Origin of the sequence: Stenotrophomonas maltophilia, from assembly GCF_023518235.1 — a bacterium.
GTDB lineage: Bacteria > Pseudomonadota > Gammaproteobacteria > Xanthomonadales > Xanthomonadaceae > Stenotrophomonas.
Genome location: NZ_CP090423.1, coordinates 2,438,368 through 2,662,986, shown reverse-complemented (window position 1 = coordinate 2,662,986; position 224,619 = coordinate 2,438,368). Strand labels below are relative to the sequence as shown.

The 224,619-nt window shown below is 66.8% G+C and carries 209 protein-coding genes, 5 tRNA genes, 1 other RNA gene, 1 pseudogene and 2 riboswitches (2 of these 218 cut by a window edge); of the genes and pseudogenes, 140 read left to right on the top strand and 76 right to left on the bottom strand.

Annotation, left to right across the window (positions count from 1 at the left end):
- A riboswitch (FMN riboswitch) is annotated at window positions 1-37 on the top strand; it begins 108 nt to the left of the window's first position.
- Between the two features lie 77 nt (window positions 38-114).
- The 5 genes from LZ605_RS12585 (at window position 115) to thiL (ending at window position 4,034) form a co-directional block, all read left to right on the top strand.
- Window positions 115-717, top strand: coding sequence for a riboflavin synthase (locus LZ605_RS12585; RefSeq protein WP_249841939.1), 603 nt, complete (start codon window positions 115-117; stop codon window positions 715-717).
- On the top strand, window positions 714-1,814 hold the full coding sequence (ribB, locus tag LZ605_RS12580; RefSeq protein ID WP_249841938.1) for a 3,4-dihydroxy-2-butanone-4-phosphate synthase: 1,101 nt from the start codon (window positions 714-716) through the stop codon (window positions 1,812-1,814). The genes LZ605_RS12585 and ribB overlap by 4 nt, the downstream gene beginning before the upstream one ends.
- Window positions 1,815-2,005: 191 nt before the next feature.
- Entirely contained in the window at window positions 2,006-2,473 is a 468-nt protein-coding gene (gene ribH, locus LZ605_RS12575; RefSeq protein ID WP_049443133.1) for a 6,7-dimethyl-8-ribityllumazine synthase, read from the top strand.
- Window positions 2,470-2,949, top strand: coding sequence for a transcription antitermination factor NusB (gene nusB, locus LZ605_RS12570; RefSeq protein WP_005415268.1), 480 nt, complete (start codon window positions 2,470-2,472; stop codon window positions 2,947-2,949). The genes ribH and nusB overlap by 4 nt, the downstream gene beginning before the upstream one ends.
- Before the next feature lie 122 nt (window positions 2,950-3,071).
- Window positions 3,072-4,034 (top strand): thiamine-phosphate kinase, encoded by a 963-nt coding sequence (gene thiL, locus LZ605_RS12565; protein WP_249841937.1) that lies wholly within the window; start codon window positions 3,072-3,074, stop codon window positions 4,032-4,034.
- Window positions 4,035-4,378: 344 nt separating this feature from the next.
- Here thiL and LZ605_RS12560 read toward each other — a convergent pair whose 3' ends face one another.
- Genes LZ605_RS12560 through LZ605_RS12550 form a run of 3 tightly spaced genes read right to left on the bottom strand, consistent with a single transcriptional unit; the run spans window position 4,379 to window position 6,166 of the window.
- On the bottom strand, window positions 4,379-4,867 hold the full coding sequence (locus tag LZ605_RS12560; protein ID WP_249841936.1) for a fimbrial protein: 489 nt from the start codon (window positions 4,865-4,867) through the stop codon (window positions 4,379-4,381).
- A gap of 4 nt (window positions 4,868-4,871) precedes the next feature.
- The gene (locus LZ605_RS12555; RefSeq protein ID WP_249841935.1) at window positions 4,872-5,594 is read right to left on the bottom strand and encodes a fimbrial biogenesis chaperone; all 723 of its coding nucleotides are present in this window, start codon (window positions 5,592-5,594) and stop codon (window positions 4,872-4,874) included.
- 59 nt (window positions 5,595-5,653) lie between these two features.
- Complete coding sequence (locus LZ605_RS12550) at window positions 5,654-6,166, bottom strand: fimbrial protein (RefSeq protein WP_249841934.1); 513 nt, start codon at window positions 6,164-6,166, stop codon at window positions 5,654-5,656.
- 324 nt (window positions 6,167-6,490) lie between these two features.
- Here LZ605_RS12550 and LZ605_RS12545 point away from each other — a divergent pair, with 324 nt between their 5' ends.
- From LZ605_RS12545 to LZ605_RS12535, 3 genes are read left to right on the top strand one after another with little or no spacing between them, the layout of a single operon-like run.
- Window positions 6,491-7,489 carry a fimbrial protein gene (locus tag LZ605_RS12545; RefSeq protein ID WP_249841933.1) on the top strand — a complete coding sequence of 333 codons (999 nt, stop codon included), beginning with the start codon at window positions 6,491-6,493 and terminating at the stop codon, window positions 7,487-7,489.
- Between the two features lie 52 nt (window positions 7,490-7,541).
- Window positions 7,542-10,049, top strand: a complete 2,508-nt coding sequence (locus tag LZ605_RS12540) for a fimbria/pilus outer membrane usher protein (protein WP_249841932.1) — start codon at window positions 7,542-7,544, stop codon at window positions 10,047-10,049.
- Complete coding sequence (locus LZ605_RS12535) at window positions 10,039-10,569, top strand: fimbrial protein (RefSeq protein WP_249841931.1); 531 nt, start codon at window positions 10,039-10,041, stop codon at window positions 10,567-10,569. The genes LZ605_RS12540 and LZ605_RS12535 overlap by 11 nt, the downstream gene beginning before the upstream one ends.
- A 310-nt stretch (window positions 10,570-10,879) precedes the next feature.
- Here LZ605_RS12535 and LZ605_RS12530 read toward each other — a convergent pair whose 3' ends face one another.
- The 3 genes from LZ605_RS12530 to LZ605_RS12520 all read right to left on the bottom strand — a co-directional run bounded on the left by LZ605_RS12530 (window position 10,880) and on the right by LZ605_RS12520 (window position 16,904).
- A complete protein-coding gene (locus LZ605_RS12530; protein WP_249841930.1) occupies window positions 10,880-11,290 on the bottom strand; it encodes a hypothetical protein in 411 nt (136 codons plus the stop codon).
- Window positions 11,291-11,811: 521 nt separating this feature from the next.
- Window positions 11,812-14,223: an autotransporter outer membrane beta-barrel domain-containing protein gene (locus LZ605_RS12525; protein ID WP_249841929.1), complete on the bottom strand. Its 2,412-nt coding sequence runs from the start codon at window positions 14,221-14,223 to the stop codon at window positions 11,812-11,814.
- Between the two features lie 281 nt (window positions 14,224-14,504).
- The gene (locus LZ605_RS12520; RefSeq protein WP_249841928.1) at window positions 14,505-16,904 is read right to left on the bottom strand and encodes an autotransporter outer membrane beta-barrel domain-containing protein; all 2,400 of its coding nucleotides are present in this window, start codon (window positions 16,902-16,904) and stop codon (window positions 14,505-14,507) included.
- A 1,005-nt stretch (window positions 16,905-17,909) separates the two neighbouring features.
- On the opposite strand from LZ605_RS12520, the gene LZ605_RS12515 reads away from it, so the two are divergent.
- From LZ605_RS12515 to LZ605_RS12500, 4 genes are all read left to right on the top strand, one after another.
- On the top strand, window positions 17,910-18,650 hold the full coding sequence (locus LZ605_RS12515; protein ID WP_249841927.1) for a CS1 fimbrial subunit B flags: Precursor: 741 nt from the start codon (window positions 17,910-17,912) through the stop codon (window positions 18,648-18,650).
- Window positions 18,651-18,776: 126 nt separating this feature from the next.
- Entirely contained in the window at window positions 18,777-19,262 is a 486-nt protein-coding gene (locus LZ605_RS12510) for a CS1 type fimbrial major subunit (protein ID WP_249841926.1), read from the top strand.
- A 68-nt stretch (window positions 19,263-19,330) separates the two neighbouring features.
- On the top strand, window positions 19,331-21,835 hold the full coding sequence (locus tag LZ605_RS12505; RefSeq protein ID WP_249841925.1) for a TcfC E-set like domain-containing protein: 2,505 nt from the start codon (window positions 19,331-19,333) through the stop codon (window positions 21,833-21,835).
- A gap of 26 nt (window positions 21,836-21,861) precedes the next feature.
- Window positions 21,862-23,103: a hypothetical protein gene (locus LZ605_RS12500; protein ID WP_249841924.1), complete on the top strand. Its 1,242-nt coding sequence runs from the start codon at window positions 21,862-21,864 to the stop codon at window positions 23,101-23,103.
- A gap of 155 nt (window positions 23,104-23,258) precedes the next feature.
- Here the strand turns inward: LZ605_RS12500 and LZ605_RS12495 are convergent, their stop codons facing one another.
- The 4 genes from LZ605_RS12495 to LZ605_RS12480 are packed head-to-tail and all read right to left on the bottom strand — an operon-like array spanning window position 23,259 to window position 27,328.
- Window positions 23,259-24,644 (bottom strand): FAD-binding oxidoreductase, encoded by a 1,386-nt coding sequence (locus tag LZ605_RS12495; protein WP_249841923.1) that lies wholly within the window; start codon window positions 24,642-24,644, stop codon window positions 23,259-23,261.
- On the bottom strand, window positions 24,641-25,249 hold the full coding sequence (locus tag LZ605_RS12490) for a metal-dependent hydrolase (protein ID WP_249841922.1): 609 nt from the start codon (window positions 25,247-25,249) through the stop codon (window positions 24,641-24,643). Before LZ605_RS12490 ends, LZ605_RS12495 begins: the two co-directional genes overlap by 4 nt.
- A complete protein-coding gene (locus LZ605_RS12485; protein ID WP_249841921.1) occupies window positions 25,249-25,617 on the bottom strand; it encodes a YraN family protein in 369 nt (122 codons plus the stop codon). Before LZ605_RS12485 ends, LZ605_RS12490 begins: the two co-directional genes overlap by 1 nt.
- On the bottom strand, window positions 25,607-27,328 hold the full coding sequence (locus LZ605_RS12480) for a penicillin-binding protein activator (RefSeq protein ID WP_249841920.1): 1,722 nt from the start codon (window positions 27,326-27,328) through the stop codon (window positions 25,607-25,609). Before LZ605_RS12480 ends, LZ605_RS12485 begins: the two co-directional genes overlap by 11 nt.
- An 81-nt stretch (window positions 27,329-27,409) precedes the next feature.
- Here LZ605_RS12480 and rsmI point away from each other — a divergent pair, with 81 nt between their 5' ends.
- Together rsmI and rnpB are read left to right on the top strand one after the other, a co-directional pair.
- Window positions 27,410-28,228, top strand: a complete 819-nt coding sequence (gene rsmI / locus LZ605_RS12475; protein WP_249841919.1) for a 16S rRNA (cytidine(1402)-2'-O)-methyltransferase — start codon at window positions 27,410-27,412, stop codon at window positions 28,226-28,228.
- A 43-nt stretch (window positions 28,229-28,271) separates the two neighbouring features.
- Window positions 28,272-28,623: RNase P RNA component class A (rnpB, locus tag LZ605_RS12470), an RNA gene on the top strand.
- 89 nt (window positions 28,624-28,712) lie between these two features.
- On the opposite strand, the gene LZ605_RS12465 is transcribed toward rnpB, so the two are convergent.
- Window positions 28,713-29,192, bottom strand: coding sequence for a DM13 domain-containing protein (locus LZ605_RS12465; protein ID WP_249841918.1), 480 nt, complete (start codon window positions 29,190-29,192; stop codon window positions 28,713-28,715).
- Between the two features lie 101 nt (window positions 29,193-29,293).
- The gene (locus tag LZ605_RS12460; RefSeq protein WP_249841917.1) at window positions 29,294-30,070 is read right to left on the bottom strand and encodes an NRDE family protein; all 777 of its coding nucleotides are present in this window, start codon (window positions 30,068-30,070) and stop codon (window positions 29,294-29,296) included.
- A gap of 368 nt (window positions 30,071-30,438) precedes the next feature.
- Between LZ605_RS12460 and LZ605_RS12455 the strand changes: the two genes are divergently transcribed.
- From LZ605_RS12455 to lpxC, 15 genes and pseudogenes are all read left to right on the top strand, one after another.
- A complete protein-coding gene (locus LZ605_RS12455) occupies window positions 30,439-30,840 on the top strand; it encodes a division/cell wall cluster transcriptional repressor MraZ (RefSeq protein WP_008266948.1) in 402 nt (133 codons plus the stop codon).
- 14 nt (window positions 30,841-30,854) lie between these two features.
- Window positions 30,855-31,823 carry a 16S rRNA (cytosine(1402)-N(4))-methyltransferase RsmH gene (rsmH, locus tag LZ605_RS12450; protein ID WP_107229850.1) on the top strand — a complete coding sequence of 323 codons (969 nt, stop codon included), beginning with the start codon at window positions 30,855-30,857 and terminating at the stop codon, window positions 31,821-31,823.
- Window positions 31,820-32,083, top strand: a complete 264-nt coding sequence (gene ftsL, locus LZ605_RS12445; RefSeq protein WP_087921528.1) for a cell division protein FtsL — start codon at window positions 31,820-31,822, stop codon at window positions 32,081-32,083. The genes rsmH and ftsL overlap by 4 nt, the downstream gene beginning before the upstream one ends.
- Window positions 32,080-33,924: a peptidoglycan D,D-transpeptidase FtsI family protein gene (locus LZ605_RS12440; RefSeq protein WP_107229851.1), complete on the top strand. Its 1,845-nt coding sequence runs from the start codon at window positions 32,080-32,082 to the stop codon at window positions 33,922-33,924. Before ftsL ends, LZ605_RS12440 begins: the two co-directional genes overlap by 4 nt.
- Window positions 33,921-35,480: a UDP-N-acetylmuramoyl-L-alanyl-D-glutamate--2,6-diaminopimelate ligase gene (locus tag LZ605_RS12435; RefSeq protein WP_249841916.1), complete on the top strand. Its 1,560-nt coding sequence runs from the start codon at window positions 33,921-33,923 to the stop codon at window positions 35,478-35,480. Before LZ605_RS12440 ends, LZ605_RS12435 begins: the two co-directional genes overlap by 4 nt.
- Window positions 35,477-36,871, top strand: coding sequence for a UDP-N-acetylmuramoyl-tripeptide--D-alanyl-D-alanine ligase (locus LZ605_RS12430; protein ID WP_249841915.1), 1,395 nt, complete (start codon window positions 35,477-35,479; stop codon window positions 36,869-36,871). The genes LZ605_RS12435 and LZ605_RS12430 overlap by 4 nt, the downstream gene beginning before the upstream one ends.
- On the top strand, window positions 36,861-37,946 hold the full coding sequence (mraY, locus tag LZ605_RS12425; protein WP_057498482.1) for a phospho-N-acetylmuramoyl-pentapeptide-transferase: 1,086 nt from the start codon (window positions 36,861-36,863) through the stop codon (window positions 37,944-37,946). Before LZ605_RS12430 ends, mraY begins: the two co-directional genes overlap by 11 nt.
- Window position 37,947: 1 nt before the next feature.
- The gene (gene ftsW / locus LZ605_RS12420) at window positions 37,948-39,270 is read left to right on the top strand and encodes a putative lipid II flippase FtsW (RefSeq protein WP_249841914.1); all 1,323 of its coding nucleotides are present in this window, start codon (window positions 37,948-37,950) and stop codon (window positions 39,268-39,270) included.
- The gene (murG, locus tag LZ605_RS12415) at window positions 39,267-40,352 is read left to right on the top strand and encodes an undecaprenyldiphospho-muramoylpentapeptide beta-N-acetylglucosaminyltransferase (protein ID WP_249841913.1); all 1,086 of its coding nucleotides are present in this window, start codon (window positions 39,267-39,269) and stop codon (window positions 40,350-40,352) included. Before ftsW ends, murG begins: the two co-directional genes overlap by 4 nt.
- A 40-nt stretch (window positions 40,353-40,392) precedes the next feature.
- Entirely contained in the window at window positions 40,393-41,829 is a 1,437-nt protein-coding gene (gene murC, locus LZ605_RS12410) for a UDP-N-acetylmuramate--L-alanine ligase (RefSeq protein WP_249841912.1), read from the top strand.
- Window positions 41,826-42,788: a D-alanine--D-alanine ligase gene (locus LZ605_RS12405; RefSeq protein WP_249841911.1), complete on the top strand. Its 963-nt coding sequence runs from the start codon at window positions 41,826-41,828 to the stop codon at window positions 42,786-42,788. The genes murC and LZ605_RS12405 overlap by 4 nt, the downstream gene beginning before the upstream one ends.
- Window positions 42,785-43,462, top strand: a pseudogene (locus LZ605_RS12400) (cell division protein FtsQ/DivIB); the annotation flags it as partial. The gene LZ605_RS12405 and the pseudogene LZ605_RS12400, both read left to right, overlap by 4 nt.
- 68 nt (window positions 43,463-43,530) lie before the next feature.
- Entirely contained in the window at window positions 43,531-44,766 is a 1,236-nt protein-coding gene (ftsA, locus tag LZ605_RS12395) for a cell division protein FtsA (RefSeq protein ID WP_005408083.1), read from the top strand.
- A gap of 162 nt (window positions 44,767-44,928) precedes the next feature.
- Window positions 44,929-46,164 carry a cell division protein FtsZ gene (gene ftsZ, locus LZ605_RS12390; protein WP_107229858.1) on the top strand — a complete coding sequence of 412 codons (1,236 nt, stop codon included), beginning with the start codon at window positions 44,929-44,931 and terminating at the stop codon, window positions 46,162-46,164.
- Window positions 46,165-46,356: 192 nt separating this feature from the next.
- Window positions 46,357-47,268, top strand: a complete 912-nt coding sequence (gene lpxC / locus LZ605_RS12385; protein ID WP_249841910.1) for a UDP-3-O-acyl-N-acetylglucosamine deacetylase — start codon at window positions 46,357-46,359, stop codon at window positions 47,266-47,268.
- Between the two features lie 281 nt (window positions 47,269-47,549).
- Here the strand turns inward: lpxC and LZ605_RS12380 are convergent, their stop codons facing one another.
- On the bottom strand, window positions 47,550-47,999 hold the full coding sequence (locus tag LZ605_RS12380) for a DUF721 domain-containing protein (protein WP_249841909.1): 450 nt from the start codon (window positions 47,997-47,999) through the stop codon (window positions 47,550-47,552).
- Between the two features lie 12 nt (window positions 48,000-48,011).
- Between LZ605_RS12380 and LZ605_RS12375 the strand changes: the two genes are divergently transcribed.
- The 3 genes from LZ605_RS12375 (at window position 48,012) to LZ605_RS12365 (ending at window position 52,993) form a co-directional block, all read left to right on the top strand.
- A complete protein-coding gene (locus tag LZ605_RS12375) occupies window positions 48,012-48,968 on the top strand; it encodes a M23 family metallopeptidase (protein ID WP_107229860.1) in 957 nt (318 codons plus the stop codon).
- 234 nt (window positions 48,969-49,202) lie between these two features.
- Window positions 49,203-51,935 (top strand): preprotein translocase subunit SecA, encoded by a 2,733-nt coding sequence (secA, locus tag LZ605_RS12370; RefSeq protein WP_249841908.1) that lies wholly within the window; start codon window positions 49,203-49,205, stop codon window positions 51,933-51,935.
- A gap of 101 nt (window positions 51,936-52,036) precedes the next feature.
- Window positions 52,037-52,993 (top strand): Nudix family hydrolase, encoded by a 957-nt coding sequence (locus tag LZ605_RS12365; RefSeq protein ID WP_249841907.1) that lies wholly within the window; start codon window positions 52,037-52,039, stop codon window positions 52,991-52,993.
- Window positions 52,994-53,080: 87 nt separating this feature from the next.
- Here LZ605_RS12365 and LZ605_RS12360 read toward each other — a convergent pair whose 3' ends face one another.
- The 3 genes from LZ605_RS12360 to LZ605_RS12350 form a co-directional block, all read right to left on the bottom strand.
- Window positions 53,081-53,665, bottom strand: a complete 585-nt coding sequence (locus tag LZ605_RS12360) for a DUF4124 domain-containing protein (protein ID WP_249841906.1) — start codon at window positions 53,663-53,665, stop codon at window positions 53,081-53,083.
- A 40-nt stretch (window positions 53,666-53,705) separates the two neighbouring features.
- On the bottom strand, window positions 53,706-54,533 hold the full coding sequence (gene metF, locus LZ605_RS12355) for a methylenetetrahydrofolate reductase [NAD(P)H] (protein WP_249841905.1): 828 nt from the start codon (window positions 54,531-54,533) through the stop codon (window positions 53,706-53,708).
- A 110-nt stretch (window positions 54,534-54,643) separates the two neighbouring features.
- Window positions 54,644-56,161 (bottom strand): amidohydrolase family protein, encoded by a 1,518-nt coding sequence (locus LZ605_RS12350; protein ID WP_249841904.1) that lies wholly within the window; start codon window positions 56,159-56,161, stop codon window positions 54,644-54,646.
- 136 nt (window positions 56,162-56,297) lie between these two features.
- On the opposite strand from LZ605_RS12350, the gene LZ605_RS12345 reads away from it, so the two are divergent.
- Window positions 56,298-56,855: a DUF3228 family protein gene (locus LZ605_RS12345; RefSeq protein WP_249841903.1), complete on the top strand. Its 558-nt coding sequence runs from the start codon at window positions 56,298-56,300 to the stop codon at window positions 56,853-56,855.
- A 113-nt stretch (window positions 56,856-56,968) separates the two neighbouring features.
- Window positions 56,969-57,592 carry an energy transducer TonB gene (locus LZ605_RS12340; RefSeq protein WP_249841902.1) on the top strand — a complete coding sequence of 208 codons (624 nt, stop codon included), beginning with the start codon at window positions 56,969-56,971 and terminating at the stop codon, window positions 57,590-57,592.
- A 68-nt stretch (window positions 57,593-57,660) separates the two neighbouring features.
- On the opposite strand, the gene LZ605_RS12335 is transcribed toward LZ605_RS12340, so the two are convergent.
- From LZ605_RS12335 to ahcY, 3 genes are all read right to left on the bottom strand, one after another.
- Window positions 57,661-58,146 carry a hypothetical protein gene (locus LZ605_RS12335; RefSeq protein ID WP_249841901.1) on the bottom strand — a complete coding sequence of 162 codons (486 nt, stop codon included), beginning with the start codon at window positions 58,144-58,146 and terminating at the stop codon, window positions 57,661-57,663.
- Window positions 58,146-58,619 carry a Cys-tRNA(Pro) deacylase gene (gene ybaK, locus LZ605_RS12330; RefSeq protein WP_249841900.1) on the bottom strand — a complete coding sequence of 158 codons (474 nt, stop codon included), beginning with the start codon at window positions 58,617-58,619 and terminating at the stop codon, window positions 58,146-58,148. Before ybaK ends, LZ605_RS12335 begins: the two co-directional genes overlap by 1 nt.
- A gap of 232 nt (window positions 58,620-58,851) precedes the next feature.
- Window positions 58,852-60,297, bottom strand: a complete 1,446-nt coding sequence (ahcY, locus tag LZ605_RS12325) for an adenosylhomocysteinase (protein ID WP_107229874.1) — start codon at window positions 60,295-60,297, stop codon at window positions 58,852-58,854.
- 36 nt (window positions 60,298-60,333) lie between these two features.
- Window positions 60,334-60,417: riboswitch (S-adenosyl-L-homocysteine riboswitch) on the bottom strand.
- A 120-nt stretch (window positions 60,418-60,537) separates the two neighbouring features.
- Here ahcY and LZ605_RS12320 point away from each other — a divergent pair.
- Window positions 60,538-63,054 carry a S9 family peptidase gene (locus LZ605_RS12320; RefSeq protein ID WP_249841899.1) on the top strand — a complete coding sequence of 839 codons (2,517 nt, stop codon included), beginning with the start codon at window positions 60,538-60,540 and terminating at the stop codon, window positions 63,052-63,054.
- A 236-nt stretch (window positions 63,055-63,290) separates the two neighbouring features.
- Window positions 63,291-66,002 (top strand): phosphoenolpyruvate carboxylase, encoded by a 2,712-nt coding sequence (gene ppc, locus LZ605_RS12315; protein WP_249844909.1) that lies wholly within the window; start codon window positions 63,291-63,293, stop codon window positions 66,000-66,002.
- 70 nt (window positions 66,003-66,072) lie between these two features.
- On the opposite strand, the gene LZ605_RS12310 is transcribed toward ppc, so the two are convergent.
- Together LZ605_RS12310 and metK are read right to left on the bottom strand one after the other, a co-directional pair.
- Window positions 66,073-66,579, bottom strand: a complete 507-nt coding sequence (locus LZ605_RS12310; RefSeq protein WP_249841898.1) for an acyl-CoA thioesterase — start codon at window positions 66,577-66,579, stop codon at window positions 66,073-66,075.
- A gap of 140 nt (window positions 66,580-66,719) precedes the next feature.
- Window positions 66,720-67,931 (bottom strand): methionine adenosyltransferase, encoded by a 1,212-nt coding sequence (gene metK, locus LZ605_RS12305; RefSeq protein ID WP_010481882.1) that lies wholly within the window; start codon window positions 67,929-67,931, stop codon window positions 66,720-66,722.
- 333 nt (window positions 67,932-68,264) lie between these two features.
- On the opposite strand from metK, the gene LZ605_RS12300 reads away from it, so the two are divergent.
- From LZ605_RS12300 to LZ605_RS12290, 3 genes are all read left to right on the top strand, one after another.
- Window positions 68,265-69,980: a lysophospholipid acyltransferase family protein gene (locus LZ605_RS12300; RefSeq protein WP_249841897.1), complete on the top strand. Its 1,716-nt coding sequence runs from the start codon at window positions 68,265-68,267 to the stop codon at window positions 69,978-69,980.
- Window positions 69,977-70,777: a UDP-2,3-diacylglucosamine diphosphatase gene (locus LZ605_RS12295; RefSeq protein ID WP_249841896.1), complete on the top strand. Its 801-nt coding sequence runs from the start codon at window positions 69,977-69,979 to the stop codon at window positions 70,775-70,777. The genes LZ605_RS12300 and LZ605_RS12295 overlap by 4 nt, the downstream gene beginning before the upstream one ends.
- Before the next feature lie 118 nt (window positions 70,778-70,895).
- Window positions 70,896-71,927: a metal-dependent hydrolase gene (locus LZ605_RS12290; RefSeq protein WP_249841895.1), complete on the top strand. Its 1,032-nt coding sequence runs from the start codon at window positions 70,896-70,898 to the stop codon at window positions 71,925-71,927.
- Window positions 71,928-71,982: 55 nt separating this feature from the next.
- Here LZ605_RS12290 and LZ605_RS12285 read toward each other — a convergent pair whose 3' ends face one another.
- The 4 genes from LZ605_RS12285 to LZ605_RS12270 all read right to left on the bottom strand — a co-directional run bounded on the left by LZ605_RS12285 (window position 71,983) and on the right by LZ605_RS12270 (window position 76,516).
- Window positions 71,983-72,810, bottom strand: coding sequence for a methyltransferase domain-containing protein (locus LZ605_RS12285; RefSeq protein ID WP_249841894.1), 828 nt, complete (start codon window positions 72,808-72,810; stop codon window positions 71,983-71,985).
- Window positions 72,811-72,916: 106 nt separating this feature from the next.
- Window positions 72,917-73,912: a tRNA dihydrouridine synthase DusB gene (gene dusB, locus LZ605_RS12280; protein ID WP_107230407.1), complete on the bottom strand. Its 996-nt coding sequence runs from the start codon at window positions 73,910-73,912 to the stop codon at window positions 72,917-72,919.
- Window positions 73,913-74,235: 323 nt separating this feature from the next.
- Window positions 74,236-75,192: a ribokinase gene (locus tag LZ605_RS12275; RefSeq protein WP_249841893.1), complete on the bottom strand. Its 957-nt coding sequence runs from the start codon at window positions 75,190-75,192 to the stop codon at window positions 74,236-74,238.
- A gap of 25 nt (window positions 75,193-75,217) precedes the next feature.
- Window positions 75,218-76,516 (bottom strand): NupC/NupG family nucleoside CNT transporter, encoded by a 1,299-nt coding sequence (locus LZ605_RS12270; RefSeq protein WP_107229884.1) that lies wholly within the window; start codon window positions 76,514-76,516, stop codon window positions 75,218-75,220.
- A gap of 193 nt (window positions 76,517-76,709) precedes the next feature.
- Here LZ605_RS12270 and LZ605_RS12265 point away from each other — a divergent pair, with 193 nt between their 5' ends.
- The 5 genes from LZ605_RS12265 (at window position 76,710) to LZ605_RS12245 (ending at window position 82,081) form a co-directional block, all read left to right on the top strand.
- Window positions 76,710-77,681: an aldo/keto reductase gene (locus LZ605_RS12265; protein WP_249841892.1), complete on the top strand. Its 972-nt coding sequence runs from the start codon at window positions 76,710-76,712 to the stop codon at window positions 77,679-77,681.
- A 243-nt stretch (window positions 77,682-77,924) separates the two neighbouring features.
- Entirely contained in the window at window positions 77,925-78,119 is a 195-nt protein-coding gene (hemP, locus tag LZ605_RS12260; RefSeq protein WP_005412278.1) for a hemin uptake protein HemP, read from the top strand.
- Window positions 78,120-78,272: 153 nt separating this feature from the next.
- A complete protein-coding gene (locus LZ605_RS12255) occupies window positions 78,273-80,474 on the top strand; it encodes a TonB-dependent hemoglobin/transferrin/lactoferrin family receptor (protein ID WP_409460923.1) in 2,202 nt (733 codons plus the stop codon).
- Between the two features lie 4 nt (window positions 80,475-80,478).
- On the top strand, window positions 80,479-81,081 hold the full coding sequence (locus LZ605_RS12250) for a Hemin transport protein (RefSeq protein ID WP_249841891.1): 603 nt from the start codon (window positions 80,479-80,481) through the stop codon (window positions 81,079-81,081).
- Between the two features lie 73 nt (window positions 81,082-81,154).
- Window positions 81,155-82,081, top strand: a complete 927-nt coding sequence (locus tag LZ605_RS12245; protein WP_249841890.1) for a DUF6607 family protein — start codon at window positions 81,155-81,157, stop codon at window positions 82,079-82,081.
- A gap of 185 nt (window positions 82,082-82,266) precedes the next feature.
- On the opposite strand, the gene LZ605_RS12240 is transcribed toward LZ605_RS12245, so the two are convergent.
- Both LZ605_RS12240 and LZ605_RS12235 read right to left on the bottom strand, forming a co-directional pair.
- Window positions 82,267-84,783: an ABC transporter permease gene (locus tag LZ605_RS12240; protein WP_249841889.1), complete on the bottom strand. Its 2,517-nt coding sequence runs from the start codon at window positions 84,781-84,783 to the stop codon at window positions 82,267-82,269.
- Complete coding sequence (locus tag LZ605_RS12235) at window positions 84,780-85,427, bottom strand: ABC transporter ATP-binding protein (protein WP_249841888.1); 648 nt, start codon at window positions 85,425-85,427, stop codon at window positions 84,780-84,782. Before LZ605_RS12235 ends, LZ605_RS12240 begins: the two co-directional genes overlap by 4 nt.
- Window positions 85,428-85,502: 75 nt before the next feature.
- On the opposite strand from LZ605_RS12235, the gene LZ605_RS12230 reads away from it, so the two are divergent.
- The 3 genes from LZ605_RS12230 to LZ605_RS12220 all read left to right on the top strand — a co-directional run bounded on the left by LZ605_RS12230 (window position 85,503) and on the right by LZ605_RS12220 (window position 88,375).
- Window positions 85,503-86,147: an arylesterase gene (locus tag LZ605_RS12230; RefSeq protein ID WP_279920400.1), complete on the top strand. Its 645-nt coding sequence runs from the start codon at window positions 85,503-85,505 to the stop codon at window positions 86,145-86,147.
- A gap of 87 nt (window positions 86,148-86,234) precedes the next feature.
- Window positions 86,235-86,948, top strand: a complete 714-nt coding sequence (locus tag LZ605_RS12225; RefSeq protein ID WP_002811889.1) for a response regulator transcription factor — start codon at window positions 86,235-86,237, stop codon at window positions 86,946-86,948.
- A gap of 155 nt (window positions 86,949-87,103) precedes the next feature.
- Window positions 87,104-88,375 carry a sensor histidine kinase gene (locus LZ605_RS12220; protein ID WP_249841887.1) on the top strand — a complete coding sequence of 424 codons (1,272 nt, stop codon included), beginning with the start codon at window positions 87,104-87,106 and terminating at the stop codon, window positions 88,373-88,375.
- Between the two features lie 310 nt (window positions 88,376-88,685).
- Here LZ605_RS12220 and LZ605_RS12215 read toward each other — a convergent pair whose 3' ends face one another.
- A complete protein-coding gene (locus tag LZ605_RS12215; protein WP_249841886.1) occupies window positions 88,686-89,387 on the bottom strand; it encodes an SGNH/GDSL hydrolase family protein in 702 nt (233 codons plus the stop codon).
- A gap of 211 nt (window positions 89,388-89,598) precedes the next feature.
- Between LZ605_RS12215 and LZ605_RS12210 the strand changes: the two genes are divergently transcribed.
- The 9 genes from LZ605_RS12210 to LZ605_RS12170 all read left to right on the top strand — a co-directional run bounded on the left by LZ605_RS12210 (window position 89,599) and on the right by LZ605_RS12170 (window position 97,047).
- Window positions 89,599-89,994: a diacylglycerol kinase gene (locus tag LZ605_RS12210; RefSeq protein WP_107230410.1), complete on the top strand. Its 396-nt coding sequence runs from the start codon at window positions 89,599-89,601 to the stop codon at window positions 89,992-89,994.
- Between the two features lie 33 nt (window positions 89,995-90,027).
- A complete protein-coding gene (locus tag LZ605_RS12205) occupies window positions 90,028-90,777 on the top strand; it encodes a TerC family protein (protein WP_004144462.1) in 750 nt (249 codons plus the stop codon).
- A 265-nt stretch (window positions 90,778-91,042) separates the two neighbouring features.
- Complete coding sequence (locus LZ605_RS12200) at window positions 91,043-92,203, top strand: MFS transporter (RefSeq protein ID WP_249841885.1); 1,161 nt, start codon at window positions 91,043-91,045, stop codon at window positions 92,201-92,203.
- A 561-nt stretch (window positions 92,204-92,764) separates the two neighbouring features.
- A complete protein-coding gene (locus LZ605_RS12195; protein WP_249841884.1) occupies window positions 92,765-93,385 on the top strand; it encodes a LemA family protein in 621 nt (206 codons plus the stop codon).
- Between the two features lie 3 nt (window positions 93,386-93,388).
- Window positions 93,389-94,276, top strand: coding sequence for a TPM domain-containing protein (locus LZ605_RS12190; RefSeq protein ID WP_249841883.1), 888 nt, complete (start codon window positions 93,389-93,391; stop codon window positions 94,274-94,276).
- A complete protein-coding gene (locus tag LZ605_RS12185) occupies window positions 94,276-94,770 on the top strand; it encodes a TPM domain-containing protein (RefSeq protein WP_249841882.1) in 495 nt (164 codons plus the stop codon). The genes LZ605_RS12190 and LZ605_RS12185 overlap by 1 nt, the downstream gene beginning before the upstream one ends.
- Before the next feature lie 95 nt (window positions 94,771-94,865).
- Window positions 94,866-95,759 (top strand): prolipoprotein diacylglyceryl transferase, encoded by an 894-nt coding sequence (lgt, locus tag LZ605_RS12180; RefSeq protein ID WP_249841881.1) that lies wholly within the window; start codon window positions 94,866-94,868, stop codon window positions 95,757-95,759.
- The gene (locus LZ605_RS12175) at window positions 95,756-96,550 is read left to right on the top strand and encodes a thymidylate synthase (RefSeq protein ID WP_249841880.1); all 795 of its coding nucleotides are present in this window, start codon (window positions 95,756-95,758) and stop codon (window positions 96,548-96,550) included. Before lgt ends, LZ605_RS12175 begins: the two co-directional genes overlap by 4 nt.
- Before the next feature lie 5 nt (window positions 96,551-96,555).
- Window positions 96,556-97,047 carry a dihydrofolate reductase gene (locus tag LZ605_RS12170; RefSeq protein ID WP_249844906.1) on the top strand — a complete coding sequence of 164 codons (492 nt, stop codon included), beginning with the start codon at window positions 96,556-96,558 and terminating at the stop codon, window positions 97,045-97,047.
- A gap of 100 nt (window positions 97,048-97,147) precedes the next feature.
- On the opposite strand, the gene LZ605_RS12165 is transcribed toward LZ605_RS12170, so the two are convergent.
- From LZ605_RS12165 to LZ605_RS12120, 10 genes are all read right to left on the bottom strand, one after another.
- Entirely contained in the window at window positions 97,148-97,792 is a 645-nt protein-coding gene (locus tag LZ605_RS12165; protein WP_249841879.1) for a DUF1287 domain-containing protein, read from the bottom strand.
- The gene (locus tag LZ605_RS12160) at window positions 97,789-98,814 is read right to left on the bottom strand and encodes a symmetrical bis(5'-nucleosyl)-tetraphosphatase (RefSeq protein WP_249841878.1); all 1,026 of its coding nucleotides are present in this window, start codon (window positions 98,812-98,814) and stop codon (window positions 97,789-97,791) included. The genes LZ605_RS12165 and LZ605_RS12160 overlap by 4 nt, the downstream gene beginning before the upstream one ends.
- A gap of 15 nt (window positions 98,815-98,829) precedes the next feature.
- Window positions 98,830-99,213: a Co2+/Mg2+ efflux protein ApaG gene (gene apaG / locus LZ605_RS12155; RefSeq protein WP_249841877.1), complete on the bottom strand. Its 384-nt coding sequence runs from the start codon at window positions 99,211-99,213 to the stop codon at window positions 98,830-98,832.
- A gap of 13 nt (window positions 99,214-99,226) precedes the next feature.
- A complete protein-coding gene (gene rsmA, locus LZ605_RS12150) occupies window positions 99,227-100,030 on the bottom strand; it encodes a 16S rRNA (adenine(1518)-N(6)/adenine(1519)-N(6))-dimethyltransferase RsmA (protein ID WP_249841876.1) in 804 nt (267 codons plus the stop codon).
- On the bottom strand, window positions 100,027-101,007 hold the full coding sequence (pdxA, locus tag LZ605_RS12145; protein ID WP_249841875.1) for a 4-hydroxythreonine-4-phosphate dehydrogenase PdxA: 981 nt from the start codon (window positions 101,005-101,007) through the stop codon (window positions 100,027-100,029). Before pdxA ends, rsmA begins: the two co-directional genes overlap by 4 nt.
- Window positions 101,008-101,010: 3 nt before the next feature.
- Entirely contained in the window at window positions 101,011-102,357 is a 1,347-nt protein-coding gene (locus tag LZ605_RS12140; protein WP_249841874.1) for a peptidylprolyl isomerase, read from the bottom strand.
- A complete protein-coding gene (gene lptD, locus LZ605_RS12135) occupies window positions 102,354-104,834 on the bottom strand; it encodes an LPS-assembly protein LptD (RefSeq protein WP_249841873.1) in 2,481 nt (826 codons plus the stop codon). Before lptD ends, LZ605_RS12140 begins: the two co-directional genes overlap by 4 nt.
- Before the next feature lie 89 nt (window positions 104,835-104,923).
- The gene (locus tag LZ605_RS12130) at window positions 104,924-105,862 is read right to left on the bottom strand and encodes a histone deacetylase family protein (protein WP_249841872.1); all 939 of its coding nucleotides are present in this window, start codon (window positions 105,860-105,862) and stop codon (window positions 104,924-104,926) included.
- Between the two features lie 9 nt (window positions 105,863-105,871).
- Complete coding sequence (locus tag LZ605_RS12125) at window positions 105,872-106,426, bottom strand: cob(I)yrinic acid a,c-diamide adenosyltransferase (RefSeq protein ID WP_249841871.1); 555 nt, start codon at window positions 106,424-106,426, stop codon at window positions 105,872-105,874.
- An 8-nt stretch (window positions 106,427-106,434) separates the two neighbouring features.
- On the bottom strand, window positions 106,435-107,019 hold the full coding sequence (locus tag LZ605_RS12120; RefSeq protein WP_107229907.1) for a hypothetical protein: 585 nt from the start codon (window positions 107,017-107,019) through the stop codon (window positions 106,435-106,437).
- 107 nt (window positions 107,020-107,126) lie between these two features.
- Between LZ605_RS12120 and ubiH the strand changes: the two genes are divergently transcribed.
- Both ubiH and LZ605_RS12110 read left to right on the top strand, forming a co-directional pair.
- Window positions 107,127-108,335: a 2-octaprenyl-6-methoxyphenyl hydroxylase gene (ubiH, locus tag LZ605_RS12115; RefSeq protein WP_249841870.1), complete on the top strand. Its 1,209-nt coding sequence runs from the start codon at window positions 107,127-107,129 to the stop codon at window positions 108,333-108,335.
- Complete coding sequence (locus LZ605_RS12110; RefSeq protein ID WP_249841869.1) at window positions 108,332-109,513, top strand: UbiH/UbiF family hydroxylase; 1,182 nt, start codon at window positions 108,332-108,334, stop codon at window positions 109,511-109,513. The genes ubiH and LZ605_RS12110 overlap by 4 nt, the downstream gene beginning before the upstream one ends.
- Before the next feature lie 124 nt (window positions 109,514-109,637).
- On the opposite strand, the gene LZ605_RS12105 is transcribed toward LZ605_RS12110, so the two are convergent.
- From LZ605_RS12105 to LZ605_RS12080, 6 genes are all read right to left on the bottom strand, one after another.
- Window positions 109,638-110,033, bottom strand: coding sequence for an EF-hand domain-containing protein (locus LZ605_RS12105; RefSeq protein ID WP_249841868.1), 396 nt, complete (start codon window positions 110,031-110,033; stop codon window positions 109,638-109,640).
- A 49-nt stretch (window positions 110,034-110,082) separates the two neighbouring features.
- The gene (gene rlmM / locus LZ605_RS12100; protein ID WP_249841867.1) at window positions 110,083-111,150 is read right to left on the bottom strand and encodes a 23S rRNA (cytidine(2498)-2'-O)-methyltransferase RlmM; all 1,068 of its coding nucleotides are present in this window, start codon (window positions 111,148-111,150) and stop codon (window positions 110,083-110,085) included.
- The gene (locus LZ605_RS12095) at window positions 111,134-111,694 is read right to left on the bottom strand and encodes a nucleoside deaminase (RefSeq protein WP_107229912.1); all 561 of its coding nucleotides are present in this window, start codon (window positions 111,692-111,694) and stop codon (window positions 111,134-111,136) included. Before LZ605_RS12095 ends, rlmM begins: the two co-directional genes overlap by 17 nt.
- A 96-nt stretch (window positions 111,695-111,790) precedes the next feature.
- On the bottom strand, window positions 111,791-112,513 hold the full coding sequence (locus tag LZ605_RS12090; protein ID WP_249841866.1) for a DUF6348 family protein: 723 nt from the start codon (window positions 112,511-112,513) through the stop codon (window positions 111,791-111,793).
- A gap of 48 nt (window positions 112,514-112,561) precedes the next feature.
- Window positions 112,562-113,215, bottom strand: a complete 654-nt coding sequence (locus LZ605_RS12085; RefSeq protein ID WP_249841865.1) for a hypothetical protein — start codon at window positions 113,213-113,215, stop codon at window positions 112,562-112,564.
- A 43-nt stretch (window positions 113,216-113,258) separates the two neighbouring features.
- On the bottom strand, window positions 113,259-115,007 hold the full coding sequence (locus tag LZ605_RS12080; protein ID WP_249841864.1) for a glutamine--tRNA ligase/YqeY domain fusion protein: 1,749 nt from the start codon (window positions 115,005-115,007) through the stop codon (window positions 113,259-113,261).
- A gap of 237 nt (window positions 115,008-115,244) precedes the next feature.
- On the opposite strand from LZ605_RS12080, the gene LZ605_RS12075 reads away from it, so the two are divergent.
- Together LZ605_RS12075 and msrA are read left to right on the top strand one after the other, a co-directional pair.
- Window positions 115,245-115,508, top strand: a complete 264-nt coding sequence (locus tag LZ605_RS12075; protein ID WP_249841863.1) for a DUF2007 domain-containing protein — start codon at window positions 115,245-115,247, stop codon at window positions 115,506-115,508.
- 30 nt (window positions 115,509-115,538) lie between these two features.
- Window positions 115,539-116,204: a peptide-methionine (S)-S-oxide reductase MsrA gene (gene msrA / locus LZ605_RS12070; RefSeq protein ID WP_249844905.1), complete on the top strand. Its 666-nt coding sequence runs from the start codon at window positions 115,539-115,541 to the stop codon at window positions 116,202-116,204.
- Between the two features lie 594 nt (window positions 116,205-116,798).
- Here msrA and LZ605_RS12065 read toward each other — a convergent pair.
- The 5 genes from LZ605_RS12065 to ahpC form a co-directional block, all read right to left on the bottom strand.
- The gene (locus LZ605_RS12065) at window positions 116,799-117,755 is read right to left on the bottom strand and encodes a transaldolase (protein ID WP_249841862.1); all 957 of its coding nucleotides are present in this window, start codon (window positions 117,753-117,755) and stop codon (window positions 116,799-116,801) included.
- A gap of 50 nt (window positions 117,756-117,805) precedes the next feature.
- Window positions 117,806-118,210, bottom strand: coding sequence for a nucleoside diphosphate kinase regulator (rnk, locus tag LZ605_RS12060; protein ID WP_079220704.1), 405 nt, complete (start codon window positions 118,208-118,210; stop codon window positions 117,806-117,808).
- 123 nt (window positions 118,211-118,333) lie between these two features.
- Window positions 118,334-119,299, bottom strand: coding sequence for a LysR substrate-binding domain-containing protein (locus tag LZ605_RS12055; protein ID WP_107229918.1), 966 nt, complete (start codon window positions 119,297-119,299; stop codon window positions 118,334-118,336).
- Window positions 119,300-119,384: 85 nt separating this feature from the next.
- Window positions 119,385-120,977 carry an alkyl hydroperoxide reductase subunit F gene (gene ahpF, locus LZ605_RS12050; RefSeq protein ID WP_249841861.1) on the bottom strand — a complete coding sequence of 531 codons (1,593 nt, stop codon included), beginning with the start codon at window positions 120,975-120,977 and terminating at the stop codon, window positions 119,385-119,387.
- Window positions 120,978-121,203: 226 nt separating this feature from the next.
- The gene (gene ahpC, locus LZ605_RS12045; protein ID WP_107229920.1) at window positions 121,204-121,767 is read right to left on the bottom strand and encodes an alkyl hydroperoxide reductase subunit C; all 564 of its coding nucleotides are present in this window, start codon (window positions 121,765-121,767) and stop codon (window positions 121,204-121,206) included.
- Between the two features lie 322 nt (window positions 121,768-122,089).
- Here ahpC and prmC point away from each other — a divergent pair, with 322 nt between their 5' ends.
- Together prmC and pip are read left to right on the top strand one after the other, a co-directional pair.
- Entirely contained in the window at window positions 122,090-122,947 is an 858-nt protein-coding gene (gene prmC, locus LZ605_RS12040; RefSeq protein ID WP_249841860.1) for a peptide chain release factor N(5)-glutamine methyltransferase, read from the top strand.
- 48 nt (window positions 122,948-122,995) lie between these two features.
- Entirely contained in the window at window positions 122,996-123,937 is a 942-nt protein-coding gene (pip, locus tag LZ605_RS12035; RefSeq protein WP_249841859.1) for a prolyl aminopeptidase, read from the top strand.
- Window positions 123,938-124,046: 109 nt separating this feature from the next.
- Here pip and LZ605_RS12030 read toward each other — a convergent pair whose 3' ends face one another.
- On the bottom strand, window positions 124,047-124,931 hold the full coding sequence (locus LZ605_RS12030) for a LysR family transcriptional regulator (RefSeq protein ID WP_249844904.1): 885 nt from the start codon (window positions 124,929-124,931) through the stop codon (window positions 124,047-124,049).
- A gap of 105 nt (window positions 124,932-125,036) precedes the next feature.
- On the opposite strand from LZ605_RS12030, the gene LZ605_RS12025 reads away from it, so the two are divergent.
- Both LZ605_RS12025 and LZ605_RS12020 read left to right on the top strand, forming a co-directional pair.
- Window positions 125,037-126,455, top strand: a complete 1,419-nt coding sequence (locus LZ605_RS12025; protein WP_249841858.1) for an MFS transporter — start codon at window positions 125,037-125,039, stop codon at window positions 126,453-126,455.
- Entirely contained in the window at window positions 126,452-127,123 is a 672-nt protein-coding gene (locus tag LZ605_RS12020) for a DUF7716 domain-containing protein (RefSeq protein ID WP_249841857.1), read from the top strand. Before LZ605_RS12025 ends, LZ605_RS12020 begins: the two co-directional genes overlap by 4 nt.
- Before the next feature lie 94 nt (window positions 127,124-127,217).
- Here the strand turns inward: LZ605_RS12020 and LZ605_RS12015 are convergent, their stop codons facing one another.
- The 4 genes from LZ605_RS12015 to LZ605_RS12000 are packed head-to-tail and all read right to left on the bottom strand — an operon-like array spanning window position 127,218 to window position 130,090.
- Window positions 127,218-128,015 carry an N-formylglutamate amidohydrolase gene (locus LZ605_RS12015; RefSeq protein ID WP_249841856.1) on the bottom strand — a complete coding sequence of 266 codons (798 nt, stop codon included), beginning with the start codon at window positions 128,013-128,015 and terminating at the stop codon, window positions 127,218-127,220.
- On the bottom strand, window positions 128,008-128,562 hold the full coding sequence (locus LZ605_RS12010; protein WP_249841855.1) for an NUDIX hydrolase: 555 nt from the start codon (window positions 128,560-128,562) through the stop codon (window positions 128,008-128,010). The genes LZ605_RS12015 and LZ605_RS12010 overlap by 8 nt, the downstream gene beginning before the upstream one ends.
- Window positions 128,559-129,527 carry a 5'-3' exonuclease gene (locus LZ605_RS12005; protein WP_249841854.1) on the bottom strand — a complete coding sequence of 323 codons (969 nt, stop codon included), beginning with the start codon at window positions 129,525-129,527 and terminating at the stop codon, window positions 128,559-128,561. Before LZ605_RS12005 ends, LZ605_RS12010 begins: the two co-directional genes overlap by 4 nt.
- Window positions 129,512-130,090: a nitroreductase family protein gene (locus LZ605_RS12000; protein WP_107230412.1), complete on the bottom strand. Its 579-nt coding sequence runs from the start codon at window positions 130,088-130,090 to the stop codon at window positions 129,512-129,514. The genes LZ605_RS12005 and LZ605_RS12000 overlap by 16 nt, the downstream gene beginning before the upstream one ends.
- Window positions 130,091-130,421: 331 nt before the next feature.
- On the opposite strand from LZ605_RS12000, the gene LZ605_RS11995 reads away from it, so the two are divergent.
- Window positions 130,422-132,737, top strand: a complete 2,316-nt coding sequence (locus tag LZ605_RS11995) for a DUF1631 domain-containing protein (protein ID WP_249841853.1) — start codon at window positions 130,422-130,424, stop codon at window positions 132,735-132,737.
- 52 nt (window positions 132,738-132,789) lie between these two features.
- On the top strand, window positions 132,790-133,869 hold the full coding sequence (locus tag LZ605_RS11990; protein WP_249841852.1) for an NAD(P) transhydrogenase subunit alpha: 1,080 nt from the start codon (window positions 132,790-132,792) through the stop codon (window positions 133,867-133,869).
- A 62-nt stretch (window positions 133,870-133,931) separates the two neighbouring features.
- Here the strand turns inward: LZ605_RS11990 and LZ605_RS11985 are convergent, their stop codons facing one another.
- The 3 genes from LZ605_RS11985 to LZ605_RS11975 are packed head-to-tail and all read right to left on the bottom strand — an operon-like array spanning window position 133,932 to window position 135,304.
- Window positions 133,932-134,393 carry a DUF3106 domain-containing protein gene (locus LZ605_RS11985; RefSeq protein WP_249841851.1) on the bottom strand — a complete coding sequence of 154 codons (462 nt, stop codon included), beginning with the start codon at window positions 134,391-134,393 and terminating at the stop codon, window positions 133,932-133,934.
- A gap of 3 nt (window positions 134,394-134,396) precedes the next feature.
- Window positions 134,397-134,723 (bottom strand): hypothetical protein, encoded by a 327-nt coding sequence (locus LZ605_RS11980; RefSeq protein ID WP_249841850.1) that lies wholly within the window; start codon window positions 134,721-134,723, stop codon window positions 134,397-134,399.
- Window positions 134,720-135,304: an RNA polymerase sigma factor gene (locus LZ605_RS11975; RefSeq protein ID WP_249841849.1), complete on the bottom strand. Its 585-nt coding sequence runs from the start codon at window positions 135,302-135,304 to the stop codon at window positions 134,720-134,722. The genes LZ605_RS11980 and LZ605_RS11975 overlap by 4 nt, the downstream gene beginning before the upstream one ends.
- 97 nt (window positions 135,305-135,401) lie before the next feature.
- Here LZ605_RS11975 and LZ605_RS11970 point away from each other — a divergent pair, with 97 nt between their 5' ends.
- A complete protein-coding gene (locus tag LZ605_RS11970) occupies window positions 135,402-135,722 on the top strand; it encodes an NAD(P) transhydrogenase subunit alpha (protein WP_049428770.1) in 321 nt (106 codons plus the stop codon).
- Window positions 135,719-137,179 (top strand): NAD(P)(+) transhydrogenase (Re/Si-specific) subunit beta, encoded by a 1,461-nt coding sequence (locus LZ605_RS11965; protein ID WP_249841848.1) that lies wholly within the window; start codon window positions 135,719-135,721, stop codon window positions 137,177-137,179. Before LZ605_RS11970 ends, LZ605_RS11965 begins: the two co-directional genes overlap by 4 nt.
- A gap of 101 nt (window positions 137,180-137,280) precedes the next feature.
- Here the strand turns inward: LZ605_RS11965 and LZ605_RS11960 are convergent, their stop codons facing one another.
- Entirely contained in the window at window positions 137,281-137,700 is a 420-nt protein-coding gene (locus LZ605_RS11960) for a hypothetical protein (RefSeq protein WP_249841847.1), read from the bottom strand.
- Between the two features lie 122 nt (window positions 137,701-137,822).
- On the opposite strand from LZ605_RS11960, the gene sufT reads away from it, so the two are divergent.
- The 3 genes from sufT to LZ605_RS11945 all read left to right on the top strand — a co-directional run bounded on the left by sufT (window position 137,823) and on the right by LZ605_RS11945 (window position 141,718).
- The gene (sufT, locus tag LZ605_RS11955; RefSeq protein WP_004144911.1) at window positions 137,823-138,374 is read left to right on the top strand and encodes a putative Fe-S cluster assembly protein SufT; all 552 of its coding nucleotides are present in this window, start codon (window positions 137,823-137,825) and stop codon (window positions 138,372-138,374) included.
- 59 nt (window positions 138,375-138,433) lie between these two features.
- Complete coding sequence (locus LZ605_RS11950; protein ID WP_249841846.1) at window positions 138,434-139,528, top strand: branched-chain amino acid aminotransferase; 1,095 nt, start codon at window positions 138,434-138,436, stop codon at window positions 139,526-139,528.
- Window positions 139,529-139,978: 450 nt separating this feature from the next.
- Window positions 139,979-141,718 (top strand): S8 family peptidase, encoded by a 1,740-nt coding sequence (locus tag LZ605_RS11945; RefSeq protein ID WP_107229937.1) that lies wholly within the window; start codon window positions 139,979-139,981, stop codon window positions 141,716-141,718.
- A 197-nt stretch (window positions 141,719-141,915) separates the two neighbouring features.
- Here the strand turns inward: LZ605_RS11945 and LZ605_RS11940 are convergent, their stop codons facing one another.
- From LZ605_RS11940 to wrbA, 3 genes are all read right to left on the bottom strand, one after another.
- Window positions 141,916-142,401 (bottom strand): asparaginase domain-containing protein, encoded by a 486-nt coding sequence (locus tag LZ605_RS11940; protein ID WP_010481766.1) that lies wholly within the window; start codon window positions 142,399-142,401, stop codon window positions 141,916-141,918.
- Window positions 142,402-142,480: 79 nt separating this feature from the next.
- Window positions 142,481-142,816: a DUF2069 domain-containing protein gene (locus LZ605_RS11935; RefSeq protein ID WP_249841845.1), complete on the bottom strand. Its 336-nt coding sequence runs from the start codon at window positions 142,814-142,816 to the stop codon at window positions 142,481-142,483.
- Complete coding sequence (gene wrbA / locus LZ605_RS11930) at window positions 142,813-143,406, bottom strand: NAD(P)H:quinone oxidoreductase (protein WP_249841844.1); 594 nt, start codon at window positions 143,404-143,406, stop codon at window positions 142,813-142,815. Before wrbA ends, LZ605_RS11935 begins: the two co-directional genes overlap by 4 nt.
- Window positions 143,407-143,483: 77 nt before the next feature.
- On the opposite strand from wrbA, the gene LZ605_RS11925 reads away from it, so the two are divergent.
- Together LZ605_RS11925 and LZ605_RS11920 are read left to right on the top strand one after the other, a co-directional pair.
- Window positions 143,484-144,758 (top strand): YihY family inner membrane protein, encoded by a 1,275-nt coding sequence (locus LZ605_RS11925; RefSeq protein ID WP_107229940.1) that lies wholly within the window; start codon window positions 143,484-143,486, stop codon window positions 144,756-144,758.
- Complete coding sequence (locus LZ605_RS11920) at window positions 144,755-145,330, top strand: TlpA family protein disulfide reductase (RefSeq protein ID WP_249841843.1); 576 nt, start codon at window positions 144,755-144,757, stop codon at window positions 145,328-145,330. The genes LZ605_RS11925 and LZ605_RS11920 overlap by 4 nt, the downstream gene beginning before the upstream one ends.
- Window positions 145,331-145,845: 515 nt before the next feature.
- On the opposite strand, the gene ppk2 is transcribed toward LZ605_RS11920, so the two are convergent.
- The 4 genes from ppk2 to hemA all read right to left on the bottom strand — a co-directional run bounded on the left by ppk2 (window position 145,846) and on the right by hemA (window position 150,876).
- On the bottom strand, window positions 145,846-146,628 hold the full coding sequence (gene ppk2 / locus LZ605_RS11915; protein ID WP_249841842.1) for a polyphosphate kinase 2: 783 nt from the start codon (window positions 146,626-146,628) through the stop codon (window positions 145,846-145,848).
- Between the two features lie 187 nt (window positions 146,629-146,815).
- Window positions 146,816-148,528, bottom strand: a complete 1,713-nt coding sequence (locus LZ605_RS11910) for a tetratricopeptide repeat protein (RefSeq protein WP_249841841.1) — start codon at window positions 148,526-148,528, stop codon at window positions 146,816-146,818.
- 4 nt (window positions 148,529-148,532) lie between these two features.
- Window positions 148,533-149,615 carry a peptide chain release factor 1 gene (gene prfA / locus LZ605_RS11905; protein ID WP_249841840.1) on the bottom strand — a complete coding sequence of 361 codons (1,083 nt, stop codon included), beginning with the start codon at window positions 149,613-149,615 and terminating at the stop codon, window positions 148,533-148,535.
- Window positions 149,593-150,876: a glutamyl-tRNA reductase gene (gene hemA / locus LZ605_RS11900; protein WP_249841839.1), complete on the bottom strand. Its 1,284-nt coding sequence runs from the start codon at window positions 150,874-150,876 to the stop codon at window positions 149,593-149,595. The genes prfA and hemA overlap by 23 nt, the downstream gene beginning before the upstream one ends.
- 63 nt (window positions 150,877-150,939) lie before the next feature.
- Here hemA and LZ605_RS11895 point away from each other — a divergent pair, with 63 nt between their 5' ends.
- The 8 genes from LZ605_RS11895 (at window position 150,940) to ychF (ending at window position 157,899) form a co-directional block, all read left to right on the top strand.
- Window positions 150,940-152,625 (top strand): tetratricopeptide repeat protein, encoded by a 1,686-nt coding sequence (locus LZ605_RS11895; protein WP_249841838.1) that lies wholly within the window; start codon window positions 150,940-150,942, stop codon window positions 152,623-152,625.
- Entirely contained in the window at window positions 152,622-153,284 is a 663-nt protein-coding gene (gene lolB, locus LZ605_RS11890) for a lipoprotein insertase outer membrane protein LolB (RefSeq protein ID WP_249841837.1), read from the top strand. Before LZ605_RS11895 ends, lolB begins: the two co-directional genes overlap by 4 nt.
- Window positions 153,281-154,150 carry a 4-(cytidine 5'-diphospho)-2-C-methyl-D-erythritol kinase gene (ispE, locus tag LZ605_RS11885; protein ID WP_249841836.1) on the top strand — a complete coding sequence of 290 codons (870 nt, stop codon included), beginning with the start codon at window positions 153,281-153,283 and terminating at the stop codon, window positions 154,148-154,150. The genes lolB and ispE overlap by 4 nt, the downstream gene beginning before the upstream one ends.
- Before the next feature lie 11 nt (window positions 154,151-154,161).
- Window positions 154,162-154,238, top strand: a tRNA-Gln gene (locus tag LZ605_RS11880).
- Window positions 154,239-154,378: 140 nt separating this feature from the next.
- On the top strand, window positions 154,379-155,338 hold the full coding sequence (locus LZ605_RS11875; RefSeq protein ID WP_005415400.1) for a ribose-phosphate diphosphokinase: 960 nt from the start codon (window positions 154,379-154,381) through the stop codon (window positions 155,336-155,338).
- 110 nt (window positions 155,339-155,448) lie between these two features.
- On the top strand, window positions 155,449-156,063 hold the full coding sequence (locus LZ605_RS11870) for a 50S ribosomal protein L25/general stress protein Ctc (protein ID WP_107229949.1): 615 nt from the start codon (window positions 155,449-155,451) through the stop codon (window positions 156,061-156,063).
- A 48-nt stretch (window positions 156,064-156,111) separates the two neighbouring features.
- Complete coding sequence (pth, locus tag LZ605_RS11865; protein WP_049395820.1) at window positions 156,112-156,690, top strand: aminoacyl-tRNA hydrolase; 579 nt, start codon at window positions 156,112-156,114, stop codon at window positions 156,688-156,690.
- Between the two features lie 117 nt (window positions 156,691-156,807).
- Entirely contained in the window at window positions 156,808-157,899 is a 1,092-nt protein-coding gene (gene ychF / locus LZ605_RS11860) for a redox-regulated ATPase YchF (protein WP_249841835.1), read from the top strand.
- Between the two features lie 548 nt (window positions 157,900-158,447).
- Here the strand turns inward: ychF and LZ605_RS11855 are convergent.
- Window positions 158,448-161,186 (bottom strand): TonB-dependent receptor plug domain-containing protein, encoded by a 2,739-nt coding sequence (locus LZ605_RS11855; RefSeq protein ID WP_249841834.1) that lies wholly within the window; start codon window positions 161,184-161,186, stop codon window positions 158,448-158,450.
- Window positions 161,187-161,357: 171 nt separating this feature from the next.
- Between LZ605_RS11855 and LZ605_RS11850 the strand changes: the two genes are divergently transcribed.
- From LZ605_RS11850 to LZ605_RS11620, 47 genes are all read left to right on the top strand, one after another.
- A complete protein-coding gene (locus LZ605_RS11850) occupies window positions 161,358-162,377 on the top strand; it encodes a cyanophycinase (RefSeq protein ID WP_249841833.1) in 1,020 nt (339 codons plus the stop codon).
- A gap of 105 nt (window positions 162,378-162,482) precedes the next feature.
- Window positions 162,483-163,499 (top strand): isoaspartyl peptidase/L-asparaginase family protein, encoded by a 1,017-nt coding sequence (locus LZ605_RS11845; protein WP_249841832.1) that lies wholly within the window; start codon window positions 162,483-162,485, stop codon window positions 163,497-163,499.
- A gap of 137 nt (window positions 163,500-163,636) precedes the next feature.
- Window positions 163,637-163,722 (top strand) — tRNA-Tyr (locus tag LZ605_RS11840).
- Window positions 163,723-163,746: 24 nt separating this feature from the next.
- Window positions 163,747-163,820: transfer RNA gene (locus LZ605_RS11835), tRNA-Gly, on the top strand.
- Window positions 163,821-163,869: 49 nt separating this feature from the next.
- A tRNA-Thr gene (locus tag LZ605_RS11830) sits at window positions 163,870-163,945 on the top strand.
- Between the two features lie 41 nt (window positions 163,946-163,986).
- Complete coding sequence (gene tuf, locus LZ605_RS11825; protein ID WP_057497303.1) at window positions 163,987-165,177, top strand: elongation factor Tu; 1,191 nt, start codon at window positions 163,987-163,989, stop codon at window positions 165,175-165,177.
- A gap of 102 nt (window positions 165,178-165,279) precedes the next feature.
- A tRNA-Trp gene (locus LZ605_RS11820) sits at window positions 165,280-165,355 on the top strand.
- 49 nt (window positions 165,356-165,404) lie between these two features.
- A complete protein-coding gene (gene secE / locus LZ605_RS11815) occupies window positions 165,405-165,818 on the top strand; it encodes a preprotein translocase subunit SecE (RefSeq protein ID WP_107229953.1) in 414 nt (137 codons plus the stop codon).
- A gap of 10 nt (window positions 165,819-165,828) precedes the next feature.
- Complete coding sequence (nusG, locus tag LZ605_RS11810) at window positions 165,829-166,389, top strand: transcription termination/antitermination protein NusG (RefSeq protein ID WP_004154362.1); 561 nt, start codon at window positions 165,829-165,831, stop codon at window positions 166,387-166,389.
- 295 nt (window positions 166,390-166,684) lie between these two features.
- Window positions 166,685-167,113: a 50S ribosomal protein L11 gene (gene rplK / locus LZ605_RS11805; protein ID WP_004145248.1), complete on the top strand. Its 429-nt coding sequence runs from the start codon at window positions 166,685-166,687 to the stop codon at window positions 167,111-167,113.
- A gap of 4 nt (window positions 167,114-167,117) precedes the next feature.
- Window positions 167,118-167,816, top strand: coding sequence for a 50S ribosomal protein L1 (gene rplA / locus LZ605_RS11800; RefSeq protein WP_004154350.1), 699 nt, complete (start codon window positions 167,118-167,120; stop codon window positions 167,814-167,816).
- A gap of 386 nt (window positions 167,817-168,202) precedes the next feature.
- Window positions 168,203-168,739: a 50S ribosomal protein L10 gene (rplJ, locus tag LZ605_RS11795; protein ID WP_005408203.1), complete on the top strand. Its 537-nt coding sequence runs from the start codon at window positions 168,203-168,205 to the stop codon at window positions 168,737-168,739.
- Between the two features lie 63 nt (window positions 168,740-168,802).
- A complete protein-coding gene (gene rplL, locus LZ605_RS11790; protein ID WP_057497299.1) occupies window positions 168,803-169,171 on the top strand; it encodes a 50S ribosomal protein L7/L12 in 369 nt (122 codons plus the stop codon).
- A 330-nt stretch (window positions 169,172-169,501) separates the two neighbouring features.
- Window positions 169,502-173,656 (top strand): DNA-directed RNA polymerase subunit beta, encoded by a 4,155-nt coding sequence (gene rpoB / locus LZ605_RS11785; protein WP_107229954.1) that lies wholly within the window; start codon window positions 169,502-169,504, stop codon window positions 173,654-173,656.
- Window positions 173,657-173,743: 87 nt separating this feature from the next.
- Window positions 173,744-177,964, top strand: a complete 4,221-nt coding sequence (gene rpoC / locus LZ605_RS11780) for a DNA-directed RNA polymerase subunit beta' (protein WP_249841831.1) — start codon at window positions 173,744-173,746, stop codon at window positions 177,962-177,964.
- Between the two features lie 283 nt (window positions 177,965-178,247).
- Window positions 178,248-178,622 (top strand): 30S ribosomal protein S12, encoded by a 375-nt coding sequence (rpsL, locus tag LZ605_RS11775; RefSeq protein WP_004145320.1) that lies wholly within the window; start codon window positions 178,248-178,250, stop codon window positions 178,620-178,622.
- A 12-nt stretch (window positions 178,623-178,634) separates the two neighbouring features.
- Complete coding sequence (rpsG, locus tag LZ605_RS11770) at window positions 178,635-179,108, top strand: 30S ribosomal protein S7 (protein WP_004145321.1); 474 nt, start codon at window positions 178,635-178,637, stop codon at window positions 179,106-179,108.
- 138 nt (window positions 179,109-179,246) lie between these two features.
- A complete protein-coding gene (gene fusA / locus LZ605_RS11765; protein WP_107229956.1) occupies window positions 179,247-181,388 on the top strand; it encodes an elongation factor G in 2,142 nt (713 codons plus the stop codon).
- Between the two features lie 52 nt (window positions 181,389-181,440).
- Window positions 181,441-182,631: an elongation factor Tu gene (gene tuf / locus LZ605_RS11760; protein WP_057497303.1), complete on the top strand. Its 1,191-nt coding sequence runs from the start codon at window positions 181,441-181,443 to the stop codon at window positions 182,629-182,631.
- Window positions 182,632-182,963: 332 nt separating this feature from the next.
- On the top strand, window positions 182,964-183,275 hold the full coding sequence (gene rpsJ / locus LZ605_RS11755; RefSeq protein WP_005408208.1) for a 30S ribosomal protein S10: 312 nt from the start codon (window positions 182,964-182,966) through the stop codon (window positions 183,273-183,275).
- A gap of 11 nt (window positions 183,276-183,286) precedes the next feature.
- The gene (rplC, locus tag LZ605_RS11750) at window positions 183,287-183,937 is read left to right on the top strand and encodes a 50S ribosomal protein L3 (RefSeq protein WP_004145336.1); all 651 of its coding nucleotides are present in this window, start codon (window positions 183,287-183,289) and stop codon (window positions 183,935-183,937) included.
- Window positions 183,938-183,949: 12 nt separating this feature from the next.
- Window positions 183,950-184,555, top strand: a complete 606-nt coding sequence (gene rplD, locus LZ605_RS11745) for a 50S ribosomal protein L4 (RefSeq protein ID WP_057497304.1) — start codon at window positions 183,950-183,952, stop codon at window positions 184,553-184,555.
- On the top strand, window positions 184,552-184,851 hold the full coding sequence (gene rplW, locus LZ605_RS11740; protein ID WP_004145338.1) for a 50S ribosomal protein L23: 300 nt from the start codon (window positions 184,552-184,554) through the stop codon (window positions 184,849-184,851). Before rplD ends, rplW begins: the two co-directional genes overlap by 4 nt.
- Before the next feature lie 10 nt (window positions 184,852-184,861).
- A complete protein-coding gene (rplB, locus tag LZ605_RS11735; protein WP_004145339.1) occupies window positions 184,862-185,689 on the top strand; it encodes a 50S ribosomal protein L2 in 828 nt (275 codons plus the stop codon).
- A gap of 6 nt (window positions 185,690-185,695) precedes the next feature.
- Window positions 185,696-185,965 carry a 30S ribosomal protein S19 gene (gene rpsS / locus LZ605_RS11730; RefSeq protein WP_005415413.1) on the top strand — a complete coding sequence of 90 codons (270 nt, stop codon included), beginning with the start codon at window positions 185,696-185,698 and terminating at the stop codon, window positions 185,963-185,965.
- Between the two features lie 12 nt (window positions 185,966-185,977).
- On the top strand, window positions 185,978-186,313 hold the full coding sequence (rplV, locus tag LZ605_RS11725; RefSeq protein WP_080375339.1) for a 50S ribosomal protein L22: 336 nt from the start codon (window positions 185,978-185,980) through the stop codon (window positions 186,311-186,313).
- Between the two features lie 18 nt (window positions 186,314-186,331).
- Window positions 186,332-187,066 carry a 30S ribosomal protein S3 gene (rpsC, locus tag LZ605_RS11720; RefSeq protein ID WP_004145350.1) on the top strand — a complete coding sequence of 245 codons (735 nt, stop codon included), beginning with the start codon at window positions 186,332-186,334 and terminating at the stop codon, window positions 187,064-187,066.
- Window positions 187,067-187,071: 5 nt separating this feature from the next.
- The gene (gene rplP, locus LZ605_RS11715; protein WP_025879305.1) at window positions 187,072-187,485 is read left to right on the top strand and encodes a 50S ribosomal protein L16; all 414 of its coding nucleotides are present in this window, start codon (window positions 187,072-187,074) and stop codon (window positions 187,483-187,485) included.
- Window positions 187,485-187,670: a 50S ribosomal protein L29 gene (rpmC, locus tag LZ605_RS11710; RefSeq protein ID WP_004154487.1), complete on the top strand. Its 186-nt coding sequence runs from the start codon at window positions 187,485-187,487 to the stop codon at window positions 187,668-187,670. The genes rplP and rpmC overlap by 1 nt, the downstream gene beginning before the upstream one ends.
- Window positions 187,671-187,681: 11 nt before the next feature.
- Entirely contained in the window at window positions 187,682-187,951 is a 270-nt protein-coding gene (gene rpsQ / locus LZ605_RS11705) for a 30S ribosomal protein S17 (RefSeq protein ID WP_053519744.1), read from the top strand.
- 12 nt (window positions 187,952-187,963) lie between these two features.
- The gene (gene rplN, locus LZ605_RS11700) at window positions 187,964-188,332 is read left to right on the top strand and encodes a 50S ribosomal protein L14 (protein ID WP_010483978.1); all 369 of its coding nucleotides are present in this window, start codon (window positions 187,964-187,966) and stop codon (window positions 188,330-188,332) included.
- 16 nt (window positions 188,333-188,348) lie between these two features.
- Entirely contained in the window at window positions 188,349-188,666 is a 318-nt protein-coding gene (gene rplX / locus LZ605_RS11695) for a 50S ribosomal protein L24 (protein WP_053519745.1), read from the top strand.
- Window positions 188,667-188,677: 11 nt separating this feature from the next.
- Complete coding sequence (gene rplE / locus LZ605_RS11690) at window positions 188,678-189,220, top strand: 50S ribosomal protein L5 (RefSeq protein ID WP_004145361.1); 543 nt, start codon at window positions 188,678-188,680, stop codon at window positions 189,218-189,220.
- A gap of 18 nt (window positions 189,221-189,238) precedes the next feature.
- On the top strand, window positions 189,239-189,544 hold the full coding sequence (gene rpsN, locus LZ605_RS11685; protein ID WP_107229957.1) for a 30S ribosomal protein S14: 306 nt from the start codon (window positions 189,239-189,241) through the stop codon (window positions 189,542-189,544).
- Window positions 189,545-189,801: 257 nt separating this feature from the next.
- Window positions 189,802-190,200, top strand: coding sequence for a 30S ribosomal protein S8 (gene rpsH / locus LZ605_RS11680; RefSeq protein WP_005408210.1), 399 nt, complete (start codon window positions 189,802-189,804; stop codon window positions 190,198-190,200).
- Window positions 190,201-190,218: 18 nt separating this feature from the next.
- On the top strand, window positions 190,219-190,743 hold the full coding sequence (gene rplF, locus LZ605_RS11675; protein ID WP_107229958.1) for a 50S ribosomal protein L6: 525 nt from the start codon (window positions 190,219-190,221) through the stop codon (window positions 190,741-190,743).
- 32 nt (window positions 190,744-190,775) lie between these two features.
- Entirely contained in the window at window positions 190,776-191,129 is a 354-nt protein-coding gene (gene rplR / locus LZ605_RS11670) for a 50S ribosomal protein L18 (protein WP_107229959.1), read from the top strand.
- A gap of 161 nt (window positions 191,130-191,290) precedes the next feature.
- Complete coding sequence (gene rpsE / locus LZ605_RS11665; RefSeq protein ID WP_005415419.1) at window positions 191,291-191,833, top strand: 30S ribosomal protein S5; 543 nt, start codon at window positions 191,291-191,293, stop codon at window positions 191,831-191,833.
- Window positions 191,826-192,017, top strand: coding sequence for a 50S ribosomal protein L30 (rpmD, locus tag LZ605_RS11660; protein WP_004145412.1), 192 nt, complete (start codon window positions 191,826-191,828; stop codon window positions 192,015-192,017). The genes rpsE and rpmD overlap by 8 nt, the downstream gene beginning before the upstream one ends.
- A 6-nt stretch (window positions 192,018-192,023) precedes the next feature.
- Window positions 192,024-192,467, top strand: a complete 444-nt coding sequence (rplO, locus tag LZ605_RS11655) for a 50S ribosomal protein L15 (RefSeq protein ID WP_004154498.1) — start codon at window positions 192,024-192,026, stop codon at window positions 192,465-192,467.
- A gap of 7 nt (window positions 192,468-192,474) precedes the next feature.
- Window positions 192,475-193,842, top strand: coding sequence for a preprotein translocase subunit SecY (gene secY, locus LZ605_RS11650; protein ID WP_005415420.1), 1,368 nt, complete (start codon window positions 192,475-192,477; stop codon window positions 193,840-193,842).
- Window positions 193,843-194,189: 347 nt separating this feature from the next.
- On the top strand, window positions 194,190-194,546 hold the full coding sequence (gene rpsM / locus LZ605_RS11645; protein ID WP_004154500.1) for a 30S ribosomal protein S13: 357 nt from the start codon (window positions 194,190-194,192) through the stop codon (window positions 194,544-194,546).
- An 11-nt stretch (window positions 194,547-194,557) separates the two neighbouring features.
- On the top strand, window positions 194,558-194,947 hold the full coding sequence (gene rpsK / locus LZ605_RS11640; RefSeq protein WP_004145443.1) for a 30S ribosomal protein S11: 390 nt from the start codon (window positions 194,558-194,560) through the stop codon (window positions 194,945-194,947).
- A gap of 15 nt (window positions 194,948-194,962) precedes the next feature.
- Window positions 194,963-195,592: a 30S ribosomal protein S4 gene (gene rpsD, locus LZ605_RS11635; protein ID WP_004145446.1), complete on the top strand. Its 630-nt coding sequence runs from the start codon at window positions 194,963-194,965 to the stop codon at window positions 195,590-195,592.
- Between the two features lie 55 nt (window positions 195,593-195,647).
- Window positions 195,648-196,646: a DNA-directed RNA polymerase subunit alpha gene (locus LZ605_RS11630; RefSeq protein WP_004145453.1), complete on the top strand. Its 999-nt coding sequence runs from the start codon at window positions 195,648-195,650 to the stop codon at window positions 196,644-196,646.
- Between the two features lie 193 nt (window positions 196,647-196,839).
- Window positions 196,840-197,223 (top strand): 50S ribosomal protein L17, encoded by a 384-nt coding sequence (gene rplQ, locus LZ605_RS11625; protein ID WP_053519752.1) that lies wholly within the window; start codon window positions 196,840-196,842, stop codon window positions 197,221-197,223.
- A gap of 240 nt (window positions 197,224-197,463) precedes the next feature.
- A complete protein-coding gene (locus tag LZ605_RS11620; protein ID WP_057497307.1) occupies window positions 197,464-197,970 on the top strand; it encodes a disulfide bond formation protein B in 507 nt (168 codons plus the stop codon).
- 88 nt (window positions 197,971-198,058) lie between these two features.
- On the opposite strand, the gene LZ605_RS11615 is transcribed toward LZ605_RS11620, so the two are convergent.
- Window positions 198,059-200,185, bottom strand: a complete 2,127-nt coding sequence (locus LZ605_RS11615; RefSeq protein WP_249841830.1) for a TonB-dependent receptor — start codon at window positions 200,183-200,185, stop codon at window positions 198,059-198,061.
- 219 nt (window positions 200,186-200,404) lie between these two features.
- Between LZ605_RS11615 and LZ605_RS11610 the strand changes: the two genes are divergently transcribed.
- Together LZ605_RS11610 and LZ605_RS11605 are read left to right on the top strand one after the other, a co-directional pair.
- On the top strand, window positions 200,405-201,796 hold the full coding sequence (locus tag LZ605_RS11610) for a class II 3-deoxy-7-phosphoheptulonate synthase (protein WP_249841829.1): 1,392 nt from the start codon (window positions 200,405-200,407) through the stop codon (window positions 201,794-201,796).
- 649 nt (window positions 201,797-202,445) lie between these two features.
- Window positions 202,446-203,585 (top strand): mechanosensitive ion channel family protein, encoded by a 1,140-nt coding sequence (locus tag LZ605_RS11605; RefSeq protein ID WP_249841828.1) that lies wholly within the window; start codon window positions 202,446-202,448, stop codon window positions 203,583-203,585.
- A gap of 92 nt (window positions 203,586-203,677) precedes the next feature.
- Here the strand turns inward: LZ605_RS11605 and LZ605_RS11600 are convergent, their stop codons facing one another.
- Genes LZ605_RS11600 through typA form a run of 3 tightly spaced genes read right to left on the bottom strand, consistent with a single transcriptional unit; the run spans window position 203,678 to window position 207,668 of the window.
- The gene (locus LZ605_RS11600) at window positions 203,678-205,300 is read right to left on the bottom strand and encodes an amidase (protein WP_249841827.1); all 1,623 of its coding nucleotides are present in this window, start codon (window positions 205,298-205,300) and stop codon (window positions 203,678-203,680) included.
- A 41-nt stretch (window positions 205,301-205,341) separates the two neighbouring features.
- Window positions 205,342-205,809 (bottom strand): DUF2127 domain-containing protein, encoded by a 468-nt coding sequence (locus tag LZ605_RS11595; protein WP_049467554.1) that lies wholly within the window; start codon window positions 205,807-205,809, stop codon window positions 205,342-205,344.
- A gap of 11 nt (window positions 205,810-205,820) precedes the next feature.
- Window positions 205,821-207,668 (bottom strand): translational GTPase TypA, encoded by a 1,848-nt coding sequence (gene typA / locus LZ605_RS11590; protein WP_107229964.1) that lies wholly within the window; start codon window positions 207,666-207,668, stop codon window positions 205,821-205,823.
- 273 nt (window positions 207,669-207,941) lie between these two features.
- Between typA and LZ605_RS11585 the strand changes: the two genes are divergently transcribed.
- The 6 genes from LZ605_RS11585 (at window position 207,942) to LZ605_RS11560 (ending at window position 214,599) form a co-directional block, all read left to right on the top strand.
- Window positions 207,942-208,433 carry a peptidylprolyl isomerase gene (locus tag LZ605_RS11585; RefSeq protein ID WP_005408225.1) on the top strand — a complete coding sequence of 164 codons (492 nt, stop codon included), beginning with the start codon at window positions 207,942-207,944 and terminating at the stop codon, window positions 208,431-208,433.
- A 118-nt stretch (window positions 208,434-208,551) separates the two neighbouring features.
- A complete protein-coding gene (locus LZ605_RS11580; RefSeq protein WP_004153634.1) occupies window positions 208,552-209,538 on the top strand; it encodes a malate dehydrogenase in 987 nt (328 codons plus the stop codon).
- Window positions 209,539-209,631: 93 nt separating this feature from the next.
- Window positions 209,632-210,246: an RluA family pseudouridine synthase gene (locus LZ605_RS11575; RefSeq protein ID WP_249841826.1), complete on the top strand. Its 615-nt coding sequence runs from the start codon at window positions 209,632-209,634 to the stop codon at window positions 210,244-210,246.
- A gap of 652 nt (window positions 210,247-210,898) precedes the next feature.
- Window positions 210,899-212,779 carry a propionate--CoA ligase gene (gene prpE, locus LZ605_RS11570; protein ID WP_249841825.1) on the top strand — a complete coding sequence of 627 codons (1,881 nt, stop codon included), beginning with the start codon at window positions 210,899-210,901 and terminating at the stop codon, window positions 212,777-212,779.
- A gap of 214 nt (window positions 212,780-212,993) precedes the next feature.
- Entirely contained in the window at window positions 212,994-213,497 is a 504-nt protein-coding gene (locus LZ605_RS11565; protein WP_249841824.1) for a hypothetical protein, read from the top strand.
- Between the two features lie 46 nt (window positions 213,498-213,543).
- Complete coding sequence (locus LZ605_RS11560; protein WP_249841823.1) at window positions 213,544-214,599, top strand: suppressor of fused domain protein; 1,056 nt, start codon at window positions 213,544-213,546, stop codon at window positions 214,597-214,599.
- Between the two features lie 67 nt (window positions 214,600-214,666).
- On the opposite strand, the gene LZ605_RS11555 is transcribed toward LZ605_RS11560, so the two are convergent.
- The 5 genes from LZ605_RS11555 to LZ605_RS11535 form a co-directional block, all read right to left on the bottom strand.
- Window positions 214,667-215,278, bottom strand: coding sequence for a glutathione S-transferase N-terminal domain-containing protein (locus LZ605_RS11555; protein WP_249841822.1), 612 nt, complete (start codon window positions 215,276-215,278; stop codon window positions 214,667-214,669).
- A gap of 84 nt (window positions 215,279-215,362) precedes the next feature.
- On the bottom strand, window positions 215,363-215,821 hold the full coding sequence (locus LZ605_RS11550) for a cell wall hydrolase (RefSeq protein WP_004154513.1): 459 nt from the start codon (window positions 215,819-215,821) through the stop codon (window positions 215,363-215,365).
- A 298-nt stretch (window positions 215,822-216,119) separates the two neighbouring features.
- Window positions 216,120-218,150 carry an NADPH-dependent 2,4-dienoyl-CoA reductase gene (locus LZ605_RS11545; RefSeq protein ID WP_249841821.1) on the bottom strand — a complete coding sequence of 677 codons (2,031 nt, stop codon included), beginning with the start codon at window positions 218,148-218,150 and terminating at the stop codon, window positions 216,120-216,122.
- 103 nt (window positions 218,151-218,253) lie between these two features.
- Entirely contained in the window at window positions 218,254-218,886 is a 633-nt protein-coding gene (locus LZ605_RS11540) for a YczE/YyaS/YitT family protein (protein ID WP_249841820.1), read from the bottom strand.
- Between the two features lie 178 nt (window positions 218,887-219,064).
- Window positions 219,065-220,081, bottom strand: a complete 1,017-nt coding sequence (locus LZ605_RS11535; RefSeq protein ID WP_249841819.1) for a zinc-binding alcohol dehydrogenase family protein — start codon at window positions 220,079-220,081, stop codon at window positions 219,065-219,067.
- Window positions 220,082-220,438: 357 nt separating this feature from the next.
- On the opposite strand from LZ605_RS11535, the gene LZ605_RS11530 reads away from it, so the two are divergent.
- The 4 genes from LZ605_RS11530 (at window position 220,439) to LZ605_RS11515 (ending at window position 223,503) form a co-directional block, all read left to right on the top strand.
- Window positions 220,439-221,530, top strand: coding sequence for an OmpA family protein (locus LZ605_RS11530; protein ID WP_107229974.1), 1,092 nt, complete (start codon window positions 220,439-220,441; stop codon window positions 221,528-221,530).
- Window positions 221,531-221,748: 218 nt separating this feature from the next.
- Window positions 221,749-222,255, top strand: a complete 507-nt coding sequence (locus tag LZ605_RS11525) for a hypothetical protein (protein WP_249841818.1) — start codon at window positions 221,749-221,751, stop codon at window positions 222,253-222,255.
- A 20-nt stretch (window positions 222,256-222,275) separates the two neighbouring features.
- Window positions 222,276-223,085, top strand: a complete 810-nt coding sequence (locus LZ605_RS11520) for a pseudouridine synthase (protein ID WP_423172551.1) — start codon at window positions 222,276-222,278, stop codon at window positions 223,083-223,085.
- 85 nt (window positions 223,086-223,170) lie between these two features.
- Entirely contained in the window at window positions 223,171-223,503 is a 333-nt protein-coding gene (locus tag LZ605_RS11515) for a hypothetical protein (RefSeq protein WP_107229977.1), read from the top strand.
- Window positions 223,504-223,629: 126 nt separating this feature from the next.
- Here LZ605_RS11515 and kbl read toward each other — a convergent pair whose 3' ends face one another.
- A protein-coding gene (gene kbl, locus LZ605_RS11510) for a glycine C-acetyltransferase (protein WP_249841816.1) crosses the window boundary here: on the bottom strand, window positions 223,630-224,619 show its 3' portion. 219 nt of this gene lie beyond the right edge of the window; only the last 990 of its 1,209 coding nucleotides appear in the window; its start codon lies off the right edge, out of view — the gene reads right to left on this strand; its stop codon occupies window positions 223,630-223,632.

The following is a 224,619-nucleotide window of genomic DNA, read 5'->3' as shown; positions in this document are numbered from 1 at the left end:
GGAGCCGACGGTATAGTCCGGATGAAAGAAGACGGTGCCACAGGGCCTTTGCGGCCCTGCGCCCGCCTGTTTGCCTTGCGGCGTTTTTCGCTCACTTTCCGCGGAGAACGTTTCTTGTTTACTGGAATCATCGAAGGCGTCGGCCGTCTGGCCGCACGCGAAGCCATCGGCGGCGATGTCCGCTTCACCTTCAACGTCGGCAACCTGCCGTTCGACCACGTGCAGATGGGCGAGAGCATCGCCATCAACGGCGTCTGCCTCACCGTCATCGCGTTCGACGCCAGCAGCTTCCAGGCCGATGCCTCCACCGAGACGCTCGGCCTGACCACGCTCGGTCAGCTGGCCGAGGGTGCGGTCATCAACCTGGAGCGCGCCATGCGTCCGACCGACCGCCTCGGCGGCCACCTGGTCAGCGGCCATGTCGACGGCCTCGGCCAGGTGCTGTCCATCCACGAAGATGCCCGTGCCCAGCGCTGGCGTTTCGCCGCGCCGGCGGCGCTGCGCCGCTACATCGCCAAGAAGGGCTCGGTCTGCGTGGACGGGGTCAGCCTGACCGTCAACGAAGTGGATGACGAAGGCTTTGAAGTCGCCCTCATTCCCCACACGGTGGCCAACACCGCGTTCTCCGCCACTGGCGTGGGCAGCGCGGTCAATCTTGAAATCGATCTGGTCGCTCGGTATGTCGAGCGGTTGTTGGGTGAAGGAGCCCGCGCATGAACTTCGCCCCCATTCCCGAGATCCTGGAAGACATCCGCCAGGGCCGCATGGTCGTCATCGTCGATGACGAAGACCGCGAGAACGAAGGCGACCTGATCATGGCCGCCGAGCTGGTCAAGCCGTCGGACATCAATTTCATGGTCACCCACGGCCGTGGCCTGGTGTGCCTGCCGCTCACCCGCACCCGTGCGGCCGATCTGGGCCTGGCGCCGATGGTGCAGGCCAATACCGCGCAGTTCCAGACCAATTTCACCGTCAGCATCGAGGCGGCCGAGGGTGTCACCACCGGCATTTCCGCGCATGACCGTGCCCACACCATCCGCACCGCGGTAAAGCCCAACGCCAAGCCGGCCGACCTGCACCAGCCGGGCCACATCTTCCCGCTGATCGCCCAGCCGGGCGGCGTGCTGACCCGCGCCGGCCACACCGAGGCCGGCGTGGACCTGGCCATGCTGGCCGGGCTGGAACCGGCCGGCGTGCTGGTGGAGATACTGAACCCCGACGGCAGCATGGCGCGCCGCCCGGAGCTGGAAGTGTTCGCGCGCGAGCACGGCCTGAAGATGGGCTCGATCGCCGACCTGATCGCCTACCGCCTGGCCACCGAAAAGACCGTCGAGCGCGTCGATGAGCGCGAGATCGATACCGAGTTCGGCCCGTTCAAGCTGGTGACCTACCGCGACCGCATCGCCCACGACCTGCATTTCGCACTGGTGCGTGGCACGCCGGACGCCGACACCCCGACCCTGGTGCGGGTGCAGGTGGAAAACCCGCTGGCCGATCTGTTGCACTGGCGCCGCGATGATTTCGGCGTGGCCGCCACCGATGCCCTGCGTGCCATCGACGCCGAAGGCAGTGGCGTGATGGTGGTGCTGCAGGCCCCGCGTGATGGCGAGGCCCTGCTGGCCCGCCTGCGCCAGCAACCGGCGCCGGTGGTGCCGGGCAAGGACAAGGACGTGAGCCAGTGGCGCCGCAACGGTGCCGGCGCGCAGATCCTGTCCGACCTGGGCCTGGGCAAGCTGCGCGTGCTGGGCACCCCACGCCGCCAGATCGGCCTGGCCGGCTACGGCCTGGAAGTGGTGGAGACGGTGGGCTGCTGAGGCGCGGGCCCGGGCCATGAGACCCCTGTAGAGCCGAGCCATGCTCGGCTTACGCGCGCAGCGCGGGTTCTCCAGTCCGGTGCCGGACAGGGCAGCCGAGCATGGCTCGGCTCTACAGAAGGCCCCCGCCAGCCACGGCCGGGGCCCATCCACGCTAGAATTACCCCCTTATCGAGTCCCCCAAGCCGCATATGAGCCACTACGAAGGCGATCTTCGCACTCCCGAATCGGCGCGCTTCGCCATCCTGGCCAGCCGCTGGAACGCCCGCATCACCGACGCGCTGGTCGCAGGCGCACGCCTGAGCCTGGCCGGCAACGGCATCACCGAAGCCAACATCGACGTGATCCGCGTGCCGGGTGCCTGGGAACTGCCGCTGGTGGCCGCGCGCCTGGCCGCCGCCCATGAACACGCCGCCATCCTCACCCTGGGCTGCGTGATCCGTGGCGATACCCGCCATTACGAACACGTGGCCGACCGTTGCGCCGAAGGCCTGATGCGCGTGCAGCTGGATTTCGGCGTGCCGGTGCTGAATGGCGTGCTGGCGGTGGAACGTGCTGAAGACGCCGAGGCCCGCGCAGGCGGCAGCCACGGCAACAAGGGCGAGGAAGTCGCACTCGCCGCATTGGAAATGGTCAACCTGCTGGAGCAACTGCCATGAACAAGAACACCCAGGGCAAGCCCTCCGGTAAACCCGTCCGCCGCGATGGCGTCGATCCGGTGCTGCGCTCGCGCGCCCGCCGTCGTGCCGTGCAGGCCATCTACGCCTGGCAGATCTCTGGCGGCAACGCCCAGTCGCTGATCGCCCAGTTCGCCCACGAGCAGGCCCGCGAAATCGCCGACCTGGCGTACTTCGAAGCGCTGGTGCATGGCGTGCTCGACAACCGTCGTGATATCGACGAAGCCCTCGGCCCGTACCTGGACCGTGGCATCGAGGAAGTGGACGCGATCGAACGCGCGGTGCTGCGCCTGGCCGCCTACGAACTGCGGTACCGCCTGGACGTGCCGTACCGCGTGGTGATCAACGAAGCCATCGAATCGGCCAAGCGCTTCGGTTCCGAGCACGGCCACACCTACGTCAACGGCGTGCTGGATCGTGCCGCCGTGGAATGGCGCAAGGTCGAATCGGGTCACTGACCCATACCTGTGGTAGTGCCGGCCGCTGGCCGGCAGCTGCGGGGAACCTGAGGTTGCCGGCCAGCGGCCGGCACTACCGCCCACCGCGCATTGCGCGGCATGCATAACCGCGGGAGCGCCCCATGTCCCTGGCCGAATTCACCCTCATCGACCGCATCCGCGCCCGCACCGTCGAGCGCGACGACATCGTCCTCGGCATCGGCGATGACGCCGCGCTGCTGCAGCCGCGTGCCAACGAACAGCTGGTGGTCACCGCCGACACGCTCAACAGCGGCGTGCATTTCCCGGCCGAAACCCCGGCGTTCGACATCGGCTGGAAGACCCTGGCGGTCAACCTCTCCGACCTGGCTGCGATGGGCGCACGCCCGGCCTGGTGCACGCTGGCGCTGTCGTTGCCGGAAGCTACCGAAGACTGGATCGAGTCCTTCGCCGATGGCTTCTTCGCCCTGGCCGACCAGCACGACATCGCATTGATTGGTGGTGACACCACGCGTGGACCGCTGTCGCTGTCGGTCACTGCGATGGGCCAGGTTGGCCGTGGCCAGGCACTGCGCCGCGACCGCGCGCAGGTGGGGGACGATATCTGGGTCAGCGGCACACTGGGCGATGCCGCCGGTGCACTGCGGCTGTGGCAGCAGAACGCGCTGAGCGTGGCCACCGCCACCCTGCTGGCCGACTACGAAAGCCTGCGCCTGCGCCTGCTGCGGCCCACCCCGCGCGTCACCTTGGGCCTGCGCCTGCGTGCCTTCGCGCACGCCGCGGTGGATGTGTCCGATGGCCTGCTGGCCGACCTGGGCCACATCGCCACGCGCAGTGCGGTGGCCGCGCATGTCGATCCCGACCTGCTGCCGACGTCGAACGCGCTGCGCGAGCTGCTCGGCCGCGAGGGCGCGCGTGACTGCGCCCTGCGTGGCGGTGACGACTACGAACTGTGCTTCACCGCTGCCGCTGACCAGCGCGACGCGCTGCACTATCTGGCCGAGTCGCTGGACGTGCCGCTCACCCGTATCGGCCGCATCGCCGAAGGGCAGGGCGTGCACGTGGACGGCGAAGCCGCCGACGGCGGTTACCAGCACTTCGCCTGACGCACGGCGCGGCGCGCTGCCGTGGTGGGTGCCAACCTTGGTTGGCACGGATGTGTCGGGTGTGCATGCCAGCTGCGTGTCGACCAAGGTCGACACCTACCAGAACGAAACGGGTGCGCCGAAGCACTGTTGGGGTGGGTGCCAACGTTGGTTGGCACGGATGTGTCGGGCCTGCATGCCAGTTCCGTGTCGACCAAGGTCGACACCTACCAAAGCAGAACGGGTGCACCGATGCACTGCTCCGGTAGGTGCCAACCTTGGTTGGCACGCCGTTTCCGTTCACGCCGTACGCGAGAGCCCAGCGCAGGCTCGGCGCTACAGGCACCCCTGCCCGCGCGCTGCCATCAACGATAGGCCGCTTCCAGCGTAGCGCGGCCGAGCACCTGGCCAGGAACGAGGGTGGGGGACTCCTGCACGTAAACGACCGTGAGCGCGATACGGTTCTCGCCCAGTACGGAGGGGCCATGATTCCACGGCGTGGCGAAGGCCACGGCGCTTCCCCCGCGCAGCAGCCCCAGCGTCCAGCCAGAGCCGGTCGAGCCGGCGCCGCGGGTCAGCAGATGCCCGGTGTTGCCCGCATCGTTGGCATCGCGCAGGGTCAGGTCGATCTGGATTCCCGCCAGTGGACAGGTCATTTCCACGGAAAAATCGTGTCCGCTGCCTGGCGCATCGATCAGGTCCGCACGCACGGAGGGTGCGGTGATGGTGCTGCCCTGCAGGACGCACGTGGCCTGCTTGACCTCGCCGCTGAGGGTAAGCCGTCCCGACGCGGACGCATTGCCTGTTGCGAACAGAAGCAGGCCTGCAATGGAGAGCAAGGATGCCGTACCCATGGGGCTATCCACCCATCGTGGCATGGTGATCGCGCGGCGTTCCGTAGTCGTCCAGCCACTGGAACTGCAGGCGATCGGGTAGTGCGGCTGCGCCGGTTACCGGGAAGCTGATCGTTTGACCGGGGGCCACCATGTCCACCTCCACGCGTCGACCATCGGCCAGCGTCAACGTGCTCAGCGACACATGATAGGCGCTGGGGTTGTGTACGGTCAGCTCACCGGCACCGGCTTTCCACTGAAGCGCCGCCGCCGCATCACGCACGTTGCCCTGCAGCCCTGCAGGACGGTGGAACAGCTTGATGCGGGTGCGTACGGCGAACTGCAGCACATTCTGGCCGTTCGCATCGGATGGCTTGGGTGGAATATCCAGAAGGTTGAAATAGAACACCGACTCGCGATCGGTCGGCAGCGGCGTGTCCGCAGGGCGCGGCGCATAGGTGATGCGATACGCCTGTCCCTGCTGCGGCTGCAACAGGCGCGGGTCGGCCGGTGTAAGCCGGAAGGGCGTGCGCACGTTCTCCGGCCGGGCATGGCTGTCGCCATTGTCGATCCAGACCTGGGTCATCGCCGGCTGTTCGCCGACATTGCTGGCCTTGATCGTGATGTCGCGAGCCTTGCCCGCATCATGGACGATGCGCGTGCCCTGCAATGTGATGGCGGCCGATGCGGGAACGGCCAGCGAGGCCGCGACGAACGCGGCCATCCACGTCGATGCGCGGATACTCATGGTTCACCTCGTTGGTGGATGCGCGCCGGTATTCGAAACACCGGCGCGCCAATGCGGGATCAGCGGTACAGCACCACGAAATCGCCGGAGGCGTCGGCGGTACCGGCGGTAGCATTCATGGCCGGCGAGGCATACCAGGCGCTGTAGTCCAGCTGGCCGTTGCCGTTGGCCGGGATGGTGACCCACACGGTGGGGTCTTCGCCCACGCGCTGCTGGTTGCCGGTGCTGTCGTACAGCGCAACACCCACGTTGCCAGCGGTCGACGTCGCAGTCAGTGCCAGATTGCCGGTGCTGCCATCCTGCACGCCACCGAAGCGCACGCCGACATCCTGCGATGCGCCAGAGCCGGAGCAGTCGAGGGTGATGGTGAAGTTCTTATGGCCGGCACGGGTGGCTGCATTGACCGAGGCCAGATCAACCTTGCCCATCGGCACGGTGATGGCACCGCCGGTGGAGCCGACCGTGCAGGTGGAGGTGATCAGTTCACCGGTGATTTCCAGGCGCTCGGCGAAAGCCGGGGCGGCGGTAATGGACAGCAGCGAGAACGTCAGGATCTTGGTTTTCAGGGACATGAAGGTTGCTCGATTCGAAAAAAGAAAACGTCGCCTGCTGGCGAACGGCGACAGTCTCTTGAATGAGCAGCCTGGCAACCATGCAATATGTTGCAAAACGTCTTTGAGCTGCTTCTGTTGCCCAATCGCTTCAGAAGCCGTTGATGCGCCTGAATGGACGGCATACCAACCGGCAGCGGTACGCAAGCACTTGCAACAAATTGCATGGTCCGCGTTGAGGGAGGGCCCTAAGGTGCACGCCCATGCCGCCATTGCCACGTGCAGGCCGCACTCCGTCATGCCGTCGTAAACCTGCTGCGCAAGCAGGATTCCCTGGAGTCCCTCGTGACCATCCCTCTACGCGATGTATGTGCTGCTTCCCCGTTACTGCTGGGACTCTTTGTTGCCGGCGAAAGCCTGGCGGCGACCTGCCAGCCCATCAGTGGCGATGTTGATCTGACCCAGATGATCGATGTGGATTATGTGGCCGAGCCGGACCGCTATCTCGGAACCGCCCAGGCGGACCTTGTCTTCACATGTGATTCCGGGGCGACCATTACCACGGTCACTCCCAGCCTGCTGGGCATGCGCTACGTGCGCGATATCACCGATCGGGGCGCAGCGTACGAGCTTGCATCAGGTTCGCCGCTCTTCATGTTCAGTGCGAGGGCATCCGCCTGTGACTGGGTAGAGGAAAATCCAGGTGATCCGCCGGTGTGGTGGTGCAATGAAGCTGAACAGCCTATCGGGAACACGTTTCGCGATGGTCAGCCTGGCGATCTCTACGCCTATGGCTTGAGTGGGGAAGTACGCGTCACCCTGGTTGTCGATATCTATTCGCGTGGTGGCGGCATGACCGATGTGCCGATGCGCAACGTCGGCTTCACCACCACGCAGTGGAACACCTTCAACGGCCGCCACAACCTGAACATTGGCGTGCGCTTCCGGGCGCAGACCTGCGCGGTCGCCGCACGCGATGTGGTGCTTGATCCCATCGACATCATGGACCTGCATACGCAGGGCAGTGGCGGGGAGATGCCGTTCGAGATGGCCGTCACCTGTGCCGCCGCCGGGCGTCCGCTGAGCCTGGAAATGCTCGATGCCAACGACCCGAACAACGTCAACAGCTGGTTGGTGCCCGCCACGGGTTCCTCAACCACGGGCGTGGCGCTGCAGCTGATGCACAACGGTGCGCCGCTGCAGTTGCACCAGCAGTGGGTGCAGGGCAGCACCGGTACCGGAACCGTCCAGGTGCCCTTCAGTGCGCGCTACCTGCATACCAGCGACCCGTTGGCGCCAGGCGCCATCCGCGCCGAAGCCACGTTGCTGGCGAACTACAACTGAGGTCATGCCTGTGATGTGCCGTCACCGTCCCTTCCATCCCCTGCCGTGGGCCATGAGCCTCGCATTGGCGTCGACCGCTACGCAGGCAGCGCCGGCCCCCGCGGTTGAATTCAGCGAGGGCTTCCTCATCGGTGGACAGGCCATCGACATGCGTCGCTATGCCGAGGGCAATCCCCTGCCGGTGGGCGATTACCGTGTGGACGTGCTGGTCAATGGTCGATTCCTGGAAACGCGCGACATCACCTTCGTCGCCGCCGGGGACAATCACAGGGCCCAGCCTTGCCTGCCTGCGCCCATGCTGCGAAGTCTGGACCTGCAGACGCAGCATCTGGCCGCGCTGGAGGCGGCCGACACCGCGTGCATCGATCTGCCGACGCTGATCGAAGGCGCCACCGTCGCCTTCGACAGCCATGCGTTGCAACTGCTGTTGACCATTCCGCAGGCCGCACAGGCACGCAGCGCGCGCGGGCACGTGGCACCGGAACAACGCGATGCCGGCATCACCGCAGGCTTCGTCGACTACACCGCCAACCACAACCGCAGCAACGGCCAGGCCAGCAGCTACCTGGGGCTGCGTGCAGGCGTCAATCTGGGTGATTGGCGGCTTCGCCACCGCACCTCGTTCAGCCACACCGCAGCCGGCACGCGGCGGGCCGTCATCAGCAGCCATGCGCAGCGTGATATTCCTGCCTGGAACAGCCAGCTGCTGATCGGGCAGAGCAACACCGGCGGCGAGCTGTTCGACAGCGTGGCCTTTACCGGCGTGCGCATCGCCACCGACGACCGCATGCTGCCCGACTCATTGCGGGGCTTCGCACCGGTCGTGCAGGGCATCGCCGAGGGCAATGCAGTGGTCACCGTGCGCCAGGGTGGCATCATCATCCACGAAGCGAACGTCGCGCCGGGGCCCTTCGTCATCGACGATCTCTACCCCACGCACTTCGGTGGTGATCTGGAGGTCACCGTCACTGAAGCCGACGGCCGCAGCCAGCGCTTCAATGTCAATTTCTCCGCCGTGCCACAGGCCCTGCGCGCCGGTGCTTCGCGCTTCAGCAGCACGGCAGGCGTGCTGCGCGATGCCGGCGTGCAGAGCGAACATCTGCGGTTTGCCGAAGGTACCTACGCGCGGGGCCTGAGCAATCGACTGACCGTGCTTGGCGGCAGCCAGATTGCACAGGGATACACGGCGTTACTGGCCGGCGCGGCGATCAATACCGGCATCGGTGCCTTCGGTGCGGACGTGACCCACTCGCGCGTGCGCCAGCCCGGCGTGGGGCTGATCAGCGGCAACAGCTACCGGCTCAACTACCAGCGCTATGTGGCCGCTACGGGTACCAATTTCGGGCTGGCCGCCTACCGCTACAGTACGCAGGGCTTCTTTACCCTGGGTGACGCCGCCCGTTCCCGTGGTGATTCATGGGACGTGGGAGGCCGAGCGCGCCAGCGTTACCAGCTGAACTTCTCGCAGAGGGTGGGCGAGCGCAGCAATCTCTACCTCAGTGGCGGCCATGTCGCCTATTGGGACATCGCGCAGCGCCAGAACGATTTCCAGCTGGGCTTCCAGACCACCGTGGGGCGTGCCAACGTCGGCCTGTCCGCATTGCGCTATCGGCTGGGCGACGGCGGGCTGGATACGCGCTACGCCCTGACCCTCAGCATGCCGTTGGGCCGCAGCCACCACGCACCCCGGGTCAGCAGCCAACTCACCCATGCCGCAGGTGGCCAACAGGCGCAGCTGGGCCTGAACGGTGCCTTCGGCGAGCGCCGCGCGCTGAACTACACGCTTTCCACCACGCGCGGGCAGGGGCAATCGACCAGCAGCAATGCCTACGCCACCTACCAGGCGCGCTGGGCCCAGCTCAACGCCGGCTACAGCCGCGCCGGCACGCGCAGCAGCCAGACCTTCGGCGCTGCCGGCAGCATGGTGGTGCACCCGGGAGGCCTCAACTTTGGCCAGCCAGTAGGGGAGGGCCTGGTGCTGGTGCATGCGCCGGGTGCGCAGGGCGCGCGCGTGGGCAACGGCCACGACATCCGTGTGGCAGGCAACGGCTACGCCTTGCTGCCGCATGTCACGCCCTATCGCTGGAACCGCATCGACCTGGAGCCGTCCGGCTTGCCGCTTGAGGTCGAACTGCTGCAGACCTCGCAGCGCGTGGCACCCACTGCCGGCGGCATCGTGCGCGTGGCATTTGAAGTGCGGCGCGAGCGTACGTTGTTCATCGATGCCACCGATGCGCTGGGCCAGCCTTTGCCCTTCGCGGCCAGGCTGGAGGATGAACAGGGCACACCGCGGGGAGCCGTGGGCCAGGGCGGCGTGATCCATCTGCGCGGCCCGCAGGACGAGGGCACGCTGATCGTCGATCCCCAGGGGCCGCACCGTTGCCGCCTGCACTACCAGATGCCGAGCGAGCCCGACGCCTACGGGCTGTCCTGGAGCCAGGCGATGTGCCAGCCGCTGGCGCCGGATGGGCTGCGGGTGGGGCGTCTCTCCACCCATGATGCGTTGGCTGAGGAATCAGCGGCGCCCCCACCACATGAGCCGAATCTTCATGACCGTTGAACTGTCGACCACGCCGACGTCTACCTGCCGCCTGGCTGTCCTGCTGGCGCTGCTGTCGATACCCCTGATGGCGAGCGCCGACTCGGTGGTACTGGATATCAACGGCCGCCTGCTGCCAGGAACCTGCACGCTGAGTGCGCCCGCCATCGCGCTGGATCCGGTGAGGGCTGGCGTTCTCAGTGTTGGTGGCAACGCATTGAAAGCCGGCCAGCTGGAGTTCACCGGATGCATTGGCGTGGCGCAGGCGGTGTTGTCCTTCGATGGCCTACCCGCTGATGGTGACGCCGATCGTTGGAAGAACACCGCAGCGGCCGACGCCGCCACCGGCGTATCCATCGTGCTGCTGGAAGGGGCTACAGGCAATACGCATCTGAAGCATGGCAGCACCGGCATCGTGGTTCCGGTCAGTGGAACCGGCGCGGTCTATCCGCTGCGCGCAGGCTACTACCGCCCAGACAACCGGGGCGTCAATGCGGGCCAGGTGCAGGCGTCCATCACCGTCACCGCCGCCTATCGGTAACACGAGAGCCGAGCATGGGCTCGGCGCTACAGGTAGGTGCCAACCTTGGTTGGCACACCGTTTCCTTTCGCGCGATGCGGGGGAGCCGAGCATGGGCGCGGCGCTACAGGTAGGTGCCAACCTTGGTTGGCACGCCGTTTCCGCTCGCGCGATGCGGGGGAGCCGAGCACAGGCTCGGCGCTACAGGTAGGCGCCAACCTTGGTTGGCACGCCGTTTCCGTTTGCGCGATGCGGAGGAGCCGAGCATGGGCTCGGGGCTACAGGTAGGCGCCAACCAAGGTTGGCATCTACCCAAGCAAAGCGGCACCGCTTATGCCGCGCGCAGCTGCACATCCACATATTCAGACAGCCCACGGCAGGCCAGCAGCAAGCCCTCGCGCGCGCCATCGCCCATCTCCTGGGCAACCTCGCCATCCACGCGCACGCGTTCGGTGGCGTGCAGCAGCTCCAGCAGGAAGGTCAACCCGGCGTTGGCGCGGTCGATGCGCGCCAGCGCCAGCCGCTGCCCCGGCGTGCGGCCGTTGCCCGGCCACGGTTGGCCGTCGGCAGCATCGCCCTGGCGGATGTGCTGCAGGCAGGCCAGCAGGGTAATGGTGCCGGGTGCTTGCCCCTCCTGCAGTGAGGCGAAGGTGCTTTCCAGCGTGCGTGCCAGATCGTCAGGCAGGCGCGTGGCGGCTTCACCGAGCGTGGCGAACAGGTGCGGGTACTTGGATGAGGTCATGACGGCGTCCTTGAGTGCGAAGCAAGGGGCCGCCCTCTGCTTAACAGCGAGGGCGGCGGACGGTGCGTGGTTCCAATACCGGAGGTTGATGTAGAAGCGCCGGCGGGCCGAGGCCCCCACGCACCGCCCGCCATGGAAGCGCGGGCAGAATGCCTGCCGACGCCGCCCAACAAGGAAAGAGCGACGCCGACAGGCAAGCGTAACCAAACACATCAACCTAACGGGATTGGAAGCCCGTGCCACCCGTTGTCGGTGGCGCGCCATGATGTGCACGGAGGTGCTGCCGTACCAATGAGAAAAGTTTGAAAGTCGAAAAATTTGCGGTGTTCGCGTGCCGCCGCCATCAATGACCACGCCGTGCCGATTGCGACATCGTGCGTTGAAACCCATCTGCTGCGGATGTCTGTAGAGCCGAGCCTATGCTCGGCTTTCGCGCAACGCGCGGGGGTTCACGCACGCGGACCGTAGAGCAGCCGAGCATGGCTCGGCTCTACAAAGTACAGCGAGCTGCCATTCCAGTATTACCAGCGGTACGTCACAGAGAGGTTGCCGGTAGCTTCCCGGTAGCCGCTGTCACCGCGCATTACGCCGAACCCGCCCCACGCGCTGAACCCGGAACGGAACTGCACGCGGGCACCGGCACTGAGTTCATAGCGGTTGCGCGGAATGCCGGCCTTCAGCACTTCGTCGTCAAAGGCGATGCCATTACCCGCACCATCGCGGTACCAGTTGGCCGCCAGATACGGGCTGACCGAGGCACCCACTGCCGAGCGTGATTCACCCTGCAGGCGCAGGCCGGCGCGACCGGACAGGCCGCTGTTGCCGGCTGCACGCACCACCGTGCCATTGGCTTCGGTGTGCACATCGGTCTTGGCATCGGTGTAGACCAGCTGCAGTTCCGGCTGCAGGCTCAGCGCGGTGCTGCCGATCTGGCCGATGCCGATGCGGTAGCCGGCTTCCAGCGACGACTGCCACAGATCCGAGTCATAGCGTTCCTCGGCCAGGCCTTCGCCCTGCACGCGGTTGCGGAACTGGCCGCGCTGCACGCTGGCATCCACGTACAACGCATCGTTGGCCCAGTTGCTGTAGACGCCCAGCGCGCCACCGTCCAGCTTGCCGCGCGCGCTGTAGCCGGTGACGTCCGAACGCGACGCGGCGCTGCTGCGTGCAGCGGTGCCCATCAGGCCCACACGGCCACGGCCCTCGTCGAACACGCCCATGTCCGCACCCAGCTGCAGGCGCGAACGGTCCGCACGCAGGTCCAGCTGGTGATCCACCGCACCGAGCTTGCTCTGGTGGGTATCCACTCGCGCCCAGCCACGCACCCCGTCGGTGGCGGTGCTGGCCCCGTTGCGGTCCTGGTAGCTGTGGCGCAGCAACTGGCTCAGCGCGAACTGGTTGGCCAGATACGCGCCGGCTTCCGGGCGCAGCACCGGCGGGTTGATCGGGTCGATCGGGTCCACTGGGTCTACCGGGTCAATCGGCTTGCACTCGGGCAGGGCGGGGTCCACCACGCACGGGTCCGGGCCGGCGCCGGTCTGCGAGCGCAGGTACCAGTTGCCGTTGGCGTCCTTCACCAGGAAGTACTCGTACTGGCCGCCGACGGCGCGGCCGAGCAGATCGAACTGCGCGTTGGACGCACCGCCGATGTCGATCAGTTCGATGCCGCGCTCGGTCTTCGCACCGGCACCGCCGGCATTGAGTACGCGCACGTTGGCCTGTCCGTTGGCATCGCCGGCAATCACCAGCGTGTCGGTCAGCGAGGTGTCGTCACCCAGCACGGTGTTGAACAGCAGGGTGCCGCCGTTGCCGGTGAACTGGTCCACGTTGAGCGTGTTGAAGGTGCTGGCGTTGCCCAGCGCCACCGTTCCGGTGCTGCCCAGGGTGAGGTGGCCGACGTTGCTGTCGCCGGTCATCAGCCAGGTGCTGCCGCTGTCGATGCTGGCATTGGTGACGTTGATGAAGCGCCCATCGATCTGCGCCTTGCTGCGCAGGAATACGTCCAGCGTGCCCAGTCGTGCGCTGGCTTCGTCACTGGCAACGTCGCCTGCCAGCTGTGCGTCGTCCACGCTGAAGCGAACCCTGGAAGCGCCAGGCACGCCAACAAACGAGCCCACCTGCAGCAGATGGCCATCGCCGCCCCAGAGCCGGGAGCCGTTGGAAACCGTGATATCGAATTCCGGCGCGAGCAGAACCGTGGCGATGCGGATTGCCGCGCCGGTGCGAGCGATGACGGTCGAGTCATCGATCACAATGCTGCTGGTCAGATCATCACCGGTGCTGTACAGCACCATGCCAATATGGTCTGCATCGATGTGGGAGCCGTTACGTACTACAACGTGGCCTTGAGCCATGCGCAGGCCGACACCGGAGCTGCCCGGATTCTGAAGTTGAGTCTGTTCAACGCGGACGTGAGTGGCGTCCAGCTCCACTCGCGCCCCTGATACTGCGCCGGTGCTGTGAGTCAGGTCGATTCCGACCGAGTACATGTCGAACGCGCCCAGGCCCGTCGCGCGGGTGACCTGCACGTTGCTGCCGAACAGTTGCGCCGAGGCCGCATCCGCCAGCACCAGCCCTCTACCGAGGATCGAAGAGTCGTGCGCTGCCAGCGACGACGTGCCTGCCAGCTGAATCGTGGTGTACTGCCCGGACTGGTCAGGCAGGCGCGCCACTGCATTCAACAGGACAACAGAGGAACCATCGAACACCTCGATGCCAAGTGTTTCGCCACCATTGACCTGCAGGTGCGAGCCTTGCAGCAGTCGCCAGGACTCTGCTGGATGGCCGGGAAGTACCTGCGCGGCATCATCCACCAGTTCGCGCGCCTGCGTGTTGAAAGTAGTGCTGGCAAGGCCGGTCAGCAGGCAGCAGGCGAGAAGACTTGGGCGCGCTGTGGAAAGACGGTCGTGTCGGGGTTTCGATGTGAGCTTCATAAGTCAGCTGCGGAAGTGGGGAGGTTCCTGGAGCGGAAGAGGCCCATGACCTCTTGTGCCCTGTAGAGCTGAGGCATGCTTGGCTGGTGGACGCCGCGCGGGGTTTCATGCGGGCTGAGCGAAGTGCAGCCGAGCTTGGCTCGGCTCTACAAAAGAGCGGCTGATCGCGTAATGTGGAACGGTGTCGGGGAGCGGTAGCGCCGGGCCATGCCCGGCGTTGTCGTGTAGGGCCGAGCCTATGCTCGGCTCTACAACGTGCAGTGCGCGCTGTCTGTCCGGTGTTACCAGCGGTACGCGACGCTCAGGCTGCCGGTGGCCTCCCGGTAGCCGCTGTCACCGTGCATCACGCCGAAACCACCCCGCGCACTGAGCCCGGAACGGAACTGAATCTGTGCACCGGCACTGAGTTCATAGCGGTTGCGCGGAATGCCCGCCTTCAGCACTTCATCATCGAAGGCAATGCCATTGCCGGCACTATCGCGGTACCAATTGGCGGCCAGGTACGGGCTGACCGAGGCACCCACTGCCGAGCGTGATTCACCCTGCAGGCGCAGGCCCGCACGGCCGGACAGCCCGCTCTGGTCCAGCGCACGCACCACGGTGCCATTGGCTTCGGTGTGCACATCGGTCTTGGCATCGGTGTAGACCAGCTGCAGTTCCGGCTGCAGGCTCAGCATAGCGCTGCCGATCTGGCCGATGCCGATGCGGTAGCCGGCTTCCAGCGACGACTGCCACAGGTCCGAGTCGTAGCGTTCCTCGGCCAGGCCTTCGCCCTGCACGCGGTTGCGGAACTGGCCGCGCTGCACGCTGGCATCCACATACAGCGCATCGTTTGCCCAATTGCCGTATACGCCCAGTGCGCCACCGTCCAGCTTGCCGCGTGCGCTGTAGCCGGTGATGTCCGAACGCGAGGTCGAGCGCGACTGTGCCAGCGTGCCCATCAGGCCCACGCGACCACGGCCCTCATCGAACACGCCAACGTCCGCACCCAGCTGCAGGCGCGAGCGGTCCACGCGCAGGTCCAGCTGGTCATCCACCGCACCCAGCGTGCTGTGGGTGGCGTCCACGCGCGCCCAGCCGCGCACATCGTCGTTGGCAGTGCCGCCGCCCTGGCGGTCGCGATAGGTATGGCGAAGCATCTGATCCAGCGCGAACTGGTTGGCCAGGTAGGCACCGGTTTCCGGGCGCAGCACCGGCGGCGGCGGGTCCACCGGGTCCACCGGGTCAATCGGCTTGCACTCGGGCAGGGTGGGGTCCACCAGGCAAGGGTCCGGGCCGGCGCCGGTCTGCGAACGCAGGTACCAGTTGCCGTTGGCATCCTTCACCAGGAAGTACTCGTACTGGCCGCCCACGGCACGGCCGAGCAGATCGAACTGCGCGTTGGAGGCACCGCCGATATCGATCAGTTCGATACCGCGCTCGGTCCTGGCACCGGCACCGCCGGCATTGAGCACGCGCACGTTGGCCTGGCCGTCGGCATCACTGGCAATCACCAGTTTGTCGGTCAGCGACGTGTCGTCACCCAGCACCGTATTGAACAGCAGGGTGCCGCCGTTGCCGGTGAACTGGTCTACGTTGAGGGTGTTGAAGGTACTGGCGTTGCCCAGTGCAACGGTACCGGTAGCGCCCAAGGTGAGGTGGCCAACATTGCTGCCGCCGGTCATCAGCCAGGTACTGTCGCCATCGATGCTGGCGGTGGTGACGTTGAAGAATCGGCCGTCGATCTGTGCCTTGTTGCGCAGCATCACATCCAGTGTGCCGTTGGTGACGGAGGTGGGGTCGAAGGTGACGTTGCCGATGAGACGGGCATCGTCCACCGTGAAGTCAACGTCGGTCCGCGCGGCAAGAACGCTGCCCTCGCGCGCGACGCGCAACAGCGTGCCGTCGCCTGCGATCAGCTGCGCACCGTTGGCGACGGTGATGTCGTAGGTGTTGTCGAACAACGGCATCACCTGGATCGCCGCACCACGGCCCGACTGCAGTGTGGAGTCGTTGATATGCAGGCGCAGCATGCCGTCGCCGTTGCGCTCGCCCCACAGCATGGCGCCCACGTTGGCGGCGACAATACGGGAGCGATTGACGATGTCCATCTGGCCGACCAGCATGCGCACGCCGAGGCCACTGTTATGGGGACGAGCGGGTGAGGCGAGATCGTCCACGTGGATCGACGTGCCATCGATCAGGGCATATGGGGTATCGCGGGTGCTCGCGTCGAGACCCTGTGACAGACCTACGCCTACCGACTTTGCGGCGTTGGGGCTGAGATCAGCTGCCGACACGCGGATGCTGCTGTCCTTGACTGTCAGCGAGGTGTTGCCGCCTCTGAGTTCCACCTCGCCGTTGATCCTGGACGAATCGGCAACCAGCGAGGAACGCTCCCATAGCTGGATGGCGGCAATCTGATTGCCGCTGCGGCTCACCTGGGCACGGTCAAGAATGACCTGCGACGTATCCTCTGCCTGGATCTGCTCGGTTTCGCCACCACGCACGGTCAGATGGGAGCCATTGATGAGACGCCATGCCTCGACCGGATCACCGGCGGCAACTTCGGCTGTCTGGCCATCGAGCTCACCGGCCATCGCAGCGCCGAGAGGGCCAGCGGCCAGCGCAAGCAGGAGGCTGCGCAGCAGCGGGCGTTGCAGAGGCATGCCATGCGGGCGTGCGGTACGGGCGAGGGTCATCGGGAGTCCTTGTCGTGGGGCGGGGAGGCTCGACTGCGATGGACGAGCCTAGGCTTGAATCCGTTTCTTGTGAAAGCAGTGTGATCGAGTGGGCTGAAAACGAAACGGTATGCCTTTTTCGGGCGTAGTTTCATTCGCTGCAGTCAGTCGTCCCATACAAATTGTTGCAAAGCGCGCGGGGGAAGGGATCACACTTCAGGTGCCGCTCAGCCCGGCGCCATCGGGCGGTCTGGACTACCTTCGCCTTTTTCGCCCCCTGTAGAGCCGAGCCATGCTCGGCTGCCGTCCGCGCGGCGCATCCGAGCCGAGCATCGGCTCGGCTCGGCTCGGCTCTACAGCGTCCTATGAAGACGGCCTGCGTCTCCTTCGCGTTCTTTGCCTCCTGTAGAGCCGAGCCATGCTCGGCTGCCGTCCGCGCGGCGCATCAGAGCCGAGCATCGGCTCGGCTCTACAGCGTCCTATGAAGACGGCCTGCGTCTCCTTCGCGTTCTTTGCCTCCTGTAGAGCCGAGCCATGCTCGGCTGCCGTCCGCGCGGCGCATCAGAGCCGAGCATCGGCTCGGCTCTACAGCGTCCTATGAAGACGGCCTGCGTCTCCTTCGCGTTCTTTGCCTCCTGTAGAGCCGAGCCATGCTCGGCTGCCGTCCGCGTGGCGCATCAGAACCGAGCACGGGCTCTGCTCCACAACCGCAGCGTGAGTGCCATTCGGCTCATGCGTGCGGCGCCGGTCATCTTTGCAAGTCTTTGCATGGCGGAAGCGCTCCGCATCTTTCACGATGCGGACCCGCATGGAAGGGCAACGTCGATTGCATTCCAGGCGCTACAACCGGCCCGGCGCGGCGCTGTCTTCGGACTAGTTTCAATTGTGTCCGCGATACAACTTTCCTCATGGAGGGAGCCTGCGCGGGTCAAGAGAATGCTGCCCAAAGCGCGATGCGGCTCTCCATCTGGTTGGGCTGGTCATCACCTTGAACATCATCATTGAACAGAATTCCGAGGCTTCGCCATGCATCGCCTATTCGTCGCGATCCATCTCCTGTTGCTTGCTGCGACGGCACACGCAGCGCAGCCACAGATCAGCGTAGGTACGCTGTTCGACTACATGGAGCCTGGCCGCAGCCAGCTGCTCAAGCGCGTGCGCAACAGCGGCGATGCCACCGCGTACGTGCGGGTGGAGGTCACCCGCATGCATTTCGACGGCCAGGGCAATGTGACCGAAACGCCGGTGGATGCTGCCGCGTTGGCACGCAACGAAGGCGGTGCCAGTGGGCTGATCGCCAGCCCCAGCCGCATGATCATTCCCGCCGGCAATGGCCAGCAGGCCACGCGGCTGGTGTTCCGTGGTGATCGTACGCAGGAGCAGTACTACCGCGTGCGCTATGTGCCGGTGATACCCGATGCTGGCGAGTTCTCGCTCGATGCCAATCAGGCAGAGAACTACCAGCAGGGTGTGCAGGCCGGTGTCAACGTGTTCACCGGCTACGGCACGGTGGTGTTCGTACCGCCGGCTGCGACGCGCTACGACACGCAGCTGCACGGCCCTCGCGTTTCCAATGCCGGCAACGCCACCGTGGTGCTGGACAACCTGCGCCAATGCAACCGCGCGCGACCCGATGAGTGCAGCGGCGGGGTGAAGGTGCATGTCTTCCCCGGGCGCCAGCACACGCTGGCCGAAGAGGAGGGCTTCTACAGCCGCTTCGACCTGTTGGAAGGGACCCAGCGCCGCACCATCGACACCCGCAACTGACGGCCAGAACGGCCGCGCGTACATCCAAGGTTTTACTTCGCCGGGCCTCTGCCGGGGGGCTCGTGGGGAAGTTGCGTCCCGAACCCGGCAATCCATTGTTTTTCATCACCCTAGAAGGAATTACCCATGAACCTGAAGAAGGTCCTGCTCTCCACCGCCGCCGCCCTGGTCATTGCTCCGGCCGCCAGCTTCGCCGCCGATTTCCCGGTCACGGTTTCCGTGGAGGCCATCATCCCGGCGGCCGATGGCCTGCAGATCACCCCGGTCGGCGGGTGGGATGCGATCACCCAGACCATGGGCTGGGACATCGCCCGCCAGGATCTGCGCCCGATCAGCCAGCAGATCGACATGCGCAGCAATGCGGCCATCGAAGGCTACCTGACCAATGATGCGGCGCTGACCTCCGGTGCCAACCTGCTGCCGATGGCCGTGCGCGTGAACGGCAAGACGCTGGCCACCGGCGCGGCAGGCAAGGTCGAGATCCTCACTGCCGCCGAGGCCGCAGCCAGCCAGCGCGTTGCGGTGGAAATCGCCACCACCAAGCCGGGCACCGGCTACGTGGAAGGCAACTACGCCGGCCAGGTCTACATGATGTTCGAAAGCACCCCGTAACACATCCCACAAGGCGGGGACGCAGGCGCGTCCCCGCCGTACTGCCTGCCCCGCCATGGAATGCCCCAATGCCCCCTATTCAACGCCCTGCTGCGCTTGCCGTAGCGGTTGCCGGTGCCATCGCGCTGCTTGCCATGGTGCCCCGCCATGCCCGCGCCGAAGCAGCACTGCATACGCTGCAGCAGCAACGCGAGCGCATGCCGGCCGAGTTCCGTGAGCATCTGTTCGGTACGCCGTTGAGTGTGCGGGTGGAACTGGATGGCACCTTCCTTGGCGATGCCGAGGTCCTGCTGCACGAAGACAACCGCTTGCAACTGCTGGCTTTCGGTGACAGCTACGACAGCGCATTGCCGGCGGCCGAGCGCGAGCGCTGGGCGGCCTACCTGGCCGAGCCGGTGCCGTTGGGGAAGCAGTCTGCAGCATCGCAAGGGCTGGCGGCGCTGCACTACAGCCTGGGCAACTCGCTGGTGTCCCTGCTGAGCAGCGACGGCCACCGCGCCACTGCGGGTGGACGTTACCTGCAGGTGCCGGCGCAGGGCAGTACCGGGCTGATGCTGCGCAACAGCCTGACCTACAGTGGCGGCGAGCAGCAGGACAATGCCCTGCGTTATGGCGCCGATCTACAGGGCAGCCTGGGGCAATGGACCGCGCTGGGCAGCTACCAGTACTACCGTTCGCGGCTGGCGGGCGACAGCGACGGCCACTACGTCAGCGCGCTGCACGCGCAGCGCGAATTCAAGGATCATTTCCTGCGCGTGGGCTATTTCCTGCCCACGTTCCAGGGGGTGACCCGGCAGCCGCGGGCGCCGGGCACACAGAACTACACCAGCCTGGGTTTCATGGCCGGTTCGTCGGATGTACTGCTGGCCGACACGGCGGGCGAGGCGGTCTACCCGGTGTATGTCACCGCCAGCCGCGAAGGCGTGGTCGAGATCTACCGTGATGGCAATCTGGTCGGCACGCAGGCGGTGGCGCCGGGCATGCAGACGCTGGATACCCGCCGCCTGCCGGGCGGCATCTATGAGGTGGAACTGCGCGTGGTTGAAGACGGGCAGATCAGCTCGCGCGAGATCGCCACCATCCACAAGCCGAACCACTGGCGTGATGCGAGCCGTCGTTGGCGCTACAGCCTGTTCGCCGGCCGCCAACAGGGCCTGCTGGACAGCGGCGATGACGCCCAGCATGGCAAGGCCGCCGCAGGGGCCGTAGTGAACTATCTGCTGCATCCGCGTGCAGTGGTCGGCGCCAGTGCACAGCGGGTGGGCGAACGCCACAGCCTTGGCGCCTCGCTGGACTGGCAGGCCAGCGAACGCTTCAACCTCTACACCAATCTTTATGACTCCAACGATGCCGGTCGTGGCGTCGATGCGCAGGGCCTGTTGCGCTACGCGCGCGGGTCGCTGGTGGCCTCGCACGCGCGCAGCTGGGTGGAACAGCGTGACCGCGTGGTGGGCCGCGACGGCCAGCCGGCGCGCTGGGAGACCCATGGCGGCTGGCAGGACAGCAGTGCGCTGTCACTCAACCATCGATTCGGCGACGCCCACAGCCTGACCCTGCGCGTGGGTCACAGCCAGGGCTTCAACGCGGGCACCAGTGTGGATGCTTCGTACTGGCGGCGGCAGCGGCTGTTCGGCAGCGATGCCAGCTGGCGGCTGTCGGTATACGACCGCCCGGGCAGCGACGTCACGTCCTCCCGCCGCCAACGGGGTATCGACTTCACCGTCAGCCTTGCATTGGGTAACCCGGGGCGCCGCTACAACGGCAGCCTGGGCAGCCGTACCGGCGCAGCCGGCCAGCGCGATCTGTACGCCAGCCTCAACGTGCAGCAGCAGCTGGACGCACCTTGGCTGCAGAGCGTACATGGCACCGCCAGCGTCGACCGCAATGGGCTGGGGCTGGGTGCAGGTGCCTACATGGACCGGCAGCAGTTCCAGGGCGATGTGCAGGTGCTGCGTGCCTCCAGCGATGGTCGCCTCAGTGGCAGCGCCAATCTGGAAAGCACGTTGGCGTTGGGTGGCGGGCACGTGGCGATGGTCGGGCGCGGGCAGACCGCCAGTGCCGATACCGGCATGATCGTGGATCTGCATTCGGATTTTCCGGGCCTGGCGCTGCGTGCCGATGACAGCCGTGGGGGCGGCGTGGTGCTGCGGTCGGGACGCAATTTCGTGCCGGTCAGCGCGTATCGGGAAGGGCACGTGCAGTTCGATTTCAACGACCACCATGCGCACACGGCAGCGATCCAACCGTCCACGGTCCGCTATCACCTCAACAAGGGCGGCGTGATGCATGCGCAGGTGGATGTGCTGCGCACCTATACGGTGATGGGCCAGATACTCGACGCCGATGGCAACGGCGTGCGTGGCGTGCATGTGATCAACCACGCCAGCCGCAGCGTCAGCCAGGACGAAGGCTTCTTCACGTTGGAACTGAGTGCACGCGCGCCCGTAGTGGAGCTGCGCCATCCGGATCAGCACAGCTGCACGCTGACGCTGGACGAAGCCCGCTATCCGCGCGAGGGCGATCTGGTGATGGTGGGCGGGCTGCAGTGCCCGCCGCAGGTGGCAGGAAAATGAACCAGCAGGCCAAGAGGAGTCGAATGATGTGGTGTGGCGTTCTTCCACGGCTGTGGGTAGCCGCGTTGATGGGGACCGTGGCGGGCACTGCCGCAGCGGCACAGGTATCGATCCAGGCCAGTTTCGCGCCCAGCGCGCTGGAACCCACGCGCAACGCGTTCACCAATGACACGCCCAATGGTGGTTTGTGCACGCGGCCTGGCCTGTGCAGTCCAGACGAGAAGAGCGTGCAGCTCCCCTTCTACGTGTCCTATGGGGCGTTCAGCCCCAGTGCGGATCTCTCGAACCAGGCGTTGTTCAGGGTGCCCAGTGCATGGCGCAAAGTGCAGCTCGTGCATGCGGCGACCGGCCGAACCGCGGAAACGGAGTGGCGCGTGTCGTTCTTCGGTTCAACCTATCGCCTACCGCGCAGCGTGCATGACATCACCGGGCACCCCAACGTGTCGCAGGGGCATCACAATCTGTGGCAGGGCTACGCGTGGAACTACGCGCCGCCGGGCTGCGGGAACATGAACTATGCAGAGGTCAGCCTCTTCATTCTCCGCTACGGCTGGCGTTTCCCCGAGTCCAGCCCGACCTGCACCAAGCGCACCAACTTCGCGTTCGAGGAAGGAATGCTGCTGACCGACGTGAGCATCGGCTACCTGATGCGGTCACCGAATCCGCTGGCCATGGAATCAGGCGAGTACACCGGCCAGCTGCATCTCAGGCTGGGCCCGGGCGGTGACTTCGACTTCGGCAACAATGCCCGTCCGTCCGATAGCGAGTTGATCATCAATTTCACGCTGACCGTTTCCCACGAGTTCCAGGTCACCTTCACCGAGGCGAACCCGAAGGTCAGCCTGGCACCGGTGGGGGGTTGGAGCCAGTGGACGGTGCATGGCAAGGCGCCGCCGCGCCTGCAGCAGGAACTGCCGTTCCTGCTGACCAGTTCCAATGAGTTCAGCGTCAAGATGCGCTGCGAGCATGACGTGGGTGGCCAGTGTGGCATTGCCAACGCTGCCACGCGGGAAGTCGTGCCGATCGATGTGGACGTGACGATGCCGGGCATGCGCGCGATGCACAGCGGTGGGTTCGCGCAGAACACGCCGTTGGTCAGCGAGCGAAGTGGCCAGGTCGCGCCACGCTTCACGCCGAACTCGTATCTTCAGAACCGACATTCAAGATTGCGCTTCGCCGCCAGCGGCCCGGCCGTGGCGGAGATGCTGAAGGCACCGCAGTCGCGCTGGCACGGCGATGTAACCGTGGTGTTCGATTCGGAGCCGTGAGTCAACCGTGGATGCGCATGTACCGCCATTGCAGCCCGATGTAGAGCCGAGCCCACGCTCGGCTCACCGCGCCAAGCGCGGGGTCATCGTGACCTGAGCGGACGGCAGCCGAGCATGGGCTCGGCTCTCCAGTGCGGTGGATGCATCGGCCTGCATCACCCAGGCGGCAGCACCTTGCCCGGGTTGAGGATGCCGTCCGGATCCAGGGCGGCCTTGATCGCGCGCATCGTTGCCAGTGTTGCCGGGGTGAACGCCTGCGCCATGAAATCGCGCTTGGCCAGGCCGATGCCATGTTCGCCGGACAGCGTTCCGCCCAGCGCCAACGTCAGTTCGAAGATCTTCGGCAGCGCGGCATGCGCACGTGCGTTTTCGTCGGCGTCATCTGGGTGATAGAGGATGTTGACGTGCAGGTTGCCGTTACCGGCATGGCCGAAGGTGACGATGGTCAGCACATACTCGCGCGCCAGGGCCTGCACGCCCGCCACCAGATCGGGAATGCGCGACACCGGCACCACCACGTCTTCGTTGATCTTGCCCGGTGCCACACTGCGCAGTGCCGGCGACAGCGCTTTGCGTGCGGCCCACAGCTGGTCGCGCGCGCGGCCTTCCATCGCCACGTCCAGTTCGATCATGCCGTCGCCTTCGGCGGCAGTTGCCAGCGCCTGCAGCAGGTAGGGCAGGGTGTCGTGATCACCATCGGCTTCGACGAGCAGCATCGCGCCAGCTTCCGGCACCTCGGCGCCGTTGAGGCGCAGCAGCTCCAGGCTGCGTGCGTCCATGAATTCCAGACGCGTCGGCACCACCGGCTGCGACATCAGGCGTGACACCGCAGCAGCGGCAGCATCGGCATCGCGATACAGCACGCGCAGGCCGGCCTGGCTGACCGGCAGCGGCGTCAGCTTGAGGGTAGCCTCCACGATCAGTGCCAGCGTACCTTCGCTGCCCACCAGCAGGTGAGTGAGGTCGTAGCCGGTGGCATCCTTGGTGTAGGCGCCGCCACAGCGGATCACCTCGCCGGTGCCGGTCACCGCCACCAGGCCCAGCACGTTGTCGCGGCTGGTGCCGTACTTCACCGCGCGCGGGCCGCCGGCATTGCAGGCCAGGTTGCCGCCGATGCTACAGATCTCCGCGCTGGACGGGTCCGGTGCCCAGAACAGGCCGTGCGGGGCGAGTGCCTGCTGCAGGGTGCCGTTCAACACACCCGGTTGCACCACGGCGCAACGATCGCCGGCCCGGATCTCCACGATGCGGTCCATGCGGGTGAACGACAGCACGATGCTGCCCGGCAGTGGTACGGCAGCACCGGTGGTGCCGGTGCCGGCACCGCGCGCGACCAGCGCTACGTGATGGGCGCGGCACGCACGTACCAGTGCCTGCACCTGTTCGACGCTGGCGGGCAGCGCGACGGCGGCAGGGCGTTGATGACGCCACGAGTTGTCCTGTGCGTTTGCCTCCAGCGCGCCGTCATCCATGCGCCAGCCCTCCGCGCCCAGCAGGGCAGACAGTTCGGCAACCAGGGCAGCGGGCAGGGCAATACTCATGGCAGATCTCGTGGGGAAGCAGGAGCGGGTTGAATCAGTTTCCAGGCAACAACGGCGCCGGCGAGCGGCAGCCACACCCAGCGCAGTTCCGAGAGCAGGGTGGCGATGCCGCGCGCGCTGAAGAACTGCGGGGCAAAAGGCGAAACGCGGATGGGTCGCCAGGGCGCGAAGAAGCGCTGTTCGCTCCATGGCCAGGCCAGGGCAACGCCAAGGCCGCCGGAGGTCATCGCGTCGAGCAGGGGATGGCTGGCGGCGCAGATGAACACGAATACCGCCGCCTGTACGGTGGACGCCACCGTTGGCCGCGCCGTGGTAGGTGCCACCCTTGGTTGGCACGAAACCGCCGACCCAGGTCGGCCGCTACCAAAGAACGCCAACACCGCGGCCAACGCCGCCATCACGCTGGCAAACAACAACGAATGGCTGGCACCCCGATGGCCGAACGCATCGGCATAGGGAATGTGCAGCGCGAACGCCAGCACATCGGCATCGGGCAGCATGGCCGCGACCACACCCGCAGCCAGCAGCCACGCCGGAATGCGGCCACGATCGGCGGCGCACCACAGCGCCAGCGGCACAGCGGCATGGGTGATGATCGAAGGCATCAGCAATCATCCAACCGGAACGCATCGCGCAGCCAATGCAGCTGCGGCGGTTCACCCGTGGCTTCCACCACATCAAAGCGGCAAGGCGCATCGGCCAGCGCCGGATGGTCCTGCAGGTACAACAACGCGGCATGCGCCACACGTCGGCATTTGCGTACATCCACCGAGGCCGCACCGCCACCGAAATCAGATCGCGCGCGGTAACGCACTTCCACGAACACCACGGTGCCGGCGTCGTCCATCACCAGGTCCAGTTCACCGCCGCGATAACGCACGTTGCGCGCGCGCGGCAACAAGCCGGCCTGTTGCAGATGCTGCTCGGCGGCGGCTTCCACCGCCGAGCCCCGTTGGCTGCGCTCAGCGACCACCGACGATCGGCATCGGCCGGCCGCCATTGAAGGTGGACCAGGCCGGCTGGCGCAGGATGTTGCCGTTGCTGTCCAGGAACAGGGTGCCGGTCGCACCATCCAGGCCGCCCTCGTTGGACAGCTTGTCCAGGTAAGCGGTGATCTTCCAGGCATCGGCGCCGAAGGCGAACAGGCGGCCGGCGGCACCGCGTGCGCTGGGCAGGGTACTGGCGACCTGGCTGGCCGAGGGCAGGCCGGACACGCTGCGCACGTTCCAGGCTTCGTTCGGGTAGACGATGCCGTCCAGCGCCACGTCTTCTTCCACCTTGCCGCTGCCGACAGTCAGCTGCGAGGTGCCCACGCGGGTGGCACCACCGGCGCCGGCCAGTGCCAGCTGCGGCGCCAGCAGCCGGGCCTGCGGCGCGCGCACGGCCAGGAACACGGCATCGACCTGGCCGGCATTGCGTATCTGTGCACCGACATCGCCGACCGCATCGCTGACGCCGATCGTGGCCACCACCTGGCCGCCACGCTGGGCGAAGCGCTGGGCAAAAGCGGCAGCGGCACGGCGGCCGGTGTCGTCGGCGCTGTTGATCACCAGCGCCTTGCCGCGCTCGCGGCCACGCAGGTATTCGGCGGCGACGATACCGTCGTCTTCCGGTGCCAGCGAGAAACCGGCACTGCCGGCCGGCGGTGCGTCCTTGCCACGGTTCAGCGCCAGCACCGGCACTTTCAGCTGCTGGCGCCCATACACCGCGTCCACTTCGTCGCGGCCGAGCGGGCCGACCACGAAGTCGGCGCCGGCGCTGACGGCCTTGTCATAGGCGGCCAGCGCACCGGCTGCGGTGCCGGCGGTATCGATGAAGGTGATGTCCGGGCGGCGGCGGGTCTCGCCGTAGTACGCGGCCAGCAGGCCATCGCGCACCGGCTGCGCGGCGGTGGCCAGGCGGCCGCTGAGCGGCAGCAGCACGGCCAGCTTGACCGGCGGGCGGTAGCCATCGCTCAGCGCCGGCGGGCGCTTGCTGGTATCGAACTGGGCCGCGCCATCGCGGTCGAACGGGCGCGGCAGCGGCAGGCCACGCGCGATCAGTGCGCGGCCGGCGAAGTTGTACAGCGGGTCGTTGGCCGGCAGCGCGGCGGCGCGGCTGCGCAGGGTGGTGTCGTCGAGGGTGCCGAGCAGGCCGGCGATGGCCGACTGGTTCTCGTTGCGGGCGGTGCCGGTCAGGCCGGCATGCGCGCGGGCACGTTCGGCAGCAGCGCCGAAGCTGTCACCGGTACCCTGCAGGGCAGTGGCGCGGGCCAGGTACCAGCGCGTGCGCAGCGCCGGCAGCACGTTGTCGCCGCTGTCCTTCAGCAGCGCCAGCGCCTGCGCCGGCTGCTTGTCGGCCAGTGCCAGCTCGGCGCCGGTCAGCTGGTAGCGCTGCAGGCTGGCACCGCTCAGCTGGCGGGCGGTGAGCTGGCCCAGCAGGCTGCGTGCGCGGGCACTGTCGCCGGCCAGGTTCCAGGCCCAGGCGGCATCGGCCAGGGCGTTGGCGCGGGCACCGCCGCGCAGGGTGGCGGCCAGGCCTTCCAGCTGCAGCGCGGCGTCGCGCGGCTTGCCCTGTTCGATCAGCGCCAGCGCCTGGCTCTGGCCCGGCGATTCGGGCGCGCTGGTCAGGCTGGTGGTGGCACAGCCAGCCATCAGCAGCAGCGACAACGACAGGGCGGAGATCCGTGCGGCGGGCTTGTTCATGATCGGGTCCATGCGATGAGGGCAGCGGCCTTGGCCGGGTACACGCTACGATTCTACCCTTGCCCCGTGAGTACCGCTGAAATGAGTGTGCCAACCCTGTACGTCGTCGCCACCCCGATCGGCAACCTGGCCGATCTGAGCCCGCGCGCGCAGGAGGTGCTGCGTTCGGTGGCCGCCATCTGTGCCGAGGACACCCGCCGCAGCGGCCAGCTGCTGTCCCATTTCGGCATCCAGCAGCCGCTGGTGGCCCTGCACGAACACAATGAGGAGGCCCTCGCGCAGCGCCTGGTGTCGCGCCTGCAGGCCGGCGAGTCGCTGGCGCTGGTCAGCGATGCCGGCACCCCGCTGGTCAGTGACCCCGGTTTCCGCCTGGTGCGTGCTGCCCGCGCGGCCGGCATCAAGGTCAGCCCGATTCCCGGGGCCTGTGCCGCCATCGCCGCGCTGAGCGTGGCCGGCCTGCCCAGCGACCGTTTCAGCTTCGAAGGCTTCCTGCCGGCCAAGGCCAGCGGCCGCCGCGACCGCCTGCAGGCGCTGGCCGGTGAAGTGCGCACGATGGTGTTCTACGAATCCTCGCATCGCATCGCCGAATCGCTGGCCGACATGGCGGCGATCTTCGGCGGCGAGCGCCCGGCGGTGCTGGCGCGCGAGCTGACCAAGCTGTTCGAAACCGTGCTCGATGGCGATCTGGCTGGCCTGCTGGCCCAGGTCGAGGCCGACGAGAACCAGCGCAAGGGCGAGTTCGTGGTGATGGTGCAGGGCGCCGGCGATGATGAGGAAGCGCAGCTGGCGCATGGCCGCCGGGTGTACGCCAAACTGAGTGAACATCTGCCGCCGTCGACTGCCGCCAAGCTGGCGGCCGAGTTGACCGGCGCGCCGCGCAAGGCGTTGTACGGCCGGTAGCGCCGGGCAGAAACCCCCCGCGTGCGCTAGAATGCGCGCTGGCGGAGCCGGCCAGACAGTCGCGTCATCCCTTCGGGGGTGCCGAGGAAAGTCCGGGCTCCATAGGGCAAGGTGCCAGGTAACGCCTGGGCGGCGCAAGCCGACGGAAAGTGCAACAGAAAGATACCGCCTACGTCTTCTTCGGAAGGCCGGTAAGGGTGAAATGGTGCGGTAAGAGCGCACCGCGAGTCTGGCAACAGACCGGCACGGCAAACCCCACCTGGAGCAAGACCAAATAGGGATCCTTTGGCGCGGCCCGCGTTGGATCCGGGTAGGTTGCTTGAGCGTTGCGGTGACGTAACGCCTAGAGGAATGACTGTCCACGACAGAACCCGGCTTATCGGCCGGCTCCGCCTCTTTCTTACGGTAAGCCGAGCATGGCTCGGCTCTACAGTAGAGCCGAGCCATGCTCGGCTGCTCTCCGTTCAGATGCTCGGGATGTTGTTCAACCCGGCATGCGGTACTGGCCTGCGGAAATGAACTGCTCGAAGCGTTCGCACCACACCACCACGGTGGTGTAGTCGTCCACGTTGACGCTTTCAGGCACGTCGACCAGGAACCGGTTGAAGGTCTTCACTTCGCCGATGCGCTGGGCCTGCGCCTTGATCTTCAGGAAGTCGGCCTTGTTGTCGACGAAGTCGCGCACCAGGTAGACCTTGTAGTCCGGCCCCGGGCCCATCTTGCCGTCGAACGCGACCTGGCGCGCGCTGACGCTGACCTTGCCGTCGGCCCAGTGCACTGCGTCGCTGCCCTTGAGGTCGCGGCGGAAGCGGGTGTGGTAGCGGGCGTCGCCCATGGCGGCCTGCACCTGGGCGACCGGCGGATCATCCGGGGCGATCAGGATCGGCAGCAGGTACACGCCCAGGCCGAAGCCGAGGCCGAGCGTAAGCAGGTGGGTGGCGGCAAGTACGAGAACACGGCGCATCGATGACTCCCTGTGGATCGGTGGGGCGCGCGGCAGGATCGCGCCCGGTCATCGTGTGGCGTGCAGGCAGACATTTATAGACACAGAAAACAGGTACAGGGTCAGAAATCGACCTGGCTCTGGCCAAGGGCGACACCCTGTGGGCCGAAGCGGCGTTCGTGGATCTGGCCGTGGCCATCGGCGCCGATCAGCAGCACGGTGCTGGCGCGGGTGCCGTAGTCGTCGCCGCGGATGAAAGCCGGGCTCAGCCAGCGTTCGCGCTCCAGGCCGATGCCGGTGTCGGGCAGGTCGCTGTCGGCGGGGCGGTGTTCGTCGGCGAGGGCCCGCCAGAGCGGGGTCAGACCCCTTTCCCCTTGGGAACGGGATCTGACCCCGTCTTCCTTCAGCCAGGCGGAAAGCGCGGCCATCAGCCGACGGGTCTTCGGCCAGGGGGCGTCCAGCGCGCCATTGGACATGCCGTGCACGCCGGGGGCCAGGTGTTGGCGTTCGGCGGGGTGGTTGCCCAGGAACTCCAGGCTGTCGCTATCGGCCAGTAGGAGGTTGAACGGGGCATAGGCGCCGGCCACGGTCGCCAAACGCTCGATATGGACCGCGGCCGGGTCGCGGCCACGCAGGAAGTCGGCCACCAGCGCGCCGCGCGACGGGCCGGTCTGTGCGGCCAGCGGATCGCGGACATTGGTGACCACTGCCATCCGGCCGCCGGCACCGACGCCGGCCCAGCCACCGCCGGAGCGCAGGTCGCGCCCACCGATGACAGAGGTCTCATCTTGCCAGGGGGCCAGCGCCGCGGTCGGGCGGGCGTGGAACTCATCACGGTTGCCGATCATCACCAGCCGCCAGCGCGGGTGGTGCATCCAGCCAAGAGCGAGCAGGCACATGGCCTCATTGTGCACCGTTTGCGCAGTCTGACGCCGTTTTCGACCCGCTGCGGATGAATGTGCGGCCGATGTTTCACGCCCTGTCCACACCCCTGAACTTCCGTTCAATCTCAAAAATTGAGACGGATCAGCAACTTGTGGATAAGCCTTGAACAATTCTCTAAAGGTTGTTGCAAGCCATTGATGCGGCTGGCGATTTCCCCGCTGAAAAGTTGTTGACAACCCTTCGGCCGCTGCTAAGGTGGGCATCAGAGGGAAATCCGGGTGTTTTGTGGGTTTTCGTGGTTCAATGTTTCACCGGGCGAAGGATAGGTGCACGCGTCGTGTTCCAGGGCGAGACGGCCATCACAGTTGACGACAAAGGGCGCATGGCGGTTCCCACCGCTTACCGCGACCTTGTCGCGCGCGCCAGCAACAACCGTCTCGTGCTGACCTACAACCCGTTCGAAGCCGGCTGCCTGTGGCTGTATGCAGAGTCGGAATGGGAGCGGGTCCGCGACGACGTCATGTCCAAGCCCAACACCCAGCGCGTCGTGCGCCTGTTGCAGCAGAAGCTGGTCGGCTCGGCCGCCCATCTGGAGCTGGACGGCAACGGTCGCATCAGCATCCCCGCCAGCCACCGCGGTGCGGTGGGCATTGAGAAGAAGGCGGTATTGCTCGGTATGGGCGACAAGTTCGAATTGTGGAGCGAGCAGGCGCATCGGGCCCTGATCCAGCAGACGTTGTCTGACGAGGATCTGGGTGATGGGTTGCTCGACCTGAAGTTGTGAGCCGGGGTGCCCGGATGCGCCCAGAAGCGCAGACCGGTCACCTTCCGGTGTCGCAGTCGCCGGCGGTGCACCTGCCGGTCCTGTACACCCAGGTCATCGAAGGCCTGAGGGTGATCGAAAACGGACGTTATCTGGATGGCACGTTCGGTCGTGGCGGTCATGCACGTGGCGTGCTCACCCAGCTCGGTCCCGAGGGGCGCCTGCTGGTCATGGACAAGGATCCGGAAGCCATCGCCGTTGCCGAGCGCGATTTCGCGCCGGATGCGCGCGTGTCCATCTTCCGTGGCAGCTTTGCCCAGCTGCTGCAGTGGGATGCGACGGCTGAAGGCCTGGACGGTGTGCTGTTCGACCTGGGCGTGTCGTCGCCGCAGCTGGACGTGGCCGAACGTGGCTTCAGCTTCGGCAAGGACGGCCCGCTGGACATGCGCATGGACCCGGACAGCGGCGAAAGCGCCGCGCAGTGGATCAACCGCGTGGAAGAACGCGAGATTGCCGACGTGCTGTGGACCTACGGCGAAGAGCGCCAGAGCCGCCGCATCGCCCGCGCCATCGTGGCCCGCCGCGAGAAGCAGCCGTTCTCCCGCACCGCCGAACTGGCCGAGCTGATCGCTTCGGTGATGCCGCGTGGGAAAGACAAGATCCACCCGGCCACGCGCAGCTTCCAGGCCATCCGCATCCACATCAACCGCGAGCTGGCCGATCTGGAAGCCGGCCTGGATGCGGCGGTGGAACGGCTCAAGCCCGGTGGCCGGCTGGCGGTGATCAGCTTCCACTCGCTGGAAGACCGCATCGTCAAGCAGTACATGAACCGCCTGGCCAAGGCGCCGCCGGCCAACCGTCGCCTGCCCGAGGCGGTGGCGTTCGTGCCGACGCTGGACCTGATCGGTGGCGCCATCAAGGCCACCGACGAAGAGCTGGCCGCCAACCCGCGTGCGCGCAGCGCCGTGCTGCGTGTGGCGCAGAAGCGGGAGGCCAGCGCATGAGCCGGCTGCTGCTGATCATCCTGTTGGCCTCGACCGTGGCCTCGGCGATCGGCGTCGTGTTCGTGCGTCACCGTCATCGGCAGACGTTCATCGAGCTGTCGCGCGCCGAGCGCACGCGCGATGACATCAATCTGGAATTCGGCCGCCTGCAGCTGGAACAGGCCACGCTGGCCGAAGCCAACCGTGTTGATCGCATCGCCCGCGAGAAGCTCGGCATGAAGTTCCCCGAGGCCGCCGACATCGTGGTGGTGCGGCCATGAGCAAGACCGGCCGCAACCGCCCGCGCAACGCCTTCAACCTGCGCCAGCGCCTGCGCTGGGTCGCGCTGGCGCTTGGACTGTGCTCGGTGTCGCTGGTCGGTCGCGCCGCCTACGTGCAGATCATCAACAGCGATTTCTACCAGCGCCAGGGCGAAGCCCGTTACCTGCGTGAGCTGCCGATCAAGACCTCGCGCGGCATGATCACCGACCGCAACGGCGAGCCGCTGGCGGTGTCCACGCCGGTCGCCTCGATCTGGGTCAACCCGCAGGACCTGCTGCGCTCGCCCGAGCGCATCCCGGAACTGGCGCAGGCGGTCGGCATGTCGGTGGACGAGCTGAGCAGCCGCCTGTCGCAGAAGTCGGACAAGGAATTCATGTACCTGCGTCGCCGGATCAATCCGGACGAGGCAGAGAAGGTGGTGGCGCTGAAGATTCCGGGCGTGGCTGCACAGCGCGAGTTCCGCCGCTTCTACCCGCAGGGTGAGGCGATGGCGCACGTGCTGGGCTTCACCAACATCGACGACCGCGGCCAGGAAGGCCTGGAGCTGGCGTTCGACGAATGGCTGCGCGGCAAGGCCGGTGCCAAGCGGGTGATCCGCAACCGCAAGGGCGAGACCGTCGAAAGCGATCTGCTGCGCGCCGCCGAGCCGGGCAAGGACCTGACCCTCAGCATCGACCGCCGCATCCAGTACCTGGCGTTCAAGGAACTGCGCAACGCGCTGGTGGCCAACAAGGCCGCCGGCGGTTCGATGGTGATCATGGATGTGACCACCGGCGAGATCCTGGCCATGGTCAACCTGCCGACCTACAACCCGAATTCACTGACCGGCGCGCTGCCCGATGCGCGCCGCAACCGTGCGGTGACCGATCTGGTCGAGCCGGGTTCGACGATGAAGCCGCTGACCATTGCCACCGCGCTGCAGGCCGGTGCGGTGACCAAGGACACCATCATCGACACCAACCCGGGTTACATGACCCTGGGCCGCTTCACCATCCGCGACGTGCCGCGCAACAACGGCGTGCTGAACGTGACCGGCGTGATCACCCGCAGCTCGAACGTGGGCGCGGCCAAGGTTGCGGCGAAGATGCCGGACCAGGTGTTCTACGACGGCGTGCGGCGCTTCGGCTATGGCTCGGTGCCGCACAGCGGTTTCCCGGGTGAATCCGGTGGCGTGGTGCTGCGCCCGGCGCGCTGGTCGGGTACCACCAAGACCACGATGTCCTACGGCTACGGCCTGAACGTCACCCCGCTGCAGATTGCCACTGCCTATTCGGCACTGGCCAACGGCGGTCGTCTGATCGCGCCGACCTTCGTCAAGGGCCAGCGCAATGAAGGCCAGCAGATCATCGACGAGAACGTCGCCAAGCAGGTGGTGGCGATGATGGAAACGGTGGTGACCCAGGGCGGCGCCAAGCAGGCGGCGGTGCTGGGCTACCGCGTGGCCGGCAAGACCGGTACCGCGCGCAAGGCCGGCCCCGGCGGTTACGAGCGTGGTCATTACAACGCGCTGTTCGCCGGTGTGGTGCCGGCCACCAACCCGCGCTTTGCCACCGTCATCGTCATCAATGACCCGCAGGCCGGCAAGTTCTACGGCGGCCTGGTGTCGGCGCCGGTCTATCACAACGTGATGGAAGGCACCCTGCGCCTGATGGACGTGCCGCTGGACGACCTGCAGTCGTGGCTGGCCGCACAGCAGTCCGGCAAGGTCGGCCACTCGGCTTCGATCCTGCCTGCGCCGCCGGCCGAAGCCGCGCTGCCGGCTGATGCCGCCGCCGAATTCGATGCTGCGCTGCCCAGCGCGCACGCCCAGACGCCGCCCGCTACGGGAGGCACGCAATGAGTCCTTCGATGTTGCTTTCGCAGTTGCTTCCGGACGTGGCCCTGGCGGGCCATGATCCCGTTCTGACCGGCCTGGTGCTGGACAGCCGCGCCGTGCGCCCCGGCAATGCCTTCGTCGCCATCGCCGGTTTCGGCGCGCATGGCCTGGGCTTTGTCGAGCAGGCCCGTGCGGCCGGTGCTGGCGTCATCCTGTTCGAACCGCCGGCGCCTGCCGAGCTGCCGGCCCCGGCCGATGCGATCGCGGTGCCGGGCCTGCGCGCGCGCATGGGCGCGATGGCCGACCAGTTCCATGGCGCACCGTCGCGGGCGATGGCAATGGTTGGCGTGACCGGCACCAACGGCAAGACCTCCACCGTGCAGCTGCTGGCCCAGGCCTGGCACCTGCTCGGTACGCCCAGTGGCAGTATCGGCACGCTCGGCGCCGGACTTTATGGCGCCGTCGAGCCGACCGGCTTCACCACCCCGCTGGTGCTGCAGATGCATGCGCTGCTGGCGCAGCTGCGCGATGCCGGCGCGCGCGCGGTGGCGATGGAAGTCAGCTCGCACGCGCTGGACCAGGGCCGCGTGGATGCCGTGCACTACGACGTGGCGGTGTTCACCAATCTCACCCGCGATCATCTGGACTACCACGGCGACATGGCCAGCTACGGCGCGGCCAAGGCGCGGCTGTTCCATCGCCCGGGCCTGAAGGCAGCGGTGATCAACCTGGACGACGCCTTCGGTCGCCAGCTGTTCGCCGGCCTGCCGGTGGGCGTGCAGCCGATCGGCCTGAGCTCGCGGGGTGCCAGCGAGGCCGGCGTGCGCGCCGAAGCGCTGCAGCTGGATGGCCGTGGCATCGCCTTTGAACTGGTCATCGACGGCCAGCGCGCCGCGGTCCAGTCGCCGCTGCTGGGCCGCTTCAACGTGGACAACCTGCTGGCCGTGGCCGGCACCCTGCATGCGCAGGGCCAGCCGCTGCCGCGCATCGCCGAGGTGCTGTCGGCGCTGCAGCCGATCCGCGGCCGCATGAACCGCCTCGGCGGCGAAGACGGTCTGCCGACCGTGGTGGTCGATTACGCACATACCCCGGACGCGCTGGAACAGGCGTTGGACAGCCTGCACGGCCACCTGCACGGCGCGCTGTTCTGCGTGTTCGGCTGCGGTGGCGAGCGCGATACCGGCAAGCGCCCGCAGATGGCCGCCATTGCCGAGCGCCTGGCCAACCAGGTCATCGTCACCGACGACAACCCGCGTGGCGAGGACGGCGACGTGATCGTGGCCGACATCCTGGCCGGCTTCCAGAACGCCGAGGCGGTGACCGTGCAGCGCAGCCGCGCGCGTGCGATTGGCCTGGCGGTGAAGCGCGCCGGTGCCGGCGACATCATCCTGATTGCCGGCAAGGGCCACGAGCCGTACCAGGAAGTGAACGGCGTGCGCCATGACTTCGACGACACCGAAGTGGCGGCGGCTGCGCTGGCGGCCAAGGCCGGTGTTCTGGCGGCGACGCGCATGGATGCACTAGTGGCCCGGCCGCAGGACGCGGAAGAGGGCTCCCAGGCCGGGGAGGGCGCCGCATGAAGCGCACCCTGCTTTCGCTGATCGCGCACTGGGCCGGCGGTGAGATCCACGGCGATGACGTGGCCATCGACGCTGTAAGCAACGACACCCGCAGCCTCGGCCCGGGCAGCCTGTACGTGGCGCTGCGTGGCGAGCGCTTCGATGGCCATGACTTCGCCGCCGACGCACTGGCACGCGGTGCCAGCGCGCTGCTGGTCGAACGCCTGCTGCCGCTGGACGTGCCGCAGGTGCTGGTGGCCGACAGCGAGCTGGCGCTTGCCAAGATCGCCACCGGCATGCAGCGCGACCGCGGCACCGAGGTGTTCGCGATCACCGGCAGCAATGGCAAGACCAGCGTGAAGAGCCTGCTGCTGTCGATCCTGCAGCAGGTGGCGCGCGAGGCGCACCGGGTGGTCTACGCCAACCCGGGCAACCGCAACAACGAGATCGGCCTGCCGCTGGCGGTGATCGACGCGCCGGAAGATGCCGACTACGCCGTCTACGAGATGGGTGCCGGCAAGCCGGGTGACATCGCTTACCTCACCGACATCGCCCGCCCGCGCTATGCGCTGGTCAACAACATCGCCCCGGCGCACCTGGAGCGCATGGGCAGCCTGCTCGGCGTGGCGGTCACCAAGGGCGCGATCTACGCGGCACTGCCGGCCGATGGCGTGGCGGTGATCAACATGGACGATGCCTACGGGCGCTGGTTCGAGCAGCATTTCGTCGGCACCCCGCCGCGCTGCCGCGTGCTGCGCTACGGCCTGGAGCACACCGCCGAGGTCACCGCGCGTGATATCCGTGGCGGTGCACAGGGCAGCCAGTTCGTGCTGGTCGCGCCGACGGGAGAGGCTCGCGTGGTGCTGGGGCTGCCGGGCCGCCACAACGTCAGCAACGCGCTGGCCGCCGCCAGCCTGGCGCTGGCCGCCGGTGTCGATCTGGCGCTGATTGCGGCCGGGCTTGCCGAGGCACAGCCGGTGCCGGGTCGCCAGATCGCCCATCAGCTGCACAACGGTGCGGTGCTGGTGGACGACAGCTACAACGCCAACCCGGGTTCGCTGGCCGCCGCCATCGACGCCCTGGCCGCTGCGCCGGAAGAGGGCTGGCTGGTGCTGGGCGACATGCGTGAGCTGGGCCCGGATGCCGAGGCGCTGCATGCCCAGGCCGGTCTGCGCGCCCGCGCGGCCGGTCTCAAGCGGCTGTACGCGCTGGGTCCGCTCAGTGCCTCCGCTGCGGCCGCCTTCGGTGAAGGTGGCCGCCATTTCGCCACCCATGATGCGCTGTCACAGGCGCTGCAGGACGAGTTGCACGCTGGTGTGCGCTGCCTGGTCAAGGGTTCCCGTGGCAGTGCCATGGACCTGATCGTCAAAGCGCTGCTGGCGCAAGGAGAGGAATCCCCGCATGTTGTATGAACTGGCTCGATGGTTGCAGCAGTTGGAGAGCCTGTTCGGGCTGTTCAACTACCAGACGTTCCGCGCCATCCTTGCCGCGCTGACGGCGCTGTTCCTGTCGCTGTGGCTGGGCCCGGCGATGATCCGCAAGCTTGCCCAGTTCAAGGGCGGGCAGCCGATCCGCAGCGACGGCCCGCAGACCCACTTCTCCAAGGCCGGCACGCCGACCATGGGCGGCTCGCTGATCCTGCTTACCGTCACCCTGTCGGTGCTGATGTGGGCCGACCTGCGCAATCGCTACGTCTGGCTGGTGCTGGCGGTGATGCTGTGCTTCGGCGCCATCGGCTGGTATGACGACTGGATCAAGATTGTCCGTCGCGACCCGAACGGCCTGAAGTCGCGCTGGAAGTACCTGCTGCAGTCGATCTTCGGCCTGGCCGCGGGCATCTTCCTGTTCCAGACCGCCGACGTACCGGCGGCGCTGACCTTCTATATCCCGATGTTCAAGTCGGTGGCGCTGCCGCTGGCCGGCATCGGCTTTGTGGCCATCGCCTACTTCTGGATCGTCGGTTTCTCCAACGCGGTGAACCTGACCGATGGTCTGGACGGCCTGGCCATCATGCCGACCGTGCTGGTGGCCTGCGCGCTGGGCGTGTTCGCCTATGCCTCGGGCAACGTGGTGTTCGCCAACTACCTGCAGATCCCGCAGATTCCGGGGGCCGGCGAGCTGGTGATCATCTGCGCGGCCATTGCCGGTGCCGGCCTGGGCTTCCTCTGGTTCAACACCTATCCGGCCATGGTCTTCATGGGCGACATCGGCGCGCTGTCGCTGGGCGCGGTGCTGGGCACGATCGCGGTGATCACCCGCCAGGAGCTGGTGCTGGTGATCATGGGTGGCGTGTTCGTCATCGAAACGCTGTCGGTGATGATCCAGGTCGCCTCGTTCAAGCTGACCGGCAAGCGCGTGTTCCGCATGGCGCCGATCCACCACCATTTCGAACTGAAGGGCTGGCCCGAACCGCGCGTGATCGTGCGCTTCTGGATCATCTCCGTCGTGCTCGTGCTGATCGGCCTGGCCACGTTGAAGGTGCGCTGAGATGAACGACCTGTCCCGCCAGGCAACACGCCTTGAAGCCATCGAAGGCAGCTACGACAAGTGGCTGCTGGGCGCGATCATCGCGCTCACCGGTGTCGGCGTGGTGATGGTGGCGTCCAGCTCGATCGCCTTGATGAGCAGCCCGTTCTACTACCTCAACCGCCACCTGATCTTCCTGGCGGTCGGCATCGTGCTGGCGGTGGTGGCCGCGCGTACCGAGCTGAAGTCCATCGAGCAGTACAACCAGATGCTGCTGCTGGGCTGCTTCGTGCTGCTGCTGGCGGTGTTCGCGCCGGGCCTGGGCAGCACCGTCAACGGTGCGCGCCGCTGGATCAACCTGGGCATCTCCAAGTTCCAGACGGTGGAAGCGGTGAAGGTGCTCTACATCGTTTGGCTGTCCAGCTACCTCGTGCGCTTCCGCGATGAAGTGAACGCGACCTGGCCGGCCATGCTCAAGCCGCTGGGCGTGGCCGGTGCGCTGGTGGTGCTGCTGCTGCTGCAGCCGGACTTCGGTTCGTCCACCCTGCTGCTGGCGATCACCGCCGGCATGCTGGTGCTGGGCGGGGTGAACATGCCGCGCATGTCGATGCCGGTGATCATCGGCCTGGTTGGCATGAGCGCGCTGGCGATCATCGAGCCGTACCGCATGCGCCGCATCACCTCGTTCCTGGACCCGTGGGCCGACCAGCAGGGCGACGGCTACCAGCTGTCCAATGCGCTGATGGCGGTGGGCCGTGGCGAATGGACCGGGGTTGGCCTGGGCAATTCGGTGCAGAAGCTGTACTACCTGCCCGAGGCGCATACTGACTTCATCTTCTCGGTCACCGCCGAGGAATTCGGCTTCCTGGGCACCTGCGTGATCGTGGCGCTGTACGCGCTGCTGGTGGGCCGCACCTTCTGGCTGGGCATGCGGTGCGTGGAAATGAAGCGCCACTTCTCCGGCTACATCGCCTTCGGCATCGGCCTGTGGATCAGCATGCAGACCTTTGTTTCGATCGGCGTGAACCTGGGCATCCTGCCGACCAAGGGCCTGACCCTGCCGCTGATCTCCTCCGGCGGTTCGTCGGTGCTGATGACCTGCGTGGCGATGGGCCTGCTGCTGCGCGTGTCCTATGAACTCAAGCGCGCCGAGCGCCGCCAGGCCGTGCGTATCGGCGGTGGCGCCGAAGATGCCGTTGCCGAGCCGATGGACGAACCTGCTGCACCTGCGGCGGCCAGCGTACCGATGAGCGCCGAGCCGGCGGCCACCACCGCGCCAAATGCCGCGCGTGGCACCAGCCGCCTGCAGTCGCGCATCGAACCGACGTTCGGGAGGCTGTCATGAGCAGCACCTCCAACGCCCGCCCGGTGATGATCCTGGCCGGTGGTACCGGCGGCCACATCTTCCCCGGCCTGGCCGTGGCCCGCGTGCTGCGCGAGCGCGGCGTGCCGGTCACCTGGATGGGCGCCGAGGGCGCGATGGAAACCCGCCTGGTGCCGCAGCAGGACATTGCCATCGACACGCTGGCCATCACCGGCCTGCGCGGCAAGGGCAAGCTGGCCCTGCTGGGTGCACCGTGGCGGCTGATGCGCGCGCTGCGTGCGGCCGGCATGATCATTCGCAAGCGCCAGCCGCGCGCGGTGGTGGCCTTCGGCGGCTTTGCCTCCGGCCCCGGTGGCATGGCCACGCGCCTGCATGGCCTGCCGCTGATCGTGCATGAGCAGAACCGTGCGCCGGGCCTGACCAACCGCATCCTGTCGCGCTACGCGCGCCGCCTGCTGACCGGTTTCCCGGGCACCTTCGCCAAGGGCGAAGAGTTCGTCGGCAACCCGGTGCGCGCGGAAATCGCCGCCATCGCACCGCCCGAGCAGCGCTTTGCCGACCGCCACGGTCCGCTTCGCGTGCTGGTGGTCGGTGGCAGCCAGGGTGCGCGTGCGCTCAACACCGGCGTGCCGCAGGCCATCGCGGCGCTGGGCGCGGACGTGCCGGTGCAGGTGCGCCACCAGAGCGGCGAGAAGCTGCATGCCGAAGCGGTCGAGGCCTATGCCAAGGCCGGCGTGGAGGCTGAAATCACGCCGTTCATCGCCAACATGGCCGAGGCCTTCGCCTGGGCCGACCTGGTGGTATGCCGTGCCGGCGCGTCGACCCTGGCCGAGCTGTGCGCGGTCGGTGTCGGCAGCGTGCTGGTGCCATTCCCCGCCGCTGTTGATGACCACCAGACCCGCAATGCGGAGTACCTGGTCGAGCGCGACGCGGCGGTGTTGCTGAAGCAGGACGGAACGCTGGCCGACGGCATTGCCGCACTGCTGCGCGATCTGTCCGAAAATCCCGCCCGCCGCATGCAGATGGCGCAAGCCGCGCGTGCCCTGGCCAAGGTCGATGCCGCCGAGCGCATTGCCGATATCATTCTTGAGGAAGCTGTATGAAGAAGGCATGCCACCGCGCCTGCCCTGCGCGAGGCCGCGCATGATCCGTCGCCTGCACGACACCAACGACCTGGTGCGCGCGTTCCCGCGCGTGCACTTCGTCGGTATCGGCGGCACCGGCATGAGCGGTATCGCTGAAGTGATGCTGACGCTGGGCTATGAGGTGTCCGGCTCGGACAACGCTGACAACGGCGCCACCCGCCGCCTGGCCAGCCTGGGTGCGCGCATCATGCGCGGCCATTCGGCGGCCAACGTGCTGGGCACCGACTGCGTGGTGGTGTCCAGCGCGATCCGCGAAGACAACCCGGAACTGATGGAAGCGCGCAGCCAGCGCATTCCGATCATGCCGCGTGCGGCAATGCTGGCCGAGCTGATGCGCTTCCGCCGCGGCATCGCGGTGGCCGGTACGCACGGCAAGACCACCACCACCAGCCTGACCGCTGCGGTGCTGAGCGAAGGTGGCCTGGACCCGACCTTCGTGATCGGTGGCCAGCTGCTGGCCGCCGGTGCCAACGCCAAGCTGGGCGGTGGCCAGTGGCTGGTGGCCGAGGCCGACGAAAGCGATGGCAGCTTCCTGCGCCTGAATCCGCTGATGTCGATCATCACCAACATTGATGCCGACCACCTGGAGAACTACGGCAACGATTTCGCCCGCGTGCAGGCGGCGTTCGCTGAGTTCCTGCAGCGCCTGCCGTTCTACGGCCTGGCCGTGCTGTGCATCGATGACCCGGAAGTGGCCGCGCTGGCCGCCAGGACCCCGCGCCACGTGATGAGCTACGGCATGAGCCCGCAGGCCGACGTGCGCGCCGAGAATGTGGTGCAGGAAGGTTCGCGCATGCGCTTCACCCTGCGCCTGCCGCAGGGCACCAGCCAGGAAGTGGTACTGGCGCTGCCGGGCAAGCACAACGTGCTGAACGCACTGGCCGCTGCGGCCGTGGGCTGGCAGCTGGGCGTGGCCCCGGACGCGATCGCGCGTGCGCTGGAAAGCTTCGCCGGCGTTGGCCGTCGCTTCAACGATCTGGGCGAAGTGACCACCGCCAGCGGTGCCAAGGTCCGCATCATCGACGACTACGGCCATCATCCGAGCGAGCTGGAGGCGGTGTTCGCCGCCGCCCGCGGTGGTTGGGCCGACAAGCGCCTGGTGGTGGCCTTCCAGCCGCACCGATACAGCCGTACCCGCGACCAGTTCGACAAGTTCGCCGCAGTGCTGTCCAGCGTCGATGCGCTGGTGCTGAGCGAGGTCTACCCGGCTGGTGAGGAACCGATCGCCGGTGCCGATTCGCATGCGCTGGCCCGCGCCATCCGTGCGCGCGGCCGCAGCGAGCCGGTGGTGGTGGGCAAGGCTGCCGAACTGGCCAGCGTGCTGCCGGACGTCCTGCAGGACGGCGACCTGTTGCTGATGATGGGTGCAGGCGACATCGGCGCTGTGGCCACCCAGATCGCGGTGGAAGGCTTCAAGGCGGAGGGTGAGGCGTGAGCACGCTGACCTTCCCGCCGCTGCGCGTGACCGACCCGGCCGTGTTCGGCCGTGTTGCCGTGCTGCTCGGCGGCAGCTCCAGCGAACGCGAGGTGTCGCTGGATTCGGGCCGCAACGTGCTTGAAGCGCTGCAGTCGCGCGGCGTCGATGCGTTCGCGGTGGATGGCATCCCGGCGCTGGCCAAGGCGCTGGCCGCCGGTGGCATCGACCGCGTGTTCAACATCCTGCACGGCCACAACGGTGGCGGTGAGGATGGCATCGTGCAGGGCCTGATGGACGCCTTCGGTGTGCCGTACACCGGTTCGGACGTGCTGGGCTCGGCGCTGAGCATGGACAAGATCCGCACCAAGCAGGTGTGGCTGTCGCTGGGCCTGCCGACCCCGCAGTACCGGAAGGTCGATGCCTCCAACGTGCATGCGCTGGCCGCAGAACTGGGCCTGCCGGTGGTGGTGAAGCCGGCCAATGAAGGTTCCAGCGTGGGCATCAGCCGGGTCACCGACGAGGCCGGCCTGGATGAGGCGGTGGCGCTGGCTGCACGCTACGACGGCCAGCTGCTGATGGAACAGATGGTGGTCGGCGATGAGCTGACCGTGGCCATCCTCGGCGATGTCGCGCTGCCGTCGATCCGCATCGTGCCCAAGGGCCAGTGGTACGACTACAACGCCAAGTACATCGCCGAAGACACCCAATACCTGTGCCCGGGCCTGGACGGTGACGCCGAAGAAGAAATCCGGCGCATCGCGCTGGCCGCGTTCCGCGCTGCCGGCTGCCGTGGCTGGGGCCGCGTGGACGTGATGCGCGACCGCAGCAGCGGCCGTTTCTTCCTGCTGGAAGTGAACACCGCGCCGGGCATGACCAGCCATTCGCTGGTGCCCAAGGCCGCACGCCAGGCCGGCATCGGTTTCGAGGAACTGGTGTGGCGCGTGCTGGAGCAGACCCTGGAGGCCAGGCACGCATGAACGCGCTGCTGCGCATCTTCGTCTGGCTGTTGGCGCTGTCGGTAGTTGCACTGCCGGTGGTGGCCGTGGTCAATGGCTGGGTCGGCGCCGAGCGCTGGCCGCTGGCGAAGCTGCGCGTGCATGGCGAGTTCAAGCGGGTACCGGCCGAGCAGCTGCAGCAGGTGCTGCTGCCGTACGCGCGCGCCGGCTTCTTCGCGGTCAAGCTGCAGGATGCCCAGGATGCGCTGGAAAACCTGCCGTGGGTGGAGAGTGCGCGGGTGCGCAAGCAGTGGCCGGACGTGCTGGAAGTGACCCTGGTCGAGCACAAGCCGTTCGCACGCTGGGGCAACGATCGCCTGGTCTCCGAGCAGGGCAAGCTGTTCCCCACGCCGAAGAAGTTGTCCGACCTGGCACTGCCCGAGCTGGACGGCCCGGACAGCCAGACCGAAGAAGTGATGAAGCTGTACAGCGACTCGCGTGCATTGTTCGCACCGGCCGGTGTGGACGTGCGGCGGGTGACGATGGACGCGCGCGGCAGCTGGTCGCTGGTGCTGAGCAACGGCACCGAGGTGGTGGTCGGCCGTGACGACGCGCGCTCGCGCCTGCAGCGCTTCGTCAAGGTGCTGCCGCAGCTCAACCGCCAGGACGCGCCGATCGAGCGCGCCGACCTCCGTTACACCAATGGTTTCACGCTGAGCTGGGGTACCCCGGCCACGCCGGCGAAAACGCCGGCGACCCCGGCCAGCAGGACGCAGGAAAGGACATGAATCGCAAGGGTGACAAATCGCTGATCGTTGGCCTGGACATCGGCACCTCCAAGGTGGTGGCGTTGGTGGGCGAGTATTCGCCGGGCAACCCGATCGAAGTGATCGGTATCGGCTCGCACGAATCGCGCGGCCTGAAGCGCGGTGTGGTGGTGGATATCGAATCGACCGTGCAGTCGATCCAGCGCGCGGTGGAAGAAGCCGAGCTGATGGCCGGCTGCGAGATCCGCTCGGTGTACGCCTCGATCTCCGGCAACCACGTGCAGTGCAAGAACTCGCCCGGCATCGTGCCGATCCGCGACGGCGAAGTGACCTGGGGCGATCTGGATCGCGTGCTGGACGCGGCCAAGGCGGTGGCGATTCCGGCCGACCAGAAGATCCTGCACGCCATTCCGCGCGAGTACGTGCTGGACGATTCGCAGGAAGGCATCCGCAACCCGGTCGGCATGACCGGCGTGCGCCTGGAAGTGCACGCACACCTGGTGGTGTGCGCGCAGTCGGCCGCGGCCAACATCAGCAAGTGCGTGCAGCGCTGCGGCCTGCAGGTGGACGATCTGGTGCTGTCCTCGCTGGCTTCCAGCGTGGCGGTGCTGACCGCCGACGAGCGCGAACTGGGCGTGGTGCTGGTCGACATGGGTGCCGGCACCACCGACATCGCTGTGTTCGTGCAGGGTGCGATCTGCCACACCGCCTCGTTGCCGATTGCCGGCGACCACGTGACCAACGACATCGCGCACATGCTGCGCACGCCCACGCCGGAAGCCGAGCAGATCAAGGTGCGCTACGCCTGCGCGCTGGCCCAGCTGGCCACCGCCGAGGAGAGCATCCAGGTGCCGTCGGTGGGTGACCGCCCGCCGCGCCGCATGCCGCGCCATTCGCTGGCGCAGGCGGTGCAGGGCCGTTACGAGGAGATCTTCGAAATGGTGCAGGCCGAACTGCGCCGCTCCGGTTTCGAGGAACTGGTGCGCGCCGGCATGGTGCTGACCGGCGGTGCTTCGAAGATGGAAGGCGTGGTCGAGCTGGCCGAGGAAATGCTGCAGATGCCGGTGCGCGTGGGCATCCCGCAGCACGTGACCGGCCTGGGCGAAGTGGTCGGCAACCCGGTGCACGCCACCGGCGTGGGCCTGCTGCTGATGGGCAGCCAGATCGAGCACCCGCGTCGCCCGTCGCTGCCCACCGGGCGCGCCGGCAGCATGTTCAAGAAATTGAAGACCTGGTTCCGCGGCGAGTTCTGACGCGGCACCGGCACCACCCGGGTGACCCCCGGCAGCAACACCGGCAACACGACGCAACACCGGCAACACACAACCCACACAGCCGCAACGTCGGCATGCAGCAGGACGGCATGACGCCCGAATGCCCATGCCAGCCAAAGCGGATACAACGAGGACACGGACATGGCGCATTTTGAACTGATCGAAAAGATGGCACCCAATGCGGTGATCAAGGTGGTTGGCGTGGGCGGCGGCGGCGGCAATGCCGTGGCGCACATGGTCAACTCGGCGGTGGATGGGGTGGAATTCATCACCGCCAACACCGACTCGCAGGCCATCAAGAATTGCGGTGCCAAGCTGCAGCTGCAGCTGGGTACCAACGTGACCAAGGGCCTGGGCGCAGGCGCGAACCCGGAAGTCGGCCGCCAGGCCGCGCTGGAAGACCGTGAGCGCATCATGGACGCGCTGCAGGGCGCGGACATGGTGTTCATCACCGCCGGCATGGGCGGCGGCACCGGCACCGGCGCTGCGCCGGTGGTGGCCCAGCTGGCCAAGGAAATGGGCATCCTGACCGTGGCCGTGGTCACCAAGCCGTTCCCGTTCGAAGGCCGTCGCCGCATGCAGGTGGCGCTGAAGGGCATCGAGGAGCTGAGCCAGCACTGCGACTCGCTGATCACCATCCCGAACGAGAAGCTGATCACCGTGCTGGGCCGCAACGCGACCATGATCCAGGCCTTCCGTGCCGCCAACGACGTGCTGCAGGGCGCCGTGCAGGGCATCGCCGACCTGATCGTGCGTCCGGGCCTGATCAACGTCGACTTCGCCGACGTGCGCACCGTCATGTCCGAAATGGGCCTGGCGATGATGGGTACCGGCACCGCCCGTGGCGATGACCGCGCCCAGGCCGCCGCCGAAGCCGCGATCCAGAACCCGCTGCTGGACGATGTGAACCTGGCCGGTGCCAACGGCATCCTGGTCAACATCACTGCCGGCGCCGACTTCACCATGGCCGAGTTCGACGAGATCGGCCGCACCATCGATGGCTTCGCTTCCGAAGACGCCACCGTGGTGGTTGGTACCGTGCTGGATCCGGACATGCAGGACGAAGTGCGCGTGACCGTGGTCGCCACCGGCCTGAACCGCGTCTCGGCCAGCAAGACCCAGCGTCCGGGCGAGCGTGCGCCGATCAAGCTGGTCCGCAACGCCACCACCGGCCAGCCGGAGTTCGGTGACTTCGACAACGGCGGCGACGCCGTGTCCAAGGCGGTGGGCGGCATGGGCCTGGGCCTGCGCCGTGCCAGCAGCGATACCGCGGCCGCTTCGACCCCGTCGGCGCCGGCCTCCTCGGCCCCGGCCGCAGCGGAACTGCCCAACGACTACCTGGACATCCCGGCGTTCCTGCGCCGCCAGGCGGACTGAGCGGAGTCGCCCGGGGCTTGTCCTCCCCGGGTTGCGCCACCATGTCCTGAAAACGCGGGCGCCGGGCCAGGATGGGCCCGGCCGCCCTGCTTGACGCGCGTCCCATCGGCGCGCCGGTGTGTCCTGCCTGCCTTTCAGTCAGGGTAGGGGACCGCGCGTGTTAATCTAATGTGTCACTTCCGGCCATCCCCCATGATCCAGCAACGCACCCTCAAGAACACGATCCGCGCCACCGGCGTTGGCCTGCACAGCGGCGACAAGGTCTACATGACCCTGCGCCCGGCACCGGCCAACCATGGCATCGTGTTCCGCCGCGTCGATCTGGACCCGGTCGTGGAAGTGCCGGCCAAGGCCGAGCTGGTCACCGAAGTGACCCTGTGCACCGGCCTGACCTGCAACGACGCCAAGATCCAGACCGTCGAACACCTGATGTCGGCGCTGGCCGGCCTGGGTGTGGACAACATCATCGTCGAACTGTCCTCGGCCGAGTTGCCGATCATGGACGGTTCGTCCGGCCCGTTCGTGTTCCTGCTGCAGTCGGCCGGCATCGTGGAACAGGATGCGCCCAAGCGCTTCATCCGCGTGCTCAAGACCGTGGAAGTGACCGAGGGCGACAAGGTGGCCCGCTTCACCCCCTACGAGGGCTACAAGCTGGGCTTCACCATCCAGTTCGACCACCCGATGATCCCGGCCAAGCAGTCGCGCCAGGAAATCGAGTTCTCCACGCTGGCCTACACCAAGGAAATCTCCCGCGCGCGCACCTTCGGTTTCATGCGCGACCTGGAGTACATGCGCGAGCGCAACCTGGGCCTGGGCGGTTCGATGGACAACGCGATCGTGCTGGACGAGTTCCGCGTGCTCAACGAAGACGGCCTGCGCTACGCCGACGAATTCGTGCGCCACAAGATCCTCGACGCGATCGGTGACCTCTATCTGGCCGGTGGCCAGGTGCTGGGCGCCTATGAAGGTTTCAAGTCGGGCCATGCGCTCAACAACAAGCTGGTGCGGGCGCTGATGGCCGACGCCACGGCCTGGGAATGGGTCACCTTCGAGTCGCCGGCCACGCCGGATCCGGTTGAGTACGCCACGCCGGCCTACGCCTGATCTTCGTAAATAATTGAATTAAAAAGAAAAACGCCGCCTGACAGGGCGGCGTTGTCGTTTCCGGGGCCGTTGCCGCATTCAGTGTGCTTGGTGATCGTCCAGCCGGGTTCGAGGTCACGGTTTTGTGAACCTGATGGATCGGAAGCCTGAACTTAACGTTGTTTTAACAACAATCTAACGACAGGACCCCGGATGGCGGATAGGATGCGACCCGGCCCCCGAAATGTTTCACGCCGTGGTGACACGTGCGACGGGGAGCGGAGCCGGATGCTCCGTTGCCCTCAGGATCGCTTCTTCGGCTTCGAAGGAATGTCCTGCAGGCAAGCCAAGGCGTCGCGTAGCCCTTTGTGCGTGGCGGCTGAAACTGCGTGGGGGCCATTCCGGTTGTCGATCGCTGGGGAGCGTGAGGGAGTGGTGGACGCAGTCTTGATGGTCACCTTGGTGGCCTTCAGCCCGATGGAACGGGCCGCGTCGAGCAACTGGGCCTCGGCAAGCCGCAACTTGGCATGCCAGACCGGGGATTCGACGAGAAAAACGAGGTGTTCCCCGTCCACATTGGCCAGCCGGCAACGGCTGCGCAGAGGTGGCGGCAACTGGGGGCGCAACTGACGGTCCAGCGCGTCGAGCCACAAGGCACGCCGCAGCGGGTTCCCGCTTTTGTCCGCCATCACCGCATCCAGCGCCGGTTTCGGCACTGACGCGGGGCGAACGCTGGATTTCGGCTCAGACATGAAAACTCACTGATGGCATTCAAAAAGATCGTAATCAAAACGCGTGAAGGACAGGCCAAGGCGTCGCCGATCACGCGTTTGCGGTTCTATTTCGAGGACCGCCCCCGCGCCCTGCTGGGCAGCGTGCTCGGGGTAGGCTGCATTATCGGCCTTGCCGGCGGCATTGGCGCCAGCGCGCTGAATGATTCGCGCCTGCAGGCCAAGGTCGAGCGCCAGGATGCGGAGCTGGCCAAGGTCAAGCGCGATGCGCAGACCCAGGTCAACGCATTGGCGGCCCGCCTCGGCGAGCTGCAGGCCCAGGCCACCCGCCTCAACGCCCTGGGCGAACGGCTGACTCAGATGGGCAAGCTGGAAGACGGCGAATTCGACTTCAACGAGACCCCCGGCCTCGGTGACGGCGATGCCGGCGGCCCGACCGCCGACATCCCGGTGAAGGACGTCAACGCCGACTTACAGGTGCTGGAGCAGCGCTTCGCTGCTTCAGGCCGCCAGCTGTCGGTGATGGAATCGCTGATGTTCGACCACCAGCTGCAGCAGAACGCCGTGCCCTCGCGCATGCCGATCCGCAACAGCTATGTGACCTCCGGTTTCGGCACCCGTGCCGACCCGTTCGGCCGCGGTGCCGCCACCCACAAGGGCATGGACTTCCACGCCAGGGTCGGTGACCCGGTGATGGCCGTGGCCGAAGGCGTGGTCAGCTTCGCCGGCGTGAAGGGCGGCTACGGCAACGTGGTCGACGTCGACCACGGCAATGGCTATGTCACCCGCTACGCGCACAATTCGCGCCTGGTGGTGAAGGTCGGCGATCTGGTCCGTGCCGGCCAGGAAGTGGCCAAGGCCGGTTCCACCGGCCGTTCGACCGGCGCCCACGTGCACTTCGAGGTGTGGGAAAACGGCAACGTGGTCAACCCGCGCAAGTTCCTCGGCGACGGCGGCAACACGCCGGTCGGGCGCATCAGCCGCGGCTGAACCCCGGCTTGGGGTAGTGCCGGCCGCTGGCCGGCAACCTCATGATCTTCGGCAGCATCGCGGATTGCCGGCCAGCGGCCGGCACTACCCAAAGCGGGGTTGAAACCTCAGCCGCCCGTCCCAAGCTACAATGGGTGTTGCCATCGACAGGGCGCCAGGCGCCCTGTTTCGTTTGCGGCGGACGGATCCCAAGGGGGAGGCCGGGCGTCGTGTCCATCCAACCCGGTTCCTTCAATGATCAACAGCCTGCTTACCCGCGTATTTGGCAGTCGTAACGAACGACAGCTGCGCCAGCTCAACCGCATCGTCGCCAAGATCAATGCGCTGGAGCCGGAGATCGAGAAGCTTTCCGACGAGCAGCTTCAGGCCAAGACGCCGGAGTTCAAGCAGCGCATCGCTGGCGGTGAAGCCCTGGACAAGGTGCTGCCGGAAGCGTTCGCGGTCTGCCGCGAAGCCGGCCGCCGCGTGCTGGGCATGCGCCACTACGACGTGCAGCTGATCGGCGGCATGGTGCTTCACCTGGGCAAGATCGCAGAAATGCGCACCGGTGAAGGCAAGACCCTGGTGGCAACCCTGCCGGTGTACCTCAACGCGCTGGAAGGCAAGGGCGTGCACGTGGTCACCGTGAACGACTACCTGGCCCGCCGCGACGCCGCGCAGATGGGCAAGCTGTACAACTGGCTGGGCCTGAGCGTGGGCGTGGTGTACCCGGGCATGCCGCACAGCGACAAGCGCGAAGCCTACGCCGCCGACATTACCTACGGCACCAACAACGAATTCGGTTTCGACTACCTGCGCGACAACATGGCGCTGTCCAAGGCCGACCGCTACCAGCGCGGCCTGCACTACGCCATCGTCGACGAAGTCGACTCCATCCTGATCGACGAAGCGCGTACCCCACTGATCATCTCCGGCCCGGCCGACGATTCCCCGGAGCTGTACATCCGCGTCAACCGTGTCGTGCCGAACCTGGTCAAGCAGGAAGCCGAAGACGGCGAGGGCGATTTCTGGGTCGACGAGAAGGGCAAGCAGGTGCACCTGTCCGAAGCGGGCATGGAGCACGCCGAGCGTCTGCTGGTCGAGGCCGGCATCCTCAACGGCGAGACCGAGGGCCTGTACGCGGCACAGAACCTGACCGTGGTCCACCACCTGAATGCCGCACTGCGCGCGCACGCCATCTACCAGCGTGATGTGGACTACATCGTGCGCGACGGCGAAGTGGTCATCGTCGATGAGTTCACCGGCCGCACCCTGTCGGGTCGTCGCTGGTCCGACGGCCTGCACCAGGCGGTGGAAGCGAAGGAAGGCGTGCCGGTGCAGCGCGAGAACCAGACGCTGGCCAGCATCACCTTCCAGAACCTGTTCCGCATGTACAAGAAGCTGTCCGGCATGACCGGTACGGCCGATACCGAAGCGTTCGAATTCCAGAGCATCTACGGCCTGGAAGTGGTGGTGATCCCGACCAACCGCCCGACCATCCGCAAGGACAGCCCGGACCAGGTGTTCCTCAACCGCAAGGGCAAGTTCAATGCGGTTCTGGCCGACATCGAAGAGTGCGCCAAGCGCGGCCAGCCGGTGCTGGTGGGTACCACCTCGATCGAAACCTCGGAAATGCTGTCCGAGCATCTGCGCAAGGCCGGTGTGAAGCACGAAGTGCTCAACGCCAAGCAGCATGACCGCGAAGCGACCATCGTGGCCAACGCCGGCCGTCCGGCGGCGGTGACCATCGCCACCAACATGGCCGGCCGTGGTACCGACATCGTGCTGGGTGGTTCGCTGGAAGCGGAAATCCACGAGCTGGGCGAAGGCGCGACCGACGAGCAGAAGGCGGCGATCAAGGCCGAATGGCAGAAGCGCCACGATGCAGTGAAGGCCGCCGGCGGCCTGCACATCGTCGGTACCGAACGCCACGAATCGCGCCGTATCGACAACCAGCTGCGTGGTCGTTCCGGCCGCCAGGGTGACCCGGGTTCGTCCCGCTTCTACCTGTCGCTGGAAGACAACCTGATGCGCATCTTCGCCTCCGACTGGGTGCAGAAGGCCATGCGCATGATGGGCATGAAGGAAGATGACGTCATCGAGGATCGCCTGGTCAGCCGCCAGATCGAAAAGGCGCAGCGCAAGGTGGAAGCGCACAACTTCGACATCCGCAAGAACCTGCTGGACTTCGACGACGTCAACAACGACCAGCGCAAGGTGATCTACGCCCAGCGTGACGAACTGCTGGACGCCGAATCGGTGAAGGACAACGTCGATGGCATCCGCGACGACGTGATCTTCGACATCGTGGCTCGCTTCGTGCCGCCCAACTCGATCGACGAGCAGTGGGACCTGCGCGGCCTGGAGGCGACCCTGGAGTCGGACTTCGGCCTGCAGATGTCGCTGACCGACCTGGTCAAGTCGCACGAGGAGCTGGACGCCGAAGCCATCGCGGTGAAGGTGCAGGAGCGCGTCAACCAGCACTTCGCCGAGAAGGAAGCCGGGCTGGGCGAAGAGACCATGCGCGCGCTGGAGAAGCACGTGATGCTGACCGTGCTGGACCAGAGCTGGAAGGAGCACCTGGCCCGCATGGATTACCTGCGCCAGGGCATCTACCTGCGTGGCTACGCACAGAAGCAGCCGAAGCAGGAGTACAAGAAGGAAGCCTTCGAGCTGTTCTCGGACATGCTGGAGAACGTCAAGCGCGAAGTGGTGACCCTGCTGGCCCGCGTGCGCATCCGCAGCGACGAGGAAGTGCAGGCGCTGGAAGCGGCCGAGCGCCAGCAGGTCGAAGCGCGCCTGAGCCAGTCGCAGTTCCAGCACCAGGACGCCGGTGGCTATAGCGCCGACGAGGAAGCCGCGCAGGTGCAGGCCGCGCAGCAGGGTGTGGCGCAGATGCAGCGCGACGAGCCCAAGATCGGCCGCAACGACCCGTGCCCGTGCGGCAGTGGCAAGAAGTACAAGCACTGCCACGGCCAGCTGAGCTGACCCCGGAAGGCCCCGCGGAAGCGGGGCCTTTTCTTTGTGCGGGACGATGCGGCCTTCCGATGCGATTGCGCCGGTCGCCCTGTTCTGGGCATGCTCCCCCCATGCCTTCTCCCACCCGATCGATCCACGTCGTGGCCGCCGTCATCACCGACGCCCGTGGCCGTGTGCTGCTCAACCGCCGTACCGGCAACCGCGACATGGCTGGGCTGTGGGAATTTCCCGGCGGCAAGCGCGAGCCCGGCGAAACCTCCGAACAGGCGCTGGTGCGCGAACTGCGCGAGGAACTGGGGATCGAGGCCGATGTCGGCGAGTGGCTGATGGATGTGCCGCAGCGCTACCCGGACAAGCACCTGACCCTGGAAGTGCGCCATGTGCGCAGCTGGAAGGGCACGCCCCGCGGCCGCGAGGGGCAGGCGATCACCTGGGTGGCGCAGGACAAGCTGGGTCGCTATTCGATGCCGCCGGCCGACCTGCCGGTGGTCGCCGCCCTGCGCCAGCCCGACCGTTACCTGATCACCCCGGCGCCGGCGGACGCGGCCGATGGCGTACAGCGCTGGCATGAGCAACTGCAGCACGTGGTGGCGTCGGGCCAGCAGCGCATCCAGCTGCGCCTGCCGCCGGCCCATCCGCAGCGGCAGGCGATGCTCGAACAGGCGCTGCGCACGCATCGGCGCAGTGGCGTGCAGTGGTTGCTCAACCGCGATATCGAACTGGCGCGCGCGCTGGGGGTGGGGGTGCATCTGGGCAGTGAACAGCTGCTGGCGCTGCCGCAGCGCCCATTGCCGGAAGGGCAGCTGGTGGCGGCGTCCTGCCACGACCTGCAGCAGCTGCAGGCCGCACAGCAGCTGGGCTGCGACTTCGCGGTGCTCGGCCCGGTGCAGGCCACCGCCAGTCATCCCGAAGCCGTGCCGCTGGGGTGGGATGCGTTCGCCGAGCTGCGTGCACAGGTGTCACTGCCGATCTACGCGCTGGGTGGCCTGGGCAGTGGCCACATCACCGAAGCGCGCCGCCATGGCGGGCAGGGCATCGCTGCCATCCGCGGGCTGTGGCCGGCGTAACGCCGCGTCGGTCGCCGGGCGTGGCCCGGCGCTACCCTGTGGAATGGAAGCGGTAGATTCACGCCATGCGTGGATGGTTGCCCACGATCACAGCGTGATCCAGAAGCACCCGTATTGCCGCCGCAGGCCCAGCACGGTGGACGCCCGCGCCACGCTGCCCGGCAGCGTCTGCTCCAGGCGCAGGCCGACCGGATGGCGCACGGCTGGCGGCTCAGGGTCGGATCCCTGCGCAGCAGGGCTCTGAGCCTCTTCCTGCACGGTGTCTGATTCCTGCCGCGGATACACCGGCACCACGTCCACCAGCGGCCGCCGCGCCAGCGATTCCAACTGGCCCAGGATGCGCTGTGCACCCGCGTCCGACACCGCGCCCCACAGGTACAGCGAGGACAGCCGGTTCACATCGTTGCTGACGATACCGGTGCGCAGTGCGTCCACCAGCTCGCTCAGGCGCCGTGGGCAGCGCGCACCCAGGGTGTCGGGTGCGGCGGTGTTGCCGCTGGGTGCCGGTGGCGGCAGCCGTGACCGTGCACCCACGCTGTCACAGGGCCGGTCGGTGTAGACGCTCTGCCCCTGCGCATCGGTGCAGCGGTTCAGGCGCGAGGACTGCGCATGGGCAACAGGGGCCATCGATGACAGCAGCACCAGCACCAGCGGGAAGGACATCCGGATCATCGACGCAGGGTAGCGCTGATCGTGGCTGCGCGGCGTGCTTTCAGCCCTGCAGCAGTTTCAGCACCGAGGTGGTCGGCTTGGCCAGGTTCAGGGTGTAGAAGTGCAGGCCAGGCGCGCCGCCCTCGATCAGGCGCTGGCACAGACGGGCCACCACCTCGGTGCCGAAGGCGCGCACCGATTCGGCGTCATCGCCGTAGGCCTGCATCTTGCGGCTGATCCAGCGCGGAATTTCCGCCCCGCACTGCTCGGAGAAGCGGCGCAGCTGGCTGAAGTTGGCGATCGGCATGATGCCCGGCGTGATCGGTACCTGCACGCCGAGCCGGCGCACTTCATCGACGAAATGGAAGTAGGCATCCGGATTGAAGAAATACTGGGTGATCGCCGCGTCGGCGCCGGCATCGATCTTGGCCTTGAAGTGCTTCAGGTCGGCCAGCGCATCGCTCGCCTGCGGGTGGGTCTCCGGATACGCGCCCACTTCGATGTGGAAGGCGTCGCCGTGCTCGGCGCGGATGAAGGCGATCAGCTCGGCGGCATAGCGCATGTCACCGGGAAAGCCCATGCCCGAGGGCAGGTCGCCGCGCAGCGCGACCAGGCGCCGGCAGCCGATGGCGCGGTACAGCTTGAGCAGTTCGCGGATTTCCTGGCGGGTGCCGCCGACGCAGGACAGGTGCGGTGCGGCATCCAAACCGTGGTGCTGGTTGAGGTGGCGCACGGTCTCGGAGGTGTAGCTCAGGGTCGAACCACCGGCGCCGAAGGTGCACGACACGTAGTCGGGGGCGTAGTCCTTCAGCCGGGTCGCGGCACGGTCGAGCTGGCTGCGCTGTTCATCGGTCTTGGGAGGATAGAACTCGAAGCTGATGGCGGTCATGGCGCGGGCGGCGGCGGCGGATGTGCATCAGTATATCGCTTCATCAAGATGGATGTGCAACGAAGATGTGAGGGCGCGGCTGCTGCCGGGCGTTCGCGCGGGAAAGGCGGCTACAGCTCGGCGCTGACCGGGCTGGTGATGAAGCCCCAGAGCAGGCGCGCCATCACCGCAGGCGAGCGTGCCTGCGCACGGGCATACGCACGCATTGCGTCCAGGCGCGGGCGGTCGTACAGGTGGCCGGCCAGCAGCACGGCGTGGATGCGGCGGGTGTTGCCGGTGTCCAGCAGCGGATCGCCATCGAGCAGCACCAGGTCGGCGGCCCGGCCGACCTCGACGCTGCCATGTGATGCCTGCAGTTGCAGATGACGCGCGGCCTGCAGCGTGGCCGCCTGCAGCACGTCGGCCTGGCTCAGCCCGGCCTGCCGCAACCACTGCAGTTCGTCGTGGTAGCGCAGTCCACCCAGCCCGGTATCGGTGCCGACCAGGACGGTCACGCCGGCCCGATGCGCGGCGCCGGTGAGCGCCAGGCCATGGGTGAAGTACGCCTTCAGCGCCTGTTCGCCGCGCAGGCCCGGATAGCGCGCCACGGTGGCGTTCAGATCGTCGCGCCACGCCCAGCGTGAGAGCGGATCCAGATAGGCCAGACGCGGGTCGTCGATGAACGAGGGATCGCGTGCGCGTGCATCCTCTTCGCGGGTGACATGGGTCGGTACGAACGCCGCGCCGCTGGCCTGCATCAGGCCGAACGCTTCGTTGCAGAGCGCCGGCCGGTATCCACTCACCATGGCTTCGGCGAGCGCGGTCGGGTTCTCGCCGTCGAGCGAGCCTTCGCGCCAGGCGGCAGCGTTGTCCACGCAATGGCGCACGAACAGATGGGCGTGCTCGAAGCTGCGCTGGCCGGCGTGCAATGCGGCTTCCAGCGGTACCGCCCTGGGCAGGTGGCCAACCAGGGGCCGATGCAGCTGCCGCGCTTCGCTGGCCAGCCGCTGGTAGGTCTCGGCACGAAGGCGGTTGTAGACCTTGAACGCATCGACGCCGCGTGCGCGGTACGCGTGTGCACGTGCCGCCGCTGCATCCGGCGTCAGCGCCGGGTCCTCGAAATAGAAGCTGGCGATCTGCACGAAGCGCGGTGCGACCTGTTGCCCGGCGATGGCCTGTGCGGTCCAGCGACGCTTGTCGGCCACGCAGGCGATCAGTGGATCGGTGGCCTGCGGGCAGTCCATCATGTCGCGGGTGCCGGTGATGCCGTTGGCCAGCATCAGTGGGAACTGCAACTGCGGTGACAGCTGCAGTGCGTGGGTGTGCATGTCCCAGAAGCCGGGCAGCAGCCAGCGGCCACCGGCATCGAGAACCGGCAACGTGGTCTCGCGCGGGTCTTCACCGATGGCGGCGATGGTGCCGTTGCGCACGGTCACCGTGGTGGGTTCGCTGGCCTGGCCGCGGGCGATGTCCAGCACGCGTGCGTTGACGATCACATGGCTGTTGCCGGGGTCGGGCAGCGGTGGTGCCGACAGTGGCCAGAGCAGGGCGGCGGTGAACAGCAGGGGCGGTGCCAGCAGAAGCACGGCCAGCACGCGCGACCAGCGGCGACGGCGGGCGGAGCGGGGTAACGCGCGTGCTGCATCCATGAGCCGGCGATCCTTGCATGGGGTCGCCCGCAGGGTGCGGCAACACGGGTGCCGATGCCAGTGACCATCGGCATCCCGCCCGCCATGCCGCGTGGGCAGGTACCCTGTGCAACGGAATTCCTGATTGCGCCATGCCATGTCCATCGTCCTCACCGATTTCGCCCGCCCCCGCCTGTTCCCGCGCGTGCCGCGCGGCAACACCATCCAGGACTGCACTGCCGAGCAGTTCGAGGCCCACCTCAATGCGCATGCGCCGCTGAAGGTGCTCGATGGCTACGCGCCGTTCTGCAAGCTGTTCGTCTATGAGAACTGGACCAGCACGCGCTGCCTGACCGTGCCGGTGACCGAGGCCAACCGCCACCTGCTGCGCAGCGGTTACGAGGCGCGCAATCGTGAAGAGTTGCCGGTACTGGTGCGCTGGTTCGAAGGCGTGGAATCGCCGCGCGCGAACTACCTGGTGGTGATCCTGTACAGCGCTGAGCAGCTGGCCAGGGAAGGTTCGCCGATCGGAGCCGACTGGGGCATCGTCGGCTGCATCTATACCGCCGAACCGGAAGAGGTGCCGATGGCGCCTATCACGATGATGCGCAATGCGCTGGGTGTGGAGGAGGGTGGTTCCGGCGTGCCGCTGGACCGCGAGGCCTACCAGCGTGCGGTGGCGTTCTGGGAGAACAACGCCAACTGGCGGCCGTAGGTGGCCCGGGTCGGACCCCCGCACTGCGGGGCTCTGGCCCGATCATCCGACCCCATGCGCCCGCTATGATCGGGGCCAGGCAAACCGACCAGGGATGGGGCGTGGATATCTGGATGAGGATGATTCCGGTGGTGCTGGCAGGCCTGTTGCCCGCGGCCACGGTGTTGGCCGCGAAGCCCGCTGCTGACACCGCGTGTGCGCCGCTGGCCACGGTTTCCGGACTTCGCGATGCGAACGTGACTGCATTGTCGATGCAGCCCCGGGACGGTCGCTGCGTGGTAGAGGTGACGGCGCACGACGGCAAGGGGCTGCTTCGGCAGCGACAGATGCTGGAGGTGCTGGTGCAGCATGCCTGCGCCGCATCTGCGGAGGTGACGGTAGACAGCCTGCGGCCATCACTGCTGCTGCGCACGCCGAAGCGATGTGCCGCGCGCAGCAGCCAGGACCTGTTCGCCGGCGAAGGTGTGCCCTGGATGCAGCCGCGTGGCAAGCTGCAGCGCTATCCGCGCGAAGCCATGGAGCAGGGGCTTTCCGGGCGCAGTCTGCTCAAGGCGCTGATCGATTCGCAGGGCGTAGTGGCTGCGGTGATCGTGGAGACCTCCAGTGGCCATGCGGTGCTGGACGAAGCGGCGGTGGAAGAGCTGCGCGGTTGGCGATTCGTGCGTGGCGATACCGGAAGCCCGGTGCCGGCGCTGACCATCGTGCGCGTGCCGATGCGGTATGAGTTTGTGGAATGATCGGCATCTACGCATGGCGTGGATGTGCCGGGCTGCAGTAGAGCCATGCCATGTGTGGCTGCATCCGGTCATGCCGTTTTCCATTCCCACCACGGATAATGGTATTCGCGGTCGATTGCCTGCCAGCGTTGGCCGCAGTGTGCACAGGTGACCGTGTGGCAATCGCCCCAACCATCCTCAGCCTCCTGCAACGAGAGCAGCTGCATCTGCCCTTGTTCGATCAGACGACGCGGATCGAAGAACGGGTAGGTGGGATTGAGCGCGCACAGGCAACCCTCGCGCGCCTGCCAATAGCGCAATCGTCGCAGCGCCGCCTGCAGGTGTGCCTGGTTGCTGACCAGCATGCCACCCAGTTCAAGGCCCTGACAGCGTAGCTCGATCAGCTCCGCATGCCGCGCCAATGCCTCCAGCGATGCCGTGCTGAACAACCGTGCGAGCGTGCGCGCGGCATCCGTGACGCGCCGGCCATCGCGCGACAGCAGATCCTGCAGCAACACATCGGCCTGTGCATCCTCAAGCCGTGGCGGCGGCACTGCAGACCACGGCCAGCGCATCAGCGCGCCTTGCCGATGGCGGCGTAGTGGCCCGCGGTCAGCCGCAGCAGGTCGGCCGGGGCGAGTTCCACTTCCAGGCCACGGCGTCCGGCGCTGACGTGCAGGCTGGGCAACGCCTGCGCGCTGGCGTCCAGAAAGGTGCGCAGGCGCTTCTTCTGCCCGAGCGGGCTGATGCCACCGACCAGGTAGCCGGTCGCGCGCTGCGCGGCATCGGCGGCGGCCATCTCGCACTTCCTGCAGCCGGCGGCTGCGGCGAGCGCCTTCAGGTCGAGTTGACCGGCAACCGGCACGATCGCCACCAGCAGTTCGTGGGTTTCAGTGCTGGCCAGCAGGGTCTTGAACACCTGGGCCGGGTCCAGGCCGAGCTTGTCGACGGCTTCGCCGCCATAGGATTCGGCATGGGCGTCGTGCACGTAGCTGCGCACGGTGTGGGCGATGTTCTCGCGCTTGAGCAGGTTGATGGCCGGGGTCATGGGCGCATCGTAGCGCGTGCGGAATGTGTTGCCTTGACCGAGGCTATCGCGGGTGGAGCATCCACGCCATGCGTGGATGCGTGATGTATGGCCACACGTAAACGCAGAACGGGCGCCCGAAGGCGCCCGTTCTGTCCGAACCGTTGCTGGGGTCAGAGCCCTTTCCTGCGGAAAGGGATCCGACCCCGGTCACGCGGGTAGTGCCGGCCGCTGGCCGGCACCGCGCACGGCATCAGTAGCGGTAGTGGTCCGGCTTGAACGGGCCTTCCACCGGCACGCCGATGTAGTCGGCCTGTTCCTGGCTCAGGGTGGTCAGCTTCACGCCGATCTTCTCCAGGTGCAGGCGTGCCACTTCTTCGTCCAGCTTCTTCGGCAGCAGGTAAACCTTCTTCTCGTAGCTGTCCTTGTTCGCCCACAGGTCGATCTGGGCCAGGGTCTGGTTGGCGAACGAGTTGGACATGACGAAGCTCGGGTGGCCGGTGGCGCAGCCCAGGTTCACCAGGCGGCCTTCGGCCAGCAGGAAGATCGCGTTGCCGTTCGGGAAGACGTACTTGTCCACCTGCGGCTTGATGTTGACGTGCTTGATGCCGGCGAACGACACCAGCGCATCGACCTGGATCTCGTTGTCGAAGTGGCCGATGTTGCAGACGATGGCCTGGTCCTTCATCGCGCTCAGGTGTTCGATGCGGATGATGTCCTTGTTGCCGGTGGTGGTGACGTACAGGTCGGCACGGCCCAGGGTCGATTCGATGGTGTTGACTTCATAGCCTTCCATCGCCGCCTGCAGGGCGCAGATCGGGTCGATCTCGGTGACGATCACGCGTGCACCGTAGGCACGCAGCGAGGCGGCGCAGCCCTTGCCGACGTCGCCGTAACCGCAGACCACGGCCACCTTGCCGGCCAGCATCACGTCCATCGCGCGCTTCAGGCCATCGGCCAGCGACTCGCGGCAGCCGTACAGGTTGTCGAACTTGCTCTTGGTGACCGAGTCGTTGACGTTGATCGCCGGGATCAGCAGGGTGCCGGCCTGGGCCAGCTGGTACAGGCGGTGCACGCCGGTGGTGGTCTCTTCGGAGACGCCCTTCCAGTCCTTCACGACGCGGCCCCAGTAACCCGGACGTTCCTTGGCCACGCGCTTGAGCAGGTTCTTGATGACCTGTTCTTCGTGCGAGGACGAGGCGGTGTTGACCCAGTCGCTGCCGTTTTCCAGCTCGTAGCCCTTGTGGATCAGCAGGGTCACGTCACCGCCGTCGTCGACCACCAGCTCCGGGCCGGTCAGGGTACCGTCGGCCAGGGTGAAGGTCAGCGCGTCCAGGGTGCAGTCCCAGTACTCTTCCAGGGTCTCGCCCTTCCAGGCGAACACCGGGGTGCCGGTGGCGGCGATGGCCGCAGCGGCGTGGTCCTGGGTGGAGAAGATGTTGCACGAGGCCCAGCGCACGTCGGCGCCGATGTCCTTCAGGGTCTCGATCAGCACCGCGGTCTGGATGGTCATGTGCAGCGAGCCGGTCACGCGCACGCCCTTCAGCGGCAGCTCGGCCTGGTACTTGCGGCGGATCGACATCAGGCCCGGCATTTCATGCTCGGCGATGTCCAGTTCCTTGCGGCCCCAGTCGGCCAGGGTGATATCGCGGATCTTGTAGTCGCCTTCGGTGGAGAAGGTCTTGGCAACAGCGTTCATGCAGTAGCTCCGGTTGTGGGCGAGCGGGTGCTCGCATCTAGCCGGGCGCCGTTGTTACAAAGCCACCTTACCGAGCCTGGCCGGGCCTCGTGGGATCCGGTCGCAGCGCCCCTCGGCAGGGGAGAACCCCCATTATATCGCGGCCCCGGCATGAGATCGGGATGACCCAACCATCGGCAGGTGGGGCGGCGTGCACGGCCTGTTAAGGTCGGTGTTTTCACGCATCACACAGGTGGAACGATGAGCATGCACGCGCGCCGTACGCGGCGCTGGACCGGCCTGGTCCTGTCGATGGGACTGCTGGCGGTGGCCCCGCTGGCCTGGGCGGCGGCACCGCAGGCCGCCACGACGCAGGCGCAGGGCGTCAACGGCTACGAGCTGCCTTCGGCCGCGCTGCAGGCGGTGGTCGACGCCCCGCGCGCGCCCTCGCTGTTCCTGTCGCCGCGCCGCGACGTGGCCGCGCTGATGCAGATGCCGTCGCTGCCGTCGATCCAGGTGGTGGCGCAGCCGGAGCTGAAGCTGGCCGGCCTGCGCATCAACCCGCGCACGTTCTCCGACAGCCGCTTCAGCTTCGGCGAGAAGCTGTGGCTGATGAACGTGGCCGATGGCAAGGAGCGGCAGATCAGCGGCCTGCCGGCCACGCTGTCGATCGCCAGCCTGATGTGGTCGCCGGACCAGAAGTGGCTGGCCTTCAACCAGGTCGACGCCGCCAGCGGCGCCAATGAACTGTGGCTGGTGGATGTGGCCGGCGGCAGCGCCCGGCGCCTGGTGGCGGGCCTGAACACAGTGATCGGCAGCGGTTACCAGTGGCTGCCGGACAGCCGTGGGCTGGTGGTGTTCACCCGCCCGGCCAACCTCGGGGCCGCACCGGCCGCCGATGGCATCCCGACCGGACCTGCGGTGCAGCAGACCAGCCAGGGCGGCGGCGTGGTGTCGATCCGCACCTACCAGGACCTGCTGAAGAACGAGGCCGACGCGCGCCAGTTCGACTACTACGCCACCACCCAGCCGATGGAAGTCGGCCTGGATGGCAGCACCCGCGCGATCGGCGCGCCGGGCATCTTCATGGGTTTCGCGGTGTCGCCCGATGGCCGCTTCGTGCTGCGCCAGCCGGTGCAGCGCCCGTACTCCTACGTGGTGCCGGTGAGCAGTTTCCCGCGCCGCATCGAAGTGATCGACCGTACCAGCGGCAAACTGGTGCACACCGTGGCGGTGCGGCCGCTGGTGGAAGGCTTGCCGACCGGCAATGACGCCGAGGTGACCGGCGTGCGTGACATCAGCTGGCGCGGCGATGCCGACGCCACCCTGGTCTGGGCCGAAGCACAGGATGGCGGTGATCCGAACCGCGAAGCCAAGGTGCGCGATGCAGTGCTGATGCAGGCCGCGCCGTTCGACACGCCGCCGGTGACCCTGGCCCAGCTCGGTAGCCGTTTCGCCGGCATCAGCTGGGGCCGGGGTGACCTGGCCCTGCTGGGTGAATCGTGGTGGAAAACGCGCAGGACCAAGACCTGGCTGATCGCCCCGGACAACGCCAGCGCCGAACCGCGCCTGCTGTGGGACCGGGATGCGCAGGACCGCTATGCCGACCCGGGCCGCCCGCTGCTGGCCAGCGATGAGCGTGGCCGCTCGCTGCTGCAGACCAGCGCCGATGGCGGCAGCCTGTACCTGGCCGGTGCCGGTGCGTCGCCGGAAGGTGATCGTCCGTTCGTGGACCGCTTCGACATCGCCACGGGCAAGGCCACCCGCCTGTTCCACTCGCAGGCGCCCAGCTACGCCGCGCCAGTGGCGCTGCTGGACGCGCAGGGCAGTTCGCTGCTGCTGAGCCGCGAGAGCCCGGATGAGCCGGCCAACTTCCACGTGCAGTCGCTGGCCGATGCCAGCGCCGCACCGCGCGCGCTGACCCACTTCGCCCACCCGCTGCCGCAGCTGAAGGGCGTGCAGAAGGAGCAGATCCGCTACAAGCGCAAGGACGGCGTCGATCTGACCGCAACCCTGCTGCTGCCGCCGGGCTACGACCCGAAGCGCGATGGTCCGCGTCCGCTGCTGATGTGGGCCTACCCGGGCGAGTTCAAGAGCGCGGCGGCGGCCAGCCAGGTGACCGATTCGCCGTACCGCTTCAATGCGGTCAGCTACTGGGGGCCGCAGGCGTTCCTGGCCAAGGGCTACGTGGTGCTGGCCAGTCCGTCGATGCCGATCATCGGCGAGGGCGACAAGGAGCCCAACGACACCTACATCGAACAGCTGGTGGCCAATGCACAGGCGGCGGTGGATGAAGTGGTGCGGCGTGGCGTGACCGATCGCGAGCACATCGCCATCGGTGGCCATTCCTACGGTGCGTTCATGACCGCCAACCTGCTGGCGCATACGCGCCTGTTCAAGGCCGGCATCGCGCGCAGCGGCGCCTACAACCGCACGCTTACCCCGTTCGGCTTCCAGGCTGAGGAACGCAATTACTGGCAGGCGCAGGACGTGTACCAGAAGATGGCGCCGTTCAACTACGCCGACAAGATCAAGGACCCGATCCTGTTCATCCATGGCGTGGACGACAACAACTCCGGCACGTTCCCGATCCAGAGCGAGCGCATGTTCGCTGCGGTGAAGGGCCTGGGCGGCACCGCGCGGCTGGTGATGCTGCCCAACGAATCGCATGCCTACCGCGCACGCGAATCGATCATGACCATGCTGGCCGAAAGCGAGCGCTGGCTGGAGCAGACCATCGGCCCGGCCGAGCAGGGCAAGGCGAAGAAGAAGCGCTGACGTGCATGACGGCGGCCCCCGCAACGGGAGCCGCCTGTGCGGCTGCGCCGCCGCCCGAGCATGGGCTCGGGCGCTACACGGTGTCCCGCGCCATGACACACTTGTAGAGCCGAGCCCATGCTCGGCGGCGTCCGCCGTGATACGTGCAGATGAAACCATTTTTGCATCGCAGCACGACGCCCGTTCTGGGATAGGCTTGGGCTCAGGATCCGTTGACCGAGGCCCGTGCGTCGCCGATGAACGAGTACCGCAGCAGCATCGAATTCGCTTCCCCCGATCTTCCGCTTCGCGATGATGTGCGCCGGCTCGGCGCACTGGTCGGCGACCTGTTGGTGGAACAGGTATCGGCCGCTTTCCTCGACGATGTGGAAGAGGTACGTACCCGTGCCATCGCCCGCCGCGAGAACCAGGCACCGCTGTCGGAGCTGGCCGAGGGCCTGGCCGGGCGCACGCCGCAGCAGGCCGAAACCATGGTGCGTGCGTTCAGCACCTACTTCCAGGTGGTCAACATCGCCGAGCGCGTGCACCGCATCCGGCGCCGCCGCGATTACCAGCGCGCCGGCACCGCCGCGCCGCAGCCCGATGGCCTGCAGGATGCCCTGCAGCACCTCAAGGCGCAGGGCGTGAGCCTGGATGAACTGGCGCAGTGGTTGCCGCGCATCGACATCGAACCGGTGTTCACCGCGCATCCGACCGAAGCGGTGCGCCGCGCGCTGCTGGAAAAAGAGCAGCTGATGGTGGCCAGTCTGGTCGACAACCTCGACGGCCAGCGTACGCCGGGCGAGGCTGCCGCCGATGCTGCGCGCTTCCGCATGGCGCTGACCGCCTCGTGGCAGACCACCGATTCCTCGCCGGTGCGGCCCACTGTGGATGACGAACGCGAACACGTGGGTTTCTACCTGGTGCAGGTGCTGTACCGGGTGATTCCGGTGCTGTACGAATCGCTGCAGCAGGCGCTGCGCGATACCTATGGCGAAGAACTGCCGTTGCCGCGCCTGCTGCGTTTTGGCACCTGGGTGGGCGGTGACATGGACGGCAATCCGAACGTGGATGCCCACACCATCCGCAACACGCTGGATGCACAGCGGCAGGCAGTGCTGGGGCGCTACCAGAAGGAACTGCTGCAGCTGGCCAGCCTGCTCAGCCAGTCCACCGAGCGGGTGGGTGTCAGTGATGCGCTGCAGGCGCGCGTGGCGCATTACCAGCAGCTGTTGCCGCAGGTGCAGTCGCGGCCGCGCCATGCCGACATGCCGTATCGCCTGCTCAACGACCGCATGCGGGCGCGCCTGCAGGCCACGCTGGATGACGGCGAAGGCGGCTACGCAGGCCCTGATGAACTGATCGAGGATCTGCAGTTGATCCTGGACAGCCTGCGCGCCCACCGCGGTGAGCATGCCGGTGGCTTTGCCGTGCAGCGCCTGCTGTGGCGGGTGAAGACCTTCGGCTTCCATCTGGCACGCCTGGATGTGCGGCAGGAATCGAGCGTGCATGCACGTGCACTGGCCTCGGTGCTGGGCGGTGAGGAGGCGTGGCAGGCGCTGGACGCGCTGGACCGTGCGCGGCTGCTGGGCCCGCATGCCAGCGGTGAGGCACCGCTGCCGGCCGGCAACGATGAAGGCAACGTGCGCCTGGATGCGGTGTTCGCCGCACTGGCCGATGCGCGCGCACGACATGGTGGCGATGCACTCGGCAGCTACATCATTTCGATGGCGCACGACCGCAGCGATGTGCTGGCGGTGCTGGCGCTGGCACGCCGCGGTGGCCTGGTGGAAGACGGCGGTTCGGTGCCGCTGGACATTGCCCCGCTGTTTGAAACAGTGGACGACCTCAAGCGCGGCACCGCCACCCTGCGTGACCTGTTGGCCGACCCGGTGTATCGCGCCCATCTGCGTGCCCGTGGCGATGTGCAGATGGTGATGCTCGGCTATTCGGACAGCAGCAAGGACGGTGGCATTGCGGCATCACGTTGGGGCCTGCAACGCGCGCAGGTGGAACTGCTGGAGGTGGCGGCCGAGGCCGGCATCGGGTTGACGTTCTTCCATGGCCGTGGCGGCTCGATCAGCCGTGGCGGCGGCAAGACCACGCACGCGGTCGATGCGTCGCCGCGCGGCAGCATCGATGGACGCCTGCGGGTGACCGAGCAGGGCGAGGTGATCCACCGCAAGTACGGCATCCGTGCGCTGGCGCTGCGTTCACTGGAACAGGCCGCCGGCGCGGTGCTGCGCGCCAGCCTGCGCCCGCGTGCGGCCGAGCCACGCGAGGATGACTGGCGGCCGGTGATGGACCAGGTGGCAGCGGCGAGCAGTGAAGTCTATCGTGCGTTCGTGGGCCAACCGCAGTTCATGGACTACTTCCGCACCGCCACGCCGATCGATGTGATCGAACGGATGACGCTGGGCTCGCGACCGTCGCGACGACTGGGCCAGGATGCGGCGCTGGGCAACCTGCGCGCGATTCCCTGGGTATTTGCCTGGAGCCAGGCGCGCGCGGTCATTCCCGGCTGGTATGGCGTGGGCAGTGGCCTGCAGGCGGCGGTGGATGCCGGCCACGAACAGACCCTGCGCGCTATGGCGCGGGACTGGCCGTTCTTCCGCACCTTCCTGGACGACATCGCGATGGTGCTGTCCAAGGGCGATATCACCATTGCCGAGCAGTTCTCGAAACTGTCCGGCGACCTGCACGCGCGCTTCTTCCCGCAGGTGCAGCGCGAGCTGGAATTGACCCGGTATTGGCTGCTGGCGCTGATGGGCCAGCAGACGCTGCTGGACCATGACGCACGGCTGGCGCTGTCGATCCGTCTGCGCAACCCTTACGTGGACCCGATCAGCGTGCTGCAGGTGGACCTTCTGCAGCGCTGGCGTGCCAGCGGGCGCGAAGACGAGGACCTGTTGCGCGCGCTGGTGGCCTGCGTGAACGGTGTTTCGCAGGGCGTGCAGAACACCGGGTGATCCACCTGGCAGGGTAGTGCCGGCCGCTGGCCGGCAATGAGGAGGTTGCCGGCCAGCGGCCGGCACTACCTCATTCCTCCGCCGAGGGCGGGTTCGACGCCAGCAGTTCCAGATGGCGCTGTTCCATTTCCTGGCGCAGCTGGCGGCGGATCTGCGCGGCGGCCTGGCGGCGCTTCTCATCGGAGGTGGCCGGCTGCAACGGCGGCACCGGCGTCGGCCGACCGTCCTCATCCACCGCCACCATGGTGAAGAAGCAGCTGTTGGCGTGGCGCACGCTGCGCTTGAGGATGTCCTCGGCCACCACCTTGATGCCGATTTCCATCGACGAGGTGCCGGTATGGTTCACCGAGGCCAGGAAAGTGACCAGTTCACCCACCGCGATCGGCTGGCGGAACATCACCTGGTCCACCGACAGGGTGACCACGTAGCGGCCGGCGTAGCGGCTGGCGCAGGCGTAGGCCACCTGGTCGAGCAGGCGCAGGATGGCGCCGCCGTGGACCTTGCCGGAGAAATTGGCCATCTCCGGCGACATCAGCACGGTCATGGACAGCTGGTGGGTTTTCAGTTCGGTCGACATGGCCCGATTGTATCGACAACCGGGGAGTGCCGGCCGCTGGCCAGCAACCGCGCACTGTTTTCCCGGCATCATGAAAAAGCCGGCCAGCGGCCGGCTCTACCCGAAAAGAGAAGGGCCGCTTGCGCGGCCCTTCGTGTTTCTTACTTCAGCTTCGCATCGGCGCGCAGGGCGGCGGCGCGGTCGGTCTTCTCCCAGGAGAAGGCCGTGGCGTTGACGGTCTCGCCTTCGCCGTTGAGGTAGCTGAACTCCTTCGGCTTGCGGCCGAAGTGGCCATAGGCCGCGGTCTGCTGGTACATCGGGTGCACCAGGTCGAGCATCTTGATGATGCCGTACGGGCGCAGGTCGAAGTGCTTGCGGATCAGCTTCTCGATCTTGTCGTCGCTGATCTTGCCGGTGCCGAAGGTGGTGACCGAGATCGAGGTCGGCTCAGCCACGCCGATGGCGTAGGAGACCTGCACTTCGCAACGGTCGGCCAGGCCGGCGGCAACGACGTTCTTGGCAACGTAGCGCGCGGCGTAGGCAGCCGAACGGTCGACCTTGGACGGGTCCTTGCCGGAGAACGCGCCACCACCGTGACGGGCCCAGCCGCCGTAGGTGTCGACGATGATCTTGCGGCCGGTCAGGCCGCAGTCGCCCACCGGGCCGCCGATCTCGAACTTGCCGGTCGGGTTGATGTGGAACTTGGTGCCCTTGTGCAGCCACTTGGCCGGCAGCACCGGCTTGATGATCTCTTCGCGGACGGCCTCGATGAGGTCCTTCTGCTTGATGCCCGGGGCGTGCTGGGTCGACAGGACTACCGCGTCGATGGCCGAGACCACGCCGTTTTCATAGCGCAGGGTGACCTGGCTCTTGGCGTCCGGGCGCAGCCACGACAGCGGCGAGTTCTTCTTCTTGCGGATCTTGGCCTGCTGCTCGACCAAGCGGTGCGACAGGTGGATCGCGGCCGGCATGTAGCTGTCGGTCTCGTTGGTGGCATAGCCGAACATCAGGCCCTGGTCGCCCGCGCCCATTTCTTCCGGCTTCTTGCGGTCCACGCCCTGGGCGATGTGCGGCGACTGCTTGCCGATCAGGTTCAGCACGCCGCAGGTGGCGCCGTCGAAGCCGACGTCGGAGCTGTCGTAGCCGATGTCCGTGATGACCTTGCGGGTCAGCGCTTCCAGGTCGATCCAGGCGCTGGTGGTGATTTCACCGGCCACAATGGCAACACCGGTCTTGACCATGGTCTCGCAGGCCACGCGGGCGCGCTGGTCCTGGGTCAGGATCGCGTCCAGCACCGCATCGGAGATCTGGTCGGCAACCTTGTCCGGATGGCCTTCGGAGACCGACTCGGAGGTGAAGAGATAGCTGGACATCAGGCGGTATATCCCTTGATTCGGATGGAAAGATGGGCGCGCATGATACACGGGGTGCGCCGCCTGTGCATTGTGAACCGGTACCGGTTGCCGGTGGTTAAGCCCGCGTAGGCCCGCAGGGGCCGCCAGCGCGGGATTGGGGCCCAGCCTCGAGGCCCAGTGTTCCACCAGCGTGACAACGGGCGGGCGGCCTGGCGGCCCCGACCGCGCAGGTCGCGACGCCGACGGGCGGGGGGCCGTCGTCATCGTTCTGCCCCAAAACCGCCATCTGGCTGCCGCCTGCCGGGCGCAGGCTGTCGGCCAATCCGGCCGCCGGGCATGAGTGGATCCGCCATGCAGGAACTCGAACAGCGTCTCCAGCAACGCTTCCCCGATTGGTTCCATGGCCGTCGTGGCCAGCTGGCGCGGCCGTTGCTGCGCAGCGTCGGCCGCTGGTCGCGGTTGGACCAGATCGAGGCCTTCCTGCAGCGCAGCTCAGGCCTGCGCGGCTTCGGCTTCGTCGCCGCCGGCCTGGAGTTCATCGACGGCCAGTACCAGGTGGACCCCGCCGCCCTGGCCAAGATTCCGGCCAGCGGCCGCCTGCTGATCGTGGCCAATCATCCGTCCGGGGCGCTGGATGCACTGGCGCTGCTGGACGCGGTCGGCCGCATCCGCCGCGACGTGCGGATCGTGGCCAACGACCTGCTGGGGGCGATTGCGCCGCTGCAGGATCTGCTGCTGCCGGTACGCATCCTCGGTGGCAAGGCGCAGCGCGGCAGCCTGCATGCGGTCGAAGAAGCGTTGGCGGCCGAGCAGTGCGTGATCGTGTTCCCGGCCGGTGAAGTCTCGCGACTGTCGCTGCGCGGTATCCGCGATGGCCGCTGGCAGCGCGGGTTCGTCCGCTTTGCCCGCGCCGCCGGCGCGCCGGTGCTGCCGGTGCGAGTGGAGGCGCGCAACTCGGCGCTGTTCTACGGCGCCTCGACCCTGTTCAAGCCGGCGGGCACCGCGCTGCTGGCGCGCGAAATGTTCACCCGTCGTGGCCGCCCGCTGCGGCTGAGCATCGGCGAGCCGATGCAGCTGGGCAAGGGCGGTGATCCGGGCGCACAGCTGCTGGCGGTGCGCCGCGCGCTGTATGCGCTGGGCCGCAACGGTGTGGCCGGCAATGCCGCTGCCTTCGCAGGCCCCGAGCCGCTGGCGTCCCCCGTGCCGCCCTCGCAGGTTGCCGCCGGCATCGCCACGGCCACCCAGCTGGGCCAGACCGCCGACGGCAAGCAGATCCTGCTGGCCACCTGCACCGCCGACTCTCCGCTGCTGCTGGAACTGGGCCGCCTGCGCGAGCTGACCTTCCGCCAGGTGGGTGAGGGCACCGGTCGCAGCCGTGACCTGGATGACTACGACCCACAGTACGAACACATCGTGATCTGGGACGCGGCCGCGCAGCGCATCGCCGGCGCCTACCGGATCATGCGCGGTGCGCAGGCGCTGGCCCGGCACGGCCTGTCCGGGCTCTACAGCGCGTCGTTGTTCCGCTATTCCGACGACGCCATCACCCACATCGCCGAGGGCCTGGAACTGGGCCGCAGCTTCGTGGTGCCCGACTACTGGGGCAGCCGCAGCCTGGACTACCTGTGGCAGGGCATCGGCGCCTACCTGCAGTGCCGGCCGGGCATCCGCTACCTGTTCGGCGCGGTGTCGATCAGCGCGGCGCTGCCACGCGACGCGCGCGAGCAGCTGGTGGCCTACTACCAGCGCTATTACAGCGGAACCGCCGGGCTGGCCGAATCGAACCGGCCGTTCCAGTACTTCGCCGCGCCGCCGAGCTTCGGCGAACTGGACGCCGGCGCCGCGTTCGACGTGCTCAAGGCCAACCTGGCCGCGCTGGGGACCGGGGTGCCGACGCTGTACCGCCAGTACACCGATCTGTGCGAACCCGGCGGCGCCCGCTTCCTCGCCTTCGGTGTCGATCCTGATTTCAGCGATTCGATCGATGGCCTGATCGAGGTGGACCTGTGCGCGATCCGGCCGAACAAGCGCAAGCGCTACCTGCGCGACGCGGGGGCGCCGGCATGAGCACGCTGGCGAACCTGTCGCCGCACCGGCGCGCCGTGTTCGTCTCCGACGTGCACCTGGGTTCGCGTCATTGCCATGCCGCCGAGCTGGCGCGGTTCCTCTCCCAGCTGCGCTGTGATCGGTTGTACCTGGTCGGTGACATCATCGACCTGTGGTGGATGGCCCATCGCCGTGCCAACTGGCGGCAGTCGCACAGCGAAGTCATCCAGGCCCTGCATGCGCTGCGCCGTGCTGGCACCGAGATCATCTACATCCCGGGCAATCACGATGCCTCGCTGCGCCACGTGTGCGGGGTGATGCTGCCGGCGATGCAGGTGCGCCGGCGTGCCATCCACGTGACTGCCGACGGGCGCCGGCTGCTGGTCGCGCACGGCGACGAGTACGACGGCGTGACCCATTTTGGTGGCCTGCAGGAAAAGTTCGGTGACTGGCTGTACTACCGCATCCTCACCGGCAACCAGGCGCTGAACGCGGTGCGGCGCCGGCTGGGCATGCGCTACTGGTCGCTGTCGGAGTTCCTGAAGAAGCGCAGTGGCGCGGCCGAGCGTTATATCGAGCGCTTCGTGCAGGCCGGGCTGGACGACGTGCGTCGGCGCGGGCTGGATGGCATCGTCTGCGGGCATATCCACCGCGCCACGCTGGTGGAGCGCGATGGCCTGGTCTACGCCAATGACGGCGACTGGGTGGAGAGCCTGACGGCGCTGGCCGAGGACCATGATGGCGCGTTGCGCCTGCTCGATCACAATGGCCAGACGCTGGTGGAGTTGCCGGGCGCGCGATTGTCACAGGCGGCATGACCGCGTCCGTCCCCTTGTAGAGCCGAGCCCATGCTCGGCTGCCGTTACGCGCAACGAAGAGCAGCCGAGCATGGGCTCGGCTCTACATGCACCGCCCGCAAGCCGCTAGCATCGGGCCATGGATTCCCTGACCCAGATCGTACTTGGTGGCGCCGTTGCCGCTGCCATCGCCCCGCCCGGCCATCGCCGTGCGGCCCTGTTGGCCGGTGCCGCGCTGGGTACCCTGCCGGACCTCGACGCGTTGTGGCTGGGCTTCACCGCCGCTGATCCGGTGGCGAACATGATCGAGCACCGCAGCTTCAGCCATTCGCTGCTGGTGCTGCCGTGGGTGGCCGCATTGATCTGGTGGCTGTTCAAGCGCTTCGGCAACGGTCGCGTCGCGCAATCGCCGACGCGCTGGTTCTGGGCGATCCAGCTGGCGCTGGTCACCCATCCGGTACTGGACGCGTTCACCGTCTACGGCACGCAGCTGTGGTGGCCGCTGCGGCCGCATCCGGCGATGGGCTCGAGCGTGTTCATCATCGATCCCGCCTACACGGTGTGGCTGCTGCTGGGCTGCGTGCTGGCCTGGTTCGGACGTGCACGGCCGTGGGCGGGCACGGTGCTGGGCCTGGCGCTGCTGGTCAGCAGTGCCTACCTGGGCTGGGGCCTGATCGCCAAGGCGCAGGTCGACCGTGCCGCGCAGCAGAGCCTGGCGGCGATGGGGCTGGGCGACGCGCCACGCTTCTCGGTGCCGATGCCGTTCAACACGCTGCTGTGGCGGGTGGTGGCGATGACACCCAGCGGCTACGTGGTGGCTGACCGCTCGCTGCTGGCCGACCAGGGGCCGATGCAGTTCGAGGGCCATGCGTCCAACGTGCAGGCACTGCGCGAAGCCGCGGCGATTCCTGCGGTGCAGCAGCTGCAGTGGTTCAACCGCGGTTTCATGCGTGCGCAGGTGGTGGAAGGCCGGCTGGTGCTGAGCGACCTGCGCATGGGCCTGGAACCGGACTACACCTTCAACTTCGTGGTGGCCGAGCAGGTGGACGGGCGGTGGCAGGCGATCGTGCCCGAGCAGCGCCGCACCGATTACGCCAGCCCGCAGGCACGGGCCGAGATGAAGGGCCGGCTGGCAGCGATGTGGCAGCGGATCTGGCACACCGCGCCGTAGATCCACGCCATGCGTGGATGGCACCGTAGATCCACGCCATGCGTGGATCGGACCCTCAATACACCGTAGCGCGGCCCTGCACGAACGAATAGAAGAACACCGCATTCGGATCGTTCTGCACCAGGCGGAACTCGCGCCGCATGCCTTCCACCGTTTCCTCATCCACCGTACCGGCCTGCAGCAGCTGGTCGGCGGCCGACAGCAGCAGCTGTTCCCAGAACGCGATCATCGTCTTGCGACGGGCCGGTTCGCGGTTGTCCAGGTGGATGGTCTTGATCTCGGTGTGCACATCGCGGAAGCCGCCGGCCAACAGCAGGTTGCCCAGCTTGGCACCGACGAACGGATCGCCGCCATGGTCGTACTGGAAGTCGTTGAAGGCCATCCAGTAACGCCAGATGTGCGGCGAGTACGGATCGAGCAGGAACGAGGCGTTCATCACTTCGGTGATGTACACCGGCGATCCGGGGGCGAGTACGCGGCGCACTTCACTGAGCACGCGCGCTGGCGACGGTACATGCTCCAGCACCCAGCACAGGAACGCGGCATCGAAGCTGCGCGCTTCGAAGGGTAGCTCGCCGGCGTCGGCCTGCTGCAGCGTGTAGCGGTCGCTGCACCACGGCGTGCGGGCCAGGTTCTCGCGGGCAGTGGCCAGCTGGGCCTCGCTCAGGTCCACGCCGGTCACGTGCAGCTCGGGGAAGCGGCGCAGCAGGATCTCGGTCTGCGCCCCCACGCCGCTGCCCACTTCCAGCAGGCGCCGCGCGCCGCTGTAGTCGATCTGGCCGAAGATGCTCGATTCCAGCAGGCGGGCCTGGGTCATCAGGCGCTGCTGCTCGGTGCCGGAGAATCCGTGCAGGTAGGTCGGGGAAGAGATCGGCGGAGTCATGGCGGGCTCGTGTGGAGGTCGAGTTTGCTGGGGAGCGTAGCGTCGAGCTTGCTCGACTGTTCTGAAAACCAGTCGAGCAAGCTCGACGCTACAAATGCGCAGGTGATCAGGCGGCCGACGGCAATGCCGGTTCCCCGGCGATCAGGCGGTCGAAGTACTCGGTGGTCAGCGCGATCTGGCTCTGCGGGTCTTCGGCACGGTTGACCACCGCACGGAAGGCGGCGTTCTCCGGCCGGTCCTTGGCATACCAGCCCAGGTGCTTGCGCGCGATGCGCACACCCTGCGGCTCACCATAGAAGGCATGCAGCGCATGCAGGTGGCCCAGCAGGATGTCGCGCACTTCGGCCAGCGAGGGCGGCGGCAGTTCCTGCCCGGTGGCCAGGTAATGCGCCACTTCGCGGAAGATCCACGGCCGGCCCTGCGCCGAGCGGCCGATCATCACCGCATCCACGCCGGTCTGCTGCAGCACGTAGGCGGCCTTCTGCGGCGAATCGATGTCGCCATTGGCGATCACCGGAATGCGCAGCGCGGCCTTGATCTCGGCAATGGTGCTGTATTCGGCCTGGCCGGTGTAATGCTGGTCGCGGGTGCGGCCGTGCACGGCCAGCGCGGCGATGCCGCTGTCTTCGGCAATGCGGGCAATGACCGGGCCATTGCGGTGGTCGCAATCCCAGCCAGTACGGATCTTCAGGGTGACCGGCACATCCACCGCGTTGACCACCGCTTCCAGGATGCGCGCCACCAGCTGCTCGTCGCGCATCAGCGCCGAACCGGCCCAGGCGTTGCACACCTTCTTGGCCGGGCAGCCCATGTTGATGTCGATGATCTGCGCGCCATGGTCGACGTTGTAGCGCGCCGCCTCGGCCAGCTGCTGCGGCTCGGTGCCGGCGATCTGCACGCTGATCGGCGCCGGCTCGCCGTCATGGTCCATGCGGTGGATCGACTTGCGCGTGTTCCAGAAGCGCGGGTCGCTGATGGTCATTTCCGAGGCGGCCAGGCCCGCGCCCAGCCGTTTGCACAGCAGGCGGAACGGCTTGTCGGTGACGCCGGCCATGGGCGCCAGCACGACGTTGGGGGCAATGGTGTACGGGCCGATCTGCATGCGCCCATTGTAGAGCGCGGGCGGGGCCTGGGCGGTGTCGGTGGGCCCCGGGTTCAGGCCGATCGGCACCGACCTCATGCCGTACCGGCATCAGCAGATGCTTGACGGTTGCTTCCGCCGCCCCCAGGCGCGGGTGATGGTGGGCGGCTGGGTGGGCCGGTAACGCGCATCTACCCATGGCGTGGATCTACCACGGGCTCCCCGGTCGCTTCCCACGGGGGTGTGGCCATCCCTCGGTAGATCCACGCCATGCGTGGATGGACGGCCAAAAAAAACCCGGGCATCTGCATGCCCGGGCCTCTTCATCCACAGATGGCGTGGATCTACACGTCGGCCGGGGTGAAGCGCGGCATCGCCGCAGCGGCGCCTTCCTTCTCGGTGGAACGGCCGGCGAACTGGTTGGCGAAACGCACGTGGCGGGCGAACGGGGCGTCGGCCACCTGCGCCAGCGAGGCCGCCAGTGCACCGTTGAAGGCGTCACCGGCACCGGTGGTGTCGATCGCCTGCACCTGCTCGGCACCCACGCGGTAGTAGGGCTGGGTGTCGCCGCGCAGGTTTTCGTCGGCATGCGAGACGAACACGCCCACCGACCCCAGCGTCACCACCACCGTGCCGTTGCCGACCAGCTTGCGGCACAGCGCATGCAGGCTGGCGCCATCCAGCGCGGCCACGTCGTTGGCATCCACGCGCTCGCCGACATGGCGGCCGAGCAGGGCGACGAACTCGGTCTCGTTCGGGGTGATCACATCGGCCAGCTTGAGCAGGCCGATGGTCGAGGGCGCGTCGGCCGGCGCAGTGTTGAGCACGGTGGTAACACCGGCCTCGCGGGCGGTGGCCAGTGCCGCTTCAATGGTCTGCACCGGCGATTCCAGCTGCACCAGCACCACCTTGGCGGCGGTCAGCCGCGCCTGCTGCTGCTGCAGGAAGTCGGTGCTGAGCGCGGCGTTGGCGCCGGGGCCGATGACGATGGTGTTGCGGCCACGCGCGTCCACGTAGATGCCCGCGGTGCCGGTCGGCTCGCTGCTGGCCTCGGCGATCAGCCCGAAACCATCCTGCGCTGCCAGTTCGCGTGCGGTGGCACCACCGGCGTCATCGCCGAGCGCGCACACGAAGTGCGTCTCGGCGCCGGCGCGGCAGGCGGCCACGGCCTGGTTGAAGCCCTTGCCACCCGGGCCGGTGCTGTAGCGGCCGGCAATGGTCGCGCCCGGTGCCGGCAGCGACTCGCACCGCCACACGTGATCGACATTGAAGGAACCGACGACAACGACACTGCTGCTCATAGGGAATCTTTTCTCAACCAAGGGTTCAACTGAAGTGCGTCAGCACGCCGGCGATGGTGGCCGTCATGAAGGTGGCAATGGTACCGCCCAGCACCGCGCGCAGGCCGAACTTGGCCAGGTCGTGGCGACGTTCCGGGGCCAGACCGCCGATACCGCCGATCTGGATGGCGATCGAGCTGAAGTTGGCGAAGCCGCACAGCGCGTAGGTGGCGATCAGGCGGCCTTCGTCGGACAGGGTCACGCCGGCGATCTGGCCGTTCACGATCTGCGACAGTTCGGTGTAGGCCACGAATTCGTTGATCACCACCTTCTGGCCGATCAGCGAACCGACCGTGGTGGCGTCGGCCCACGGGGTGCCGATCACCCAGGCGATCGGGGCCAGCACGTAACCGAAGATGGTCGACAGGTTGGTCGGCTTGCCGATCATCGCGGCCAGGCCGGTGACATCACCGATCCAGGTCAGCGGGGCGTTCAGCAGGGCGATCAGGGCGATGAAGGCCAGCAGCATGGCGCCGATGTTCAGCGCCAGCTTCAGGCCGTCACCGGCGCCGGCGGCGGCTGCGTCGATGATGTTGCTGGAGGTCTTCTCCACTTCCATCTTCACCGTGCCGCGGGTCAGCGGGGTGCCGGTTTCCGGAATCAGCAGCTTGGCCACGACCAGGGTGGCCGGCGCCGCCATGATGCTCGCCGCCAGCAGGTGCTTGGCGTAGAACGCCTGCTGCACCGGGTCGCCGCCGCCGAGCATGCCCACATAGGCCGCCAGCACGCCGCCGGCGATGTGCGCCATGCCGCCGATCATCATGGTCAGCAGCTCGGACTGGGTCATCTTGGCGATGTACGGGCGCACGGTCAGCGGCGCCTCGGTCTGGCCGATGAACACGCTGGCGCAGACGCTGGTGGTTTCCGCACCGGACACGCGCATCACCTTGGTGATCGCCCACGCCATCACGCGCACGATCGCCTGCATGACGTTGAGGTGGTACATCACGCCCATCAGCGCCGAGAAGAAGATGATGGTCGGCAGCACCTGGAAGGCGAAGATGAAGCCGTAGTTCTGGGTGTCCATCAGCGAGCCGAAGATGAACTTCGAGCCTTCGTTGACGAAGCTCAGGACCTTGACGAAGCCGTGGCCCAGCGCGTCGAACACGTCGCGGCCGCCCGGCACCAGGATCACCAGCGCCGCAAAGGCGATCTGCAGGGTGATACCGGTGGCAACCAGCTTCCAGTCAACCGCGCGCTTGTTGTTGGAAAACAACCAGGTGATGCCGATCAGCACCGCCAACCCGAACAGGCCGAAGCCGATCCTGCCCAAACCTTCGACCATGTGAGTGACTCCCCTGGGGCGTCGCGAAAAACGGGAAGCCTAGTGCAGGGCCGGGGCCGGGGCAAGGAAAAGCAGCGTGCAGGCGGCCATCGGTACCGATCAGGCCAGCAACGGCAAGGGCTTGCGGCCGGCGCCGGCAGGTAGAATGGGGTTCGATCCCGGCCCGGATGCGGGCCCGCAGCAGGAGATTTGCATGCACTACCGTCGCCTGGGCTCCACCGGCCTGCCGATTTCCGCCCTGTCCTTCGGCGCCTGGGTGACCTTCGGTGACCAGATCCCGCGCGACGAGGCCCGCAACCTGGTGGCCGCCGCCTGGGACCACGGCGTCAACTTCTTCGACAACGCCGAGGGCTATGCCAACGGCCGCGCCGAACAGGTGATGGGCGATGTGATTGCCGACCTGCGCCTGCCGCGCGATGGCTTCTGCGTGTCCAGCAAGGTGTTCTTCGGTAGCGCCAAGGACCCGCGGCCGACCCAGCGCGGCCTGTCGCGCAAGCACGTGACCGACGCCTGCCACGCCGCGCTCAAGCGTCTGCGGGTGGACTACCTGGACCTTTACTACTGCCACCGCCCGGACCCGGACGCACCGGTTGCCGAGACCGTGCATGCCATGGACACCCTGGTGCGGCAGGGCAAGATCCTCTACTGGGGCACTTCGGAATGGTCGGCTGCGCAGATCCAGCAGGCGCTGGACGTTGCCGAAGCACACAACCTGCAGGGCCCGTCGATGGAGCAGCCGCAGTACAACCTGCTGCACCGCGAGCGGGTCGAAGTCGAGTACGCGCCGCTGTACGCCCGCGCCGGCCTGGGCACCACCGTCTTCTCGCCGCTGGCCTCGGGCCTGCTGACCGGCAAGTACGACCAGGGCATTCCCGCCGATGCACGGCTGGGCCGGGAAGGCATGGAATGGCTGCAGGACCTGGTGCTGGGGGCCGACGCCGAAGCGCGCCTGGCGCAGGTACGCCGTTTCAGCGAAGTGGCGCGCGCGCTGGGCCAGGCCCCGGCCACGCTGGCCATTGCCTGGTGCCTGCGCAACCCGAACGTGTCCAGCGTGATCCTCGGCGCCAGCCGGGTCGAGCAGCTGCTGCAGAACCTGCAGGCGCTGGACGTGCTGGAGCGGGTGGATGCCGCCGGCTGGGCGCAGGTAGAAGCCGCGTTCGCCTGACAACCCTTTGTAGAGTCGAGCCATGCTCGACTTCGCGCGCAGCGCGGGTGTTTCCAGGCGACGGCGCCAAGAGCAGTCGAGCATGGCTCGACTCTACAAAGGTGCCACGCCCTTTTGATTGACTAGATCTATCGAATTTACGAATTCGATCATTAATCTCATCAATGAAAGTGAGAATGGTTGTTGATTGTCAACTGAGAATCATTATCATTTAACTCGTCCCTCGCACGAGTCCAGATGCTCATGAATGCTCAACCTGTACTGCTGCGCCCCGAAACGCTGACCCTCCGCGATCGTCCGGTCCGCGTCGTTCCGCCGGAAGAGGTCATCGACAGCGAAGCCCTGCTCAAGGGCCGTCGTGAAATCCTGATCCAGCACGGCGACCGCTTCTATCGCCTGCGGCACACCAGCAACGACAAGCTGATCCTGACCAAGTAACCGCGGTCTGGTCGCCCGCCTCCCTCCCTCCTGCCGGCAGCGCCGGCAGGGTGGGCGACCCGTCCGCGCCCGCTCTCTCCCCCTCGGTCTACCGCGTGCACCTTCCGGGTGTGCCGGTAACCGGGGGTTCCCCTGCCTGACCGACCGAACCCGATGACCCGCCATACCGCCCTCTGCCTTGCCGTCTGGATCGCGCTGCCGCTGTCCGCACACGCCGCTGCTGCGGCCAGCGCCGCCCCCGAGGCGCGCGAATTCGACCGCGTGCAGGTCACCGCCACGCGCACCGAGCGCGCGGTCAGCGACGTTGCCGCCACCGTCGATGTGATCGACCGCGAACAGATGGATCGCCATCTGGTGCAGGACATCAAGGATCTGCTGCGCTACGAGCCCGGCCTGTCGGTCAGCCGCAGCGCGGCGCGCTTCGGCCTGGGCAGCATCCGCATCCGCGGCCTGGACGGCAATCGCGTGCGCGTGCAGACCGATGGCATCGCCATGCCGACCAGCTTCAACATCGGCTCGTTCTCCAACGCCAACCGCAACTTCACCGATCTGGACACGCTCAAGCGCGTGGAGATCGTGCGCGGCCCGGCCAGCTCGTTGTACGGCTCGGACGCACTCGGTGGTGTGGTGGCGTTCGTCACCAAAGACCCGGCCGATTACCTCAAGGACGGCAAGGACAGCTACGTCGGCCTGAAGTTCGGCTACGACGGCGAGTGGAAAGGCCTGCTTGGCGGGGTGACCAGCGCCTTCGGTGGTGAGCACTGGAGCGGCATGGTCAACATCAACCATCGCCAGGGCCAGGAAACCGACAACAAGGGCGACGTGCGCAGCCTGGACAACACCCGCACCGCCCCCAATCCGCAGGACCGCGACGGTCGCAGCGGCCTGGCCAAGCTGGTCTACGCACCGAGCGAGGACCAACGCTTCCGCCTGACCGTGGAAGGCAACGAAGACAACACCGATACCAACGTGTTGTCCTCGATCGACCGCACCACTACCACCGGCATGAAGGCACGCGATACGCAGAACCGCACCCGCGTGTCGTTCGCGCATGAAATGGATGCGCTGGACAAGAGCTTCGCCGACAGCCTGCACTGGCAGCTGTATACCCAGCACAGCGAAACCACCCAGATCACCGACGAAGACCGTGCCAACCGCAGCCGTCGTCACCGCGAGTTCAACTTCGACCAGCGCGTGTATGGCCTGCAGGCCCAGTTCAACAAGGCCTTCAGCACCGGCAGCGTCGAGCACGCGTTGACCTATGGCTTCGAGGGCGCACGCACCGAGATCCGGCAGAAGCGCGATGGCTTCCAGGTCCTGGCCAACGGCCAGACCAGCACCACCATCCTGCCCGATGCGTTCCCAGTCCGCGATTTCCCGATCAGCAAGACCACCGAGCTGGGACTGTACGCACAGGATGAAATGCGCCTGGCGGGCGACAAGCTGTCGCTGGTGCCCGGCGTGCGCGTGGACCGCTACGAACTGAAGCCGGAGGTGGACAGCATCTTCGCCGAAGACAACCCGGGCGTGGCGGTGGCCAAGCTGACCAAGACCAGCGTCTCGCCGAAGTTCGGCCTGGTCTACCGCTTCACCGACCAATGGTCGCTGTTTGCCGGCTACTCGCACGGCTTCCGTTCGCCGCCCTACAACGATGTCAACCTCGGCTTCACCAATTTCGCCTTCGGCTACACCGCCATTCCCAATCCGGACCTGAAGCCGGAAACCAGTGATGGCATGGAACTGGGCCTGCGCTTCCTGTCGCCGGCCGCCTACGTCAGCGTCAGCGGCTACTACAACGAGTACAAGGACTTCATCGAGTCGCAGTCGCTGGTGGGTACCAACGCACAGGGCCTGATGGTGTTCCAGTCGCGCAACATCGCCGACGCACGTATCTACGGCGCCGAACTGAAGGCCGGCGTCGACTTCGGCCAGATCAGCCCGAGCCTGCAGGGTTGGGCACTGCGCAGTGCGGTGGCGTGGTCGCGTGGCGACAACAAGACCGAGGATGTTCCGCTGGATTCGGTCGACCCGCTGCGTGGCACCGTCGGGCTGATGTATGACACCGACACCTGGGGCGTGGAACTGGCCGGCACCTTCGTCAAGCGCAAGGACCGCGTCGCTTCGGCCACGGTGTACCGCCCGGCCGGCTACGGTGTGGCCGACCTGATGGCGCACTGGAACTTCGCCCCGGGCGCCACCTTCAACGTCGGCGTGTTCAACCTGGGCGACAAGCGCTACATCGATTGGTCCAACGTCTCCAGCGTGGGGTCGACGCTGTCGCCGACCAGCCGCGTGCTGGACCGCTATACCAGCCCCGGCCGCACCCTGTCGGCCAGCCTTGCCGTGTCCTGGTGATCCCATGAGCCGAGCCCTGTCCGCCCGTCGTCTGTCGTCCGCCCTGCCGCGCCCTTCGCAGCAGGCCTGGCCCACGCCGGCGCAGCTGGCAGCGCTGGGCACCGTGCTGTGCCTGTACCACGCTGACGGCAGCGAACTGGGTGGCTGGCACCAGGCGGTGCGCGTGCACGCCTGCCAGGGCGTGGACAGCGAGGGTCTGCGCGAAAGCCTGTGCTTCCTCGACGGACGCGGCCGCTGCGTGTGGCGGCTGTACCTGCTGCCGGACAGCGATTTCCTGGCCTGGGACCGGCTGGTCGCATCGCTGCCACCGGGCCCGGAGCACGACAGCGATGGCAGCGTGGGCGAACGCCTGTGGCGGCGCCTGGCCGGTCATCTGGGCGGGCAGCGCTGGCGCCTGTGCGCACTGCGCCTGCACGCCGCCGACGAGGGCCGCACGCTGGCCGCGAGCCTGTCCACGTTGTCGTCACTGGGCGCGGCCACGGCACGCCGCATCGCACGCATGGAAGGTGCCGAGGGCGAACTGGCGATCGACGACTGCTGCTGCGCCGATGCGGCGCGGCGCCCGGCGCAACGCGTCCCCGGCGACCTGCCGCTGATCCGCCTGTGATCGTTTCCTGATGGAACGCCTGTCGGCCACCGATGGCCTCTCAACGAACCTGCAACCCCGAAGGAAGACCCCGATGAAGTTCCAGACAGCCAGCGCCCTGCTGTTGCTCGCCGCCAGCGGCGTTGCCAGCGCGCAGCCCTCCGACGTCGCCCGCGACCATGACAGCATCCTGGCCATGCAGGGCGAGTACACCGTTGATTTCGCCTTCGACGAAACCGTGCTGCTGAAGCCGGGCTACGAGCGTGCGCCGGCCATGCGCAGCGGCGGCAACGAAGTGGTCATCGTGGTCGAGGACACTCCCAAGCGCATCGTGCTGCAGCATCTGCTGCTGGACGAGAAGAGCGGCCACATCACCAAGCACTGGCGCCAGGACTGGGTGTACGAAGCGCCCAACCGCTTCGAGTTCAGTGCCGACCAGACCTGGCAGGTACGCAATATTCCGGCCGCCGTGAACCAGGGCGCCTGGACCCAGTGCGTGTACGAAGTGAGCGATGCCCCGCGCTACTGCGGCACCGGCAAATGGAACTACACCAACAACGTGCCGAGCTGGACCAGCGACCTGAGCTGGCGCCCGCTGCCGCGTCGTGAGTACACCAAGCGCAGCGACTACAACGCGCTGGCCGTGATCAACCGCCACACGCTGACCCCGAACGGCTGGACCCACGAACAGTTCAACACCAAGGTGCAGCGCAACGCCGATGGCAGCCAGGTGGAGATCGCCCGCGAGTTCGGTTTCAACGACTACGTGAAGACCACCGAGATCGACTTCACGCCGGCGCGCAACTACTGGAAAGCCACCGCCGGCTACTGGGCCAAGGTGCGCCAGCGCTGGGACGGCTTCCTCGGCCAGGCCCCGGGCGTGCATCTGAAGACCAAGCTGGACGGCATGGCGATGATCATCCCGCTGTTCACCCAGGCCGAAGAGATCCAGGCCGGCAAGAAGGTGAAGGACACGCAGATCGACGCGGTATTCGCCGAGTACGTGGAAAAGGCCCGATAACGTCGGGTCAGACTCGACTGGCTCCGCTTCGTTCTGGCAGTTGCCGAGCTTGCTCGGCACGCTCTTTCCCGCAACCACGCGTGGCGTGAATCTACCGAAGCCCCGCTTTGGTAGGTGCCGAGCTTGCTCGGCACGCTCTTTCCCGCATCCACGCGTGGCGTGGATCTACCGGGTCCGGCGTCGCGTCAGGCTTCGCGCAGGGCCAGCGCCGGCGGCGTGTGCAGGATGCGGCGGGTGCCCCACCAGCCGGCCAGCAGGCTCAGCCCGATACCGACCAGCCCGCCCAGCAGCAGGCCCGGCCAGGGCGGCAGCAGCGGCAGCTCGAACACCTTCTGCGAAACCACCACACCGATGGCCGCGGCCGAGCCCACCGCCAGCAACGCGGCCAGCGTGCCCAGCGCACCGAACTCGACCAGCACCGCACCACGCAGCTGCCGCCGGGTCGCGCCCAGCGTGCGCAGTACCGCGCTGTCGTAGCGGCGTTCGCCGGCCGTGGCCTGCAGCGCGGCCAGCAGCACCAGCACGCCGGCCAGCAGGCTGAACACCATCACCAGCTGCACCGCCTGCGCCACCCGCTCCATCACATCGCGCACCTGCGAGATCACCGCATCCACATCCAGCAGCGACAGGTTCGGCTGCGCGCGCACCAGCTCGCCCAGCCCGGCGGCCTTGCCGGCCGGCAGATGGAATGCCGACAGCAGGTTGTGCGGGGTGTCACCCACCGCATTGGGGTTCAACAGCACGAAGAAGTTGGGCCGGAAGGTGTTCCAGTCGGCCTTGCGTACGCTGGTGACGGTGAACTCGCGTTGCTGCTCGCCCACCGCAATGCTGATGCGGTCGCCCGGATGCACGCCGTAACGCTTGGCCCAACCGATCTCCACCGACGCTTCCGGCGCCGTGCTGTCGGCCTTCCAGAAGGTGCCGTCGACCAGCGTGTTGGCCGGCGGGAAGGTACTGCGCCAGCTGAAGTTCAACGGCCGGTTCTCGTCGTCGTCATCGCGCTGGCCTTCGCCCTGATCCGCTTGACCGCTCTGTTCCGGCGTGCGGTCCACCCGCAGCGGCGGCTTGCCGTTGATCGCGATCAGGCGGCCGGTGGCCATCGGTTCGATGCTGGCGTCGTTGGCGCCGAGCACGCGCAGCGCGGCCAGCACGTCCTGGCGCTGTTCGGGCTGTATGTTGATCAGGAAGTAGTTCGGCGTATCGGCCGGCAGCCGCTCGCGCCACTGCTGCAGCAGGCCCGGTCCGGTCACCGCCAGCAGCAGCAACGCACACAGCGACAGCGACAGCCCGACCAGCTGCATCACCGCCAGCAGCCGGCGCCGGGTCAGTGCGGCCAGGCCCAGCCGCCAGTTGCCGTGCAGGCGGTGCTGCAGGCCGCGCAGCAGCTGCAGCAGCACGAAGCCGACCGCGCCGGCCGCCACCGCCAGTGCCGCCAGGCCGCCGAGCACCCACAGCGCCAGTTTCAGGTCACCGGTGACCTGCACCGCCAGCAGCAGGCTGGCGCCCAGCGCGGCCACGTAGGCCAGCAGCGAGGCCGGCGGCAGCGCGGCGAAGGAGCGGTTGAGCACGCGCATCGGCGGCACCCCGCGCAGGCGCAGCAGCGGCGGCAGGCCAAAGCCGAACAGCAGCAGCAGGCCGATGCCGGCGCCGGTCAGTGCCGGCATCGCTTCGGGCAGCGGCAGGCGCTGCGGCACCAGGCTGCCCAGCACCTGCACCAGCCCCTCCTGCGCCGCCATGCCCAGGCCGATGCCGAGTGCGCAGGCCGGTACCGCCAGCATCAGCAGCTGCAGCGCCAGGCCAAGCAGGACGTCGCGCTGGCGTGCGCCCAGGCAGCGCAGCACCGCCACCTGGTCGATGCGGCGCAGGGCGAAACGGTTGGCCGCCAGTGCGGTCGCCACGCCGGCCAGCAGTACCGCCAGCAGCGCACTCAGGCCGAGGAAGCGGCCGGCCAGGTCGAAGGCCTGGCGCACGCCGCGCTGGGTGTCGTCCACACTCAGCAGGCGCTGGCCCTTCACCTGGGGCAGCAGCCACTGGCGCAGCGCGGCAACCTGGTCGGCCGGGCCGGCGAACATCAGGCGATAGTTGACCCGGCTGCCGGGGCCGAGCAGCCCGGTGCCTTCCACATCGGCGCGGTTGACCAGCAGGGTGGGCGAGAGCGTCAGCAGGTCGCCGCCTGTGTCCGGCTCGGACTCGATGATGCCGGCGATGCGCAGCGTGCCGCTGCCGAATTCGAGGTCATCGCCGGCCTTCAGCCCCAGCCCCTGCAGCAGGCGCGGGTCGGCATAGGCCTGGCCCTGCGGCGGCATGCCGGCGTTGTCGATCAGCGCGCCGCCGGGCGTGGCGCGCACCCGCAGCGTGCCGCGCAATGGGTAGCCGGCCTGCACCGCCTTGATGCTGGCCATCTGGCTGGCATCGCCCTGGAACAGCACGCTGCCGAAACTGGCGATGCGGGTGTGTGCCAGGCCACGGCGCTGCGCTTCTTCGGCGAAGGCCGCTGCCGGATCGGTGCGGCCTGCGATGCCGAGGTCGCCGCCGAGCATCTCCGCCGCGCTGCCGGTCAGGGCCAAGTTGACCCGGTTCACCAGCGTGCCGACCGCGGTCATCACCGCCACGCCCAGCACCAGTGCGGCGAACACGGTCAGCAGGTCGCCGGCCAGGGCTTCGCGGCGCAGCGCGCGCCACGCATGGCGCAGCAGGTTCATGCCTGGGCCCCGTGTTCGACCGGCAGCAGGCGGCCGTTGTCGATGCGGTGGATGTACTGGCAGCGCTGGGCCAGGCGCAGGTCATGGGTGACCAGCACCAGCGTGGTGCCGCTGCCGGCATTGAGTTCGAACAGCAGGTCGCTGATGTGCTGGCCGGTGGCGTGGTCCAGCGAGCCGGTCGGTTCGTCGGCAAACAGGATGTGCGGGCGGGTGACGAAGGCGCGTGCCAGTGCCACGCGCTGCTGCTCGCCACCGGACAACTGGCGCGGATAGTGGCGGGCACGGTGGGACAGGCCGACCTGGGCCAGTACCTCATCGACCCGCGCGCGGTCCTCGCGGCCGGCCAGTTCCAGTGGCAGCGCGACGTTCTCGGCGGCGGTCAGCGCCGGCAGCAGGTGGAAGCTCTGGAACACGAAGCCGACGGTGCGCGCGCGCAGCTGCGCCCGCGCTTCTTCGTCCAGGCTGCCCAGATCCTGCCCGGCCACCGCGATGCGGCCACGGCTGGGCAGGTCCAGCCCGGCCAGCAGGCCGAGCAGGGTGGTCTTGCCGGAACCTGAAGCGCCAACGATGGCCACGCTGGTGCCTTCATGGACGGCCAGGGTGATGTTGTCCAGTATGTGGACTTCACCCTCCGGGCCCTGCACGGATTTGCCGACCTGGTCGACGGCGATGGCGACGGACGCGCTGCGGGGGGACAGGCTGTCGATGAGGAGACTCCAATGCGCAAGACGGGATGGAGCCGGCGAGCCGGCGCGATGATGGTGCTGCTGCTAGCGTTGCTGCTGTTGCCCGGGCTGGCCTGTGCCAAAGGTCCGGCCGGTACCGTGCTGGTGCTTGGCGACAGCCTAAGTGCCGCCCACAATATCCCCGCCGATGCCGGTTGGGTCAGCCTGCTGGACAAGCGGGTCAGGCAGCAGTCGAAAACCCCACCGCGCATCGTCAATGCCAGCATGAGCGGGGAAACCACCGCCGGCGCGCTGACCCGCCTGCCGGGCCTGCTGGCGAAGGAGAAGCCGAGTGTGGTGGTGATCGCGCTGGGCGGCAACGACGCGCTGCGCGGGCTGACCCCGCTGCAGGTGCAGGCCAACCTGGAAAAGATGGTGCAGGCCAGCCAGAAGGCCGGGGCCAAGGTGCTGCTGCTGGGCATCGACGTGCCGCCCAACTATGGCCTGGCCTACCGCCAGCGCCTGGCCGCGGTCTATCGCGCGCTGTCCACGCAGTACAAGGTGCCGCTGCTGCCGTTCCTGCTGGAAGGCGTGGCGCTGCAACCGGGCATGATGCAGGCCGACGGTCTGCACCCCACCGCGCAGGCGCAGCCGAAGGTGCTGGACAATGTCTGGCCGCTGCTCAGGCCGCTGCTCTGAACCGTTTGATTTCCTCTTGACGGAACTTCACATCACGTCCACCGTCGATACGGCATGTTTCACAAAGCTGAAGTTAGAGGGAATCACATGCGTCAGACGAAGGAGACCTCCGGCTTGGTGCTGGTGGTCGAAGACAACCGCAACATCTCCGAGATGATCGGGGAATACCTGGAAGGTCGCGGCTTCGAAGTCGACTATGCACAGGACGGCCTGGATGGCTACCGCCTTGCGGCGGAAAACAGCTATGACGTCGTGGTGCTCGACTTGATGTTGCCGCGCCTGGATGGCATCGAAGTGTGCCGTCGCCTGCGCAACGATGCGCGCAAATCCACCCCGGTGCTGATGCTCACCGCACGCGACACGCTGGACGACAAGCTCACCGGCCTGGGTTTCGGTGCCGATGACTACCTGACCAAGCCGTTCGCGATCCAGGAACTGGAAGCCCGCCTGCGCGCGCTGATCCGCCGCGAACGTCGCCAGGTCGGTTCGGAAGTGCTCAAGGTCGCCGACCTGGTGCTCGATCCGGTCAGCATGCGTGCAACCCGTGCCGGTACCGAGCTGCAGCTGTCGCCGATCGGCCTGCGCCTGCTGACCATCCTGATGCGCGAATCGCCGCGCGTGGTCACCCGCCAGGAAATCGAACGCGAGATCTGGGGCAACGGCCTGCCCGATTCGGACACCCTGCGCAGCCATCTGTACAACCTGCGCAAGATCATCGACAAGCCGTTCGACCGTCCGCTGCTGCACACCGTGCAGAGTGCCGGTTACCGCATTGCCGACATTGCCCAGCCGATGGCCTGAGCGGAGCCCGCGCCGGTGCAGATGCAGGCACGGCCGGGCAACGGCCCCGCAGGATCAGGTCGATGAGCCGCCGGCAGCGCCGGCGGTCATCTGCCGTGTACGACTACGGCGCGGTGCGCTGCCTATAATCGCAGCGCTCTGACCGGGACTCCGCAATGCCGCACGGCCTGCCGCGCAAGATCCGTATCGCTTTCATCCTGCAGGCAGTGCTGGCCAGCCTGGGCATCCTGCTGGGTGCCTGGCTGGTATCGCTGGTGATCAAGCACAGCCTGGTCGGCGCGGCCCTGCGCGAGGAGGCGGCGTACTACTGGACGCTGCACGACGCCTCGCCGGTGCAGCCACCACCGAACACCCAGAACATCCGCGGCTACCTGCTGGAAAACGGGCAGTCGGCGCTGAGCCTGCCGGCCAACCTGCGCAACCTGGAACCGGGCTTCCACGAGCTGCCCAAGGACGATCAGCTGGTGCTGGTGGATGTACGCCCGGCCGGCCGCCTGTACCTGGTGTTCCTGCGCTCGCGCGCGGAAATGCTGGCGTTCTGGTTCGGCATCGTGCCGGTATTGCTGACCCTGCTGGCCGTGTATGGCGCCAGTTGGGTGACCTACCGTGCATCCAAACGGCTGGTATCGCCGGTGAACTGGCTGGCACGACGGGTATCGCGCTGGGACCCGGGTCACCCGGAGGCGGCCGATCTGGAGCCGAACAAGCTGCCGGCGGACATGCAGGGTGAGACCCGGCAGCTGGCCGCTGCGCTGCATTCGCTGGCCAACCGGGTCAGCGCGCACGTCGCGCGCGAACGCAACTTCACCCGCGATGCCAGCCACGAGCTGCGCACGCCACTGACCGTCATCCGCGTGGCCAGCGACATGGCGCTGGGCGATGAGACCCTGCAGCCGCGCCTGCGCCGCAGCCTGCAGCGCATCCAGCGTGCCGGCCGTGACATGGAGGCGGTGATCGATGCGTTCCTGATCCTGGCCCGCGAGGCCGACGTCGAGCCGCAGATCGAACTGTTCGACGTCAACGACATCGTCCGCTACGAAGTGGACAACGCCAACGAACTGCTGGGCAGCCGTCCGGTGTCGGTGCACCTGCACAGTGATGGCCCGGTGCAGCTGCATGCGCCGCCGCGGGTGCTGCAGGTGGTGGTCAGCAATCTGGTGCGCAATGCCTGCAGCTACACCGACGACGGGCGCATCGACGTGTCCGTGCACAACGATCGGGTGGTGGTGCGCGATACCGGCATCGGCATGTCGGCCGAGGCACTGGCGCGGGCATTCGAGCCGTTCTACCGCGCCGAGCCGAGCCGCCCGCAGGGCACCGGCCTGGGCCTGTCGATCGTGCGCCGGCTGTGCGACCGCTTCGGCTGGAAGGTCAGCCTGAGCAGCGAACCGGGGCAGGGCACCGAGGCCACGGTGATCTTCCGCTAGAGGACTTTTGCCGGGCTGCGCCCGGCACCCGCCGAGGCAACGTCAACTTCAGAAGCAGGCATTCTCCGGGGGGCAGGGCGGTGTGGGTTTGCAGGACACGCCGTAAACCCCGCTCCGCGGTCCGGCCCAGCCGCTAGCGGCTGGGCGTTCGGGCGCTTGCGAAGCAGTGCTTCGCAAGCAAAGCGCCCTCACCCATGGGGGCTCGATGGCGCCATCCATGGCGCCAACGGTCCTGCAAATCCACACCGCCCCGCCTTCGACAGTTTCCCGCGATCCACAGTAGATCCACGCCATGCGTGGATGGGGTTGCTCAGTTGCAGTTGACCTTCGGCGCCAGCGCCTGGGTCCAGATCGCATAGCCGGCCGGGGTCATGTGCAGCATGTCCTCGCGGAACAGCTTCGCATCCGGCTGGCCGTCGGTACCGAGCATCGGCGTATAGATGTCGGTGTAGCCGGTATTGGGCAGTCTGGCCAACGCGGCCTTGATCAGCGTGTTGGCCTGGTTGATCGCCGGCAGCAGGTGCGCACGCGACGGGCTCGGCTTGATCGACAGGTACTCCACCGTGGTCTTCGGCAGGTCGCGATGCACGCGCTGCACGAAGGCGACCACGTCGTCGCGCACCTGGGTCGCGCTGCGGCCGCTGTTGAGGTCGTTGTCACCGGCGTAGAAGAACACCTTGCACGGTGCATACGGCACTACGATGCGGTCGGCATACCAGGTGCTGTCACGCACTTCCGAACCGCCGAAGCCGCGATTGAACACCGGCTGGCCGGGGAAGTCGGTGGCCAGGCTCTCCCAGTAGCGGATGGAGGAGCTGCCGATGAACTCGATGCCACCGCGCGGTGGCGGGCTGGTGCGGTCAGCGCGGGCGAAACGGGCCATGTCGTCGGCCCAGGCCACGTTGGAGACCTGTTCGGGCACACGCGGTGCCGAGGGGGGGCTCAGGGCCTGCGCCAACGGTGCGGCGCTCAGCAGGCCCAGCATCAGCAGGCAGGTAGGGCGGCGGGACATCTGGTGCTCCAGCAGGCGGGGACCCCCATCTTAAAAGGGCGCGGCGATGCGGTGCTTGCCTCAGGCAGGCCATTCGCCGGGGCGATCCAGGGTATGGCGGCTGGCCTTGTGGCAAAATGGCGTCCATCTGCCTATTCCTGTGCACTCATGATTCCCTGCCGTGCGTCTGAGCGGTCGCTGCGCCGCGCCCCTGTTGCTGGATGCTTCGCCCGTGGCTGACCACTTCGGCCACATGCCCCGGGGCCCGCGTCGCATCTTCCAGGCCGCCCGCTGGTCCTGGCAGGGCCTGCGTGCCGCCTGGCTGCACGAGTCCTCGTTCCGGCTGGAGGTCTACCTGCTGGTGCTGTTGACCCCGCTCGCAATCTGGCTGGGCCAGACCCCGGTGGAGCGCGCGCTGCTGATCGGCTCGATGCTGCTGGTGCTGGCGATGGAGCTGGCCAACTCGGCCATCGAGGCGGTGATCGAACGCTATGGCAGCGAGATCCACGAGCTGGCCGGCCGCGCCAAGGACATGGGCTCGGCGGCGGTGTTCGTGCTGATGATGAACGTGCTGCTGTGCTGGGCCCTGGTCGTGGTGCCGCACGCGCTGGCCGGAACCTACGGCTGAAACCCCATTCCCCCACTGCCTTGAAGAGATTCCATGTCCTTTGAGTTCCTCGCCGACCCCAACGCCTGGGTGACCCTGTTCACCCTCAGCGCGCTGGAAATCGTGCTCGGCATCGACAACCTGGTGTTCATTTCCATCGCGGTCAGCAAGCTGCCCGAAGAGCGCCGTCCGTTCGCACGCAAGCTCGGCATCGCCGTGGCGTGCATCACCCGCATCGCGCTGCTGGTGTCGCTGGCCTACCTGGCACACATGTCGGCCAACCTGTTCACCGTGGCCGGCATGGGCATCTCCATCCGCGACCTGGTGCTGATCGTCGGTGGCCTGTTCCTGATCATCAAGGGCTACATGGAGATCAAGGAGCTGATCACCGGTGGCGAAGACGAGAACCCGGCCACCAGCAAGGCGTCGGGCGTATTCGGCATGGTCATCCTGCAGATCGCCATCATCGACATCGTGTTCTCGCTGGATTCGGTGATCACCGCCGTCGGCATCGCCGACCACATTCCGGTGATGGTCGCCGCCATCCTGCTGTCGGTGCTGGTGATGCTGCTGGCGGCCAACCCGCTGGGCCGCTTCATCGACGCCAACCCGACCGTGAAGATGCTGGCACTGGCCTTCATCCTGCTGATCGGTGCGGTGCTGATCCTGGACGGTCTGGACGTGCACGTGCCCAAGCCCTACATCTACGCCGCGATGGGTTTCTCGGTGCTGGTGGAGTGGCTGAACCTGCTGATGCGCCGCCGCGCACGCGACCACCACGTGCCGGGTGCCGGCGACTGGTAACGCATGACCCCGAACCCCCGGCCAACGCCGGGGGTTCGGCGTTATGGGGCAGGTATCGGTCTTGCGGGATCCTGTAGAGCCGAGCCCACGCTCGGCTGCTTTTGCCGCGGTGTACGGCAGCCGAGCGTGGGCTCGGCTCTACAGGGGCGGTTACGGTCGCCACCTGTGAACCGGGGTCAACACTGTTTTCCCGCGGCGAGGCTTAATCGGCGGCGGCAAAGCGCGCAGGCTACGCAGCTTCCCGTTTCCTCCCCCAGAAACCCCCATGAACTCCCGAGCCGCCCTGCTGGCCCTCGCCGTCGGCGCTTTCGCCATCGGCACCACTGAATTCGCGCCGATGGGCCTGCTGCCGGTCATCGCCGACGGCGTCGGCGTCGGCATTCCCACCGCCGGCATGCTGATCACCGCCTATGCCGTGGGCGTGATGCTCGGTGCCCCGGTGATGACCCTGCTGATGGGGCGCTTCGGCAAGCGCACCGCGCTGATGCTGCTGATGTCGATCTTCGTGGTCGGCAACCTGCTGTCCGCGCTGGCGCCGAACTACGGCCTGCTGCTGTTGTCGCGGCTGGTCACCAGCCTCAACCACGGTGCCTTCTTCGGCATCGGCGCGGTGGTCGCCGCCAGCCTGGTACCGAAGGAAAAGCAGGCCGCTGCCGTGGCCACCATGTTCATGGGCCTGACCATCGCCAACATCGGTGGCGTGCCGCTGGCCACCTGGGTGGGCCAGCAGCTGGGCTGGCGCCTGTCCTTTGCCGGCACGGCGGTGCTGGGCCTGGTCGCGATCACCGCGCTGGGGTTGGCCCTTCCGGCCTCGGCGCCTGGCCCGCGCCCGGACGTGCGCCGCGAGATGAAGGCCATCGCGCAGCCGCAGGTGCTGCTGGCGATGGCCACCACGGTACTGGGTGCGGGCGCGATGTTCACCCTCTACACCTACGTGGCGCCGGTGCTGACTGAACTGACCGCTGCCTCCAACGCGTTCATCGCGGTATCGCTGGCGCTGATCGGCATCGGTTTCACCCTCGGCAACGGCATCGGTGGTCGCATGGCCGACTGGTCGCTGGATGGCGCCACCCGCATCCTGCTGGCGGTCCTGGCCGTGCTGATGTTCGTGCTGCCGCTGGCCTTCATGAGCCACGCTACCGCCGCGTTGGGCGTGCTGTTGTTTGGTGCGGCGACCTTCGCCATCGTGCCGCCGCTGCAGATCCGGGTGATGCAGGCGGCCAGCGAAGCGCCGGGCCTGGCCTCGTCGATCAACGTGGGTGCGTTCAACCTGGGCAATGCGCTGGGGGCTGCGCTGGGTGGGGCGGTGATCAGCCTGGGCCTGGGCTACGCGGCCATTCCGGTGGCCGGTGGCCTGCTGGCGGCATCGGGCCTGCTGCTGGCATGGCTGGGGCGTCCCCGCACTGCGGTGGTCGAGGCCTGCTGAGTGATATGGGGTTCCGGCAGGGCTTGCAGCCCTGCACCCGCTAAAGGCGAAGGCAACCGCCGAAGCAACAGCAACCGCAACAGCCGGCGCTGGTTTTCTGATGGTTGGGCGGGGCGGTGTGGGTTGGCAGGACACGCCGTGAACCCATCCATGGGGGCTCGATGGCGCCATCCATGGCGCCAACGGTCCTGCCAACCCACACCGCCCCACCTCCGACAGATTGCCGCGATCGGTCGGAACGGCGTTCTGCTTTGGTAGGTGTCGACCTTGGTCGACACGAATGCCTGAAGAACCGGCTTTTGCTTTTGATTTTTCTTTTGATCTTCCCGCGGTGCGCAGGAAATTGTCCGTGGCCGGGAGGGTGGGTCGGCTGGGGGCGTGAGCCGCATGGATGCGGCGACCGAGCTTACATGGACGTACTTGCAGCGGCCCCCAGCCGACCCACCCTCCCGGCCCACCCCGAGCTGGCTGGACCACACCGCGGAGGGGGCAGCGCCCGATGGCCGGTCTTTCACCCGAACCATGGCATGCTCGGCGCCAAGCCCACCCGGAACCTCCGCCATGCGCCTGTTCACCCGTGTCCTGCCCCTGATGCTGCTGGCCTCCCTGTTGTCCGGCTGCGGCTACAACGCCATCCAGCAGAAGGATGAGGCGGTCAAGGCCAGCTGGTCCGAAGTGCTCAACCAGTACAAGCGCCGTGCCGATCTGGTGCCCAACCTGGTGCAGACCGTGAAGGGCTTCGCCAGCCAGGAAGAGCGCGTGCTGACCGAAGTCACCAACGCCCGTTCGCGCGTCGGCCAGATCAATGTCAACGCCGATGACGAAGCCTCGCTCAAGCAGTTCCAGCAGGCACAGGGCGAGCTCGGCAGTGCGCTGTCGCGGCTGCTGGTGGTCACCGAGAACTACCCGGTGCTGAAGTCGGACCAGAATTTCCGCGACCTGCAGGCGCAGCTGGAAGGCACCGAAAACCGCATCACCGTCGCCCGTGGCCGCTACATCCAGCAGGTGCAGGACTACAACACCTACATCCGCTCGTTCCCGCAGGTGATCACCGCCAAGATCTTCGGCTACAAGACCAAGCCGAACTTCGCCGTGGAGAACGAAGCGCAGATCTCCAACGCGCCGGCGGTCGATTTCGGCAACGCACCGCAGCAGCAGCCGGCCCCGCAGCCGGGTCACTGACCCATGCGCCTGGCCACTGCGCTGTTGGCCCTGCTGCTGTGGCTGCCGCTGGCGTCGCAGGCGCAGCCGCTGGCGCCGATTCCGGCGCTGGATTCGCCGGTGGTCGATACCACCGGCACGCTGGATGCCACGCAGAAGCAGGCGCTGGTACAGCAGGCGCTGGACCTCCAGCAGCGCAAGGGCAGCCAGCTGCAGGTGCTGGTGGTACCCACGACTCAACCGGAAGACATCGCGCAGTACACCACCCGCGTCTTCGACCAATGGCAGATCGGCCGCAAGGGCGTGGATGACGGTGTGCTGCTGGTGGTGGCCAAGGACGACCGGCGCGTGCGCATCGAACCGGGCTACGGCCTGGAAGGGGCGATCCCCGACGCCATCGCCAACCGTGTCATCCAGGAATATCTGGTGCCGCGTTTCCGCGCCGGTGACTACGCCGGTGGCATCACCGATGCCACTGCAGTGCTGGTGAAGATCGTCGACGGTGAAGCACTGCCTGCGCCGGTCAGCAGCCAGCGTGGCCGCGAGCCCGAGGGTGGCGGCGATACCTGGTTCCTGGCGCTGTTCATCGGCGTGTTCGCCGGCAGCATCCTGCGCGGCGTGTTCTCGCGCGTACCGCGACCGCTGCGTGGCCTGCTGGGTGGTGCCGGTGCAGCACTGGCGGCGTTCCTGTTCACCTCCACCCTGCTGGCCAGTGGCCTGGCGGGCATCGTAGGCCTGATCGTGGCGATGCTGTCCGGCCACCCGGGCCGCTTTGCCGGTGGCGGCGGCTGGGGCGGGGGCAGCTGGGGCGGCGGAGGCGGCTTTGGCGGCGGGGGGGGATTCGGTGGCGGCGGTGGCTGGGGCGGCGGCGGTGGCCGCTCCGGCGGCGGCGGTGCTTCGGGAGGCTGGTGATGATCCAACGTCTGTGTCGCCATGTGTTCTCGCCCTCGGTACGGCGGGCGTTCCCGCCGGCCACGCTGCAGGCGATCACCGAGGCCATCGCCGCCGGTGAGCAGCGCCATGGCGGGCAGGTGATGTTCGCGGTGGAGGCCGACCTGCCGCTGGACGCGCTGTGGCAGCGGGTCACCCCGCGCCAGGCCGCCGAGCAGGCCTTCGCCCGCCTGCGCACCTGGGATACCGCCCATAACAATGGCGTGCTGATCTACCTGCTGCTGGCCGACCACGCCATCGAGATCGTGGCCGACCGTGGCCTGCACGGACGGGTCAGCCCGGCGCAATGGCAGCGGGTCTGCACCCATCTGCGCGAGGGCCTGCGCGGGGCCAATCCGGTGGCGGCGCTGCAGGGGGCCATCGATGAGGTGTCGAGCCTGATTGAAGGGCACTTTCCGGCCGCGGCGCGGTCCGAGGATGACGCGTTGCCGGACACCCCGCAGATCCTGGGCTGAACCCCGTTCTGCGATGTGCGGGCCGACCCGTGCCGATGCCGGCCCGGGGCCGGGCCGGGACGCTAAAATGTCCGTACTCCTGCCAGGCGTCTTCCATGATCTATTTCCACGACATCGACCCCATCGCCCTCTCGCTGGGGCCGATCAAGGTGCATTGGTACGGCATCATGTACCTGCTCGGCTTCACCGCCGCCTGGCTGCTGGGCCGCAAGCGCATCGCCGACGGGCGCCTGCCGGGCGTCGATGCCAACGGCTTCTCCGACCTGCTGTTCTACGCCATGCTGGGCGTGGTGCTGGGCGGACGCATCGGCTACATGCTGTTCTACGCGCTCGGCGATTTCCTGCACAACCCGCTGCTGCTGTTCAAGGTGTGGGATGGCGGCATGAGCTTCCACGGCGGCCTGCTGGGCGTGCTTGGTGCCTGCTGGTGGTGGTCGCGCAAGCACAAGCTGCATTTCTTCGACACCATGGATTTCATGGCGCCGCTGGTGCCGCTGGGCCTGGGGTTCGGCCGCATCGGCAACTTCATCGGCGCCGAGCTGTGGGGCAAGTACACCGATGGCACGTGGGGCGTGGTGTTCCCGTCCGGCCTGCCGGCGCCGCTGAACCAGCTCGATCACGCGACGCTGCAGGCGCAGTTCGCCAGCGGCGCGCTGAACCCGTTCGCCCGTCATCCCTCCCAGCTGTATGAAGCATTCCTGGAGGGGCTGGTGATGTTCGTGGTGCTGTGGGCGGTGTCGGCAAAGCCGCGCCATCGCTACCTCGTCGGTGGCCTGTTCGCGCTGATGTACGGCCTGTTCCGCTTCGCGGTGGAGTTCGTGCGCATGCCCGACAACGGTGTCTACGTCGCGTTCGACTGGCTGACCCGTGGCCAGATCCTGAGCCTGCCGCTGATCGCCTTCGGCCTGGTGCTGCTGGTGATGTCGCGCCGTGCGCCGGTGCTGCAGCCGCAGCCGCAGCCGCCGGTGGCCGCCGAGGGCAAGGCATGAAGCCCTACCTGGACCTGCTCTCGCATGTGCTCGAACACGGCGCGGAGAAGAGTGATCGCACCGGCACCGGCACCCGCAGCGTGTTCGGCTGGCAGATGCGCTTCAACCTCAACGAAGGCTTCCCGCTGGTCACCACCAAGAAGCTGCACCTGCGCTCGATCATCCACGAGCTGCTGTGGTTCCTGAAGGGCGACACCAATATCGGTTACCTGAAGGACAACCAGGTGCGGATCTGGGACGAGTGGGCCGACGCCAACGGCGATCTCGGCCCGGTGTACGGCAAGCAGTGGCGCAGCTGGGCCACTGCTGATGGCGGCGCGATCGACCAGATGCAGTGGCTGGTGGACGAGATCAAGCGCAACCCCGATTCGCGGCGGCTGGTGGTCAGCGCCTGGAACGTGGGCGAGCTCCCGCAGATGGCGCTGATGCCGTGCCACAACCTGTTCCAGTTCTATGTGGTGGACGGCAAGCTCAGCTGCCAGCTGTACCAGCGCAGTGGCGACATCTTCCTCGGCGTGCCGTTCAACATCGCCAGCTACGCGCTGCTGACCCACATGGTGGCGCAGGCCACCGGCCTGGGCGTGGGGGATTTCGTGCATACGCTGGGCGATGCGCATCTGTACTCCAACCATTTCGAGCAGGCCCGCGAGCAGTTGTCGCGTGAACCGCGTGCGCTGCCCAAGCTGTGGTTGAACCCCGAAGTGACCGATCTGTTCGGTTTCCAGTTCGACGACATCCGCATCGACGGCTACGACCCGCATCCGGCCATCAAGGCGCCGGTGGCGGTGTGAGCGCGATGAAGCTGTCGATGATCGTGGCGCTGGACCGCAACCGTGGCATCGGCCAGGGCAACACCATGCCCTGGCACCTGCCGGATGATTTCAAGCACTTCAAGGCGCTCACCCTGGGCAAGCCGATCCTGATGGGGCGCAAGACCGCCGAATCGATCGGCCGCGTGCTGCCGGGGCGGACCAACCTGGTGCTCACCCGCAGCGGTCAGGTGCCGTTCGAAGGCATGCGCGCGGTGACGTCGCTGGAGGAGGCCAAGGCGATTGCCGAAGGCGAGGGCGCCAGTGAGCTGTGCATCATCGGTGGCGGCGAGATATTCCACCAGTTGCTCGACCAGGCCAGCGACCTGTACCTGACCTGGGTCGACGCGGAGGTGCCGGCTGACACGCATTTCCCTGAAATGGATGCGCAGGACTGGCAGGAAGTGAGCAGCGAGCCGCACCCGGCCGACGAACGACACGCCTACGCGTTCCGCTTCGTACACTACGTGCGCCGCTGATCGCGGTTTCCTGTAGAGCCGAGCCATGCTCGGCTGCTGTTGGTTGACACATGTCGTAGCCGAGCATGGCTCGGCTCTACAAAGCCGGGCGTTGTAACGTTCACGGCATCCGGTAATGGCCGATGATGGCGTGCTGGAACATCAGGTTCTCTTCGCGCGTGCCGCGCGCGATGTTGTGCAGCACCAGCGGCGTGCCATCGGCCAGGCGGCGGTCGGAGACGATGCCCACATGCAGCAGGCCATTGCCGTTGAGCTTCCAGGCGACGATGTCGCCCGCCGCGTAGTCGGCGGCAGCGGCAGTGATTGGCTGCTGCCACCCCTGCCGCTCAAACCAGCGCATCAGGTTCGGCACGCGCCGATGGTCGATGTTGCGGTCCGGCCGTGACAGGCCCCAGATCGCTGGATAGGCGCTGAAGTCGTCGCGCATGTCCTCATGCACGCGGGCCTGCAGGTCCAGGCCTTGGCTGCGCAGTGCTCGCACCACCACGTCGGTGCAGACCCCACGATCGGCCGGCACGTCGCCGCCGGGGTAGGCCAGCACCCGGTAGGCCGGGTCGTAGCGGGTGGTGACGCCGATCTGCGCACGCGCGGCGGCCACCAGCGGCTGCGATGCAGCCTGCTGCGCCGGGCGGCGGTCTTCGCTCTGCGCTGTGCCGGGGAAGGGAGGCGGAGCAGGCTGGCAGCCGCTGGCGATGGCCAGCGTCAGCAGCAGCACCGTCCCTGGTGCCCGGCCCGCGCGCATCATGCCTGCGGCGGGGCGCCGTTGTTGCCGGGGCCAGTGGAGCCACCCCCGCCACCCCCGCCTCGACGGCGGCGGCGACGCGGTCCACGGTTGCCCGGGTTGGCCGCGGGCGTGTTGCCGCCGCCGTGTTCCTTGCCCTGCGGCGCCGCAGACGGCCGCTCGTGCGCAGGGCGCGCCGGCGGGCGGGCGTTGGGCACCGGTGCCGGCACATCGCGGCCCGGCACCTGCACCACGCGCAGTTCGTCGGTGTCCAGCTGCAGTGCGGTCAGCTTGCCGCCCCACACCGCGCCGGTATCGATGGCGTGCACGCCCTGGGTAATGGTCAGGCCCAGGGCCGACCAGTGGCCGCAGACGACCTTGAGGTCGCGCTCGACCCGGCCCGGAACTTCGAACCAGGGATACAACCCCTGTTCCTGGGTGCCCGGCGTGCCCTTGTCCTCGATGCCGATACGCCCGCGCGGCGTGCAGTAACGCATGCGGGTGAGCACGTTGATGATCGCCCGCGAGCGGTCATAGCCGGACAGGTTCGGCGCCCAGCTCGGCTTGTCGCCGTACATGTTGCGGAACAGCTTGCGGTAGCCGGCGCCGTGCAGCTGCACTTCCACTTCGGCGGCATGCTTCTCGGCCATCTGCGTGGTCCACTTCGGCGCCAGGCCGGCATGCACCATCATCCAGCCCAGCTCACGGTCCACGTGCACCAGCTTCTGCAGGCGCAGCCAATCCAGCAGTTCGTCGCGGTCTTCGGCCTGCACGATGCGCAGCAGGTCCGGATTGACCTTGCGCTGTTCCTCTTCGGTGCGTGCACCGACGGCCAGCAGCGAAAGATCATGATTGCCCAGCACCACCACGCTGTGCTCGCGCAGCGAGTGCACCAGCCGCAACGTTTCCAGCGACTGGCCGCCACGGTTGACCAGATCGCCGCAGAACCACAGGGTGTCCTGCGCCGGGTCGAAGCGGATCTTCTCCAGCAATCGCTGGGTGACGTCATAGCAGCCCTGCAGGTCGCCGATCGCCCACACACTCATCGTTCGGCCTCCGTGTCAGTGCAGGGTACGCGGCACGGCCAGCACGAACGGTGCGACCGGCGCGGCGAATTCGGTGCCATCGTCAGCGACCATGTCGTAATGCCCCTGCATGGTGCCGTGATCGGTCCCCAGCATGACACCGGACGTGTAACGGAAGTCTTCACCGGGGCGCAGTCGCGGCTGCTCGCCGATCACGCCATCACCATCGACATGCTCGACGCGACCGTTGGCATCGGTGATGCGCCAGTGGCGTGCGACCAGGCGCGCGGCGACCTGTCCCTGGTTGTGGATGCGGATCGTATAGGCGAACGCATAGCGGCCGTCTTCCGGCGCGGATTGATCGTCGAGGAAGCGCGGCGCGACTTCGACGGAGATGGCGTAAACGTCAGCGTCTTCCATACCGGCAGTGTAATCAGGAGGCATTGGCCAAAGCGATGAATTCGGCCACTTCCAGCTGTTCGGCGCGGGCATCGGGACGCACGCCGGCGGCAACGAACTGCTCGGCGGAGACCACGTTGTTGAGCGCGTTGCGCAGGGTCTTGCGGCGCTGCCCGAACGCGGCCTTGACCACCTCGGCGAAGCGCTTGTGGTCGTGGATGTTGATCGTGGCCGGGTCGCGCGGTACCAGCCGTACCACGGCCGAGTCGACCTTCGGCGGCGGCCGGAACGCGCCCGGCGGTACCACGAACAATGAGGTCACCTGGCAGTACGCCTGCAGCATCACGCTGAGGCGGCCATAGACCTTGCTGCCCGGGCCGGCGGCCATGCGGTCGACCACTTCCTTCTGCAGCATGAAGTGCATGTCGCGGATCACCGCGGCGTGCTCCAGCGCATGGAACAGGATCGGCGAGGAGATGTTGTAGGGCAGGTTGCCGACCAGGCGGATCGGCTGGCCGGCGGCCAGCTCGGTGAAATCCACGCGCAGCACGTCGCGGTGGACGATGATCAGCTCGCCCAGCGGCTCGGCGGCGGCGGTCAGCGGCGCGATCAGGTCGCGGTCGAACTCGATCACCGTCAGTTGCGGATGCACGCGCAGCAGCGGCAGCGTGATCGCGCCCTGGCCGGGGCCGATTTCAACCAGGCGATCGCCTTCTTTCGGATTGACCGCCATCACGATCTTGTCGATGTAGTGGCGATCGGCCAGGAAATGCTGGCCAAGCTGCTTCTTGGCCGGGGCGGTAAACACCGGGCCGGAGGGGGAATGCGGGGAATTCATGCGCTCAGTGTACGTTGCCGCGCCAGCTGCGCACACAGCGCCGTCGCCGCCTGCAGGCTGGAGGGGTCGGCAATGCCGCGCCCGGCCAGGTCCAGGGCGGTGCCATGGTCCACCGCCACACGCGGGTAGGGCAGGCCCAGGGTCAGGTTCACCGCCTGCTCGAAGCCGGAATACTTCAGCACCGGCAGGCCCTGGTCGTGGTACATCGCCAGCACGGTGTCGAAACCGGCCAGCTTGGCTGGCAGGAACGCGGTGTCGGCCGGCAGCGGGCCGATCAGCTCCATGCCTTCGGCGCGCAGGCGCTGCAGCAACGGGATGATCAGGTCCAGCTCCTCACGGCCCAGGTGGCCGTCTTCTCCGGCATGCGGGTTCAGGCCAAGCACGGCGATACGCGGTGCCGGCAGGCCGAACTCACGGCGCAGCGCGGCATGCACGGTGCGCAGGGTATGTTCCAGGCCGTGCACGGTGATGGCATCGGCCACATCGCGCAGCGGCAGGTGGGTGGTGGCCAGGGCCACGCGCACGATGCTGTTGGCCAGCATCATCACCACCTTGACCCCGGCCTGGTCGGCCAGCAGTTCGGTGGTGCCGCTGTAGGCAATGCCGCCGTCGTTGATGACCGCCTTGTGCACCGGCCCGGTGACCACGCCGTGCAGCTCCCCGGACAGGCAGGCCTGCCCGGCGCCGAGCAGGGCGCCGATGACCGCGCCGGCGTTGGCCGGGTCGGCCTGGCCGAAACGGCTGGGCACGGCATTGGCCACCACGCGCAGGCGCAGATCGCCGGGGACGCGGGCTTCGGCGTCTTCGGGCAGCAGTTGCAGGGGCAGGTTCAGCGCGGCAGCGGCCGCGCGCAGGGTGTCCGGGTCGGCGAACGCCAGCAGCCGGCAATCTTCACGCGGCTGCTGGACAAGGCGGACACACAGTTCCGGGCCGATCCCGGCGGGCTCGCCCGGTACCAGCGCGAGCTCGGGGCGCATCGGTCAGGACTGCGGCGGCGTGGCGGTGTTTTCCGCGCGGTCGCCGCTGCGGAAGCTGACGTACGCTTCGCCACGCAGTTCCTGCAGGAAGCGGTTGTACTCGTCTTCCAGCTTGCGGCGGCCGATGGTCTCGCGGACCTGCGCGCGCTGGTTGTCGGTAGTCACGTCGGTCTGGCGGGTGGCCACGCGCTGCACGATGTGCCAACCGGCGTCGGTGCGGAACGGCTGGCTGACGCCACCGTCCTGCAGGCCACCCACCTGCTGGCCGAAGGCCGGACCGAACGCGTCGGCCGGGAACCAGCCCAGGTCACCGCCCTGGCCCTTGCTGTTGTTGTCCTCGGAGGACTCCTTGGCCACGGTCTGGAAGTCGGCACCGCCGGCGATGCGTGCACGCAGGGTGTCGATCTTGGCCTTGGCAGCGGCGTCGGTCTGGTTATCGTCCACGCGCACCAGGATATGGCGACCGTGATACTCGGTGACGGTGTGCTCGCCGGCGGCGGCTGCGCTGGCATCACGCACTTCCACCAGTTTCAGCAGCTGGAAGCCGCTGGGGCCACGGATCGGGCCGACCACGTCGCCGGCCTTCATCTTCTCCATCAGCTGGGCGAAGGCCTGCGGAATTTCATCCAGGGTGCGCCAGCCCAGGTCGCCGCCTTCCAGCGCGTTGGGGCTGTCCGAATAGCGCACGGCGGCGGCGTTGAAGTCCAGCTCGCCCTTGTCGAGCAGGGCCTTCACGCCGTCGGCCTTTTTCTGGCCGGTGGCGATCTGGTCGGCATTGGCGCCGTCGGGCAGGGCCACCAGGATGTGCGCCAGGTGGTACTGGTTGCCGACGGTGGCCTGCTGCTTCAGCGCGGCATCGACTTCGCCCTCGCTGACGCTGATGCGGCTCTGCGCGAAGCTCTGGCGCAGGCGCTGCACGGTGATCTCGTCGCGGACCGAGGCACGGAAATCATTGAAATCCACGCCGTCATGGGCCAGGCGCTGGCGCAGGGCGTCCAGATTGGAACCATTCTGCTGGGCGATGGCATTCATCGCCTGGTTCAGCTCCTGGTCGCTGATGCGGATGCCGCTGCCCTGGGCGCGCGCCACCTGCAGCTTGACCAGCACCAGGCGCTCAAGCACCTGGCGGCTGAGCACGTCTTCCGGCGGCAGCTGGTTTTCACGGCCGACGTACTGGGCCTTGATGTTGGCGATCGCGCGCTGGAGTTCGCTCTGCAGGATCACGTCCTCATCGACGACGGCGGCGATGCGGTCAAGCGGCTGCGCCTGCTGGGCAAGCACCTGCAGGGGGGCGGACACGCTGGACACCGCCAGCAGTGAGGCGAGAAGAACGGGGAAGCGCTTGGTCATGGGATCAGGTTCGGATCGTAGTCGTCCCGGGTCGCCCCGGTGTTGCTCGGCGGCACCAGATAGAGGTCGTCGCGGTTATAGCCGAGGATAGCACGGCGCAGGGTACGGTCCGTGTCCTGGCCGAGAGAGCTCAGGCCCTTGAGCACGAACTCCAGCTGGATGGCGTTGTTCATCTCGCCCTCGCGGTTGCGCACGTAGCGGCGGGCGACCGCGCGCACGGCCAGGCAGCAGCTGTCCCACTGCACGCCGGCGATGATTTCCAGCGGTTCCTTGTCCTGCAGGGAGTAGTAGTAGCGGCCGACCAGGCTCCAGCGCGCATTCAGCGGGTACAGGAACGACAGGTCGGCCTGTTCCAGCAGGGTCCGGTCATGCTTGTTGGCGTTGGCCGGGGCACCGGAGTTGATGCGGTAGCGGTAGCTCAGGTTGACCACGCCATCGTTGGGCATCAGGTAGCGGGCACGGACGCTGGCCAGATCCTCGCGCTTGTACTTGGGGTCCCACTGGTAGGTGGCGCCCAACGTCCAGCGGTCGTTGATCATGTAGTTGCCGTCGGCGATCCAGGCCGACTTGCCCTTTTCCACCGGCGCACCGCCGGGGGTGACGGTCACCCGCGACTCGTCGAAGTACTGGATCTGGCCGATCGCGGCCGAGAACCGCTCCTTGCCGGTGGTCTGGTCGATGAAGCGGGTGCCCAGGGCCAGGGTCAGCTGGTTGGCATCGTTCTGGCGGTCGGCACCGGTGTAGCGCGAGTCGCGGAACAGCTGACCCCAGCTGAAGGTGAAGTCGCGGGTGTCGAAGATCGGCAGGTCGTCCTGGTTGCGGTACGGCGTGCGCAGGTAGAACAGGCGCGGCTCCAGGGTCTGCAGGAACGACTTGCCGCCAATGCTCGTCTCGCGGTCGAAGAACAGGCCGGCGTCGATGCTGCCGATCGGCAGGCTGCGGCTGGGCGAGGTGTTGCCGCGCAGCTGTTCCGGGGTGGCGGTGGCCACGTCCACGCCCTCCGAGGTCAGCACGGTGCTGCGTATCCTGTCGGCCAGGCCACGGTCCAGCTGGTAGGCCGTGTAGCGGTACGCCAGCGTCGGGGTGATGTACCAGGCCGCGCCGCTGATGGGGAAGGACACGTAAGGCTTGACGTCAAGGCGCGAGCCGCCATAGGCGCGCACGGTCTGGCCGGTACGGGTGTACTGCAGGTCGGGGCCCGCATCGGTACCGTACTTGAGGTTCACGTCGTCGTGGGTGAATCTCACCGCTTCGGCGTACAGTCCGGTTTCCAGCCACGGCCTGATCGGCTTGTCCCAGTTGAAATACACCCGCGGCTGGCGGTTGTAGGGCAGGGCATTCTCGTCAAGCGTGTAGTCGGTCAGCTGCCAGCGGTCGGCCATGATGCCGGCCGTCCAGTTCGTGCCCGTGCCGTACAGGCCCACGGTGCTCTGCAGGTTGGAGGCGGTCACACCGACCAGGCGGTTGGCGAAGTCCTCGACATAGCGCTCGTCGCTGACCCAGGCCAGGCTGGCGCGCGCCTGCCAGTGCTCGTCCACGTTGTGGTAGCCACTGAACATCACCCGGCCGCGGTCACGGTCGCGCAGCTTGTCGTTGGGCATGAAGGCGGTCAGCAGTTCGCCGCGGCCACCGTTGTAGAGGTAGCGGAACTCGTTGTCGAGCATCAGGCCGCGCCGGCTCATGTAGCGCGGGGTCAGGGTGTCGTCGTAGTTCGGCGCCAGATTGAAGTAGATCGGCTGCGCGTAGTCGAAACCGTTGCGCCCGGACATGCCCAGCTGCGGGAACAGCAGGCCGGTCTTGCGGCGGTCATCGATCGGGAACTTGAAGTACGGCGCCCACAGCACCGGCACCTTGCCGATGCGCAGCACGGCGTTGCGGGCGGTGCCGAAGCCTTCGTCGTTGTCCACTTCGATCTGCGGCGCCGACAGCTTCCACACCGGCTGCGACGGGTCGCAGGTGGTGTAGGTGGAGCGGTGCATCTGCCCGACCGCACCCTGCAGGTCCACCGACTCGGCATCGCCGTTGCCGCGGCGCGAGACCAGCTGGTACTTGATGTCGGTGATCTTGTGGGTGTCGCTTTCCTGGTTGCCCTCGGCGCGCTTGGCGACCATGCGGATCGAGGAGTCCTGGTAGCGGACATTGCCGTCGGCGATGTAGTTGCCGGACTCGGTGTCGAAGCTGAGCTTGTCGGTACCGACGAACTGGTCGCCCCGGCGCAGCGCCACGTTGCCCTCGTACTGCGGCACGGTGGTGGTGCCGAGCAGCTGGTCGCCTTCGATGTCGGTGGGCTGCTGCTCGCGCGCGGCGCTGGCGGCGGCCTTGTCCTGCCCCGGGACCGGGGTGGGCGCATCAGAAAACGCGGGAATGACGTCGGTGGCCGGGCACAGGCCCCAGTTGAGCGGCTTTTCATCGGCCATTGCCGGCAGGCAGATGGCGATGCTCAGAGGCAGGGGAAGCAGGCGGAGGGCTCGGCGCACGCGGTTCGGATTCGGGCGAAAACGGACGGTAGCTTGCCCCATCCCTTGCATAGGGGCAATGAAGGAGGCCGCGTCGCACCGGTTCGGGTTCATCCGGCGGGGGCGCCCCGGGCCGGTGACATCAGGGCCCGGACATGGGCGACGCTGCACTCGGCTAGGGCCTGCAGGTCGTATCCGCCCTCCAGCATCGACACCACCCGGCCGGCCGCGTGGCGCCGTGCCAGCGCGTGAAGTTCAGCGCTGATCCAGGCGAAATCGTCGGTTTCCAGCATCAGGTCGGCCTGTGGATCGCGCAGATGGGCATCGAAGCCGGCCGAGATCAGCAGCAGCTGCGGTCGGAAGTCGTCGATGGCCGGCAGCATCTCGTCGGCCCAGACATTGCGGAAGCGGAAACCGCCACTGCCCGGAGGCAGCAGGATGTTCATCAGATTGCCGGCACCGCGGTCGCGGCGCAGGCCGGAATTGGGGAACAGGCCGGCCTGGTGGGTGCTGTAGTACGAGACCCGGGCGTCGTGCTGGAAGATGTCCTGGGTACCGTTGCCGTGGTGCACGTCGAAGTCGACCACCGCGATCCGCTCCAGGCCATGGCGATCGCGCGCATAGGCGGCCGCGATGGCGATGTTGTTGAGCAGGCAGAAGCCCATGGCGGTGCTGCTGGTGGCGTGATGGCCCGGCGGCCGCACCGCGCAGAAGGCCAGCGGATCCTCGCCCAGCATCACCGCATCGACGGCGGCCACACCGGCGCCGGCCGCATGCACGGCGGCACTGGCCGAACCCGGCGAGGTCCAGGTGTCCATGTCCAGCTGGCGCAGCGGCGCGGTCTGCGGCTGCAGCACGAAGTCGAGCAGGGCACTGTCGTGGACGCGGCTGAGTTCACCGAACTTGGCCGGCGGTGCTTCGCGCCAGTCCAGCTGGCCCGGGAAGGCGGCCTGCAGTGCATCGAGCACGGACTGCAGGCGTTGCGGGCATTCCGGGTGGCCCGGGCCGGGGTCGTGCAGCAGGCAGGCGGGATGGGTGAAGACCAGCATCGTGCCGACTCAGCGCGTACGCGGCTGGGGCTGCCACAGCACCTCGCCGTGGCCGTCGGCACGGGCCAGTACCCGGGCCAGCACGAACAGCAGGTCCGACAGCCGGTTGAGGTACTGCAGGGCCTCGCTGCGCACGCTTTCGTGGCGGGCCAGGGCAACGGTCTCGCGCTCGGCGCGGCGCACGATGGTGCGCGCCAGATGGCAGCGTGCGGCGGCCTCGCCGCCGGCCGGCAGGATGAACTCCTTCAGCATCGGCAGGCCGGCGTTGTAGTGGTCCAGCTGCTGCTCCAGCGCCGAGACGTCGGCAGCGTGGATCGCGGCATGGCCGGGGATGCACAGCTCCGCACCCAGGTCGAACAGCTGGTGCTGCAGATGCACCAGCAGCGCCCGCACATCGTCGGGCAGCGTCGTGGCCAGCAGCAGCCCCAGCGCGGCGTTGGCCTCGTCAACGGTGCCATAGGAGGCGACACGGGCGTCATCCTTGGCCACGCGGCGGCCGTCGCCGAGGCCGGTGCTGCCGTCGTCGCCGGTGCGGGTATAGATGCGCGAGAGGCGGTGGCCCATGGCGCGGCTCAGTGATGGATGTCGCGGCGGGCCTGCTGGAGCTTCAGCACCTGCTCCACCGCCAGCTGCAGCGCCGCGGCCAGCGCCACATAGATCGCGGTGGTGCGCAGGTAAGGGCCGAACCACTGTGCATAGTTCTGTGCCCAGCCGGCCAGCGTCGGTTCGGCCACGTTGCGCGTGGTCCAGTAGAAGCCGCCCTGCGCCAGCAGATGGCAGAGCGCCACCGAGGCCACCAGCAGCAGCGCACCCTTGGCCAGCACCGGCCAGCGTGCACCCTGGTAGTTGCGGCCGAGCAGCAGGCCACCGGCCCACAGCGAGAAGTACGCCGGCAGCAGCAGCCAGTAACCGGGCGATACGCAGTAGTGCTGCCAGAAATCCAGGCCGCTGCTGCGGATCACGATCCAGTCCACCAGCACTGCAAACACCATCAGCAGCGGGAACGCCCAGCGCGTCCAGCGCGCCAGGTAGAAGCCACCGATGAAGAACACCGCCCAGGATGCGTCGGGGATGGCCGCGAAGTGGTTGACCCGGGTCGCCGCCAGCAACAAAACGAGCACGGACAGGACGAAAGCGCGGTTGGCGGTGTCGGACATGGGGGCGGGCCCGGAGCGGATTCAGCTTTCATTCTAGCCCGCCACGCCGGTCGGCGCAGGTGGGTGCGGTGGGGCTGCCGGGGGGGCGAGCGCGTATCATCCACGCCATGAGTGAACGACATGACGTGTTGATCGTCGGCGGCGGCCTGGTCGGCGCCAGCCTGGCCATTGCCCTGGACCGCCTGGGGCGCGATGTAGGCCTGCTCGAGGCCAGCCCGGCCGGCGAGCTGCCGGTGGTGTTCGACCAGCGCAACCTCAGCTTCGCCGCAGCCACCGTCAACGCGCTGACCGCGCTGGGGGTGATGCAGAAGCTGGCCATGGCACCGGGCCCGATCCGTCGCATCCATGTCAGCCGTGCCGGCGACTTTGGACGGGTGCAGCTTGATGCGGCCGACTATGACCGGCCGTGGTTCGGCCAGGTGGTGGTGGCACGCGATTTCGGCCAGGCACTGGAAGCACGCTTGCAGGAACTGCCGCGCCTGCGCCGTTACCGGCCGATGCGCTTCCTGGGCCTGGGCGAGGTGGTCGACGGCTACCGTCAGGTGCGGGTGGCCGACGAGGCCGGCGAACGCGTGCTGCTGGCGCGGCTGGTGGTGGGGGCCGACGGTACTACCAGCGGTGTGCGTGGTGCACTGGGCATCGAGGTCGACCGGCATGATTTCCAGCAGACCCTGTTTGTGGCGCGAGTGCGCAGCCAGCGCGCACCGGATGGCACCGCCTGGGAACGCTTCACCGACACCGGCCCGACCGCCCTGCTGCCACGCGGCGACCGCCATTTCGGTACCGTGCATGGCGTGGCCCGTGATCAGGCCGAGACCGTGATGGCGCTGGACGATGCGGCGTGGCTGCAGCGCCTGCAGGCGGCGATCGGCTGGCGTGCCGGCCGCCTGCTCGACTCCGGCCCGCGCAGTGCCTATCCGCTCATCCAGGTGCTGGCACGCGCGCTGGTCGGGGAACGCGCGGTGCTGCTCGGCAATGCCGCACAGACCATTCATCCGCTGGGCGCGCAGGGCTTCAACCTGGGCCTGCGCGACGCGCTGACCCTGGCCGAACTGCTCGAAGAGGGCGGCGATGATGCCGGCAGTGAGGCGCTGCTGCAGGCCTATGCCGCCCGTCGCGAGGAAGACCGCCGGCAGACGGTGGCCTTCTCCGGAGGTTTGGCGCGGTTGACCAGCAACCCGGCGCCGTTGATGCGGCCGTTGCGCAGTCTTGGCCTGGTGGCCGCACAGCGCGCGTCGGTGCAGTCGATGCTGGTCGGTGGTGCGATGGGCTTCCGCGGCGAGGTGCCGCGCCTGTGTCGGGGAGAAGCCGCATGAGCCGCCGCGGGCGCCTGGATGTGGCCGTCGTGGGCGGCGGCGTGGTCGGTGCGGCCTGTGCCTTGGCGCTGGCCGACGCCGGGCTCTCCGTAGCGCTGGTCGAAGGGCGCGAGCCGGCAGCGTGGCAGGCCACGCAGCCGGACCTGCGGGTATTCGCCTTCGCCGCTGACAACGTGCAGTTGCTGGAGCGCCTGGGCGTATGGCCGGGCATCGCCCAGGCCCGTGCCTGGCCGTACCGGCGCATGCAGGTGTGGGATGCCGCCGGTGGCGAGGATCTGCTGTTCGACGCCGATCGCTTCGGCCGTCGCCAGCTGGGTTACATCGTCGAGAACGGCCTGCTGCAGGATCGCCTGTGGGCGGCACTGCCAGCGGCCGGCGTGCAGTTGCACTGCCCGGCGCGGGTGGAAGCGCTGGAACAGGATGAGGACGGCGTGCGCCTGCGCCTGGACGATGGCCGCCGCCTGGACGCGGGACTGGCCGTGGCGGCCGACGGCGCCGAATCGACCCTGCGCCAGCTGGCCGGGATCGAGGTTGAAAATCACGATTACCACCAGCGTGGCGTGGTGGCCTACGTCGACAGCGAGCTTCCCAACCAGGCCACGGCCTGGCAGCGCTTCCTGCCGAGCGGGCCGCTGGCGTTGCTGCCGGTGGCCGAGCGCCGCAGCTCGATCGTCTGGACCCTGCCCGAAGATGAAGCCGCACGCGTGCTGGCGCTGGACGACGCCGCGTTCAATCGCGAACTGACCCGTGCCTTCGCCGCGCGCCTGGGCGAACTGCGGCTGGTCTCGCCGCGTGCGGCGTTCCCGCTGCGCCGGCAGCTGGCCCGGCACTATGTGGCCGGCCGCGTGCTGGCACTCGGCGATGCGGCGCATGTGGTGCATCCGCTGGCCGGGCAGGGCGTGAACCTGGGCCTGCGTGATGTGGCCGCCCTGCAGATGTGGCTGGCGCCGTCGGCCGAACGCCGCGGCCAGCCGCGCCTGTCGCCGCAGCGCCTGCAGCGCTGGGCGCGCGAACGGCGCAGCGACAACCAGATTGCCGCATACAGCTTCGACGCGATCAATCGATTGTTTTCCAATGATGAGATGCACCTGACCCTGGCCCGTGGTCGCGCATTGGGCTGCGTGGGCAAGTGGCCACCGCTGGTGCAGGCATTCTGGAAGCGCGCCGCCGGCGTGTAACCGGATCGCTGGCGTGCTACCAAGCGCAGCGTAGTGCTCTGGTAGGTGCCAACCTTGGTTGGCACGCCTCCGACATTGTGCCAACCAAGGTTGGCACCTACCCAGAGCGGGCTCCGTCCCCTTTTCAATCGACCAGCCAACCGGCCAGGTCGGCGCGGTCGAGCTTGCCGCGGTGCTGGCGGTCCAGCGCGTTGAATTCGTCGGCCAGCGCCGGGTTGGCCTGCGCTTCCTGGCGGCTGATGAAGCCATCGCCATCCACGTCCAGGTCGTTGAAGCGGATGCGGTACTGGCCGAGCACGCTGCTCGGTTCCAGCGAGCGCACGGTCACCTGCGCCTCGCCGACCGGCTGTGCGATCTGCACGCTGCCGGTGACCCGGCCAGCATCCAGCGGCTGCTGGCGGATCGCGCCACCGGTCGGGCCGAGTGGTTGGCTCTGGGCCGGCGTGTGCGGCAGCTGCTGGGCCATCGCCGGGGTGGCTGCCAGCAAGGTGATCAGCAGGGTGAGCGAGTGGTATCGCATGGTTCCGTTCCCCGGTAGCGCCGGGCCACGCCCGGCGTATGCAATGGGTTCAACGCAGCGGCGAAGCCAGTACGGTGATCTCTTCGCGGTCGTGGTACAGCTGCTTGGCACGCACCACCAGCGGCTTGCCGGCCTGATCCTGGAACAGGTCCAGGCACAGCCGGGTCTCGTCCCAGCGCTTCTTCATCGGCAGTTTCAGGTTGAAGATCGCGTGGCGGCACCAGCCTTCGCGGAACCAGGTGGCCATGCGCTCGGCCACGCGGCGCGGCTGCTCGACCATGTCGCAGACCATCCAGTCCAGCGGCTGCTCCGGGTGCCAGTGGAAACCATCGGCGCGCAGGTGCTCGACCAGGCCGGTATCCAGCACGTGCTGGCGCAGCGGGCCATTGTCGATGCTCAGCACCTGCATGTGCTGGCGGGTCAGCACCCAGGTCCACCCACCGGGCGCGGCACCGAGGTCGGCCGCGCGCATGCCGGGCTTCACCAGCGCTTCGCGCTCCTCCGGCGTCAGCAGGGTCAGCAGCGCTTCGTCCAGCTTCAGCGCCGAACGCGAGGGCGCTTCGGGCAGCAGCTTCAGGCGCGGAATGCCCAGTGCCCACGGCGCGCTGTCGGCCGGGTCGGCGACGCAGACGAAGGCGTGGGTGCCGTCAACGAACACCACGTGCAGGCGTGGCAGGCGGTTGTTCGCCTTGTCGGTCAGCTTGCCGGCCTTGCGCAGCGCCGGGCGCAGTGCGTTGCCGAACGCGCGGGCCAGCCCGGACAGCGGCTTGCCGGCGTCCGAGTCCGGGTGTTCCACCCACAGGTCACCGAAGCGCGGCGCATCGGCCAGCACCTCGAGCATCGGGCTGATGCGGTCGGCCGGGTCCAGCTGCGGCAATTCGGCCAGCACCACCAGCTTCTGCCGCGCGAAGATCAGCTCGCGCCAACGCAGGCGTGGTGCCAGTGCAGCCGCCTCGTCGCACATGAACAGCACGTAGCCGTCATTGCGCTGGGTGCGCGCATAACCGGCGAAACCGGCTTCACCGGCGCGGAACTGCAGCTCGCCGGCCAGCTCGGGCTCGAAGCCCTGCCGGCACAGGCACAGCAGGCCGATGCCGGCCTCAGTAACGGGCGCCATCGCTTTCCCCATAGGCGCGCAGCACGCTGCGTGCGGCGTCGCGGTTCAGGCCCTGCACCACTTCGATGCCGCGCTTGTTGAGTTCGCCGACCCAGTCGGCCGGCAGCGGGCCTTCGTCGAACGGGGTCAGTTCCTCGACGTCGGCCGAGCTGGCGCCGATCAGCAGGCGGTCGATGCCGGCCCACACGGTGGCGCCATAGCACTGGCAGCACGGCTGCGAGCTGGTGGCCAGGGTGACCGGCGACAGCACCGCGTTCAGGCGCGGGGTCTGCAGGCGCTGCTGGGCCAGCATGTAGGCCATGTTTTCGGCGTGCGCCAGCGATGTCGCATGCGGCATCACCCGGTTTACACCGGCGGCGATGACCTTGTCATCCGGCCCGAACACCACCGCGCCGAACGGGCCGCCACTGGCGTGCTCGACATTCAGTCGCGACAGCTCGATCGCCAGTGCGACCTTGGCCTCATCGCCTGGATATCGACGATCCAGGTCGATCTGGTCGTGGATCCAGGCGGGAAGGGTCAGGTGGACTTGCGCGTACAGCATCGCGGGGGTGCCTCGTGTGGGATGGAAGAAAGTGCGGTTGCTTGGGAAACCGGCGCGCAGTGTAGCCGCACCGGCCTGTACCGGGTGTGGGCGGGATCAGGCGGGCGCGCCGGTGCGGATCACCACGTACTGCTTGCGGAACTCCAGGCCGGCCTGCGGCCAGCTGGCGGCGTAGGCGCGCAGCAGCGGCAGCGCGGCAGCGAAGTCATGGCCGTTGACCCGGCAATCGGCCTCGCACTGGCCCTCGGCGTCGCGCGAGGCGAACAGGCGGATGGCCAGAAACGGGCGCGCCTTCAGCAGGTCGTCGAAGGCGTCCATGCTCCTGGTGAACAGACAGCAGGGGCAGGAGCCGTGGTCATCCTCGCGGCAGGTGGAGGCATCCACCTCCTGTGCGCGGTAATGCGCCAGCGGCCCCAGCACCACGGTGCGCTGCAGTTCCTCGCCTTCGTCGCCGGCCGGATAGGTCAGGCCCATCATCGGCAGGCCCTGCGCATCGGCGGCGCCGACCGCGGTCTGCAGGGTCGCCAGGTCCACCCGCACCCAGGTCTGCAGCCCGGACAGCAGCGACGCCTGCTCATCGGCACCGTTGGCGTGCTGGTACTCGAACAGGCCATCGGCGAACAGTACGGGATGCTGGATCTCGATGACCGTGGAGGTCTGCCAGCCGCCGTTGTCGCGCGCCTGGGCCGCCATCGCATGCGGGGTCAGGCGCAGGCCGCTGTCCAGCTGCAGTGCGCTGCCGTCGACGCGGCAGGCGATGCCGTCTTCCTGCAGCACCTGCTGCAGCAGCGGGAGAAGGGCGATGGAGCCGGTGGTCATGTCGGGCCTGTGGATGGATGGAATGGGGCATCCAGGCCGGGCCTGGGGCTAGCGGTCGAGCGCGTCGAGTTCTGCGCGATACCGCTGCGCGTCCGTCTGTTGCTGCGGATCATCGCCCTGGTCGCGCAGCCAGGTCTGTAGTTCGCGGCGATAGTCCGCACGGAAATCGGTATTGCCCGGGCTGAAGTGCAGTTTGCGCGCCGCCACCTCCACCCGCTCGCGTGCGCTGGCACGGGCCTGGGCGATGCCGTGCGGAGATTCGTTGGTGAGGATGACGAAGTTGCGCGGGAAACCCGGGGTGTACTTCACCACGAATGGCTGGTCCTGCGCCGGGATGCGGATCGTGTTCTCCAGCGGCCACATCGCGGCGGTATTGGTATGGAACACCACCTCCACGTCGCGGCCCTCGGCGGTGCGCAACACCGCTTCGTAACGCCAGATGTACTGTTCGTTGAGCGTGGAGTTGGTTTCCTCGGCCTTGACGATCACCGCCACTCCGCGCTCGCCCACCGCATTGAGGAAGGTGGCGTTGAGGAAGCTGCCGAGGAAGATGTTGAGCATCGCCAGCGGGAATACCACGATGGCGTAGACCGGTGAACGCCGCCACCACGAGACCAGCCCGGCCAGCATCATTGCTGCAAAGAACGTCAGCAGCGGATGCTGCGAGATGAACCAGAGCAGGGCGGACAGGGCGGTGATCATCGTCGCGGTCGAGCGGGCGCCGTGCGGGCGCCCGCGCCGTTGCTCAGGCCGACCAGGTGTCGCGCAGGGTCACGCTGCGGTTGAACACCGGCTTGGCTTCGGTGTGGTCGCGGCGGTCGGCGACAAAGTAGCCGGTGCGCTCGAACTGGAACGACTGTTCCGGGGCAGCGCTGGCCGCGGCCGGCTCGACGTAACCGGTGACGGTGCGGCGCGATTCCGGGTTGAGGTAGTCGCGGTAGGTCTTGCCTTCCGATTCGTCGTCCGGGTTCGGCACCGAGAACAGGCGGTCGTACAGGCGGATCTCAGCCGGCACGCCATGCGCGGCGCTGACCCAGTGGATGGTGCCCTTGACCTTGCGGTTGGCGCCTTCCATGCCAGGACGCGATTCCGGATCCAGCCAGCCGCGCAGCTCGGTGATGGTGCCGTCGGCATCCTTGACCACTTCATCGCAGCGGATGATGCCGGCGCCACGCAGGCGCACTTCGCCGCCCGGCACCAGGCGCTTCCAACCCTTCGGGGGCACTTCGGCGAAGTCCTCGCGGTCGATCCACACCTCGCGCGCGAACGGCACTTCGCGGCTGCCGAAGCTCTCGTCCTTGGGGTGGTTGCTGAAGGTCAGCTGCTCTGCGTGGCCTTCGGGCAGATTGGTCAGCACCAGCTTGACCGGGTCGACTACCGCCATGCGGCGCGGTGCGGCGCTGTCCAGGTCTTCGCGCAGCGCGCCTTCCAGCACGCTGAAGTCGATCAGCGAATTCTGCTTGCTGATGCCCACGCGCTCGGCGAACAGGCGCATCGCCGCCGGGGTGTAGCCACGGCGACGCAGGCCCTGCAGGGTCGGCATGCGCGGGTCTTCCCAGCCGTCCACCAGCTGTTCGGTGACCAGCGCCATCAGCTTGCGCTTGCTCATCACCGTGTAGTTGATGTTCAGGCGCGAGAACTCGATCTGGCGCGGCTTGGCCGCTTCGCGCGGCAGGCCGGCATCGACCAGCGGCTGGGTCAGCGCGTCGTCATGGGCGAAATCGACGTTGTCCACGCACCAGTCGTACAGCGGGCGGTGGTCTTCGAATTCCAGCGTGCACAGCGAGTGGGTGATGCCTTCGATCGAATCACCCAGTGCATGGGCGAAGTCGTACATCGGGTAGATCGGCCACGCGTTGCCGGTGTTCTGGTGCTCGACGTGCTTGATGCGGTACAGCGCCGGATCGCGCAGGTTGATGTTGCCACTGGCCATGTCGATCTTCGCGCGCAGGGTGCGCGCGCCATCCGGGAATTCACCGGCGCGCATGCGGCGGAACAGGTCGAGATTTTCCTCGACGCTGCGGTCGCGCCACGGCGACGGTCGGCCCGGCTCGGTCAGGGTGCCGCGGTAGGCGCGCACTTCCTCGGCCGAGAGGTCGCAGACATAGGCCTTGCCCTGTTCGATCAGCTTCTCGGCGGCCAGGTAATAGGTCTGGAAGTAGTCCGAAGCGTGGCGCAGCTCGTTCCACTCAAAGCCCAGCCAGCGCACGTCGTCCTGGATCGCGGCCACGTATTCCGGGTCTTCCTTGGCCGGGTTGGTGTCGTCGAAACGCAGGTTGCAGACACCGCTGAACTCGCCGGCAATGCCGAAATTCAGGCAGATCGACTTGGCGTGGCCGATGTGCAGGTAGCCGTTCGGCTCGGGCGGGAAGCGGGTCTTGATCGCCTGGTGCTTTCCGCTGGCCAGGTCCTCGCGCACGATCTGGCGGATGAAATCGCGCTTCTCGTGGCTGTCGGCGGGGGTCTCGGGGCTGGCGGGGGTGTGCTCGGACATGAGTCTGGGGCGAAAAAGGGCAGAAAGACCAACAGTCTAGCGCGTACCGGGCGGAGCTGCCCGGTGGGCCAGGGGGCTGCCGGCCAGCGGCCAGCACTACCCCCCACCTTCTGCGGTTGCCGGCCGCCGGATTGTGGATTGACGCGGAGATGGGTAGTGCCGGCCGCTGGCCGGCAGAACGCACCCGGCATTCAGCCCCCAGGCGTATGCTGGACCCCTGTCCCACGGAGCCGCCGCATGCACATCGTGTACAAGGCCGACAACCTGTTCGACGCCCACCTGGTCAAGCACGCGCTGGAAGATGCCGGCATTCCCGCCTTCGTGTTCGGCGAGTCGCTGCTGGGCGGCATGGGCGAGCTGCCGCTGTTCGGCGTGCTGCGGGTCGGCATCCCCGATGCCGCGCGCCCGCAGGCCGAGGACATCGTGGCCGCGCTGGACTTGGGCCCGGCCCCGTCCGACCCCATCTCCGATGCAGATGACATTGCCGGACTGCCGGCGTAGGAGCGCATCATGTTGGGTATTGGCCAGGGCATTCTCGGCATCGGTGCGTTCAGGCAGCGCCTGCCGCGTGCGGAAGAAGCGCTGCCGGGGCGTGAGCAGCCGCTGCCGCTGCACAGCAACCAGCACTTCGTGAACAGCCATCCGCTGAAGGATCGCTTCGCCGGCCTGCAGCAGGTCCGTTTCGCATTGGGCTGCTTCTGGGGCGCCGAGCGCAAGTTCTGGACCGAGCCGGGCGTGTACAGCACCTCGGTGGGCTATGCCGGTGGCATCACCCCGAACCCGACCTACGAAGAGGTCTGTTCGGGCCTGACTGGCCACACCGAAGTGGTGCAGGTGGTGTTCGATCCGGCCGTGGTGAGCCTGGAGCGCCTGCTGCAGCTGTTCTGGGAAAGCCACGACCCGACCCAGGGCATGCGCCAGGGCAACGACACCGGCACCCAGTACCGTTCGGCCATCCACGCCACCGGCGAGGCGCAGTACAAGGCCGCGCTGGCCAGCCGCGAGGCCTACCAGGCGCAGCTGGATGCAGCCGGCTACGGCCCGATCACCACCGAGATCGTGTATCCGGCGCCGGCGTACTACTACGCCGAGGATTATCACCAGCAGTACCTGGCGAAGAACCCGAACGGCTACTGCGGCATTGGCGGCACCGGCGTGAGCTGCCCGATCGGCCTGGATGTGGAAGCGCCGCGCTGACGCGCGGAGGTCCGCCTGCGGCGGGCAGAAGCCAAAGCCTGGTAGAGCCGACTGCTAGTCGGCTGAAAGCCAAAGCGGCTCTGGGTTGCTGATGGCTGGGCGGGACGGGGGCGGCTGGCAGGACACGCCGTAAACCCGTCCATGGGGGCTCGATGGCGCCATCCATGGCGCCAACGGTCCTGCCAGCCGCCCCCGTTCCACCTTCGACAGTTTCCCGGTGACGGTGGGCAAGAGCATCGGGTTTCTGACGAACTGATGGAAAAGAAAAAGGACGCGGCCTTCGCCGCGTCCTTTTTGTTTGATCCTGCAGTGCTTCCTGTAGAGCCGAGCCATGCTCGGCTGCGAGCAAGCGAAGCGCGCGACCCGCTGTTGCTCTTCTTTCTTTCTTCCGTGGCGGACGGCCACCGGAAACTGTCAGAGGGCGGGCGGGTTGGGTTCGCGGGAGTGTCCGCCGCATGGATGCGGCGGCCAAGCCTCCAGGGATGGATTCACGGCGTCTCCCGCGAACCCAACCCGCCCGCCCCAGCGCGGCTTTTGCTTCATGCCTTTCGCGACCAACCGACCCGCCACGAGGGGCTCAGCCGTTGGCCGGAATCACAGTTCCGAGCGAATGCGCTCGCGCAGCGCCTGCAGATCCTTGGCAAACGCATCGATGCCGGTGGCCAGCTTCTCGGTGGCCATCGGATCGGCCGCCAGATCCGCCGCGAACTTCGCTGCGTCGATCGGGGTCACCGCCGCGCCGTCGGCGGCACCGGCCACCAGCTTGCGCGGCAGCTCGCCGTGGTCGGCGTCCAGCTTCTCCAGCAGGTCCGGCGAAATGGTCAGGCGGTCGCAGCCGGCCAGCGCTTCGATCTGCGCGGTGGAGCGGAACGAGGCGCCCATCACCACCGTCGGCGAACCGCGGCGCTTGAACTCGGCATACACGCCGCGCACGAACTTCACGCCCGGGTCTTCATCGATGGTGGCCGGGGTCTGGCCATTGGCCACGTACCAATCGAGGATGCGGCCGACGAACGGCGAGATCAGGAACGCGCCGGCTTCGCTGCAGGCCAGCGCCTGGGTCGGGTTGAAGATCAGGGTCAGGTTGCAGTCGATGCCTTCGGCCTGCAGGATGCGCGCGGCTTCCACGCCTTCCCAGGTCGCGGCGATCTTGATCAGGATCTTCTCGCGCGGCACGCCGGCATCGGCGTACATCTGGATGAACTGGCGGGCCTTGGCCACGGTGGCGGCGGTGTCGTGGGCCTGGTCGGCGTCCACTTCAGTGGACACGCGGCCCGGCACCAGCGTGCTCAGCAGCGCGCCGACGCCGATGGTCAGGCGATCGGCCACGGCGTGCACCACGGCTTCGCGGCCACCGCTCTGCTGGCGGCCCCAAGCGAGTTCGCGTTCGATCAGCTCAGCGTAGACCGGCAGGTCCAGCGCCTTCTTCACCAGGGTCGGGTTGGTGGTGCAGTCCACCGGCTGCAGGCGCTTGATGGCGTCGTAGTCACCGGTATCGGCAACGACCACGGACAGTTCGCGCAGCTGGGACAGTTTGGACGGGGTACTCATTACGGCTCCTGGTGCAGGGGGATCGAATCGCGCGCGGTGCGCAGCGGTAATCAGGGGCGGTCGTTGTGGACCGCGGTCACGCGCAGGCGCAGCTTGCGGCCGCCGGGCGCATTCCAGTCGATGCTCTGGCCGATGGCCAGGCCGAGCAGGGCACTGCCGACCGGGGCCAGCACGGACACCTTGCCCTCATCGACGTTGGCTTCGCGGGGGAAGACCAGGGTCAGGACATGCGTTTCGCCCGACACTTCATCTTCGCACTCCACGCGCGAATGCATCATGACGATGCCTTCGGGAATCTGGTCCGGTGCCAGCACAGTGGCCCGGTTGAGTTCTTCGGCAAGCGCGAGCGCGGCAGGCGTCTGGCTCAGCGCAGGGGAATCGAGCATGGCCTCCAGGCGGTCCATGTCGAAGGTGGATACAGTAATCGACGGCGGCAGGCCGCTGGCGGTGTTCATGGTGACGCTCCTTGGTTGAAAGCCATGCAAAAGGCGGCACCTGCTGGCGCCGCCTGTCTGTATTGTGGGGACAAATGCGGCCGGAATCGACTCCTGCCGATTCCAGGCCCGCGCCGCAGGGGCTCAGCCGTTCAGCACCGGGCCGGGCAGCGCGGTGGCGTCGCCCACGCCGGCATTCACCGCATCGAGGGTGAACAGTGCCTGTGGCAGGCGCTTGAACTGGTCGGCCAGTTCCATCAGGAAATCGTTCATCGCCGAGCTGCGGCGCCAGATCATCGCGATGCGGCGGCTGGGGCGGCCTTCGCCGGTGAAATCGAGCAGGCGGATGTTGTTCGAGCGCGGCACCGGCGGCTGCACCGACAGGCTGGGCAGCAGGGTGATGCCGACGTCGGCGGCCACCATCTGGCGCAGGGTTTCCAGGCTGGTGGCGCGGAACTCGGACTTCTCGTTGGCGCCGAACAGGCGGCACACTTCCAGCGCCTGGTCGCGAAGGCAATGGCCGTCTTCCAGCAGCAGCAGCTTCTGCGTGGCCAGCTCCTGCACGTCCAGATGTTCGCGGCGGGCCAGCGGGTGGCGCCCGGACACGGCCAGCAGGAACGGCTCCTCGAACAGGAATTCGGCGTGCAGCTGGTCGTCGATTACCGGCAGCGCCAGCAGTGCGGCGTCCAGCTTGCCCTCGCGCAGGCGGTCCAGCAGCACGTCGCTCTTTTCTTCGACCAGCAGCAGTTCCAGTTCGGGGAAGCGCTCGCGGATGCGCGGGATCACATGCGGCAGCAGGTACGGGCCCAGGGTCGGGAAGATCCCCAGGCGCACCGTACCGGCTTCCGGATCGCGGCTGCGCCGCGCCGCTTCCTTCAACTGTTCCACTTCGGACACGATCACCCGTGCCCGTGCGGCAGCCTCCTGGCCGGCCGGGGTCAGCATCACCTTGCGCGGTGCGCGTTCCACCAGCGGCAGGCCCAGCTCTTCTTCCAGCTTGCGGATCTGCGTGGACAGCGTGGGCTGGCTGACGAAGCAGGAAGCGGCAGCCCGGCCGAAATGCTTGTGGTCGGCCAGGGCTACCAGGTACTTCAGATCACGTAGGTTCATCCTTACACCCCAGGGGTAACGGACCGGCTGACGGCATGGTTACCCGACAGGCAGACAATGTTCCCGGTGATCTGGGAACGGTGGATCAGGCAGCTTCAGCAACGGCACCGCTGCTGTTGCTCACCGACGAGCGGATCAGATGGTCGAACGCGCTCAGTGCGGCGGTCGAGCCGGCGCCCATGGCGATGATGATCTGCTTGTAGGGCACCGTCGTGCAATCGCCAGCGGCGAACACACCCGGCAGGTTGGTCTGGCCGCGGTCGTCGATGACGACCTCGCCGCGCGGCGACAGCGCCACCACATCCTTCAGCCACTCGGTGTTGGGCAGCAGGCCGATCTGCACGAAGATGCCTTCCAGCTCGACGCGGTGGGCGTCGCCGCCGACACGGTCCTTGTAGACCAGGCCGGTGACGCGGCTGCCGTCGCCCAGCACTTCGGTGGTCTGGGCGCTGGTCAGTACGGTGACGTTGGCCAGGCTGCGCAGCTTCTTCTGCAGCACTTCATCGGCGCGCAGGCTGGAATCGAACTCCAGCAGGGTCACATGCGACACGATGCCGGCCAGGTCGATGGCCGCTTCCACGCCGGAATTGCCACCGCCGATCACCGCCACGCGCTTGCCCTTGAACAGCGGGCCATCGCAGTGCGGGCAGTAGGCCACGCCCTTGTTGCGGTACTGGTCCTCGCCCGGCACGTTCATCTGCCGCCAGCGCGCACCGGTGGACAGGATCACCGAACGCGACTTCAGCACCGCGCCGTTCTCCAGCTGCACCTGCACCAGGCCGTCTTCACCGGCCGGCACCAGCGCAGTGGCGCGCTGCAGGTTCATGATGTCCACCTCGTACTCGCGCACGTGCTGTTCCAGCGCCGTGGCCAGCTTCGGGCCTTCGGTCTCCTTCACCGAGATGAAGTTCTCGATTGCCATGGTGTCCAGCACCTGGCCACCGAAACGCTCGGCGGCGATACCGGTGCGGATGCCCTTGCGCGCGGCGTAGATCGCCGCAGCCGCGCCGGCCGGGCCACCGCCGACCACCAGCACGTCGAAGGCGTCCTTGGCGGCGATCTTCTCGGCATCGCGCTTGCCGGCGTTGGTGTCCAGCTTGGCCACGATCTGTTCCAGGGTCATGCGGCCCTGGTCGAACACTTCACCGTTGAGGTACACGGTGGGCACCGACATGATCTCGCGCTGCTCGACTTCGTCCTGGAACAGCGCGCCGTCGATGGCCACGTGCTGGATGCGCGGGTTGAGCACCGCAGCCAGGTTCAGCGCCTGCACCACGTCCGGGCAGTTCTGGCAGGACAGCGAGAAGTAGGTTTCAAAGCGGTACTCGCCCTCCAGGTTCTGCACCTGCTCGATCAGCTCGGCAGTGGCCTTGGACGGGTGGCCGCCGACCTGCAGCAGCGCCAGCACCAGCGAGGTGAACTCGTGGCCCATCGGCAGACCGGCGAAGGTCAGGTGGATGTCCTGGCCCGGGGTGCCCAGGTCGAAGGACGGCACACGGCCCTGGCCATCGCGCAGCACCTGCAGCGAGATCTTGTCCGACAGGCTTTCCAGGGTCTGCAGCAGCTCCAGCATTTCCTGCGACTTGGCGCCGTCGTCGGCGTGCGCGGTGATCTGGATCGGGCGGGTCACGCGCTCCAGATAGGTCTTCAGCTGCGACTGCAGGTTGGCGTCCAACATCGGGTCTTCTCCTGGCTTCAGGCAAACAGGGGGCGTGGCACCGCTATAGAAGGTAGCGGACCAGCAGGGGGTAGGGGTGAACCCAAGACAGCGACCGTGGAAGGGGGCTGGCTGGCCAAGGCTGGCGCGCGTTGGCTGTCTTGGGTTCACCCCCACGCCGGCGGGGGGACCGGCACGGGGATGAAGGGCGCGCGGTGGCGTGGGGCCACCGCAGGCCGGTACTGCTTTAGATCTTGCCGACCAGGTCCAGCGACGGGGTCAGGGTCTTCTCGCCTTCCTTCCACTTGGCCGGGCACACCTGGTTCGGGTTGGCGGCGGTGAACTGGGCGGCCTTCAGCTTGCGCAGGGTCTCGGCGACGTCACGGGCGATCTCGTTGGAGTGGATCTCCTGGGTCTTGATCACGCCTTCCGGGTTGATGATGAAGGTGCCGCGCAGGGCCAGGCCTTCTTCCTCAATGTGCACGCCGAAGGCGCGGGTCAGCTTGTGGGTCGGGTCGCCGACCAGCGGGAACTGGGCCTTGCCGACGGCCGGCGAGGTTTCGTGCCACACCTTGTGCGAGAAGTGGGTGTCGGTGGTGACGATGTAGACCTCGGCGCCGGCCTTCTTGAACTCGGCGTAATGGTCGGCGGCGTCTTCGATCTCGGTCGGGCAATTGAAGGTGAAGGCGGCCGGCATGAAGATCAGGACGGACCACTGGCCCTTCAGGCTGTTGTCGGAAACCTTGATGAACTCGCCGTTGTGGTAGGCATTGGCTTCGAACGACTGGATCGGAGTGTTGATCAGGGACATCGTTTTTCCTCTGGATGAAGGGGAGTGGGTGAATCGACAGGAGCTAGGTTACCGATTCAATTGCGATAAGAACAATCCATTGATTGCATCTATTTGATAGATGCAGACTATCAGAATGCGATGAGCAGCTACTGAACCTTGCCGCTCATATCCTGCAACTGGCTGTATGACAAGGAAAATCTTCCCCGGCAGGTGAACGCGGCCGATAGCCCGTCCTTATCCCGTTCGCCAGAACCTGAACAGATTCCGCTGTTGTAGAGCCGAGCCTACGCTCGGCTGTTCCAGAAGCGGCCGAGCATGGGCTCGGCTCTACAATTGCGGCATGTCTGTCAAAACCGAACCCACCCTGCGCCAGGTCGTGGCCGAGGCCAGTGCCCGCCTGGGCGGCATCGAGGCCCGCCACGAGGCCGAACTGCTGCTGCTGCATGTGCTGGACCGCCCGCGCAGCTGGCTGTTCGCGCACGCCACCGACCCGCTGCCCTCCGCCGACCAGGCCGCCTTCGAAGCCCTGCTGGCACGCCGTGCGGCCGGCGAGCCGGTGGCCTACCTGACCGGCCGCCGCGGCTTCTGGACGCTGGACCTGGAAGTCGACCCGGCCACGTTGATCCCGCGCCCGGAAACCGAGCTGCTGGTGGAACTGGCGCTGGACCGCCTGCCACTGGACCGCGCGCTGCAGCTGGCCGACCTCGGCACCGGCAGCGGCGCGATCGCGTTGGCGCTGGCCAGCGAACGGCCGCAGGCGCAGGTGCTGGCCACCGATGCCAGCCCCGGTGCGCTGGCTGTCGCTGCGCGCAACGCGGCGCGCCATGAACTGCACAACGTGCGCTTGGCCGAGGGCGCGCACGATTGGTATGCGCCGCTGCAGGGCGCGCGCTTTGATCTGATTGCCAGCAACCCGCCGTACATCGCCAGCGACGATCCGCACCTGGAACAGGGCGACCTGCGCTTCGAACCGGCCACCGCGCTGGCCTCGGGCCCGGATGGCCTGGATGACATCCGCCGCATCGTCGACGGTGGCCCGGCGCATCTGTTGCCCGGTGGCTGGCTGCTGATCGAACACGGCTGGGACCAGGGCGAGGCGATCCGCGCGCTGTTCGACGCCGCCGGTTTCACCGACGTGCAGACCGTGCAGGACCTGGAGCAGCGCGACCGCATCACCCTGGGCCGGCGACCGGCCTAGAATGGAGGTTCTCCTGCCCCGGCAGGGCATCACCCTGGAGCTGCAAGCATGCGTACGCTGTACCCCGCCATCACCCCCTACGACGTCGGCACCCTGAAGGTCGACGACCGCCACACGCTGTACTTCGAACAGTGCGGCAACCCGGACGGCAAGCCGGTGGTGATGCTGCACGGTGGCCCGGGCGGCGGCTGCAGCGACAAGATGCGCCAGTTCCACGACCCGTCCAAGTACCGCATCATCCTGTTCGACCAGCGTGGTGCCGGCCGTTCCACCCCGCACGCCGACCTGGTGGACAACACCACCTGGGACCTCGTTGCCGATATCGAAAAGCTGCGCGAGCACCTGAACGTCGATCGCTGGCAGGTGTTCGGCGGCAGCTGGGGCTCGACCCTGGCCCTTGCCTATGCCGAAACGCACCCGCAGCGCGTGACCGAACTGGTGCTGCGCGGCATCTTCATGCTGCGCCGCTGGGAACTGGAATGGTTCTACCAGGAAGGTGCCAACCGCCTGTTCCCGGATGCGTGGGAGCATTACCTCAAGCCGATTCCGTCGGTGGAGCGTCACGACCTGATCTCGGCCTTCCACCGCCGCCTGACCAGCGACGACGAAACCACGCGCCTGGAAGCGGCCAAGGCGTGGGCGGTGTGGGAAGGCGCGACCAGCTTCCTGCACGTGGACGATGACTTCATCAACAGCCACGAAGACCCGCATTTCGCACTGGCGTTCGCCCGCATCGAGAACCACTACTTCGTCAACGGCGGCTTCTTCGAGGTGGAAGACCAGTTGCTGCGCGACGCGCACCGCATCGCCGACATCCCGGGAGTGATCGTGCACGGCCGCTACGATGTGGTCTGCCCGCTGGCCAATGCCTGGGACCTGACCAAGGTGTGGCCGAAGGCCAAGCTGGAAATCACCCCGGCCTCGGGCCACTCGGCGTTCGAAGCGGAGAACGTGGACGCGCTGGTACGCGCCACCGATAGCTTCGCCTGAGCGTTGGCATTGCGTTGACGGCCAGATCCAACGCAGCTCGGTAGTGCCGGCCGCTGGCCGGCAACCCGGAAATGGTTGGATCGGCAAAGACGCCGGCCAGTGGCCGGCGCTACCACTCCCCGGCCAACAACGCGTCGGCCAGCACCTGCAGTTTTGGCGAGTGCTGACGCGACGGCGGGTAGATCAGCGACAGTGCGCGGCTGCGGCCTTCGAACGGCTGCAGCACGCGCTGCAGGCGGCCATCGGCCAGTGCGTCGGCCACGGCGAAATCCATGACCTGCACGATGCCGATACCGGCGATCGCCGCTTCCACCAGCGGGTCACCGCTGTCGAACACCATCCGCGTCGGCGGCGTGAACTCGTACAGCTGGCCCTGCTGCAGGAACTGCCATTCGACCACACGGCCACTGCGCAGGTTGCGCACGGCCAGGCACGCATGGTGATGCAGATCCTCGACAACGGCCGGCGTGCCGCAGCGGGCCAGGTAGTCCGGGCTGGCCACGGTCACCCAACGCAGGGGCCGCAGCGCGCGCGCGACGATGCGCTGGTCGGCGATCACGCCGGTGCGCAGCGCGGCATCAAACCCTTCCTCGACCAGATCGACCAGGCGATCGCTGAGCACGGCTTCCACCTGCAGCTGCGGATGCCGTTCCAGCAATGGTGCCAGCAGCGGCACCAGCACCTTGCGCCCGAACATCGAGGGCGCGCTGATCTTCAGCGTGCCCGAGGGCGTGCAGGGGCGGTCGGCCAACTGGCGCTCGGCATCTTCGAAGCCGCACAGCAGCGGTGCGACCTGATCGACGAACTGGCGGCCATCCGGGGTCAACGCCACGTTGCGGGTGTTCCGCTGCAGCAGTTTCACCCCCAGCGTGGCCTCCAGCCGGCTGATCGCGCGCGACAGGCCGGATTGGCTCAGGCCCAGCTGGCCGGCCGCCACGGTGAAGCTGCGCGCTTCGGCCACCTGCACCAGCATGCGCACGGCATTGAGGTCCATCGCGGTTCCATTCATGCGGAAAATCATGACAGATATGGCTGTGCGGGGGTTTATTGATTGTGCTGCATCAATGAGACTGCGCTCCCCCCTTGCTCCAGACCACCGATGCCTCCCCTCAAACATCCCCGCGCGGCGCTGGCCCTGCTGGCCACTGCCCAGCTGATCATCGCCCTGGACGCCACCATCATCTTCGTCGCCCTGCACGACATGGGGCGCGCGTTGCAGATCAATGCGCAGCAGCTGCAATGGGTGGTCAGCGCCTACACCGTGGCCTTTGGTGGCAGCCTGCTGCTGGGCGGACGTGCCGCCGACCTGATCGGTCGCCGTCGCTTCTACCGGCTGGGCATGCTGCTGTTCGCGCTGGCCTCGCTGCTCGGTGCGCTGGCGCCCAATGCCACCCTGCTGATCATCGCGCGCGCGGCACAGGGTGTCGGCGCCGCGCTGCTGTTCCCGGCCACGCTGGCGCTGATCAACACGCTGTATGCCGAAGGCCCGGTGCGCAACCGCGCGCTGGCGATCTGGAGCATGGCCAGCGCGGTCGGGCTGGCGCTGGGCACGCTGCTGGGCGGGGTGCTGACCCAGGCCTTCGGCTGGCCGGCGGTGCTGGCGGTGATCGTGCCCTTGGCCACGGCCTGCGCTGTTGCCGCCGGTGTGTGGTTGCCGGCCGACGGTCCGCACGTGCGCGGCCGCTCCTTCGACCTGGCCGGGTGCCTCACCGTCACCGCCGGCGGCAGCCTGCTGGTCACCACCCTGGTGCAGGGGCCGGAGTGGGGCTGGACGGCGCCGGCGACGGTGATCTGCCTGCTGCTTTCAGCGGTACTACTGACGGTGTTCGTGCAGATCGAGAAGCGCTGCCGCGACCCGCTCATGCAGTTCGCGCTGTTGCGCCTGCCCGGCCTGCGCGCGGCACTCGGCCTCACCTTTGCGTTCATGAGCAGCTACGGCGTGCAGTACTACTTCCTGGCGCTGTACTTCCAGGATGGTTACGGCTGGAGCCCGCTGCAGGCTGGCCTGGCGTTCCTGCTGCCCACCTTGGTGTGCACCTTCGGCATCCGCATTGCCGAACGCATGCTGCATCGCAGTTCCGCGCGCCATGTACTGGCCTGGGGTTTCGCGGCCGGTGCCGTGGGCATCGCAGGCGTGGCGCTGGCGTTGCCGCATGGCGCCAGCTACTGGGCGCTGCTGCCGGGCATCGTGATCCTCAGCGTGGGACAGGGCATGAGCTGGACGGCGATGTGGATCGTGGCCGGACAAGGCGTGCCGGGGCCGCAGCAGGGGGTCGCGTCCGGCATGGCGGCCACCGCCCAGCAGATCGGCGGCGCGTTGGGGCTGGCGGTGCTGGTGATGGTGGCCAACGCCGCGCGCGGCTCGCAGGCGGCGACCAGCCCCGACGCCCTGCAGGGCATGGTCAATGCCCAGTACGGTGCCGCGCTGTTTGCCGCGCTCGGCGTGGTCATCGCGCTGGGCCTGCGCCCGGCGCCGGTAGACTCGGCTGCGACTACCTGCCTGAGCAACGAAGCATGATCGAGCTGCTGGACCTGCAACAGACCCTGCACGCCTTCGCAGCCTGCAACGATGATGATGAGGTGCACGGCTCCTTCGGTTGGGTGCACGCCACCGATGACGACCTGCTGCAGGCGCGCTTCTGGTTGCCACCCGATGAGGATGCCGCATTCGATGAGGACAGCGAGGTTCCGGCTGAAGCGCGCGCGCTGGGCCTGGGCACGTTCCTGGAACCTGCGACGTTTGCGGACGTGCTCGACGTGCAGAAGCGGCAGCGCCCGTTGTCTTCGCTGCGGGACTACGCGCAGGCGCTGGCGTACTACGCCGAGTACGACGCCTTCCAGCAGGTCGAATGCATCGATGAGGCCCTGGGCGAAGCGGAAGTTGCGGAACAGGCGGCTGCGCGCGAGGCGGGTGTGGGCACAGGCATCTTCGCGTCCTTCGATATGGCATTGAACGCGTGCCCGGAGGCGCAGATCAAAGCGGCGGCGCAGCGCGTGGCGCGCCTGCTGGAGATTCCGGTGGGCGATGCATTGGCGCGTTGCCGCGCGTTGCCGCTACTGCTGGGTGAAGCGCTGGATCGCAACCGCGCGCAGGACATCAAGGATCAGTTCGAAGGGCTCGGCGCGACCGTGCAGGTGCACGGCTTCAAGCCGTTCCCGTGGATGGATGCGCCGATGCTGCGGTAGTGCCGGCCGCTGGCCGGCAACTGCAATGATCCAATTACCCTGAGGTTGCCGGCCGGCGGCCGGCACTACCGATACGGGATGGATCCACGCGCGTTCAACCGAACGCCAGCAACTGCGGCTGCAATGCGCTGAAGATCCGCGCCAACCGCTCCGCCCACGCCTGCTGCCCGGCCACGTCGGCAATCAGGTCCTGCCGGATCTCCAGCTCCACGTGCACCAGGCCACGGCCTTCGCCATGCACGGGCACCGCGTAGTCGCTGGTGCTGCTGACCGAATACGGCTCATTGTCACCCACCACCAGGTCGCCCTCGTCGCGCAGTGCCTGCAGCAGCGCATGGGCAAAACGCGTGTCCTGGTGGTACAGCACGCCGGCATGCCACGGCCGCTGCACGCCGCTCATGGCCGGGGTGAAGCTGTGCATCATCACCAGCAGCGTGGGGCGGCCTGCATCACGGCGTGCATCAAGCTCGGCGTCGATGCGCGCGTGGTAGGGCGCGTGGATCGCTTCGATGCGTTGTTGCCGCTGCGCTGCCGACAGCCCGGCATTGCCTGGCACCACGGTGTGGTCGCTCACTTCCGGAATCAGCGTTGGCGACGCCAGCGGGCGGTTGCAGTCGATCAGCAGCCGCGAATAGGTCTGTTCGATCGCCCAGGCATCGAGCCGTTCGGCCAGCGCGCGGGTGGTGCCGGCAATGCCGATGTCCCAGCCGATATGGCGGTCCCGTTCGGCCTGCGGCAGACCGAGGCCTGTGAGGGCACGCGGCACCTGCTGGCCGGCATGGTCGGCCAGCAGCAGGAACGGTGAGGCGCCCTGCGCCCGGTGGATCGAATAGATCGCCGGGTCGTCGGCGCCCAGCAGCGCCGGCAGCGCATGCAGATCGGCGTCAGCCACGCGGGCGGCCGTCCAGATGGTGCTCGATCATCCACAGCCCGGCCCACAGCTTGGCGTCCAGCGCGTAGCCTTCGCCCATCTTCTGCACCAGCCAGGCCGCGGCCTGGTTGCGCGGAATCTCGTGCACGGTGATGTCCTCGCTGTCATCGCCGCCGCCTTGGCCGATCCGGCGCAGGCCGGTGGCGCGCACGAAGGCGATCTGCTCGCTGCTGGCACCGGATGAGGTCGGCCCGATCATCAGCACTTCGGCGTCCGCGGCGGTCCAGCCGGTTTCTTCTTCCAGTTCGCGCACAGCCGAGACTTCGATGGATTCGCCAGCATCGACGTCACCGACCAGTCCGGCCGGCATCTCGATGGTCGGTGCCTGCAGCGGCACGCGGAACTGTTCGACGAACAGCACCTTGTCCTCGGGCGTGACGGCGATGATGATCGCCGCCAGGCCACCGGCATGGGTGCGTTCGCTGTATTCCCAGGTGCCGCGCACGACCATGCGCTGGTACTTGCCTTCGTAGACCACTCGCGGTGCTTCGGTGTTGCGCTGGCTCATGCGGGCTCGCCGGAATTGGAGAAAGAGGGAGTGGGAAGGGGGTCTGCCACCCCGGCAGCATCGAACAGCCGGCGGCGGGTCATCGGGCCGAAGCGCAGGGTCTGGCAGAGGCCGTCCAGCAGCTCGGGGTCGGCCGGCTGGCGCGGCATGCCGCTCTGGCAGCCCTCCAGCGGCGCGTCCAGCGCGATGGTGGTCAGCTGGCGCCAGAGCTGGGCATGCTCGCGCTGTTCACGCAGCCGCACCGCCATCTGTGCCGCACCGCGCAGGCGCAGGAACGGCACTTCATCGATACGGTCAAACAGGGCATCCATGCTGCCGAAGTGGGCCAGCAGCACCGCCGCCGATTTGGCGCCCACGCCGCTGACACCGGGAATGTTGTCCACCGCATCGCCACACAGCGCCAGGTAGTCGGCGATCTGGTGCGCGTGCACGCCGTGGCGGGCCTTGACCCCGGCCACATCCCAGCGCTGGTTGCGTGCGTAGTCCCATTGTTCGTCGCGGTCGAGCAGCAGCTGCGACAGATCCTTGTCGGCGGAAATGATCACCCCGCGATGGCTGCCACGGTGCCGGTGCAGGGCGCTGCCGATCAGGTCGTCGGCCTCGAAATCATGATGGGCCAGCACCGCCAGCCCCAGCGCCGCACACAGGGCCTTGCAGTGTACGAACTGTCGCTTGAGCGCCTCCGGCGCCGGATCGCGGTTGGCCTTGTAGGCCGGGTACAGGCGATGACGGAAGCCGCTGTCCAGCGCTTCGTCGAAGGCGATGGCGATATGCCGTGGCCGCTCGCGCTCCAGCAGGTCCAGCAGGAAGCGGGCAAAGCCATGCACCGCGTTGGTCGGCCAGCCCTGGCTGTCCTGAAACTGGTCGGGTAGCGAATGCCAGGCACGGAACACGTAGATGCTGGCATCGACCAGATACAGCGGCGGTGCGGGCTGGGCGCTCACCGCGCTCACGGTGCGGTCCATTCCTGCAGCAGCGTGGCCGGATCGGGGCGCTCGCGCTCGGGCACCGCGGCCTTGGGCGTGCCGATGTGGATGAAGCCGGCGATGCGCTCGCCTTCGGCCAGGCCCAGATGCGCCTGCACGGCCGGGTCGAACGCCATCCACGCGGTCAGCCACTGCGCGCCGAAGCCCAGCGCCTGCGCGGCCTGCAGCAGGGCAAAGCAGACGCAGCCGGCGGTCATCAGCTGTTCCTGCTCGGGCACCTTGGGATCCGGGCGCGGGCTGGCCACCACCACGATCACCAGCGGCGCATGGCTGAAACGCTGGCGGTCCTTCTCGAAGACCGCATCGCCGGCCTGCGGGTCGCGCTGGCGGCTGCGCTCGGCCAGGAAGTCGCCCAGAGTGTGACGCGCATCGCCGGCGATTTTCAGGAAGCGGAACGGCACGCGCTTGCCGTGGTCAGGCACGCGTACCGCCGAGGCCAGCATCCGCTGCAGGGTGGCCGGGTCCGGCCCGGGTTCGCCCAGTTGCCGCGAGGGCACCGAGCGGCGGGCATCCAGGGCGAGCAGGGCGGCGGGGTCGGGCATGGTGTCTGAACCGGTCATCACGGGCGTTTGATTATAGTCGGGGCGGTCAATGACGCCGTCTGTGTCGCGTCTGCACCCTGAATATCAAACTGTGATGAACATCATGCCACTGGCGGGAAACGGACGACCGCTTCCCCTCGCCTCATGGGCCTTGCACGGCTTACGATATCGGTCTTGCCGGGCCGCCGGTCATGAGGTTTGAAGTGAGGACTGTTTCACTGTCCGTGACGGGCTGGCCGGCCTACCATCGACGTACCGGTGCATGGGGTGTGCCGGTCGTCGCGATGTCCATGCTGTCTGTCGTACCAGAGAAGGTGGGGAGCCTTCCCGAATGATGAGCGTGCCCACACCGATGGGATCGCCGGGCCGTGACCCGGCCCAGCTCCAGCGTGCCCGGGACATGGTCCTGCCCGCGCTTTGCCAGGCGTTCGGGGCCGCGCTGGCGCGGTTCGATGATGCGTTGTTCGACCGCGCGGGCAATGCCGGTTCCTCGCAGTTGCTGTTCCTGGATGCGATGCGCGAGCTGCGCCGCCGCCGCGAGGAGATCGCCGCCGCCTTTGCCGGCCACCTGCAGCGGGCCTGGGAGGCGCTGGCCGCCGGCGAGCCGCTGTCGGCCGATGCCACCCTGTCCGGCCAGGCCGAAGACGGCTTGAGCCTGCTGGCCGAGCACGTGCTGGAATCGCGGCTGGCGGTGCGCAATTTCGCCACCGTGCTGCTGCGCGACTTCAAGCCGGTGCTGGCGCGGCTGGACCGCCGCCTGGGCCGCCTGATCGGCGGTGCCGAGCTGGACGCCGACCACAACCCGATTAGCCCGGAACACCTGGGCGTGGCCATCCACGAGGCGTTTGCCGGCTGTGAACTGGCTCCGGAAGTGCATCTGGTGCTGATCAAGCTGTGCGAACGCGACCTGCGCGCGCCGATCGGCCGCATCTACGAGAAGCTGGACGAGCAGCTGGCGGCGGCCGGCGTGATGTCGCAGATGGGCACGCCGCAACGCCCGCTCTCGGCCGCACCCGAGCCGCGCAGCGCTGGCGCGCTGGAAGATCTGGTCGAGCACCGCCAGGGTGCCGATGCCGGTTTCGCCGATGACGAGCAGGCCGCTCCCGCCTGGGCGCAACGCTTCGCCGCGCGCTGGTCGGAACGTCGCGGCCACATGCAGCAGCACCTGGGAGGCGAGGACAGCGGCAGCGGCGAGCCCTATCCGGGCCAGCAGGGCATGCTGCTGGAAGCGCTGCACGAGTTGCTGCAGCAGACCCGCCATGTACGCGAGGACGCCACGTCGGCCGCCCAGGTGGCCATTGGCCAGCAGCGCCCGTTGAGCCAGCGCGAGATGATGTCGGTGCTGTCGCTGCTGCAGGCCACGCCCAGTGCGACCCTGCGCGCGGCGATCGGCGAGGATGGCGAATCGCTGGCGCAGCGGCTGAAGAGTGAAGTGCTGTCCAGCGCCACCCGGCTCGGTGTCGATCCCGGCCAGACCCGGCTGGATCCGCAGGACGAAGATGCGATCGATCTGGTCGGCATGCTGTTCGACGTGATGCTGGACGAACGTGAACTGGAAGGCCGCTCGCGCGAACTGATCGGCCGCCTGGTGGTGCCGTTCGTGAAGGTGGCCATGCTCGACCGCCGCATGTTCGTGCAGAAGACCCACCCGGCGCGCAAGCTGCTCAACTCGCTGGCCGAGGCCTGCGAGGGCAACACCGGCGAAAGCCAGGCCGAGCGCATGCTGATGGCCAAGGTGGAGGAAATCATCGAGCGCCTGGTGGCCGAGTTCAACGAGAACCTGGCGATCTTCCTGACCTTGGAAGAAGAGTTCCGCGAGTTCCTGGTGCAGCATCGCCGCCGCGTGGAAATCGCCGAGCGCCGCGCTGCCGAGACGCAGCGCGGCCAGGAAAAGCTGGAGATGGCCCGCACCCGCGCCGGTGCCGAACTGGATCGGCGCATCGGCGACGCCACGCTGCCGCCGGCCATCGCCGCGTTCCTGCGCCAGCCGTGGCAGCACCATCTCACCCTGGCGCTGTTGCGCGAGGGCGAAGAGGGTGCGTCGGTGGCCGAGGCCCTGAGCCTGGGCGACGGCCTGCTGGAAGAAGTGGCCGAGGCCCGTCGCCAGATCGTCGGCAAGCCGTGGCTGCAGGCCTGGCAGCCGGTGCTGGCCAAGGTGTTCGCCAGCGTGGGCGTGCATGGCGACGCCGCCACCGGCGCCATCGACGCCCTGCATGACACCCTGCAGGGCATCGCCGAATCGCGGCCGGAACTGCAGCGCGCGCTGCCCGAGCTGCCGCAGGTCGCGTTGCCGGCACCGCCGGTGGCCGAATCGCCGGCGGTGGAACTGAGCGGGCAGATCGACGCCGATGACTTCGACAACGCCGACGCCGATCGCTTCCGCCGCATGGAGATCGGCAACTGGCTGGACTTCGTCGACAAGGACGGCAAGGTGCAGGCCGGCAAACTGTCGTGGGTCAGCCCGATTTCCTCGCGCCTGCTGTTCGTCAACCGCCGTGGCGTGCGCTTCTGCGTGGCCTCGCCGGAAGAACTGGCAGTGATGGTGCGGCTGGGCCGCCTGCGCGCCCATGTGGATGACGGCGCCTTCGACAGCGCCATGCAGGGCGTGATCGACCGTCTGGACCCGGGCAGCGCGACGCTGCACTGAGCACGGGCCGCCTGCTAGGATCGGGAAAACTCACCGATCAGCGGGGACCTGCATGGCCGTGGCGTTGCTGGGGATCAAGGAGACCGCGCCGGGCGAACGGCGCGTGGCGCTGACGCCGGAAACGGCGAAGAAGCTGGGCGCACTGGGCATCACCGTCTGGTACGAAGCCGGCGCCGGCCTGGCCGCCGGCTTCCCTGATGCCGCCTATGACGATGCAGGCGCACGCGCGTTCGACGCCGCGCGCTGGCCCGAGATCGACATCCTGCTGTGCGTACAGGCGCCGCCGGCGACCGTGTTGCAGAAGCTCAAGCCCGCGGCCAGTGTGATCGGCCTGCTTGCGCCGGCATCCGATCCGGCCTTGGCCGCCTTGGCTGCCGGCGACCGCCTGCGGCTGTTCCCGCTGCAGCAGCTGCCGCGTACCACGCGTGCGCAGGCGATGGACGTGCTCAGTTCGCAGGCCGGCATGGCCGGCTACAAGGCCGCGCTGATCGCCGCCGAACGCGCGCCACGCTTCTTCCCGATGCTGACCACCGCCGCCGGCACCGTACGTCCGGCCAAGGTGCTGGTGATCGGCGCCGGCGTGGCCGGCCTGCAGGCCATCGCCACCGCGCGTCGGCTCGGTGCACAGGTGGAAGGTTTCGACGTGCGCCCGGAGACCCGCGAGCAGATCCAGTCGCTGGGCGCGCGCTTCCTCGATCTGGGCGTCAGTGCGGCGGGCGAGGGTGGCTATGCACGTGCGCTGACCGACGAGGAACGCGCCGAGCAGCAGCGGCGGCTGGCCGACCATCTGCGCGGCGTGGATGTGGTGATCTGCACCGCCGCGGTGCCCGGGCGCCCGGCGCCGACCATCGTTACCGCCGCGATGGTGGAAGGCATGGCCGCCGGCAGCGTGATCGTCGATCTGGCGGCCGAAAGTGGCGGCAACTGTGCGCTCACCCAACCCGGGCAGTGCATCGAACACCAGGGCGTGACCATCGATGGCCCGCTGGGCCTGGCCAGCCGTGGCGCGACCCAGGCCAGCGAGATGTATGCGCGCAATCTGCTGAACTTCGTCGCGCTGTTCGTGCGCGAGGGCCAGCTGGCGTTCGACTGGGACGATGAGTTGCTGGCCAAGACCCGCTGGCAGGCGTGAGTGGCATGGTGTCAGGTCCGTTTGCCGCTGGCAAAGGGCTCTGACCCCGTTCCCCCGGGGCGTTACCTCGGCTTGGCCGGCGGCGGGTTGTCGCGCACCCAGTCCCTGCGCTGTTCCGGCGTCATCTGCGACCAGCGCTCGCGCAACGCCTCACGCTGTGCCGGCGGCATATCGCGCATCTGTCCGAACAGGGCGCGGGCCTGCTCACGCTGTTCCGGGCTCATGTGCTCGAAGCGGCGCAGGCCCCGGCGGGCCTTGTCGCGCTCTTCCGGGCTCATCGACTGCCAGCGCTGGCCATGCGAGAGCATGCGTTGGCGCTGGCCGGCGTCGGCGCTGTTCCAGCGGTCGCGCAAGGGGGCCAGCAGCGATTCGCGCTGGGCCTCGCTCAGCTGTTCCCACGCCGGCAGCGGCGCGGCCGGTGCCGTACGTGCGGCCGGAGAGGGGGCGGCGCTCTGCGCCAGCGCGGGGACGGCCGGCAGCAGCGACAGGGTCAGCAGTAGCGGCAGGAGGTTGATTCGGGGCATGGTTCACTCCATCGCCAGGTCGGTGTCGCCCAGCCACAGGTACAGATCGGGATTCTCGTCGTACAGTGCGCTGTTGTCTTCCGCCGCTGCAAGCACCGGTGCCGGCGCGGGGCCCACCAGGGTGCCATGGCCGGTGAACTGCAGGCCGATGCCCAGTGCCACCACCAGCGAACAGGCGCTGGCCAGCCACCAGCGCAGGCGCCCGCGCTGGAGCGCGCGGGCGCCGTGTCGAGCCTGGCGCAGGCGCGCCAGCGTGGCCGGCGACAGCGCCTGCAGCGACTGCGCGTGCAGGCTGCGCAGGGCGTCATCGGAAGGCAGGGAGCGGTTCACGGGTGGGTCTCCAGATAATCCTGCAGCGCCTGCCGGGCGCGTGCCAGGTGGGTTTTTACCGCGCCTTCGCTGCAGCCCATGGCGCGGGCGGTGGTGGCCCCGTCCAGGTCCTGCAGCACGCGCAGGGTAAAGGCTTCGCGCTGGCGGGCGGGCAGGGTGCGCAACGCCTCCACCAGCTGCTGGTACCGCTGGTGCTGCTCATGCGCCTGTGCCGGGTCCGGGCCGGGGTCAGCCCAGTCGATCTCACCGCCCTCGGCGTCCTGGTTGTCGCGCCAGAACGGCAGGCGGAAGCGGCGCCGGCGCTGCAGGTCGATCACCCGCCGGCGCAGGATGCTCCAGAACAGCGGCGCCCACTCGGCGGCCGGCTTGTCGGCGTAATCCAGCATGCGCAGCAGGGCATCCTGCACCGCATCCAGAGCGTCGTCGCGCTGGCGCAGGCCGGCTTCGGCGAAGCGGAAGGCGCGCGGGCCGACGCCGGCCAGGAACGCCTCCAGCGATGCCGGCAGGGCATCGGTCTCGGCGCTCGGGGGGACAGGGCTGCTCACCAGCACAGGGTACGGTTCCTCGCTCGGGGTCACCATCGACAACGCGTGAGCGCGGCATCGGTTGACCCGGATGCGCGCCAGGTTCAGCCCGTGGTTATGATGGGGCGACGAAGACAGAGCGGGAGCGTTGCCAGTGAGTGACGGGTTCGTGGCGCTGTACATCTTCATGCTGGCAGCCATCGCCGGCCATGTGATCATTTCGCGGGTGCCGGTGATCCTGCATACCCCGCTGATGTCCGGATCCAACTTCATCCACGGCATCGTGCTGATCGGCGCGATGGTGGTGCTGGGGCACGCGCAGACGCCGCTGGAAAAGGCGCTGGGCTTCCTGGCCGTGGTGCTCGGCGCCGGCAACGCCGCCGGTGGCTATGTGGTCACCGCGCGCATGCTGGAGATGTTCAAGCCGAGTGCGCCCAAGGGCGCCAAGGACGAACCGAAGGAGCCGCAGGCTTGAACATCAGCACCGTCGAACTGCTTGATTGGCTGGTCAAGGCCAGCTACCTGGTGGCCGCCACGTTGTTCCTGCTCGGCCTGCAGCGCATGGCCTCGCCGCTGACCGCGCGCAGCGGCATCCGCTGGGCCGGGCTGGGCATGCTGCTGGCCACCGTGGCCACTTTCTTCCTGCCCGAACTGCACAACGTGCCGCTGATCCTGGTGGCGCTGCTGCTCGGCGCCGGCCTGGCCTGGTGGTCGGCCGGCAAGGTTGCCATCACCGACATGCCGCAGATGGTGGCGCTGTACAACGGCATGGGCGGTGGCTCGGCGGCGGCGATCGGTGCAGTGGAGCTGCTGCGCTATGCCTTCCTGGCCCACCGCGACACCACGCACTGGAGCGCGCAGGCGCTGGCCGACCTGGCCGCACGCCAGCCGTCGGGCACGGTGCTGCTGCTGGCGGTGGTTGGCGCCGCCATCGGTGCGGTGTCGCTGTCCGGCTCGGTGATCGCCTGGGCCAAGCTCGATGGCCGCCTCGACAAGCGCGTCACCTGGCCGGGCCAGCAGGTGATGAACCTGGTGGTGGCGCTGGCGGTGGTGGTGCTGGCGATCATCGCCGCCAGCACGCTCAGCACCTGGGCGATCGTCGCCTTCTTCGTGCTGGCACTGGCGCTGGGCGTGCTGATGACGCTGCCGATCGGTGGCGCCGACATGCCGGTGGTGATCTCGCTGTACAACGCGTTCACCGGCCTGGCGGTGTCTTTCGAAGGCTACGTGCTGGGCAACGAGGCACTGATCATCGCCGGCATGATGGTCGGCGCGGCCGGCATCCTGCTGACCCGGTTGATGGCCAAGGCGATGAACCGGCCGATCCGCAACGTGCTGTTCTCCAACTTCGGCGGCACTGCCGGTGGCGAAGCGCAGGCGATCAGCGGCTCGCAGAAGCCGATCGACGCGGCCGACGTCGCCGCGATGATGGCCTTTGCCGAGCGCGTGGTGATCGTGCCCGGCTACGGCATGGCGGTGGCGCAGGCGCAGCACAAGATCTGGGAGCTGGCGCAGCGGCTGGGCCAGCGCGGGGTCAAGGTGAAGTTCGCCATCCACCCGGTGGCCGGGCGCATGCCCGGGCACATGAACGTGCTGCTGGCCGAGGCCGGCGTGCCCTACGACCTCATTGCCGACATGGACGACATCAACCCCGAGTTCGCCAATACCGACGTGGTGCTGGTGATCGGCGCCAACGATGTGGTCAACCCCGTAGCACGCACCGATCCGGCCAGCCCGATCTACGGCATGCCGGTGCTGGACGTGGTCAACGCGCGCAACGTGGTGGTGATCAAGCGTGGCAAGGGCACCGGCTTTGCCGGCATCGAGAATGCGCTGTTCTACGCCGACAACACGCGCATGCTGTACGGCGATGGTGCCGAAGCGGCGGCCTCGCTGGTGAGCGAGCTGAAGGCGCTCGATGGCGGGCACTGAGATCCGGCTGCTCCCGGTGGGTGCGGACCTTGGTCCGCACGTTTCTGCCGGCCAGCGGCCGGCACTACCACCCCATCCACGCATGGCGTGGATCTACGCGCTCAGCGCGCCAGCCAGGCGCCCACGGCCACACCCAGCGCCAACCACAGCCACTCCATCGCGCCATTGGCCAGGGTGACCAGGGTCCAGGCCAGGTGCGGGCCCATCCGCATCGTGGCGTCCCACAGGTCCAGCCCGATCGAGCCGCCCATCCAGGCGCTGGCGATGGTCCAGTTGGCGACTGCGGCCACCAGCAGGGTGCCCAGCACGACCAGGGCGATGCGCAGCCGGCCCGGGCCGAGCGTCCCCAGGCGCAGCATGAACACCAGTTCCAGGGCAGTCACCACCGCCATCCAGCCGACCTGTCGGCCGGTCATCAGCGCCAGCACCAGCCAGGCGAAGGGAGCAACAACCAGGCCCAGCAACAGCATGAAGGGCCAGAGCCAGGTCACGGTCCTGGCACGCGCGGCATTGGAGGACATCGAAGCTCCCTGAAGATCACCCACAGGATACTGTGGTTTGCCGCGGTGCACCGGCGGGGGCAGGGCGGCTGGGCTAGAATGCCTGCTTGCGTGGCTGCAGCCACGGCCCCATATCGGTCCCCATGTATTCCCGTAGCAGTGAACCTGTCCACTTCGAGCGCGATTGCGAGGCCGTGATGGTCCCGCAGGGCGATACCGTGACCTTGCCCGCCGGCAGCTATGGGTACATCACCCAGGCGCTGGGTGGCAGCTATTCGGTGTTCGTCGAGGGCAACCTGTTCCGCATCGCCGGCAAGGACGGCGACGCCATCGGCAAGGAGGCACCGGCACCGCTGGAACTGCCCGCCGATGCCACCGATGAACAGGTGGAGCAGCTGGTGTGGCAGCAGCTCCGCACCTGCTTCGATCCGGAAATTCCGGTGAACATCGTCGAACTGGGCCTGGTCTACGAGGTCGAGATCAAGCATCTGGACGAGGGCCAGCGCGAGATCGACGTGAAGATGACCCTGACCGCGCCGGCCTGTGGCATGGGCGACATCCTGGTCGACGACGTGCGCAGCAAGCTTGAAATGATCCCGACGGTGGCCGAGGCCGACGTCGAGCTGGTATTCGACCCGCCGTGGAACCAGCACATGATGTCCGAAGCGGCCCGGCTCGAGACCGGCATGCTTTGACCCAGGGCCCGCAGTGGCGCGGGCCCGGCACTACCCGTAACCAGAACAGGAATCCTCCGGTGTCCCAGTCCATTCCCAGCTTCGCCGTCACCCGTTCGGACCACCCGCGCAGCGCTGAAGAGCGCGCCCAGATCCTGGAGAAGCCCGGCTTCGGCCTGCACTTCACCGATCACATGGTGGAAGTGCGCTGGGACAAGGACGCCGGCTGGCACAACGCCAGCGTGCGTGCCTATGGCCCGCTGCAGCTGGACCCGGCCGCGGCCGTGCTGCACTACGGCCAGGAAATCTTCGAAGGCATCAAGGCCTACCGCCACGCTGACGGCTCGATCTGGACCTTCCGCCCCGACGCCAACGGCCGCCGCCTGCAGCGTTCGGCGCAGCGCCTGGCGCTGCCGGAACTGCCGGTGGAGATCTTCGTCGAATCGCTGAAGCAGCTGATTGCCGTGGACAGTGACTGGGTGCCGTCGGCCGATGAGTCGAGCCTGTACTTCCGTCCGTTCATGATCGGCGACGAAGCCTTCCTCGGTGTGCGTGGCGCACACAAGGCCGGCTACTACGTCATCGCCAGCCCGGCCGGCCCGTACTTCGCCAAGGGCGTTGCCCCGGTGTCGATCTGGCTGTCCACCGAGTACGCGCGTGCGGCCAAGGGCGGCACCGGCGCCGCCAAGTGCGGCGGCAACTACGCCGCTTCGCTGCTGCCGCAGCAGAAGGCACAGGCGCAGGGCTGCTCGCAGGTGCTGTTCCTCGACCCGGTTGAAGGCAAGTACCTGGAAGAGCTGGGCGGCATGAACGTGTTCCTGGTCTACAAGGACGGCACGCTGGTCACCCCGGAACTGTCCGGCAGCATCCTCGAGGGCATCACCCGCGAGAGCATCCTGCAGCTGGCTCGCGACCGCGGCATGAAGGTCGAAGAGCGCAAGGTCAGCATCGAGGAGTGGAAGCAGGGCGTGGCCTCGGGCGAGATCGCCGAAGTGTTCGCCTGCGGTACCGCTGCGGTGGTCACCCCGATCGGCCAGCTCAAGGGCGAAGGCTTCTCGGTGGGTGACATCAACGCGCCGGCCGGCGAAGTGACCATGTCGCTGCGCAAGGAACTGACCGACATCCAGTACGGCCGCCTGCCGGACCGCCACAACTGGCTGGTCAAGCTGGGCTGATCGCCCGCGCCGAACCGTAGCGTCGAGCTTGCTCGACGGCTCTTCCGCAAAGCCCGTCCCCGTGACGGGCTTTCTGCGTTTCGGGCCCGGGGTCAGATCCCTTTTCCTGCGGAAAAGGGATCTGACCCCGGATCGGCGGACGCCGATGTCGGCAAAGTCATCACAGGACACGTGATGACCCAGTCAGGTGCGTGCAGGGCGCGAGAAAGTTCCTTCACCTTCACAAACCCTCGACCCGAAAAGTCTCAGAACGAACATTTCATCTTGCTGAAAAGACACTGAAAATCTTGTGGTGTCCGGTTTTGGTCATTAGCGTCATCTGCACGGCGGATCAATAGGGGGATCCGCTGACTCACCGGTCTTCCGAACCTCGCCAATGCAAGCCAGCCCATGGTTCGGGCCGGTGCTTCTGCCGATTCCGGCATTCACACCACTAGAAAGGGAAATACGATGTCCCAGGTAACGCAACCGCGTGTGCGTCGAGTGTGGGTGGTCCTTGGTGCGTCCGTTCTGTCATCGCTGCTGCTGGCCACGCCCGCGCTGGCCGGTGATGTCCAGCTCAGCGGCCTGCAGTCCGCACCGACGCACCAGCGTTTCATCGTGAAGTACCGTGATGGCAGCGCCCCGGTGGCCAACACCACCGCGCTGGCTTCTTCGCTGAAGAGTGCCGCCGCCGGCCTGGCCAGCAGCCAGGGCCGCGCGCTGGGCCTGCAGGAAGTCCGCAAGCTGGCCGTCGGCCCGACCTTGGTCAGGACCGACCGTCCGCTCGACCAGGCTGAATCCGAACTGCTGATGCGCAAGCTGGCGGCCGACCCGAACGTGGAATACGTCGAGGTCGACCAGATCATGCGCGCCACGCTGACCCCCAACGACACCCGCTTCAGCGAACAGTGGGGCTTTGGTACCTCCAATGCCGGCATCAACATCCAGCCGGCCTGGGACAAGTCCACCGGCACTGGCGTGGTGGTGGCGGTGATCGACACCGGCATTACCAACCACCCCGATCTGAACGCCAACATCCTGCCCGGCTATGACTTCATCAGCGACGCGGCGATGGCGCGCGACGGCGGCGGCCGCGACAACAACCCGAACGACGAAGGCGACTGGTACGGTGCCAACGAGTGCGGCTCGGGCATTCCGGCCTCCAACTCCAGCTGGCACGGCACCCACGTCGCCGGCACCGTGGCGGCAGTGACCAACAACGCCAGCGGCGTGGCGGGTACCGCCTTCAACGCCAAGGTCGTGCCGGTGCGCGTGCTCGGCAAGTGCGGTGGCTACACCTCCGACATCGCCGACGCGATCGTGTGGGCCTCCGGCGGCACCGTCAGCGGCGTGCCGGCCAATGCCAATCCGGCCGAGGTGATCAACCTCTCGCTGGGTGGTGGTGGCAGCTGCTCGAGCACCTACCAGAACGCGATCAACGGCGCGGTCGGCCGCGGTACCACCGTGGTGGTTGCCGCCGGCAACAGCAACGCCAACGTGTCCAGCTCGGTGCCGGCCAACTGCCCGAACGTGATCGCGGTGGCCGCGACCACCTCGGCCGGTGCGCGTGCCAGCTTCTCCAACTACGGCGCCGGCATCGATATCTCCGGCCCGGGCCAGAGCATCCTGTCCACCCTCAACACCGGCACCACCACCCCGGGCAGCGCCAGCTACGCCTCCTACAACGGCACTTCGATGGCGGCGCCGCACGTGGCCGGCGTGGTCGCGCTGATGCAGTCGGTCGCCCCGAGCCCGCTGAGCCCGGCGCAGGTGGAGAGCATCATCAAGAGCACGGCCCGCCCGCTGCCGGGCGCCTGCTCGGGTGGCTGCGGCGCCGGCATCATCGATGCCAACGCGGCGGTGGCCGCCGCGATCAATGGCGGCGGCACCAACCCCGGCGGCAACGTGCTGCAGAACAACGTGCCGGTGACCGGCCTGGGCGCCTCGACCGGTGCCGAGCTGAACTACACCGTCGCCGTTCCGGCCGGCAGCACCCAGCTGCGCGTGGCGATCAGTGGCGGCAGCGGTGATGCCGACCTGTACGTGCGCCAGGGCAGTGCCCCGACCGATACCACCTACACCTGCCGTCCGTACCTGAGCGGCAACAGCGAAACCTGCACCATCAACAGCCCGGCCGCCGGCACCTGGTATGTACGGGTGAAGGCGTACAGCACCTTCTCGGGCGTGACCCTCAACGCCCAGTACTGAGCCCAAGACCCTCTCCAAGGGCACGCCCTGGCTTCGGCCGGGGCGTTTTTGTTTCTGTAGGGCCGAGCCTGCGCTCGGCTGCTCCGGCTTCGGACCTTTGTGCCGCGCTCGCGCGCGGTTGCCGAGCATGGCTCGGCACTACAAGGGCCGCGCTGCGGATTCGGGTGGGTGCCGAGCATGGCTCGGCACGCGGTTCCTCAGACGGACTCGAAGCGGTTTGCAGCCACGTTCTTGCGCACGTGCTGCGGATCGAAGATGCGGCCGTTCATGGCGATGTACACGCCGCTCGGCAGCGACTGCACCGCGCCGATCGCGCAGCCGATGTTGAACTCCGCATCCGAACCGCGGAACCGCGCCGGGCTGAGCGCGCCGGTCATCACGATGGTCTTGTCCGGGATCGTCGCCAGCACCTTGCCGGTCTGCACCATCGAATCGGTGCCGTGGGTCACCAGCACGTGACGGGTCGGCTGCGCGGCAATGGTGGCGCGGATCAGCTCGCGATCCTCATCGTTGATGTGCAGCGAGTCCTTGCGCAGGATCGGAATCACGTTGAAGCGGAACGTCACGCCCAGCTCGCGCAGGATCATGCCGATCTGCGGATCGCCGATCTGGTAGTCCGACTTGTCGTCGAAGTAGATCTTGTCGATCGTGCCACCAGTGGTGACGACCAGGAGCTCTTCCATCATGTGCATGCGCGAAACCAGGACAGGTACTGCGGCGCGGGGCCAGGAATGCAGATGATACGGCCCAGCGGGCGCAGCGTCAGCGTCGTTTGCCGAAGCGGGCGCGCAGGCCGGGCAGGCTGGCACTGAAGATGACCAGCAGTGCCAGCGCGATCTCGATCAGCGCCAGCCAGCGCGTTTCCGGGTGGCTCCAGGTACTCATCACGCCATGGCTGAACCAGCCCAGCGCCAGCACCGAGGCCCAGAAACCGGCCTTGCGCCAACCCAGGCGCACGGCCACGGCCAGCAGCAGTGGCGGCGCGGTGAACACCAGCTGGGTGGCCAGCCAGTGCTTGTCATTGATGAACCAGCCGGCGAACAGCGCGGCCAGCCCCATCAGGGCCAGCAGCAGGACCGTGCGCGGCGCGGTGCTCATCGGGCCAGCCGCTGCGCGATATCGGCCACCCGCCGGCCCAGCGCGCGCGCCAGCACGGCCTCGTCGTCGGTCGGCTGCGGGTCGTCGGCGGCACCGGCCACGTGGCTGGCGCCGTAGGGCGTACCGCCGCTGGTGGTGTGGCTCAGCGCCGGTTCGGTGAAGGGAATGCCGACGATCACGCAGCCGTGGTGCAGCAGCGGCACCTGCATCGACAGCAGGGTCGATTCCTGGCCGCCATGCATCGATGCGGTGGAGGTGAAGACACCGGCCGGCTTGCCGGACAGGGTGCCGTTGACCCACTCGGCACCCAGGCCATCGAGGAAGTGCTTGACCGGCGCAGCCATGTTGCCGAAGCGGGTGGGGCTGCCGAGCAGCAGGCCCTGGCACTCGGCCAGGTCCTGCACGCCGACGTAGGGGGCGCCATCGTCGGGCACCGGTGGCTGCGCGGTCTGGGTCACGGCGGCCACCGGCGGCACGCTGCGCAGGCGCGCGCTCATGCCCGGCACTTCGCCGATGCCCCGCGCGATCTGGCGCGCCAGCCGTGCCACCGAACCGCCCCGGCTGTAGTACAGCACCAGAATCTCGCCCATCGTGCCCGCTTCTCCTCGTCGTGTGGCCCCCAGTATGGCTATCCTGCCAGCATTCCGCATCGGGTACCCTTTCGCCGATGGAACCTTTGGATACGCTCAACCTGTGGATGGAGCGCGCGCGGGATCGCGCACGGGCCATCAGCTTCGGCCGCTTCCTGTGGCATCGCTTCCTCGACGACCGCCTGTTCCAGGCAGCGGCAGCGCTGGCGTACACCACGGTGTTCGCGCTGGTGCCGCTGGCCATCGTGGTGTTCGGCGTGCTCTCGGCCTTCCCCGTCTTCGATCGCTGGAGCGATCAGCTCAGCGATTACGTCTTCTCCAACTTCGTGCCCAATGCAGCGCGCGCGGCCGAGGGCTACCTGCGGCAGTTCTCGGCCAGTGCCGGCCAGCTCACCGCGGCCGGCTTCATCGCGCTGGTGGTATCGCTGCTGATCACGCTCAACAGCGTGGAAGAGACCTTCAACCAGATCTGGCGGGTCGGCTCGACCCGGCCCAAGCTGACCCGCTTCCTGGTCTACTGGACCGTGCTGACCCTGGGCGCGATGCTGGCGGCCGCTTCACTGGCGGTGTCGGCGCGGGTGTTTGCGATGCCCCTGTTCGGTACCCAGGAGGGCCGCTGGTTGGCCGAGCTGGCGTTGCGGCTGGCACCGATCCTGATCGAGTTCGTGTGCATCACCCTGATGTACCGGGTGGTGCCGCACCACACGGTGAAATGGCGGCATGCGGTGCCCGGCGCGATCCTGGCCGCGGTGATCCTGGAGGTGGTGAAGTGGGGCATCGGCGCCTACCTGGGCAGCTTCCAGTCCTACCAGAAGCTCTATGGCACGGTGGCCTTCGTGCCGATTCTGCTGCTGTGGATCTACCTGTGCTGGGTGGCGGTGCTGCTGGGCGCGTCGCTGGCCTCGTCGATGGCCGCCTTCCGCTACCAGCCGGTTGAGCTGCGCCTGCCGCAGGGCTACGAGTTCTACGGCCTGCTGCGCCTGCTTGGGCGCTTCCATCATGCGCGTGCGCAGGGACGGGGTCTGGCCGATGACGAGATCCTGCGGCTGGAGCCGATGCTGACCGACTCGTTGCTGCAGGATCTGGCCTGCAACCTGCAGGAAATCGGCCTGCTGCGCCGTGATGAGCGCGGCGAGTGGCTGCTGTCGCGCGACCTGGATCAGGTCAGCCTGGCCGATCTGTACGAATGCACCCAGCTGCGCATCCCGGTGGCCGAACAGCATCTGCCGTACCGCGACGACAGCCTGGGCCGCGCCGCGCTGGCGGCGCTGGACGAATTGCGGCTGCCCCTGCGCGAACGCCTCAAGCGCAAGGTCAGCGATATCTATCCCGATTCCGGAGACACCCCATGACCCGCAAGACCTCATTGCCGCTGTTGCTCCCGCTGGCCCTGCTGTTGGCGCTGGCGGCCTGCAAACCGGCCCAGGAGCCGACCCCGGCCAGCAGCCAGCCACCGGCGCAGGCACCGACGCCGGCCGCGCCGGTACCCGAGGCAGAGACCCCGGCCGAGCGCACCACCGCTGAGTTCCCGACGCTGAAAATGAAGGCGGTGGACGGCAGCGACTACGACCTGGCCGCGCATCGCGGCAAGTGGGTGGTGGTGAATTTCTGGGCGACCTGGTGCGCGCCGTGCCGCAAGGAAATGCCTGAGCTGTCGGCGCTGCATGCGATGCGCAGCAACATCGAGGTGGTCGGGCTGGCCTATGAAGACATCGAAGCGCCGGAGATGCAGGCATTCCTGACCAAGCATCCGGTGACCTATCCGATCGTGATCGTGGATCCCTACGATCCGCCGGCCGACTTCGCCACGCCGCGCGGTTTGCCGTTGACCCATCTCATCGATCCGCAGGGCAAGCTGGCGCACAGCTTCCTTGGTCCGGTGACCGCCGCCGACATCGAAGAGCAGATCGCCGCTGCCAAGTAGGGGGTTGGTCGGCAGGGCCTGCGGCCCTGCACCCGCCATGTAGGCTTGGCAGCCGCATCCATGCGGCTGACACCCCGCACTCCGACACCGCCCCACCTCTGACAGATTTCTGCGATCTGGTAGATCCACGCCATGCGTGGATGAATCTCCATCGAGTTCGAATACTTCGACAATTGAACAAAGAGCATCCACGCATGGCGTGGATCTACAGAAAGCAATGCCGACAGATCGCGGAGAACTGTCGAAGGCGGGGTGGGTCCGGTTGCGGGGGCGTGAGCCGCATGGGCGCGAGGCATGCCTCGGGCGGGTTGGGCAGGACGCCCAACCCCGGTCTTGCCGTGTGCGCAGGACAGCGCACACGAGCAAGCCGCGACCGAGCTTACATGGACGTACTTGCAGCGGCCCCCGCAACCGGACCCACCCCGCCTACCCACAGGTAAGCCGCTTCTGATTCGGCTGTTGCTGTTGCCTTGGTTCGTAGCAGGTGCAGGGCCGCAGGCCCTGCCGAACAACCCCTAGTCCTCGACCGGGAAATCCTCGATCGGCTTCAGCACGTCGTAGTGCTCGCGATGCAGCTTGCCCTTCAGCTCCGGCAGCTCCGGCAACGGCGCATCCACGCGCGTGTCCGGCAGCCGGTCCAGCAGGTTGCGCACCAGAGTCAGCCGGCCCAGGCGCTGGTCGTTGAAATCCACCAGCGTCCACGGTGCCGCCTCGCGATGGGTCGCACGCAGCATTGCCTCGCGGGCTTCGGTGTAGGCGCTGTACTTGCTGCGCGATTTCAGGTCCACCGGAGAGAGCTTCCAGCCCTTCAGCGGATCGAGATGGCGTTCGGCAAAGCGCTTCTCCTGCTGCTCCTGGTCCACGCACAGCCAGTACTTGAACAGCAGCAGGCCGTCGTCCACCAGCAGCTGCTCGAACACCGGCGCCTGGCGCAGGAACTGCTGGTACTCGGTTTCGCTGCAGTAGCCCATCACCCGCTCGACGCCGGCGCGGTTGTACCAGCTGCGGTCCATCAGCACGATCTCGCCAGCGGCCGGAAGATGCGCGGCGTAGCGCTGGAAATACCACTGCGTGGCTTCGCGGTCGGTGGGCTTGGGCAAGGCCACCACCCGGCACTGGCGAGGGTTGAGATGCTGGCTGATGGCCTGGATCGCACCGCCCTTGCCGGCCGTGTCGCGGCCTTCGAACAGCACCAGCAGGCGCTGCCCGCTGTGCTGCACCCAGCGCGCCATCGCGGTCAGTTCCAGCTGCAGTGGCAGCAGCAGTTCGTCGTAGTCCTTGCGCTTGAGCTTGGCCATCGTCACACCACGCGGGAAGGAAGCCCCAGCGTAGCGCAGGCGGCGCTCAGGTGATGTCGATGCCGGGAAGAGTGGGGGTCGAGTCGACTGTCAGTCGACTATCGCGCGCAGCGCGGGGTTTTCGGCTTCCTGCCGAGGGCAGTCGACCAACAGTCGACTCTACCCAGTCGACGTCATCCAATCGACGTTACCCAGCCGACGCCTCTGTTCCCAACCAGCCGTGCTCGCGCGCCAGCTGCTGCAGCAACGCCGACAGATCGAGGGCAAACCCGCCCATGTCGAACAGCCCACTGCGCTCGCGTGCCTGCGCCAGTTCAGAGCGCAACGCCGCCAGCGCCACCGGATCGTTGCCCAGCGCACTGGCCGTGGCAATGAATGCGGCATCGTCGTCGGCATTCATCTGCGCCAGGCCCAGGTGATGGTTGAGGCTGCCGGCCACGCGCGCGGCGAAGGTATCGCCGGGGCAGGTCAGCACCGGGCAGCCGGCCCACAGTGCGTCGGATGCCGTGGTGTGGGCGTTGTACGGATGGGTGTCGAGGAACAGATCGGCCAGTCGATAGCGGGCCAGGTACTGCGGATGTGGCAGCTTGGGCATGAACACCAGGCGCGCCGGATCCAGGCCAGCGGACTGTGCGGCTGCGCGCAGACGTGCATCGGCCTGGCCGGGGGCGGACAGCAGCCACAGAACGCTGCCCGGCACCGCCTGCAGTACCGCGAAAGCGCGGCCCATGCTGCGCGGGTTGAGCTTGTAGCTGTTGTTGAAGCAGCAGAACACCACGCCCTGTGCGGGCAGGCCGCAGTCGGCCCGGGCCGGCGCGGGTTCCAGTGCACGGGTGTTGTCCGAAGGCTGGAAGGCGCGCGGCAGGCGCAGCACGCGTTCGCTGTAGTGTGGTTCCAGCGCGGGTGGCAGGACGAAGGCGTCGCCGACCACCGCATCCATCCACGGCGCGCCCGACGTGCCCGGGTAGGCCAGCCAGTTCACCTGCAGCGGGGCCGGGCGCATCGCCAGCACCTCCGGGGTGCCACCACCGCCCCAGCCGCGCAGGTCGAACAGCAGGTCGATGCCGTGTGCGCGGATGCGTGCGGCCGTGTCGGCGTGTCGCAGCCCTGTTACATCGTGCAGCTGCGCCGCCGCCTGCAGGCGCTGGCGGATGCGGCTGCCGTCATCGCGGTTCAGTGCGTACAGATGCAGCTGCAACGCCGGGTCGTGGCGCAGCTGTTCGAACAGCGCCACGGTCAGCAGCCCGGTCGGATGCGCGCCGAAGCCATTGGAGAGGAAGCCGACCCGCAGCGGGCCACGCGCGCGCACCGTCACCGGCGGCAAGGGCCGCACCGCAGCGGCCACGGCCAGCGCGCGGGTGCGCGCGCAGGCCAATTGCTCTGCGGCGCTGGCGTCCTCGCTGAGAAAGGCGAACGGTTCGACCACGCCCTGGCCGGAGGCCAGCGCGCCGCGTACCTGTGCGGCCAGGGCGTCCAGGTCCTGCCAGTCGCACAGGCGGCGCTGCCAGGCCAGCCGCTGGGCGGCGATGTAGGGCTCTGCGGGCATCAGCGTGTGCGCGCGCCGATAGGCCGCAGCCGCGCCTTCGGCATCGTCGGCGTCTTCCAGGGCATGGCCCAGCCACAGTGCGATGCCCGGGTGCTGCGGGGCCAGCGCCGAGGCCTGGCCGAGCAGCGTTGCGGCATCTTTGTGTGCACCGGCCATCCAGGCCACACGGCCTAGCCGCGCCAGCGCTTCCGGATGGTTCGGGCGCAGTTGCAGCGCGCGTCGCGCGGCCTGTTCGCCGGCAGCGATGTCGCCGGCTTCCAGTTCCAGGTCGGCCAGCATCACCCAGGCGACGAAGTCGCCGGGCTGGCGTGCGATCGCCTGCTGCAGGTGCTGCCGCTGCTGCCAGGCCGACATCGGGTCAGCCCGCCGACAGCTGGGCCAGAGCGTCGACCTGGTGCTCGTGGCTGAGCCGCTGCAGCAGCGGGTCGAGGTCGCCGGCCAGGATGTTGGGCAGGTCGTACAGGGTCAGGCCTTCGACACGATGGTCGGTGATCCGGCCCTGCGGGAAGTTGTAGGTGCGGATGCGCTGGCTGCGGTCGCCGCTGCCGACCTGCAGACGTCGCGATTCGGCCTGCGCCGCGTCCTGGCGCTGGCGCTCGGCATCGAGCAGCTGCGCCTTCAGGCGCTTCACCGCCTTGTCGCGGTTGGCGTGCTGGCTGCGCTCGGTCTGGCACTCCACCACCACGCCGGTGGGCACGTGGGTGATGCGGATCGCCGATTCGGTCTTGTTGACGTGCTGGCCGCCGGCGCCGGACGAACGGAAGGTATCCACCTTCAGGTCGGCCGGGTTGATGACGATGTCATCGACTTCGTCGGCTTCGGGAATGATCGCCACCGTGGCGGCAGAGGTGTGGATGCGACCCTGCGATTCGGTGGCCGGCACACGCTGCACGCGGTGGGTGCCCGATTCGAACTTCAGCCGCGAGAACGCACCGCGGCCGACCACGCGCGCCACCACTTCCTTGTAGCCGCCATGCTCGCCGGGGTTGTCCGATTCGATCTCGACCTTCCAGCCCTGGCGCTCGGCATAGCGGGCGTACATGCGGAACAGGTCGCCGGCGAAGATCGCCGCTTCGTCGCCGCCGGTGCCGGCGCGCACTTCCAGGAACAGGTTGCCTTCATCGCGCGGGTCGCGCGGCACCAGCAGCAGTGCCAGCTCCTGTTCCAGCGCCTGCAGGCGGGCCTGTGCGGAGGTGATTTCCTCGTCGGCCAGCTCGCGCAGATCGGGGTCGGCGCGCATGCCTTCGGCGGCGGCCAGGTCGGCCTTGGCACGGGCTTCGTCGGCGAGTGCGGTGGCGACCGGTTCAAGTTGGGCGAATTCGCGCGAAAGGTCGCGGAAACGGGTGTTGTCGGCGACCACATCGGGTTCGGCGAGCAGGCGTTCCAGTTCTTCGCGGCGCTCGGCCAGCGCTTCCAGCTTACGGCGCAGGGTCGGCGTCATCGGGTCTCACGGAGGGATGGTGGTAGCCCGGCGTGGCCGGGAACAGGCGCTGCGCGGCGCGGGTCAGGTCGGCATCGCCGCTCAATGCGGCCGCGCGCAACGCAGCGGTGGGCGGGTGCAGCAGGCGGTTGGTCAGGCCGTGGGCCAGCAGTTCCAGCACTTCATCGGCCGGCTTGCCGTTGGCCAGCTGCTGGCGCGCGCGCTCCAGCAGCTCGGCGCGGGTGGCCTCGCCGAACGCGCGCAGCTGTCGCAGCGGGGCCTGGTGGGCGCTGGCCTGCTGGGTCTCGACGAAGCGCGACACCTGCAGGTCGATGATCGCCTCGGCTTCGGCGGCGGCCTCGCGACGGCCGCGGCGGTTGTCTTCCACCGCGCGTTCCAGGTCATCGACGGTGTACAGGAAGGCATCGTTGAGCGTGCCGACCTCCGATTCGATGTCACGCGGCACGGCCAGGTCGAACAGCAGCATCGGCTTGTGCCGGCGCGCGCGCAGCGCCTTGGCCACCATCTCGCGGTGGATCACCGGTTCGCGCGCGGCGGTGGCCGAGAACACCACGTCGGCCTCGGCCAGGTGGCGGTCCAGCTCGGTCAGCGGCAAGGCCACGCCGCCGTGGCGGGTGGCCAGCTCCTGGGCGTGGGCGAGGGTGCGGTTGGCGATCAGCAGCCGGCGCACCTTGCCTTCACTGAGGTGGCGCGCGGCCAGTTCAATGGTCTCGCCGGCACCGACCAGCAGTACCGTGGAATCGTCCAGGCGCGCGAAGGCGTTCTGCGCCAGGCGCACCGCCGCCGAGGCCACCGATACCGGGTTGGCACCCACCTGGGTGTCGGTGCGGGCGCGCTTGGCCACCGAGAAGGTCTGCTGGAACAGCCGGTCCAGGCGCTGGCCCAGCAGGCCGTGGTCGCGCGCGGTGGACCAGGCATCCTTCACCTGGCCCAGGATCTGCGGCTCGCCCAGCACCATCGAGTCCAGCCCGGTGGCGACCCGGAACAGGTGGCGTACCGCCTCGGCATCGGCGTGCTGGTACAGGTAGCCCTGCAGGTCGCCGGCCTGGCTGTGCAGCCACCGGTCCAGCGCCTGTGCCGAATCGGCCACGGCGTACAGTTCGGTGCGGTTGCAGGTAGACAGCAGCACCGCCTCGGCAATCTGCGGGGTGTCGCGCAGCGAACCCAGCGCGCGCGGCAGCGCCTCACCGGCGAAGGCCGCGCGCTCGCGCAGCTCCACCGGTGCGGTCTGGTGATTCAGTCCGAGCACCCACAGGGTCATTGTTCAGTTGCTTGCGATAAGCTGCTGGCCATTGGACGACATTTTAAGGCCCCGATGCCGACGATGCCCGCATTGATTCGCATCCCCAGTGTTCTGCTGCTGTCCCTGGCCTGCGGCCAGGCCCTGGCGGCGGTGCCGGCCAAGGCTCCCGTACGGGTCCCGGCCACTGAGGAACTGGCGCTGGAACCGGTGATGGCCGGTGAGTTCGCGCTGCAGGCCGGCAAGCTGGCCGAGGCCGCGCGCTGGTACCTGCAGGCGGCCCAGCAGACCGGCGGCGATGCCGGCCTGGCCGAGCGTGCCACCCGCATTTCCATGCTGGCCAACGATGATGCCAGTGCTGCCAAGGGCCTGGCCCTGTGGCAACAGCGCGCGCCGCGCTCGTTGACGATGCGCAGTGCCGCCGGTGCGCTGGCCATGCGCCAGGGCGATGTGAAGGCCGCCCGCACCGAGCTGCAGGGGCTGCTGGCCGACCCCGATGAGCGCGGCTGGAAGTTCGCCCTGGCCGCGCTGATCGGCGGCGGTCGCGATCCGGCGGTGCCTGCGCAGGTGCTGGGCGAACTGGTCGACGCCAACGCCATTCCGCCGAAGATCGAGGCCTGGCAGGAGTTCGGCCGCCTTGCCCTGCGCATGGACAAGCCCGAACTGGCGCGGCGCATGATCGACGAAGTGGTCAAGCGCTTCCCCGAAGAGCCGCGCGTGGCCCTGCTGCGCGCCAGCCAGCTGCAGCAGGCTGGCGAGACCGGCAAGGCGCTGACGCTGCTGCACGATGTGGAGCCGAAAACCCGCCAGGACCCGGAACTGCGCAACGCGGTGGCCATCGCCTACGACAGCCTCGGCCAGCCCTCCGCGGCCGAGCGCGTGCTGGCGTTCGGCCCGCAGGACGTGCAGACCTGGGGCATGCGCGCCGCGCTGCTGGCCAAGCAGGGCGACAAGGCCGCCCTGTCCAATCTGTACAACGAGCTGTCGCGGCAGGCGGCCAAGCCGGATCCGGCGCAGCGCCTGTTGCTGGGCAAGATTGCCGAATACCTCAAGCGCTATCCCGAGGCGGTGCAGTGGTACCACAGCGTGCCCGGTGGTGATGAGCTGAGCGAGGCGCGCCTGCGCGCAGCCAACGCCCAGGCCCTGGCCGGGCGCCTGCCGCTGGCGCTGGATGAAGTGCACGCGATCCAGTCCGATGCGGTTGTCGATGACGATGTGCGCCGCGACGCCTACCTGCTGGAAGCCGAGCTGCGCCAGCGCGGCGACGACAGCGCCGGTGAGCTGGACGCGCTGGCCCGCGGCCTGGCCGCCTTCCCGGATGACAACGGCCTGCTGTATGCGCGCGCGCTCACCTGGGAGCGCCGCGATGACATCCCGCGCGCCGAGGCCGACCTGCGCAAGATCCTGGTGACCGACCCGGAAAACGTACCGGCGCTGAATGCACTCGGTTACACCCTGGCCGACCGCACCGGGCGCCTGCAGGAGGCGCTGGAGCTGATCGACCGCGCACGTGTGGCCGAGCCGGACAATGCGGCCATCGTCGACAGCTATGGCTGGGTGCTGTATCGCCTGGGCCGAAAGGAGGAGGCGCTGGTGCAGCTGCGCCGCGCCTGGACCCTGGCCAAGGACCCGGAGATCGCCGCCCATGTCGGCGAAGTGCTGTGGGTGCTGGGCAAGCACGACGAAGCCCGCCACTTCTTTGAAGAAGCCGCCAAGCTCGATCCCGAGAACCGCGCGCTGCTGCGCGCCCGCGAGAAGTTCAATCCATGAGTGTTTCCCTGATCCGGCCGCTGCTGTTGGCGGCCGCGACCCTGGCCGTTTCCGCCTGTACCAGCGTGGGCACCCAGAAGACAGCGCCGCCAGCCGTGGTCGAAACGGTTTCGGCCGAGGCGGCGCATGCCGAAGCGGCGCGCGTGGCCGCGCTGCAGGCACAGCCGGACTGGGCCTTCCAGGGCCGGGTGGCGGTCAGCAAGGGCAAGGACGGCGGCAGCGGTCGCATCGACTGGAAGCAGCAGGGTCGACACTACGTGGTCGAACTGAGCGCACCGGTGACCCGGCAGAGCTGGAAGCTGAGCGGCGATACCCAGTCCGGAGGTGGGCGCCTGGAAGGGCTGGCAGGCGGCACACGCGAGGGCGAGGACGCCCAGCAGCTGCTGCTCGACGCCACCGGGTGGGACATTCCGGTCAACCCGTTGCCTGACTGGATCCGCGGCCTGGTGGCCGCTGGCGCCGATAGTGGCGCGCAGGCGGTCGAACGCGACGGCGAAGGCCGGCCGCGCCGCATGCAGCAGATGGGCTGGCAGGTGCAGTACCTGGACTGGTACCCGGCCGACGCAGCGCGTCCGGCGTTGCCGCGCAGGATCGAGGCCAGCCGGGGCGATGCCAAGGTGAGGCTGCTGGTGGACCAGTGGGGGCAGGGCGCTCCATGAATGCGGTGGTCAAGGGTGCGGGCTGGTCCTGGTGGCCGGCCCCGGCCAAGCTGAACCTGTTTCTGCATATCACCGGGCGCCGCGCTGATGGCTACCACGAGCTGCAGACCGTATTCCGCCTGCTCGACTGGGGTGACCGCATCGGCCTGCGCCTGCGTGAAGACGGCCAGGTGCGCCGGCAGGGCGAGGGTTTGGTTGGCGTGGCCGAAGCTGACGATCTCGCGGTTCGCGCCGCGCGATTACTGAAAGATGTCGCCAATGTCTCGCAAGGTGCGGACATCATCGTCGAAAAACACGTTTCTGCCGGCGGTGGCTTCGGTGGCGGCTCATCGGATGCCGCCACCGTGCTGGTGGCGCTGAACCGGCTCTGGCGGGCCGGCCTGGACGAAGATGCGCTGGCTGCCCTGGGCCTTCGGTTGGGTGCGGACGTGCCGGTGTTCGTGCGTGGCCACAACGCCTGGGCCGAAGGCGTGGGCGAGCGCCTGCGTCCGATCACGCTCGCCCCGGCCTGGTATGTGGTGGTCGAGCCCGGCGTCCATGTTCCCACGCCGGCCCTGTTTGCAGACCCGGATTTGACGCGCGACAGCCCAGTGGCGAAAATAGACGACTTCGCTTCCGGGACCCTGGTCGGGAACGCGTTCGAACCAGTGCTGCGCCGCCGTGAGCCTGCCGTTGATGCAGCGCTTGCAGCGTTGAGCGACATTGGCCAGGCGCGACTGACCGGTTCGGGAAGTGGTTGTTTCGTCGAGTTCGCATCGCAGGCTGCCGCAGAGCAGGGACGGTCGAAGTTGCCGAAGGAGTTGCGGGCAAGGGTGGCTGCGGGCGTTGCGCGTTCGCCACTGCTGGATGCACTCGAGCAACACTGATTTACCAATGCAGGGGCGTCGCCAAGAGGCCCAAGGCACCAGGTTTTGATCCTGGCATTCGTAGGTTCGAATCCTACCGCCCCTGCCAATAGCGGCTGTGTCCGCGCCTTCCAGCGCATCGCCCGCGCGGGACGTGGAAACAACCGCGGTGTTGTCAGCAGCAAGGGTCCACCGGGGTCCTTGCCGACTCCGGATCCCCGCCACTCGTCCCCGCCCGAGACAATCATGATGCAAGAGTCCCCGAACCTGCTGGTCTTTTCCGGCAACGCCAACAAACGTCTGGCGCAGAACATCTGCAAGGAACTGGGGGTTCGCCCGGGCAAGGCGCTGGTCTCGCACTTCTCCGATGGCGAAGTGCAGGTGGAAATCGAAGAGAACGTCCGCAAGCAGGACGTGTTCGTGATCCAGCCGACCTGCGCGCCGAGCGCGGAAAACCTGATGGAACTGCTGGTGCTGATCGACGCGCTCAAGCGCGCATCGGTGGCCAGCGTGACCGCCGTGGTGCCGTACTTCGGCTACTCGCGCCAGGATCGCCGCATGCGTTCCTCACGCGTGCCGATCACCGCCAAGCTGGCGGCGAAGATGTTCAGCACCGCTGGCGCTGACCGCGTGCTGACCGTCGACCTGCACGCCGACCAGATCCAGGGCTTCTTCGATATTCCGGTGGACAACGTGTATGCGTCCCCGCTGCTGCTGGCCGACATCTGGCGCGCCTACGGCACCGAGAACCTGATCGTGGTGTCGCCGGACGTGGGCGGTGTGGTCCGCGCCCGTGCCGTGGCCAAGCGCCTGGATGACGCCGACCTGGCGATCATCGACAAGCGCCGCCCGCGCGCCAACGTCTCCACCGTGATGAACATCATCGGTGACGTCGAAGGCAAGACCTGCGTGATGGTCGATGACATCGTCGATACCGCTGGCACCCTGTGCGCCGCTGCCGCTGCCCTGAAGGCGCGCGGTGCGCTCAAGGTCGCCGCCTACTGCACCCACGCGGTGCTGTCGGGCCCGGCGGTGGACAACATCACCAACTCGCAGCTGGACGAACTGGTGGTGACCGACACCATCCCGCTGAAGGACGCCGCGCGCGTGTGCAGCAAGATCCGCCAGCTGAGCGTGGCGGAAATGCTGGCCGAAACGATGCGCCGCATCGCCTTCGGCGAGTCGGTCAGCTCGCTGTACGTCGATTGAGTTTTTCGCCCCTGCCGGCAACGGTGGGGGCATACCCCGGATGCTTCTGGTCGCGGAAGCATCTTCAACCGCCACGCCGCAAGGCGCGGCAACAACCTGAGTAGTCGAAAATGTCGAAGACCCATGAAATCAAGGTCACCAAGCGTGAACTGCAGCGTAAGGGTGCGAGCCGCCGCCTGCGTCACGCCGGTGTGATCCCGGCCATCGTGTACGGCGGCAACGCCGAGCCGGTCGCCATCAGCCTGGACCACAACGAAATCTGGCTGGCCCAGCAGAACGAGTGGTTCTATGCCTCGATCCTGGACCTGAACCTGGACGGCCAGGTGCAGAAGGTCCTGCTGCGTGACATGCAGCGCCACCCGTACAAGCAGCTGATCATGCACCTGGACTTCCAGCGCGTGAACGAGAACGAAGCCCTGACCGCTTCGGTCCCGCTGCACTTCGTCAACGAAGACACCTCGCCGGCCGGCAAGGCTGCCGACGTCGTGGTCACCCACGAACTGAAGGAAGTGACCATCACCTGCCTGCCGAAGGACCTGCCGGAGTCGATCGAAGTCGACCTGGGCGAGCTGAAGGCCGGTGACGTGGTGTACCTGTCCAACATCAAGCTGCCGAAGGGCGTGGAAATCCCGGCCCTGGCGCTGGGCAAGGACCACGACGACGCCATCGTCACCGCCAAGGCCGGCAAGGCCGACGCGGCCGACGAAGAAGCGGCTGCCGAGTAATACCGCTACGGTGCCTGCCTTCGGGCAGGCACCGTGCTGGAAGGAACCATGGCAGGACTGCGACTGATCGTCGGTCTGGGCAACCCCGGATCGGAACACGCCCGGACCCGGCACAATGCCGGGTTTCATTTCGTTGAGGCCCTGGCGGAAAAAGCCGGTGCGCGATGGAATGTGGACAGCAAACTGTTCGGCGAGACCGCCAAGGTCGAGATTGCCGGGCAGACGGTGTGGCTGCTCAAGCCCGCCACCTTCATGAACCTCAGCGGCAAGTCGGTCACCGCCGCACAGCGGTTCTGGAAGATCGAGCCGGAGGAAACCCTGCTGGCCCACGACGAACTGGATCTGGCGCCCGGCGTGGCGCGGTTGAAGTTTGACGGCGGCCACGGCGGCCAGAACGGCCTGCGCGACACCATCCGCCTGCTCGGCCACGGCAAGTTCCATCGCCTGCGCGTGGGCATCGGCCATCCCGGCCACAAGGACCGCGTGGTGGGCTGGGTGCTCGGTCGCCCGTCCAAGGAAGACGACGTGCTGATCGCGCGCGCCATCGACGATGCGATCGACGTGCTGCCGCTGGCCGTGCAGGGCGATTTCAGCGAAGCGATGAAGCGGCTGCACACCCCGAAATAACCCGCTTTGGGTAGGTGCCAACCTTGGTTGGCACACAATGATCGACACCGAGATGGATTGGCCAAGCAGCGCGCGCGCTGTTTCTCCAATCACTTTCACCCCAGAGAGCTGTCACCCATGGGTATCAAATGCGGCATCGTCGGCCTGCCCAACGTCGGCAAGTCGACCCTGTTCAACGCGCTGACCAAGGCGGGTATCGCCGCGGCGAACTTCCCGTTCTGCACCATCGAGCCGAACGTCGGCATCGTGCCGGTGCCGGATCCGCGCCTGAACGAGCTGGCGGCGATCATCAACCCGCAGAAGGTCATCCCGACCGCGGTCGAGTTCGTCGACATCGCCGGCCTGGTGGCCGGTGCCGCCAGCGGTGAAGGCCTGGGCAACAAGTTCCTGGCACACATCCGTGAAGTCGATGCGATCACCCACGTGGTGCGTTGCTTCGAGAACGCCGACGTCATCCACGTCAATAACAAGGTCGACCCGATCTCGGATATCGAAACCATCGATACCGAACTGGCGTTGGCCGACCTGGACAGCGTCGAGAAGGCACTGAACCGTGCCGAGCGCGCAGCCAAGGGTGGCGACAAGGATGCGGCCGCGCGCAAGCCGGTGCTGGTCAAGCTGCAGGCGGCGCTGGCCGACGGCAGGTCCGGTCGTTCGGTCGGCCTGGACGAGGAAGAGAAGGCGCTGGTGCGCGACCTGTTCCTGCTGACCCTCAAGCCGGTGATGTACATCGCCAACGTGCTTGAGGACGGCTTCGAGAACAACCCGCACCTGGAAGCCGTGCGCGCGCACGCCGCCGCCGAAGGCGCGCAGGTGGTGCCGGTGTCGGCTGCGATCGAAGAAGAGCTGTCCCAGCTCGATGACGAAGACCGCGATACCTTCCTGGCCGACCTGGGCCTGAGCGAGCCGGGCCTGAACCGCGTGATCAACGCGGCCTACAGCCTGCTGGGCCTGCAGACCTACTTCACCGCCGGCGTGAAGGAAGTCCGCGCGTGGACCGTGCGCAAGGGCGCTACCGCCCCGCAGGCCGCCGCCGTCATCCACACCGACTTCGAGAAGGGATTCATCCGCGCCGAAACCATCGCGTATGACGACTTCATCAAGTACAAGGGCGAAGCGGGTGCCAAGGAAGCCGGTCGCCTGCGCCTGGAAGGCAAGGAGTACCGCGTGCAGGAAGGTGACATCCTGCACTTCCGCTTCAACGTCTGATCCAGCGGCAACGGATCGACCCCGGACGCCCCGCCTTGCGCGGGGCGTCCGCGTTTCTGGTCCCCTGTCGGTTGTTGGCGAAAAAATAACCATGCGTTGAAACGCTTGCGCCGCAAGACTCGCGAACCCTTGTCCACAGCAAACCCCCACCACTTTCCACGCCCGGTGTGGAAAACCAAGGAGCATCTGTCTGGTAGGTACCAACCTTGGTTGGCACAGCACGTGGTGGACAAATTTTCACCACGCCCGGGAACGCCTGCGCTGCAACGCTCGCGCCCACTTGTCCACACCAAGTTCCCATCGCTTTCCACGCGGCGTGTGGAAAACAACCGTGGGTCTGGACAAAAAATAACCACGCCTGCAACCGCTTGTGCGACAACGCTCGCGCCCACTTGTCCACACCAAGTTCCCATCGCTTTCCACGCGGTGTGTGGAAAACCGGCATGCCCCGGTAGTGGCCAGCCTTGGTTGGCCTGCACCACCGCCGAAACGAACAAGGCCCGCCAATGGCGGGCCCTGCGTTCCATGTCCTGCGTTGCAGCCTGCGCTTACAGCGCGCTGCCACCGAACTTGTGGGTGTACTGCAGATTGATCGTGCGGCCGACGCTGTCGAACCAGGACACGTCGTAGTACGGATAGGCCGTATAGGTCAGGTCCTTCGGCGGCATCTTGTTGAACACGTTGACCACCGACAGCGACAGGCGTGAATGGTCGTCGAAGCGGTACTGCACCGATGCGTTGTAGCGGTAGGTTGCCTTGATGTAGGGGCTGTCGCCGCTGTCCCAGTCGAACACCTGGTCGTAGCTGTCCGAAGTCGGCAGCTTGCCCAGGCGCGAGCCGTAAACCGTGGCCGACCACGCGGCCTTCTTCCAGGTCACGCTCAGGCTGGTCTTGGTGCGGGGAATATCGAAGCCGCTGTTGACCGCGAACTGGTCCTCGGTCACATCGCCAGCGAAGCGCTGGAAGTCGTGCTTCTTCACCCAGGTATGGGTGCCGTTGAGGATGAAGTCACCGATACCGGTCTGCAGGCGGTAGCGCAGGCCGACGTCGATGCCGGAGGTGGACTCGCGGGCCACGTTGATCGGCTCCACGCGCACGCCGTACAGGCGGCCGTCGGCGGTACGGGTGATGCGGCCGAGCGCGTCGACGCAGGTCGGCGAGCTGATGTCTGCGCTGCCAAGGCGGCAGTTGGCTTCATTGGCCAGGATCGTGCGCACGTCCATGTCCTGCACCTGGTTGCGCATGTCGATGTCGAACCAGTCCACCGACAGGTCCAGGCCGATGGCCGGCGACCAGACGAATCCGGCACTCCACGAGGTGCTGGTTTCCGGATCAAGCTGGCGGTTGCCGGTGCGGCTGCGGACCAGATCGCGCTCGTAGTCGGCACAGTCGCTGGCCTCTTCCAGGCGGCAGGTGTACAGATCTTCAGCGCTGGTCTCATCGTTGCCCGGGCCTGCGAACACGTAGTGCAGGTCCGGCGCCCGGAACGCGGTGCCGTACGAACCGCGCACCAGCAGGGTATCGATCGGGCGCCATTCCAGGCCGCCGCTCCAGGTCGCCTTGCCGATGGTGTGGCCGGAATAGCGGTACTGGTCGTAACGGCCGGCCACGCTCAGGTTCACCGTCTCATGCAGCGGCATGCGCAGCTCGGCGGCGGTGGCCCAGCGGTTGCGCGAGCCCTTGCCGTCCGAATCCTTCCAGCTGTAGTAGTAGTACTGCGTCGCCAGCGGATCGGGATTGAGCGAGTACGCCTGCTGGCCCACTTCCACGGTGGCCGCGAAGCCGGCATCACCGCCAGGCAGGCCGAACAGTGCGCTGTTGGTCAGGGTGAAGGCCGCCGTCTCCGTGCGCGACTTCGGCGTGTAGGTGGTGCGCGCGGCGATCGAATCGTACTCGTCGCGGGTCAGCGGCCGGTACAAGCGCGACGGGTCGGCGTTGTAGATCGGGAAGCCTTCATCATCCTTGCCCAGCTGCGCGCCCAGGAACAGGTCATTGGCCTTGGCGGCGACGATCTGCGCCCAGCTGATCCGCGACTGGTACTGCGAATGGCTCAGTGCTGCTTCGTAGTCCCAGTTGCCGGCCAGATTGCCCTTGAAGCCTGTGGTCACGCTGAAGGTGCGTTGCGTGCTGCGCACCATGGCGTTGCGCAGCCCACCCATTTCCTCCGGCGAGAACTGCCGCTGCCAGAACTCGATCTCGCCGGTGGCTTCGTTGTTGAAGTAGCCCGACTCATCGCCGTTGGCGTCCATGCGGCCCCACGAGGTGACGTCGCGCATCAGCGACAGCGTGTGGTAGCCCAGCTGCACATCGGCGAACCACTGCTGGCCGTTGTCGAAGTCGTAGCTCAGCGACGCATAGCCGTTGGCGCCGCGGCGCTTGTTGAGGATGGTGCCGTAGCCGATCGATGCGTCGCTGCCGCAGTAGTAGCCGTAGCGCGGCCGGTAGGCGTGGTAGGTGCTGCCCTGGTTCTGCGCGGCCAGCGCATCGCAGGTGGCGGCACTCGGGTCGAGGTAGTCATCGTTGTAGTCGGTACGCAGGTAGGCGCGACGGCCGATGCGCGAACCTTCGGTGGGACCGTCCTGGGTCGAATCCTGGATGTCGCGCTGGTAGGCCCACAACGGGGTCTGCGACTGCAGCTCGACGCTGTACACGGCGTTGAAGCCGCCGTGGCTGAATCCACTGGCGATGCTCATGTCGAACGACTCGCCACCGCCTTCGGTGGTGGTGCCCATGCGCAGGTCAACCGTGGTGCCGTCGGCCTTCTTCTTCAGGATGAAGTTGACCACGCCGGCGATCGCATCCGAACCATAGATGGCCGAAGCGCTGCCGGTCAGCACTTCGATGCGCTCGATCATGCCCAGCGGGATGTTGGAGACGTCGGTGAAGTTGCTGCGGCCCTTGAACGGCATCGGGAAGTCGGCGATGCGGCGGCCATTGACCAGCACCAGGGTGTGGTTCGGGCCCAGCCCGCGCAGATCGACCTGCTGTGCGCCGGGTGAGAAGTCGGCGCCGCTGGACGACTGCTGGCTCTGTGTCTCACCGCCGTTCTGGGTCATCGCACGCAGCACGTCCGGCACGCTGGTGAAACCACTGGAGCGGATCTGCTCGGCATTGATCACCGTGATCGGTGCGGGGCCTTCCACCTGGGCGCGCGGAATGCGCGAGCCGGTGACCTGCACCGCGTCCAGTTGTTGAACCGAAGAGGAAGCCGGTGCCTGGGCCGCCGCGGAAGCAGCCACGCCCATCAACGCCAGCTGGATCGACCACGCCATCGCCTGTCTACGCATGAGGAATTCTCAAAAATGATGCCGGCCCGCAGAGGAGGGGCCCCTGTCCCCCATTCATGTTTCAGCAATGGGCGCGCGCATTTAACGCCTTTTTCATGCTCTTGACTACTGGGTGTCCATCTGGCAAAGAATGAAAACGCTTGCAGGTCGATTTTGTTCAGGGAGATCAAGATGCGACGCCTCCATCAGGCCTGGTTTGCCCCGATCACCTGTCTGGTGGTCCTGGTGTTGGCCTGGCCGTTGGCCACGTCCGCGCAGGACCTGCACGGTCCCGGCTTTGCGTATTACGAAGTGGGCGATCTGGACGCGCCGCGGCCCGGCCCGCGCGCCCCGGCCATGATGCTGATGGGCGGTGGGGAGTGGGTGCCCGATGCCTTCCAGTGGTGGTTGCGGCAGGCCGGCAACGGCCGCGTGCTGATCCTGCGCGCCTCCGGCAGCGATGAACTGCAGGACCGGCTGTACCACGACATCGGCGGCACCACCGCCGTGCAGACCCTGGTCTTCGACAGCCGCCGGGGCGCCGACGATCCGGCCGTGCTGCGCGTGGTGGCGGCGGCCGATGCCATCTTCATCGCCGGTGGCGACCAGTCGCGCTACATCCGCTTCTGGAAGGGCACCGCGCTCAACCGTGCGCTCAATGCACACGTGCGTGCCGGCAAGCCGATCGCCGGCACCAGTGCCGGCCTGGCGATCCTCGGCGGCTATGCCTATGGCGCGCTCGATGGTGGCAGCATCACCTCGGCCGGTGCACTGGCCGATCCCATGGGCAGCGCGGTCACCCTGGACCATGGTTTCCTGCAGATGCCCTACCTCCAGCGCGTGGTCACCGACACCCACTTCGACAAGCGTGACCGGCTCGGCCGCCTGATCGTGTTCGTGGCCCGCGCCGCGCAGGACAGTGGTGACCCCGGCATCGTCGGCATCGGCGTGGACGAAGATACTGCCCTGTGCGTGGAGCCCGATGGCCAGGCCCAGGTCTACAGCGCTGATGGCGAGGGCAAGGTCTGGGTGGTCAGCCCCGGTCGCGATGCCGACCGGCTGGTCCAGGGCGAGCCACTGCGCTTCCATGCGGTGCCGGTGACGGTGGTTGCCAGCGGCAGCCGCATGCGGCTGGATGACTTCGAGGCCGATGCCGATTACCAGGCGGTGGCCGACATCAATGACGGCGAGCTTGAGTTCACCCGTCGGTAGTGCCGGTCGCTGGCCGGCAACTCGCCTGCGCTGATGCGCCCCTTGCCGGCCAGCGGCCGGCATTACCCTGCAATCCATTCCCTCGTTCTGCTGGAGACGTACCCGATGAAACTGCGCCTTGCGCTGTCCGCGCTGTTGTCCCTGCCGCTGCTGGCCCAGGCCGCGCCGGCGGCTTCGCCGCTGCTGGTCATCCATGGCGGTGCCGGTGTCGAGCGCAAGGATCTGTCACCGGCCGAAGAGAAGGCCGCGCGCGAGGCGCTGCGTGCCGCGCTGCTGAAGGGCCATGCCGAACTGGCCGCCGGCCGTCCGGCGCTGGCCGCAGTCACGGCGGCGATCACCGTGCTTGAGGACGATCCCACCTTCAATGCCGGCAAGGGGGCGGTGTTCACCCATGACGGCCGCAACGAGCTGGATGCTGCGGTCATGGACGGTGCCACCCAGGCCGCCGGCGCGGTGGCCGGCGTGCAGCGGGTGCGCAACCCGATCCTGCTGGCGCAGACGGTCATGCAGAAGTCGAGGCACGTGATGATGGTCGGGCAGGGTGCCGAGGCGTTCGCAGTGGAGCAGGGCACGGTGTTGGTCGATCCGTCCTACTTCCGCACCGAAAAGCGCTGGCAGCAGCTGCAGCGTGCACTGAAGGAAGAGGCCAGCGGCCAGGCGCACGCCGATCTGGAGACCGCAAGACACTTCGGTACCGTCGGAGCGGTCGCGCTGGATGCGCAGGGGCAGCTCGCAGCAGGCACTTCCACCGGCGGCATGACCAACAAGCGCTATGGACGGGTGGGTGACTCGCCGATCATCGGTGCCGGCACATGGGCCGATGCGCGCTGCGCGGTATCAGGCACCGGCTGGGGCGAGTACTACATCCGCACGGCCGCCGCGCACGAGATCTGTGCCCGCATGCGCTACCAGGGGCAGACCCCGGAACAGGCCGGCAAGGGCGTGATCAACGAGACGATTCCGCAGATGGGCGGCGACGGCGGCGCGATCGTGCTCGCGGCAGACGGAAAAATGGCCACGCCCTTCAACACCCAGGGCATGTATCGGGGCTGGATCGGCGCCGACGGTGTCCCGCATGTCGCAATTTTCGCCAGCGAGAGCCTGCCGGTCCCCGGGCAATAACCTTGCGTATCAATGGGTTTGCGACAACGTGTGAAAAAGATGGAAAAAAGCGTTGACAGGCATCCGTCCCATCAGCAGAATAAGCGGCTCACCACCACACACCGCAACGCTTCGGCGGCAACGGAATGGGGTGGTAAGGAGGGATACCCAAGCGGCCAACGGGGGCAGACTGTAAATCTGCTGGCTTACGCCTTCGGTGGTTCGAATCCACCTCCCTCCACCAGTTTCACGTTGTGACATTCCCGGCGCGGGAGTAGTTCAATGGTAGAACCTCAGCCTTCCAAGCTGATGGTGCGGGTTCGATTCCCGTCTCCCGCTCCATTGAATGAACTTTGAATCTTATCGAGTTCATGTCATAATGCAAAACTCGGCTCACGTAGCTCAGTCGGTAGAGCACTTCCTTGGTAAGGAAGAGGTCGAAGGTTCGATTCCTTTCGTGAGCACCATCTTAAGCATCACCTCTCAGACGAATTCGAGATAAGCAGCCATGGCCAAGGGTAAGTTCGAGCGCACCAAGCCGCACGTCAATGTCGGCACCATCGGTCACGTCGACCACGGCAAGACCACGCTGACCGCCGCACTGACCAAGATCGGTGCCGAGCGCTTCGGTGGCGAGTTCAAGGCATATGACGCCATCGACGCCGCGCCGGAAGAAAAGGCTCGTGGTATCACGATCTCGACCGCGCACGTCGAATACGAATCCCCGACCCGTCACTACGCCCACGTTGACTGCCCGGGCCACGCTGACTACGTCAAGAACATGATCACCGGTGCCGCCCAGATGGACGGCGCGATCCTGGTGTGCTCGGCCGCTGACGGCCCGATGCCGCAAACCCGCGAGCACATCCTGCTGTCGCGTCAGGTCGGCGTGCCGTACATCGTCGTGTTCCTGAACAAGGCCGACATGGTTGACGACGCCGAGCTGCTCGAGCTGGTCGAGATGGAAGTGCGCGAACTGCTGAGCAAGTACGAGTTCCCGGGCGACGACACCCCGATCATCGCCGGTTCGGCCCGTCTGGCGCTGGAAGGCGACCAGAGCGACATCGGCGTGCCGGCCATCCTGAAGCTGGTCGATGCCCTGGACACCTGGATTCCGGAGCCGGAGCGTGCGATCGACAAGCCGTTCCTGATGCCGGTGGAAGACGTGTTCTCGATCTCGGGCCGCGGCACCGTGGTGACCGGTCGTATCGAGCGCGGCATCATCAAGGTCGGCGACGAAATCGAAATCGTCGGTATCCGTCCGGTGCAGAAGACCACCGTGACCGGCGTCGAAATGTTCCGCAAGCTGCTGGACCAGGGCCAGGCAGGCGACAACGCCGGTCTGCTGCTGCGCGGCACCAAGCGTGACGACGTCGAGCGTGGCCAGGTTCTGGCCAAGCCGGGTTCGATCAAGCCGCACACCAAGTTCGAAGGCGAAGTCTACGTCCTGTCGAAGGACGAGGGCGGCCGTCACACCCCGTTCTTCAACGGCTACCGTCCGCAGTTCTACTTCCGCACCACCGACATCACCGGCGCTGCCAAGCTGCCGGAAGGCGTCGAAATGGTGATGCCGGGTGACAACATCAAGATGGAAGTCACCCTGATCAACCCGGTGGCAATGGACGAAGGTCTGCGCTTCGCCATCCGCGAAGGCGGCCGTACCGTCGGCGCCGGCGTGGTCTCGAAGATCATCGAGTAAGCCTGCAGTACCGGTGGTTGCATAGCGCCGCCGGTTACGCGAATGGCGGGCCGGGAACCTCGGTCCGCCTTCGCCGTCTAAGGGAAGGCAAGTTTCAAACGTACGCCAGTAGCTCAATTGGCAGAGCAGCGGTCTCCAAAACCGCAGGTTGGGGGTTCGAGTCCCTCCTGGCGTGCCATCTGCCCACCTTATCCAGCGGCCTGGGCCGCTAAAGCAGACACAGCCGGATGAATAGCAAGATCGAACACTCCAAGGACACCTCCGCCACGGGCGGGGATATCGTCAAGTATGTCGCCGCATCGCTGCTGGTGCTGGCCGGTCTGTTCGTCTGGTTCTGGTTCTCCGCCGACTCCGGTCGCGCCGCCCAGCTGGGTGCGTGGGCCGGTCAGTTGCGTGCGTTGGCGGTTGTGGTCGGCCTGGTTGGCGGTATCGGCGTGTTCATGCTGACCGGCAAGGGGCGCGACACCCGCGAATTCCTCTCCGAGTCGCGTTTCGAACTGCGCAAGGTGGTCTGGCCGACGCGCCAGGAAGCCATCCGCATGACCTGGGTCGTGATGGTGGTGGTAACCATTCTCAGCCTGCTGCTGGGTGGGTTCGATTACGTCATTCAGTGGCTGGTTCAGCTGTTCCTGAGCCGCTAAGGAGATTTGCATGAAGCGTTGGTACGTCGTTCACGCCTATTCGGGCTTCGAGAAGTCGGTGGCGCAGGCTCTGCGCGATCGCATCGTCCGTGACGGCATGGAAGAGCGCTTCGGCGACGTCCTGGTCCCGACCGAAGAAGTGGTCGAGATGCGCGCTGGCCAGAAGCGCCGCTCCGAGCGCAAGTTCTTCCCGGGTTACGTGCTGGTCCAGATCGAGACCCACGAAGAAGCCGGCATTCCGCGCATCGACAACGAAAGCTGGCACCTGGTGAAGGAAACCCCGCGTGTGATGGGCTTCATCGGCGGCACCGCCGACCGTCCGTTGCCGATCGCCGATTCCGAGGCCGAAGCCATCCTGAATCGCGTTCAGGAGGGTGTCGAGAAGCCGCGCCCGAAGGTGCTGTTCGAGCCGGGCCAGATGGTCCGCGTCACCGACGGCCCGTTCAACGATTTCAATGGCGTCGTCGAAGAAGTCAACTACGAGAAGAGCCGTCTGCGCGTCTCGGTGCTGATCTTCGGTCGTGCCACCCCGGTCGAGCTCGAGTTCGGCCAGGTCGAAAAGGCCGTCTGACCGCCTGTAGAGTCGAGCCATGCTCGACTCCTGGCTCCGGATGCCGCGCAGTCGAGCATGGCTCGACTCTACAGAAGGAACCGGGCATCGCCCGGTTTCCTTCGTTTATGTGCCGCTTCAGGCATGTGAAGAAAAAACCTGTTATAGTTCGCGGCTCCCTGCTGGGATGCTGGCAGGACGAGGCCGCCGCGAGGTGGCCTTCGGCATGATTTCAAAACGCGATGCCGGGACGCGTGATTCCCGGTCCGATGGGGAGCCTGTTGTCGAAAGGCGCTAGCACCCGGAGAGCACTCACATGGCAAAGAAAGTTGTCGGTTACATCAAGCTGCAGGTGAAGGCCGGTCAGGCCAACCCCTCGCCGCCGGTCGGTCCCGCGCTGGGTCAGCGTGGTCTGAACATCATGGAATTCTGCAAGGCGTTCAACGCTGCCACGCAGAAGCTCGAGCCGGGTCTGCCGGTTCCGGTGATCATCACGGCCTACTCGGACCGTACGTTCACCTTCATCACCAAGAGCACCCCGGCCACCACCCTGCTGAAGAAGGCCGCTGGCATCTCGTCGGGCTCCAAGCGCCCGAACACCGAGAAGGTCGGCAAGGTCACCCGTAAGCAGCTGGAAGAGATCGCCAAGGCGAAGGAACCGGATCTGACTGCCGCCGACCTGGACGCCGCCGTGCGTACCATCGCTGGCTCTGCCCGTTCCATGGGCCTCGTGGTGGAGGGTTAATAAGATGGCACAGACCAAGCGTGAGAAGGCCATCAAGGCCGCCGTCGTTCCGGGCAAGGCATACGCCTTCGAGGACGCGATCAACATCCTGAAGAGCGCCACCAAGGCCAAGTTCGTCGAGTCGATCGACGTTGCTGTGCGCCTGGGCGTCGATGCGAAGAAGTCCGACCAGCAGGTCCGTGGCTCCACCGTGCTGCCGGCTGGTACCGGCAAGTCGGTCCGCGTCGCCGTGTTCGCTCCGGCCGGTGCCAAGGCTGACGAAGCCCTGGCCGCTGGCGCCGAAGCCGTCGGTATGGATGACCTGGCCGAGAAGATGCAGGCCGGCGATCTGAACTACGACGTCGTCATCGCGACCCCGGACGCCATGCGCGTTGTCGGTAAGCTGGGCACCGTGCTGGGTCCGCGCGGCCTGATGCCGAACCCGAAGGTCGGCACCGTTTCCCCGAACCCGGGTGAAGCGGTGAAGAACGCCAAGTCGGGTCAGGTCCGTTACCGCACCGACAAGGCCGGCATCATCCACTGCACCATCGGCAAGGCCGATTTCGCCGAAGACGCGCTGAAGTCGAACCTGACCGCGCTGCTGCTGGACCTGATCAAGGCCAAGCCGGCCACCTCGAAGGGCACCTACCTGCAGAAGGTTTCGGTCAGCTCGACGATGGGCCCGGGCGTCACCGTCGACCAGTCGTCGCTGACCCTGAAGTAATTGTTTCAAGCGGTCACGGTGCCTTGGGTGCCGTGACCGTGACATTTGAAGGCATCGCAGGCAGTACATCGCCGGCGGTAGCCGTCAAAGACCGCAGGCGCGGTCGTGGCAATACCGGCGACGGGCACGGAAGCTCGATCTGGCAGGGAGTCGCCGCCGGAGCAGTCATGAGCGCTTAATCGATTCCCCGGAATCACCCTGCGTAGATGGTGCCCTTCTGGAGTTTTTCTGGTTCACGCACGTCTGGGTTTCCCAGGTTGGCCCACTCCAGGTCTAGAACGGCCCACCCCCGGAACATCATCCCGATGTTCCCGGCGTCCAGGACGGATGCCGCACAGGACCGCACACGGCAGGAGCCGTAAGCGGAGTTCAATAGGAGGAGTGCAATGGCTCTCAATCTGTCCCAGAAGCAAGAAGTAGTCGCCGAGCTGGCAGACGTCGCCGCCAAGGCCCACTCCTTGATCGCAGCCGAATACGCTGGCACCACGGTCGCCCAGATGACCGCGATGCGCAAGCAGGCTCGTGAAACCGGTGTTTTCTTGAAGGTTGTCAAGAACACCCTGGCTTCGCGCGCCGTTGAAGGCACCGAGTTCGCAGTCGCCCAGGACCAGATGGTTGGTCCGCTGCTGTACGCGTTCTCGCTCGAGGAGCCCGGCGCTGCCGGTCGCCTGATCAAGGAAGCCGCCAAGGGCAACGACAAGCTGAAGGCTAAGGTCGTCGCCATCGGTGGCGAAGTGTTCCCGGCAAGCCACGTTGACGTGCTGGCCTCGCTGCCGACCCGCGATCAGGCCCTGGCCATGCTGGCCCGCGTCCTGACCGAGCCGGTCACGATGTTCGCCCGCGCGATCAAGGCTGTTGGCGAGAAGCAGGGTGGTGGCGACGTCGCCGCCGACGCTGCCGAGCCGGCCGCCGAGACCGCCTGAGTTTCGACTTACCGTGGTTCCTGACGGAACCTCAACCCAGAAAATCATCCAAAGGTATTTATCATGTCCCTTACCAACGAACAGATCGTCGACGCCATCGCCGAGAAGTCCCTGATGGAAGTGATGGAGCTGGTCAAGGCCATCGAAGAGAAGTTCGGCGTCTCCGCCGCTGCTCCGGTTGCCGTGGCTGCTGCCGCCGGCCCGGCTGCTGCTGTTGAAGAGCAGACCGAATTCACCGTCACCCTGAAGACTGCCGGCGAGAAGAAGGTCGAAGTCATCAAGGCCGTCCGCGCCATCACCGGCCTGGGCCTGAAGGAAGCGAAGGACCTGGCCGAAGCCGGTGGCGTCCTGAAGGAAGCCGCTTCGAAGGACGAAGCCGAGAAGATGAAGAAGGACCTGGAAGCTGCTGGCGCGACTGTCGAAGTCAAGTAAGCACTTCCCTTGCGTCGTCATCGATTCACGGCGATGCAGCCAAGGCTGGGGGCGTAAGCCCCCGGCCTTTGGTCGTTGTTGCGGTGTCGGTAGAGTCGACTGTTGGTCGACTGTTTCAAAAGCAGCAAAAAGCCCAACACGGGCTGCGGTCAGACCCCGGCCGGCCAGCGCAGAGCGCGGCAGCGGGGGAGTGGTAGCAGACGAGTTGGCAGTTGGAAGTAGCGGGAGAAGGCGTGCTGGTGCCGGCAATACCAGCGACTTCCAACTGACAATTTCAAGTTCCCTTCAGGGTCGTGGACGCACGGCCCGCACAACAAGGTGGAAGACCTCATGACGTCCTATTCGTTCACCGAAAAAAAGCGTATCCGCAAGGATTTCGGCAAGCAGCGCTCGATTCTCGAAGTGCCGTTCCTGCTCGCCATCCAGGTGGATTCCTATCGTGAATTCCTGCAGGAAAACGTCGATCCGGCCAAGCGCACGGACCACGGCCTGCACGCTGCGCTGAAGTCGGTCTTCCCGATCGCCAGCTACAGCGGCAATGCTGCCCTGGAATACGTCGGCTACAAGCTGGGCGAACCGGTCTTCGACGAACGTGAATGCCGCCAGCGCGGCATGAGCTACGGCGCCCCGCTGCGCGTCACCGTGCGCCTGGTGATCTACGACCGCGAGTCGTCGACCAAGGCCATCAAGTACGTGAAGGAGCAGGAGGTCTATCTGGGCGAAATCCCGCTGATGACCGAGAACGGCACCTTCATCGTCAACGGCACCGAGCGCGTCATCGTCTCGCAGCTGCACCGCTCGCCGGGCGTGTTCTTCGACCACGACCGTGGCAAGACCCACAGCTCGGGCAAGCTGCTGTACAGCGCCCGCATCATTCCTTACCGCGGCTCCTGGCTGGACTTCGAGTTCGACCCGAAGGACGCGCTGTTCACCCGTATCGACCGCCGCCGCAAGCTGCCGGTGTCGATCCTGCTGCGCGCGCTCGGCTACAGCAACGAAGAGATGCTGGCCGAGTTCTTCGAGATCAACACCTTCCACATCAACCCGGATGAAGGCGTCCAGCTGGAGCTGGTGCCCGAGCGCCTGCGTGGCGAAACCCTGGGCTTCGACCTCGCCGACGGCGACAAGGTCATCGTGGAAGCCGGCAAGCGCATCACCGCCCGCCACATCAAGCAGCTGGAAGCCTCGGGCATCGCCGCCCTGGCCGTGCCGGACGACTACATCGTCGGCCGCATCCTGTCGCACGACGTGGTCGATGCCTCGACCGGCGAACTGCTGGCCCAGGCCAACGACGAGATCAGCGACGAGCAGCTGCAGAACTTCCGCAAGGCCGGCGTCGATGCGGTGGGCACCCTGTGGGTGAACGACCTGGATCGTGGCCCGTACCTGTCCAACACCCTGCGCATCGATCCGACCAAGACCCAGCTGGAAGCCCTGGTCGAGATCTACCGCATGATGCGTCCGGGCGAGCCGCCGACCAAGGATGCCGCGCAGAACCTGTTCCACAACCTGTTCTTCACCTTCGAGCGCTACGACCTGTCCGCGGTCGGCCGCATGAAGTTCAACCGTCGCGTGGGCCGCAAGGAAACCACCGGCGAAGCCGTGCTGTACGACAGCAAGTACTTCGGTGAGCGCAACGACGAAGAGTCCAAGCGCCTGGTCGCCGCCCATGGCGACAGCTCCGATATCCTGGACGTGATCAAGGTCCTGACCGAGATCCGCAACGGTCGCGGCGTGGTCGACGATATCGACCACCTGGGCAACCGTCGCGTGCGTTCGGTCGGCGAAATGGCCGAGAACGTGTTCCGCGTGGGCCTGGTCCGCGTCGAGCGCGCGGTCAAGGAGCGCCTGTCGATGGCCGAGTCCGAAGGCCTGACCCCGCAGGAGCTGATCAACGCCAAGCCGGTCGCCGCGGCCATCAAGGAGTTCTTCGGCTCCTCGCAGCTGTCGCAGTTCATGGACCAGAACAACCCGCTGTCGGAAGTGACCCACAAGCGCCGCGTCTCGGCCCTGGGCCCGGGCGGTCTGACCCGTGAGCGCGCCGGCTTCGAAGTGCGCGACGTGCACCCGACCCACTACGGCCGCGTCTGCACCATCGAAACCCCGGAAGGCCCGAACATCGGCCTGATCAACTCGCTGGCCGTGTACGCCCGCACCAACCAGTACGGTTTCCTCGAGACCCCGTACCGCAAGGTCGTGGACGGCAAGGTCTATGACGAAGTCGAGTTCCTGTCGGCCATCGAAGAAAACGAGTACGTCATTGCGCAGGCCAACGCGCTGACCGACGCAAACAGCGTGCTGACCGAGCAGTTCGTCCCCTGCCGTTACCAGGGCGAATCGCTGCTGAAGCCGCCGGCGGAAGTCCACTTCATGGACGTCTCGCCGATGCAGACCGTGTCGATCGCGGCCGCGCTGGTTCCGTTCCTGGAGCACGATGACGCCAACCGCGCACTGATGGGCGCCAACATGCAGCGTCAGGCCGTGCCGACCCTGCGTGCGCAGAAGCCGCTGGTCGGTACCGGTATCGAGCGCGCCGTGGCGCGTGACTCCGGCGTGACCGTGAACGCCCGCCGTGGTGGCGAGATCGTGCAGATCGACGCCGCCCGCATCGTGGTCAAGGTCAACGAGGAAGAAATCGTTGGCGCCACCGACGCCGGCGTGGACATCTACAACCTGGTCAAGTACACCCGCTCGAACCAGAACACCTGCATCAACCAGCGTCCGCTGGTCCAGGTGGGTGACGTCATCGCCCGCGGCGACGTGCTGGCCGACGGTCCGTCCACCGACATCGGCGAACTGGCCCTGGGCCAGAACATGCTGATCGCGTTCATGCCGTGGAACGGCTACAACTTCGAAGACTCCATCCTGCTCTCCGAGCGCGTGGTGGAAGAGGATCGCTACACCACGATCCACATCGAAGAGCTGACCTGCGTCGCGCGTGACACCAAGCTGGGGCCGGAGGAAATCTCGGCCGACATCCCGAACGTTTCCGAGCAGGCGCTGAACCGCCTGGACGAGAGCGGCGTGGTGTACATCGGTGCCGAAGTCCGCGCCGGCGACATCATGGTCGGCAAGGTCACCCCGAAGGGCGAAAGCCAGCTGACCCCGGAAGAGAAGCTGCTGCGCGCGATCTTCGGCGAGAAGGCTTCGGACGTGAAGGACAGCTCGCTGCGCGTTCCGCCGGGCATGGACGGCACCGTCATCGACGTGCAGGTCTTCACCCGCGATGGCATCGAGAAGGACAAGCGCGCCCGTCAGATCGAAGAATCTGAAATCAAGCGCGTCAAGAAGGACTTCGACGACCAGTTCCGCATCCTGGAAGCGGCCATCTACATGCGTCTGCGTTCGCAGATCGTGGGCAAGGTGGTCAACGGTGGTGCCGGCCTGAAGAAGGGCGACGTGATCTCCGACGCCTTCCTGGACGGCCTGAAGAAGGCCGACTGGTTCGCCCTGCGCATGAAGGACGAGGATGCGTCGGAAGCCATCGAGCGCGCGCAGAAGCAGATCCAGGCGCACGAGAAGGAATTCGAGCGTCGCTTCGCTGACAAGCGCGGCAAGATCACCGCCGGCGACGACCTCGCCCCGGGCGTGCTGAAGATGGTCAAGGTGTTCCTGGCCGTGAAGCGCCGCATCCAGCCGGGCGACAAGATGGCAGGCCGCCACGGTAACAAGGGTGTGGTGTCCAACGTGGTGCCGGTCGAGGACATGCCGTACATGGCCTCGGGTGAAACCGTGGACATCGTGCTGAACCCGCTGGGCGTGCCGTCGCGTATGAACATCGGCCAGATCCTGGAAGTGCACCTGGGCTGGGCGGCCAAGGGTCTGGGTCGCAAGATCCAGGCGATGATGGAAGCCCAGGCGGCCGTGGCCGACCTGCGCAAGTTCCTGGACGACATCTACAACCACGATGACACCAACGTGGCCAACCGTGTCGACCTGTCGCAGTTCAGCGACGAGGAACTGCTGCGCCTGGCCCGCAACCTGACCGACGGCGTGCCGATGGCAACCCCGGTGTTCGACGGTGCCACCGAAGCGGAAATCAAGCGCATGCTGGAACTGGCCGACCTGCCGAGCAGTGGCCAGACCCAGCTGTACGACGGCCGCACCGGTGAAGCCTTCGATCGCCACACCACCGTTGGCTACATGCACTACCTGAAGCTGAACCACCTGGTCGACGACAAGATGCACGCCCGTTCGACCGGCCCGTACTCGCTCGTCACCCAGCAGCCGCTGGGCGGCAAGGCGCAGTTCGGCGGCCAGCGCTTCGGTGAAATGGAAGTCTGGGCGCTGGAAGCCTACGGCGCGGCCTATACCCTGCAGGAAATGCTGACGGTGAAGTCCGATGACGTGCAGGGCCGCAACCAGATGTACAAGAACATCGTCGACGGTGAGCACGAGATGGTCGCGGGCATGCCGGAATCCTTCAACGTGCTTGTGAAGGAAATCCGCTCGCTGGCCATCAACATGGAACTGGAAGACAACTGATCCATGCCGGCGCGGCGGTCCGCCGCCGCGCCGCTGGCAGTGACCTGAAAGCCCATCGACACAGCATTCCTCCTTCTGGAGAACACCATGAAAGACCTGCTCAACCTCTTCAACCAGCAGCGCCAGACGCTGGACTTCGACGCGATCAAGATCGCGCTGGCCTCGCCGGACCTGATCCGTTCGTGGTCCTTCGGCGAAGTGAAGAAGCCGGAAACCATCAACTACCGTACCTTCAAGCCGGAACGTGACGGCCTGTTCTGCGCCGCCATCTTCGGGCCGGTCAAGGACTACGAGTGCCTGTGCGGCAAGTACAAGCGCATGAAGCACCGCGGCGTGGTCTGCGAAAAGTGCGGCACCGAAGTGACCCTGGCCAAGGTGCGTCGCGAGCGCATGGGCCACATCGACCTGGCGTCGCCGGTCGCGCACATCTGGTTCCTGAAGTCGCTGCCGTCGCGCATCGGCCTGATGCTGGACATGACCCTGCGCGACATCGAGCGCGTGCTGTACTTCGAAGCCTACGTGGTGACCGAGCCGGGCCTGACCGCCCTGGAGCGCCGCCAGCTGCTGACCGAAGAACAGTACCTGCAGGCCCGCCAGGAGCACGGTGACGACTTCGATGCCGCCATGGGCGCCGAGGCCGTGTACGAACTGCTGCGCACCATCGACCTGCAGTCGGAAATGACCCGCCTGCGCGAGGAAATCGCCGCCACCGGTTCGGAAACCAAGCTCAAGCGCCTCACCAAGCGCATCAAGCTGATCGAAGCCTTCCTGGAATCGGGCAACCGTCCGGAGTGGATGGTCATGACCGTGCTGCCGGTGCTGCCGCCGGACCTCCGTCCGCTGGTGCCGCTGGACGGCGGCCGCTTCGCGACCTCCGACCTGAACGACCTGTACCGCCGCGTCATCAACCGCAACAACCGCCTGCGCCGCCTGCTCGAACTGAGCGCGCCGGACATCATCGTGCGCAATGAAAAGCGCATGCTGCAGGAATCGGTCGATGCGCTGCTGGACAACGGCCGTCGTGGCCGTGCCATCACCGGCACCAACAAGCGCCCGCTGAAGTCGCTGGCCGACATGATCAAGGGCAAGCAGGGTCGCTTCCGCCAGAACCTGCTGGGCAAGCGCGTCGACTACTCGGGCCGTTCGGTCATCGTGGTCGGTCCGTACCTGCGCCTGCACCAGTGCGGTCTGCCGAAGAAGATGGCGCTGGAGCTGTTCAAGCCGTTCGTCTTCGCCAAGCTGCAGCGTCGTGGCCTGGCCACCACCATCAAGGCCGCCAAGAAGCTGGTCGAGCGCGAAGAAGCCGAAGTCTGGGACATCCTGGAAGAGGTCATCCGCGAACATCCGGTCATGCTGAACCGTGCGCCGACCCTGCACCGTCTGGGCATCCAGGCGTTCGAGCCGGTGCTGATCGAAGGCAAGGCCATCCAGCTGCACCCGCTGGTCTGCACCGCGTTCAACGCCGACTTCGACGGTGACCAGATGGCCGTCCACGTGCCGCTCTCGCTGGAAGCCCAGCTGGAAGCGCGTGCGCTGATGATGTCCACCAACAACATCCTGTCGCCGGCCAACGGCGAGCCGATCATCGTGCCGTCGCAGGACGTCGTGCTGGGTCTGTACTACATGACCCGCTCACTGGAAAACAAGAAGGGCGAGGGCATGGCCTTCGCCAACATCGCCGAAGTGAAGCGCGCCTACGACAACCGCGTGGTGGAACTGCACGCACGCGTCAAGGTCCGCATTACCGAAGTGGTGACCGACGAGGAAGGCAACAAGCAGAACAAGACCTCGATCGTGGACACCACGATCGGTCGCGCCCTGCTGGCTGAAATCCTGCCGGAAGGCCTGCCGTTCGCGCTGGCCAACACCGAGCTGACCAAGAAGAACATCAGCCGCCTGATCAACTCCAGCTACCGCCAGCTGGGTCTGAAGGACACGGTCGTGTTCGCCGACAAGCTGATGTACACCGGCTTCGCCTACGCGACCCGCGCCGGCGTCTCGATCGGCATCGACGACATGCTGATCCCGGACGAGAAGAAGGGCATCCTCACCGAGGCCGAAGCCGAAGTGCTGGAAATCCAGGAGCAGTACCAGTCGGGCCTGGTCACCGCCGGCGAGCGCTACAACAAGGTGGTCGACATCTGGTCGCGCACCAACGAGCGCATCGCCAAGGCGATGATGGACACCATCGGTACCGAGAAGGTGGTCAATGCCAAGGGTGAGACCATCGACCAGAAGTCGATGAACTCGCTGTACATCATGGCCGACTCCGGTGCGCGTGGTTCGCAGGCGCAGATCCGCCAGCTGGCCGGCATGCGTGGCCTGATGGCGCGTCCCGACGGCTCGATCATCGAGACGCCCATCAAGGCGAACTTCCGCGAAGGCCTGAACGTGCAGGAGTACTTCAACTCCACCCACGGTGCCCGTAAGGGTCTGGCCGATACCGCGCTGAAGACCGCGAACTCGGGTTACCTGACCCGTCGTCTGGTCGACGTGGCGCAGGACGTGGTGATCACAGAGGTGGATTGCGGTACCACCGAAGGCCTGATCATGACCCCGATCGTGGAAGGCGGTGACGTGGTCGAACCGCTGAAGGACCGCGTGCTGGGTCGCGTGGTTGCCGAGGACGTGTTCCTGCCGGGCAACGACGAAGATCCGATCGTGACCCGCAACACCCTGCTCGACGAAGCCTGGGTCGCCAAGCTGGAAGATGCCGGCGTGCAGAGCATCAAGGTCCGCTCGACGATCTCGTGCGAATCGGCCTTCGGTGTCTGCGGTCGCTGCTACGGCCGCGATCTGGCCCGTGGCCACCTGGTCAACATCGGTGAAGCGGTCGGCGTCATCGCCGCCCAGTCCATCGGTGAGCCGGGTACCCAGCTGACCATGCGTACGTTCCACATCGGTGGTGCGGCGTCGCGTGCGGCTGCGGTCGACAACATCACGGTCAAGACCACCGGTTCGGTCAAGTTCAACAACCTCAAGTCGGTCGAGCACGCCAATGGCTCGCTGGTGGCGGTGTCGCGCTCGGGCGAAATCTCGGTGCTCGACGCGCACGGCCGTGAGCGTGAGCGCTACAAGCTGCCCTACGGTGCCAACATCACCTCCAAGGACGGCGAAGCGGTCAAGGCTGGCCAGACCGTGGCCAACTGGGATCCGCACAACCACCCGATCGTTTCCGAAGTGGCCGGTTTCGTGCGCTTCGTGGACTTCATCGACGGCATCACCGTCATCGAGAAGACCGACGAACTGACCGGCCTGGCGTCGCGTGAGATCACCGATCCGAAGCGTCGTGGTTCGCAGGGCAAGGATCTGCGTCCGCTGGTGCGCATCGTCGATGCCAAGGGCAACGACCTGTCGATCCCGGGCACCGATCTGCCGGCGCAGTACCTGCTGCCGCCGCGCTCGATCGTCAACCTGCAGGACGGCGCCCCGGTGGGCGTGGGCGACGTCGTCGCCAAGATCCCGCAGGAAGCATCGAAGACCCGCGACATCACCGGTGGTCTGCCGCGCGTGGCCGACCTGTTCGAAGCGCGCAAGCCGAAGGATCCGGCGGTGCTGGCCGAGCGTTCGGGCATCATCAGCTTCGGCAAGGACACCAAGGGCAAGCAGCGCCTGATCATCAAGGACACCGATGGTTCGGAGCACGAAGAGCTGATTCCGAAGTACCGCCAGGTCATCGTGTTCGAAGGCGAGCATGTCACCAAGGGTGAAACCATCGTGGACGGCGAGCCGAGCCCGCAGGACATCCTGCGCCTGCTGGGTGTCGAGCCGCTGGCGGCCTACCTTGTGAAGGAAATCCAGGACGTGTACCGCCTGCAGGGCGTGAAGATCAACGACAAGCACATCGAGGTGATCACCCGCCAGATGCTGCGCAAGGTCGAGATCACCGATCAGGGCAGCAGCAAGTTCCTGAACGGCGAACAGGTGGAGCGTCAGCGCGTGATCGAGGAGAATGCGCGCCTGTCGACCCGCAACGAGCTGCCGGCCCAGTTCGATCCGGTGCTGCTGGGTATCACCAAGGCCTCGCTGGCGACCGAGTCGTTCATCTCGGCGGCGTCCTTCCAGGAAACCACCCGCGTGCTGACCGAAGCGGCCGTCCGCGGCACCTCGGACAACCTGCGTGGCCTGAAGGAAAACGTCATCGTCGGCCGCCTGATTCCGGCCGGTACCGGCCTGGCGTACCACAGCAACCGCCGTCGTGGCGCGTCCGGTCTCACCGAGTCGGAGATGCAGACCCTGGCCGGCACCCCGGCCGCGGTCGAGGCACCGGCAGCCGAAGTGGAAGCTGAACAGGCTTCGGAAGACTGAAACACCGGTCCGGCCGGTAGGGTCGAGCTTGCTCGACCACACCGATCGGGCCAAGGACAGGGCAGGGTGGACCGATCGCGGTTCGCCCCGCCAACCTGAACGGGGTACATGGAGGCCCCCCAGTAACGTTCCGGGATCAGGGACGGGCTTGACAGGAGGCGTTTGACTGCTTTCCTGGCAGGTTGCTACAATCGTCTGTCTCAGCAGGCCAAAATTTCGGCCTGCTTTAACATTTCCGCATCTCTGGTCGGATTTTCCGGCCACCAATCAGAAGAACCTACTGATGGCGACGATCAACCAGCTGGTCCGCAAGCCGCGGCAAGCGACCACCTACAAGAGTGCCTCGCCGGCGCTCGACAAGTGCCCGCAGCGCCGTGGCGTCTGCACCCGTGTCTACACCACCACTCCGAAGAAGCCGAACTCGGCTCTGCGCAAGGTTGCCAAGGTCCGCCTGACCAACCAGGAAGAAGTGATTTCCTACATCGGTGGTGAAGGCCACAACCTGCAGGAGCACTCCGTGGTCCTGATCCGCGGCGGTCGCGTCAAGGACCTGCCGGGTGTGCGTTACCACACCGTTCGTGGCTCGCTCGACGCCGCCGGCGTTGCCAAGCGTCGCCAGGCCCGTTCCAAGTACGGCGCCAAGCGTCCGAAGGCATAAGGAGAGAGCACTATGTCGCGTAAGGGTAATACTCCGCAGCGTTCCGTCCTGCCCGATCCGAAGCACGGAAGCGAAACCATCGCCCGCTTCATCAACATGGTCATGCAGAGCGGCAAGAAGTCCGTCGCCGAAAAGATCGTGTACGGCGCCATGGACGTGATCACCGAGAAGAACAGCAGCGCCAACGCCATTGAACTGGTGCAGAAGGCGCTGGACAACGTCGCTCCGGCGGTCGAAGTCAAGTCGCGCCGCGTCGGTGGTGCCACCTACCAGGTGCCGGTCGAAGTGCGTTCGTCGCGCAAGATGGCTCTGGCCATGCGCTGGCTGATCGACTCCGCGCGCAAGCGTGGTGAGAACACCATGCCGAAGAAGCTGGCTGCTGAACTGATCGACGCCTCGGAAAACCGCGGCGGCGCCATCAAGAAGCGCGAAGAAACCCACCGCATGGCCGAAGCCAACAAGGCATTCGCCCACTACCGCTGGTGAGTTTGACGGCCTTGTAAAACAGGCAGGGCAGCACCATTACGGTGCTGCCTCGCGGCCCCAGAAGGGCTGCGCCAATCCGAAGGCCGCCGCAAGGCGGCGTTCGGCCATCCGAATTCCAAGAAATCTGAGAGGCTCCCCGTGGCCCGTTCCACTCCCATCGAGCGTTACCGCAACTTCGGCATCATGGCCCACATCGATGCCGGCAAGACCACCACGTCCGAGCGCATCCTGTTCTACACCGGCAAGAGCCACAAGATCGGTGAAGTGCACGACGGCGCCGCCACCATGGACTGGATGGAGCAGGAGCAGGAGCGTGGCATCACGATCCAGTCCGCTGCCACCACCGCGTTCTGGAAGGGCATGGACAAGTCCCTGCCGGAGCACCGCTTCAACATCATCGACACCCCCGGGCACGTCGACTTCACCATCGAAGTGGAGCGCTCGCTGCGCGTGCTCGACGGTGCCGTCTTCGTGCTGTGTGCCGTCGGTGGCGTGCAGCCGCAGTCGGAAACCGTGTGGCGCCAGGCCAACAAGTACCACGTGCCGCGCATCGCGTTCGTCAACAAGATGGACCGTACCGGTGCCAACTTCCAGAAGGTCGTCGGCCAGCTGAAGGCCAAGCTGGGCGCCGTTGCCGTGCCGATGCAGCTGCCGATCGGCGCTGAAGACAACTTCAAGGGCGTCGTCGACCTGCTGAAGATGAAGGCCATCCACTGGGATGAAGCCTCGCAGGGCATGAAGTTCGAATACAGCGACATCCCGGCCGACCTGCAGGGCCCGGCGGAAGAAGCTCGCCAGTTCATGGTCGAGACCGCTGCCGAAGCCAGCGAAGAGCTGATGGAAAAGTACCTGGGCGGCGAAGAGCTGGCCGAGGCTGAAATCATCAACGCGCTGCGTACCCGCACCCTGGCCACCGAAATCGTGCCGATGTACTGCGGCTCGGCCTTCAAGAACAAGGGCGTGCAGGCCATGCTGGACGGCGTGATCCAGCTGCTGCCGTCGCCGGTCGACGTGCCGGACGTGAAGGGCGTGGACGTTGACGACGACACCGTCGAAATGACCCGCAAGTCGGACGACAAGGCTCCGTTCTCGTCGCTGGCCTTCAAGATCATCACCGACCCGTTCGTCGGCGCGCTGACCTTCTTCCGTGTCTACTCGGGCACCCTGAACGGTGGCGACACCGTGCTGAACTCGGTCAAGGGCAAGAAGGAGCGCATCGGCCGCATCCTGCAGATGCACTCGAACAACCGCGAGGAAATCAAGGAAGTTCTGGCCGGTGACATCGCCGCGGCCGTGGGTCTGAAGGACACCACCACCGGTGACACCCTGTGCGCCGTGGACGCCCCGATCATCCTGGAGCGCATGACGTTCCCGGAGCCGGTGATCTCGATGGCTGTCGAGCCGAAGACCAAGTCGGACCAGGAAAAGATGGGTCTGGCCCTGGGCCGTCTGGCGCAGGAAGATCCGTCGTTCCGCGTCAAGACCGACGAAGAATCCGGCCAGACCATCATCTCCGGCATGGGCGAGCTGCACCTGGACATCATCGTCGACCGCCTGAAGCGCGAGTTCAACGTTGAAGCCAACGTCGGCGCGCCGCAGGTGGCCTACCGCGAAACCATCACCCTGGCCGACGTCAAGTCGGACTACAAGCATGCCAAGCAGTCCGGTGGTAAGGGTCAGTACGGTCACGTCGTGATCGAGCTGTCGCCGATCACCGCTGCCGACCGTGCCGATCCGAAGCTGGCTCCGGCCATCAAGGACGACTTCCTGTTCATCAACGACATCACCGGCGGCGTGATCCCGAAGGAATTCATTCCGTCGGTCGAGAAGGGCCTGCGCGAAACCATCACCAGCGGTCCGCTGGCTGGCTTCCCGGTCGTGGACGTCAAGGTGAAGCTGGTGTTCGGTTCGTACCACGACGTCGACTCCTCGGAAATGGCGTTCAAGCTGGCTTCGTCGATGGCCTTCAAGCAGGGCTTCGCCAAGGCCAAGCCGGTGCTGCTGGAGCCGATCATGAAGGTCGAGATCGTGACCCCGGAGGATTACCAGGGTGACGTGATGGGCGACGTCAGCCGTCGTCGCGGCGTGCTGCAGGGTTCCGACACCACCGGTGACGGTTCGGCCAGCATCATCAACGCGATGATCCCGCTGGGTGAAATGTTCGGCTACGCCACTGCGCTGCGTTCGCAGACGCAGGGCCGCGCCACCTTCACCATGGAATTCGATCACTACGAGCCGGCGCCGACCAACATCGCCGAAGCCGTCATGAAGAAGGGCTGAGCCTCGCTCAGCCTCTCTTGAAACCACTTACGAACAATCAAGGTATAGAACAATGGCAAAGGGTAAGTTCGAGCGCACCAAGCCGCACGTCAACGTCGGCACCATCGGTCACGTCGACCATGGCAAGACCACGCTGACCGCCGCACTGACCAAGATCGGTGCCGAGCGTTTCGGTGGCGAGTTCAAGGCGTATGACGCCATCGACGCCGCGCCGGAAGAAAAGGCTCGTGGTATCACGATCTCGACCGCGCACGTCGAATACGAATCCCCGACCCGTCACTACGCCCACGTTGACTGCCCGGGCCACGCTGACTACGTCAAGAACATGATCACCGGTGCCGCCCAGATGGACGGCGCGATCCTGGTGTGCTCGGCCGCTGACGGCCCGATGCCGCAGACCCGCGAGCACATCCTGCTGTCGCGTCAGGTCGGCGTGCCGTACATCGTCGTGTTCCTGAACAAGGCCGACATGGTTGACGACGCCGAGCTGCTCGAGCTGGTCGAGATGGAAGTGCGCGAACTGCTGAGCAAGTACGAGTTCCCGGGCGACGACACCCCGATCATCGCCGGTTCGGCCCGTCTGGCGCTGGAAGGCGACCAGAGCGACATCGGCGTGCCGGCCATCCTGAAGCTGGTCGATGCCCTGGACACCTGGATTCCGGAGCCGGAGCGTGCGATCGACAAGCCGTTCCTGATGCCGGTGGAAGACGTGTTCTCGATCTCGGGCCGCGGCACCGTGGTGACCGGTCGTATCGAGCGCGGCATCATCAAGGTCGGCGACGAAATCGAAATCGTCGGTATCCGTCCGGTGCAGAAGACCACCGTGACCGGCGTCGAAATGTTCCGCAAGCTGCTGGACCAGGGCCAGGCAGGCGACAACGCCGGTCTGCTGCTGCGCGGCACCAAGCGTGACGACGTCGAGCGTGGCCAGGTTCTGGCCAAGCCGGGTTCGATCAAGCCGCACACCAAGTTCGAAGGCGAAGTCTACGTCCTGTCGAAGGACGAGGGCGGCCGTCACACCCCGTTCTTCAACGGCTACCGTCCGCAGTTCTACTTCCGCACCACCGACATCACCGGCGCTGCCAAGCTGCCGGAAGGCGTCGAAATGGTGATGCCGGGTGACAACATCAAGATGGAAGTCACCCTGATCAACCCGGTGGCAATGGACGAAGGTCTGCGCTTCGCCATCCGCGAAGGCGGCCGTACCGTCGGCGCCGGCGTGGTCTCGAAGATCATCGAGTAATCTGGTAGTATCTGCGCCCCGATGTTGCCTGGGTAGGGCATCGGGGCGTATCAAATGGGAAAGCAGGCACAGGATGTGCCTTGTGTTCCCCGGACCAGGAAGGGTCAATGCCATTCAGGCGGCGTCAACAGGCGACTGTTGACAGCTGCCTTGCGTGCCATTATGCTTCTACGTCTGGGCAGGCCTGGGAACGGGTCTGCCTACGTTTTTGAGGTCTACGGATTGACCTTGTCGGCCTGCAGGAGTGTGGGACGTCCGTATTCAGGAATTTCATGGGACAAAGCAACCCAGAGGCTTTGTCTGTCGCTCTTTTAACGAAGGAACCTACCGCCATGGCGGACCAAAAGATCCGGATCCGGCTGAAAGCGTTCGATCATCGTCTGATCGACCGTTCGGCCAGCGAGATCGTTGAAACGGCAAAGCGGACCGGCGCGCAAGTGCGTGGCCCGATCCCGCTGCCGACCAAGATCGAGCGTTACACCGTTCTCGTCTCCCCGCACGTCGACAAGGACGCGCGTGACCAGTACGAGACCCGCACGCACAAGCGCGTGCTCGATATCGTTGACCCGAATGACAAGACCGTGGACGCGCTGATGAAGCTCGAACTGGCTGCCGGCGTCGACGTTCAGATCAAGCTGACCTGAGGACTACGACCATGACGAAGAAGTATTCGTTGGGCTTCGTGGGCCGCAAGGCCGGCATGAGCCGCGTGTTCACCGAAGATGGTCGTTCCATCCCGGTGACCCTGATCGAAGCAACCCCGAACCGCATCGCGCAGATCAAGACCGTCGAAACCGACGGCTACAGCGCCGTGCAGGTGACCGTCGGCGCGCGTCGCGCTGCCCTGGTCAACAAGCCGGAAGCCGGCCACTTCGCCAAGGCGAAGGTGGAAGCGGGTCGTGGCCTGTGGGAATTCCGCGTTGAAGACGCGCAGCTCGGCGATTTCGCCGTTGGCGGCGAAGTCAAGGCGGACATCTTCGAAGTCGGCCAGATCGTCGACGTCCAGGGTGTCACCAAGGGTAAGGGCTTCCAGGGCACCATCAAGCGCCACAACTTCCGTATGGGCGATGCAACCCACGGTAACTCGCTGTCGCATCGCGCGCCGGGTTCGCTGGGTCAGCGCCAGACCCCGGGTCGCGTTTTCCCGGGCAAGAAGATGTCGGGCCACATGGGCGCGGTGCAGCAGAGCACCCAGAACCTGGAAGTGGTCAAGGTCGACGTCGAGCGCGGTCTGATCGCGGTTCGCGGCGCCGTTCCGGGCGCGGCGGGTGGCGATGTGATCGTCCGTCCGGCGAGCAAGGCATAAGGAGAGATGACGATGGAACTCGTTATCACGGGTAGCAACAACAAGGTCTCGGTCTCCGAAGCCGTGTTCGGTCGCGATTTCAGCGAAGATCTGGTCCACCAGGTCGTCGTTGCTTACCGCAACGCCGGTCGCGCCGGCACCAAGGCACAGAAGACTCGCTCCGAAGTGGCTGGTACCACCAAGAAGTCGAAGAAGCAGAAGGGCGGCGGCGCGCGTCATGGCGCACTGACGGCTCCGATCTTCGTCGGCGGCGGTGTCACCTTCGCGGCCAAGCCGCGCAGCTTCGAGCAGAAGGTCAATCGTAAGCAGTACCGTGCCGCCATGTGCGCGATCCTGTCCGAGCTGAACCGTCAGGGCCGTCTGACCATCGTGGAGGCCTTCGATGTCGAAGCCACCAGCACGAAGGGTCTGATTGCCAAGCTGGCCGGCCTGGAAGTGGGCAAGCGCCCGCTGATCGTCACCGAAGATGCCTCCGAGCACCTGTACCTGTCCGCCCGCAATCTGCCGTACGTGCAGGTGCGTGACGTCCAGGGCCTGGATCCGGTGTCGCTGGTCGGTGCCGACACGGTCGTCATCACCGCTGACGCGGTCAAGAAGGTCGAGGAGTGGCTGGCATGAACAGCAACGAAAAAATCTTCAGCGTGCTGCGTGCCCCGCGTGTCTCCGAAAAGACCGCGCGCCTGCAGGAACTCTCCAACCAGTATGTCTTCGAAGTTTCGAACGAAGCCACCAAGGCCGATGTAAAGGCCGCGGTTGAGCAGCTGTTCGACGTCAAGGTCGAAGCCGTCAACGTGGTCAACGTCAAGGGCAAGAACAAGTCCTTCCGTAACCGTGCTGGCCGCCGCGGCGATTGGCGCAAGGCGTACGTTCGCCTGGCCGACGGCCAGTCGATCGATGTAACGGCCAAGGCCTGAGGTACATCCCATGCCATTGATGAAATTCAAGCCCACTTCCCCCGGTCGTCGTTCGGCCGTGCGCGTGGTCACGCCCGACCTGCACAAGGGTGCTCCGCACGCCGCACTGGTCGAGTCGCAGAGCCGCTCGGGTGGTCGTAACCACCACGGCCGCATCACCGTGCGTCACGTCGGTGGTGGTGCCAAGCAGCACTACCGCATCATCGACTTCAAGCGCAACAAGCTGGGCATCCCGGCGCGCGTGGAACGCATCGAATACGATCCGAACCGCACCGCCCACATCGCCCTGCTGTGCTACGTCGACGGTGAGCGCCGCTACATCATCGCCCCGAAGGGTCTGAAGGCTGGTGATCAGGTGATCGCTGGTTCGGACGCCCCGATCAAGGCCGGCAACACCCTGCCGCTGCGCAACATCCCGGTCGGTACCACCATCCACTGCATCGAACTGAAGCCCGGCAAGGGCGCTCAGATCGCCCGCGCCGCTGGTGCGGCCGTGCAGCTGGTGGCCCGTGAAGGCATCTACGCCACCCTGCGCCTGCGCTCGGGTGAAATGCGTAAGGTTCCGGTCGAGTGCTGCGCCACCATCGGCGAAGTCGGCAACGACGAGCACAGCCTGGAAAAGCTGGGCAAGGCCGGTGCCAAGCGCTGGCGCGGCGTCCGCCCGACCGTTCGTGGTGCTGCCATGAACCCGGTTGACCACCCGCACGGTGGTGGTGAGGCGAAGGCCGGCCAGGGTAACCCGCACCCGGTCACCCCGTGGGGTGTCCCGACCAAGGGTTACAAGACGCGCCATAACAAGCGCACTCAGCAGTTCATCGTCCGCGATCGTAGGGGCTAATCGACCATGGCACGTTCACTCAAGAAGGGCCCGTTCGTCGATCACCACCTCGTCAAGAAGGTGGAGGCCGCTGCGGGCAGCAAGAAGCCGATCAAGACCTGGTCGCGCCGTTCGATGATCCTGCCTGACATGGTAGGCATCACCATTGCCGTGCATAACGGCAAGAACCACATCCCGGTTCTCGTCAACGAGAACATGGTCGGCCACAAGCTCGGCGAATTTGCCATCACCCGGACCTTCAAGGGTCACGGTGGTGACAAGAAGTCGGGCAAGTAAGGAGAGATGACAATGGAAGCGAAAGCCATCCTGCGCACTGCGCGCATCTCCCCGCAGAAGGCTCGTCTGGTCGCTGACCAGGTGCGCGGTCTGCCGGCCGAGCGTGCGGTCAACCTGCTGAAGTTCTCGGACAAGAAGGCTGCCCACCTGATCAAGAAGGTGGTGGAGTCGGCTATTGCCAACGCCGAGAACAACCAGGGCGCCGACGTCGACGAGCTGAAGGTTCAGACCATCATGGTTGATGAAGGTCCGACCCTGAAGCGTTTCATGGCGCGGGCGAAAGGCCGCGGTACCCGCATCCTCAAGCGCACCAGCCACATCACTGTGGTTGTGGGCGCCGGCAAGTAAGCGGATAAGGAAAAGACCATGGGTCATAAAGTTCATCCGATTGGTATCCGTCTCGGTATTTCCAAGGACTGGAACTCCAAGTGGTACGCCAACAAGGCCGAGTTCGCTGGTTACCTGGCAGCCGACCTGAAAGTGCGCGAAATGCTGCGCAAGAAGCTGGCTCAGGCCGGCATCAGCAAGATCCTGATCGAGCGTCCGGCCAAGACCGCTCGCGTGACGATCCACACCGCCCGTCCGGGCGTGGTGATCGGCAAGCGCGGTGAGGACATCGAGAAGCTGCGCAAGGAAGTGAGCGAGATGATGGGCGTCCCGGCGCACATCAACGTCACCGAAGTGCGCAAGCCGGAACTGGACGCGCAGCTCGTTGCCGAGTCGATCGCCCAGCAGCTGGAGCGTCGCATCATGTTCCGCCGCGCCATGAAGCGCTCGGTCGGCAACGCGATGCGCCTGGGTGCCCTGGGCATCAAGGTCAACGTGGGTGGCCGCCTCAACGGTGCAGAAATCGCCCGTTCGGAGTGGTACCGCGAAGGCCGCGTGCCGCTGCACACCCTGCGTGCCGACATCGACTATGGCTTCGCTGAAGCCAAGACGACCTACGGCATCATCGGCATCAAGGTCTGGATCTACAAGGGCGAAGTCTTCGATTTCTCCCAGGTTGGCCAGGAAAAGCAGGACGACACCCCGTCGCGCAACGATCGTCACGATCGCGGCGACCGTGGTGACCGTCAGCGCCCGGCTCGTGAAGCGAGGTAACGACAATGTTGCAACCCAAGCGAACCAAGTACCGCAAGGTACACAAGGGCCGTAACGAAGGCCTGAGCTGGAGCGCCAACGCTGTCAGCTTCGGCGAATACGGCCTGAAGGCAACCGCACACGGTCAGCTGACCGCGCGTCAGATCGAAGCGGCCCGCCGCTCGATCAGCCGCTACGTCAAGCGCGGCGGCAAGATGTGGATCCGCGTGTTCCCCGACAAGCCCATCACCAAGAAGCCCATCGAAGTTCGAATGGGTTCGGGTAAGGGCAACGTGGAATACTGGGTGGCCCAGATCCAGCCCGGCCGCATGATCTATGAAATCGAGGGTGTTACCGAAGAAGTGGCACGCGAGGCGTTCCGCCTGGCCGCCGCCAAGCTCTCGGTCACCACCACTTTCGTGACCCGTACGGTGCGCTGATGGATATCAAAACTCTCCGTGAAAAGTCGGCTGACGAACTGAAGGCCCACCTGATCGACCTGCGTAAGGAACAGTTCTCTGTCCGTATGCAGCAGGTCACCGGCCAGCTGCCGAAGACCCACGACATCCGCCGGGTCCGTCGCGAGATTGCTCGCGTCAAGACCCTGCTCGGCAGCACGAAGTAAGGATGGCCGCTATGAGCGACAATACTGAAAACAAGACGCTGCGCACGGTCGAAGGCCGTGTCGTCAGCAACAAGATGGACAAGACGGTTACCGTCCTGGTTGAGCGTCAGGTCAAGCACGCGCTGTACGGCAAGTACATCAAGCGCTCGACCAAGCTGCACGCCCACGATGCCGACAACGCCTGCAAGGAAGGCGATGTCGTCCGCGTGACCGAGATTGCTCCGATGTCCAAGACCAAGAACTGGCGCGTGGTGGAAGTCATCACGCGTGCGGCTGAATAAGGAGTCTGAATCATGATCCAGATGCAGAGCTACCTTGACGTCGCGGACAATTCGGGTGCCAAGCAGGTGATGTGCTTCAAGGTGCTGGGTGGTTCCAAGCGCCGTTACGCCGGCATCGGCGACATCATCAAGGTCACCGTGAAGGATGCGATTCCGCGCGGCAAGGTCAAGAAGGGTGAAGTGTATGACGCCGTCGTGGTGCGTACCCGCAAGGGTGTGCGTCGCGCCGACGGCTCGCTGATCCGCTTCGACGGCAACGCTGCCGTTCTGCTGAACAACAAGCAGGAGCCGATCGGCACCCGTATCTTCGGGCCGGTGACCCGTGAACTTCGTTCGGAGAAGTTCATGAAGATCGTCTCGCTCGCTCCCGAAGTGCTGTGAGCGACAGGAGATAATCATGGCTAACCGTATCAAGAAGGGCGACCAGGTCGTCGTCAACACCGGCAAGGACAAGGGCAAGCAGGGCGAAGTCGTCCGCGTCGACGGCGACCGCGTGGTCGTCGCCAACGTGAACATCGTCAAGCGCCACACCAAGCCGAACCCGCAGGCAGGCGTTGCCGGCGGCGTGGTCGAGCGTGAAGCTTCGATCCATATCTCCAACGTGAATGTGCTGAACCCGGCTTCGGGCAAGGGCGAACGCGTTGGCTTCAAGGTGCTGGAGGATGGACGCAAACTGCGTGTGTTCCGCTCCAGCGGTGAGGCGCTCGACGCCTGAGGAATGTGAAGATGACTTCCCGTCTCGAAAAGTTCTACAAGGAAGAAGTGGTGCCGGCGCTGATGAAGCAGTTCGGCTACACCAATCCGATGGAAGTGCCGAAGCTCGTCAAGGTCACCCTGAACATGGGTGTCGGCGAAGCGGCCACCAACAAGAAGATCCTGGAAAACGCCGTCGGCGACATGACCAAGATTTCCGGCCAGAAGCCGGTTGTCACCAAGTCGCGTATCTCGGTTGCGTCGTTCAAGATCCGTGATGGCTGGCCGATCGGCTGCAAGACCACGCTGCGTCGCCACAAGATGTACGAGTTCCTGGACCGCCTGATCAACATCTCGCTGCCGCGCGTGCGCGACTTCCGTGGTGTTTCCGGTCGTTCCTTCGACGGTCGCGGCAACTTCAACATGGGTGTGAAGGAACAGATCATCTTCCCGGAAATCGACTTCGACGCCGTCGACGCGATCCGCGGTATGGATATCGCCATCACCACCACTGCGAAGACCGACGCGGAAGCGAAGGCGCTGCTGGCAGCGTTCAAGTTCCCGTTCCGTAACTGATCTGTCGAGGAAACCGAAATGGCAAAGACCTCCATGGTCAACCGCGACATCAAGCGGGAAAAGCTGGCCAAGAAGTACGCTGACAAGCGTGCGGCTCTGAAGAAGATCGTGTCCTCGGTGGACGCGAGCTACGACGAGAAGATCGAAGCCGCTACCAAGCTGGCCAAGCTGCCGCGCGACTCGTCGCCGAGCCGCCAGCGCAACCGCTGCGAGCTGTCCGGCCGTCCGCGTGGCGTTTACAGCAAGTTCGGCCTCGGCCGCAACAAGCTGCGTGAAGCCACCATGCGTGGCGACGTCCCGGGCCTGCGCAAGGCCAGCTGGTAATCCCAGCCGGCCCTGCGATCAGGAGCCCCCCGTGGGCTCCTGAACCGGGGAGGGGAGGCATTCAGCTTCCCTTCTGCGAAAAAACCCGAAGAGCCCGACGCAAGTCGGGCTCTTTTGGCGTATACTCCCGCGTCTTGCCCTGTGCAAACCGGGTTTTAGGGCGGGCCACTGGCCTGCCGCAAGAAGGGACCTGGCCCGTTTCCAGGAGACAACAGATTTTCGCGAAAGCGGATATCGGTGCACTCAAAGGTACTCATATGAGCATGACTGATCCCATCGCCGACCTGCTGGTCCGCATCAAGAATGCGGCTGCGGTTGGCAAGCAGACGGTGAAAGCCCCGTCGTCCAAGATCAAGGTTGCGATCGCCCAGGTCCTGAAGGACGAGGGTTACATCACCGACCTGCGCGTGACCCAGCTGGAAAACAACAAGTCCGAGCTGGAAATCGTGCTGAAGTATTTCGAAGGCAAGCCGGTCATCGCGACCCTGAAGCGCTTCTCGCGTTCGGGCCTGCGCCAGTACCGCGGCAAGAGCGAGCTGCCGAAGGTCATGAACGGCCTGGGTATCTCCATCATTTCCACCTCCAAGGGCATCATGACTGATGCGCAGGCGCGCCAGCTGGGCGTCGGCGGCGAAGTCCTGTGCTTCGTGGCCTAAGGCGAAAGGAGTAGAACTATGTCCCGCGTAGCCAAGAAGCCCGTCGACCTGGGTAAGGTTGAACTGAACGTCCAGTCCGAATCCGTCACCGTCAAGGGCCCGAAGGGCACCCTGTCGCTGGCCAAGCCGGCCGGCATTGCCATCAACGTCGACAACGGCGTTGCCACCCTGAGCACCGAGAATGCTGAGCTGGTCGCGCTGACCGGTACCGTGCGTGCGATCCTGTCCAACATGGTCAAGGGCGTGTCCGAAGGCTTCGAGCGCAAGCTGGAGCTGGTCGGCGTGGGTTACCGCGCTGCCATGCAGGGCAAGGACCTGAGCCTGTCGCTGGGCTTCTCGCACCCGGTCGTGTTCGTGGCGCCGGAAGGCATCACGCTGTCGACCCCGACCCAGACCGAGATCCTGGTCCAGGGCGCTGACAAGCAGGTCGTCGGTGAAGTCGCCGCCAAGATCCGTGCGTTCCGCAAGCCGGAACCGTACAAGGGCAAGGGCGTGAAGTACTCCGACGAAGTCATCATCCGTAAGGAAGCCAAGAAGGCCTAATTAGGTCCTTCCGCTTTCAAGGGAAAAACAAAATGAACAAGAACATCGCCCGCCTGCGTCGCGCCAAGTCGACCCGCGCCCACATCCGTGAGCTCGGCGTTGCCCGTCTGTCGGTGCTGCGCACCGGTCAGCACCTGTACGCCCAGGTCTTCACTGCCGACGGTTCCAAGGTGCTGGCTGCTGCCAACACCACCCAGGCCGACATCAAGGAAGGCCTGAAGAACGGCAAGAACGCTGACGCCGCTGCCAAGGTTGGCCGCATCGTCGCTGAGCGCGCCAAGGCCGCCGGCGTCGAGAAGGTTGCCTTCGATCGTTCGGGCTACCGCTACCACGGCCGCATCAAGGCCCTGGCAGAAGCCGCCCGCGAAGCCGGCCTGCAGTTCTAAGGGATAAGGGCAGGGGACTTCGCGTCCTCTGCCCGCCTGCTCGCCAGCCTGAGTGAGGCTGGACGGCGCCGCTCTTCTGCAGCGGCCCACCGGAACGACGCGTCACTCCACAACCATAAGCGGCCTCGAGCCGTACATACCCAAACAACCAAGGAATCAACATGGCAGAAGAGCGTCAGCAGCGGGGTCGCGATCGCGACCGTAACCGCGAAGAGAAGATCGACGACGGCATGATCGAAAAGCTGGTCGCGGTCAACCGCGTCAGCAAGACCGTCAAAGGTGGCCGCCAGTTCACCTTCACCGCCCTGACCGTGGTCGGCGACGGCGAAGGCAAGGTCGGTTTCGGCTATGGCAAGGCCCGCGAAGTGCCGGTCGCCATCCAGAAGTCGATGGAGCAGGCTCGCAAGAACCTGGTCAGCGTTGACCTGAACAACGGCACCCTGTGGCACACCATCAAGGATGGTCACGGCGCAGCCCGCGTGTTCATGCAGCCGGCTTCGGAAGGTACCGGCGTCATTGCCGGCGGTGCCATGCGTGCCGTGCTGGAAGCGGTTGGCGTGAAGAACGTGCTGGCCAAGGCCACCGGCTCGCGCAACCCGATCAACCTGGTGCGTGCCACCGTGAAGGGCCTGACTGCAGCGCAGTCGCCGGCTCGCATCGCGGCCAAGCGCGGCAAGAAGGTGGAGGAACTCAACCATGGCTAATGAGTCCAACAAGACTGTGAAGGTGCGCCTGGTGCGCGGCCTGCGTGGTGCTCAGTCGCGTCACCGCCTGTCGGTGCGTGCTCTGGGTCTGAACAAGCTCAACGATGTGCGTGAACTGAAGGACAGCCCGCAGGTCCGCGGCCTGATCAACACCGTTCACTACCTCGTCAAGGTTGAGGAGTAATCGATCATGACTCTGCGTCTCAATGAACTGAGCCCGGCACCGGGCGCCCGCACCGAGCGCACCCGCGTCGGTCGCGGTATCGGCTCGGGCCTGGGCAAGACTGCCGGCCGCGGCCACAAGGGTTCGTTCGCCCGCAAGGGTGGCGGCAAGATCAAGGCTGGCTTCGAAGGCGGCCAGACCCCCATGCAGCGTCGTCTGCCGAAGATCGGCTTCCGTTCGCCGATCGCCAAGGACACCGCTGAAGTGCTGCTGTACGCGCTGGACAAGCTGCCGGCCGGTGAGATCGACTTCGCCGCCCTGCGTGCTGCCAAGCTGGTCCCGAGCACTGCCAAGAAGGCCAAGGTCGTCGTCAAGGGCGAAGTGACCAAGGCGTTCACCCTGAAGGGTATTGCTGCCACGGCTGGTGCCAAGGCCGCGATCGAAGCTGCCGGCGGCAGCGTAACGGAGTAAGAAAATCATGGCGCAAGCTGGCATCGGTAACCTCGCGGGCGGAATGGGCAAGTTCACTGAACTTCGCCAACGTTTGCTGTTCGTCGTCGGGGCTTTGATCGTCTATCGCATCGGCTGCTACGTGCCGGTGCCGGGCGTCAATCCCGATGCCATGCTTGCCATGATGCAACAGCAGGGCGGCGGCATCGTGGACATGTTCAACATGTTCTCGGGCGGCGCCCTGCACCGTTTCAGCATCTTCGCGCTGAACGTGATGCCGTACATCTCGGCATCGATCGTGATGCAGCTGGCCGTGCACATCTTCCCCGCCCTGAAGGCGATGCAGAAGGAAGGTGAGTCCGGTCGCCGCAAGATCACCCAGTATTCGCGCATCGGCGCCGTGCTGCTGGCAGTGGTGCAGGGCGGTTCGATCGCGCTGGCCCTGCAGGGCCAGGTCTCGCCGTCGGGCGCTCCGGTCGTGTACGCACCGGGCATGGGCTTCGTGCTCACCGCCGTGGTCGCGCTGACCGCCGGCACCATGTTCCTGATGTGGGTCGGTGAGCAGGTCACCGAGCGCGGCATCGGCAACGGCGTGTCGCTGATCATCTTCGCCGGTATCGTGGCGGGCCTGCCGGGTGCGGTCATCCACACCTTCGACGCCTACCGCGACGGCAACATCCAGTTCATCCAGCTGCTGCTGATCGCCATCGTCGTGCTCGCCTTCACCTTCTTCGTGGTGTTCGTCGAGCGTGGCCAGCGCCGGATCACGGTCAATTACGCGCGCCGCCAGGGCGGTCGCAACGCGTACATGAACCAGACCTCGTTCCTGCCGCTGAAGCTCAACATGGCCGGCGTCATCCCGGCGATCTTCGCCTCGAGCCTGCTGGCCTTCCCGGCCACCCTGGCCATGTGGTCCGGCCAGGCGGCCAACCAGAGCAGCTTCGGCCAGGTTCTGCAGAAGGTCGCCAATGCCCTGGGCCCGGGTGAACCGCTGCACATGATCGTGTTCGCCGCACTGATCACCGGCTTTGCGTTCTTCTACACCGCGCTGGTGTTCAACTCGCAGGAAACCGCCGACAACCTGAAGAAGTCCGGCGCGCTGATTCCGGGCATCCGTCCGGGCAAGGCCACCGCCGACTACATCGACGGTGTGCTGACCCGCCTGACCGCGGCCGGCTCGGCCTACCTGGTGATCGTCTGCCTGCTGCCGGAACTGATGCGCACGCAGCTGAACGCCTCGTTCTACTTCGGCGGTACTTCGCTGCTGATCGTGGTGGTGGTGGTGATGGACTTCATCGCCCAGGTGCAGGCGCATCTGATGTCCCACCAGTACGAGAGCCTGCTGAAGAAGGCCAACCTGAAGGGCGGCAACCGCGGCGGCTTTGCCCGCGGCTGATTGGCCTGTTATACTTTCGTCTTCCTGACGTGATGGTCCCTCCGCTTCGCGGACTCCGGCCACACAAACGAAGGGCGGCCCCCGCAGCGGTTCCGGGTGGGGGTGTGATGAGGTGGTCCCGCGCTGGAGTAGCGCGGGCGGCTCCGGGGGAAACTCCAGGTCCAACCCCATCCGGCGCCGGAGCCTGGGCACACTCCCCAGGCCGGGTTCATGAAACCAATGGTTTCACGGGCTTCCATGTAAACCGGAACCTTGTTAGTATCGCTAGTTCACTTTTTTGATCCATCCTGCCGGATTGGCGTGCCCGAGGCGCGCTGTCGGCCATCACTCAGCTGGAGAACCGCGTCATGGCGCGTATTGCAGGCGTCAACCTGCCAGCCCAGAAGCATGTCTGGGTCGGGTTGCAAAGCATTTACGGCATCGGCCGTACCCGTTCGAAGAAGGTCTGCGAAGTCGCAGGCGTTGCTTCGACCACCAAGATCCGCGATCTGTCGGAGCCGGAAATCGAGCGCCTGCGCGCCGAAGTCGGCAAGTACATCGTGGAAGGCGATCTGCGTCGTGAGATCGGCATCGCGATCAAGCGCCTGATGGACCTGGGCTGCTACCGCGGCCTGCGTCACCGTCGTGGCCTCCCGCTGCGTGGCCAGCGCACCCGTACCAACGCCCGCACCCGCAAGGGTCCGCGCAAGGCGATCAAGAAGTAAGGGACTGAGAAATGGCTAAGCCCGCTGCTAAGACCAAGAAGAAGATCAAGCGCGTCGTCACTGACGGCGTTGCCCACGTCCACGCTTCGTTCAACAACACCATCGTCACCATCACCGACCGCCAGGGCAACGCTCTGTCGTGGGCGACCTCCGGTGGCGCTGGCTTCCGCGGTTCGCGCAAGTCGACCCCGTTCGCTGCCCAGGTGGCTGCTGAAAAGGCCGGTCGTGCTGCGCTGGACTACGGCGTGAAGTCGCTGGAAGTCCGCATCAAGGGCCCGGGTCCGGGCCGTGAGTCGGCCGTGCGTTCGTTGAACAACGTCGGCTACAAGATCACCAACATCATCGACGTGACGCCTATCCCGCACAACGGGTGCCGTCCGCCGAAGAAGCGTCGCGTCTAAAGGGAGCGATAAGAAATGGCTCGTTATATCGGTCCTACCTGTAAGCTCGCCCGTCGCGAAGGCGCCGACCTGTCCCTGAAGAGCCCGGCGCGTGCGCTGGACTCCAAGTGCAAGCTGGAGCAGAAGCCCGGCCAGCACGGCGCCACTGCCCGCAAGGGCAAGCTGTCCGACTACGCCACCCAGCTGCGTGAAAAGCAGAAGGTCAAGCGTATCTACGGCCTGCTGGAGCGCCAGTTCCGCAACTACTACAAGAAGGCCTCGACCAAGAAGGGCAACACCGGCGAGAACCTGCTGCAGCTGCTGGAAACCCGCCTGGACAACGTCGTCTACCGCATGGGCTTCGCCGTGACCCGTCCGGCTGCCCGTCAGCTGGTGTCGCACCGCGGCGTCACCGTGAATGGCAAGTCGGTCAACCTGGCTTCGTACCAGGTCAAGGCTGGCGACGCCATCGCTCTGTCTGAGAAGGCTGCCAAGCAGCTGCGCGTCCAGGAAGCCCTGACCGTCGCCGCCCAGCATGACCTGAGCCCGTCGTGGGTTGAAGTGGATTCCGGCAAGTTCACCGGCATCTTCAAGGCTGTTCCGGATCGTTCGGATCTGCCTGCGGACATCAACGAAGCGCTGATCGTCGAGCTGTATTCGAAGTAATTCACATTGGAGAGCCCCCGGCGACGGCCGGGGGTTCACTAGGAGAACCCGCAACATGACGGTTACCGCCAACCAGGTTCTGCGTCCTCGCGGTCCGCAGATCGAACGCCTTACCGACACCCGTGCAAAGGTCGTTATCGAACCTTTGGAGCGGGGTTACGGGCATACGCTGGGCAATGCCCTGCGTCGCGTGCTGCTGTCGTCCATCCCGGGCTTCGCCATCACGGAAGTCGAAATCGACGGCGTGTTGCATGAGTACACCACGGTCGAAGGTCTGCAGGAGGACGTGCTGGAAGTCCTGCTCAACCTGAAGGACGTGGCCATCCGTATGCACTCCGGCGACAGCGCCACCCTGTCCCTGTCCAAGCAGGGCCCGGGCGTTGTCACCGCTGCCGACATCAAGGTTGACCACAATGTGGAAATCTTGAACGGCGACCATGTGATCTGCCACCTGACCAAGGACACGGCAGTCAACATGCGTCTGAAGATCGAACGTGGTTTCGGCTACCAGCCGGCTGCCGCGCGTCGTCGTCCGGACGAAGAAACCCGTGCCATCGGCCGTCTGGTCCTGGATGCCTCGTTCTCGCCGGTCCGCCGCGTCGCCTATGCCGTGGAAGCGGCTCGCGTCGAGCAGCGCACCGACCTGGACAAGCTGGTCATCGATATCGAGACCAACGGCACCATCGATGCCGAGGAAGCCGTGCGCACCGCCGCCGACATCCTCAGCGACCAGCTGTCGGTGTTCGGTGACTTCACCCACCGCGACCGCGGTGCGGCCAAGCCGGCCAACAACGGCGTGGATCCGGTGCTGCTGCGCCCGATCGACGATCTGGAGCTGACCGTGCGTTCGGCCAACTGCCTGAAGGCCGAGAGCATCTACTACATCGGCGATCTGATCCAGAAGACCGAAGTGGAGCTGCTGAAGACCCCGAACCTGGGCAAGAAGTCGCTCACCGAGATCAAGGAAGTGCTGGCTCAGCGCGGCCTGTCGCTCGGCATGAAGCTGGAGAACTGGCCGCCGGCCGGTGTCGCCAGCCACGGCATGCTGGGCTGATATCGGTATTGCTTGAGGGCTCCACCGGCAACGGTGGAGCCTTCAACCGGTTTACCAAACATGCCACGACGAACCCCAGGTTCGCGGGCAGGGCGTCCAGGACGGGCGACCAGGACCATCCGCAGTCCACGCAGCAACGCCAGGATGGCGACAACGATCCGCACAGTCTCATCATTAATCAAGGAATATCACCATGCGTCACCAGAAGTCTGGCCGTAAGTTCAGCCGCACCAGCGCCCACCGCGAAGCGATGTTCAAGAACATGGCCGCCTCGCTGTTCAAGCACGAGCTGATCAAGACCACCCTGCCGAAGGCCAAGGAACTGCGCCGCGTTGCCGAGCCGCTGATCACCCTGGCCAAGGTCGACTCCGTCGCCAACCGCCGTCTGGCCTTCGCCCGTCTGCGCGACAACGAAGCCGTGGGCAACCTGTTCACCATCCTGGGCCCGCGCTACGCGAACCGTCCGGGCGGCTACCTGCGCCTGCTGAAGTGCGGCTTCCGCGCCGGCGACAACGCGCCGATGGCCTACGTGGAGCTGGTTGACCGTCCGGCCGTGGCCGAGGAAGTGGCCGAGTAATCGGACCGCTCCAACGCGACATAGTGAAAGCCCGGCATCCGCCGGGCTTTTGCGTTTCTGCAGGGTCGGAACGCGTGCCGCAGGTACGGGCTCTGACCCCGCAATGCTGGGCGCTGGGCCAGAGCCCATTGCATTCGCAAGGGGATCTGACCCTCACCGTTCCGACAGGCGTCACCTGTGGCGGTTCGAATGGCGCGCGCTCTCGGTTACGCTTGGCGCCTGATCACTTGAGCGTTGACGATGAATCCACTGCGCTGGCCCTTCCGCGCCCAGTTCTTCCTGGGCTTCCTGATCTGCGCGGGCCTGCTCGGCTACGCGATCTTCCTGCAGCTGAAGATGGGCCTGGAGCCTTGCCCGCTGTGCATCTTCCAGCGCCTGGCGTTCGCCGCCCTGGGCCTGTTGTTCCTGATCGGTGCGCTGCACGGTCCGTCCAACCGCCCCGGCCGGGCGACCTACGGCATCCTCGCCTTCATCGCTGCGGCGGTGGGCGTGGGCATCGCGGCGCGCCACGTCTATGTGCAGATGCTGCCGCCGGAGATGGGCGCGACCTGCGGCCCGCCGTTGAGCTTCCTGCGCGAGACGATGGGCCCGCTGGAGGTGTTCCGCACGGTGCTGACCGGCACCGGCAACTGCGGCAACATCGACTGGACGTTCCTGGGCCTGACCATGCCGATGTGGTCGGGCGTGTGGTTCGTGCTGCTGGCGCTGTGGGCGCTGGTGGTGTCGCTGCGCAAGGTCAGGCGCTGAACGTAGCCACGCATGGCGTGGCTCTACTGGGTAGTGCCGGCCGCTGGCCGGCACGCCGTGCTAATGCCGGCCAGCGGCCGGCATTACCTCAGAAGTCCTGCTGCAGGCTCAGGTAAGCGCCGCGACGCGGCCCCCACTGCGGGGCAAATACACCGACGCCGCCACCGTCGCGCAGCTGGTAGCTGCGATCCAGTGCGTTGATCACGGCCACCTGCACGTGCAGCGGATGCCCACTGTCGGCGTTGAAGTCATGCCCGGCGCTGAGGTTCACCTGCAGGTACGACGGCAGCTCGCCGCCGTTGGGCACGCCCTCGATATCCGAGCGCAGGCCGCTGCCGAACAGGTAGTTCGCACCGATCCGGTTGTGGCCGGCGAAGGCATAGCTGAGGCCACCGGACGAGGTCAGTTTCTGGTCGTGGTCCAGGTGGATCCAATGGTCGGCGACGTAGGCCAGGGCGTCCGGGTCGAGGTTGTACTGGCCGGTGATGACCTGGGTGCCGAGGGCCTTGTTGTATGCCGCATTGACGTAGGCGCTGAACGGGCCGTTGCTGTAGTCGGCACTGAACTCCAGGCCACGGATGTGGCCGCGGCCATAGTTGAAGGTCGAGTAGATGTACGCGGCGCCGAACTGGCCTTCGTCCTGCAGGCGTGCAACGCGACGGTCGTATGCGTCCAGGCCCAGGGTCAGGTGTTCGCCCAGCTGCTGCGAAACGCCGATGTCGTAATAGTCACTGCGCTCGGCCAGGGGCGTGGTGTTGCCGCCGCTGGGCTGCTGGTTGGTGGTGCCGTCGTACAGGGCGATGTCGCTGCTGGCGATCAGCTCGCTGGCCGGCGGCGTGAAGTAGCGTGAATAGCCGGCGTGCACGGTGGTGCTGTCGCTGGCATTCCAGACCACGCCCACGCGCGGGCTGAGCTGGCCTTCAGTGTGGCCGAAGGCCTTGTAGCGGTCGCCACGCAGGCCGTAGTTCACCGTCCAGTCGTCGCCGATCTTCCATTCGTCCTGCACGTACAGCGCCAGCGTGCTGGCATGGAAGGCGCTGCGGTCGGGGATCAGCCGCGGCGTGGTGCTGGACTGCTGGCCGCTGTCGTCCACCGGGAACACCCAGCTGTTGTTGCTGGCCTGTGCGTTCTCGTAATTGCCATACAGGCCATAACGCAGCGTGTGGTCGTTGCCCAGCGGCGTGGAGAAATCGGCCTGCAGGGTGTTGGCGCGGTTGCTGCGCTGTACCTGCGAGGCGACGCCGCTGAATACCAGGTCGCCGATGACATCCGGGTTGAACGCCACATCGCTGTAGCGCTGCCCGGCCGAGAGCTGATAGGCGGTGGCGCCGAGCGTTCCCTGCAGCACCAGCATGCCGAAGCGGGTGGTCTCGCGCTGGGTCTCGTCCAGCCGGCTGGAATCGAAGGTAGTGGTGTCGAGATAGCCGAACTGCGGCGTCTGGCCCGGATTGACCGGAATCTGGAAGCGGTTGTTGGCGAAGCCGGCAAACACACTCAGGCGCGTGCTGTCGTTGAGCAGGTAGGTGAGGTCGGCGAACGCCTTGCCCTGATGGGTATCGTCATGCAACGGCCTGCGCGTGTTGGTGGGGTTCTCCAGGCCAACATCGTTCTGGTCGTAGTTGCCGGTCAGGAACCAGCTCCAGCGCCCTTGGCTGCCCCACCAGGAGGCATTCGGGTTGAGCTTGCCGAATGATCCGGCGGTCAATCCGGCACTGCCGCCGTTGCCAAGCTCGGCGCCGCTGCGGGTGGTGATGTCGACCACCGCCGCCGTACGCTCGCCGAACTGTGCCGGCAGCGCGCCGTCCATCAGGCGGATGCTCTTGATGGTGCGGGCGTCCAGGGTCTGGCCGAAGCCGGAAATCGACTCGGGCAGCAGGACGCCGTTGATGCGGTACTGCAGATTGGCGTGGTCACCGCGGACATGTACGCCGCCGTAGGAGTCCTGTACCACGCCAGGCGCCTGCAGCAGCACCTGGCTGAGCGGCGCGGAGGCGCCCAGCGGCTGCTTCTGGATGTCCTCGGCGGTGATCTGGTACTGGCTGGCGCCGATGTCCGGCGACAGCGCATTGCGGGCCTGGTCGAGCTGGGCGTGGACGGTGACCGCGTCCAACTGGGTGACCGGCGCGGCCACATCATTGGCCGCAGCAGCGAAGGCAGGGAGGCTGGCCACGGCCAGGACGAGGGTGATGCCGGTAGCGAGAGGCGAGGGCTTCATGGGGAGGGGCGGAGCCTGGGGCGTAGGAGGGGCCGGTCCGTGACGTGTCAGTGTTACTCCGTAACAAATCATGCGCCTGTTGGAGCCGCTATGGACATGCCGTGTCTGGCCGCTCGCGGTGCCCTTTCCCCGCCGTTCAGGCTGCCGGACGCCGCCCTGGCCCTTTGCGACAGCGGCTGGCTCTGCGACCATGACCGCCCCCCACCCCGGAAGTCTGCAATGAGCCTGTCCGCCGTTCCGCCCGTGTCCGATCCTGCCGCAGCCGCCGTTGGCGCCGCCTGGTCGCCGGAGAGCTGGCGTGGCAAGACCGCGCTGCAGATGCCGACCTATCCCGATCCGGTGGCGCTGGACGCGGCGCTGCACGAACTGAAGCGGCTGCCGCCGCTGGTCACCTCCTGGGAGATCCTGGCGCTGAAGCAGCAGCTGGCCGAGGCCCAGGAGGGCAAGCGCTTCCTGTTGCAGGGTGGCGACTGTGCGGAGAATTTCAGTGACTGTGAATCGGGCACCATCTCCAACCGCCTGAAGGTGCTGCTGCAGATGAGCTTGGTGCTGGTGCACGGCCTGCGCCAGCCGGTAATCCGCGTGGGCCGCTTCGCCGGCCAGTACGCCAAGCCGCGCTCGGCCGACACCGAGACCCGTGACGGCGTGACCCTGCCCAGCTACCGCGGCGATGTGATCAATGCGCCGGCGTTCACCGAAGCGGCGCGCCTGCCGGACCCGAAGCGGATGCTGCAGGCCCACGCGCATTCGGCGATGACGATGAACTTCGTGCGGGCGCTGATCGACGGCGGCTTCGCCGACCTGCACCATCCCGAGTACTGGAACCTGGAGTGGGTGCGGCATTCGCCGCTGGCCGCCGAGTACCAGAAGATGGTGGCCTCCATTGGTGATGCGGTGCACTTCATGGAAACCCTGGCCGGGGCCCGCGTGCACAACCTCAACCGCATCGATTTCTACACCTCGCACGAAGCGCTGCTGCTGCCCTACGAGCAGGCGTTGACCCGGCAGGTGCCGCGCCAGCAGGGCTGGCTGAACCTGAGCACGCATTACCCGTGGATCGGCATGCGCACCGCCGCGCTGGACGGTGCCCACGTCGAGTACCTGCGGGGTGTGCGCAACCCGATTGCGATCAAGGTCGGGCCGTCGGTGTCGCCGGACCAGCTGCTGCGCCTGATCGACGTGCTCAACCCGCACGACGAACCGGGCCGCCTGAGCTTCATACATCGCATGGGCGCGGCACAGATTGCCGAAAAGCTGCCGCCGCTGCTGGATGCGGTCAAGCGCGACGGCCGCCGCGTGCTGTGGGTGTGCGATGCGATGCATGGCAATACCGAAAGCACGGCCAATGGCTTCAAGACGCGCCGCTTCGACAACGTGCGTGGCGAAGTGGAGATGTCGTTCGACCTGCATGCGGCCGCAGGCACGCGCCTGGGTGGCGTGCATCTGGAGCTGACCGGCGAGGACGTGACCGAATGCACCGGTGGTGCGCGCGAACTGACCGAGCGTGACCTGGAGCGTGCGTACCGCTCGACGGTGGACCCGCGGTTGAACTACGAGCAGTCGCTGGAGATTGCGATGGCGATCGTGCGCAAGCAGGAACAGGTGCGGTAAGTGTGTTGCGGCAGGGCTTGCAGCCCTGCACCTGCTGCAATCAACGGCAACGGCAACGGCAACGGCAAAAGCCGAAGCGGCATTCCGTGGGATGGCGGGACGGTGTGGGTAGCCAGGACACGCCGTAAACCCATCCATGGGGGCTCGATGGCGCCATCCATGGCGCCAACGGTCCTGCCTACCCACACCGTCCCACCTCTGACGGATTCCTGCGGCCGTGGGTAGGTGTCGACCTTGGTCGACACGGTGGATCCACGCCTTGCATGGATGAATCTCCATCGACATCGAATATTTCGATTTCGGAACGATTTGAGCCGAGCGTGGCTCGGCTCTACAGAAGAGCGGGCAGATCGCGGAAAACTGTCGAAGGCGGGGTGGGTCCGGTTGCGGGGGCGTGAGCCGCATGGATGCGGCGACCGAGCCTCCATGGAGGGATTCACGGCGTCCCCCGCAACCGGACCCACCTCGCCATCCCACAGGATGCACGCTGTTGCTGCTGAGGTTGCCGGCCAGCGGCCGGCACTACCGCGGGTGCAGGGCGCAGCCCTGCCGAGCCCCACCTACATTCTGCTTACGAACGTCTGACATTGCGCTCATCCGTGCTGGGCCACGCTGTGTATCTGCATGCAGAGTGACGGAGGTGGCAGCGGTGCACTGGCAAAGCGCGCAGGCCTACGCATGGCCGTTGGGATTGGCAGCATTGGTCGGCGGCATCGGTGCGTGGTTGATCCTGTGGATCTACCATCGATTGAAGGGACGTGATCGTCGGCGTGCGCGCATCGGGCGTGTGCTGGGGTTGCCGATGGCGACCGCCTGGCCGCTGCTGCTGCTGATCCCTGCATTGCAGGCCACGCCCCTGCAGGATCCGTTGCTGGGCCACCTGCAGCATGTGCTGCACATCGCACTTACGGCCTGCTTCATCTGGTTGCTGGTGCGTGCGGTGGCGGCCGGCGAGCGGGCGATCCTGCGCAGCCATCCCATCGATGTCGCCGACAATCTGGAAGCGCGCCGCATCCAGACCCAGACGCGGGTGCTCAGTCGCGTGTTGATGGGCGGCATCATCGTGCTCGGCGCATCGCTGGTGCTGTTGACCTTCCCGATGGTGCAGAAGATCGGCACCGCGCTGCTGGCGTCGGCGGGCCTGATCGGCCTGGTGGCGGGTATCGCGGCCAAGCCGGTGTTCGGCAACCTCATCGCCGGTCTGCAGATCGCGCTGACCCAGCCAATCCGGCTGGATGACGTGGTGATCGTCGAAGGTGAGTGGGGGCGTGTCGAGGAAATCGGCAGCAGCTATGTGGTGGTGCGGGTCTGGGACGAGCGGCGCATGGTGGTGCCCCTGACCTGGTTCATCGAGAATCCATTCCAGAACTGGACGCGACGCAGCGCGGATCTGCTGGGGACGGCATTCCTGTGGTTGGATTATCGCGCGCCTATCGCGGCGATCCGCAGTGAGCTGGAGCGCATCTGCCGGGGTGAGGCGCTGTGGGATGGACGCGTCTGCGTGACCCAGGTAACCGAGACCAGTGAACGCGCGATCCAGGTACGCCTGCTGGTCAGCGCGCGCAGCTCCGGTGATGCGTTCGATCTGCGCTGCCTGGTGCGCGAACGCATGCTCGATTTCCTTGCGCGTGAGCATCCACAGTCATTGCCGCAGATTCGCGCACGCGTACAGCACGATGACGAGCAGGACATGCCGCGTGGGCCGCGGGCGCGTACCGCGGATGTGCGCTCGCCGGGTGCGGAGGATGGCGAGGCGGCGATCGTGCCGGTGGAGGCGTTTGATCGGTAGTGCCGGCCGCTGGCCGGCAACGTCGGGATGATCGAGCAGCCGGCCAGCGGCCGGCACTACCGGAGGTCAGGATTCGCCGGCGTCACCGGAGGTCACGGCTCGTCGGCGTCGATCAGGGTGTCGGTATCAAAGTGCGGTGGCCGCCGCGCGCGCGTGCGTTGTTCATAGGCGTAGGCCATTTCGATCAGCTTCGGTTCGCTCCAGGCGGTGCCCATGAACAACAGGCCCACGGGCAGGCCGTTGATCTGGCCCATCGGCACGCTGAGGCTGGGATAGCCGGCCACGGCGGCGGCGCCATAGCTCTCGCCGGGGAAGTCGTCCCCTTCGCTTCGGATCGGCCAGGCCACACCGGTGGTCGGCGCCACCAGTGCATCCAGCTGGTGGGCGGCGAGGGCGGCATCGATGCCTTCCGGGCCGGCCAGCCGGCGTGCATCGCTGCGTGCACGGATGTAGGCGGGATCGGCCAGGCCGGCGGTGGCGTCGGCCTCCACCAGCAGCTCCTGGCCGAACAGGCCCAGCTCCTGCTTGTGGTGCGCCTGGTTGAAGGCGATCAGGTCGGCCAGGCGTCGCAGCGGCGCCCGGTGCGTGTTGAGGTAGCGCTCCAGGCCGGCCTTGAACTCGTACAGCAGCACCGTGCGCTCGGCCTCGGCCCACGCACCCTGGTTGGGCAGTTCCACCGGCACCACCACCGCACCAGCGCGGCGCAGTTCGGTGGCCGCCTGTTCCATCAGCGGTGGCATGCCCCGATAGGTCAGCAGCGGCGTCTGCAGCAGGCCGATGCGCTTGCCACGCAGGCCCTGCGGGTCCAGGCGTGCGGTGTAGTCATAGACCGCGCGGCCGGGCATGGTCGCGGTGGCCGGGTCGGCGTCGTCGCGGCCGGCGATCGCGGTCAGCACGGCCGCCGCGTCGGCCACGCTGCGCGTCATCGGCCCGGCGGTGTCCTGGCTGAAGGAGATCGGGATGATGCCGTCGCGGCTGACCAGCCCGACGGTGGGCTTCAGGCCAACAACCCCATTGATTGCGGCCGGGCAGACGATGCTGCCGTCGGTTTCGGTGCCGATGGCCACGCTGGCCAGGTTGGCCGCCATCGCCACCGCGCTGCCGCTGCTGGAGCCGCAGGGGGAGTGGCTGAGGCGGTAGGGGTTACGGGTCTGGCCGCCGCGCGCACTCCAGCCGGAGATCGAGTCGTTGCCGCGGAAGTTGGCCCACTCGCTGAGATTGGTCTTGCCCAGCACCACGGCGCCGGCCTCGCGCAGGCGTCGCACCAGGTAGGCATCGTCAGGACGGAAGCCCTGCAGTGCCAGCGAGCCGGCCGTGGTGCTCATCGGGGCGGCGTTGATGTTGTCCTTCAGCAGCACGGGAATGCCGTGCAGGGCACCGCGCACGCGGCCGTCGCGGCGCTCGCGGTCGCGTGCGGCGGCTTCCTTCAGGGCATCGGGATTGAGTTCGATCACCGCGCGCAGGCGTGGCCCGGCACGGTCCAGGGTGGCGATGCGCTGCAGGTAGGCCTGGGTGAGGGTGGTGCTGTCCAGTTCGCCGGCGGTCATCCGCGCCTGCAAGTCGGCCACATCGGTTTCGGCATAGGGGAAGGGCACGTTGCGGCTCGCAGGTTCGGCGGCATGCGCGCTGGACGCGGCCGGGCTGCAGCCAGCCGAAAACAGCGCAGGCAGCGCGCTGAGCAGGCAGATCAGCAGAGGCGGCAAGGACGGGCGCATGGGGCGGCTTGGTCGGCTCCAATCCCCAGTGTAGCCGGTGCTCAGCGGTGACGCTTGCGCAGGTCGCGGGCCAGCACGTAGACCACGATCAGGTTGATCGCCAGGATCGTCCAGGAGGGCCAGCCGGGGTGGCGGATGATCGCGAAGATATCGAAAGGCAGGTACAGCGAGGCGGTCAGGCAGCCCAGCCAGGAGGCCCAAGCCTTGGCCCGCCACAGGCCCCAGGCTTCGACCAGGTGCAGCAGGCCGTAGCCGATCATCCCCGCCGCGGCCAGGTGCACCGCGTCGGGGCTGATCATGTGCAGCAACGAGGGCAGGGTGCCATGGTCCGGATCCAGGCTGAAACGCCGGATCAGGACCATGATGCCGTGCCGTAGCGGCTGCGGTCCGAGCACTTCCAGCCCGGTGGCAGCCAACAGCGCCAGCATCGCCTTGCTCGCTTCGAGCAGGGCGATGACGTGGAGACCCGGATGCCGGTGCGGATCCGGGTTGTAACCGCTCGGGTTCACGGGGTGCTGGCTCAGCCGCCGCGCGAAGCCTTCTTGCGGTCGCTTTCGGTCAGGAACTTCTTGCGCAGGCGGATCTCCTTCGGGGTGATCTCGACCAGCTCGTCGTCTTCGATGAAGTCCAGGGCCTGCTCCAGCGAGTACTTGATCGCCGGGGTCAGCTGGATCGCATCGTCCTTGCCCGAAGCGCGCATGTTGGTCAGCGGCTTGGTCTTGATCGCGTTGACGGTCAGGTCGTTGTCCTTGGAGTGGATGCCGACCAGCTGACCTTCATACACGTTGTCGCCTTCAGCAGCGAAGAGCTTGCCGCGCTCCTGCAGCGGGCCCAGCGAGTAGGCCGGCGTGGCACCCGGCGCATTGGCGATCATCACGCCGTTGATGCGCTTGGCGATCGCGCCCTGTTCCTTCGGACCGTAATGGTCGAACACGTGGAACAGCAGGCCCGAACCCTGGGTGAGGGTCTTGAACTCGTTCTGGAAGCCGATCAGGCCACGGGCCGGGATCTGGTATTCCAGGCGCACACGGCCCTTGCCGTCCGGCTCCATGTTCTTCAGCTGGCCCTTGCGGGTACCCAGCTTTTCCATCACGCCGCCCTGGTGCACTTCTTCGATGTCCACCACCAGCTGCTCGATCGGCTCCATCAGCTGGCCGTCGATTTCCTTGATGATCACTTCCGGGCGCGACACGGCCAGCTCGTAGCCTTCGCGACGCATGTTCTCGATCAGCACCGACAGGTGCAGTTCGCCACGGCCGGAGACCAGGAACTTGTCGGCGTCTTCCAGCTGTTCGACCTTCAGGGCCACGTTGTGGACCTTTTCACGGTCCAGGCGGTCCTTGATCTGGCGGCTGGTCAGGAACTTGCCACCGGACAGGTCCTTGTTGCCGGCGAACGGCGAGTTGTTGACCTGGAAGGTCATCGAGATGGTCGGCTCGTCGACGGTCAGCGCCGGCAGTGCTTCCGGGGTATCCGGGGCGCAGAGGGTGTCGGAGATGGTCAGCTCCTGGATGCCGGAGATGGCCACGATGTCGCCGGCTTCGGCCGAGTCCTGCTCGATGCGCTCCAGGCCCAGGAAGCCCAGCACCTGCAGCACCTTGCCGTTGCGCTTCTTGCCTTCACGGTCGATGACCGCGACCTGCATGTTCTTCTTCAGGGTGCCGCGCTGGATGCGGCCGATGCCGATGACGCCCACGAAGTTGTTGTAGTCCAGCTGGCTGATGCGCATCTGGAACGCGCCTTCCGGGTCCACTTCCGGCTTCGGCGCGTGCTGCATGATCGCTTCGTACAGCGGGGTCATGTCGCCGTCGCGCACGGTGTCTTCCAGGCCGGCGTAGCCGTTCAGGGCCGAGGCGTAGACGATCGGGAAGTCCAGCTGCTCATTGGTCGCGCCGAGCTTGTCGAACAGGTCGAAGACCTGGTCGATCACCCACTCCGGACGCGCGCCCGGACGGTCGATCTTGTTGACCACCACGATCGGCTTGAAGCCCATCGCGAAGGCCTTCTGGGTGACGAAGCGGGTCTGCGGCATCGGGCCGTCCATCGCGTCGACCAGGATCAGCACGGTGTCGACCATCGACAGCACGCGCTCGACCTCACCGCCGAAGTCGGCGTGGCCGGGGGTGTCGACGATGTTGATGCGGTTCTTGACGCCGGTCCGCTTGTCTTCCCAGGTGATGGCCGTGTTCTTGGCCAGGATGGTGATGCCGCGTTCCTTTTCCTGGTCGTTGCTGTCCATCACGCGCTCGGCGAGGACGGTGCGTTCGGACAGGGTGCCGGACTGCTTCAGCAGCTGGTCGACCAGGGTGGTCTTGCCATGGTCGACGTGGGCGACGATGGCGATGTTGCGAAGATTTTCGATGGACATACGAAAGGGGGCCAGTCGGCGCCGGATTTGGAAAAAGAAGTCCAACATTATACGTCGAACTTGACGATTCGCGAAAAGGTGGATTTCACGCCCGGGCTGGCACCCATTCAGCTGGCTGCCCGCCGCTCCGGCCGAGGCCGCCAGGAGCCGCCGGCGCCGCTCCCCGTCCGGGGGCTGAAGCCGGGCTCTTCACCGATGGTCGAAGCCGCCGCCGACACGAGGCGGGTGTAAACTAGGGGGCTAGACGCATTCCCCTTTGTATCAAGGATCTTCATGTCCCTCATCGCCACTTTCGACACCACCCAGGGCCCGATCAAGGTCGAGCTGTTCGCCGACAAAGCGCCGCTGACCGTGGCCAACTTCGTGAACCTGGTCAAGCACGGCTTCTATGACGGCCTGATCTTCCACCGCGTGATCGCCGACTTCATGATCCAGGGCGGCTGCCCGCAGGGTCGTGGCACCGGCGGCCCGGGCTACAAGTTCGAAGACGAGAAGAATGGCGTGAAGCACGAGGTCGGCTCGCTGTCGATGGCCAACGCCGGCCCGAACACCAACGGCAGCCAGTTCTTCATCACCCACATCAAGACCGACTGGCTGGACGGCCGCCACACCGTCTTCGGCAAGGTCCTGGAAGGCCAGGCCATCGTCGATTCGGTCAAGCAGGGGGACGTGATCCATTCGATCACCCTGGAAGGCGACGTTGACGCCGTGCTGGCCGCCCAGGCCGACCGCGTCGCGGAGTGGAACAAGCACCTCGCCGCCTGATCCCCCTTCGAAACGGCCACCCACGGGTGGCCGTTTCCCTGTTCCCCGCCGCCCGCCAGGCCTGCGTGGCTCTGCCCGCGGCGTCCCATCAAACGCTTGCAAGCAAGAGGAAACCCCCATGAAAGCACCCGTTCGTGTTGCCGTGACCGGCGCCGCCGGCCAGATCGGTTATGCCCTGCTGTTCCGCATCGCCTCCGGCGAAATGCTGGGCAAGGACCAGCCGGTCATCCTGCAGCTGCTGGAACTGCCGGTCGACAAGGCCCAGGCCGCCCTGAAGGGCGTGATGATGGAGCTGGAAGACTGCGCCTTCCCGCTGCTGGCCGGCATGGTCGGCACCGATGACGCCGAAGTCGCGTTCAAGGACGCCGACATCGCCCTGCTGGTCGGCGCGCGTCCGCGTGGCCCGGGCATGGAGCGCAAGGACCTGCTGCTGGAAAACGCCAAGATCTTCACCGCTCAGGGCGCGGCGCTGAACAAGGTCGCCAGTCGTGACGTGAAGGTGCTGGTGGTCGGCAACCCGGCCAACACCAATGCCTACATCGCCATGAAGTCGGCCCCGGACCTGAAGCCGGAGAACTTCACCGCCATGCTGCGCCTGGACCACAACCGCGCCCTGAGCCAGCTGTCGACCAAGCTCGGCAAGCCGGTCGGTGGCATGGAGAAGCTGGTGGTGTGGGGCAACCACAGCCCGACCATGTACCCGGACTACCGTTTTGCCACCGCCGATGGTGCGTCGATTGCCGATGCGATCAACGACCAGGAGTGGAACGCCAACACCTTCATCCCGACCGTGGGCAAGCGCGGCGCGGCGATCATCGAAGCCCGCGGCTCGTCCTCGGCGGCTTCGGCGGCCAACGCTGCCATCGACCACGTGCGTGACTGGGTGCTGGGCAGCAACGGCAAGTGGGTCACCATGGGCGTGCCGTCCGACGGTTCCTACGGCATTCCGGAAGGCGTGATCTTCGGTTTCGCGGTGACCACCGAGAACGGCAAGTACACCCTGGTGAAGGATCTGCCGATCGACGACTTCAGCCAGAAGTACATCGACAAGACCCTGGCCGAGCTGGAAGAAGAGCGCGCCGGCGTCGCCCACCTGCTGGGCTGATACGGGCGGTACCGACCGTTGGTCGGTACGCTCACCGCAGAAAACGGGGAAGCTTCGGCTTCCCCGTTTTCGTTTGAACGGATACGCAAACCGATGATCCACCTGCACTACATCGACGACGCGCTGCTGGTGGCCGAGAAGCCGGCCGGCCTGCTGTCCGTGCCCGGCCGCAGCGAGGAAAACCAGGACTGCGTGGTCACACGCCTGCAGGCGGTGTACCCGGACGCGCTGACCGTGCATCGGCTGGACCAGGTGACCTCCGGCCTGTTGCTGCATGCGCGCGGCAAAGAGATGCAGGCCGCATTGTCGATGCAGTTCGAGCGGCGCCAGGTCGGCAAGTGCTACGAGGCCATCGTGCAGGGTTTGATCGAAGGCGAGGCCGGCGAAGTGGACCTGCCGCTGATCGTGGATTGGCCGAACCGACCGAAGCAGGTGGTCGACCGTGAGCGCGGCAAACCTGCTCTGACGCGCTGGCGCGTGATGGCACGTGATGTTGAAGCGCAGCGCACCCGCGTGGCGCTGGAACCGATCACTGGCCGCAGCCATCAGCTGCGCCTGCACATGGCCAGCCTCGGCCATCCCATTGTCGGTGACGTGCTGTACGACGCCGCTCCGGCGCAGCGCGTGCACCTGCATGCACGCAGCCTGCGGTTTACCCACCCGGTGACGGGCGAAGCGCTCGCGTTCGAGTCTGCGGCTCCGTTCTAGGGGGTCGGCAGGGCTTGCAGCCCTGCACCTGCTACGAGCCAGAGCAACGTCAACGTCAACGGCGAAAGCGGGCCATCCGTGGGTTGGCGGGGCGGTGTGGGTGGGCAGGACACGCCGTAAACCCATCCATGGGGGCTCGATGGCGCCATCCATGGCGCCAACGGTCCTGCCCACCCACACCGCCCCGCCTCTGACAGATTCCCGCGGCTGTTGGTAACTGCGGCCGTTGTTCCGCACGGCTGTTGGTAGATGTCGACCTTGGTCGACACGATTTTTCTTTCAGATATCGAATGAGTCATCCGTGCATGGCGTGGATCAAGCGTGTCGACCAAGGTCGACACCCACCAAGAGCCCAGGTAATGCCAGCCCGAAAGATTGCGGAGAACTGTCGAAGGCGGGATGGGTCCGGTTGCGGGGGCGTGAGCGCCATGGATGGCGCGACCGAGCCTCCATGGACGGATTCACGGCGTCCCCCGCAACCGGACCCACCCCGCCATCCCCCAGCAAGCCAGCTTCTGCTGTTGCTTCGGCTTCTGCAGGTGCAGGGCTGCAAGCCCTGCCGAACAAACCCACCCCCTACCAAGGTAGGGCGGCCCGCGCGGCAGCGCCGGACTATCCTCGAACCCATGACTTTGTCTGGGAGGGCTGCGTCATGAACTACGAGGAAACCTACCGTCGCTCGATCGACGAGCCGGAGGCCTTCTGGGGCGAGGAAGCCAAGCGCATCCATTGGCACAAGCCGCCACAGCAGGTGCTCGACTACAGCAATCCGCCGTTCCGGCGCTGGTTCGTCGGCGGTGAAACCAATCTCTGCTACAACGCTGTCGACCGCCATCTGGCCGACCGTCCCGACCAGCTCGCGCTGGTGGCCATCTCCACCGAAACCAACAGCACCCGCGAAATCACCTATCGCCAGCTGTATCGCGAAGTGAATGATTTCGCTGCCGTGCTCAAGCATCTCGGCGTTGGCCACGGCGACCGCGTGGTGATCTACATGCCGAACATGGCCGAGGCCGTGTTCGCGATGCTCGCCTGTGCACGCATCGGTGCGGTGCATTCGGTGGTATTCGGTGGCTTTGCCGCACACAACCTGGCGCTGCGCATCGACGATGCCAGGCCCAAGCTGCTGATCGCCGCCGATGCCGGCATGCGCGGTGGCAAGCTGATTCCGTACAAGCCGATGGTCGATGCAGCCTGTGCAGAAGCCAGCGCGCCGCCACCGCACGTGTTGATCGTGTCGCGCGGACTGGATGCGGCCGAGCCGCGCGTGCCGGGCCGTGATGTGGAGTACGCCGCGCTGCGTGCGCAGATCGGGCAGGTGGATGTGCCGGTGCAGTGGCTGGAAGCCAGCGAGCCTAGCTACCTGCTGTACACCTCCGGCACCACCGGCAAGCCCAAGGGCGTGCAGCGCGATGTCGGCGGCTATGCGGTGGCGATGGCACAGTCGATGGAAACCGTTTTCGACTGCAGGCCCGGGCAGGTGATGTTCTCCACCTCCGATGTCGGCTGGGCCGTGGGCCATTCGTACAACGTGTACGGGCCGCTGATCGGGGGTTGCACCTCGCTGCTGTATGAAGGGCTGCCGACCAACCCCGATCCGGGCATCTGGTGGGCGCTGTGCGAACAGTACAACGTGCGCACGATGTTCTCTTCGCCCACCGCGATCCGCGTGCTGAAGAAGCATGATGCCGACTTCATCCATCGCCACGACCTGCGCGCGCTGAAGTACCTGTTCCTGGCCGGCGAGCCGCTGGACGAGCCGACTGCGCACTGGATCAATGAGGCACTGGGCAAGCCGATCATCGACAACTACTGGCAGACCGAAACCGGTTGGCCGGCGCTGACCCTGCTGCCCGGCCTGGAGATGAAGCCGGTGCGCTTCGGCTCGCCCGGCTTCCCCAACCTCGGTTACCGGATGAAGGTGATTGACGAGAACACCGGCGAAGAAGTCGCGCCGGGACAGAAGGGCGTGCTGGTGGTGTCGCCGCCGCTGCCGCCGGGCTGCATGAGCACGGTGTGGAACGACGACAACCGTTTCCTGCAGAGCTACTTCAGCCACTTCAAGGAACTGCTGTACAGCTCGCTGGACTGGGCGATCCGCGACGACGATGGCTATACCTTCATCCTCGGCCGTACCGATGATGTGATCAACGTGGCCGGGCACCGCTTGGGCACGCGCGAGATCGAGGAGGCCATTTCCAGCCACCCGCGCGTGGCCGAGGCCGCCGTGATAGGGGTCAAGGACGAGCTGAAGGGGCAGGTGCCACTGGTGTTCGTCACCCTCAAGCAGGGTCTCAACGGTGAGGACCCGGCGCCGGTGGTGGCGGAGATGATGGCCACGGTGACCACCTCGCTCGGCGCGGTGGCGCGCCCGGCGCATGTGCATGTGGTCAACGCACTGCCCAAGACGCGGTCCGGCAAGCTGCTGCGGCGCTCGTTGCAGGCGCTGGCCGAGCAGCGCGACCCGGGTGATCTGTCGACCCTGGATGACCCCAGTGCACTGGAAGAGATCCGCCGCGCGCTGGGCCGCTGACCCGGTAGTGCCGGCCGCTGGCCGGCAATCCCGTCAATCCGGAGGTTGCCGGCCAGCGGCCGGCACTACCTGCGGTTCTTGCGCTAAGCTCGGCCTGTCATCGACCTGCAACACGCGGTGCGCGCCGGGGAATGCGTGTGCCGTCCGGGGATGACAGACAGGGGGCGTGCCCGCCAGGGCACGCAGGCATGGTGCATCAAGGGAGGGGGATGCAATGGCATTGCTGCACGCCAAGACGGCTGCTGGCCGTCAGGAAATCGAAGACCGTGGCCGGCGTCTGCCGGCGGCGTTGCGATCGATCCTGCTGATGGTCGACGGCCATCGCGACGATACCGAACTGCGCGGCCTGTTCGAAGGCCTGCGCGCACCGCACGATGCGCTGGAGCAGCTGGCAGCGCAGGGCCTGATCGAGGTGATCGGTGGCAGCGCCGAGACGGTGCCGATGCGCGGCATCAGCAGCGGCCGCGAACAGGACCCGGCGTTGTACCAGCAGCTGTACGAGGCGATGAGCGACGCCGTGCGGCGTCATCTCGGCCTGAAGGGCTACTTCATGCAGTTGAAGATCGAGCGCTGTACCGATGCGCTGGCGCTGGAACGCCTGTGCCCGGAACTGCTGGCTGCCGTGGGCAAGGCACGCAGCCCGGCGCTGGCGCAGCGCTGGTGGCAGGAAACCCAGGCGGCGATGGCGATCGACGGTGGCCAGGTCGTGCAGGCCTGAGCCAGCGCGTAAAGTGACCGGTTCACTTTCCCACAAGGAGTCCCGCGTGCAGGACGACCACCATGACAGCGACACCCCGGGCTGGGACGCGATCAACGCCGCGCTGGCGCCGCTGTATGCCGGCCAGGAACCGCGCCATTTCGGCACCGCGCTGCCGTACACGCTGGGTGGCCAGGATCCACTGGACGGCATCAGTGTGTACTGGTCGGATGCGCCGCTGCCGCACTGGCACTACATCACCTACGGATTCTCCGAGCTGTACACCAAGGAAAGCAGTGACGCTGCCGCCAGCGGCTATGGATTTGAACTGACCTTCCGTCTGGCCGCCGCAGCCGATGAACGCGCCGACGGCACACCGCCGGTGTGGCCGATGAACCTGTTGCAGAACCTGGCGCGCTACGTGTTCGGCAGTGGCAATGTGTTCGAGGATGGCCACCATCTGGATGCCAACGGCCCGATTGCGCTGGAGACCGACACGCGGCTGCGCCATCTGGCCTTCATCGCCGACCCGCAGTTGCCGGCGCGCGACACCGCCAATGGCCACCTGCAGTTCCTGCAGCTGGTCGGGCTGACCGACGAAGAGATGGCGGCGGTCAAGCGCTGGTCCACGCGCGGCGTGCTGCAGGCGCTGCAGCCGGCGATGCCGCTGTGGATCACCGATCTGCACCGCGGCAACCTGCTGGAGGATCCGGTATTGGCCGCACGCGTGCGTGCCGGGAGCGAGCAGGAGGGATCCAGCACCGGCATGTTGTTCATCGAGACCCTGGACTGGCGCCAGCAGGAGGGCGTGACCACGCTGGTGCTGGGCGCAGGGCAGGTGCCCAGTGTCTGCGAGCTGCTGCCGTTGCGCCTGCGCCATGGCATGTCGCTGGAACTGGTGAGCCGCCAGCGGCAGTGGGAGTTCAGCCCCGGCGCCGAGGGCGCAAGCGGCGAGCTGGGGCCGCACAGCGCGCGCTGGCCGTTGGACGAGCACGGGCTGCAGGCGCTGGCCGAGGTGCGTGCCGAGCGTGGCATCTACCCACTGGGCGCTGCACTACAGATCGAAGTGGTGCCGACCCTGTTGCGTGACGCTCAGGGTGAAGTGATCCGCCAGATCGGCTGACCACGCCGATCGCAGCGGTGGGGGCAGAGCCGCCTGCGGTGCAGGCGGATCCGACCCCGGGGGTGCCTCAGGCCAGGCCTTCGGCCTTCAGCGCGGCCTGCACGCCGGCATCGGCGTCCATGCGCGCCTTGTAGGCGGCCAGGTTGTCCAGGCCGGACAGGTCGACCTTGGTGCCGGCGGCCCAGCGCAGGGTGATGTAGAAGTACGGGTCGGCGAAGCTGCGGAAGCCGGCCAGCCACGGCTTGTCGGCCAGCTGCCGGTCGGCGGTCTCGAACAGGCCGCGCAGGCGCTTGTGCGCGGCGGCGCGGATGGCGTCGTACTGGCCTTCGTCGGCAATGAACTTGCCCGGCGCGAACAGCGGCGAGAAGGCCGGGTGCACGTCGGAATTGACGAAGGCCAGCCAGCGGGTGGCTTCGGCGCGCTGGCGCGCGCTGCCGTCGCCGCCGAGGCCGGCCTGCGGGAAGCGGTCGGCGATGTAGCCCATGATCGCGGCGTTCTGCAGCAGCACGAAATCGCCGTCGACCAGCGCGGGTACCGCGCCGGCCGGGTTAATCTTGAGGAATTCCGGACCCTTCAGGGTGTCCTTGTTCAGCAGTTCAACCTCGAACGGCTGGCCGGTCCACTGCAGGGCGATGTGGTCGGCGGTGGAACAGGCACCGGGCTTGCTGTACAGCTTCATGGGAACTCCAGGTGATGCGGGCGGGAAACGCCCACTATCCCAGAGCCTGGCGGCGGGCGGCAACGCTGCCGCCGGCACGGATCGTTACGACTGTCGCGGCTTGAGGTTCTGCACCTTATAGAAGGTGTGATCGCCGATGGTGGCCACCTGGTAGGCATTGCGCCAGTTCGGGCTGGCGATGGACAGCGCGGCGAAATGGCTGGCACCGGGCACGATCTCACGGCGCTCGCCGGCCGGCAGCGCCCAGTTGCGTTCGGCGTCGAAGGCGACGTTCATCGCCTCGCTCCAGGCCGCATCATTGCCCAGCTGGGTGCCGGGGGAAACGATGGTCGGTGCGAACTGCTTGCGCGCGGTGACCACCTGGCACATCGAGTCGCCCCACAAGCCGCTGTCGAGGCGGCGCAGGGCGACCTCGGCGACGGCCTGCTGGCCGCGCAGGGTCTGGTCGCGGGCTTCCAGGTACACGGTGGTGCTCAAACACAGTGAATCGGCGGCCGGCTGCGGCAACAACTGCGACAGCCAGAGAATCCAGGCCAGTTTCATATAACTCCTTGCTCCGTATGGGCCGCACTCTCCGGTTCCGGCCGCAGGGGCGACGGGAAGCGGGGCACGACTTGGCGTCATGGGGAGGCGGCCATCGGGGCCGCCCCGTGGGCAGCCCCAAAAGAAACGATCAGTACCGATCGAGGGGGCTGCGCCGGCTCACCGGAAACTGGCTGGTGAGCGGAAAGATGGCGCAAGGTAGGGGGGCATAGCCGAACGCATCGTGAACCGCTCGGCTTGACATTCAGCTTCAACAGGAGTGACGGAAATCACATTCCGCCCCCCATTCAGGCGCTTGTCAAAGCGCGGCGGCGACGCGGCTGCCTTGGTCGATGGCACGCTTTGCGTCCAGTTCGGCCGCCACATCGGCACCGCCGATCAGCTGCGCGCGGATGCCGGCGGCCTGCAGTTCGGATTGCAGCGCGCGGTTCGGTTCCTGCCCGGCGCAGATCACCACGTGGTCGACCGGCAACAGTTGTTCGCTGCCCTCCACGCGGATGCGCAGGCCTTCGTCGTCCACGCCCAGGTACTCGACGCCACCGAGCATGCGCACGCCCTTGGCCTTCAGCGTGGCCCGGTGGATCCAGCCGGTGGTCTTGCCCAGGCGCGCGCCGGGCTTGCCCGGGCTGCGCTGCAGCAGCCACAACCGTCGCGGCGAGGCTTCGGCCTGCGGTTTTGCCAGCGAGCCCCGCGCTTCGAAGCTGCTGTCCACGCCCCATTCGGCCATCCAGCGCTGCGGGTCCAGCGACGGCGACTGGCCGGCGTGGCTGAGGAATTCGCCGACGTCGAAGCCGATGCCGCCGGCGCCGATGATCGCGGCATTGGCGCCCACCTCGACCCGGCCCAGCAGCACGTCCAGGTAGCTGACCACCTTGGCATGGTCGGCGCCGGGGAAGTCGACCTTGCGCGGGGTGATGCCGGTGGCCAGCACCACCTCGTCGAATCCGGCCAGGCTGACCGCGTCGGCACGCGTGCCCAGGCGCAGCTGCACGCCGGTTTCAGCCAGCTTGTGGCGGAAGTAGCGCAGGGTTTCGTGGAACTCTTCCTTGCCGGGGATTCGTTTGGCCACGTTGAACTGGCCACCGATCTCCTCGTTGGCATCGAACAGGGTGACCTGGTGGCCGCGCTCGGCGGCCACCGTGGCGCAGGCCAGCCCGGCCGGACCGGCGCCGACCACGGCGATCTTCTTCGGCGCGGGGGTGGGGCGGTAGACCAGCTCGGTCTCGTGCGCGGCGCGCGGGTTGACCAGGCAGCTGGCCAGCTTGTTCTCGAACACGTGGTCCAGGCAGGCCTGGTTGCAGGCGATGCAGGTGTTGATCGCCTCGGCGCGGCCGGCGCGGGCCTTGTTGGGCCACTGCGGGTCGGCCAGCAGCGGGCGCGCCAGCGACACCATGTCGGCGCCGCCGTCGGCCAGGATGCGCTCGGCCACCTCGGGCATGTTGATGCGGTTGGTCGCCACCAGAGGCACCTTCACATGCGGCTTGAGCTTGGCGGTGACCCCGGCGAACGCAGCACGTGGCACCGAGGTGGCGATGGTCGGAATGCGCGCTTCGTGCCAGCCGATGCCGGAGTTGATGATCGTCGCACCGGCGGCCTCGATGGCCTGCGCCTGCTGCACGATCTCTTCCCAGTTGCTGCCGTCTTCCACCAGGTCCACCAGCGACAGGCGGTAGATGATGATGAAGTCCGGTCCGCAGGCTTCGCGGATGCGGCGCACGATCTCCACCGCAAAGCGCATGCGCTGGCGGGCGTCACCGCCCCAGGCATCGGTGCGTTTGTTGGTGCGCGGGGCGATGAACTCGTTGATGAGGTAGCCCTCCGAGCCCATCACTTCCACGCCGTCGTAGCCGGCCTCGCGGGCCAGCTTCGCGCTGCGTGCATAGTCGGCGATATGGCGCTCGACACCCCCGGCCGACAGTGCGCGCGGGGTGAACGGGTTGATCGGCGCCTTCAGCTTCGACGGCGCCACCGACAGCGGATGGTAGGCATAGCGGCCGGCATGCAGCAGTTGCAGGCAGATCTTCGCGCCGTGCTGGTGCGCGGCGGCGGTCAGCTGCCGGTGCGGGCGCACTTCCCATGGCCAGGACAGCTTGCCGCCGAACGGCTTCAGCCAGCCCACCACGTTCGGCGCGAATCCGCCGGTGACGATCAGGCCGACGCCGCCTGCGGCGCGCTCGGCGAAGTAGGCTGCCAGGCGCGGGAAATCACGGGCGCGGTCTTCCAGCCCGGTATGCATCGAGCCCATCAGGACGCGGTTGCGCAGCTGGGTGAAGCCCAGGTCCAGCGGGGCGAACAGGTTCGGGTAGGCGGATTCGTTGGCTGGCGACATGATCGATACGCTTGCGTACGGAAGCGCGAAGCGTGCCGGGAAACGGCCGCCGGGGCAAGGGCTGCGGGGGTAGTGCCGGCCGTTGGCCGACATTCCGGTCAGCTCAGGGCGATTGCGGTTGCCGACCAGCGGTCGGCACCACCGGCAGCGGCCGGCCGATCCCGAACCAGCCCAGGGTCACCCCGCACAGCGGGCCGATCAGCAGGGCAAAGACCAAAGTGCCGATGCCGACGTTGCCGCCCAGCCACCAGCCCAGCAGCAGCACGCTGCCTTCGATCAGGCTGCGCACCTTCCAGATCGGCCAACCGGTGCGGGCATGCAGCCCGGTCATCAGGCCGTCGCGCGGGCCAGGGCCCAGGCGCGCGCCGATGTACAGGCCGGTGGCCAGCGCGACCAGCAGCATACCGGTGCAGAACAGTGCCAACTGCCAGCCCAGGCCATCCGCTGGCGGCAGCAGCCACAGGCCGAACTGCGCCGAGGGACCGATCAGCAGCACATTGAGAACCGTGCCCACCCCCGGCTTCTGCCGCAGCGGCCACCACAGCAGCAGTACCAGCGCACCGATCACGTTGGTCGCCAGGCCGAACGACAGCGGCGTCTGCGCGGCGATGCCCTGCGACAGCACATCCCAGGGCGCCACGCCGATCGCTGCACGGATCATCAGCGAGGCGCCGAACCCGTACAGGAACAGGCCGGTGATCAGTTGCAGCAGGCGCAGGGGCAGGGCGGTGGGCATGGCGGGCTCGGGGGGAGGGGGATCTGTTTCCACCGTAGATCCGAATCAGCCGTCAGCATAGATACAGATGCTGGCCAATCCGCTGCCACAGGCAGAATCTGTAGAGCCGAGCCCATGCTCGGCTGCGTTGCCTGGCATCCTCAGCCGAGCATGGGCTCGGCTCTACATGACGCTTCAGTCATTCCCAGCCGGCCAGCGCCAGCTTGCCCACCGTGCGTCCGCTGGCCAGGCGCTGATGGGCGATGTCCAGGTTCGCGGCGTTGATCGTGCCCAGCGTCTCGCTGAGCGTGCCGCGCAGCTGTCCGGCGTCGATCATGCTGGCCGCGCGGCTGAGGATGCGGTGCTGTTCGATGCGGTCGGCGGTGGCAAAACGCGCACGCGCGAACATGAATTCCCAGTGGATGCCGATGCACTTGGCCTTGTACGGATCACCGATCCGCAGCGCGCCGCGGGGTTCGACGATCAGGCCGACATGGCCCTGCGGTGCCAGCAGCTGGCCCAGCTCATCCCAGTAGTGATCGGTGTCGGCCAGGTTCAGCGCGACCTGCACCTCGGCGATGCCCAGCGCCTGCAGCTGGGGGTGCAGGGGCTGCCGATGATCGATCACATGGCGGGCGCCCATCTGCCGGCACCAGTCGACCGAGGCGTCACGCGAGGCGGTGGCGATCACCTCGAAGCCCGCATGGCGGGCGAGCTGGATCGCCATCGATCCCACACCGCCGGCCCCGCCGATCACCAGCAGGTGCTGCCCGGCATGACGACGGTCATCGAGCTGCAGGGGCATGCGCTGGAACAGCAGTTCCCAGGCGGTGAGCGTGGTCAGCGGCAGTGCGGCAGCCTCGGCAAAATCCAGCGTAGTGGGCTTGCGAGCCACCAGCCGTTCGTCCACCCGTTGGTACTGCGCGTTGCAGCCCGGTCGGGTGACATCCCCGGCGTAATAGACCTCGTCTCCCGAGGCGAACAGGGTGACCTCATCACCGATCGCCTCGACCACGCCGGCGGCGTCCCAGCCCAGCACGCGTGGGGTGTCGAGTGTGGCCGGATCGGTGGCGGCACGCTGCTTGCCATCGACCGGATTGACCGACACCGCTTCGACCCGGATCAGCAGGTCGCGGCCACCCGGCGGCAGCGGCGGAGGCAGATGGACATCGTGCAGGAGGGGGGCGGATTCACGACTCAGGGCGACAGCTTTCATTGCGGCTCCGGCTGGGTGCGTCCCCTCATCATAAGGTTCCTCACGTTTGCCGAAATGCGCTGAACACGGTCATCCGTGGTGTTGCGCAGCATGTCGTTTTTCGCACTTAAACCCCGTCAAACCCTTGCAGAGTGAGGGTCTTGCGGATTTTCATCATCCTGTATAGGGTTTCAACGTCGGACCGGTGGACGGTCGGGCGCAACACTTCACATGTTACGGGACTGTTAACATGACCTTCACCCGCCTGAGCATAATGTTCGCGGCGGTGGCGTGCTGAATCGGCTGTCGAGCTTCGACGCAGTAGTGCTGGCCCATGCCTCTACCGGTTTCATACCCCCGAAATAGGAGCTGTACTCAATGAACAAGAAGATCCTTACTGCAGCGCTGCTGGGCGGCCTGGCTTTTGCCCAGGCAGCTTCTGCGCAGGAGTTCGATGACCGCTGGTACCTGACCGGTTCGGCCGGCTTCAACTTCCAGGACAGCGACCGTCTGACCAATGACGCTCCGTTCGTGACCCTGGGCCTGGGTAAGTTCATCAGCCCGAACTGGTCGCTGGACGGTGAGCTGAACTACCAGAACCCGAACTTCGACAGCAACCAGGACCTGAACTGGTCGCAGTACGGCATCTCGCTGGACCTGCGTCGCCACTTCATCAAGGAAGGCCGCGGCTGGAACCCGTACATCGTCGGTGGCCTGGGCTACCAGAAGTCGGAAGAAGAGTACGCCGCGCTGGACAACAACGGTCCGCGTGAGCGCAAGGACGGCAACGTTGCCGCCAAGCTCGGCGTCGGCCTGCAGACCACCTTCGACAAGCGCGTTGCTGTCCGCGCCGAAGTGGCCTACCGCGCTGACTTCGACGACCAGAGCGTTGCCGCCCGCAACGAAAGCTGGTTCGGCGACGTGCTGGCTTCGGTCGGCGTCGTGATCCCGCTGGGCCCGGCTCCGGTCGCGGCTGCTCCGGCTCCGGCTCCGGTTGCCCCGAGCTGCGCCGACCTGGACGACGACGGTGACGGCGTCAACAACTGCGACGACAAGTGCCCGAACTCGCAGCCGGGTCAGACCATCGGTCCGGACGGTTGCCCGGTGCCGGTCTCCATCGACCTGAAGGGCGTGAACTTCGACTTCGACAAGTCGAACCTGCGTCCGGACGCCGTGGCGATCCTGAGCGAAGCCACCGAGATCCTGAAGCGTTACCCGGATCTGCGCGTTGAAGTTGCCGGTCACACCGACTCGAAGGGTACCGACGCTTACAACCAGAAGCTGTCGGAGCGTCGCGCCACCGCCGTGTACAACTACCTGACCAAGAACGGCGTTGACGCCGGTCGCCTGGTCGGCCCGATCGGCTACGGCGAGAGCCGTCCGATTGCTCCGAACACCAACCCGGATGGTTCGGACAACCCGGAAGGTCGCGCCAAGAACCGTCGTACCGAGCTGAACGTCCAGAACTAAGTTCTGACGCTCTGCCCGTAAGACACTGCAGGACCCGGCTTCGGCCGGGTCTTGTTGTTTGTGCGGCCCGGATGCTGGCCGCACGCCGATCGGGCAGACCGTTCGTCGGCAATTTGTCCATGAAACCAATGAGTTGGCGTATTCATTGAAAGTGGCGCTTGAAAGCTGTCGCGGCATTGCTACACTCGCCGCGTCACTTCCTTCCGTGGATGCCCCTCATGCTGCGCTCTGCATCGGCCGCCGTCCTGGCGCTGGCCCTGGTTCCCGCCGCCCACGCTGCGGTTGATTGCTCGGTCAACACCAGCGCTACGCCGCTTCCGTTGCCGGCCACGACCATCGCACCGGTGGCCGACGAGCTGTACATCCGTGGCAATCAGCTGGGCATGCCGGCCGGCGTGCTGAGCAGCAGCTATGACCCCTCGCAGTCGCTGGACCAGGTGCTGCAGCGTCTGCGCATCGATGGTTGCCAGAACATCGCCAAGGCCATCCCGAGCGCACCGGCGGTGAAGCCGAACGATCCGGCGGCGTACAAGCCGCAGACCGAATTCGACAACACGCCCTGGCGCTTTGACATGAGCCAGAACGGCAAGCGCATGACCGCCGAGGAGTTCGACGCCTGGATGAAGGCGCGCGGCGTGCGTGTGGTCAAGGCGCGTCCGGCACCGGCGGCCGCCCCGGCCGCCGCCGAAGCACCGGCTGAGACCAAGCCGGGCGAGAAGAAGTAAGTCGCGCGGGGAGCAGAGGCTTGCGCACGCGCCGCCCCCCTGCTGCCCCCGCTGCCCGCTCCCACGCACCGCGTGGGCGTGCGACGCCCGCTGCCATGCCGGCCGGTGTCCGTCATGGCCTGGCGCGTGTGTTGTCCAAGGCCGGTGTGTGCTCGCGCAGCGAGGCCGCGCGCTGGATCGCCGATGGCCGCGTACGCGTGTCCGGCCGCATCGTGCGCGATCCGGAATTCCCGATTGGCCAGCCGGCGCCGCCGATCGAGGTCGACGGCCAGCCGATGGGCGCGCCGCAGCGTCTGTACCTGATGCTCAACAAGCCGCGCGGCGTGGTGACCACCGCGCAGGACGAGCGTGGGCGCGACACCGTGTACCGCTGTTTCGATGGTGCCGGTCTACCCTGGATCGCCCCGGTCGGACGCCTGGACAAGGCCAGCGAAGGGTTGCTGCTGTTCAGCAACGACCCGCAATGGGCGGCGCGGCTGACCGACCCGCAGACCGGGCCGGACAAGACCTACCACGTGCAGGTCGACCATCTGCCCGATGAGGCGACGCTGGCGGCCCTGCAGGCCGGCGTGCAGGACGATGGCGAGTTCCTGGTGGCCCAGGCCGTGCGCGTGCTGCGCAGCGGCGACAAGACTGCGTGGCTGGAGGTGGTCCTCGACGAGGGCCGCAACCGCCACATCCGCCGCCTGCTGGCGGCCTTCGACCTGCAGGTGCTGCGCCTGGTCCGGGTCGCGATCGGCGGGCTGGCGCTCGGTGATCTCGGCAAGGGCCAATGGCGGGTGTTGCAGGTCAGCGACCAGCAGCGGCTGGGGGCCGCTGCAGCGGGCTGATCATCGCCCGCGGCCGGCAGCTGCCGGCCACCGTTCCAGGCGTAGGGGGCGTCTGGCTTTCGATCTACTTGAACGGAGCGTGCCCATGTACCTGACCCTCAACCGAACCCTGCGCTGCGCCGGCCTGCTGTTGCCGATCGCATTGCTGGCCGCCTGTGGCGGCCACAAGAAGGTGGCCAAGGCGGAAACGCCGGCCGAGACCCCGGTGGTGGAAGTGAAGACCCCGGAGCTGGATGGTCGCGGCAGTTACCGCTTCATGATGAGCAACGGCGACCAGAAGATGACTGCCGACCAGTTCGATGCCTGGATGAAGGCCAACGGCATCCGCGTGGCCAAGGGCAACGCGCAGGATGCTGCCGCCAAGCCGGTGGTGGTGGCCAGCAAGGACGAGCCGAAGGGCAAGAAGAAAAAGAAATGACGTCGACAGGTGCCGACCCTGGCCGGCACGCTACCCGGCTCCGGTAGGTGCCGACCTTGGTCGGCACGCTCTGCCTGGTGGGGTCAGAGCCCTTTCCTGCGGAAAGGGATCCGACCCCGGACCTGATCAGGCCTTGATCACGCCCAGCTCGACGCCGATGCGGGTGAACGCATCGATCGCGCGATCCAGATGCTCGCGGCTGTGCGCCGCGCTGATCTGGGTGCGGATGCGCGCCTGACCCTTGGGTACTACCGGGAAGAAGAAGCCGATCGCATAGATGCCTTCTTCCAGCAGGCGCTCGGCGAACTTCTGCGCCAGCGGGGCGTCGTACAGCATCACCGGGCTGATCGGGTGCACGCCGGGCTTCACGTCGAAGCCGGCCGCGGTCATCTTCTCGCGGAAGTAGGCGGTGTTCTCGGCCAGCGTGCTGCGCAGGTCATCGGCGGCGGCCAGCATTTCGAACGCCTTGATGCCGGCGGCGACCACGTGCGGCGGCAGCGAGTTGGAGAACAGGTACGGGCGCGAGCGCTGGCGCAGCAGCTCGATCACCTCGGCGCTGGCGCAGGTGAAGCCGCCCAGCGCGCCGCCCATGGCCTTGCCCAGGGTGCCGGTGATGATGTCGATCTTCTCCAGCACACCCTTGACCTCGGCCGAGCCGCGGCCGGTGGCGCCGAGGAAGCCGGTGGCATGGCACTCATCGATATGCACCAGCGCGTTGTACTTCTTCGCCAGCGCGGTGATCTCGTCCAGCGGGGCGATGAAGCCGTCCATCGAGAACACGCCGTCGGTGGTGATCAGCTTGGTCTTGCAGCCGGCGGCGTCGGCGGCCTGCAGCTGCGCCTCCAGGTCGGCCATGTCGCAGTTGGCATAGCGGAATCGCTTGGCCTTGCACAGGCGCACGCCATCGATGATCGAGGCGTGGTTCAGCGCATCGGAGATGATCGCGTCGTTCTCGCCGAGCAGCGGTTCGAACAGGCCGCCGTTGGCATCGAAGCAGGCCGCATACAGGATGGTGTCCTGCTTGCCGAAGAAATCGGCGATCTGCTTTTCCAGCTGCTTGTGCAGGTCCTGGGTGCCGCAGATGAAGCGCACCGAGGCCATGCCGAAGCCGTGGCT

Coding starts and splice junctions, on each gene's coding strand:
- ribB (WP_249841938.1), top strand. CDS start 714: ATGAACTTCGCCCCCATTCCCGAGATCCTGGAAGACATCCGCCAGGGC.
- ribH (WP_049443133.1), top strand. CDS start 2,006: ATGAGCCACTACGAAGGCGATCTTCGCACTCCCGAATCGGCGCGCTTC.
- nusB (WP_005415268.1), top strand. CDS start 2,470: ATGAACAAGAACACCCAGGGCAAGCCCTCCGGTAAACCCGTCCGCCGC.
- thiL (WP_249841937.1), top strand. CDS start 3,072: ATGTCCCTGGCCGAATTCACCCTCATCGACCGCATCCGCGCCCGCACC.
- LZ605_RS12560 (WP_249841936.1), bottom strand. CDS start 4,867: ATGGGTACGGCATCCTTGCTCTCCATTGCAGGCCTGCTTCTGTTCGCA.
- LZ605_RS12555 (WP_249841935.1), bottom strand. CDS start 5,594: ATGAGTATCCGCGCATCGACGTGGATGGCCGCGTTCGTCGCGGCCTCG.
- LZ605_RS12550 (WP_249841934.1), bottom strand. CDS start 6,166: ATGTCCCTGAAAACCAAGATCCTGACGTTCTCGCTGCTGTCCATTACC.
- LZ605_RS12540 (WP_249841932.1), top strand. CDS start 7,542: ATGAGCCTCGCATTGGCGTCGACCGCTACGCAGGCAGCGCCGGCCCCC.
- LZ605_RS12535 (WP_249841931.1), top strand. CDS start 10,039: ATGACCGTTGAACTGTCGACCACGCCGACGTCTACCTGCCGCCTGGCT.
- LZ605_RS12530 (WP_249841930.1), bottom strand. CDS start 11,290: ATGACCTCATCCAAGTACCCGCACCTGTTCGCCACGCTCGGTGAAGCC.
- LZ605_RS12525 (WP_249841929.1), bottom strand. CDS start 14,223: ATGAAGCTCACATCGAAACCCCGACACGACCGTCTTTCCACAGCGCGC.
- LZ605_RS12520 (WP_249841928.1), bottom strand. CDS start 16,904: ATGACCCTCGCCCGTACCGCACGCCCGCATGGCATGCCTCTGCAACGC.
- LZ605_RS12515 (WP_249841927.1), top strand. CDS start 17,910: ATGCATCGCCTATTCGTCGCGATCCATCTCCTGTTGCTTGCTGCGACG.
- LZ605_RS12510 (WP_249841926.1), top strand. CDS start 18,777: ATGAACCTGAAGAAGGTCCTGCTCTCCACCGCCGCCGCCCTGGTCATT.
- LZ605_RS12505 (WP_249841925.1), top strand. CDS start 19,331: ATGCCCCCTATTCAACGCCCTGCTGCGCTTGCCGTAGCGGTTGCCGGT.
- LZ605_RS12500 (WP_249841924.1), top strand. CDS start 21,862: ATGTGGTGTGGCGTTCTTCCACGGCTGTGGGTAGCCGCGTTGATGGGG.
- LZ605_RS12495 (WP_249841923.1), bottom strand. CDS start 24,644: ATGAGTATTGCCCTGCCCGCTGCCCTGGTTGCCGAACTGTCTGCCCTG.
- LZ605_RS12490 (WP_249841922.1), bottom strand. CDS start 25,249: ATGCCTTCGATCATCACCCATGCCGCTGTGCCGCTGGCGCTGTGGTGC.
- LZ605_RS12480 (WP_249841920.1), bottom strand. CDS start 27,328: ATGAACAAGCCCGCCGCACGGATCTCCGCCCTGTCGTTGTCGCTGCTG.
- rsmI (WP_249841919.1), top strand. CDS start 27,410: ATGAGTGTGCCAACCCTGTACGTCGTCGCCACCCCGATCGGCAACCTG.
- LZ605_RS12465 (WP_249841918.1), bottom strand. CDS start 29,192: ATGCGCCGTGTTCTCGTACTTGCCGCCACCCACCTGCTTACGCTCGGC.
- LZ605_RS12460 (WP_249841917.1), bottom strand. CDS start 30,070: ATGTGCCTGCTCGCTCTTGGCTGGATGCACCACCCGCGCTGGCGGCTG.
- LZ605_RS12455 (WP_008266948.1), top strand. CDS start 30,439: ATGGCGGTTCCCACCGCTTACCGCGACCTTGTCGCGCGCGCCAGCAAC.
- rsmH (WP_107229850.1), top strand. CDS start 30,855: ATGCGCCCAGAAGCGCAGACCGGTCACCTTCCGGTGTCGCAGTCGCCG.
- ftsL (WP_087921528.1), top strand. CDS start 31,820: ATGAGCCGGCTGCTGCTGATCATCCTGTTGGCCTCGACCGTGGCCTCG.
- LZ605_RS12440 (WP_107229851.1), top strand. CDS start 32,080: ATGAGCAAGACCGGCCGCAACCGCCCGCGCAACGCCTTCAACCTGCGC.
- LZ605_RS12435 (WP_249841916.1), top strand. CDS start 33,921: ATGAGTCCTTCGATGTTGCTTTCGCAGTTGCTTCCGGACGTGGCCCTG.
- LZ605_RS12430 (WP_249841915.1), top strand. CDS start 35,477: ATGAAGCGCACCCTGCTTTCGCTGATCGCGCACTGGGCCGGCGGTGAG.
- mraY (WP_057498482.1), top strand. CDS start 36,861: ATGTTGTATGAACTGGCTCGATGGTTGCAGCAGTTGGAGAGCCTGTTC.
- ftsW (WP_249841914.1), top strand. CDS start 37,948: ATGAACGACCTGTCCCGCCAGGCAACACGCCTTGAAGCCATCGAAGGC.
- murG (WP_249841913.1), top strand. CDS start 39,267: ATGAGCAGCACCTCCAACGCCCGCCCGGTGATGATCCTGGCCGGTGGT.
- murC (WP_249841912.1), top strand. CDS start 40,393: ATGATCCGTCGCCTGCACGACACCAACGACCTGGTGCGCGCGTTCCCG.
- ftsA (WP_005408083.1), top strand. CDS start 43,531: ATGAATCGCAAGGGTGACAAATCGCTGATCGTTGGCCTGGACATCGGC.
- ftsZ (WP_107229858.1), top strand. CDS start 44,929: ATGGCGCATTTTGAACTGATCGAAAAGATGGCACCCAATGCGGTGATC.
- lpxC (WP_249841910.1), top strand. CDS start 46,357: ATGATCCAGCAACGCACCCTCAAGAACACGATCCGCGCCACCGGCGTT.
- LZ605_RS12380 (WP_249841909.1), bottom strand. CDS start 47,999: ATGTCTGAGCCGAAATCCAGCGTTCGCCCCGCGTCAGTGCCGAAACCG.
- LZ605_RS12375 (WP_107229860.1), top strand. CDS start 48,012: ATGGCATTCAAAAAGATCGTAATCAAAACGCGTGAAGGACAGGCCAAG.
- secA (WP_249841908.1), top strand. CDS start 49,203: ATGATCAACAGCCTGCTTACCCGCGTATTTGGCAGTCGTAACGAACGA.
- LZ605_RS12365 (WP_249841907.1), top strand. CDS start 52,037: ATGCCTTCTCCCACCCGATCGATCCACGTCGTGGCCGCCGTCATCACC.
- LZ605_RS12360 (WP_249841906.1), bottom strand. CDS start 53,665: ATGATCCGGATGTCCTTCCCGCTGGTGCTGGTGCTGCTGTCATCGATG.
- metF (WP_249841905.1), bottom strand. CDS start 54,533: ATGACCGCCATCAGCTTCGAGTTCTATCCTCCCAAGACCGATGAACAG.
- LZ605_RS12350 (WP_249841904.1), bottom strand. CDS start 56,161: ATGGATGCAGCACGCGCGTTACCCCGCTCCGCCCGCCGTCGCCGCTGG.
- LZ605_RS12345 (WP_249841903.1), top strand. CDS start 56,298: ATGTCCATCGTCCTCACCGATTTCGCCCGCCCCCGCCTGTTCCCGCGC.
- LZ605_RS12340 (WP_249841902.1), top strand. CDS start 56,969: ATGAGGATGATTCCGGTGGTGCTGGCAGGCCTGTTGCCCGCGGCCACG.
- LZ605_RS12335 (WP_249841901.1), bottom strand. CDS start 58,146: ATGCGCTGGCCGTGGTCTGCAGTGCCGCCGCCACGGCTTGAGGATGCA.
- ybaK (WP_249841900.1), bottom strand. CDS start 58,619: ATGACCCCGGCCATCAACCTGCTCAAGCGCGAGAACATCGCCCACACC.
- ahcY (WP_107229874.1), bottom strand. CDS start 60,297: ATGAACGCTGTTGCCAAGACCTTCTCCACCGAAGGCGACTACAAGATC.
- LZ605_RS12320 (WP_249841899.1), top strand. CDS start 60,538: ATGAGCATGCACGCGCGCCGTACGCGGCGCTGGACCGGCCTGGTCCTG.
- ppc (WP_249844909.1), top strand. CDS start 63,291: ATGAACGAGTACCGCAGCAGCATCGAATTCGCTTCCCCCGATCTTCCG.
- LZ605_RS12310 (WP_249841898.1), bottom strand. CDS start 66,579: ATGTCGACCGAACTGAAAACCCACCAGCTGTCCATGACCGTGCTGATG.
- metK (WP_010481882.1), bottom strand. CDS start 67,931: ATGTCCAGCTATCTCTTCACCTCCGAGTCGGTCTCCGAAGGCCATCCG.
- LZ605_RS12300 (WP_249841897.1), top strand. CDS start 68,265: ATGCAGGAACTCGAACAGCGTCTCCAGCAACGCTTCCCCGATTGGTTC.
- LZ605_RS12295 (WP_249841896.1), top strand. CDS start 69,977: ATGAGCACGCTGGCGAACCTGTCGCCGCACCGGCGCGCCGTGTTCGTC.
- LZ605_RS12290 (WP_249841895.1), top strand. CDS start 70,896: ATGGATTCCCTGACCCAGATCGTACTTGGTGGCGCCGTTGCCGCTGCC.
- LZ605_RS12285 (WP_249841894.1), bottom strand. CDS start 72,810: ATGACTCCGCCGATCTCTTCCCCGACCTACCTGCACGGATTCTCCGGC.
- dusB (WP_107230407.1), bottom strand. CDS start 73,912: ATGCAGATCGGCCCGTACACCATTGCCCCCAACGTCGTGCTGGCGCCC.
- LZ605_RS12275 (WP_249841893.1), bottom strand. CDS start 75,192: ATGAGCAGCAGTGTCGTTGTCGTCGGTTCCTTCAATGTCGATCACGTG.
- LZ605_RS12270 (WP_107229884.1), bottom strand. CDS start 76,516: ATGGTCGAAGGTTTGGGCAGGATCGGCTTCGGCCTGTTCGGGTTGGCG.
- LZ605_RS12265 (WP_249841892.1), top strand. CDS start 76,710: ATGCACTACCGTCGCCTGGGCTCCACCGGCCTGCCGATTTCCGCCCTG.
- hemP (WP_005412278.1), top strand. CDS start 77,925: ATGAATGCTCAACCTGTACTGCTGCGCCCCGAAACGCTGACCCTCCGC.
- LZ605_RS12255 (WP_409460923.1), top strand. CDS start 78,273: ATGACCCGCCATACCGCCCTCTGCCTTGCCGTCTGGATCGCGCTGCCG.
- LZ605_RS12250 (WP_249841891.1), top strand. CDS start 80,479: ATGAGCCGAGCCCTGTCCGCCCGTCGTCTGTCGTCCGCCCTGCCGCGC.
- LZ605_RS12245 (WP_249841890.1), top strand. CDS start 81,155: ATGAAGTTCCAGACAGCCAGCGCCCTGCTGTTGCTCGCCGCCAGCGGC.
- LZ605_RS12240 (WP_249841889.1), bottom strand. CDS start 84,783: ATGAACCTGCTGCGCCATGCGTGGCGCGCGCTGCGCCGCGAAGCCCTG.
- LZ605_RS12230 (WP_279920400.1), top strand. CDS start 85,503: ATGCGCAAGACGGGATGGAGCCGGCGAGCCGGCGCGATGATGGTGCTG.
- LZ605_RS12225 (WP_002811889.1), top strand. CDS start 86,235: ATGCGTCAGACGAAGGAGACCTCCGGCTTGGTGCTGGTGGTCGAAGAC.
- LZ605_RS12220 (WP_249841887.1), top strand. CDS start 87,104: ATGCCGCACGGCCTGCCGCGCAAGATCCGTATCGCTTTCATCCTGCAG.
- LZ605_RS12215 (WP_249841886.1), bottom strand. CDS start 89,387: ATGTCCCGCCGCCCTACCTGCCTGCTGATGCTGGGCCTGCTGAGCGCC.
- LZ605_RS12205 (WP_004144462.1), top strand. CDS start 90,028: ATGTCCTTTGAGTTCCTCGCCGACCCCAACGCCTGGGTGACCCTGTTC.
- LZ605_RS12200 (WP_249841885.1), top strand. CDS start 91,043: ATGAACTCCCGAGCCGCCCTGCTGGCCCTCGCCGTCGGCGCTTTCGCC.
- LZ605_RS12195 (WP_249841884.1), top strand. CDS start 92,765: ATGCGCCTGTTCACCCGTGTCCTGCCCCTGATGCTGCTGGCCTCCCTG.
- LZ605_RS12190 (WP_249841883.1), top strand. CDS start 93,389: ATGCGCCTGGCCACTGCGCTGTTGGCCCTGCTGCTGTGGCTGCCGCTG.
- LZ605_RS12185 (WP_249841882.1), top strand. CDS start 94,276: ATGATCCAACGTCTGTGTCGCCATGTGTTCTCGCCCTCGGTACGGCGG.
- lgt (WP_249841881.1), top strand. CDS start 94,866: ATGATCTATTTCCACGACATCGACCCCATCGCCCTCTCGCTGGGGCCG.
- LZ605_RS12175 (WP_249841880.1), top strand. CDS start 95,756: ATGAAGCCCTACCTGGACCTGCTCTCGCATGTGCTCGAACACGGCGCG.
- LZ605_RS12170 (WP_249844906.1), top strand. CDS start 96,556: ATGAAGCTGTCGATGATCGTGGCGCTGGACCGCAACCGTGGCATCGGC.
- LZ605_RS12165 (WP_249841879.1), bottom strand. CDS start 97,792: ATGATGCGCGCGGGCCGGGCACCAGGGACGGTGCTGCTGCTGACGCTG.
- LZ605_RS12160 (WP_249841878.1), bottom strand. CDS start 98,814: ATGAGTGTGTGGGCGATCGGCGACCTGCAGGGCTGCTATGACGTCACC.
- apaG (WP_249841877.1), bottom strand. CDS start 99,213: ATGGAAGACGCTGACGTTTACGCCATCTCCGTCGAAGTCGCGCCGCGC.
- rsmA (WP_249841876.1), bottom strand. CDS start 100,030: ATGAATTCCCCGCATTCCCCCTCCGGCCCGGTGTTTACCGCCCCGGCC.
- pdxA (WP_249841875.1), bottom strand. CDS start 101,007: ATGCGCCCCGAGCTCGCGCTGGTACCGGGCGAGCCCGCCGGGATCGGC.
- LZ605_RS12140 (WP_249841874.1), bottom strand. CDS start 102,357: ATGACCAAGCGCTTCCCCGTTCTTCTCGCCTCACTGCTGGCGGTGTCC.
- LZ605_RS12130 (WP_249841872.1), bottom strand. CDS start 105,862: ATGCTGGTCTTCACCCATCCCGCCTGCCTGCTGCACGACCCCGGCCCG.
- LZ605_RS12125 (WP_249841871.1), bottom strand. CDS start 106,426: ATGGGCCACCGCCTCTCGCGCATCTATACCCGCACCGGCGACGACGGC.
- LZ605_RS12120 (WP_107229907.1), bottom strand. CDS start 107,019: ATGTCCGACACCGCCAACCGCGCTTTCGTCCTGTCCGTGCTCGTTTTG.
- ubiH (WP_249841870.1), top strand. CDS start 107,127: ATGAGTGAACGACATGACGTGTTGATCGTCGGCGGCGGCCTGGTCGGC.
- LZ605_RS12110 (WP_249841869.1), top strand. CDS start 108,332: ATGAGCCGCCGCGGGCGCCTGGATGTGGCCGTCGTGGGCGGCGGCGTG.
- LZ605_RS12105 (WP_249841868.1), bottom strand. CDS start 110,033: ATGCGATACCACTCGCTCACCCTGCTGATCACCTTGCTGGCAGCCACC.
- rlmM (WP_249841867.1), bottom strand. CDS start 111,150: ATGGCGCCCGTTACTGAGGCCGGCATCGGCCTGCTGTGCCTGTGCCGG.
- LZ605_RS12095 (WP_107229912.1), bottom strand. CDS start 111,694: ATGCTGTACGCGCAAGTCCACCTGACCCTTCCCGCCTGGATCCACGAC.
- LZ605_RS12090 (WP_249841866.1), bottom strand. CDS start 112,513: ATGACCACCGGCTCCATCGCCCTTCTCCCGCTGCTGCAGCAGGTGCTG.
- LZ605_RS12085 (WP_249841865.1), bottom strand. CDS start 113,215: ATGATCACCGCCCTGTCCGCCCTGCTCTGGTTCATCTCGCAGCATCCG.
- LZ605_RS12080 (WP_249841864.1), bottom strand. CDS start 115,007: ATGTCCGAGCACACCCCCGCCAGCCCCGAGACCCCCGCCGACAGCCAC.
- LZ605_RS12075 (WP_249841863.1), top strand. CDS start 115,245: ATGCACATCGTGTACAAGGCCGACAACCTGTTCGACGCCCACCTGGTC.
- LZ605_RS12065 (WP_249841862.1), bottom strand. CDS start 117,755: ATGAGTACCCCGTCCAAACTGTCCCAGCTGCGCGAACTGTCCGTGGTC.
- rnk (WP_079220704.1), bottom strand. CDS start 118,210: ATGAACACCGCCAGCGGCCTGCCGCCGTCGATTACTGTATCCACCTTC.
- LZ605_RS12055 (WP_107229918.1), bottom strand. CDS start 119,299: ATGAACCTACGTGATCTGAAGTACCTGGTAGCCCTGGCCGACCACAAG.
- ahpF (WP_249841861.1), bottom strand. CDS start 120,977: ATGTTGGACGCCAACCTGCAGTCGCAGCTGAAGACCTATCTGGAGCGC.
- ahpC (WP_107229920.1), bottom strand. CDS start 121,767: ATGTCCCTGATCAACACTCCGATCCAGTCGTTCGAAGCCAATGCCTAC.
- prmC (WP_249841860.1), top strand. CDS start 122,090: ATGTCTGTCAAAACCGAACCCACCCTGCGCCAGGTCGTGGCCGAGGCC.
- pip (WP_249841859.1), top strand. CDS start 122,996: ATGCGTACGCTGTACCCCGCCATCACCCCCTACGACGTCGGCACCCTG.
- LZ605_RS12030 (WP_249844904.1), bottom strand. CDS start 124,931: ATGGACCTCAATGCCGTGCGCATGCTGGTGCAGGTGGCCGAAGCGCGC.
- LZ605_RS12025 (WP_249841858.1), top strand. CDS start 125,037: ATGCCTCCCCTCAAACATCCCCGCGCGGCGCTGGCCCTGCTGGCCACT.
- LZ605_RS12020 (WP_249841857.1), top strand. CDS start 126,452: ATGATCGAGCTGCTGGACCTGCAACAGACCCTGCACGCCTTCGCAGCC.
- LZ605_RS12010 (WP_249841855.1), bottom strand. CDS start 128,562: ATGAGCCAGCGCAACACCGAAGCACCGCGAGTGGTCTACGAAGGCAAG.
- LZ605_RS12005 (WP_249841854.1), bottom strand. CDS start 129,527: ATGGACCGCACCGTGAGCGCGGTGAGCGCCCAGCCCGCACCGCCGCTG.
- LZ605_RS12000 (WP_107230412.1), bottom strand. CDS start 130,090: ATGCCCGACCCCGCCGCCCTGCTCGCCCTGGATGCCCGCCGCTCGGTG.
- LZ605_RS11995 (WP_249841853.1), top strand. CDS start 130,422: ATGATGAGCGTGCCCACACCGATGGGATCGCCGGGCCGTGACCCGGCC.
- LZ605_RS11990 (WP_249841852.1), top strand. CDS start 132,790: ATGGCCGTGGCGTTGCTGGGGATCAAGGAGACCGCGCCGGGCGAACGG.
- LZ605_RS11985 (WP_249841851.1), bottom strand. CDS start 134,393: ATGCCCCGAATCAACCTCCTGCCGCTACTGCTGACCCTGTCGCTGCTG.
- LZ605_RS11975 (WP_249841849.1), bottom strand. CDS start 135,304: ATGGTGACCCCGAGCGAGGAACCGTACCCTGTGCTGGTGAGCAGCCCT.
- LZ605_RS11960 (WP_249841847.1), bottom strand. CDS start 137,700: ATGTCCTCCAATGCCGCGCGTGCCAGGACCGTGACCTGGCTCTGGCCC.
- sufT (WP_004144911.1), top strand. CDS start 137,823: ATGTATTCCCGTAGCAGTGAACCTGTCCACTTCGAGCGCGATTGCGAG.
- LZ605_RS11945 (WP_107229937.1), top strand. CDS start 139,979: ATGTCCCAGGTAACGCAACCGCGTGTGCGTCGAGTGTGGGTGGTCCTT.
- LZ605_RS11940 (WP_010481766.1), bottom strand. CDS start 142,401: ATGGAAGAGCTCCTGGTCGTCACCACTGGTGGCACGATCGACAAGATC.
- LZ605_RS11935 (WP_249841845.1), bottom strand. CDS start 142,816: ATGAGCACCGCGCCGCGCACGGTCCTGCTGCTGGCCCTGATGGGGCTG.
- wrbA (WP_249841844.1), bottom strand. CDS start 143,406: ATGGGCGAGATTCTGGTGCTGTACTACAGCCGGGGCGGTTCGGTGGCA.
- LZ605_RS11925 (WP_107229940.1), top strand. CDS start 143,484: ATGGAACCTTTGGATACGCTCAACCTGTGGATGGAGCGCGCGCGGGAT.
- LZ605_RS11920 (WP_249841843.1), top strand. CDS start 144,755: ATGACCCGCAAGACCTCATTGCCGCTGTTGCTCCCGCTGGCCCTGCTG.
- ppk2 (WP_249841842.1), bottom strand. CDS start 146,628: ATGGCCAAGCTCAAGCGCAAGGACTACGACGAACTGCTGCTGCCACTG.
- LZ605_RS11910 (WP_249841841.1), bottom strand. CDS start 148,528: ATGTCGGCCTGGCAGCAGCGGCAGCACCTGCAGCAGGCGATCGCACGC.
- prfA (WP_249841840.1), bottom strand. CDS start 149,615: ATGACGCCGACCCTGCGCCGTAAGCTGGAAGCGCTGGCCGAGCGCCGC.
- hemA (WP_249841839.1), bottom strand. CDS start 150,876: ATGACCCTGTGGGTGCTCGGACTGAATCACCAGACCGCACCGGTGGAG.
- LZ605_RS11895 (WP_249841838.1), top strand. CDS start 150,940: ATGCCCGCATTGATTCGCATCCCCAGTGTTCTGCTGCTGTCCCTGGCC.
- lolB (WP_249841837.1), top strand. CDS start 152,622: ATGAGTGTTTCCCTGATCCGGCCGCTGCTGTTGGCGGCCGCGACCCTG.
- ispE (WP_249841836.1), top strand. CDS start 153,281: ATGAATGCGGTGGTCAAGGGTGCGGGCTGGTCCTGGTGGCCGGCCCCG.
- LZ605_RS11875 (WP_005415400.1), top strand. CDS start 154,379: ATGCAAGAGTCCCCGAACCTGCTGGTCTTTTCCGGCAACGCCAACAAA.
- LZ605_RS11870 (WP_107229949.1), top strand. CDS start 155,449: ATGTCGAAGACCCATGAAATCAAGGTCACCAAGCGTGAACTGCAGCGT.
- pth (WP_049395820.1), top strand. CDS start 156,112: ATGGCAGGACTGCGACTGATCGTCGGTCTGGGCAACCCCGGATCGGAA.
- ychF (WP_249841835.1), top strand. CDS start 156,808: ATGGGTATCAAATGCGGCATCGTCGGCCTGCCCAACGTCGGCAAGTCG.
- LZ605_RS11855 (WP_249841834.1), bottom strand. CDS start 161,186: ATGCGTAGACAGGCGATGGCGTGGTCGATCCAGCTGGCGTTGATGGGC.
- LZ605_RS11850 (WP_249841833.1), top strand. CDS start 161,358: ATGCGACGCCTCCATCAGGCCTGGTTTGCCCCGATCACCTGTCTGGTG.
- LZ605_RS11845 (WP_249841832.1), top strand. CDS start 162,483: ATGAAACTGCGCCTTGCGCTGTCCGCGCTGTTGTCCCTGCCGCTGCTG.
- tuf (WP_057497303.1), top strand. CDS start 163,987: ATGGCCAAGGGTAAGTTCGAGCGCACCAAGCCGCACGTCAATGTCGGC.
- secE (WP_107229953.1), top strand. CDS start 165,405: ATGAATAGCAAGATCGAACACTCCAAGGACACCTCCGCCACGGGCGGG.
- nusG (WP_004154362.1), top strand. CDS start 165,829: ATGAAGCGTTGGTACGTCGTTCACGCCTATTCGGGCTTCGAGAAGTCG.
- rplK (WP_004145248.1), top strand. CDS start 166,685: ATGGCAAAGAAAGTTGTCGGTTACATCAAGCTGCAGGTGAAGGCCGGT.
- rplA (WP_004154350.1), top strand. CDS start 167,118: ATGGCACAGACCAAGCGTGAGAAGGCCATCAAGGCCGCCGTCGTTCCG.
- rplJ (WP_005408203.1), top strand. CDS start 168,203: ATGGCTCTCAATCTGTCCCAGAAGCAAGAAGTAGTCGCCGAGCTGGCA.
- rplL (WP_057497299.1), top strand. CDS start 168,803: ATGTCCCTTACCAACGAACAGATCGTCGACGCCATCGCCGAGAAGTCC.
- rpoB (WP_107229954.1), top strand. CDS start 169,502: ATGACGTCCTATTCGTTCACCGAAAAAAAGCGTATCCGCAAGGATTTC.
- rpoC (WP_249841831.1), top strand. CDS start 173,744: ATGAAAGACCTGCTCAACCTCTTCAACCAGCAGCGCCAGACGCTGGAC.
- rpsL (WP_004145320.1), top strand. CDS start 178,248: ATGGCGACGATCAACCAGCTGGTCCGCAAGCCGCGGCAAGCGACCACC.
- rpsG (WP_004145321.1), top strand. CDS start 178,635: ATGTCGCGTAAGGGTAATACTCCGCAGCGTTCCGTCCTGCCCGATCCG.
- tuf (WP_057497303.1), top strand. CDS start 181,441: ATGGCAAAGGGTAAGTTCGAGCGCACCAAGCCGCACGTCAACGTCGGC.
- rpsJ (WP_005408208.1), top strand. CDS start 182,964: ATGGCGGACCAAAAGATCCGGATCCGGCTGAAAGCGTTCGATCATCGT.
- rplC (WP_004145336.1), top strand. CDS start 183,287: ATGACGAAGAAGTATTCGTTGGGCTTCGTGGGCCGCAAGGCCGGCATG.
- rplD (WP_057497304.1), top strand. CDS start 183,950: ATGGAACTCGTTATCACGGGTAGCAACAACAAGGTCTCGGTCTCCGAA.
- rplW (WP_004145338.1), top strand. CDS start 184,552: ATGAACAGCAACGAAAAAATCTTCAGCGTGCTGCGTGCCCCGCGTGTC.
- rplB (WP_004145339.1), top strand. CDS start 184,862: ATGCCATTGATGAAATTCAAGCCCACTTCCCCCGGTCGTCGTTCGGCC.
- rpsS (WP_005415413.1), top strand. CDS start 185,696: ATGGCACGTTCACTCAAGAAGGGCCCGTTCGTCGATCACCACCTCGTC.
- rplV (WP_080375339.1), top strand. CDS start 185,978: ATGGAAGCGAAAGCCATCCTGCGCACTGCGCGCATCTCCCCGCAGAAG.
- rpsC (WP_004145350.1), top strand. CDS start 186,332: ATGGGTCATAAAGTTCATCCGATTGGTATCCGTCTCGGTATTTCCAAG.
- rplP (WP_025879305.1), top strand. CDS start 187,072: ATGTTGCAACCCAAGCGAACCAAGTACCGCAAGGTACACAAGGGCCGT.
- rpmC (WP_004154487.1), top strand. CDS start 187,485: ATGGATATCAAAACTCTCCGTGAAAAGTCGGCTGACGAACTGAAGGCC.
- rpsQ (WP_053519744.1), top strand. CDS start 187,682: ATGAGCGACAATACTGAAAACAAGACGCTGCGCACGGTCGAAGGCCGT.
- rplN (WP_010483978.1), top strand. CDS start 187,964: ATGATCCAGATGCAGAGCTACCTTGACGTCGCGGACAATTCGGGTGCC.
- rplX (WP_053519745.1), top strand. CDS start 188,349: ATGGCTAACCGTATCAAGAAGGGCGACCAGGTCGTCGTCAACACCGGC.
- rplE (WP_004145361.1), top strand. CDS start 188,678: ATGACTTCCCGTCTCGAAAAGTTCTACAAGGAAGAAGTGGTGCCGGCG.
- rpsN (WP_107229957.1), top strand. CDS start 189,239: ATGGCAAAGACCTCCATGGTCAACCGCGACATCAAGCGGGAAAAGCTG.
- rpsH (WP_005408210.1), top strand. CDS start 189,802: ATGAGCATGACTGATCCCATCGCCGACCTGCTGGTCCGCATCAAGAAT.
- rplF (WP_107229958.1), top strand. CDS start 190,219: ATGTCCCGCGTAGCCAAGAAGCCCGTCGACCTGGGTAAGGTTGAACTG.
- rplR (WP_107229959.1), top strand. CDS start 190,776: ATGAACAAGAACATCGCCCGCCTGCGTCGCGCCAAGTCGACCCGCGCC.
- rpsE (WP_005415419.1), top strand. CDS start 191,291: ATGGCAGAAGAGCGTCAGCAGCGGGGTCGCGATCGCGACCGTAACCGC.
- rpmD (WP_004145412.1), top strand. CDS start 191,826: ATGGCTAATGAGTCCAACAAGACTGTGAAGGTGCGCCTGGTGCGCGGC.
- rplO (WP_004154498.1), top strand. CDS start 192,024: ATGACTCTGCGTCTCAATGAACTGAGCCCGGCACCGGGCGCCCGCACC.
- secY (WP_005415420.1), top strand. CDS start 192,475: ATGGCGCAAGCTGGCATCGGTAACCTCGCGGGCGGAATGGGCAAGTTC.
- rpsM (WP_004154500.1), top strand. CDS start 194,190: ATGGCGCGTATTGCAGGCGTCAACCTGCCAGCCCAGAAGCATGTCTGG.
- rpsK (WP_004145443.1), top strand. CDS start 194,558: ATGGCTAAGCCCGCTGCTAAGACCAAGAAGAAGATCAAGCGCGTCGTC.
- rpsD (WP_004145446.1), top strand. CDS start 194,963: ATGGCTCGTTATATCGGTCCTACCTGTAAGCTCGCCCGTCGCGAAGGC.
- LZ605_RS11630 (WP_004145453.1), top strand. CDS start 195,648: ATGACGGTTACCGCCAACCAGGTTCTGCGTCCTCGCGGTCCGCAGATC.
- rplQ (WP_053519752.1), top strand. CDS start 196,840: ATGCGTCACCAGAAGTCTGGCCGTAAGTTCAGCCGCACCAGCGCCCAC.
- LZ605_RS11620 (WP_057497307.1), top strand. CDS start 197,464: ATGAATCCACTGCGCTGGCCCTTCCGCGCCCAGTTCTTCCTGGGCTTC.
- LZ605_RS11615 (WP_249841830.1), bottom strand. CDS start 200,185: ATGAAGCCCTCGCCTCTCGCTACCGGCATCACCCTCGTCCTGGCCGTG.
- LZ605_RS11610 (WP_249841829.1), top strand. CDS start 200,405: ATGAGCCTGTCCGCCGTTCCGCCCGTGTCCGATCCTGCCGCAGCCGCC.
- LZ605_RS11600 (WP_249841827.1), bottom strand. CDS start 205,300: ATGCGCCCGTCCTTGCCGCCTCTGCTGATCTGCCTGCTCAGCGCGCTG.
- typA (WP_107229964.1), bottom strand. CDS start 207,668: ATGTCCATCGAAAATCTTCGCAACATCGCCATCGTCGCCCACGTCGAC.
- LZ605_RS11585 (WP_005408225.1), top strand. CDS start 207,942: ATGTCCCTCATCGCCACTTTCGACACCACCCAGGGCCCGATCAAGGTC.
- LZ605_RS11580 (WP_004153634.1), top strand. CDS start 208,552: ATGAAAGCACCCGTTCGTGTTGCCGTGACCGGCGCCGCCGGCCAGATC.
- LZ605_RS11575 (WP_249841826.1), top strand. CDS start 209,632: ATGATCCACCTGCACTACATCGACGACGCGCTGCTGGTGGCCGAGAAG.
- prpE (WP_249841825.1), top strand. CDS start 210,899: ATGAACTACGAGGAAACCTACCGTCGCTCGATCGACGAGCCGGAGGCC.
- LZ605_RS11565 (WP_249841824.1), top strand. CDS start 212,994: ATGGCATTGCTGCACGCCAAGACGGCTGCTGGCCGTCAGGAAATCGAA.
- LZ605_RS11555 (WP_249841822.1), bottom strand. CDS start 215,278: ATGAAGCTGTACAGCAAGCCCGGTGCCTGTTCCACCGCCGACCACATC.
- LZ605_RS11550 (WP_004154513.1), bottom strand. CDS start 215,821: ATGAAACTGGCCTGGATTCTCTGGCTGTCGCAGTTGTTGCCGCAGCCG.
- LZ605_RS11545 (WP_249841821.1), bottom strand. CDS start 218,150: ATGTCGCCAGCCAACGAATCCGCCTACCCGAACCTGTTCGCCCCGCTG.
- LZ605_RS11540 (WP_249841820.1), bottom strand. CDS start 218,886: ATGCCCACCGCCCTGCCCCTGCGCCTGCTGCAACTGATCACCGGCCTG.
- LZ605_RS11535 (WP_249841819.1), bottom strand. CDS start 220,081: ATGAAAGCTGTCGCCCTGAGTCGTGAATCCGCCCCCCTCCTGCACGAT.
- LZ605_RS11530 (WP_107229974.1), top strand. CDS start 220,439: ATGAACAAGAAGATCCTTACTGCAGCGCTGCTGGGCGGCCTGGCTTTT.
- LZ605_RS11525 (WP_249841818.1), top strand. CDS start 221,749: ATGCTGCGCTCTGCATCGGCCGCCGTCCTGGCGCTGGCCCTGGTTCCC.
- LZ605_RS11515 (WP_107229977.1), top strand. CDS start 223,171: ATGTACCTGACCCTCAACCGAACCCTGCGCTGCGCCGGCCTGCTGTTG.